The sequence below is a fragment of the Asticcacaulis sp. P2_B1 genome, from assembly GCF_056404915.1.
The window spans coordinates 112650-337724 of sequence record NZ_JBFUDD010000003.1 but is presented as its reverse complement, the minus strand read 5'-3'; the positions used below and the strand labels follow the sequence as shown (position 1 = coordinate 337724).

Here is a 225075-nt window from a genome sequence, read left to right as displayed (position 1 = left end):
CGGGGCACGGCTCGCCGTACTTTTCCATCAGGTCCTTTTCCAGCGAACCGGCATTGACGCCGATGCGCATGGAGCAGCCATAGTCCTTGGCGGCCTGAATGACCTCCTTGACGCGGGCGTCGGAGCCGATATTGCCGGGATTGATACGCAGGCAGGCGGCGCCGGCCTGGGCCGCTTCGATGCCGCGCTTATAGTGGAAATGGATGTCGGCGACGATCGGCACATTGCTGTGCTTGACGATGGTCTTCAGCGCCTGGGTCGATTCGACGTCGGGGCACGAGACGCGGACGATATCGGCGCCGGCCTCTTCCAGGGCGCGGATCTGCCCCAGGGTGGCCTCGGCGTCCGAGGTCAGGGTATTGGTCATGGACTGGACGCTGATCGGGGCGTCGCCGCCGACCTTGACCTTACCCACGCTGATCTGGCGGCTCTTGCGCCGTTCGATCATGCGCCACGGTCTGACATGGGTATGGTCGGCGCCTTCAGAAGCGTTGGTAGGGTGATGGGAATCCATATACAATCTCTCAATTCCACATACGGCGACGTGGCGAATAATTTCGCTTCATATATCAGAACCGGCGCGCGGCGTCACAAGGGACGTTTCACATAATATTACGCCAAGTTCGATTAAGGCTGGCCGGGATCGGCCGGCATGGGCGGGGATTCGATCACCGCGCTGCTGCTGGACGATGACGCCGGAGCGGCTACCACAGGCGCCGGTTCGGTCTTTTTGATCGCGGGCAGATAAGGAATAGGCTCGGTCGCTTTCGGCGCCGCGGTCGGCGCTTCGATCTTCGGCGGCACCTTGACCGTAGCGCCGACGACCTGACCGGCCTGGGCCTGGCGTTGGTCGAGCACGGCCGACATGGCGGCTGCCTTGGCATTGACCTTGCCGATCGGCGACAGCAGAGCATCCAGGCCGCCGGCATATTCGCCATTATAGAAAACGTCGAAAGCCTTGAAATCCGACACGTCGAGAAGGACGGCGTCCTGGCCCGACTGGGGCAGGCGATAGGCTTCGCCGACGCCGAGCTGATGGGCGAAAAAGACCGTATTGTCGGTCGTATGGACGATCAGGTTGACGCTTTTAGTCGCCTGGATGGTGACCGAGGAATTTTCCGGCTGAGCGCCATAGATGGCGCCCTGCGGATTGAAGGCCTTGCGCATCTGCAACACGTCGGTCACCGGCACGGGCGCCGTCGAGGCGGAATTGGTCTGGGCGGCAATCGAGGCGAAACCCTCCTCCAGGCCAGGCGTGACATAGGGCGCGGGAATGTCCTGGTCGCGCGGCGCCGGCGCGGGTTGGGTCAGGACCAGAACGCCATCGCGAATGAGCGGGATGCCGATGGTCCATTTCTGATTGGCGATCTGGTCCTGGGCCGCCTTGCTGCGCAAGATGACCGGTTTGTACTGGACGACGTTCCAGATGATGATGGCGGCGACCAGGCACAGGGCCGAGGTGATATAGAGGCGATAGTTCGGCTTGACGTCTTCCAGCGAGGCGCCCGACGGCGCATGCAGACGCACCTGCGGCTCGGTGAGGTCGCGCTTGTACATGTCGGCCAGGGTTTCTTCGTCGAGCCCCAGAGCCTTGGCATAGGCCTTGACATAACCGATGGCGAAGGCGCGCGGCGGCAAAACGTCATAGGCTGCCTGTTCCAGGGCCTCGAGATAGTTGCGGCGAACACGGGTCAGATCGGACACTTCTTCCAGCGACAGGCCCTTGGCTTCGCGGGTCTTGCGCAGGATTTCGGCGAGGTCGAAGCGATCGGGCAGATGAACCGGCGCGGGTTGTTTAGGCATGGTGCTGCCGAGGCCGCGATAAACGCCCTGATAGGGCTCGTCTTCGATCGGGTGAACGGTATCGTTCATACTTCTGTCCTGTACGCTAACGATCCGGACACAACCACAGCCACCATGATTAATCAAGAACGGCCGGTGGAATGCCCTGCCCGGCAACGACAATTTTTGGTGTTTGCGGTTGAGCCCAAGTCGGTTTATGACCGGGGCCTCAAAGTGTTCCACATGGATGTCCCGACATGCCCGCAGCCTTCGACGATTTGTATATCGGCCAAAGCGTTTCCATCGGCGCCGGGGTCATTTCCGAAGACGAGCTGCACGCCTTCTGCAAGACCTACGCGCCGACCTGGAATGCCGAAGACGGCGCCCCCGACGCCCTGATCTTCGCCCTGTGGTCCAAGCTGGAAACCGAAGCTTCGTCGCATTGGCCGCAAACCAAGCGTCTGGCGGTCGACGCCCTGCGCTGGTCGCGCAACCCGCCGGCCGGCGAGCTGCTGCGCGGACGGATGACGGTCATGGGCAAGGACGCCGTCGGCGATACCAAGGGCGTGGTGATCGCCCAGCACGACCTTTTGGATGAAGCCGGCCGGCTGGTGTTTTCGTGTTTGACACGTTGCGTGTTTCAGCGCCTGCCCAAGCCGCCGGTCGCTTAGGTTTTAGCAAGCCTAAAAAAAAGCCCCGGACTCGCGTCCGGGGCCTTTTTCAATTTGACCTTCGCCAGCCTTAGTTGGCGACGGGTTGCGCGGCGTTGCGCTCGATCGTCATGGCGATGAGCTTGTCCCAGGCCAACAGCGAGTTCAGGTGCGCATAGATGTGGGTCAGGGCGCCATTGTCGCGCAGCTCGACCAGCTTCTCGGCGCTGAGCGCGTTGAGCGCCTTGTCGTCGACGGCGAAATATTCGGCGATCTTTTGCGGTTCACCGACGCTGCCGTCGGCGTTTTGCGGACGATAGAGGGTTTCGCGCGGCGCCAGCAGGTTCAGTTCACGCAGCAGGCCGACGAAGGATTCGGTGCGGCGGCGCTCGTTTTCGAAATCCGAGCAGAACTGCATGGCGTTCTCGACATAAGGCGTGGCCTTGCCGTCTTCGAAGAACGGCACGTCCGGGTTTGAGGTGCGAACCATCGGCGCGGACGTATCGACGCACAGGATCATGCGCTCGGCCGTTTCGTCATTGGCGAACACGAAGGGATAGCGGCGGGCGAAAGCCGGCAGATAGGAGTCCGACTTGAAGTCACCCGACGCCGACACGAAGACATTCTGGCCCGACGACAGGCCCATGGCCGCCACCGGCATGTAGGTTTCACCGATGAACACGATCGGATAGCTGAGCGAGGCAGCCGGAAACTCGGCGACCGTCAGCGGCACGACATTGGTTTCGGCGACGAACGCGTGGGGCGCCGGCACGGCGCTGATACCCATGGCGCCATGGGTGTCGGGGTTCAGAGGCTCGGGGTTTTTGTAGAAGAGAACGTTTCCTGAGAGCGTCGCATCGTTGTTTTGTTCTTGGGCCATGGTCGCTTAATACTGGGTTGGAGAAAATTGAGCCTCGCTTCTAGCGCACGCGCCTTCGACTGGCAAGCCAAGCTAACGGAATTGGAGAAGCGCGTGCGTTTTTAGTGCGCGCCAAGGGCGCGGGAAGAGCCTCGCATCGCTCGGGCGCGCGGTCGCGCTTGCCGACGCCCCGCAGGGGCGTCGGAGGCCGTTCTTCTACGGTAAGAGGAAGTTAGGGTTTTCTTCTTACTTAAAAATCGTGGCTGAGGCCGACGAAGAAGCCGCGGCGGGGGCCCCATTGCGGGGCGCCGACACCGATGCCGCCGCCGTCGCGGATCTCATAGGCGCGATCGAACAGGTTGATGATGTCGAAGCGCGCATCCAGGCCGCCGGCCGCCGTGAAGTGATGGCTGATACTGGCATTTATCTGGGCATAGGCCGGCAGGCGCGCGCCATTGGGTACGGCGCCGTCGGTGCGCAGGCCGCTGCCGTAAATGCCGTCGAGCGACAGACGGGTCGAGCCCCAGTTATAGCTGCCGCCCATCGAGATCGAAGTCGTCTGGTCGTGATCGACATAGATGAAGTGGTCGGCGACATAGGCCTGGTCTTCTGGCGCGAAATTGAACTGCGACGACGCCAGCAAACGCCCCTGAGCCTTCGAGACCGCCATATTGGCATAGGCGGTAAAAGGCCCCTTCTGATAGTTGGCGGTGAATTCGATACCGGTATTGCGGCCGTATTTGTAATTGAACGGCGTCAGGATGATGGGCGCGCCGAACTGGCCCTCGTCGAGCAGGTAGCGGGCGACGCGATGATAGGCGTCGACGCCGACCGTCAGGTTCGCGGTCAGCTGCTGCTGGACGCCCAGATCGTAATAGTTGTCGCGTTCGGCGAACGGCACGTCGTTCTGGCCCGACAGGTCGAAAGATGTCCCGGCAAACAGGGCCTGGGTCTGGCTGGCGATCAGTTCGTAAGGCGGCGGCGTGAAATAGCGGGCATAGCCGCCATGGACCGTCATCCCCTTAAGCGGCGTCCACACGAAATTCAGGCGCGGGCTGAGMTGATCTTCCTCGCGATAGGATTTGAGCTTGTCGTAACGCAGGCCGTAATTGACCGTCAGCTGGCTGAACACCGTCCATTCGTTCTGGACATAGAGGCTGAGCGTGCTGGAATTCTTGCGGCTATTGTCGACGATGGCGACCGGAGTATCCGATGTGGGGTTCCCCTCATCATCCAGGTAGAAAACATGGCTGAGCGTCTTGGAGACGCTGTGATCGCCCGACAGAATGACGCCGGCGCGCAGAGTGTTGGCGGGATTGAGCGTCCAGGCGCCTTCCGCCTGCAGACCCAGCGACGTGTCCTGTTTGTCGGCGGCCTGGGCAACACCGTTGAAGGCCAGCTCGGCGTCCCAGTCCGGCTTATAGGTCAGTTGCGACGTCCTGGCGAACAGCGACACCTGACCGGTAAAATTCTGCGTCGTCTTCAGATACGACACGATGGCGTAATCTGTCGTCTCCTTCTGGTTGGCATTCAGATGGTCACTGGTGAAGCTGTCGATGCCATTGACGGTATAGCCCGTGCCGTCGTCGACCGAATTCAGGCCCGGCGTATTGGGCAGCTGGAAACTCTGGTCGGAGACTCCGGCGATAAAGGACAGGCGGCTGTCGTCGTCGATAATGTGGTCGTAATAGCCGAAGCCCAAAAAGGCCGTCGTGCGGTCGTGCAAGGGTGTGTCGGTATTGTAGGGGCTTTCGATGCCGAGTTGCGACTGCTCGTAGCTGAGCGAGCCGAAGAAGGTGTCGTTGCCGCGCGAACCGCCATAGGTGATGCTGGGCTCGTAGTCGCCGTGACTGCCGCCATAGATCGACACCGTGCCGCTGTTCTTCAGGCCCGACTCGGTCAGCATATTGATGACACCCGCGGTACGCAGGCCGTATTGCGCCGGCAGGGCGCCAGTCACCAATGCGATGCTCTTGGCGTAGCGCGGGCTTAAGACCTGGCCGAAATTGCTCAGGCCTTCGGGCAGGATGATGCCGTTCAGGCGATACTGGATATTGTTGTGATCACCGCGAACATGGAGTTGGCCATAGGAATCCTGCGTCACGCCCGGCGCCTGCAGGATAACCTTGTTGAGAGCGACATTATCGCCGCCCGGCATGGCGGCGATCTGGGCTTTCGGCATGGTATAGCTGGAGGCGCCGACCTCGGCCTGGATGGTCTGACGGGCCGCGTCGAGGCGGCGCGCCTTGATGACGACCTCGGTGACGTCGCCGGGCGCGGCTACTGCCTGGGCGTGCGCTGTTCCCGACAGCAGGGCGGCGCCGGAAAGACCGGTCATAAGGACGAGACGGAAGGGTTTGGAAACGATCATGTCGACCTCATGGCATGGGGAGCAAATTGCTGCAGTGCAAATATGTTATGAAATAACATAATGAGTGTCAAGCTGGAAAAGTGATATAGTGTATCGAAATTGTGGCAAATGTGGCGGATTTACGTTTTTATCTCGGTGATGTGACCGCGGCGGGATTGCGAAATCGTCCAAGGCATCTTAACTTAGGTCCATGAGCCATGTTTGCGAACACACCCACGACCACGCCCACGACCTGAAACCCGACGCCAAGGCCGACCGCCTGGCCGAAGCCCAGGCCCTGTGCATCGAAGCCGGCGAGCGCATGACGTCGTCGCGCCTGCGCACCTATGAGCTGATCCTCGAGGCCAGCGCGCCGGTAAAGGCCTATGATGTCATCGACCGCTTCCACCCCGATGGCGCGGCGAAGCCACCGACCGTCTATCGCGCCCTCAGCTTCCTGGAACAGATGGGCCTGATCCATCGCATCGAAAGCCTGAACGCCTTCGTCGCCTGCGACACGCGCGATCACCAGCACACCGCCGGTTTCCTGCTGTGCGAATGCTGCGGGCAAAGCGTCGAAATCGCCATCCCCAATGTCCACGACATTGAGGTCAGTGCGGCGCAAAGCGGGTTCAAGGTCAGCCACATCACCCTGGAAGCCCGCGGCCTGTGCGCCGCCTGCCAGGAAGAAGCCTAGAGCTATCGACGGCCTGAGCTTATGCTCTGCATAGGTGCCAAGGCGCAGGTTTCTTTACGAAATCGATTGTATGCAGCTTGCCAAGTGTCACGCAATGGCTCTAAAAGTCGTCGCGTCTCCCCATCCGACTCGAAGGCAATATGTCCGCCGCGACCCTTCAACAGCTCGACAAGACATCGCTGCACACCATCCTCAACCTGCATAGTTTCTACAAAAGCGGGCGAGCGGGCGGGCGGCTGGCGAATTTCGCCTATATCGACCTGACGGACATCAAGCTGGAAGGCGTCGACCTCAGCGACGCCAATCTGACCGGCGCCCGGCTGTATGGCGCCTCGCTGCGTGACAGCATCTTCACCCGCGCCAATCTGTTCGGCGCCGACCTGCGCAATGCCGACCTGCGTTTCGCCAATCTCGATCGCGCCGACCTGCGCGGTGCGTCCCTGCGTGGGGCCAATCTGACGGCGGCCAGCCTTGTCGGATGCGACCTGCGCGAAGGCCAGATCGCCTTCAAGGACGAGAAGCAGGCCCTGCGCCTGATGAAGCACGAACGCCGCGCCGGTGAGCTCGACTACGCCATCCTGAGCGGCGCCGACCTGTCGGGTGCCCGCCTCACCGGCACCATGGCGATTCAAACCGATTTCCACGACGCCAATCTGTCCGGCGCCATCATGTCCGGCGCCAGGCTGCGCAATGCCAATCTCGACGGCGCCATATTGAGCGGCGCCGATATGTCGAGCGCCGACGTCACCGGCGCCACCATGCGTGGCGCCGTCATGGTCGATACGATGACATCCGGCTGCAATCTCAAGGCGGCGGATACGACGGGCATGCTGGGCGATCCGATCAGCGTCTATATCGACGATCAACCCCTCGAAGACCTGCTGGCCATTCACGAACGCTGGGTGATCAGCGAAGGCAAGGACGGCACCCGCCAGACCCTGCCCGGCGTCGATTTCCGCCTGGTCGCGCGCATGCGCCGGCGAATTCTGACGACGGTCGATGCCGAGGGCGCCTGCTTTTTCGGCATCGATATGAGCGGCACGCAGTTGCAAGGCGCCAACCTGGTCAATGCCGACATGCGCCGCTGCGACCTCAGCGGCGCCGACCTGCGCGGGGCGCGGCTGATCGGCGCGCAGTTGGGCCACGCTAATCTGACCGGCGCCAAGCTGGGGCCGCTCGACCTGGGCGGCGGCCGGCTGCTGCGCAGCGACCTCACCAATGCCCAGATGGCGCACGCCAATCTGACCAATGCCGATCTGACGCGGGCGCGCATGCTGTCCGCCGTCACCGACAATGTCCGGGACAAGGGTTGTAACTACACCCTGACGGAGCGCTAATACCATCAGTCATAAAGAATGACCTGCGATATTAGCTTTTTTCAGCTCAATCGCCGCATGGCTCCTCGCAACGGCTCGGGCGGGCGGTCGCCCTTTCCAAGCGCGATGAGTCATCATCATCGCGGCTTGGTATTAGAGATGGATTTTTAACGCCAACTGAATCTGGGTTTGGCTCTGATGCGCCGCCAGGTCGTGAGTGACGCGTGCCGGGTGGTTGCTGTGAACCTGTAGCGCTTCGAAGGCCAGGTCGAGATGGGCGTTCAGCGGCCGGATATAGGCCACGGTAGCGCTGTAGCCCTTGTCGGTATTGTCATCGATAGCGCGCTTCGAATGATCCTTGACGGCGAAATAGTCGACACGCCCAGTGAAGCGGTCACCATTGTCGCACTTGTGCGACAAGAGCAGGTAAGCCGAGTCGAAATCGGAATCGACCGACCAGGTGCCGTCGCTCAGCTCCCAACCCATCTGGGTATGGCCGCGCATATATTGCGCCAGGACTTCGAAACCGGGTGCGGGATTATATTGAACGCCGAGATTATAAAAACGCGTCGCCCAGCCCCATTGCGCGTTGCGCTCGACTTCCGGGTCGCCGCGATTGTCGTAGAATTCGAGATTGAAGGCCGCCGGTACCGGCGGACGCCAGTCGAGGCGGACATAGTAACCGAGGCGGTGATCGAGCTCGACCATGGGCTTGCTCAACTCGGCCTGGTCGTCGTCGAACAGCCGGTACCAACCCTGATTATCGCCGTCGGAGAGCGGCAGGCCGGTATTGTCGGCCGAGGAGATGTCATGCAGGGCCCAGCCGCGCCATGACAGGATTGTGCCTGCCGTATCATCGCGTGAAAACACGCCGGCGGTCAGGCCAACGGTGTGGGCGCCGAAAGACTTTTGTACATTGCCCTCAAGGCCGCGCACCAGGACTTCTTCACCGATCCAGCTATTGATCGCCGACGGCGTGATGGTGCGCGACGGCGTCCAGCCGACACCGTCATGTTCCATCGAGACCGGCGGGAACATCTGACCGGCACGCAGCGAGCAGCGCAGGTCCGATGTCGGTACCGGCTTCCATTTGACATAGGCTTCTTCGACACCGAACGGAGTCTCGGCATCGGGCACGTCCTGGACCAGGACGTAAGCGGTGACGGTATCCAGCAGGCGCGGCTTCCATAACAGGGCCGCCTGGGCGACGTTAAGGTTACCGCTGTCGTATCTGAGTTTACCGAACCCGCCCTTCAACCATCCCCTTTCGCCGTCGCTACCGACGGCGCGGACATCGATCCAAGCATTGTAGTTTTCCGGTTGGAACAGCTGGGTTTCGGCATGAGAGACCTTGGCGCCGGTCGTTCCTGTCACCAGGACCGCGGCGGCCAGCAAAGTGCGAACGAGCGGCTTGCAAAGGAATAGCGCCATTAACGGACGGCTTTCTTGTTGGTAAGCACTTTTTGGGCGTGAAAATGCGGCATCTTAGCCTTGGCTTCCGCTACGCCCGTGAACTCGGTGAGGAACGGAATCAGGTTGTCGAAGGGCATCGGCCGGGCAATGCCGTAGCCCTGGGCCATGTCGCAGCCCATGGCCTGCAGCAGGGTGAAGGAAGCGGCGGTTTCGACGCCTTCGGCGGTCACCTTCATGCCGAGGCCGTGGGCTAGATCGATGGCCGAACGCACCAGCAGGGCATCGCGCTTGCCCGACTCGATCTCCATGATAAAGGAGCGGTCGATCTTGAGCTCGTGGGCCGGGATTTGTTTGAGGTAGGCGAGCGACGACAGGCCGGTGCCGAAATCGTCGATCGAGATTTCGAGATTGTGGTCGACGAAGGTGTTGATGGCGGCCAGGCCGATCTTCGGGTCTTCGATGACCGCGGTTTCGGTGATTTCGAGGCAGATCTTGCCGGCGGCCGTGTCGCACATGGCGAGTGTGCGGGCGTTGAACGCCTCGTCGCTGAGCAGGCGGCCGGAATAGTTGATACTGATGTCGAGCTCGAAGCCGGCGGCCTTCAGGCGCGCCTGATCGGTCAGGCAGTGTTGCAGCACCTGCAGCGTCAGGTCGCGAATGGCGCCGGTTTCCTCGGCGATACCGACGAAGCGCTGGGGCGAGACAAAGCCGCGCTCGGGATGGTTCCAGCGCACCAGGGCCTCGGCCGAGGTGATGCGGCCTTCGCGGTAGCTGTATTTCGGCTGGTAGTAGACGGTCAGGGCGTTGGTGGCGAGCGCGGCATAGAGCTGATCGGTCAGCAGCAGGGTGTCGGCCAGTTCGGAATAGATGCGCGGGTCGAACAGCGCAATGCGTGACTTGGCGGCGCGCGCCTGGTCGAGCGCGATCAGGGCGCGTTCGATCATTTCGTCCGGTGTGGGACGGCCGGCCGCGATATGGTAGACGCCCTGGCTGACCGCGACGTCGAGGGACTGGTCGTCGGTGACGCGGATGCGTTTGTCGAGGCGCGACGCGATGGCGCGGGCCAGAGGCAGGGCCTGATCGGCGTCGCACGGCGACATGACAAGGCCCAGGGTGTCGGCCGACAGACGGGCGATGAAAGCCTTGTCGAAGATGCGGGCCAGGATCTCCTGAAGGCGCGACACCAGGGTATGGGCATAGGCGACGCCCCAGACGGCACGGATATGGGTGTAGCGGTCGATACCGATACAGACGACGACGGTACCGATATCCGTGCCTCTTTCGCGCAGCATGGCAATATGGTCTTCGAAGGCCGAGCGGTTAGGCAGGTCGGTGGGGATATCGGTCTTGGCCAGGCGCGTAATATCGCGTTCACGATCCTCGATCGACACGGCCATGGCATTGAAGGCGAAGGCCAGGTCGGCCATTTCGTCCTGGGTCGTGATCTTGACCTGGCCCGGCCTGCCGTCACGCAAGGCGAAGGCGGCATCCTTGAGCGCCATGATGGGACGGGTCAGGTTGCGCGCCAGGTAGAGACTGGCCAGGACGACCATGCAGAAACCGGCCAGGCCGATGCCGAACAGCACGGTCAGCAGCGGCTGATAAGCCTTCAACGCCATGCCCAACGGATAGCTGAGCAGGAGGACACTTTTTTGCTCGCTGTCGAGATTGGGCAGGGGCGTGGCGACGGCGATGACCGTACCGTGGTTGCTGCCAATCATGCTGGCGGCATGGGTGATCAGGCTTTGGTCGATAAAGAAGCTTAAGGAACTCGGCTTGTAATCGCGCGTCTGGTCCTGCGGACCCTGCCACAGGCCGCCACGGTTCTGGCTCAGTATGCTGGCGCGGACGGGAATGGACGACAGGCCTTGCAGATTCTGCATTTCCGATTCGTCAAGGCGCGTGGCGAAGACGATCCAGCCGAGGCGATCCGGCGCCATGACCGGCGCCGCGACGACCTGATAGGGATGGCTGTCGACGGCGATGATGCCGGTTTGCGGTCCGCCCTCATCGCGCTCGCGCAGGGCGCTGGCCAGGCTTTGGCCGAGCGACCCCTGCTCACCGGCCATGGGTTGGCCGTCGGGGCCGATGACGACGCCGGTCTGGGCATTGACGCGGCTCTGGAGATTATCGAAGGCGGATTCGACCGTGGCGGTATCGTGGGTCGCCAGGGCGGACACGAAGCCGAAATCGCGCGACAGCAAGGCGGCGTTGGTCTGCTGCGACTCCGACTTGTCGGTCCAGATGCGCTTGTAGACGCTGGCGGAGGCCTGAAGTTCCTTTTGCACCGAAGTCCGGGCATAGGAGATGATCGCCATATAGCAGGCAAGGGCAATCACGATCAGGGCCACTGAAAACAGGCCGCCGAACATGACCGTCAACTTCGTGCTTAAGCGCTTGAAAATCATGGTTGTTCCTGGATACGCTTACTCTAATACGCGCCGTTGACGGGTGCGGCCTGATGGACCTTGACGGTGAAGGCCTGGGCGGGATTGGTTTTGGCGACCGTGTAGGCGCGCGCGGCTTCGTGCGTGCCGCCATCCATCATCGGCTGCCAGACCTTGAGATTGCCGGCGCCTTCGGGAACGCCTCTCAACACGGCCTTACCGGTGGCATCGGTGGTGGCGTACCACGGCGTGGCGACGACGCGGACATAGGCGCTCATCGAATCATGAATATTGCAGCCGAGCGCCACCGTGCCTTCGTGGGTGAAGGTCATGCTGTGCGTCTTGCCCTTGCCGTAGAGCGGAAACTGAAACGGTTGGACGGGCGAGAACGAATAGACGTGGTGATTGACGCGGTCTTCATTGGGAAAGTTGACCGTCGCGCCGACCGGCACCGCCAGCACATAGGGCGCGAACTGGACATTGCGCTGGGCCATGGTGAAAGGCCGGGACTTGTCGGCAGCCGACACGACCGCGCCGCCGTTCGGTGTAAAGGTCACCACGGCAAAACTGACCGGTTTGCCCGAAGCGTCGCTGACCGTCACGCCGATATCCGCCGCCTGGGCGCCAAACGACAGGCCACAGCCCACCATCAGGCCGATCAGAAGACATGTCGTACTGACAAAAACGTGTTTCATACCCTGCGAATATCACAACAGATATAAAACTCAGTTAAACAGGTGGAGAACCTGCTTTATTGTGCCGAATAAGCCTTGGCATCCTTAACACCGGGTTTACATACCGTATTGTCTTGACCGATACCTGTCGGTGTCACCGTGATTCTTATATTTGAAAGAAGAAGTGCCATGAGCATCTTGCGGTTGAATGAATTCAAGGCCCTTCCGGGCAAGTTCGAGCAACTGACGGCCTTGTTCGAAGGTGTCGTCGCCGGCATACGCAACCATCCAGGCTGCCAACGCTGCGAGTTGCTGATCAAGGTGGCGGATGGCGCCAGCGACGATGAAAAACTGATCGTCCTCGAAGTCTGGGACAGTATCGAAGCGCACAAGGCCGCCCTGGCCGGGATGACGCCCGAAGATTTCGCGCCGGCCATGGCCTTGCTGAGCGGCCGCCCGGCCGGCCAGTATTATGCTGCGGTCGAGGGCTAGATTCTGGACTAGATTAGGGGCCTTCGCCTGTTCTATAGGAGATGGATAACGACCTTCACGAGATCAGCATGGCCAATTTCGCAAGCGACAACACCGCCCCCGTCCACCCGAAGGTCTTGGCGGCGATGGCCGCGGTCAATGAAGGCAACGCCCCGGCCTATGGCAACGACAAGGTGACCGAGCGTCTGCAGGCGACGTTTGCCGCGACATTCGAAGCACCTGAGGTCAGGGTTTTCCCGGTATTTAACGGTTCGGCCTGCAACGGGTTGGCCCTGGCGCGCATGATCCGGCCGTACGAGTCGATTCTTTGCCATCGCCAGGCCCATATCAATAACGACGAATGCGGCCTGCCGGAGTTCTTCAGCGGCGGCAAGATCGTCGGCATCGAGGGCGCGGGCGCCAAGATTTCGGTGGCCGGCATCGGGTCGCTGGTCGAAACCTCGCTGGGCCACGCGCCACATACATCGCGGCCGAAGGTGATCAGCCTGACCCAGTCGACCGAATTGGGGACGGTATATGGCCTCGATGAGTTGCGCGAACTGACCGCTTTTGCCCGGGCGCATGGCATGTATGTCCACATGGACGGGGCGCGCATCGCCAATGCCGTGGCGTCGCTGGGTTGCTCACCGGCCGAGGTAGTGAAGGGCGTCGACATCCTGTCGTTCGGCGGCACCAAAAACGGCGCCATGCTGGCGGAGGCGGCTGTCATCTTCAACCCGGCCCTGGCGGAGGACTTCGCCTATGTCCACAAGCGCGGCGGCCAATTGCCGTCGAAGGCGCGCTTCGTCTCGGCGCAATTGCAGGCCTTGCTCGAAGACGGCCTGTGGCTGGAACTGGGCCGCTGGTCGAACCGTCAGGCTCAGGCGATCGCGGCCGGTCTGCGCGACGTGGCCGGTGTCGAGATCATCTATCCGGTCGAGGCCAATGAGCTGTTCGTCAATATGCCGGAAGCCTTGCGCGAAAGCCTGTTCGCCAGGGGGCATGTCTTCTATGCCTGGCCGAACGAGGGACCGCGGGCCTGTCGGCTGGTCACCAGTTTCGCCACGACCGACGCCGATGTCGCCGGCTTCCTGGCCGACGCGCGAGGCTGACATGTCGAAGACGACACCCGGCACCTTGATGTTGTCCAAGCTGGGTATCGCTTTTGGGCTGCATCCTTACGATTACGATCCGGACGCCCCGCGCGTCGGCTTGCAGGCGGCGGACGCCCTGGGCATCGACCCCAGTCAGACCTTCAAGACCCTGATGGCCGAGGTCGACGGCAAGGCGGTGTGCGTTGTCGTGCCCTCGGACTGCGAGGTCAGCATGAAGAAGCTGGCGGCCTGTTTCGGCGGCAAGTCGGGCACTATGATGAAGGTCCCTGATGCCGAGCGCTCGACAGGCTACAAGGTCGGCGGCATTTCACCGTTCGGCCAGCGCAAACCGGTGCCGACGGCCTTCGATGAAACAGTCGAACTGTACGACGAGGTCTATATCAATGCCGGCCAGCGCGGCTTGTTGCTGAGCATCGCACCTTTAGAGGCTGTTCGCGCCACCGACGGCAAGATCGCGGATTTGACGGCGTGAAGTAAAGAAGTTGATCCACAGATTACGCAGATTACGCAGATTTTTCAGAGCTTTATCGGCCACTTGATGTGTTGTTTTGAAATCCAAAGATCGCTTCGCGATCGATCGGGCAGGTCGACTGACTCCGTGCTTCGCGACCAGGCTCTGAAAAAAATCTGCGTAATCTGCGGACACCCTTCTTTTGAAATATCCACCGCGTAATTGTGAGCTTTTTACCGCCTTTGCCACTTACGACTAAGATGATAATGGTGACGAACGCTGTGAACGCGCAGGTCATAAGCCCAGCCTCCAACGCAGCCATCGGCAGTTTCTTTAGAAATGACATATCCAAAATATGCCAATGGACGGATTGGGCAAATGCCAGACTTCGCGCTACTAAGAACAGTAATCCAAGTGATGCGAGAGAGCCAATGAGTCCCCATCTCTCCTTGGCCCGCCTGGCCTTCCCACCCACTTCCTGAATCACGATCAGCTCCCGCCAAACCAATTATAGCCGCGGTCTTCCCAGTAGCCGCCGGGATAGACATTGGTGACGAAGATTTCCATGATGTGCTTGGGGTTCTTGTAACCCAGCTTGGTCGGCATGCGCAGTTTCATCGGGAAACCGTACCACGACGGCAGGGTCTGGTTACGGAAGCTGAGCGTCAAAATGGTCTGGCTGTGCAGAGCCGTCGGCATGTCGATCGAGGTATAATAGCCGTCGGCGCACTTGAAGCCGACATATTTGCACGTCGTATCGGCGCCGATGCGATGGAGGAAATCGCTGAACACCACCCCGCCCCATTCGCCGATGGCGCTCCAGCCCTCGACGCAGATATGGCGCGTCACCTGCGAAATCTGCGGCAAGGCGCGCAACTGATCGAGCGTCCACGGCGTCTTGTTGGCGATTTGCCCCGACAACAGCAATGTATAGCCGGCGGCATCGACGGCCGGCACGTCCTTCAAACTGTAAAAAGCATTGAACGGAAACGGATTGGTGATCTCCGACCGGGCATAGGTCGGCGCCAGGTTGTTCGCGTTGAACAAAGCCCCCTGCGCGCCGTCATTAAAGCGCGAAATGGCCTTGAGAATATTGTCGATCGAGCCGTAATTGTGGATGGCGATGCCCGTGCCCAACGACAGCCCGCCAAGCGTGAGCAGGTTACCGAACAGCCGGCGCTTACCGGGATCGATGATGCGCTCGGCTTCTTTCAGGATCGCATCCTTGTCAGACTTGATATCGTCAGGGAGTTTGCGGTCGGTCATGGCTCAGCGTCCCCACAACATGGCTTTGATCGTCTTGGGTACGGCCAGCGCCATGACCACGTGGACGAAAATGAAGGCGACCATCAGCACCATGGCGCCGAAATGGATATAACGCGCCGGCTCGTAGCCGCCCAGCAGGACCCGCAGCCAGCCGAACTGGACCGACTTCCACAGCACCAGGCCTGAGGCAATCAGCACGACGATGTCGATCATGGCGAAGAGATAGGCCAATTTCTGGATCGAATTATATTTGCGCACATTGGCGTGGCTCAGATGGCCCTTAAGGAAGTCACCGAGGTCCTGCCACAGGCCGCGCGGGGTGACCGGCAGGAACTGGCGCCACAAGCGCTTGGTCGCGATATTGATGATGAGATAGAGCGTCGCCGTGGTGAACAGAATCCAGATGGCGGCGAAATGCCATTGAATGCCGCCGCCCAGCCAATGGCCGAGCGTCACCTGTTTCGGAAAGCGGAAGTGCAGGAAGCCGGTGGCATTATAGATCTGCCAACCGCTGCCGATCAGGATGACGATCGCGAATGCATTGGCCCAGTGGATCAGGCGCAGCCATAAGGGATGGATGCTGTCGCGATCGGCGGCGGTCACCACCACCTTGCCATCGTCTATGGCCTCTTGCATCGCCCGTCTCCCGCCTGATTGATCAATCCTATCATGAATACGCACGAAACCAAGTTCGGGTTACGTCGGCGCCGAAATAGGCTTGAATTTTCGTTGGGCAACGCTAAATCTAACGTTAACGTAAAGGTGAGGCATGGCCCGGCACAAGCTGTTCAAGATGATCAACTGGTATCCGCCGATGATCGGCGCCGGTATCCGCGTGATCGAAACCAGCCCGGACTTCACCTCGATTACCGTGCAGATGCGCCTGACCTGGTGGAACAAGAATGTCGTCGGCACCCAGTTCGGCGGTTCGCTCTACATGATGTGCGACCCGTTCTTTATGGCCATTTTGATGACCAAGCTGGGCAAGGATTACATCGTCTGGGACAAGGCGGCGTCGATCCAGTTCTTGAAACCCGGCCGCTCGAATGTGACGGCGCACTTCCACATTCCGCAGGCAGAGATCGATCGCGTGCGCGAACATGCCGACACCAAGGGCAAGATCGAGCCGGAATACAATGTCGATGTCATCGACGAAGCCGGTGTCGTGGTCGCGCGCGTGCACAAGACGCTGTATGTGCGAAGGAAGCCGGCTAAGGTTTAGGCGACTCCACGTACCCTCTTCAGCTTACCGGTAGCCCTTCTCGCTAATCAACCAATTCTTAAGCGCGATGAGGTTCGGATCGATGACGTGAGGCGGCGTTTTCGTAAGATATAGTACGGTAGTCTCATTGCACTGGCTTAAAAACGTCCATATCTCCGACTGCACCCAGTCAGGCACGAACCCCCATAAAGTGCGAAAATCATGCGACTCTAATATTAGAATCGATTGGCCGATCACTTCAGGTTTTGTGTAAAGACCCGAGAAATACCAATCTGCTAATTTAAGCAATCTATCGCTAGCATCACTCATTGCACAATTCCCCAATTTGCAATGCTATCTAATAAGCGTAAGTTCCATTTCCACGCATACCCCACTATCCGGAACAAGCCGTATCTTGGCGGCATCGCGTAGCGAGTGAACGGTTGCTACTCTTTTACCGCTTCATCCGTCTTTCCGGCTTCTTCCGCGCGCTTCTTCTGCGCCGCGACCATCTTGGCGGTGGCGGCCTGGATTTGCGCCTTGCGTTGTTCGGCCAGTTCGTTCGGCGTCAAAAGGCGGTGCTTGGCTTTGTTCATCATCGTGGCTTTCATGTTTATCGCCACGTCCTAGCACGCCTTTGACGCCGCTGTCGCCTACTTACGGCAGTTTGAAACCGCGCTGAGTGGCCTCGCGGGCGCCGACCCGGTCGAGCCAGGCCAGGATATTCGGCCGGACCTCGAGCATGGGCTCGATATGATCCTTAACGCGCGTGCGGTATTGCGAAATCCACGGCCAGATCGCCATGTCGGCAATGGTGAAATGCTCACCGGCGACATATGGCGTTTCCCCAAGGCGTTTTTCGAGGACATTGAACAGCCGCCGCACTTCGTTGGCGTAGCGTTCAAGGCCCTGGGTATTGTCGGCGGCATTGAGCGCGAACCAACCCAATTGCCCCATCATCGGACCCAGACCACCCATCTGCCACATCAGCCATTGGATCGTCGTCCAGCGTTCGGCGCCGTCCCTGGCCAGGAACTGACCGTACTTGTCGGCAAGGTAGATCATGATGGCGCCGGACTCGAAGATCGACAGCGGGCCGCCCTCGGCCTCATCGTCGACAATGGCGGGTATCTTGTTATTGGGCGAAATCTTGAGGAAGTCGGGCGCGAATTGCTCGTCCTTGCCGATATTGACGGGATGAATCTTGTAGGGAATACCCAGCTCTTCCAGCAGGATGGTGAGCTTGCGGCCGTTGGGGGTGCCCCAGGTGTAGAGTTGGATCATCGCGGTTCCTCAGGTTTGGCGTCCCGAAGAGATGGGCGTGTCATCCGCCGATGCAAGAGCTCAGAAGCTCGGCGTGAACACCATCAACCAGAAAATCACCACGACGGCCGGAAAGGCCAGGCTGCCGAGGATCAGCCACCACCGGTTATAGGCCCAATATTGCGCCGGCAACTCGTTTTCGGCAGCCGCGGCCAGGGCCCGCATCTTCAACTGGATCCACACCACCGGCAACCAGCAGGCCCCAACAAACAGATAAAGCAGGATCGCCATGACCAGCCACGGCGTCGTCATCGGAAAGCCGGCAATCTTCGCCAGGATATAGCCGGTTACCGGCTGGATAATGACGGCCGGGGTGGTGAACAGCCAGTCGGCGATGACGACGGTGCGCGTGGCGAAGCGGATGGTTTTCAGGTCGCGCGTGCGGTTGGCCATCAACATGAAAAAGGCCGTCCCGGCACCGGTCCCGAACAGCACGGTCGATGACAGGATATGTAACCATTTGACGCAGAGATAGAGCATTGCCGGCGGCCTCGGGCATGTTAGGTTGATCAGGTTAGAGCACGCGCGGGCCATGGGCAACAGACCGATCTTCCAGGATATTTTCGGCGATGAGGCCTGGGCGCGGTTGCCACCGGCGCTGCAGCAGCACTACGCCAACCGGCCCTATTCAAACGATCGCGTGACGGTGAAGGGCGTGCTCAATATCCGCATGTCGCAGCGCATGCGTTTTCTGTCCCCGGTGTTGAAGATGATGGGCATGCTGACGCCATGGGCGGGCGATAACATCCCCTGCACGGTCCACTTCCTCAGTCATCCCAAAACCAACAGCTTTACCTTCGAGCGCTGGTTCTATTATCCCGGCCGCAAGCCATGGTGTTTCCGTTCCGAACTGGTGCCGCGCGGCGGCCACGAAGTGACCGAATATTTCGCCTGCGGCCTCGGCTGGCGCTGCACTTTTTATTATGACGGCGATAAGGTCATTTTGCGCGACCGCGGCTTTGCCTGGCGTCTGTTCGGCCTGCACATACCCTTGCCCGGCTTTCTCGACATCTTCACCGGCACCGGCGGAGCGTATGAAACGGCCACGGACGCCGGTTTCTACATGCGCATGGAGGTCAATAACGCCCTGTTCGATGACGGCCCGGAATATGGCTATGAGGGTGAATTCGTGGTGACGGACATGGCGTTACAAGATGCGTGAGGTACTTATTCTCGGCGGTTACGGCAATTTCGGCAAGCGTATCGCGCGGGCCTTAAGCCGGCATGGCGTCAAGGTGATCATTGCCGGCCGCGATTTGTCCAAGGCGCAGGCCCTGGCGAAGGACATTCCCCATGCGCGCGGCTTGAGGGTCGATATCGCCGGCAATCTGGCCGACGTCCTGGCGCGCGAAAAGCCAGCCGTCGTCGTTCATACCTGCGGCCCATTTCAGGGCGCCGATTACAGCGTGGCGCGCGCCTGTGCCGCCGCCGGTGTCCACTATGTCGACCTGGCCGACGGCCGCGATTTCGTCCGCGATTTCAGCAAACTGGATGCCGAGGCCAAGGCGGCCGGTGTCGTGCTGGTCAGCGGCGCTTCGACCGTGCCGGGATTGTCGTCGGCGGTGATCGAGCATGTCCGCCCGCAGTTTCAGCGTCTCGATGCCGTCGATTTCGGAATCTCGCCGGGCCAGAAAGCCGAGCGCGGTTTGGCGACGACGCGCGCCATCATGACCTATGTCGGCCGGCCGTTGCGTCCCTTTGCCGGACACGATCGGGCCTATGGCTGGCAGGACTTACACAGCCAGATCTATCCGGTCATGGGGCGGCGATGGCTGGCCAATTGCGACATTTCCGATCTCGATCTGTTGCCGCCGGTTTACGGTTTGCGCGATGTTCGCTTCGGCGCTGGCCTGGAGCTCGGCTTCATGCATTTCGGGCTATGGGCGATGTCCTTTTTGGTGCGCTGGGGTGTGCCACTGAACCTAGTGGCTCTGGCCAAACCGTTATTGACAGTCAGCGATTGGTTTAACGCCATCGGCAGCGATGTCGGCGGCATGCATGTCAAGCTGTCGGGAATCGGTCCGGATGGCGCGCCCTTGACCAAAACCTGGTTTATCGTGGCGGAAAAGGGCGACGGGCCGCAGATCCCGTGTGTGCCGGCGATTCTGCTGGCAAAGCGCCTGGCCGAGGGCGACGCGTCCCTGACGCCAGGCGCACGGGCCTGTGTCGGACTGGTGAGCCTTGAAGCCTATGTCGCCGAGTTGCAGCGGTTTGCCATCCGGACGTTTGATTGACGGTTCAGGCGCGGCGCTCCGCGGCACCTTGCGACTTTGGTCCATTGCGGCAATGATGCCGGCTTAACCACGCAACCTTGCCGGATATTCCTATGGTCAGCCAGTCACCCGCTCTGCTCAGACGCCTGCTGCGGGCCAAGGATCGCATGGACGCGTCCTTCGACACGGAGTGGATCGTTGCCGATCTGGCCCAGGTCAGCGGCGTATCCCAGGCGCATTTTTCCCGCGCTTTCAAGCAGGCCTTCGGCCTCCCACCGCATCGCTACCTGCTGACCCGCCGGATCGAACGCGCCGCCGCCTGGCTGCGCGATACCGACATGCCGGTCATCGAAATCGCCCTGGCAACTGGGTGGAACAGTTTGGGCACGTTCGGCCGCATCTTCCACGATATTACCGGCAGCAGCCCGAGCGAGGTGCGCCGGCTGGCACGCGGCGAGCCGCACGACCTGGCGGAGGTTCCGCATTGCTTCGTCGCCGCCGCGCACCGGCCCAATCTTAAAACCGCAGTTTTGGAGAAGCGGCGGCGGGACAGCGCGGATATAGATGACGGCGTTGAAACGGAGACCTCACATGACTAACGGAATCGGCGTCGTCGGCATCTATGTGCACGACCAGGACGCAGCACTCGACTTCTATACCGGCAAGCTTGGCTTTAAGGTGCATACCGACGCCAAGGGCGGCAATTATCGCTGGCTCACCGTCACCCATCCCGATCAGCCGGCGTTCGAGCTTGGCCTGTTCCTGCCTCAGGAGCCGGTGCTCGACGCCGATACCGCCCGGGCGATGCAGGCCCTGGTCGCCAAGGGCGCCATGCCGCCCCTGGTGCTGGTGGTCGACGATTGCCGGGCAGAATATGAGCGTCTGAAGGCCAGGGGCGTCGAATTCACCCAGGAACCGGTCGCGCGCTTCGGCAGTGTCGACGCCAATTTCCGCGACCCGTCCGGCAATGGCTGGAAGATGATCGAGGCCCGCAAATGAGCTACGCGCAATTCATGCAAGCGCCGGTAAAGCCGTCGCCATTCACCCTGTGGACGCGCCGGCTGCATCGCTGGATCGGCATCGTCTTCCTTATCACCGTCGCCGCCAATTTCGCCACCATGGCCTTTGGCAAGCCACCAATGTGGGTCGTTTACGCGCCCCTGCCACCTCTGTTCGCCATGATGATCACGGGCCTTGTCATGCTGGTCAAACACTACCGCGACAAGAAGAACGGCACTGTCTAACGGGGTCGAGGGACCCAAGGCCCCTCGCTTTCGTTACCGTGGGGTCGAAGCGGGCCGGTGAGTCGAAAACCGTTAGCTGGCGAGACACGGAGCGGAGCGTACTCAAGTACGTGAGCACCGTATCGCAGCCAGATGGCGGTTTGCAGACCTCCGGAGCGCTTCGACTAGCCGCCCAGGTAGTCGCCCTTGCCCAGCGGCACCCCCGAATGGCGAAGGATGGCGTAGGCCGTTGTCACATGGAAGAACAGGTTCGGAATAACGAAGCCGGTCAGATAGGCCAGGCCGGTGAATTCCATAGTGCGGTTCGGGAACTTCAGCACGATCTCGCGCGTTTCAGCGCCGTCGAAACCAGCGGCGGGCACTGACTTAATGAAGTCGATCGTCTTTTGCAGGCGTTCATGCAGTTCGGCGAAGGTGGCTTCGTCATCGGCATAGGACGGATTTTCGACACCGCCCAAACGCGCCGCGCCGCCCTTGGCCGTATCGCTGACCAACTGGATCTGCTTCGAGAAGGGCAGCATGTCGAGCGCCAGGCGCGCGTTCAAAACCGTCGCTTCCTTCACCGACTTTTCTTCCGCCCAGGTTTCAGCCTTGGACAGGATGGCTTTCAGATTGGTCAAGGCTCGCACCAGGATCGGCACGGACGCATGATACATGTCGATGGTGGCGGGACGGGTTAGGGTTTCGGCTTCCTGAGACATTTTTTGACCTCTTTAGATAACGTGGGTGGGCAGAACTCAGCATATGGGGTCAGGTCTTCGGAGTTTTAGCCCTCTGTTGCTGAATATATTGCAATTCGGCCTCGGCCGTCGGGTTGTTGGGTGCGTAGATCAGGGATTCCTTATACGCCGCCTCGCCTTCATTTAGACGGCCCAGTTCAACCAGGGAATAACCCCGCTTGCGCAACAACAGGGCATGATCGAAATCGTTCAAGTCCAGATGGGCAGCCAGGAAGGTATCGATCATATTCAGAGCCTCGAGATTCTCCCCCTGATAGGCCAGGCACAAGGACAATTCCGATACCAGGGTCGCGTCATCCGGATCGTTGAGCAAACCCCTTCGGTAAGCCTTTTCGGCCGCGGCGTAATCTTTGTGCTCGACACCGATCCAGCCGACGATGAAGGCCAGACTGTGATAGGGCAAGGCTTCGCGTTGCTCGACCTTGTCCTTGGCCAATTCCGGAATTTGCGCGACCTGGGCCGACAGGATCAGCATGTCTTCCATGTCATCGCTATAGATAATGACGGTGTCGCCGCAATGTTCGGGCTGGGAGGCCTTATCCGGCGCATGATCGAGCGCCGCCTGCAATTGCGGCAGTAGTTTATCGATCGCCGCCATGTCGTGCGTCTTCATGACGCCGAACGCCTTGGTCGCCAGGTCACGATCGGCCTGCTCCTGAACGGCATCGTGGGTTTGGCAGTCGATAATGGTCGTGTCAGCGTGCGCGGCAAAGGCGCCAAGCGCACAAGCGACGGTCAATGTGGCGATGACGGATTTCAGCATAATGGTCCCCCCTGTGATGACAGCGATCAAACCATAGATCACGCCGTGTAGCAATCGCCGCCCAATCGCCGTCGCGGGTCGCAAAAAAGCCGTGATGCGGGCGAAAAAGTCGCCATCGCCTCTTGAAAACTAAAACAGTAACTACTATTGTTACGTTTCCAATTCGCGATTCACCTCAGCAGAGATCCTCCCCCATGAAAATGTTCGCTGTCAAAACCCTGTTCGCCGCCTCGGCTTTCGCCTTCATGGCCTCGGCTTCGGCCTTCGCCGCCGATAGCTATAAGCTCGACGCCACCCATACTTCGGTGACCTTTCAGTACACCCACTTCGGCTTCTCGCACCCGACCGGCAAGTTCATGAACGCCGACGGCGCCGTGACGCTCGACAAGACCACGCCAGCCAACAGCCATGTCGAAGTCAGCTTCGCCATTGCCGGCATCAATACAGGCGTGCCGGCGCTCGACACCCACCTGAAGAGCCCCGACTTCTTCGACGCCGACAAGTTCCCGACCGCCACCTTCAACAGCACCAAAGTCGAGCAGACCAGCCCGACGACCGCCAAGGTCACCGGCGACCTGACGATTCATGGCGTCACCAAGCCGGTGACTTTGAACGTTACGCTCAACAAGGAGGATATACATCCGATGATGAAGAAGGACGATGCCGGCTTCACGGCCACGGGTTCGATCCTGCGTAGCGATTTCGGCATGGGCAATTACGTGCCGATGGTCAGCGACCAGATCGACCTGTATATTGAAGCGGAAGCGATCGCCCAATAACCCATAAAGGTTCGAACCATGTGGAAATCCGCTGCTATCGTCCTGGCCCTCGGTTTTACGGCGGCGCCGGCTTTCGCAGCGGATACCTACAAGTTCGAGCCCGACCACACCTCGGCCATCTTCACCTATGAGCATTTCGGCCTGTCGCACCCCAGCGGCAAGATCATGGGCGCCAAGGGCACCCTGGTGCTCGATGACGATGTGACCAAGGACACGGTCGACGTTTCGCTCGACATGAACACCCTGACGACCGCCCTGCCCGACTTCGATACTATGCTGAAAGGCAAGGACTATTTCGATGTCGCGCTGTTCCCGACGGCGACCTTCAAGAGCACGTCGGTCGTCTTGACGACGCCCCCGGCGACCGACAATGCGACCGCCGCGGACTCCCCCAAAACCGCGGACGTAACCGGCGATATGACCATCCACGGCATTACCAAGAGCGTCGTGCTGCATGTCACCTTCAACAAAAAGGCCTTCAATCCGGCCCTGTTCAAGACCGGCTACGGTTTCACCGCGACGGCGCATCTGCAACGCAGCGACTTTGATCTCAAGAAATACGAGCCCTTCGTCGGCGACGATATCGACCTCGTTATCGAGGCCGAAGCGTTTTAAGTAATCAAGCAATATCCCCCAGCACCCCCGCGCGAGGGGCGTGCGGTCTCCCTCACCGAGCCTCTGCGGCTGCCCAAGCGGGTAGGTTCAGGTATTCTTGATCCTCCCCGCTTGCCGGGGAGGGGGACCGCGCCCAGAGGGCTGGTGGTGGGGTATCTTGTTTTTCCTGCAAACGGGCGACATCAGATGACACGAACCACCAAAACCCCGACCCTCTACATCCCCCACGGCGGCGGTCCCTGCTTTTTCATGGAGTGGACTCCCGCCGATATGTGGGACGAGATGGGCGCCTATCTCAAGCGCTTGCCCGAAGATATCGGCGCCAAACCCAAGGCCCTGCTGATCGTCTCCGCCCATTGGGAAGAGGCCGAGTTCACCGTCCAGACCAAACCGGCGCCCGGCCTGCTGTTCGACTATTACGGCTTCCCGCCCTCGACCTACGAACTGAGCTGGCCGGCGCGTGGCTCGGCCGACCTGGCGCAACGCGTCCAAGAACTGGCCGCCGCCGCCGGCATTACGGTCGCCGGCGACGCCAACCGTGACTTCGACCATGGCGTCTTTATTCCCATGCTGATGGCCTGGCCCGACGCCAACATTCCCACCATCCAATTGTCGCTAAGGGCCGGCCTCGATCCGGAAGCGCACCTGGCCCTGGGGCGTGCCCTGGCGCCTTTGCGCGACGAAGGCGTTCTGATCATCGGTAGCGGCATGAGCTATCACAATCTCCGCTGGCTGATGCAGCGCGACACCGAAGGCAGTGTCCGCCATGTTTCGCACGATTTCGACGCCTGGCTGCAGGAAACTCTGAAAGTCGACCGCAATGACCTCAGGAATTGGGAGTCGGCGCCCAATGCCCGCGCCTGCCATCCACGCGAGGAGCATCTGATCCCGTTAATGGTGGCGGCCGGAGCAGCCGGCGACGATCCTGTGCGCGTGACCTATCACGAAGACAGTCTGGGCCCGACGGGCGTCGCGATTAGCGGCTTCCAATTTGGCTGAAAATCGCCGTTTATTGGCGACAATCCGTCTGGCGATTTTATGAGAGTCGGCGTTATTGAGCGGCATTCTAGCGCTCAAACGCCGCGGGGCTCCTCGCAAAGGCTCGGGCGCATGGTCATGCTTGCCAAATCTCGTCGAGATTTGGAGGCAACATGGAGGCGCGCATGTACGAACTGCATATCGGCAACAAGAACTATTCGTCCTGGTCCTTGCGGCCATGGGTGCTGCTGACGGCCCTCGACATCCCGTTCACCGAGCACCAGCACTATTTCCAGCCCGACAATAGCGGCTTCAAGGACTTCTCGCCGTCCGCCCTGGTCCCGGCCCTGATCGACGGCAAGACAAGCGTGTGGGATTCGCTGGCCATCGCCGAATATGTCGCCGAAGACCACCCCAAGGTCTGGCCGTCCAACCGCGAAGCCCGCGCCTGGGCGCGCTCCGCCTCAGCGGAAATGCATTCCGGCTTTTCGACCCTGCGCAACATGTGTTCGATGAATGTCGGCGTCCGCGTCAAGATGTTCGATACCCCGCCGGCCCTGATCCGCGAGCTGGCCCGCATCGATGAGCTGTGGCGCTACGGCCTGGCCAATTTCGGCGGGCCTTTCCTCGCCGGCAGCAGCTTTACCGCCGTCGACGCCTTCTACGCCCCGGTCGTGTTCCGCATCCAGACCTATGGCGTCGCCTTCGACCTGAGCTCCGAAGCGCGCGCCTATGTCGACCGCATCCTCGCCCTCCCCGCCATGCAGGCGTGGTATGCCGGCGGCATTGCCGAAACCGTGCGTGATCTGCCGCATGAGCATGAAGCGGCGTCTGTCGGCGAAGTGATTGCCGACTATCGCGCGAAATAACCTTGCGCGAAATTGTCGTACAATTTAAGCTCCCTCAAAACATAAGTTGAGGGAGCTTTTTCATGTCACGTCTTGCTGTCAGTCTTATCGCCTTGTCGGCCGCTTTGGCCGCCGGCGCCGCGTCCGCCGAGGGCGTCACCGTCACCTCGCCCAATGGCCGTGTCAGTATCGCGGTCGACAATGGCGACAAGACCCTGACCTACACGGTCAGCCTGGACGGCAAGGCGATCCTCACCCCGTCGCCGTTGAATCTCAATCTCGACATCGCCAGCATCGGCGGCGGCGCCAAAATCCTGTCGCACAAGGAAGTCAGCAACGACACGACCTGGCAGATCGTCGTCGGCAAGGCGGCCACCGCCAGCGACCACTATAACCAGAGCGAAATCGACTTCCAGACGACCCACGCCAAGGCCTTCAAATACACCGTCATCGTCCGCGCCTACGATAATGGCGTCGCCCTGCGCTATGTCGTGCCCGAACAGGCCGGCGTCACCGACTTCAAGGTGATGAACGAAGGCACGGCGTTTAATTTCGCCGGCGATTACGATTGCTGGGGCGCCAATATCGGCCGCTTCGACTCCAGTTTCGAAGCCGAATACGACAGCACCAAGGCGTCGAAAATCCGCAATTTCCAAAACTACATGGATCCGTTGGTGTGCAAGACCGGCGCCGGCCAGACGACCTTCGCCATCGCCGAATCCGACGTCAAGGACTATCCCGGTTTCTACCTTTCGGGCCGCGGCGACGGCGGTCTGGGCGTTCAGGTCACCTTGCCGCCGCGCTTCGACAATGACCGCAATTTCCGCTTCCGCAAGTCGGTCTCCGCCATCGAGCACCTGACGGGCCAGGGCTTCCAAACCCCGTGGCGCGTCGTGATGATCGGCGATACACCCGGCGACCTGACCGCCTCGACCCTGATCCCGACCCTGGCGGCGCCATCGAAGATCGCCGACACCTCGTGGATCAAACCCGCCAAGACGTCATGGGATTGGTGGAACGACTGGGCGCTGGACATCCCCAATGCCGGCATCAATACCGCCAGCTACAAGGCCTTTGTCGACTCTTCGGCCAGCATGAAGCTCGACGACATCCTGATCGACGAAGGCTGGTCGGTCGGCAGCGATGTCGAACCCAATCCCGACGCCGATATCACCAAGGCTATCCCCGCGCTCGACATGCCGGACCTGCTGGCCTACGCCAAGTCGAAACATGTCGGCGTCTGGGTGTGGGTGCAATGGCAGCAGCTCGACAACCAGATGGATGCTGCGCTCGCCACCTACGAACAATGGGGCATCAAGGGCATCAAGGTCGACTTCATGAACCGCAACGACCAGGAGATGGTCGATTGGTATCACAAGCTGCTCGAAAAGGCCGCCGCCCGCCATATCATGGTCGATCTGCACGGCGCCTACCCGCCCAACGGCCTGAACCGCACCTGGCCGAACTACATTACCCAGGAAGGCGTTCTGGGGGCCGAGAACAACAAGTGGAGCGCGCGCATCACCGCCACCCACAATGTCACCCTGCCCTTCACCCGCATGATCTTAGGGCCGATGGACTATACGCCGGGCGGTTTCCGTTCGTTGACCCCGGCGGAGTTCGCCACGCAGCAGCGCTATCACGCCCCCTTCGTCATGACCACGCGCGGCCAGGCCATCGCCATGTATGTCGTCTATGACAGCCCATTCCAGATGGTGTCCGACAGCCCGTCAGCCTATAAGAACGCCGATGGGACCTGGGCCGACGGCGCCGACTTCATTCAGGGCGTGCCGACCAGTTGGGACGAGACTCGTGTGCTGCAAGGCGATATCGGGCAATTTATCGTCACCGCCCGCCGCAAGGGCGCCGACTGGTATATCGGCGCCATGAGCAATGAGCAGGGCCGGACCGTGACGATCCCGCTGAGCTTCCTTGGCACCGGGTCTTATGCCGCCCACGTCTATCAGGACGGCGCCGACGTCAATCACCTGGCCATCTCCGATGCCAAGGTCGATGCCGGCCAGAGCCTGACACTGACACTTGCCCCCTCCGGCGGCGGTGTGGCGGTCATCAAGGCGGACGTCGCGAAGAGCAAGAAGCGGAAATAATAGGCTTTCCGAACAAGCGATTGATAATGCTTCACTTCTCCTGCCCCGCTTGCGGGGAAGGTGGCGAGCTTGTCTCGCCGGAAGGGGGATGGGTCGTCTTCAGCAAGTTCCCCCTTCCGTCGTTTGCTCCGCAAACGCCACCTTCCCCGCGAGCGGGGCAGGAGAATGAAGATAATTCCCTGACCTTGACGCTGGCACCTTCCGACGGTGGTGTATTGGTGATCAAGGCCGATGCTTCGAAGGGCAAAAAGCGGAAATAGCTGTATCATCGTCCCCGGATGGGTCTCTGCGGACGGCGCCCCTAGGTTGGCGTGTCTCTGCCGGTACGAGGCGGGGGTTGTACAGCCCATTCCCCGCTGCATTCGTCGGATGGCACCTTGTAGGGATGCGGAAGACCCAACTCACTTTTATAAAGTGCGCCGGACCAATTGAGCGTGGGTTGGGATTCACGGAAGCGGTCTAGCAGCATACCTATCGTCTGCATGGCGTTATAGAGCGCGCCCAAGCGATCCATGCCGACGGCTCTATGCACCGCATCTCTATTCATCCCCTTGATGCGGAACCAACACAGCATAAGGCCATCGTAGCGACCGGGATTCCATATCTGGACGACCAGCTTTTTCCCATCGCCATATCCGTATGTCCGTTTGAAGAGCGGTTTTCCGAGCTTGCTGGCTTTCATATCGTCTCCTCCAAATGCGAACCTTAACCCATCCTGGCCAAGCTTGGTCAAGCCATGGTCGCGACACCACCTTTTCCATGTCCAAAATTTAATTTGCCAAGCATCGTGCCTTGCCATATACCTTGCATCACAAAGTATATGGTCATGAAAGCCACTTCGCATGTTGAACAAGACGCCRCCACCCGACAAGACCCCGGAAAGCCGCCGCACCCAGATGTACAAGGGCGTGCTGGAACTGGCCCTGATGAGCCTGTTGCAGGACGGAGCGCAGTACGGCCTGCGCATCCTCGACCAATTGCGCGACGACGCCGGTTTGGACCTGGCGGAAGGCACGCTCTATCCCCTGCTGCACCGCCTGGAAAAGGCCGGCTTGATCAAGGCCGAATGGCGCCATGAAGACGGCGCCAGCCATCCGCGCAAATATTACGGCCTGACCGATGCCGGCACCGGCGAACTGACCGACCAGCGCAAGGTGTGGCTGGACATGACAACGCGGCTCAACGCCTTCCTGATCCGGAGGGGCGGATGAGCGACGCCATCGAGACCTGGATGCGCGCCTTGGCCCGCGGCCTGCACACCCTGCCCCACGCGGCGCAGGACGACATCATGGCCGAGGTCCGCGCCCATGTCGCCGATCGCCTGAGCCAGGGCCTGACACCCGACCAGGCGCTCAGCGGTTTCGGCGACGCCAAGGCGTTTGCCCGCAAATTCGGCGCCGACGTCCGCCTCGACGACGCCATGGCGCAACGCTATGCGGCCGAAGCCCTGGTGGAACTGCTGACCGTAGCAGCGCGCGCCTTTACCGCCGGCTTCGGCCTGGTCGCCGGCACGCTCAGCCTGTTGCTGGTCGTGCGCATCGCCGGCCTGTTCCTGGAACAGTTGGGCCTTCTCGCCGTCATCCAGGCTCCGCTCGATCCCGCCACCCTGCTGTCCGGCCTCGGCCTGTGGATGTGGCCGGCCGGCATCGTCATCGCCACCATCTTGGGCTTCGCCGCCCGTTCGAGTTTCAAACTGGCCGTGGCCAGCCTGCGCATGGAGCGCTTCGCATGACATCTTCTTCCGGGAAACCCGACATGACCCCCTTGCCCACAGACATTACCCAATGGCTGACCGCGCTCAACACAGCGCTGGCCACCCTGCCCGACGCCGACCGCAACGACATCGTCAATGAGGCCGGCGGCCATCTCCAGGACCGCATCACAGCGGGCCTGACACCCGCTCAGGCCCTGCACGGCTTCGGTCCGGCCAAGGCCTATGCACAAAATTTCGTCGATCAATATGCGCTCGATACGGCGCTCAATTCCAGAAAGGTACTTGTTATGGTCAAGACACTTGTCGGCTTCACCGGCCGCAGTCTCATCGCCTTCTTCGGCCTGATGGGCGCCCTCGTCTTCGGCAGCCTCGCCCTCGGTTCCGCCGTCTCCATCGTGCTGAAAACCATCCGCCCCGACATGGTTGGCCTGTGGGTCAATGCTGAAGAGCAGGAATTTGTCCTGGGCACGGTCTCCAACCACATGACGTCGCATGAAGTCGCCGGTAACTGGGTCTATCTCATCTTCCTCGCCCTGATCATCGTCGGCGGTTTCCTCGGCCGTGCCTGCCTGTTGGCGGCGATCAAGAGCATCAAGGGCAAGACGGTCGCCCTCCATGCGATTGCTGCCTGATTGACAGACTGCCCTTTATTCGCTATTTGCCGAAATACCAAATTATTACTCAGAGGTGGGCTATGAAAAAAGCATTGATGATGGCGGCGGCAATGATGGCTTTTGGTGCGGGACAGGGCCGCGCCGAAGAGGCAGCCGGCGACTGGGGCGGCTTGCTGGCCGGTCAGTTGCACGTCATTATCCACGTTAAGAAGGCCGACGACGGCAGCTATAGCGCCAGCCTGGAAAGCCCGGACCAGGGCACCTTCGTCCTGCCGGCCGATACGGTGACGGCGACGTCCGACCATCTCGCCTTTACCATCGCCAAGATCAACGGCAGCTATGACGGCACCTGGGACGCGACGAAAAACGCCTGGGTCGGCACCTGGACCCAAGGCCAGGCCATGCCGCTGGTTCTGTCTCGCCTGACCGCTGATCAAGCCAAGGCGGCGCCACAACCCCGGCCACAGGAAGAGGCCATTGCCGCCGGTCCCCTGCCCTATACCTTGTCGGAGGTGACCTTCGACAATGCCGCCGCCAAGGTGACATTGGCCGGCACGTTCAGTGTCCCGCAAGGTGCCGGCCTCTTTCCGGCCGTCGTGCTGATCTCCGGCTCCGGACCCAATACCCGCGACGAAAATGTCTTCAATCACAAGGTCTTTCTCGTCATCGCCGATGCGTTGAACCGCGCCGGCATCGCCGTTCTGCGTTATGACAAGCGCGGCGTCGGCGCCTCGACCGGCGATTACAAGAGTGCCACTACGGCCGATTTCACCAGTGATGCCCAAGCCGCGGTCGCCTGGCTGAAAACGCAGAAACAGGTCGACCTCAACCATATCGGCGTCGCCGGTCACTCCGAAGGCGGCCTGATCGCCCCGGCCGTGGCGGTCGCCGATCCATCGGTCAAATTCGTCGTCATGATGGCCGGCCCCGGCCTGCGCGGCGACCAGATCCTGATGATGCAGCAAGACCTGATCGCCAAAGCCATGGGCGCCACGGATGCCCAGATCGCGCCCGGTGCCGCCATCAACCGCAAGCTCTACGACGCGGTGTTGGCCGCCAACGACATCGCCGATGCCAAGCTGCGCGTCAAGGCGGCCCTGGATGAAGAGGTCGCCGCCGGTCGCCTGCCCGCCGACAAGGTCCAGGCGGCGATCGACGAGGCCACGGGGCCGTGGATGTTCGCCTTCCTGCGCTACGATCCGGTGCCGACCTTGCGTCAAGTCAAGGTGCCAGTCCTGGCCATCGATGGCTCTCTCGACCTGCAGGTCCCGGCGAAAGAGGACCTGGCGGCCATCGCCGCGGCGCTGGCCGGCAATCCGGATGTAACGACGACCGAACTGCCGGGCCTCAATCACCTGATGCAGACCGCCACCACCGGCGCGCCCTCGGAATATGGCACGATCGCGGAAACCGTGGCGCCGCTGGCCTTAAAGACCATAACCGACTGGGTTGTCGCCCATTGTCGTTAGGCGCCGGCCGCCATGGTAACGAGAAGCTCGTCCAGTTGTTCGAACTGCTCGGGCAAGCCGTCCGCCGCCCCGCCGGCAGCATCAAACGCTTCCTTCGACGGATAGACCTCGCTCAAGGTCAGCAGGGTCGCGTCGCCCCTTGCCTCGAAAGTCACCGTCGTGATGGCGCCGTCTTCGCTTTCCTCATTGGTCCAGACGATCCGCGAATTAGGGACCACGTCGATATATTTACCGAAGAAGGCAAAGGACTGCGAGGCATCCTGACCGAACTCGAGGCGGTAGCCGCCCCCCGTGCGAACATCCAGCTCGCAGGACAGCAAAGGTACGCCCAACGACTTCGGCGCCCACCACCGCCTGAACAGCTCCGGCTTTGTCCACGCCTGGAACACAATGTGCGGCGGGGCGTTGAAAGTCCGCGTAGCGACGACCTCGCGATCGGACTTCAGTTCAATCACCGTCCGGTTTTTCGTGGCTGCGGCAGCGCTATCATGTGTTTCACTCATCGATTTTCTCCTTGCTTTTCAATTCTTCAACAATGTCGTCCAACGCATCGAAACGTGCGTCCCAGACCTGGCGGTAACGCGCGATCCACGCCGCCTCTTCCTCCAGCCGGCGCCGCCCCAACCTGCATGTGCGCACGCGCCCGACCTTCTGCGTCGTCACGAACCCAGCCTTCTCGAGGACACCGACATGCTTCTTCATGCCCGTGAGGGTCATGTGGAACCTGTCGGCAAGGTCCGTGATCGAAGCGTCCGAACGGCCGAGCTGCTCCAGAACACCGCGTCGGGTGGCGTCAGAGAGCGCGGCGAAAGAGGCATCGAGGCGAGGTGTGATATACTGAACCATTTGGTTCAGTATATAGCCCAGAGATCGCCGTCGCGCAATGAAGAATATTCGTAAGGGTCTAAGTCTTCTTGAGCTCGGCTTCCAGCCATTCCATATCGTCGTCGGACAGGCCGAAATGGTGGCCGGCTTCATGGATCAGGATATGGCTGACCAGGTCGTCCAGCGTCACACCGCCGTCCGCCCACTCATCGAGGATCGCGCGGCGGAACAGGTGGATCATGGCCGGCAGGTCGCCGGTCACGGCTTCGAGCTCGGCCGGGCGGCCGCTATAAAGCCCCGTCAGTTCGTACGGATCTTCGATGCCGAGATCGTCGAGCATGTCGTCAGCGGCAAAATCCTCGACGATCAGCACGACGTCCTTGAGATAGGTCGAAAACGGCGCCGGCAGTTTCGCCAATGCGGCGCGGGCGATCAGCTCGATCTCATCAAGCGAGGGCGCAAGGCCGAAGGTGCGGCTCATTCGGCGGCGGTATCGACCGGATTTTCCGGAAAGACCTTGACCGGCTTTTCACCGTCCCACACGACCCAGTATTGGCCAAGCCGGCGCTTGCGGTCGATGGCTTTGTCGGCGGCCTCATTCAAGACACCAAGAATGTCCAAGCCGTGCGGAGACAAATTACTTTCTGTGCTCGCCATAGAGTCCTGCATAGGTCAAGAGTTGCTCATAGCTGTTGGCATTACCAATGTGAATATAGCGCTTAGTACGTTCAAACAACAGAACACGTTCAGCTCCAAGATTCATGGCACAAAGGCAGTAGTCCACGACTCGGCTATAATCGGCGAAAAGGTTGCGCAAACTGCGAGGAAATCGGCGTTCAATATCGGCCTCCGGAATATTGTGACCACCGTGCGCGACGCGTTCCGCAACACGGGCTTTTGATACGGCTACATCCGGAAGCGCCAGATAAATAAGTTCGACGGTCCAACCCTCTGACTGCAAGCGCTCTACAAGCTTAAGATAATTGCGACCGGAAAGCGTTGTCTCGAAAGCGAAATCCTCTTTCGCGGCGATGCGCGCTTCAATGGCAGACAGGAACAAGCGCCCGGCCATCAAGGCCTTGGTCTCTGGCGCAAACGGCGCCAGGCCAGCGGCCATCATGTCGGCATTCAGGAAATTCGAAACGCCAACCTTCGGAAGATATTCCAACGCGAAGGTCGTCTTACCCGCGCCGTTAGGGCCTGCAATGATCAAACATCGGGGCATTTAATCGCCTGTGTTGGTCGCTTGTATGCCTTCCTACCATACACCGGCGCGAAAATCGTGAGATTTGAGTCGAGGAGCAGGAGGCTAGCGACGGCTGTATGCTTATACAGCCTAGCGACGTCGACGCACTCATCGGCCAAAGACCGCGATTTTCACTCCTGGTCTTCGGAAAGGCCCATTATATGGAAACCCGCATCGACGTGGACGACTTCGCCCGTGGTCGAGAAACCCAGGTCCGACAGCAACCACAACGCCGAGCCGGCGACGCCTTCCATGCTGGTGGCTTCCTTCATGGCGCTGAACTGGCCGCTCTTGGCGTGCAGGCCGCGGCCGCCGCTGATGCCGGCCAGGCTCAACGTGCGCATGGCGCCGGCCGATATGGCGTTGACGCGGATACCCTTGGGGCCGAGGTCGCGGGCGATGTAGCGCGTCGCCGCTTCCAACGCGGCCTTGGCGACGCCCATGGTGTTGTAGTTCGGAATGACGCGCTCGGAGCCGAGATAGGTCAGGGTGACCAGCGAACCACCGTTCGGCATCAGCTCCGCGGCACGGCGCGAAGCATCGACGAACGAAAACGCCGAGATATTCATCGCCAGCAGGAATCCTTCGCGCGTCGTGTTCTCGACAAACGAGCCCTGCAGTTCGTTCTTGTTGGCAAACGCCACCGAGTGCACCAGAAAGTCGATCTCGCCATAGATCGCCTTCAGTTCGGCAAACGCCTTGTCCATCGATTCGTCGGACGACACGTCGCATTCGATCAGGTTCTTGACGCCAATCGATTCCGCCAGGGGCTGGACGCGGCGCAGCAGGCCTTCGCCCATATAGGAAAACGCTATTTCGGCGCCCTGGGCAGCCAGTTGCGAGGCGATGCCCCAGGCGATGGACTTGTCATTGGCGACGCCCATGACCAGGCCCTTCTTGCCCTTCATCAGGTCGCCCTTGGGGAAGTTCCATTCGTCGGCCATGCGGTCATCCTTTTAGTCTAGAGATCGGTTTGCGAGAGAATCAAGGTGCCGTTGGTGCCGCCAAAGCCGAACGAGTTCGACATCACGGTGCCGAGCGGCCCGTCGTGGCGTTTGCGCAGGATCGGCATGCCTTCGAAGGCCGGATCGAGATTGTCGATATTGGCGCTCTCGGCGGCGAAATTGTTCTGCATCATCAACAGGCAATAGATGGCTTCCTGGGCGCCGGCGGCACCGAGAGAGTGCCCCGTCAACGACTTGGTCGACGAGATCAGCGGCATGTTCGCGTCGAAAACATTGCGCACCGCCATCATTTCCTTCTCGTCGCCAACCGGCGTCGACGTGCCGTGCGGGTTGAGATAGTCGATCTTGCGGCCACCGGCTTCGGCCATGGCCAGTTTCATGCAGCGCTCGGCGCCCTCGCCCGACGGTGCCACCATGTCGTAACCGTCGCTGTTGGCGGCATAACCGACGATCTCGGCGACGATATTGGCGCCGCGCGCCTTGGCGCGTTCATACTCTTCCAGCACGACCATGCCGGCGCCGCCGGCGATGACGAAGCCGTCACGGTCGCGGTCATAGGCGCGCGAGGCCACGGCCGGGCGGTCGTTAAAGCCCGACGACATCGCGCCCATGGCGTCGAACAGGTTCGACAGGGTCCAGTCGAGCTCTTCGGTGCCGCCGGCGAACATGACGTCCTGCTTGCCCATCATGATCTGCTCTGCGGCGTTGCCGATGCAATGGACGCTGGTGGCGCAGGCCGAGCTGATGGAATAGTTGATGCCGCGGATCTCGAACCAGGTAGCCAGGGTCGCCGACGGGCCGGAACACATCGCCTTGGGGACGGCGAAGGGCCCGACACGCTTGGGCGAATTTTTCTCACGCGTGACATCGGCGGCTTCGACGATGGCGCGGGTCGAAGGCCCGCCGGCGCCGAAAATAATGCCGGTGCGTTCGTTGGAAACCTCGGCCTTGTCCAGGCCGGACGAGGCGATCGCCTGCTCCATAGCGAGGTGGCCATAGGCGGTGCCGGGCGCCAGGAAGCGGGCGGCGCGGCGGTCGATCAATTGGGTCCAGTCGCCGACCTTGGGCGCGGCATGCACTTGGCACTTGAAGCCCAGGCGCGCATAGTCTTCAGCAGCGATGACGCCTGATGTCGCATCGCGAAGGGATTGGGTGACGTCCGCCACGCCCGTTCCGATCGAAGACACGATGCCCAGACCTGTTATCACGACTCTACGCATGCAATCGTCCCACTCTCAATCCGCCCCAAATGAATCAAAAAACGCCGAACTCTTAACCCAGGTCCTTGGCGTCGAACAGACCGACACGCAGGCCGGATGCCGAATAGATAGGTTTGCCGTCGGCTTCAACAACCCCGTCGGCGATCCCCATAATCAACTTGCCCGACATGACGCGCTTCATGTCGATCTTGTAGGTCACCTTCTGCACGTTCGGCGTCACCTGGCCGGTGAACTTGACGTCGCCGACGCCGAGCGCACGGCCGCGGCCCGGATTGCCCAGCCAGCCGAGATAGAAACCGACCAGTTGCCACATGGCATCCAGCCCGAGGCAGCCCGGCATGACCGGATCGCCGATGAAGTGACAGGCGAAGAACCAGAGCTCGGGATTGATGTCGAGCTCGGCTTCTATATAGCCCTTCTTGAAGGCGCCGCCGTGATTGTTGATCTCGATGATCCGGTCCATCATCAGCATCGGCGGCGCGGGCAGTTGCGCATTACCGGGGCCGTACATCTCGCCGCGGCCGCAGGCCAGCAGGTCTTCGTAGCTAAAGGACGATGGGCGTTCGGTCATTCGTGTTGCGGCTCCGCTGCATCCTCAGGCCCGCCGGCGTGATCACGATGCGTGTAACATTAAAAAAAGATGCGTTACACGAGCGCGCGTCATGTCTCAATGTTTTTTTGGCTCAAGCGCCGCCGGGCTCCTCGCATAGGCTCGGGCGCGCAGTCGCTGGTCTTTTAGTGCTCAAGCGCCGCAAGGCTCGCGCAAACGTGCGCGGCGCGCGGTCGCGCTTGCCGAAGGATAAGGGCCTTCGGAGAATCTTGCCTCCCTGAAACGCTTCTTCGGCGTTTTGGGGAGGGGGACCGACGCGCCCTTGCGCGTTGGTGGTGGGGTTTCTTGCTTTCTTACACCAGCGCCCGCTTAATTGCTCGCAAATGGATTCGGCCGCGTGCAAACCGCCGCCGTCTGCGTGCCCCACAGGCTCTTTTCCGGCGCCCAGCCGCTGACGCCGTCGATACTGACCTTGCACCAGTCCTTCTTGCACTTGACCAGTTGCGCCAGCGAACGCGGCCGCACAATGGCCTTTACCGGCGAGCTTTCATCGGCGCCGCTATGCAGGCTAAGCTTCATCTGGAACGGGCTCATCACCGTGCGCGGCGCCTGCAGCATGGTCTTGCTGACCCAGGCGACCCCGCCGTCAGGATCGCACACCAACCGCCAGTCGCGCGTTTCGGAAATGATCTGCACCGGCAAGGTGGCCACACGATAGGTCCAGACCTTGGCATTGTCCTTGCTCGGGCCGTTGCGGGCATAGACCTCGTTACGGCGCAGCATGGCCCACCGCGGCACCGGCGCCTTGGACGGCGTATCGAACGCGCCCTCCTCCGCCTGAACCGGCACGGCCAGCAACACGATGCCCGCTAAAGCCAGCCATGACGACGCCTTAAGCCAGGTTGGGGCTTGAAAAGGCCTTGGCAAAGCGGTTATGTCGTCGCGGGTTTGAGAGCGGGCTGGACGAAGAACTGGCATGGCGATTTCAGACACGACGCATTGAGCAAAAATGAACCTGGGCGGAACCCTACGAATCCGGCCCAAAGCGTTCAGATTTGGTTAACAAGACTATAACTTGCCGCATAAGTGATGACAAATATCACGGGGCAACCGGCCGGTCGGACCAAGGGAAAGGGTCGGGGCGCGCCGGGTCAACAAAAAAGGCAAAGATGAGCGCTTCGAAACTCAAGGTCGTCCTCACCATCAAGCTGCCCGACGCCGTCGAAACGCGGATGCGCGAGTTGTTCGACACCTCGCTGTGGCTGCACATGTCGCCCATGCCGCGCGAACGCATCCTCGAACTGGCCAGGGATTGCGACGTCCTGGTGTCGTCCATCAATGACAAGATCGACGCCGAATTCTTCGACAATGTCGGCGATCGCCTGAAGATGGTCGCCAATTTCGGCGTCGGCTACGACCATATCGATATCCAGAAAGCCGCCGATCGCAGCATCATCGTCACCAATACGCCGGGCGTCCTGACCGAAGACACGGCCGAAATGACCATGGGCCTGATCCTGGCCGTGTCGCGGCGCTTCGTCGAAGGGTCGGAAATCGTCCAGCGCGGCGAATTTTCCGCCTGGTCGCCGACCTTCCTGCTCGGCCGGCGCATTTTCGGCAAGCGCCTGGGCATTATCGGCATGGGCCGCATCGGCCAGGCCCTGGCCCGCCGTGCCAAGGCCTTCGGCATGAGCGTCCACTATCATAACCGCAAACCAGTCTCGGCGCGCATCTCCGACGAGCTGGGCGCCACCTATTGGGACGATCTCGACCAGATGCTGTCGCGCATGGACGTTATCTCGATCAACGCGCCGGGCGGCTCCAGCACCATGCACCTGCTCAACGCCGAACGCCTGAGCAAGCTGCAACCCCATGCCATCCTGGTCAATACCGCCCGCGGCCAGATCGTCGACGAACAGGCGCTCGCCGCCATGCTGCGCGAAAAGCGCATCGCCGGCGTCGGTCTCGACGTCTATGAACGCGAGCCGGCCATCAATCCGGAACTGATCGGCCTGCCCAACGCCGTCCTCCTGCCGCACATGGCCTCCTCGACCATCGAGGCGCGTCAGGACATGGGCGATCGCGTCATTCTCAACGTCAAGACCTTCCAGGACGGCCATCGCCCGCCCGACCGCGTTATCCCGGCCATGCTTTAATCCTCATCAAAAAGTTTTTTCGGTTTTGCCGAAAAATACGTTTTTGATGGCCCAAAGTGGTCAAATCATCGCTCGGGGCGGCCCTTCACTCGATTTGGCATTTTGCGAAGAATATTTTTCACAGGAATTCGCGATTAGGCTCTTGCAAAGCTTTCCGGCTTCCGTCTATAAGGCCCGCCTACCCGGCAGGCCTGCCCTGCCAACGGATAGAGACGCGGGCGTAGCTCAGCGGTAGAGCGCGACCTTGCCAAGGTCGATGTCGAGAGTTCGATCCTCTTCGCCCGCTCCAATCCCTCCTTTGGGGTTGGATATTCAGTGTCCTATCCGACTTCGGTGGAACTCAATCTTAGTTTGGACTGTTAAGCCGCGCCTTGGGGCCCGTCCTCCCATGGCCCAGCTTGCCGTTGCGCGGATTGCCGGATTATTCCAGTTCGCAACCTGTGGCCGACGAGTCTCAGAAGACTTCGGCGACTTTCATGCTCATGCGTGTCTGCCAGCGTGTCATTTGGGTCATCAGGAAGATTTCCAGCATCAGCTCCGCCATGATCACGACCTGCAAGCCAAGTCCCAGCGAAAAGCGTTCGCCCTGCGGATCGAGGGGTATGGATAGCGGCCATACCCCAAAGTACAGAATAAGCCGCGCCCACCACCACCATCCCACGATCGGGGCCTTGTGATCCTCCTCGGTCGGGTCCTCGCTGGCCAGATATATCTCACGCACCACCGGCCACGGCATGAAGAGGAAGGCGCCGGGGATGAAAAACCACAGCGTCGCCATAAGCGGCCGGCTTTTGAGATCGGGGTGCACCCGCGCTTGCAGGGCGCGATTGGCAAGGCCGCACCACAGGGGCCAGATCACCAAATTAATCAGGGCAAGAGTGACGAAGATACCCCACCCCCATCTTGTTTGGTAAGCATCCGACAAAGGGAACATGCCCGGCAAAATTCCGGTCTCTGCCATTACCACGACCAGCATATAGACCAGCATCAGACCCGCCGTGACCCGCACCGCCCAGGATATCATGCGCGGCAGGCGTGCCGCCCCATCCAATGGCTCCATAATCTCCCCCCTGAGAATGACGACCGTCCTGCAGGACGCCAATGGACGATAGCCCGGCATCCGGATTTTGGGAAGACGCACAAAACAACGTTTTTTGGCATCGCCAAAAGCGCCTTTGCCGGTTACCATGGCCTCGACGGCGGACTTAACCGTTCGCGCCGAACCCACTTGGTCGGAGGGGTCGATGAAGCGTTTTATCTGTCTGGCGTTTCTGCTGCTTACGGCCTGCGCCGGCAAGCCGCCGGTGACCGTAACACCGCCCGCCCCGGCCCCGCCCCCGGCTCCCGCGCCGGCCCAACCTTCGCGCATCGGCATTCTGGACGATAGTACCGGTTATGTCGGCGGCTGTTTCGCCGGTTTCTTCCGCCCGCAGACCAAGTTCAAACCGGATGGCTCGACAGCCTGGGTCATGATCGATCCCTATGACAGCACCGGCGAGATCCAGTTCGACGGACGCCACCTCATCCTCAAGCGCGTTTCAAGTTCCGGAAACGAAGAACAGGGCGGCGTGCACGACCGTTACACCAGTCAGGAAGCCGATTTGAAGGCCGAGCTGGACTACACCATGACAGGTACGGACGAAGAGGGCACGCACGTGCTGGAAGGCACCTTGACCATTTCGACGGCGGACTGGCACGAGGCCCTGTCCCTGGAAGGTCAATCCAGCTGCTTTTGACGGCAGGCCGACCGGCCACACCGATCATAGCCGAGCGGCGCCACCGCCGGCAACGACCATCAGGTGGTGGGCGCCATGGGCACGACAATGCTGGAATTGAAATCCAGCGTCTGGTCCGACAACAAGGGCAGCCAGAGCAAATAGTCATAGGTCCAGCTGACGCGTTTGATACTCTCTGACGTTGAAACGGTTTCGGTGCTGACCGTCACCGTCAGGTTCTCGACGGGCACGTCGACCAGCAGGGCCAGGGCGCTTGTTTTTAAGGTCGCTGCCGAAGTCGTCGGCGTAATAATAAGCTGGCGCGACGCCCGTTGCACGGCGCTGCGGACCGCGGCGCCGCAATACGACGCGTAGCCGAAATTGACGACGCCTATGACCAGGGCCAGGAACACCGGCGCAATAATGGCGAATTCGAGCGCCGTCGTGCCCCTGCGATCGCCGGCCAGCCGGCGGAAGACACGGTTGCTCATCGGGTGCGGACTTCCTGGTGGGTACTGACCGTGGTCTTGATGTACCATCCGTCGACATAGTCGCTGGCCGCGATGGTGACATAGGCCTTCGGCGCCGTCGCATCGGTGCACAGGGTCGAGCAATCGGACACCGCCGACCCGCAATAACACAGCTTGGTGGCCGAAAAGGCGGACTCCTCCGAGCGCGACGGCCAGGACGACAGGCCGACGGACTTCGCGGTGGCCAGGTCGGCGCCTCCGCTCATAATATACTGGGCGCTGCTGCTGACGCCGGCATGCATCGAGCTCTGTTTCAGCACCAGGGACGCGCCGTCGCTGATGCCGGCCAGGACGACAAGTATCAAAGGCGCCAGAAAGGCGAATTCGACCGCTGCTGCCCCACCGCCGTGGCGGAACCAGGCGAACAGGTGACCCCGGCGTTTATCGTTACGCGCGACAATAACAGAATTGGCAATACCAGGATTCATGTCGTTACTCCGCCAACTTTACTGCGCCACCGATCGGCAAGGCACTCATGCCGTAGGCGGTGCAATCCACCGCCAGGTTCGAATTGCCGCTCCACGCGACGGTACGGGCGATAACCTGGGTACACCCGTTGGCGCCCTGGAAATTGCCGATATAGGATACTGTCTGTTTGGGAAAATATATCGCTCCGGTCATGACGGAACCCGCCGTGCCGTTCAGGGTCACCGCCGTCGACGCCGAATTCGACCGGCTGCCGAAGAAGAGGATGCCGCTATAGGTCCCGGAGGTCGGGGCGGACAGGTTCAGGACGGCGTTACCGTTAAAGCTGATCGTGGCATTGTTTTTCAGGATGAAGGTAACCCCCGATCCCGTCAGGCTGGCATTGCCATTGGCTTTCAAGGAACCGCCGTCGATAACATAGACGCCGGGCTTGAAGCTGACCGAATTATTGACGGTCAAGCCGCCGCAATAACGCCCGGGCTGCATCATATTGCCATTGGTATTCTGGCAGGCGCCTGTCGCGGCCGGCTCAACGACATTTCTCAGCGGATCGGCGACCGGCGACAGCTGCGTCATGGCCGTGGAACAGGCAGTCTGGGTGACGGCAGCATTGATCGAAACGTCACCGGCCGTCATCAGACACGGCACGGTGACCGTGGTGGCGCCCTGGCTATAGATGGCCGAGTTGGATATGGAGTTGGACATAACGTTGCAGCCGACCATTTTTACCGTCGAACTGCCGGAAAAATAGACCGCCTGATTGGCGCCCGGGTCAAGGGCCAGGACACAGGCATTGGCGGCCGTCGTAAACGTAACGACAGCCCGCGCCTTCACCACAACCGGGCTGTTGTCGAAGATCGATGAAAAATAGCGCGCTTCGGTCCGGGTCAGCAGAACCTCGGTGGAATTTACGTTTTGATTGGGTCCGGAGATGGGTGGCGTATGGACAACCAGAGTATCCGTCGTGCCGACGAAGCCGTTGGAAACGGCGGCGGCCTGGGCGGAGGTCAATATGACAGCTTCGGCGTTACCGGCCCGATTCTCGAGAGCGCCGGCGAAAGCCGATGCGTCGGCCATCTGCTGCAATCGCACCTGATCGTAATACCAGCCACCGATCTCAACGCCAAAAGCTGACCCACCCACCACCATCGGCAGGGTGAATGCAAACAGTATCGTCACATTGCCGGACCTTGCCCGGCCAAATGATCGAAAGCGCGCCCGAACACCTTCAAACATGTGTGCTTACCCGAGAACAGAAAGTCTCAATGTGCGCGGCGGACATGTAAAAAACGTGAAGGATCGTACCTAACGCCGCGTTGACCTCGTTTGTAGCGGGCGGGTTATTCCGCGGCCGCATTGTGGGCTACCAAAGCTGGCGTCATGAAATCCGGATTCTGCTTACCGCCCGGTGCGAGAAGAGTGGCGACATCATCGGCGCCAATAGCCTTGCTGAACAGAAAGCCTTGGATTTCCGCGCATTTTTCGCCGCGCAAATGCGCCAGTTGCTCCGTCGTCTCCACGCCCTCAGCCACGCATTCGAGCTTCAACTGACGCGCCAGGTCCAGGATACTGTGGACGATGGCAGCCGTGCTGTGGTCGTTGACGATATCGCGAACGAACGAACGGTCGATCTTGATCCGGTCGAGTGGAAAGCGTTTCAGATAGGACAGAGACGACCAGCCGGTGCCGAAGTCGTCCAGCGACAGCTTGACGCCGATGGCCTTCAGTTCCCCCATCACGCGCAGGGTCGTGTCGGTATCGTCCAGCGTCAGGCTTTCCGTCAGCTCCAGTTCCAGCCATTCCGGCGCCAGGCCCGACTCATCGAGCGCTTCACGCACGGCCCGGACGATATCGCCGCGATAAAATTGCTGGGCCGACAGATTGACCCCCATGCGCACCTTGGGCAACCCTTGGGCCTGCCAGGCGGCGTTCTGGGCGCAGGCCGTGCGCAAGACCCAACGGCCGACTTCGACCATGCGGCCATGTTCTTCGAGCAGCGGAATGAAAAGGCCCGGCTGGATCAGGCCATCGACCGGATGGTGCCAGCGCAGCAAGGCCTCCAAACCGGTGATGCGCGAATTGTCGAGCGAAAACTGGGGCTGGTAATGAAGCACGAACTCGCCGCGTTCGCAGGCGCCGTGCAGGTCGCTGGACAGGCTGTGCCAGCGTTCGGCCGCCATGCTGAGATCGCGTGAAAACAGGCGGTAATTGCCGCGGCCTTTTTTCTTGGCCTGGTACATGGCCGTATCGGCCGCCTGGAGCAGCGCCGGCGCATTGTCGCCGTCGGCGGGATACAGGCTGATACCGATGCTGGAACCGACACGAAGATTGTGACCTTCGACCGTAAAGACGGGCTCCAGGGCCTCCTGTATCCGCTTCGCCAGCGCCTCGGCGTCGGCCGGCCCGGTCAGCCCGCACGCGGCGACCACGAATTCGTCGCCGCCCAGGCGCGCCGGAGTATCGACCTCACGCAGCACGCTGCGCAGACGCTTGGCCACCTGTTCCAGCAGGCCGTCACCGATAAAATGGCCCAGACTGTCATTGATGTGCTTGAAATGATCGAGATCGAGCAGCAACAGCCCCACCTGGCTATGGTCGCGACGCGCCTGCGCGATGGCCTGACCCAGGCGGTCCATCAGCAGGGTGCGGTTCGGCAAGCCGGTCAGCGCGTCGTGCAGGGCCAGATAGCGCACACGCGCCTCGGCTTCGCGGCGGACGCCGATGTCGCGGAAGGTGCATTGCGCCAGCAAGCGATCGCCGGCCCGATAGGTCGTTCCGATAACCTCGACGGTCATGGTTGTGCCATCCGCCTTCTGCCACGACCAGTCTTCCCAGGTCATCTGGCCATTCTCGCGCAAGGCGTCCACGATGGCCCTGCCGCCTGCCGCCTTGAGGGCGGGTATGTCTTCGATATAGCGGCCGCGCGCATCGTCGGCCCTGCAGCCGAGTATGCTGGCGCAGCGAGCGTTCAGGTCGTAAATTGTGTTCGTACCGCAATCGAGCACCAATATGCCGTCGCCGGCAGCTTCGAAGAGGCGGCGATGCCGCAACTCGGACTCACGTAACGATTGTTCGGCGACGTGACGCGCGGCAATTTCGGCTTCGAGGCTGGCTTTTTGATCGAGCAGGTCCACCTGGGCGCGGCGCAGCGCCAGGTGGGTCCTGACGCGCGCCAGCAGCTCTTCGATCTGGAATGGCTTGCTGACATAGTCGATGCCGCCGGCCGCGAATGCCGCAACCTTGCTGTTGACGTCAGTGAGCGCCGTCATGAAAATGACCGGGATATCGCGACTGTCCGCGGAGGCCTTCAGCCGGCGGCAGGTTTCGAACCCGTCCAGGTCGGGCATCATGACGTCCAGCAGGACGATGTCCGGCCGCGCGAAGCGTACGCGTTCCAGGGCCTCGAGACCGCCAAGAGCCACCAGCACCTCAAAGCCATGGACTTCGAGATGATCGACCAGGACCTCCAGATTGACCGGGTTGTCATCCACCACCAAAATGCGCGCCGGCGCGGCTATCTTGCTCATCACGGTCATGCGGCGTTTCTTTCCTGAGCATACTGCTCGATCAGCCGTAACACGGCCGGGGACTGGTAAGCGGCCGCCAGAGCGTCGAGGCGCTCGGCAAAGCCTTGATATTGTGGACCGGCGGCGATGATCGCCGGAATTTCCTTGCGGATGGCGCGCAGATTGCCGGCCCGGGCCAGAGCGAGAAGCCGTTCCATCTGCTCGCCCTGCGGCGCCGCGTCTGGCTGAGCTTGGGTGTCGGGCAGGGAGATCACCAGACCTGTGTCCGGGTTAGCCTCGGAGGCCGCCGGAAGCGCCTCGGCCGCAGCCAGTTCGAACGGTGCCTCGACCATAAAACGACTGCCTTCGCCGACCGTGCTCTCCACGCGGATATCGCCGTCCATCAAGGTGACGATCTGATGCGTGATGCTGAGACCCAGGCCGGTGCCGCCGCTGCGATCGATAGCATTGCCCGCCTGCTCGAACGGGCGGAAAATGCGCTCGATCTGATCGCGGCCGATGCCGACACCGCTGTCGATGATATCGAAACGCAGGCGTACGATTCCATCCGTCGCGGAAACGGTGGACACCTCCAGGCGAACCTCGCCCGCGGCCGTGAATTTGACGGCATTGACCAAAAGATTGATCAGGACCTGGCGGACGCGCTTCTGATCGCCCATGATATTATGCGGCACGTCGCTGGCGACCTCGACGGCAAAACTCAAGCCCTTTTCGTCCGCGCGCAGGCGGATCATTTGCGCGACCGTCAGGACACAGGCGCGTACGTCGAAAGGCGCCGGCATTAACTCCATGCGGCCCGCCTCAACCTTGGCGATGTCCAGAATGTCGGTGATCATGGTGAGCAAGTGTTCGCCGCTGTGCTGGATCGTCTTCACGGCCGACACGTCGCGCTCGCTGAGATCGGCCGTTTTCAACAGCTGGGCATAGCCGAGAATGGCGTTCAGCGGCGTCCTGAGCTCATGGCTCATATTGGCGAGGAATTGCGACTTGGCGGCGCTGGCCTGCTCGGCGGCGGCGCGCGCTTCGGACAGGATCCGCGCCTCCTCGGCCTGTTGCCGCTGGCGGGCCTCGTAGCCGCTGCGGATGGACAGGAAGCGATAGACCAGAAAGGCGCCGGTCAGGACCAGCCAGACACCGAGAATGATAAGGTACCATTGCGCGGTCGTCAGAAAGACGCCCTTGAACACGAGGCTCCGGACCGACACGTTGAACGTGCCGTTCGGCGTCGCGCTCCCCGACGAAAACGCCAGCGATACAACGTGATTGAGCGGAGACCTGGTTTGATCGGGCGCAATATTGTGGCTGGTCAGCCACCATTGTTCCGCCACAAACTGGTCTTCTGTCAGGTGAATTTCGTTGTCGCCCTGAACGACGGTGAATTCGGCGACAAAAGGCATGGTGTCGCCTTTCTTCACCTTGTCCCCAAGGGAGGCCGGCGGCGTATTCTGCAGCATAAGCCGCAGATGGTCGCCGACACCCTGATAGTTCAGATGCAGGACAATATTCTGGTATTTCGAAAAATCGATACCGGTACGGGTATCGGTCGCATCCAGTTGCAAGCCATATCCGCAATAGGTATATTGCGCGCCGGGCCGCAGCGTGCACGACCATTCCAGCGGCTTGGCGGAGTCGTAGGTGACCGACGATTTGCCGCCGTCGTCCTTATCGCCGTAGACAAAAGGGTAATATTGTCCCGACCGGGTGGCGATATCCAGCTGTTTGCTGGTAACGGCCTCCTGGCCCAGAACCGCGGCAAAGGTCAGGGCGATCAGCATGAAGATCGCGGCTTCGACTTTCAGATTAGCGAAGTGAAACCATTTGCCCGAAGCTTCGGGCCGCGCGCCCGTCGGCCGGACGCCGGCCGGCTGTTCCAGCGTGTCGTGCGGCAAAACTGCCAGCGGGCTGCGGGACAATGACACGGCTGTAACGGAGTCTTTTGAAGGCTGGTGCAAATACGTACTCGGAACTCTAAAGCCATTATCTCCCGGGCCGCCGCTGGGAGGTGAAGAACCAGGATACGTGAAAATGCTTAGTGAGAGGTTTCTTGCCGTGAAAAATCGTTACCGGCCTACCGGCACGGGTAATTCCGCGAAACCTGACATAATATTTGTCTTCCCGTTTTCGCGATCCCGCGTTATATTGCATCGCACAATATATTGAGACCGTAGATGACCGATACCGCCACCTTGTCGCCCAAGACCCGCCCCCTGCTGCTGACCCCGATGGAATTCGCCCGCCTCGCCGAACTGGCCTGGCGCACCGACCCGCGCAAGGCCCTGGCCAAGCAGATGTCGGAAGCCACCGGCGTGTCGGAAAGCGCCTGCGACCGCTGGCTGAAGGACGAAGGCTATCCGGCGCCGGCCGACCGCATCGCCGAAGCGCTGAAACTGGCCAATGAGCGCATGTATGAAAACGCCGACCTGCTGGTCAAGGTCGCACTGACCCTGTCGCAAAACCCGAACTGAGCGGTTTCGCACGGCGCCAGTACCTCTTCCTTAACATGGCGCCCAATTCCTCTGCCCTTCATGGCGCCCAATACTTCCGCCCTTCCGGGCAATTGAGCGCCCGCGCCACGTTTGGCGCGTAGCCAAGGCCACGCCAAAAGCCCAAGATGTGGCCGGCCGGCGACTGAGGCTAAGGAAAAACCTTTTTTTCCCCACTTTGCCTTAAACAATTGTGATGTAAGATAAATCCGTTGCGGCCCGAAACTTGCTCGGGTTTGTGGCAACAGGCGGATTCTGTCACAAAATGTACCATGTGACAGGTGCGCCCGGCAGAAGGTCAAAAGCCCCAAGTCCAGACGGCGCCCGGTCATCGATGGCGCCTATTGACGGCAAGGCGTTACAAAAGTGGGTTTTTGGGTATGTTGTTGCAAAATGAGCATGATTTGGTCCTGCTCCTCGGTGCCGCCGCGGCCCTGCTTCTGACCCTGACCATTATCGCCGGCGTCATCGCCTCCTTGAAGACTTTCCAGGTCCGCCAGTTCGAAGACTTGCTGTTCAAGGCCGAGCGCAAGATCGACACCCTTGAGCGCCGCATGTTCAGCGTCTTGAACGCCGTGCCCGTCGCCCTGGTCGAGACCGACACCACCGGCAAGTTCACCTTCGCCAACAAGGCGGCGCATCAATTGCTGGGCCGCAAGGATTCCGAGCTGATCGGCCTGCGCTTCCATTCCGCCACCTGGGGGATCGCCTATCCCGACGGCCGCTCCATTCCGCCCGACATGATGCCGATTGCCCGCACCCTGCGCGGTCAGACCGTCAAGGGTTTCCAGCACATGCTGACCAATCACGGCAGCCACGAAAAGGTGCTGGTGTCCGTCACCTCCATGCCGATCACCAACAATACCGGCGAGGTCACCGGTACGACCAGCGCCATGGTCGAGATCGAAACCTCCTCCGGCGAAGGCGTCGACGACATCAGCGGCCTGTGGCGCGGCCACTGGTTCGCCGCCGCGACCGTGCCGTTCTGGGGGCTCGACGCCCGCGGCAATATCCTCGACATCAACGCCGCCGCGCTCGACGCCTTCGATCTCAAGCGCGAGCAGGCCATCCACCAGAACTGGTCGCAGATGTTCGTCGCCGACGCCGATTTCCAGAAGGCGCTAGACTATCTTGGCGACGCCCAGGACGACAGCGAGCCGCATAACCAGAAATCCGTCCGCCTGACGCTCAGGAACAGCGACGGCGATGCCCGCGCCGCCATCGTCACCGCCTGGGTCGTGCGCACCCACGAAGGCGGCGATATCGGCCTGACCGTCATGGCCATGGCGGCCGAAGGCGCCGAAGCCGTCCGCCCGGTCGAGGCCGTGGCGCCGGCGCCGCTCAGCGACGACGAAGCCCAGGAACTGCTCGATTTGCGCCAGGCCGAGCTGGCCCGCGCCGCCTTGGGCGTCGGCACCTGGCAATACGACCCCGAAGCCGACACCATTGTCGAGGACGAAGGCATGATGGCCCTGATCGGCCGCGAACAGCCCGGCGGCCCGACCCTGATTTCCGACGCCGACCAGGCCGTGGCCGATGCCGAATTCGCCAAGCTGCTGGGCGGCGACAGCGACGCCCTGTCGCTCGATATCAAGGTGGTGCACGGCGACGGCAGCGAGCACTGGATTACCCTCAAGGGCCAGGCGGAAATAGTCGACGGCCAGCGCGACATCTTCGGCGTCGCCATCGACTGCACCGAATGGAAAACGGCGCAGCAGGTCGTCTACGCCGCCGCCGATACGGCTGTCAGCGAAGCCGATCTCGAAGCGGCGCGCGCAGCCGCCCGCGAAGAAGCCCTGGCCGAAGCGAAGGCCGAACACGAAGCCGCGCTTGCCGCTGCCAAAGACGAACACGCAACCGCCCTGACAGCCGCTCAAGACGCCGCCAAAGCCGCGACTGCCGACGTCTATGCCTGGCAAACGCCGCAAGCCCCGGCCGCCCCAGAACCGGCCCCGGAACCGGTTATCGTCCATCAACCGGACCCCGAAGTCGTCGCCGAAAACGAAGCCTTGAAAGCCCGCCTGGACACCCTGACGGCCGACCTCCAGGACACCGAGACCCGCCGCAACGAATTGCAGCTGCAACTCGACGAAATCATCTTCGCCAAGCCGGTGGCCGACTCGCGCGACGACCGTATCGAGGCCTTGCAAGGCGATCTCGACCAAGCCGAAATGGCGCGCAAGGACCTGCAGGCCAGGCTCGACGAAGCGCTCAACACCCCGCCGCCCGAACCCGACTACAGCGACTATGAAGCGCGCATCGCCGCCATGGAGGAAGATCTGCGCCGCGCCCGGATCGAGACCAGCGACGCCATGGGCGCCATGAAGATCTATCTCGACACCCTGCACGCCGCCGAACGCGACCGCGCCGCCTTGCAGGCGCGCGTCCAGGCCCTGCAGGCCGTCGAGGACGAGAAGGCCAAGCTGCAGGCGCAACTGGCCGAGGTCCTGGCCGCGCCCGTGCCCGAACCCGACACCAGCGCCTGGGAGACCAAGCTGGCCGACACGCGCTTCGAATTGGCCAAGTGGCAGGCGGCCTATCACGACACCCAGGCCAAACTCGACGCCATGCCGCAGGTCGATCACGAGGCCCTGGAACGCCGCATGGCCGACATGCAGGCCGCCCTCACCCAGGCCCAGGAGCAGCAAGCCCAGATGCAGAAACGCCTGGACCTGGTCAATGACAACCTCTCCCACGCCCAACGCTTCGAGACGATCGGCCGTTTGACCAGCGACGTCGCCTCGGACTTCGCCCAGATGCTCAATGTCATCAACGGCGCCCTCGAAATGCTGTCGCGCCAGAACGAGAGCCCGGAAAGCGTCAGGCGCCTGTCCGAAGCCGCCCTGGCCGCCGGCCGCCGCGGCGAACGCCTCACCCGGCAATTGCAGGCTTTTCAGTCGGAAGATTACTGAAAACCCTGGCCTCGGCCAATTTTAAACGTAAGATACCCCACCACCGTTTTGCTTCGCCGGGAGGATCAAACATTTTTGAACCTCCCCGCTTGCCGGGGAGGGGGACCGCGCCCGCAGGGCGTGGTGGTGGGGTTTCTTACTTTAGTAAAGTTCACACATGGCACGCTTCGGTTTCAAGGCAGAGGATTTGCGGCTGTGGTCGCTGGTGACCGCGACCGTGCGCCCGCACAGACCTGTGCGCGCAGCGCCCAAACCACCCGAAATCGAGACCGTCAAGGTCGCCGGCCTGCCCGACATGGTGGCGGAAAAGCCCAAACCCGCCCCCCTCACCCCATTCCGCCTAGGTCAATCCCTCAAACCGGCCACCGGTTTCAAGATCACCCGCGCGCCGGGCTATGAACCCGATCCGATCGAGCCGAAACGCAAACGCCGCATCAGCCGCGAACGCGACCCGATCGAGGCCCGCCTCGACCTCCACGGCATGACGACATTCGCCGCCGAGGCCCGCCTGAAAGCCTTCGTGCAACAAGCCTATGCCAATGATTACCGCGCCATCCTGGTGATTACCGGCAAGGGCCTGGCGGAAAACGGCATCCTCAAACGCCACGCGCCGGAATGGCTGGCCGACCCGGCCCTGTCGCATATCGTGGCCGGCATTTCCCAGGCCCATGCCCGCCACGGCGGCACCGGCGCCCTCTATGTCGCTTTGAAACGACGGGGCTGACGGCCCCGCCGTCTACTCAATCAACCCGTGCTTGATACCCAGCTCCCGCAAGCTCACCAGCGGCCGCGGCCCATAATGCGCAATCACTTCCGCCGCCGCCACAGACCCCAACCGCCCGCACGTCTCGACATGCAGCCCCTGAGACAGGCCATACAACACCCCCGCGGCATATTGATCGCCGGCGCCGGTCGTATCCACCACACCCTCGGTCGGATAGATCGGGATGATATGCGTATCGTCGAGCTTGGCGCACACCGAGCCCTCCTTGCCGCGCGTGATAAAGGCCAGGTCGACCTTCTGGCGCATATAACGCAGCGCCTTGTAGAAATCGTCGGTCTGGAACAGCGCCAGCAGCTCGGCCTCATTGGCGAAGACCAGATCGATATGGCGGTCGATAAACGCCAGCAGATCGTCGCGCCAACGGTCAACGACGAAGCTGTCGGACAGGGTAATGGCGGTCTTGCGGCCGGAGGCGCGGGCGATCTGCGACGCCTTGGCAAACGACTCCCTGCCGGACGGCGTGTCGAACAGATAGCCTTCCAGATAGACGATCTGCGACGCCTTGATGATCTCGGGATCGACGTCTTCGGGCGCGACCAAGGCCGCGGCCCCCAGAAACGTCGCCATGGTGCGCTGGCCGTCCTTGGTGACATTGATCAGGCAACGGCCGGTATGGGTCGGGTCGTCATGCAGCACCGGCGTGTTAAACGTCACGCCCATCTTCTTCAGGTCCTTGCTGAAGAACTCGCCCAGCGCATCGTGCGCCACCTTGCCGATATAGGCGCATTTGGCGCCGTATGACGCAGCCCCCGAAATGGTGTTGCCGGCCGATCCGCCCGAAGCCATTTCGCTGTCGGCCATGGCCTCGCTGAGCGATACCGCGCGGTGCTGGTCGATCAGGGTCATCGAGCCCTTGTGCAGGTCGTGCGACACAAGAAAGGCTTCGTCGGCCGGTGCCAGAACGTCGACAATGGCGTGGCCGACGGCGGTGATATCATAGGTGAGCATGTCTGAACGATTCCGTTTGCGGAAGGCTATCCTAATGGTCAATAAAGATTCGATGAGCAAGCGTTTATTGATCCTGACACCCAACCCCGACCATCCGTCGCACCACGGTCGCTGGCCCTATGTGCTGGACGCCTATCGCGAAGCTTTGGCCGGCGTCGACGTCGAAATTTTCGACCAACCGTGGTCGGAACCGGTGACCGAAGCCTATGACCTGATCTGCCCGCTGGTGGCCTGGGGCTATCACAATGCGCCCGACGACTTCAAAGCCACCGTGATGCGCATCGGAGCGGACGGCTACCGCATGTTCAATCCGCCGGAAATCGTCGCCTGGAATGTCGATAAGCGCTACTTGCGCGACCTCGCCGAAGCCGGCGTGCGCATCATCCCGACCMTGTTCGTCGACAATGTAACCAACGAAGACGTCGCCCGCGCCCGCCTCGATTTCGGCCAGAAAGCCTTGGTCATCAAGCCGGTGATTTCCGCCGGCGCCAAGAACACCCTGGTGTGGGAAGGCGATACCCTGACCGACATCGGTACCGGCCAAGCCGACGTGGAAGGCAAGCTCCCGTCCCTGCCCGACGGCCCGGCCATGATCCAGCCCTATATGCCGGCCATCCGCGACGAAGGCGAATGGTCCCTGCTCTATTTCGCCGGCGAACTGTCGCACAGCGTCCTGAAAACCCCCAAGGCCGGCGACTTCCGTTCCCAACCCGATTACGACGCCAACCTGCGCGTGATGGCGCCACCCGCCGAAGCCCTGGCCCTCGCCGAAGCCGCGGTCAATTTCATCGGCCGCGACCGCCTGCTCTATGCCCGCGTCGACATGGTCCGCCACAGCGACGGCGGCTTCTGCCTGATGGAACTGGAACTGATCGAGCCCGACCTATATCTGACCTACGACCTCGAAGCCTCCATGCGCTTCAAGGACGCGGTCGAGTCGGCGCTACATATCGGCTGCCGCTGCCACTGAATTAAAATGCCGGCGCGAACGAAGGCGTGGTGGCCGCGATGGCATGCGTATGCAAAGGCGCGCCACGCATGAATTCGCCGATGACTTCGGTGACTTCGGGTGACACCATGAAGAGGTTATGCCCGGCGTTTTCGACAGTAACCGTTTCGGCATTGACCAGGCCGGCAACAGCGGCCGCCTGCTCACGCGGATAGGTCCGGCCGTCCAGCGTACCGGTCAGAACCAGCGTCGGGACGGCACTTTGCGGCGCCGTGCGAAACCCATCGCCGAGATCCAGGCCAAGTGCGCCCGCGACCTGTGGCATAGGGTAATTGACCACATCCCCCAGCAAGGCCGTCTTTGCCTCGGTCTCAACCCGGGACAGCCGCTTCGCGTCGATGCCCGAAGCTATATCCATCGCCAGCGGCATCAGCGTAAATTCTTCCGGTGCACCCGGGGTCACGAACTGCCCTAAAATGGCAGCAACAGGCTCTGTTATGCCGGCGTCAACGGCCAGATACAGCATCAGCAGCCTTGACGCGTTCTGAGGGTCGGCAATCATGCCGCTGGCCAGCATTTGCATCGTCTCGCTGGTGAGGCGCATCGGCCTTGGCCCGGCCGGTGTAGATACGCTGATCAGGATGGCCTCGGCATCCAGCTTGGCATGGACGCGACGGATCAGGGCCTTGATGTCGGGATAGACGGCCTTGGCCGCGGACTCCTTATCGATGGCGGCTTGCAGCCGGTCAAAATAGGCGTCCGTTTCCGAAGGCAGCTTCACGGTTTGATCAAGCCCCTCAACACTAGACAGGACGACCTTGTCCAGCCGCGGGCCCATTTCCTTGATCGCGGCCAGTGCCAAATGCGTTCCATAGGAAATACCCCAAAGCGAGATTTTCGGGGCGCCGAGATGGGCACGAAGCGCATCCAGATCTTGGGCGTTTTCGACCGTGGTGTAACCGGCGGTATCATAGCCGGCCTTGCGCCAAAACGTGCCGCAGAATTCGACGGCCTGGCGCAACAATGTGTCGCGCTCGGTCTGCGACACGCGTCGATCCATGGGAATAACCGTTTCGGATACGCACTTTGGCGCTTCCGCCGATAAGCCCGCGCCGCGCTGGTCCAGCGCAATAACGTCGCCGAATTCACGCATGGCCATAAACAGCGGGAACCGCTCATGTTTTGCCGTTTCGATACCCGAACCACCTGGGCCACCGGACAGGTAGACGATCGGTGCGCCCGGATGCGCGCCGGTCGCCGGGAACCGGACATAATGGATTTTCAATTGCCGCCCGTTCGGGTGCGCGCGGTTTTCCGGCACCATGAAGGTTCCGCGCACGGCGTCGACCTTCGCGCCCGCGGCGCTTTCAAAGATGAAGGCCTGCTCATCGGGCGCGGCCTCGGCCGGCACGGCGAAGGCAGCCGCCACAATGAGTGGCGCGAGGTATTTTGTGAACATCATGGACAGGCCCTTTCACGGCAAAGCCTGGCGACGCTACGCAGAGCCCCTGCGCATTTCATCATGATTTCGGCCAAAGGCGCTGGATTTCCGGTCAGCGGCGCAGACCGGTGGCGAAAAATCGGCTAACGGTAGGTCATGAAATTTGTTCTCCTCGCTCTTGCCCTTTGCCTCATATCCCTGCCGGCCTGCGCCGCCGCCGCGACGCCCCTTAAGGACGTCGTCACCTGTCCAGGCGGGGACCTGCCACCCGCCACCTTCGATCGTCCGGGGTGCGCAGCGACTACACTGCACGCCCTCGATCCCCAGGGCCGCGACCTGTGGTTACATGCCCGGGTGGATGTGACGGCGTCATCCCTGAACGAGGGCCCGCTCGGCCTCTATGTGTCGGCCAAGGCGGCAAGCGTGGCCTACGTGAATGGTGTGCGGATCGGACAAAACGGTACGCCGGGGGCAAACAAGTCGACCGAGACCGTGGGGCGCATGGATGCGGTCTTCTTTATCCCGCCCGGGCTTTTGCACGCCGGCGAAAACGACATCGTCCTGCGGCTGTCGTCATTTCACAATGTCCTGCGACTCGCCGGTCCGGTCCATGTCATCGCCATCGCCCCTTATGGCCAGCCTCTGGATTTTATCCTGCGCGCCTATTGGCCATCCCTGGTGACCTTCGGCGTCTTGCTGGCCGGAGCCTTTGTGTTCGCCAGTTCCGCCCTGTCCAAGGTCAACCGCCGCGAACCGCTCCTGCTGGCGGTCATGTCCCTGGTCGCAGCACTTCAGTTGTTCGCCGAAGTGTATCGCGGCCTGACGCCCTATCCTTACCCGGTTCAGGACTGGCGCCTGATGACCATCGCGGCCTGTGCCACCCTGTTCGCCGTAACGCTCTCGGCCCTGGTGATCTTCCGTTTCGCCCCCGCCCGCCAGATGACGACATTCGCTGGCGTGGTGGCCTTAAGTCTGGTCCCGCTCGTCGTCGTGCCGGGCTATGACGGCAAGGCCGCGTTTGTCCTTCTGGTCGCCGCGGTCGCCAGCGCCCTGGTCGCCGGCTATGCCGCGCTCAAGGGCAATCGTGCCGCCTTGATGGTCAGTCTGGCGCTTGGCCTCGTCGCCGCGTCGATCCTTATCTTCCAGGGCGCATTTCTCGACGCTCTGTTTTACTACGAAGCCGCGACCGCGATCCTGATCGTGTTCACAATTCGCGTCCTCCTGTTTGAGAAAGAACGGCGCGAGCACGAGAGCACCCAAATGCGGGCTCACGATCTCGAACTGGCCCTGGCCCGCGCCACCCAGTCGAAAACGCCCGCGGTCATTCGGGTCAATAGCGCCGGTGCGGTGACCATCGTGAACACGACGGACATAGCCGTGTGTAAAGGCGCGGACGACTATGTCGAACTCCACCTCACCGACGGCCGTTCGATTTTGCACAATGGCGCCTTGCTGGAGCTTGAAAAGCTGCTCCCGGCAAACTTCCTGCGGGTGCATCGCTCATTTCTCGTCAACACCGGCTATATCGAAAAGCTGACACGCGAAGCGACCGGCGTCGGTGTCCTGGCGCTGTCAAATGGCGCCAGGGTCCCGGTCAGCCGGCGCATCATGCCAAAGGTCAGAAGCGCCTTAGCCGGAACGGATTAGGCGATAACGGGCCCCAAGCCTGAGGGGTAGCTTTATTAGCGGCGCAAATTCACGGTCTATTTGCATTTACCGCCAGTGGGATCTGTCGGGAGCGGGGCGCGGACTGATGAGTTCAACCTGGCTGTCACCGTCATTTATAAAGACCGCCTCCCCTTTCCTATTCCGATAAATCCGACGACAGTGTTCATAGGGCCGATTTTCCCTTGTTACACAGACATGGTTGCTGGCGACCGTGAAATGACCTCGCTCAGGTCCATATCCAAGATACACATAGCTTCCATCATGATAGAAAACCTCTGCCATATCGCAGCACTCGGGTCCGATTTCGACATCTGACAAAAGCGCGCGTACGTCCGTCTCATTCATCGCCGTCAAATCGACGACGGTCGGTACGTTTGTTGTGGCAAGCATCGGTGATGCGGCCAGCGTCAACGTGGCCAAGACTGCAGTTGCACGTGCTCGCATGTGACTGTCCCGCGTTAGTTGCGCCTAATAGGCACTCATACAGGGTCTGGGTAGGCCGTCAACCGCCCGTATCGCCACGTCGCACCCATTGCGGAGGGTGTTTTAGAGGGTCTTGTCCCTTTGCCCCGGCGGCGAAGTGCGGGGGGCGTAGTCCCTCGAATGCGGAGACTCGCTCACGGGCTATTCGAGAAGGTCGTGACTTGGAGAAATGGCCGGAGGTGCAGACGGAAGCCGTGGGACGGAGCGTCGGCATGGTCATAGCGGCCACCGAACACCTTTGCCGCTGCGAACTCGATATAACGGCTTTCCTTGCCCTGCACGACGCGCGCACCGGGGCAGTTCAGCAGGTCAAGCCGAACAACCGGTTCCGATACGCCTGCGCAACTGAGCGCAAGCGTCACGTCGCCAACCAGCGGCCAGATCGTAAGGCCGAGCGTTAATGGCCCGCGTTCGACGATATAGTCATACGAAATGCCGTATTCCTCCTCGACCGGCACGACCTCAAGCGCCTCAAGAAAGTCGAGCGGGTCCCACGAAAAATTAGGCATGTCTCTCCACCGCTTTGCAAATCCAACTCTGGCAATAGCCGCGATCGGGCCCTGTGTCACGACGGCGGCAGGTTTTCGTCGCAGTGCCGGCCTTCACGGTCATACTTTATGACCGTTGGTATCTAAGTATATTCCACGGGTGCCATTTCGGACTATGGCTCGGCCGCAAAGGCCGACGAGCGAATGAACTATCTCCCTGAGAGATATCTTGTCCTCTCATGCAATTGAATGTCATAACGAGGCAATCAGGCCGCGAAGTCGTCAAGTCAGAGCTTAATCCAACACGTCACCTTTCAGGGGTAAAAGTGAGAATGGCGACAATACCGCAAGGTCACCTGGGTGCACTTTTTGCCTTCAATGGCCGCACGAAGAGGTTGCCGTTTGCACTAACGGCATTGGCCATTCTTGTTTTGTAGCAGTTCCCGGATCCCGTGTTGACGACCTTGCTCCTCTATGGGGTCTCGGTGCACGCAGCGACCTTTACGGCCGTTCTGGTGCTTCTCGCCTGTCTGGCGTGGCCGCTTTCATGCGCCGCCGCCAGGCGTTTGCACGATGTCGGATTCAGCGGATGGCCCGCAGTAATCTATCTCGCCCATACCGCCTTGGTGCTGTTCTCACGCCTTTCCAACTGGCTCCCACTACCCCGCGCTGGCGCATGGGTTTATGATTCCCTATCCTGGCTGCTTCTCCTGACCACCTTGGTCTTGGCTGTACTCCCTGGCACCAAGGGCGAAAACAAGTATGGCGGCGATCCGCGTCAAGGCTCTAAAAAAGCGGTGGACGCTTTCTGACTGACGCATGTCCTATCGAATTAAGCCGATATGGCGTCGGATTATATGCTCGCGTCGATATGGTCCGCCACGCCGACGGCGGCTTCTGCCTGATGGAACTGGAACTGATCGAGCCCGACCTCTACCTGACCTATGACCTCGAAGCCTCCACGCGCTTCAAGGATGCCGTCGAAGCGGCGCTGCATATCGGCTGCGGCTGTCATTGATATATACCTCGAGGGCAAGACGGCGTTTCCTGGCCATATTAACAACGGTTGTAACTGGACAGGCGTTGCACGGCCTATAACCTCGCGGCCTTATCTGACCGTGGGGACATCATGAAAAAATTGCTTCTTCCGTTGTTTGCCGGGACCGCGTCTGCCTGGCTCATCTTGCCACACCCGGTTTTGGCCCAAAACTACTATGCGCAGCAGAATATCCAACGCGAGCACGACCAGTACATTCAGCAGCAAACCGAGCGCAACACCCGCTATTACAAGAATGACGGCGACTCCGATACCAGCTTTACCTTCCAATATGACCCTCCCGAGCCAGATCCCGAAACCGCGGACCACATCCGTGAGGAATGGGAACGTCAGCAATATGCACGTGCCCATCCGCTCGAAACCGGTTTAGCGGCCTATCTCGCCACGCAATCCTCCGATCCGGAACTCCCACGTCAGCAGACGCACGAAGAATACGCCGCCCAGGTCAAGTCTGTCGCCGACTCGGGCGATCCCGCGGCAAAGGAATCCTACGCCAACTGCCTCTACAAGGGCTACGGCGTCCCAATGAACAAGGCGGAGGCTTATCGCTACTACCGTGAGGCTTCCGCCCTGCGTCCTACCGCCGAAATGCAAGCGGCCGGCATGCTGATCAACGGGGACGGCGTTGCCAAGAATTTCGCCGAGGGCATGGCGCTTATGAAGCATGCCGCTGCGGCCGGGAACGCCGATGCCGCCGACTACGTGATGAGCGTGGAAGGCACCTATACGGATGAAACGGTGGAAGCGAGCGCCGCCAAGGGCGATTTTGACCCGATGATGCGTTTGGGCGTCGATTATCACAACGGCGAAAACGGCCGGGCGGAAGACAATGATAAGGCTTTTTCCTACCTCAAACGTGCTGCGGACGGCGGAAACCTGCAAGCCATGGTGTTCCTCGGGAATATGTACGAAAAGGGCGATGGAACCCCTGTCGATCACGCCCAAGCGATCACCTGGTACCTGAAGGCGGATGCGGCGGGCGAAGAAACCGCGCCTTTCGCCATCTGCGAATACTACCGTGAGAATGGCGGGGCGACGCCTGAAGAGATTCTCGGCTGGGCACAAAAAGCCGTGGCGGTCGAGCCCGTAGCAAGTAACTATCTTGAACTGGGCGCGGTGCAACTGGATCAAAAGGACGAAGTGTCGGCGCGGCAAAATTTCGCCAAGGCCGCGGAATTGGGAAGCGTGACAGGGCTGGCCCTGACCGGCATATATGAATGGCGGGGCGTAGCCGGCCCCCTGGACGCCGTGAACGGCTACAAGCATCTCATGGAGACGGCCGATAAGGGCAATGCCCGGGCCTTTAATGAACTGGGCCAAGGCTATCGTGATGGCGAAAATGGATTGCCGGTCGATCTGAACGTCGCCAACGCCTATTTCCTTAAGGCGGCCGAGGGGGGTTACAGGACCGGTCAATACAACCTGGCTCTGGCATACTGGTCGGGCAACGGAGTCGAGCAAAGCTATAAGCACGCCGGTTACTGGGCGGTCAAGGCGGCGGCGCAGGACCATCCCGACGCGCAATACATGATGGCGCTGCTTACCCAGGCCGGCATTGGCGGCGTCAAGGATCCGGCGCGCGCCGTCGAATGGATGGAAGCCGCCGCCGCCAATGGCAGTAACGACGCTATTGCCAAGATGGCTGAAGGATTTGACGGCCAATAGCACGTGCGTTCTGCCACTAGTGTGGTAAGGGATGCGCCGCAGCGCGTCATAGACTTCCTGGGCCGTCAGCGTTTATCGGCGTAAATGGCGGCTAAACCCTGCAAAAAAGCGACCGCCTCGATGGGGTCGAAGGGTTGTTTATCACCACCTTTTTGCAAGAATCAGCCGAGGTCCCCGGTTACGACGAGCGTTTCCGTTGCCAAATGTAAATTTAAATTTTACATATGGATTGAAAATCTAATTCCGCTAACGCAACCACGCTTGCTGAAGTGGTTCCGCTTCCGCGCCGGAACGCGTTTTTCCAATAGAAACAACAGGCAGGTATACAGTATGACATTCGATAAGCTCCATCCATCCCGGCGCGGCCTTTTGGGCGGGCTGGCCCTGACCGGCGCTATCGCCACAAGCCTGAGCACGCAGGGCTCGGCGAGCGCCGCTGAGAGCGGCCGTTTCATACTGGCGCCAACCCCGCCCATGGGCTGGAACAGCTGGAACAGCTTCGCTACCACCATTACCGAGGATCAGGCGCTGCAAACCGCGCGCATCATGGCCGAGAAGCTGTTACCGCACGGCTATAACGTCTTCACCATCGACATCCAGTGGTACGAGCCGAACGCCAGCAGCTATACTTACAGCGCCAAACCCCAGCCGGTCATGGACGGGTATGGCCGGCTGTGTCCTGCGCCCAATCGCTTCCCTTCCAGCGCCGATGGCAAGGGTTTCAAGGCGATTGCCGATCAGGTCCATGCACTTGGCCTCAAGTTCGGTATCCACCTGATGCGCGGTATTCCACGTCTGGCGGTCGAGAACAATCTGCCGGTTTTTGGCACGTCCCTTCACGCCCGCGACATCGCCGATACAGCCAGCATCTGTCCGTGGAATCCCGACATGTACGGCGTCGACATGCGCAAGCCCGGCGCGCAAGCCTATTATGACAGCGTGTTTGCCCTGTATGCGAGCTGGGGTGTCGATTTCGTCAAGATGGACGATATGAGCCGGCCTTATGACGCTCACGCGCCGGAAATCGAGGCGGCCCATGCGGCTATCCTCAACGGAGGGCGACCGATAATCCTGAGCCTGTCGCCCGGTGAAACCCCCGTGCCGCGTGGCGACCACGTTAAACGCTTTGCGCAGATGTGGCGCATCAGTGACGATTTTTGGGATGAATGGGCGCTTCTCGAGGCGCAGTTCACCCGGCTGGAAAACTGGAACTCAGGCCGGGCGCCGGGGGCCTGGCCCGATGCCGACATGCTGCCTCTGGGGCGCCTGGCTCTGGGGCAACGTGACACCAAATTCACGCCCGATGAGCAAAAAACCCTGATGACCCTTTGGTCGATCGCCCGCTCGCCGCTGATCATGGGTGGCGACCTGCGCTATCTCGATGACGCCACCCTTGCACTTCTGACCAATGACGAAGTGCTGGCCGTCAATCAGGCGAGCCATGATAACCAGCCGCATTTCTTCGCCGACGGCACACGGATCTGGACGGCGAAGGCCGCCAATAACGACGTTTATCTGGCCTTGTTCAACACGACCGATGCCGAAAAAGAGGTCGGTTTCGATCCCGCTGTGATCGGGCTTCAAGGTGCGCTTTCCGTGCGTGACCTGTGGGCGGGCAAGGCGCTGTCGCCGGTGGATGGACGGGTGAGCGTCAGCCTGCCCGCGCATGGCGCCGCGCTTTATCGTTTGAGCGCTGCTTGAGACTAGACATCGCCAGATTGCCATCAAAAAAGGCCCCGGCGTGACGTGGTGGCTTTCGAACTGTTGCCAAATTTGAACGCCTGCCTCGGGAGCTGACATTGACCTTATGCCGTTTTCTGGCTGCCGGATTGGCCATGATGTTCGCGTGTGGAGCGGCCTTTGCGGACGACCGGGAAAAGTTCCAGGTGGCCGTCACGGTCGACGACCTGACCGGGCAAGGCGCCTTGCCGCAAGGGGTGACGCGTCAGCAGGTGGCCGACGCGTTCCTGTCGGCCTTCAAGGCGCACGGCGTCAAGGAAGCGTGGGGCTTCGTCATCGGCAAAAGCCTGACCTGGGATCCATCGTCCGCCGGCGTCCTGGAAGCGTGGCGGGCGGCCGGGCACCCCGTGGGCAGTCACAGCTTTACGCATATGAATGCGGCGCAAAACACGGTCGAAGCCTTCGAGGCCGATATCGACAGCAATGAGCCCGTCCTGAGGTCGCTGATGGGCCAGGCGGACTGGCACTGGCTACGCTTTCCCAACCTCAGCGCCGACACGGACACCACGCACGCCGAGATCATGCGGTATGTGACGTCCAAGGGATACAAAATTGCCGATGTGACCATGAACTTCAATGACTGGGCCTATCCCGACGCCTATGCCCGTTGCCTCGCCAAGGGCGATACCGCGGCGATCGCGACGCTGCGCGAAACCTATGTGAGCGATGTGACCGCCGCGATCAAACGCGCCCGTATCTTGTCGAAGACGATCTACGGCCGCGAAATTCCGCAAGTGCTGCTGGTTCATATCAATGCTTTCACGGGCGAAATGATGCCGCAGATTCTCGGCGCCCTCGACGCCGAAGGCGCGGAATATGTCAGTCTGAAAGAGGCCGAAAGCGATCCGGCCTACGACTTCAGTGGTCCTGGATCGGCGCAAGGGATCATGCTTGAACGTGTGGCGCAGGAGCGAGGTATCGACATTCACGACGGTTCGATCGCATCGCTGCACGAGATTGGACCGATCATGACCACGTGCCAATAAGGGGTTCTCGGCATACCCGTGCAAAAACGTGCCGCTGGCGACGACGGACCGGTGTTTGACAATTAAACAACCGATTACGCTACTGTCCTGAATCTGAAATTCGCATAAGCGTTTTAGTTGAGATGAATTGTCCCGTTCGGAATTTATCTCATAAGACCGCCGATGTCCGGCGGGCGGAATATCGGTCGCAATTGATATGGAAGGGAAGAAATCAATCTTCCCCCTGTTCTCATACTGGACTTACCGCGCTCTTGCTCTCGCGGACGTGGGTAGACAGATTGAAGCTTTCGGGATCACACTGGACGATAACTTTGACCAGGTGGCAAAACAATAAGGCTGTAAGACGTTCCCGGAGGTCGTCTGCCGGTGTCAGCTCACGTTCTCCGCTCGAATTGCGCGGCCTTCAGCCTTAGCCAGGTTGCGGCAATGCGTTCGGGATCGCCGGAACGGGACGCGGAAAGATATGCGTCCAGCGCGGCGACTTCAGCGGCCGGGCCGCTCGGCATCTTCAAAGGTGTAGGCATAATGGATTCCATGTTGATACGCACACGGCTCGAACTGAACGCCTGATGTACAAGACATGCGGCATGTTTAGCAGGTTTAGCTTAACAACTTTCGCGAGATGCACTTGCCAGATTACCTCCTTATGGTCGAAGCCTGCCAATTTAACCTTCGTTATCCCTGTCCCGGATCAATGCCTCGTCGGCAATCAACGTTCCATGTGCGTTCGCAAATAATTCCGTTGCCGCCAATTTTGCGACCATCGGGCCGATGGGGCAAGTCGAAGACAGGTTGATTTTTTACAAACACTCCATTTACAACCTCCGGCGCTAATTTTTGAGGAGGCTTTCTAGATGAGCAAGAGTGCTTCTAAACAGCGTTCCAATCCGATTGATGTCTATGTTGGCGCCCGCGTTCGTTTGCGCAGGAAGTTCATTGGCATGAGCCAGGTTAAGCTTGGCGAGCGGCTTGGCCTTACTTTCCAACAGGTTCAAAAATACGAGCTCGGCGTTAATCGCATCAGCGCATCCAAGCTCTATCAAACCGCGCGCGCCCTGAACGTCCGGGTCGGCTACTTCTTCGAGGGCTTTGACGACCTCGATCAGACAGGCATTCAATCGTTCAAGGGCAACCAATTTTCGCATGATTTTCTCACCACGCGTGAGGGCATCGAATTTGCCGAGGCATTTCCGCGTATCCAAAAGCCCAAGCTAAGGCGCCAGGTCGTGGAGCTGGTCCGCACATTGGCAAATGACGCCGATTAGCACTGTCCGTTTTACGTGGCGACAATCCACATCGCGTTATTATTTAGTCCAGTGATACCGTTTCCCTGCGCGTCGGCTCACGCCGCCCCCCCGCTTGAGTCGGCATAACGCGGCGGGCGTCCTGCATACCAGGGCGCCCGTTCCTATTCGTCGCGAGACTGGAAAAGGCGGGTTGTATCTATGTGCAAGTGCATCAGGCGCTCTTTAACTTCGGAGACGGCGGCCGCATGATCGCCATGGCGGAAGGAAAAGAAAATGGGGTAGGTTGAGGCGGTTGATTGAATCTCCACACAGACCTGACACTCCGTGCCAACGTCCAAAACCTCAAACTTCATCGCCTGTAGCTCACCACCCATGGCGAAAGATAAGCAGCTAAAAATAAATTATCGCTGCTATTCCCTCGTGACGTCCGCAGAGCGCTAAAACTCAAAACCGCACTGCTCTTCCCAAAGAGCAATTTGGGCGTTTACCCTTTGCAGGTCGCTTCGGGCGTTCTCAATTTTCACACTATCGATTTGGTTTCGGGTGCTTTTTCGGGCCAGGGCTTCAATGGTGCGCTTGGCGTCGTCGCGAACTCTTAGGGCTGCCAATATTGCAGATGCTAAAACTTCGAGGTCAACCCCCGGCAGGCTGCCAACTTGAGGCGAGGCGCGCAGCCGCTCTTTAAGTACATCTAGGGAAGTGGGACTTTCGGACATACAAACCAATCGCTGGACGTCTGAAAAGCTTAGCCAAACAGTCGCAAGTTTTCGGTATGGAGGCTTTCCAGGATAAACAATTGTGTGTGAACGCCTGTTTCACCATTCCCCCAATTCGCCATTTCGGATTCCCGGTGGACCAATAACCTTGTGTCGTTAGCCATGAAGGCCAGGACATAACAGGCAAACCCAGGGATGCGGCTTGAGTGGCCCTGAGCCGTCGGCAGGCGCCTCTTATCCGGTCCGTTGGCTGTCCTCCTCGGCGGTTGTCTGGCTGCCGGCCATTGCCTGATACTTACAATCCGGGGGGTAATTCCCGATCAGAAAAAGAGCTGGCGTTGGCTACAGTCGCTGCAAGCAAGCGGGTGCCCAAAGCACCTTGCGCTCGCTATCTGACGAAAAGGAAAACGCTATGAAAATCGCAATTTTGGGCTTGGCCTCCGCCGTGTTGCTGAGCGGTTGTGCAACTGACGGCATGGGCGACATCAGCAAAGGGGCGATTATCGGGGGCGTCGGCGGTGCGGCCGTAAGCGCTGCGACCGGGCATGACGTCGTCAAGGGCGCCGTGATCGGCGCTGCCGCGGGCGCCGTCATCGGATACGTCGTCAAGGAGGGCAAGAAGCGTGAGCTTTACAGCGATGGCCATGGCCATACCTACTGGGTGGACGATAACGGCCAGCAACACTACACGGACTAGCGGCACCTAAAGCGCAATCAAACAAAAAGTGCTGCCCCCTTTCAGGGTGCGGCACTTTTTTTCTGAGGACGTCTTGCGGTAGTATCATACTAAATAATTGGACAGAATTGGATGAACTCTGAGCGATAATCCGGCCGATGTCCTGGCCCAGCGCCCCCCAAGGCGCCAAACGACGCGACCCAAAACGCCCGTTTTTCGTCCGCCAAACACCTCTCAGCCCCTTCCAAAACCGCTCCAACGCGCAAAAACCAGCCCCAAAAGTGCTCCCTGCATACGGGCGCGGCTGCCATTAACCATCACCACAACCCAAATATGTAAAAAGCGCTTGAAAAGCGATGTCCTTGCGGCTTTAGTCGCCTCAGGGGCCAGAAGGCCAAAAAAAAGAAGCTTGCCGCATGCCGGACGTCGCCCGAGTTCTATTTGTCGAAGACAGCGCTGCGGAAATCCGCCTGGTGACAAGCCTGCTCGATCGCGCCCATGTCCAGTTCGACGGCCACTGGGTATCTTCCGGCGAGGACGCTTTGCATTTCCTGCATCAGGATCCCGGCTTCGAAGCGGCGCCGCGGCCGGACATCATCTTCCTCGACCTCAACATGCCGCGCCTCGATGGCAACAGTGTTTTGCAGCACGTCCAGGGCGATGCCGGCTTGAAGGATATCCCGGTCGTCATCCTGAGCGGATCGGACCATTCTGACGACGTCGTCAAGGCGCGCGATCGCGGCGCCGTCCACTATCTCGTCAAGCCGCTCAACTATGAGAAACTGTGCGAGGCCGTGGCCCGCTGCCGCTCGCTACGATTGCAAGCCCAGGGCGACGACCTGCTGTTGTGCCTGGCCTGAAAACTGCCGTCCCTAGGCGGAACGACCCTCGTAACTAACGCCCAATCATTGCGGCATTATAATACCGCATACAAATGACCATATTGAGATTCGGAGCGTCGGTTTTTCGCGAATCCGACCACAACCACTCCGAATCTCGCTAATTCCACGGCTGCAAGCATTTGTGCAGATATTGCCCGTAATCGCTGCGGCCCAGGGCATTGGCCAGCGCCTCCAATTGCTCGGCGGTGATGAAACCGCGCCGCCAGGCGATTTCTTCCGGGCAGGAGATCTTGAAACCCTGCCGTTTTTCCAGGACGCGCACGAATTCTGCCGCGTCGAGCAGGCTGTCGGGCGTGCCGGTATCGAGCCAGGCATAACCGCGGCCGATCGGCTGGACACTGAGTTCGCCGCGCTCGAGATAGACGCGATTGACGTCGGTAATTTCATACTCGCCACGCGCCGACGGCGCCAGGTTGGCGGCGATATCGACGACCTGGGCATCGTAGAAATAGAGGCCGGTGACCGCCCAGTTGGACTTGGCGCGGATCGGCTTTTCCTCGATCGACAAGGCGCGCATCTGGCTGTCGAACTCGACCACGCCGTACCGCTCGGGATCCGAGACCTGATAGGCGAAGACGGTGGCGCCGTTCTCCAGGCGCGCTGCCTCGGTCAAAAAGGCCGGCAGGGAGGGACCGTAATAGATGTTGTCGCCGAGGATCAGGCACGAGGGCTGGCCCGCCACGAAATCGGCACCGATCTGATAGGCCTGGGCCAGGCCGCCCGGCTCGGGCTGGACGGCATAGGACAGTTGGATGCCCCATTTTTCACCGTCGCCCAGCAATTTCTGGAAGGCCGGCAGGTCGTAGGGCGTCGAGATGATCAGGATATCGCGGACACCGGCGACCATCAGGGTCGACAGCGGGTAATAGATCATCGGCTTATCATAGATCGGCATCATCTGTTTCGACATGCCGATGGTCATCGGAAACAGGCGCGAACCCGATCCGCCGGCTAAAATAATACCCTTCATCGAACTATCCCCCTCATGCTTACAAAACTCACTTACAGTACCCCCAGGCGTTCGCCGCTATAGACCTCGCCACGCAACGGCCGCCACCACGCTTCATTGTCGAGGTACCACTGGACCGTCCTGGCGATGCCGCTGTCGAAATCATCGCGGGCGCGCCAACCGAGCTCGGTTTCGAGACGGGTGGCGTCGATGGCGTAACGGTGATCGTGGCCCGGCCGGTCGCGGACAAAGGTGATCAGGCGGTCGTGCGGGGCGCCGGCAGGGCGAAGTTCGTCCATCAGGCCGCAGATACGGCGCACGACGTCGATATTGCTGCGTTCGTTGCGGCCGCCGACATTGTAGGTCTCCCCCAATTGCCCGCGGCTGCAGATCAGGTGCAAGGCGCGCGCGTGGTCTTCGACATAGAGCCAGTCGCGGACATTAGAGCCGTCGCCATAGACCGGCAAAGCCTTGCCTTCCATGGCGTTGAGGATATTGAGCGGGATCAGTTTTTCGGGGAAATGATAGGGCCCGTAATTGTTCGAACAGTTCGACACCACGACCGGCATGCCGTAGGTCCGGTGCCAGGCCTTGGCCAAATGGTCGGCCGAGGCTTTCGACGCGCTATAGGGCGACGACGGATCGTAGGGCGTGGTCTCGGTGAACAGGCCGTCGGGCCCAAGCGAGCCATAGACCTCGTCGGTCGAGACATGCAGGAAACGGAAGGCCGACTTGGCGTCCCCCGTCAGGCCGTTCCAGTAATGCCGCGCGGCTTCGAGCATGACGAAGGTGCCGACGATATTAGTCTGGATAAAGTCCGCCGCGCCCGTGATCGATCGGTCGACATGGCTTTCGGCAGCCAGATGCATGATATGGTCGGGGCGGAAGCTTTCGATCGCCTGGACCACGGCGGCGCGGTCGCAGATATCGGCCTGGACGAAGTGGTAATTATTGGCGCCTTCGATGGGCGCCAGGGAATCCAGATTGCCGGCATAGGTTAGCTTGTCGAGGTTGAGCACGTCGGCGCCCACCTCACCCACCAGATAGCGCACGACCGCCGAGCCGATAAAGCCGGCGCCCCCTGTTACCAGAACCTTCATTGCCCCTCCCCTTCTTGCAAATTATGTAGCGTCAGCAAGTCGATACACGCCGGTTGATAAGAGCTCAACCTGCCTGAAGCGACCAGGGCTTCGATCTCGTCCAAAGCCTTGCCGGGTTGGTTGAAAGCGAGCCCGCTCAGCTTCCATAACGGATATTGCCACCATTGCGCGGCCAGCAGGCGCTCAATCAGGGCTTCTGGGAAACGGTAGCGTATGATCCGCGCCGGTGATCCGCCGACAATGGCATAGGGCGGCACATCGTGCGTCACGACGGCGCCGGCGCCGATAATGGCCCCGTCGCCTATGCGCACGCCGTCGCGAATAATCGCGCTGCGGCCAACCCAAACATCGTTGCCGATGGTTGTCCGCTCCGAGTTTTTAAACGTCAGGACCTCGCGTTTCAGCGTATCGTCCCCTTCCAGGGCCTTGCCGAAACTATGCCATCCCCACGGATCTTCGCGATATTGAAATGGTCCGCTGCCCAGCCAATCGGTCGGGTGGCGGGTGGCGCCTACGGTAACATCCTCAGCGAACGAACAGTAGCGGCCGATGTCCAGATTCACGAACGACCCGCCCTGGGTATAGGTGAAGGCGCCGACGCACAAACGCACACCCGGCGCTATATTGCCGGCAAACACAAAGGGTGGCTCAAGACGACTGGTCGCGCTGTCCAACTTTTTGACGCCGCCGATAGCGGCGCCCGCGGCGCGCAATTTCGCATGGTCGAGATCGATAATCACGTGGCGCCTGTGTGCCGACCGGCTGCAAGTTCGGGCGTCTTGGCGGACGCGGCCAGCGCATTATCGATGGCGTCGATCGCCGCCCTGGCCTTGCCTTTCAGGTGAGGATACAGCTCCTGCATCAAGGTCGACTTGCGGAACTCGTCATAGGCCGCGACCCAGTTGCGGATGCCCCAGTCGGGCTTACGCTTGCCATCGGCGTCCGCCACGGAAATCGGCTCGCGGTTAGGACTGACGTGGATGCCCGGAACGGGCCGCCACATCTTGTCATGCTGGGGCAATCCTTTGCGGTCACAAATCATGCCGAGCACGTTTTCGTCGTTTTCACGCAGCAGGTTGATATCGCTCAGGTCAGGCAGAGGGTACATGGCCTCCCATTTGGCGAAGTGCAGACCCGTCATTCGACCCGTGCCTGTACGGCGACTATTGGCATAGGGCAGACCCATGCTGGCCATAAACTCAAGGTGCTGGGCTGGAAAGGTGCGATCGAGATAGATGATGTCGATATCGCCGATATAGATATTATCGGCATGGGTCAGCGGTTCGTTGAGGAAACGCACGGTGTGGGGCAGGACCTTCTTGCCGTCCCTTTGCCACGGCACATCACGTAACACGAACCGGTCGCCAAATTGCTCGTGCAGAACTCGAATCGCGTCGGGATTCGCCCTGGCGAAGGCGTCGGCCGACACCAGACCGACCTCGGCCCTGGCCTTTGGCACCGACCACAGGGCCGAGGCTATATAGAGCGGTGCGAAATCTTCGTAGCCGGCGTCAGCACAGGTGAAAAACAGAACGGGGGTCATAGTCGTTACTTTCGTGTCGGGTCGCGACTTAGGTTTGGCTTTCGCCTTGCGCGCGGTCGATACCGCAACCGGTCCAGCTTCGAGTTTGCGATCGGCCGCGGCCAACCGAGTCTGAGCGTTCTTGTCGTCAGGATCCAGAGCCAGGGCTGCCTTGGCGGCGTCGCGGGCATCGGCAAAACGACCCAATTGCAGCCAGACCTCAGATAAATGGGCATGGTAGGCGGCGACACCTGGCGCCATCTCAATGGCTTTCAGGGCGGGCGCCAGGGCCTCGGTCGGCTGGCGCTTGCGGATGTAGACCGCGCTGAGCCGGCGCAATATGCCGGGCCCGAGAAGACCGGAACGCTCCGGGACCAGGTCTACCGCCTTTTTCAAGGTGGCTTCGGCCTCGTCCAGGGTGCCGGCATGGACCATGATCAGGGCCGCGTCGTTCAGGGTGGAAGCGTCCTGAGGGAAATAGTCGACCATTTTGTAGGCGTTTAAAAGCGCCTTCGGCAGGTTCTTTTGCGCCAGGTAGATCTTGCCGGCGAGCACGAGTGCCGCCTTGTCGTCAGGCGCGGTCTCCAGCAGAGCCTCGATCATATCCTGAGCAAGGTCGAGCTTTTGCGCCGCTAAAGCTTCCTTCGCGACCAGCATATGGAACTCGAGGATCTCACCGGGCTTGAACTGTTCCAGGCGACGGTCGAAGAGCGTTTTGGCCGCCTCCGGATTGCGTTTGGCGTAGGCCTTGCACACGGTCATGATGCGAACAGCGGCGGAGCGGCGCACGCGGCGCGCCGTCGTCGCCAATCCGTGACTGTCCCCGGCCAGGCACATTTCGAACAGATCGACCATGGGCTGGGTGCCGCGAAACAGCATGATGGGAAAATGCGTGGTGAAGGGCAAGGGGACTTCGACAACGGCGGGCGCGGCCTGGCGAATCAAGCGGACATTTTCGCGGTCGTCACCATAGATCGGATCGTAAAAGACGTAGGCTGTCCCCTGGACATCGTCCTCACGGATCGCCATCCCGGCGTGGAGCTCCGACTGAAACCAGACTGCGAAGCGCTTATCGAAATAGCTCACGTCCGCCGGGTCAATCGAATATTGCGGAGCAAAGGACAGGACATGTGTCGCGCCTAACCGCGCGCTATGCTTCAACGCGGCATAACCGCCCATCGAGGTCCCAATGACGATGATCTTCTTGTAGGCGCGTAAAATATCGCCGATCGCTTGAACGGCGCTTTCGACCTCGGCCTGCGGATACCAGCTGGACGTCCGCGGCATGAAACCGATGACGCTGATATCTGCCTTTTCCGCCACCGCCTTCAACCAATAGAACTCGCCATTGGCAACCTCGTTCTTGGTGCCGAAGGAGACCACCAGATAATCGCTGCGGCCGTGGCGCCAGAGGACTTCGATGTTATCGGAGCTGTGCACCACGCCCTCACCGGGCAGGGATGCGTCACGGTCGTCGTGCAAAAGTGTATCTAACGATGGTTGCACGGACTGGCTCGCGGTTTCAAACAACAGGGTCATACGACCTGACCAATCGCATTCAATTCCGAAAGGGCGGCTTTTTCAACCGTATAGTCAAAACCTTTCGTGATCGCCTTGACCCGCATGCGGATTCTATCCTCGTGGGTCATGGCGAAAACCGAGTGTACCGCGCGCAGAATCGATTCGTCGTGGCGCGTGTCGACTATAAAACAGTTTTGCCCATCGACGCCGTATTCATAGACACCGCCGTGGGCCGGCACGATCGCCATGGCGCCACACGACATCGCTTCGATGGCGGTGCGGCCAAAGGCCTGAAAATCCGACAAGTCCAGGAACAGGTCGGTCGTGCGCAGCAATTCACCCACCTCGCGGCGCGACAACACGCCGCGCATCTCGATTCGGGAATCGACGGCAAGGCCGCCCTCGACCAGTTCGTCGGGACTGCAGCCGAACACGATCAGTTCGGCACGCCATCCAAAAGTTACCGCCAGGCTGTTCAAAATGCGCAAGGTTCGATGCGGCGCCCGGCGCGGCGTGGCCGGCCTGAGCATGCTGACGACGCGCAGCTTACGGGTCGGGTCGGAATCCGCCAGCACGTCGGCAATCCTCGGATAGTAAACCGAATGATCGATGCTCGGCTCGACCTTTACGACGCTGACGTCGTGATTGAGCTGGACGACTTCTTGTAGCCAGCGGGTCTTGGCAAAATGAACCATGCCCGGAATGAGGCCATAGGAAGCATAGGCTATCCGCCAGTCATCGCTGTCGCCTTCGTAGAAGAACGGTTCGTAGTCCTGGATGTAGTAGGCCGTATGCAGATCCGAAAAATCCTTCATGACGGCGGCAAGAGTGTGGACCGACTTATTGGTCGTGGCGATGACGACGCGTGGATCCAGTTGCCGTATCAAATCGCCGAGGCTCGCCGTGCCATTGAACCCGTAGATGTGCTGACTGATTGTCGGCAAGTCGGCATAGCGGGCGGCGAGGTTGTCGGCATTGCCGGCGTTGACGGCGATGACGGCCGGTTGACCGAGCGCCCACATGGCCTCGGCTTCCTGCATCACGCTGTGCGCGCCGCCGCTTCCCCCCTTGACGGGCAGGAGAAACATGACGGGACCGGTCAAGCGCGCCACACAGTCGGCCGGATGACAACATCGTCATTGACCGCTTCCGGCGGCACATCGTTGCCAAAAGCTTCCATTTCGATTTGCATGGCGGCGATCAGGCGGTCGCGCAAGGCACTGAGCGCGGGCGATTCACGCATCTGCGTTTCCAGAGCCGTGAAATTGATTTCCGGGTGGCGTTTACGCAGGAGGACATTGGACTTTTTCGATAATTCGCGACGCCGCTCAGCGCCGAAACTTCGCGATTTCTTGTGATAAACATAGGCGTTGTCGGCCACGCGCAGCGAATAACCCAGTTTGGCGACCCGCAAGCACAGATCGTTCTCCTCACCGTAACCCATAGGGAATGCATCGTCGGCGAAATAACCCACCTCTTCGAGGACAGCACGCCGGAACATGGTGCAAAAACCATTGAGAAGCGGGAAGACGGGGTAATCGGATTCGGACATCTCCTCAATCAAGGTGGCCATATCGTCGACCGTCATACCGCTCAACAGAGGGTTAACCGCCCATTCCTTGCCGCTCTTGGTCAGGGGCACCGACTGCCATGATGCAGCGTTGGACAACGGCCCTGCCGCGGCTGTATCTGGGGACGCGCTCAAGGCCATATAGAGCTTGTCGAGCCAACCTTTCGAGACCACGACGTCGCTGTTGAGGAGCACGACATAGTCCGCGCTCGTTCGTTGCAGGGCCTGATTGATATTGCGCGTATAGCCGAGGTTTTCGGAATTGGTGTGGCAACGGACACGCGGATCACTTTCCGCCATTTCACGCAGCCGCCCGGCTGTGTACGGCTCGGAGCCGTCGTCGGACAGGACGATTTCGAAAGGTGAGTTCGTGTGGCGCAGGATCGAACGCACGCACTCTTCGACATCCATGGCGGCATTATAGACCGGAATCACGATCTGCACGAACGGCGTGTGGGTGGGGCGTTGCGGAACGCCCCGTGCGCGCGCGGTTCCTGAAAAAAGCGACACGGGCTGGTCCAGCTGCCACAAAGGCGACAGCCGCAGCATCTTCACCTGACTGCGGATATTGCTGTCTTCGAACGCGCCTTCGATAACCACGGGCGGGGTTACGGTCCGGCGTACCGCGGTCAGCTCCGGTTCGAAGATGACCACATCGCCGGCACCATCGAATTCGAAGGCGACGGCCAGGCGATCGTCGGGCCCGAGTTGGGCCAGCATGTCGGCGGTGATCGTCACCGGCAAATGCGTCAGCCGTACCGTTTGCTGGACGGCAATATTCTTGCGTACGCTGGCCAACCGTTCAACGGAGATCTGACCATTGACGGATTTGAGGCGCGCGACAAAGATTTCACGGATAGCCAGCGCGCCCAGCGAGGCATCGAGCGGCGTGCGCAGACCGCAACTGAAATGATAGATGCCCGCCCGGGGGCGATCGCCTTCCAGAGGGTTCAACAGGCGCGCATAGGTTCCCACCGGCGGTTCGGCGAGATGAACCCTCATACCGTAGGTGCGACTAACGCCGCCTATATTCGATACTTCGGTCAGACTGACAGCCATGGCCGGCGGTTTGCCGGTACGGAAATCGACAAGCCAGTCCGCCGCCGTTTCCTGAAAGCGGCTGGTAACGGCTTGATGAATGTCGTGCTGCCAACGGCGGAATTGCGGATTCCGCATCAGATTGGCGGCTGAGAGCGGCTCAACCTCAAACTCGGCGACGGGCTCCTTCTCGGGCAGGAAGGCGGCGGCGATCTGGTTATAGTCTTCCGGATAGATCGACAGGTCGCGCTGGATGGCATTGATCAACTGCTCATAGGCAGGCGGAACTGGCCGTCGCTGCGCCAGGGCACTCTTGACCGACGCCAGCAGGAGCGGCCGGACCGTCGCATAGCCGAAGTCGCGCATATAGGCCGTGCGCGCCACCTGTCCCTGCGCCTTACACAGGTCATCGTCGCCCAGGATACGCAACAGCGCGCTTTTCAGACCTTCTTTTTCGACGTCGATGACCGCGCCTTCGGCCAGCAAGTCTGCCAGAGGCGGCACCGGACGAACCAGAATGGGCCTGGCCATGGCCATGCCGTCGGTCAGCTTGGCGGGAAATTGATGATCGGTGATGAGCGATTCGTCCTGCCAGACGCAAATGACGTCGGCAATATTGACCAGCTCGGCAGCGCGCGAAAAGGGCTGGTCGCCGAACAGCGCCATGCGAACCTTGCTGAATTGCGCCAGATCCTCGCGTATTTCGGGCTGGCGAATCCGGCCCATGATACAGAAGACGATATTCGGGTCTTCGAGTTCGTTCAGCGCCGCGCCGATTTCGTTCAGCCCCTTGTGCGGCCGCGGCGTGCCGAAGAACAGCACGATCTTGTCCGAGGGGCGGAAACCGAGCTCGGTCCGCGTCGCTTCACGATCATAGAGTGCGGGATCGAAGACGCGTTCATCGCGCGCGTGGGCCACGATCTGACCGCCGAAACGCTTCTGCAGCGGGGTGTTGGACACCGTGACCGCATCGGCCAGATCCAGCATGCTGTCGGCATAGCGGGTCCACAGCTCGACATAGGGCTGCCCCCAGTCATTGTCGCGCAGGGCGACAAGCAGGTCGTCGAGGCCGAGGCCCTTTTCGGTGTCGAAGAAGGCCAGTTCGAGATCGTCGACGTCGACGACGACGACCGACTTATGGAAGAGCTTGTACAGCAGCGCCATGAACAGGCTCGGGAAACGCGCTTTACAGGCGATGACAACGTCGTAGGGGTGTTCCTTGACGAAGCTGATGCTGCGCAGGACGAATTGGGCGAAATTGTCAGCCTGGAAAAAGTGCAGCGGAAAGGCTAGCGAATCGGCGACCGGCTCCCAGACGGACTTGCCCCACGCCGAAAACAACGGCCCGACCAGTTCGACATTATAGTCATCCTCGAGCATGTCGGCCAACAGGAAGGCGCGGCCCAGGGGATTGTGGCTCACACTCCAACTGATGACGCCCAACGACAGGCGGCCGATTACAGGCGGGGACGCGACGCGCGGCATGAGGGTTTGATACTGCCCGCCGGACGATGTTTTCAACCGGGCGGGCGCGGCGACCGGCGCCACTGCCGCGGGCGCGGCTTCGGCGAAGGCGAAGTTCGTCAGGTAGAGCTTTTTGACGCCCGGCTCGATCGATATGGCGATGTAATATTTCTCGCCTTCGACATAGTCGTCGACAATCCGTTGCCGGCGAAAGGTTTTCCAGCGCGCGCACGCCTTGTCCTGAAAGCGCAGGCGGAAAAGCGAATCGTATTTCTTGGTCTTGCTGGTGCGCACCAGGCCGACCCATTGAATAGGGCTTTCATGTTCGGGACACATGACGTCGACGCTGATGTCGAACATTTTGCCGAACGGTAGGGTGGCTGGATCGACTTCCTGCAGAAGGCGGACCCATTCCTTTTTATAATTTTCGGTACAGATGCGAAGGACGCGTTGGAAACGGCCATCCTTTACCATTTCCACTTCGGAAAATTCGGTTTGCAATTCATCCCGGTCAGTCGGGACGTGCAATATCCAATTATCTGAAGACGTGCCGAATTTCGGGTAAGGGCGCTTACGAAATCTGTCGAGAAAGTTGGGGTTATTAATCAAACTCGCCATCGATGGTTTCGAATGCCACTATAAGACGGACAATAGATTTATCCGCACGCCATATGTTAAGTATATCGGCAAAAATAAGGCTATGCGCGTCGCCATGTCAAAGTATAAATTTCCAATAAATTTTATAATGCCGTTACGCCATTTATGAATATTTTACTACGGTATAATTATACCATATAGTTGCTTTAAGATCGTTTAAGAGGAAGTTGGTTCGGATTGACTCCTTAAATCAGCGGCAGGGTCTCAACACCGACCTTCGGGCACAGGTCGCGGACAATGCAGATATCGCATTTTGGCTTGCGCGCGACGCAGACATAGCGGCCGTGCAAAATCAGCCAGTGATGCGCCCGCGTCAGCCACTTTTTCGGAATGGTGGCCATCAATTGCGCCTCGACCTTGTCAGGGGTATTAGCCGCGGCATCGACTAGGCCAAGGCGGTGCGACACACGGTAGACGTGGGTGTCGACGGCGATGGCCGGCTCAATATTCAACTCGTTGAGCACGACACTGGCGGTCTTGTTGCCGACGCCGGGCAGGCTGAGCAAGGCTTCGCGGTTGAGCGGAACCTCGCCGCCATAGCGCTCGATCAGGATCCGGGACATCTCCATGACGTTCTTGGCCTTGTTGCGGTACAGGCCGATGGAGTTGATCATCTGCATCAGGCGGGGTTCGCCGAGCGCCAGCATGTCGTGTGGATTGGAAGCGAGCTTGAATAGTGGGCCGGTCGCCTTGTTGACCGAGACGTCGGTGGCCTGAGCCGACAAGGCGACGGCGACAACCAGGGTGAAGGGATTGGTGAAGTTCAGTTCGGTGCGCGGGTCGGGCTTGTCTTCCTCGAAGCGGTCGAACAGGGCTTTTATAAGCTTGCTGCTAGGCTTCGGCATGAGCTTCTTCGGCGATAACCTGTTCCCACTTCAGCCATTTCTCGGTGATGGCGGCGTTGAGGTCGATGCCTTCGGCGCGCGCCATCAGCAACAGCATGCACAGGACATCGGCCATCTCCATGGCGACCTCCTGCTTGGCCGGCTTGGCGTCGCGGCGCGAGCGGTGCGTCATGGCGAGATAACTTTGAGTCAGTTCACCCATCTCTTCCTGGATCTTGAGCAGGTGCCAGTCGCCGCCGCGGTCGACGTCATAGACGCGGCCGTAACGGTCGGAAATGGCCTTCAGACGGTCGATGAAGTCTTCGAGATTGGGGATGGGTTGGGACATGTCGCGCGCACACGTGTTCTGGTGATGTTCCAGTCAGTGTTAAGGGCGATTCTCGTGGGCGGCAAGGCGCTTCACTGGGCGTCGGCCATATCGGCGGCGAATTTGCCGAAATCCCGGGCCGATGTCTTCGCCGCGTCCAAGGCGTCGGGCACATAGGCCGTGGTTTGCAGGAAGCCGTGGATCAGGGAGGTACGGGTTTCCAGAATGCCGCCCGGCAAGTTATGGCTCGCGAACAAGGCCTTGCTGAAAGCGGCCTGGGAGTCCGTCAAGGGGTCGAATCCCGCAGTCACGATATAGGCAAAAGGCAGGTCACGCAGATCGGCCTGCATAGGCGAGGTGTCTTCCGAGGTCGTGGCCACGCCGGCGGGATAGACCTGGTCGGCGAGATATTTCAGATTGTCGGCGTCGAGACCATAGCCGGTGCCGAAAGCCTTTATGGAGGGATAGTCGTTCACGCGATCGACTCCCGGATAGTAGAGCAGCATGGCGGCCGGCATGGGTTTGTGGCCTTCGCGGGCGCGCAGGGCGACGGCTATGGCGAGCGTGCCGCCGGCGCTGTCACCGCCCACCGAGACCGTGCTGCCGCCCAGGGTCTTGGCCTGGTCGACGGCCCACAGATAGGCGTCTTCGGCATCGTTCCAGGCCGCGGGATAGGGGCTTTCGGGCGCCAGGCGGTAGCCGACAGAGACGACGATCATATGGGCTTCATTGGCGATCAGCCGGACCGTGCGGTCCCAGCCGTCGATACTGCCGAACATGAAGCCGCCACCGTGGTAATAGACTAGGACCGGCAGGGGTTTGTCGCTGGCCGGGCGGTAGGTGCGGATGGGGATTTGCACGCCGTCGCGGCCCGCGATCATGCTGTCCTCGGTCGCCACTTCGGGCGTCGCCAGGGTATGCAGATCCCAATAACGATCCAGCGCCGCGCGGGTGGCGGCGCGGCCTTCGGGGGTCTTGTAGCTGTTGCGCAGATAGGCCTGGACGGGCGGCGCCGAGGCCGGGCGAGTCACGTTTTCCAGAACATATTGCAGGCGGGCATCGAGGAGGTCGTCACCGGAGGATTCCCGCGGCCCCTTGAGGTGGGCGATGAACCAGTCTTCGGTTTGGTTGAGAGCATCGAGCTGGGATTGCTCGGCCGGGGTCGGGGTGATCGGCTCCGCCTGGACCGAGGTGGCCAGCGCCAAAGCGGCCACGGCGGCGATAAAATAATGTCGGATCATGTCCCTGCCCCTTTTTGTTAAGGCGGAGGCTAACCCACGCTGGGCGATAATTCAACGCTTGTTGGAGTTGCGTCAGCGTGGACGGGTGTTTATGGTTCGGCGATGACAGCTATTCTCTTTGTTTGCCTTGGCAATATCTGCCGCTCGCCCCTGGCCGAGGGCGTCTTCCGCCACCAGGCGCACAAGGCCGGGCTTGACCACCTGTTCGAGATCGACTCGGCCGGTTGCGGCGGTTGGCATGCCGGCGACCCGCCCGACAAACGGTCGATCGCCATTGCCGCAAAGCATGGCGTCGTCATTCATGAGCAGCAGGCGCGCCAGATAAGGCCAGAGGATTTCGACCGCTTCGACCTGATCCTCGGCCTCGACCGCGACAATGTCGCCCACCTGACGGCCATGCAGCCCAAGGGCGCCAAGGCCCGGTTCGCGCTCTATCTCGAAGAAGCGCTGGATGTGCGCAAGGACGTGCCCGATCCCTATTACGGTCCGCCGCGCGATTTCGAAGAGGTTTTCAAGCTGTGCGAAAAAGCCTCGGCCGCCCTGTTGAACAGGCTGGTAAGCGGCTAATTTTCAGGGCATTGTGGCGCACAACTTGCAACCCCACCTCATAAACTCAAGTGAGACCTATGGCTGAATCCGACGATCAAATGGACTTTTTCAAACGCGCCGACGATGTGATCGCCGTGGCCAATGAACAGTTGAAGACTTCGCGCTCCGACCGCGTGGCGGCCTCGACGGCCTTCGCCGCCGCGCGTTTCGCCGTCTGGGCGGTGTGCACGACGACGACCGAACAGTCCCAGGTGGCGCAGCGGCGCGACCAGTTTCTTGAAAACTTCGTCACCGGCTATCGTCAGATGCTGATCGACAATTTCAACGATCACGAAAAGAACTTCGACACCTATCACCCGGCCCTGACCACGCCGGCACCGCTTTAACACCCGATACGAGTAAGCCCATGTCCACTCCCGATCCCAAATTCGACCGGCGCGTCGAAGCCAATATCCAATTGTACAACGCCCAAATGGCTGGCGAGCCCCAGGCCAATATGGTCGCGGCCTCGGCGGCTTTTGCCGCGGCGCGCTTCGGCGTGTGGGTAACCGCCAATATGACCATGACCCAGCCTGAGTTCGTGGCCATGCGCAAGGATACCGTGGCGGCGATGACCGAAGGCTTCCGCCAGATGCTGGAGCAGCATTATGACGAGGTGGCGCAGAACTACGACACCTATCTTCCCCCCAAGCCCGGCGTCGCGACGCGGTAAGGACAGACCATGAACGATATCACCGGGGGCGACCCCAACTTTTTCGTGCGTTCCAACGCCCATATCGACCTGTCCAATGCCCAGGTTCGCGATGACGGGGGCCGTATCAATGGCGTGGCGGATTCGATGATCTACGCCGCGGCGCGCTTCGCGGCGTACTTCGTACGCAGGAGTTGCAAGACGCGCGAGGAAATGACAACCCAGATGGCCGCTCATAGCTGGCGGCTTACCGAGTTGTTCCGGGAATGCCTTGAGGTCAATATGCGCGAAAATCTCGAGCGTTTCGACGAGAAATAGTTACAGGATATAGCGGCTGAGATCGGCGTCGCCGGCAATGTCGCCGAGGCGTTTCTTGACGTAGTCGGCGTCGATTTCGACCGTCTGGCCCGACATGTCGGACGCTGCATAGCTTAAGTCCTCCATCACCTTTTCGATGACGGTGTGCAGCCGGCGGGCGCCGATGTTTTCGACCTTCGCATTGACGGTGGCCGCGGCCTCGGCCATGGCGGCGATGGCGCCATCGTCGAAGGTCACCGTGACGCCTTCGGTCGCCATCAGGGCCTGATTCTGCTGGATCAGATTGGCTTCGGGCTCGCTCAGGATGCGCCGGAAATCGTCCTGGGTCAGGGCCTTGAGCTCGACGCGGATCGGCAGGCGGCCTTGGAGTTCCGGCAGCAGGTCCGACGGCTTAGAGACATGGAAGGCGCCCGAGGCGATGAACAGGATATGGTCGGTTTTGACCGGTCCGTACTTGGTCGAGACGGTGGTGCCTTCGATCAGCGGCAAGAGGTCGCGCTGGACGCCTTCGCGCGACACGTCGGCGCCGCTGCGGTCGGAACGGCTGGCGACCTTGTCGATTTCGTCGAGGAAGACGATGCCTTCGTCTTCCGCCAGTTTCAGGGCTTCCATGGCGACGGAATCCTGGTCCAGAAGCTTGTCGGACTCTTCGGTAATCAGCAGCGGAATGGCTGCCTTGACCGTGGTTTTGACGGTTTTCTTGCGGCCGCCCATGGCTTTCGACAACATGTCGGACAGGTTGAAGGCGCCGTTCTGCGGCTGGCCCGGGATCTCGATCATGCCGATCGACGAGCCGGTTTCGCTGACCGAAATCTCGATTTCCTTGTCGTCCAGTTCGTTGGCGCGGACCTTTTTGCGGAAGCTGTCGCGCGTCGCCTGACCGGCGGTGTCGCCGACGAGAGCGTCGAGGACGCGCTCCTCGGCCTGTTGTTCGGCCTTGGCACGGACGCCGGCGCGGTTCTTGTCGCGCACCATCAACATGGCGGCCTCGACCAGGTCGCGGACGATTTGATCGACGTCGCGGCCGACATAGCCGACCTCGGTGAACTTGGTCGCTTCGACCTTGATAAAGGGGGCGTTGGCCAGGCGCGCCAAGCGGCGGGCGATCTCGGTCTTGCCGACGCCGGTGGGCCCGATCATCAGGATGTTTTTCGGCGTGATTTCGTCACGGATCGCAGGATCGGTGTGCTTGCGGCGCCAACGATTGCGCAGGGCGACGGCGACGGCCTTCTTGGCGTCGTGGTGGCCGATAATGTGGCGGTCGAGTTCGGAGACGATTTCGCGGGGAGAAAAGGTAGTCATGTTTCAGGCATTCAAGGTTGGAGTGCGGGACATCAGCGTGACTTGACCCCAGCGCGGGCTGTCATGCTGCTGATAGATGGTAAAGCCGGCTTTCGCGAAGGCCGAGATAGCGCGGGCATTTTTGGAATCGGGATCGATCAAAAGTTTCGGCGCGCCCTTGGCCAGCAGGTCGTCGCTGAATTGGCGCAGGATTTGGGGCCCAAGGCCTTCGCCGGTCAGGGTGACATCGCCGATAAACATGTCGAGGCCGAGCACACCCTTGGGCTGGCCGGCAAAATAGAAGGCGTTGTCGGCGGAGTCCGGCCATTCCGAATACGGGTCGTAATATTGAATATAACCGATCGGGCGTTTGTTGAGCTCGATGATAAAGGCGGCGCCGTCATCGGATCCGATAAAGCTCAGGGCCTCCTCGACCTCGTCTTCCGCCGTCGAGCCGTCCTGGTGCCACCACAGTCTGACGTGCGGCGAATTCATCCAGATCATCAGGAGACCGGCGTCCTGGTCGCTCAAGGGCCGGAAGGTGATCATGATGGCCGCCCCTCAAGCTTCAGGATCTGCTTGCGCACATCCTGTGAGCAAATCTCGGTTTTTTCGAAAATATGACCATCCGGCCAAATTAAGCCAACATCAACGGCAGCATGCTTGAGCGTATCGACGTCCTCGGCACGGGCATAGGCCCAAAGCTTCCATTTAGGTATCGCATAGGACCACCACAGCCAGGCCAGCGGAATATTGAAAAGGCTCAAGACCAGCAATATTGTTGTAAGAAAACTTGGTATGCCGGCCGTCTTTAAGACCTCAGCCGTCATATACAAAGTCAGCAGCCAGGGGGCAACAATGATAACCAGGATCGGCAGGTTGACGGTACAGGCTCCCCGCCAAAGTGCCTGTTTGACGCTGACATGACGGGCCGCATTGTTCATTAAAGCGTTTCGAGCGTCAGATGGTCATTGGTATAGACGCAGATGCTCGAAGCGATCTTCATGGCCTTGCGGGCAATGACTTCGGCGTCTGGTTCATATTCGAGCATGGCGCGGGCGGCCGACAGGGCGTAGACGCCGCCAGAACCGATGGCGGCGACGCCGTCCTCGGGCTCGAGCACGTCGCCGACCCCGGTCAGGGTCAAGATATGGTTCTTGTCCGCCACCAACAGCATGGCCTCGAGACGGCGCAGATAACGGTCGGTGCGCCAGTCCTTGGCGAGATCGACACAGGCGCGGGCCAATTGGTCCGGGAACAGTTCCAACTTGGCTTCGAGGCGTTCGAGCAGGGTGAAGGCGTCGGCGGTGGCGCCGGCGAAGCCGGTAATGACCTTGCCGCCGGCAAGGGTCCGCACCTTCTTGGCGCCGCCCTTGACGATGGTGGCGCCCATGGACACCTGGCCGTCGCCGGCGATGACTGTCTTGTTGTTGTGGCGCACGGCGACGATGGTGRTGCCGTGCCAGTTGGGGAAGGGAGAATTGTGATCGCTCATGGCAGTGTAATTGGCGCTTTTCGGCTTGCGGTTCAAGAGCGACGGGCGCATTTGCATCATTATGCTGACAGACGACGAAATCGACCGCTATGCCCGCCACCTTGTGCTGAAGGAGATCGGCGGGGCGGGTCAGATGAAGCTGAAGGTGGCCCGGGTGGCTTTAGTCGGGATGGGCGGGATCGGTTCGCCGGCCGCGCTCTATCTGGCCGCGGCGGGGATCGGCACATTGGGGCTGATCGACGACGATGCGGTGTCGTTGAGCAATCTGCAAAGGCAGGTCCTGTATGGCGCCGCGGATATCGGCGACGCCAAGGCCGAGGTGGCGGCAAGCCATTTAGCCGGCCTCAATCCGCATTGCGAATGCCGGGTGCACCGGCTGCGCCTCGATGACGGCAACGCAGCCGATGTGCTGGGGGGTTATGATATCGTGCTGGACGGCTGCGATAATTTTCCGACGCGGCTGCTGGTCAACCGGGTCTGTCATGAATTGAAAATTCCGTTGGTTTCGGCGGCGCTGGGCCGTTTCAGTGGCCAGTTGGCGACGTTCGACGGCTCGCCCTGTTACCAGTGCCTGGTGCCCGAGATCCCGCCGGATGCCGAGACCTGCGAACGGGTCGGCGTCGTTGGGGCGCTGGCCGGGATCATGGGCTCCATGGCGGCGCTCGAAGTCATCAAGCTGATCACCGGGGCTGGTGAAAACCTGCGTGGCCGATTGCTGATATTCGACGGTCTGACCATGGGTTCGCGCATCGTCAAGCTGGCATCCGATCCCGCCTGTCCGGTTTGCGACCATTGACGCAAGTGCCTGCGTGACTTGATTTCGGTCAAGGACGGCCGCCACCGGAGCTGACACAGTGTGTCATCGCAACGGGAATTATTCGATCATGAAAATCGCTGCCACCGTCCTGCTTATGGGCTCGATAGCCGTAGCCATGCCGGCCATGGCGCAGACCCGGGCTGAAAACCTGACGCTCGGCACGGCGATCTACAATCGTGACTGCGCGCTCTGCCATGACAACAGCGAGCATATGCTGAACGACAATGGCCCGGCCCTGTTCGGGGTCGTCGGCCGCCGGGTCGCTTCGGTCGACGGTTATGACTATTCGCCGGCGCTTCAGGCCGCCAATGCGAAACACGACCGCTGGACCTATAGCCGGCTCGACAAGTTCCTGACCAATCCGACTTTGATGTATCCCGGCACCAGCATGCCGATGAATTTCGACGACCCGCGCATGCGGAAGGCCATCCTGACCTATCTCAAGACCCTGAAGTCGCATGATTGAACGGCGGCACGGCGGCTATTCCGAAATAGCGGAAATTGTGCCATAAGAGGGTAATCATAAAAAACAGAGGCCAAAAATCAGGGATGACAACGCGCGGGCTCAACTGCTCTTGTGGACCCTTGTCATGCCGTCTGTTGCTAGCCCTGCCCGCCTCCCCGTCGACAAGGACGGCGCCGACGCCCTCTATCTGACGGTCAAGCACACGGTGGCCGAGGATATCTATGCCTTCGCGATCGGCGTTTCCTTTATCGCCCTGGGCATCGTCTTCCTGAAATCGGTCGGCCTGGCCACCGGCGGCGTCGCGGGTATCGCCCTGCTCGTCTCCTATGTCCTGGCCTTGCCGGTCGGCGTGCTGTTCATGCTGATCAATGTGCCCTTCTTCCTGTTTGCCTGGCCGGCCATGGGCAAGCGCTTCATGGTCAAGACGGTGCTGGTCAATATCGCCATCATGGCGGCGACCACCTATGCGCCGCTGGCCTTCAAGCTGAGCGGCGTCCATCCCCTGTTCGCCGCCATTTTCGGCGGCACCGTTATCGGCATGGGTTTGCTGGCCCTGGCGCGGCATGGCGCCGGCGCCGGCGGCACGGGTGTGCTGGCGCTCTATCTGCAAAAGACGCGCGGCATCAATGCCGGCAAGACTCAGCTGACCTGCGACGCCCTGATCATGGCGGTTTCGCTGGTGGTGCTCGACTGGCACCAGGTGCTGTACTCGCTGATTTCAGCGGCAGCCATGAGCGCGGTTTTGGTATGGTTCCACAAGCCGGAGCGTTATCTGGGGCGGTAGCGGGCGAGATTCGGAGTGGCTGTGTCCGGATTGGCGGAAAACCGACGCTCCGAATCTCAATATGGCTATTTTTGTATGGTATTATATTGCCGTATGGACTGGGCGAAATTACGATGTGTAAAATTTATTGTCATGTTTCGTATTTTATCCATTGACATGGCAGGGCAAGCTTGGTAGGTTTTCCTCAGCATCCAGTGTTGCGAATGAAATCAACCCCACGGTCTTTGGCCGATGGGGCTTTTTTATGCCTGAGGAGGGCCTTCCATGACCACAGAGACAAAGACCGAGCGGCGCCCGCGCAGCACCTATTCGGAAAAGCTGGCCGAGCGGGTTTGCCAGTTGATTGCGATCAGCACGATCGGATTGAAGCGCATGGTGGCCGCCGATATGACGCTGCCGAGCGAAAGCACCATCTATCTGTGGGTCCAGCTCTATCCCGACTTCCACGACAAGTATCATGCGGCGCGGGAAGCCCAGGCCGAGGCGCGATGGGCGGCGTGTCAGGTGATCGCCGAAGACTACCAAAAGGATGTCAAGGTCCTGGTCGATGCGAGCGATCCGCAGTTGGCGGCGAAGACCAAGGCGCTGAATGAAGCCGCCAAATTGGTGATCGATGTGCAGTGCCGGATGATTGCCTGGCTGTCGCCGAAGAAAGCGAGCGAAATTGTCAGCAAGCCGCCCAAGCGCAAGAGCAAGCCCTTTATGTACAAGACCCTCGACGACCTGATCTGCTAAGGCGCAGCGGCGGCCGGGCTCGTTTTATAGCGACGGGGGCGGTCGGATTCGAACGGGCGACCAAGTCGTCATGCGTCGAGACTGACGGCGGAGCTATACGCCAAAATCAGTATGGACGCCGAACATGTGCTTCTGTAGTGCCGTATCGGAAACGTCGGGGAATAGTGCTCCTGTCCCCCTGTTTCCCGCAAGCCTTTTATGTACACCCTTGGCGCCGGAAGTCAGGCAGGTTGTGATCGATAAATTCCGACTTTATAGATCACTATTTTCTATATTTTGATCTATAAGTGTAATAAATATCCATCATGACGTGGAACTGGCAACAGGAAGACTGGCCGAATTTTGTCTGGGATGCCCGCAAGCTGACCAGGGCGGAAGCGCTGTTCAGCGAGGGCGCCGGGGTCGTTATCGGCGCGTCCAAGCATTTGGCGGCGGACGAGCAGCAGGCACTCAGCATCGACATGATGAGCCACGAGGCGGTCGATACCTCGGCCATCGAGGGCGAACGGCTTGACCGCGACAGCGTGCAATCTTCCATCCGGCGCCATTTCGGCATGGCAAGCCACCGCCGCAGCAACCCGGCCGAGGCCGGTATCGCCGACATGATGGTCGACCTTTACCAGCATGTATCCGATCCGGTTAGCGAGGCGGTCCTGTGGAACTGGCATCGCATGGTGATGAACGGGCGTACGGACATCAAGGACATCGGTGGCTATCGACGCCATGACGACCCGATGCAGATCGTGTCCGGTGCCGTTTATGCGCCCAAGGTCCATTTCGAGGCGCCGCCGTCAACGGCGGTTCCCGGCGACATGGCGCGCTTTATCCTGTGGTTAGAACAGAGCGGCCCGAAGGGTGACGCGCCCCTGCCCGCTCTGACGCGGGCCGGCATCGCCCATCTGTGGTTCGAGAGCATCCACCCGTTCGAGGACGGCGACGGCAGGATCGGCCGCGCCATTATCGAGAAGGTTCTGGCCCAGGGGCTGTCGACGCCGGTGATCACCGGTATATCCGGCACCCTGCTGAAATACCGTAAAGCCTATTATCTGGCGCTCGAACGCGGGAGCCTTGATCTCGATGTCACGGATTGGCTGCTGTGGTTCGCCGCCAAGGCGATCGAGGCGCAGAAACGCACCCTGGCTCAGGTGGAGTTTATCCTGCACACGTCGCGCCTGCTCGACCGGCTGCGTGGTCAGATCAATTCCCGGCAGGAGAAGGCGCTATTGCGGGTGCTGGCGGCCGGACCGGATGGTTTCGTCGGCGGATTGAGCGCTGCCAACTATATGCGTATTACGGAGGCGCCTTCGGCGACCGCCACGCGTGATTTGGCCGGCCTTGTCGAAATGGCGGCTTTGATGCGAACGGGTGAGCGCAAGGCGACGCGGTATCACCTGAATATGCCGGTAGAGGCGATTCCTGAGGTTACGGTTCGCGATATTCAATAAGGCAAGACGCGGATGGCGGTCGTTGCGCCCTTCCCCGTTTGGTTTGCGTCATTCCGCAGCGTACGGAGGCTGGGAGTTGGGGGGCTTCCGAAACGTTGTAGTACGCTTCTCACCTCCCGAAATGTGTGGATCCCAAAGCGTAAACGGGGTGGTGAGCAAATCTTGCAGGTCTATTCCCACGCTGGCGCAGCCTTAGGATTGCCGGGTACGCAGGGCACGGCGGTGAACATCCAGCGCATCCACAGGTGTGGCTCCACAAGCCCGAGCGTTATCTGGGCTGGCAAACCATGACTGGTTGACCGGACATCATGTCTGGTATAGCGTACATCAAAACCACGATTATGGGGACGATGGGTGCTGAAAATTGCTGGCTTTTTGCTGATTTCATTGGCTTTCGGCGCCGTTTTGGCGTGGGCGGGCATGATCAGTCACTTTCCGCTTGGCGGGTTGGGCGCCGCGGCGCTGGTGGCCTGGGCGATCCTGGCACGCCGGCGCTGGGAGGGGCTGAAGGCCGCCGACGGCAGCGATCCCGGCGCGCCGGAACGGATGGTGTGGCAAAGACTGGCCGGCACCGCGATGATTTCGGCGCATCTGGCCACTGTCTTGCTCAATCCGCACATCGACCTGCATGTCGGTCAGGGCAACTACCTGGCCCTCGATAACTGGACCCTGATCGTCGGTGTCATGGTCAGCGCCTTTGTCTTTCGCGCCGACCGCCATGAACGCGACGAGCGCGACGACCGGATCGATGCGCGCGGGACGCGCTGGGGTTACGGCATCCTGATCGCCCTGCTGGTCGTCCTGTTGCTCTATATGGGCTTTGCGCCGCGGCCGTGGCAGTCGGCCCTGACGCACTGGATCCTGGCCAATGCGCTGATCGCGCTGATCCTGGTGTCGTTCGTGGCACGGCAATGCGTGCAGTTGAGCGGCTATGCTCAAGACCGGTCATGGGACAGGTCATGAGTGACTCCCTGATCGGCAATCATTTGCGGCGGCTGCGCTTCGATCACGGCGAGATGACGCAGGATGCCCTGGCGCGCGCCGTCGGTGTGACGCGTCAGACGATCGTAGCGCTGGAGACCGGGCGTTATGCGCCGTCGCTGGAGCTGGCGATGCGTCTGGCGGGCGTATTCGGCAAGGGCGTCGACGATGTATTTTTCTGGAAGGACGGATTATGAAGACAATCCTTGGCTGGGCAGGTCTTGTCCTTGTGCTGATCGGGATCGGCGGGTTGGCGTTCAAGCTGTTCGAGCCGGTCTTCGTCTATAATGCCGGGTGGCGGCCGATGCCTGCGATCGCGCCCGTGGCGACGGCTGAGACCGGCAATGACGCGTGGGCGGCGCAGGGTCAGCGCGCGCTCGAAGCCCTGAAGGCGGCGCGCCGCGATATCCAGGCGCCGGCGATATCCGCGGCCATTTCCGTCGACGGTCAATTGGTGTGGCGCGGCGTCACAGGCTTTAGCGATATCGAAGCCGGCCGGGTGGCGGATTTCGATACGCGTTTCCGTCTCGGCAGCACATCAAAGGCGGTGACGTCCGTGGCGGCCGGCACCTTGATCGATCACGGCAAGCTGGATGTCGATCAGCCGATCCAGACCTATGTGCCGCGTTATCCGCAACAGGCATGGCCGATGACTTTGAAACAGGTGATGAGCCATCGCGCCGGCATCCGCGATTACGAGCTGTGCCTGTGTTTTCCGATATGGGAGCATCTCAATACGCGGCCGTTCGCCAGTGTCGATGGGGAGGTCGAGCGCGTGGCCCATTCGCCGCTGCTGTTCCAGCCGGGCACGGATTTTCGCTATACCAGTATGGGCTATAATCTTGTCGGCGCCGCGATCGAACAGGCTTCCGGCGAGCCGTTTGGCGCCTATGTCACGCGGGCGGTGTTCACGCCTTTGGGCATGACGCATTCGGGGTTGGATACGGCCGGTGCCGCCGGTTTTTACGAAACCCGCGACGGTGACTATGCCCGGGCTTTCCCGGTCGACAACAGCATCCGCTGGCCGTCGGGCGGGTTCCTGTCGACGCCGTCGGACATGGTGAAGCTGGGCAATGTCATGTTGGACGACCGGCTGTTGTCGGCGAAGACACGGAGTTTGTTGGTGACCGTGCCGGCGGATGGCGGAATGTCGAACGGCGCCAAGGTCTATGCGTTAGGGTGGCGGCACAGCACGTGGACGCTCTATGACGGCCAACTGAAACTGGACAGTTATCATCATGGCGGCACGGCGGTCGGCAGCACGTCGGTTTTCGTGGTATTGCCGGAGCGGCATATCGTGTTGTCGTTGATGATGAATAAGGGCGGCGAGAACGTCGATGGTTTGTACGGCGCGGCCGATAAGATTTTACAGGCGTTTATACCGGCGCCGGTTCAGCCTTAGAACGGCTAGCCGGAAGGAAGTACCGCTCACCCGTGTCTGGGGCTGTCCCGCACAGATACAGGTAGGCCGGCAAGCAAGACACCCCACCACCGCATCTAGCCGCGAAGACGCGGCGTCGTGCGGTCCCCCTCCCCGACAAGCGGGGAGGATCAAGGAAATCAATAACTTATTGTTCTTTTCAGACTGCCAGATGGTGTCGGAAGTTAAATAGAAAATTGTGCGAATCCTGTAGCCTTGAAAGGGGCCTGGGGAAATGGCGTGTCTCTGCCTAAGTCAAGATCGTTCATAGGTCATGGCGGTGATTATCCAGCGCGTCCACAGTCGCGGCAGCAGGAACATGAACGGGATCATGCGTGCACCTTGCCGAACAGCGCGCGCAGTTCGTCCTTGGCCTGTTCCAGCACATGTTTTTGCTTGTCCGGGAGGTTATGACCGGCGCGGTTGATATAGAAGGTCAGCATCGACATGGCCGAGCGATAGGGGCTGGACTTGCGGCGATGGCTGTCTTCGGCCGATTGTTTCACGGAACGGGCGATGGCTTTCGGATCTTGGGATTCGAAGACGTGCGCCTTGAGATCCAGCGCGTTGGAATGTTCGGTGACGTCCTGGGACCATTTATTGGCGGGCATGACGGGACTCCTGTGTTGCCGCCATGGTGAACCCGCGATCATCAGAAAAACATGGGTCGTGGAGGGGCGAGACATCAGGTTTGCGAAAATAATTGCCTGCAGGCGAACCGTTTTGTCCGTTTGCCGCCTCTTGTCCGGTATGCGCCGCGGTCATCGCCGCGCAACAAGGAGGTTGTGATGTTGTACAGCAAGAATGTTCCCGCGTTTGAGCGCCTGATCCGCATAGTGATGGGGGTGGCCGTGGCCGTGGCCGGCCTCTACCTGTTCAAGGGCGGCCTGCTCGGCTATGGTTTGGCCGGTGGCGGCGCCATGATTGCGTTGACAGGCTTTGTCGGCTTTTGTCCGATGTGCGCCCTGGCCGGCCGCAAGCTCGCCAAACGCCTGCCGAAGGATTGACGATGGCGGTATCCGTTAGCATGATCATAATGGATGCCGCGGTTGCCGGCGACCGCGACGCCATCATGGCCGTTATGGCCGCCGCGCAGGGCGATATCCGCCGCTACGCCAGGAGCCGGTGCCGCTCAATGTCGGATGCCGAAGACGCCGTCCAGGAAACGCTTTGGGTCGTCTACCGGCGGATCGGCGCCTTGCGGCGGCTCGAGGCGTTTTCCGGCTGGCTGTTCCAGATCGTCCAGCGCGCCTGCCTGAAACTAGCGCGCCAGGGCATGCCGTTCGTCGACATAGCGGCGCTGGAAGACGATCTGCGTTTTGCGCATCGTCCCGAGGCGGAGTTGCGCCTCGACGTCGCCGGGGCGATACAATCCCTGCCGGCGCATTATCGCGATGTGGTGCTGCTGCGCGACGTCGGCGAACTGACAATCGACGAGATCTCGGGGCGGCTATTGCTGTCGCGGGAAAGCGTCAAGGCCCGGCTGCATCGCGCGCGGCTTCTCATGCGGGAGTATCTTAGCGGCTGATTAGACATTCGCCCGGGATTCCTGTATAGACCCGGCCAATCCCGACATATGCCTTTTTTGAAAGCCGCTTAACTTGGCCCATACGCTCGACCTGTCCGCAAAACCTACCACCCTGGTGAACATCACCGGCCTGACGCGCGACGGCCTGATCCAGGCGCTGAAGGACTCCGGCGTTGTCGAGGAGCGCAAGGCGAAGATGCGCGCGACGCAGATCTGGCGCTGGGTTCATCATTACGGCTTCACCGATTTCGACCGCATGACCGATATCGCCAAGGACCAGCGCGGTCCCTTGGCGGAAAAATTCACCCTGGCCCGGCCGGAAGTCGTCGAGCGCCAGGTCAGCGCCGACGGCACGCGCAAATGGCTGATCCGCATGGCGCCGGGCATCGAGGTCGAAACCGTCTATATTCCCGATGTCGGCCGGTCGGGCGCGTTATGCGTCTCCAGCCAGGTCGGCTGCACGCTCAACTGCACCTTCTGCCATACCGGCACGCAAAAACTGGTGCGTAACCTGACCGCGGCCGAGATCGTCGCCCAGGTCCAGGTGGCGCGCGACGACCTGAACGAATGGCCGTCGCCCAAGGAAGACCGCAAACTCAGCAATATCGTCTTCATGGGCATGGGCGAGCCGCTGTACAATCTCGACCATGTCGCCGACGCTATCGACATCATTTCCGACGGCGAAGGCATCGCCATTTCGCGCCGCCGCATCACGGTGTCGACCTCGGGTGTGGTGCCGGAACTCGAAGCTCTGGGTAACCGCACCCAGGCCATGCTGGCGATTTCGCTGCACGCCACAAATGACGAACTGCGCGACGAGATCGTGCCGCTCAACAAGAAGTACAATATCGCCGCCCTGATGGAGGGCATCCGCAACTATCCGGGCATCTCCAATGCCCGCCGCGTCACCTTCGAATATGTCATGTTGAAGGGCGTCAATGACAGTTCGGCCGAAGCCAAGGCCTTGTGTCAGCTTCTCAAAGGCATTCCGGCCAAGATCAATCTCATCCCGTTCAATCCGTGGCCGGGCACCGATTATCAGTGCTCCGACTGGAAGACGATCGAGTCCTTCGCCGCTGTGCTGAATCGCGCCGGCTATGCTTCGCCGATCCGCACGCCGCGCGGCCGCGATATCCTGGCCGCCTGTGGGCAGTTGAAGTCGGAAAGCGAAAAGAAGCGCGCCAGTGTCGTCAGGCGCGAGCAAAAAGCGGCACAGGACGATGGGTCAAATCAGGATAACGGTGATACAATCAGCCTGCCGTTTGCGGCGCTGGCTGCCGGCATGATCGACTGAAGCCAAGCCCCGCCTTAAGCCGGCCGGTGTCATCTAAATTTTATCCACAGCGCAGGATCGCGGACTTGATCTTGCACGGACAATCCTCCATGACTACCACGCTTGTTGCAAAAGCGACGGGCGCGTACCGCCAGAAAGTGCCAGGGGACCCAGCGCATGACACCTGATTTCTTTTCCAATTTCCTGTCTCCTGAAGTTTTGCGGCCGGAAATCCAGGCTTTCGGCACCGGTTTCGTCATCACCCTGGCCCATGCCGGCGTCACCCTGTTGATGCTGTTTATCGGCTCCTTCGTCTATTCGATCCTGACGCCTTACAAGGAGATCGCCCAGATCCGCGACGGTAATTCCGCGGCCGCCGTCGCCTATGGCGGGGTGATTATCGGCCTGGCTATTCCGCTGGCCGCCTCCATGGCCGCGTCGACGTCGTTGCGTGAAATCCTGCTGTGGGGCGGCGCCACCATCGTCCTGCAATTGTTCGTCTTCCGCCTGGTCGACTTCCTCCTGGCCGGGTTGCCGGCGCGCATCAATGAGGGCGAAGTTTCCGCCGCCGTGCTGCTGGTCTCCGCCAAGCTGGCCGCCGCCCTGATCCTCGCCGCCGCCGTCGCGGGCTAAGCGATATGAAACTTGACTGGCTTCTTTATGCGGCCTGTATCACCACCCTGGTCGTGGTGACCGGCAAGTGGCACGAACAATCCGACGCGCCGCCGGCGCCGCCCCCGCCGGGCATCGGCGAGATGTCGCTGTTCGCCAATTTCACGCCGTTTTCCGCCGGCTCGATCATCAACCTGCCGGTCGACGACCAGAAGATCATGCGCGGCACCGCCTTTTCGGTATCGCAATCGGGCGAATGGATCGTGGCGCGCGACAGCATCGCCGGCTGCACCCACCCCTTCCTCAATATCGGTGGCAATCTCGGCGTGCCGTTGAAGCTGCGCGATGCGCCGAAGGCCGACGCCCAAAATGCTAATGCTTACGTCATCGCGGTGACCGATGGCGCTGGCCGTCCCTTGCCCTTGGCCGATCCGCAAACCGTCGTGCCGGGCGTACGCGGCTTCATGCCGGGCTTTCCGTCGGGCCAGGTCGGTGAAGCGACGGCGCGCCTTATCGGCAAGACCGTCGTCGAAGGCTCCAAGCGTTTTCAGCGCAACGAACCGGTCCTCGCCTGGGCTCAGGCTGGGCGCACGGTCGGCATCAAGGGCGACCTCAACCAGCTGATCGGAGCCCCGGTAATCGACGACAATTCGCGGGTCATGGGCGTGGTGCTGCGTGAAAAGCCGCGGCGCGGGCGGATCTATACCTCGATCCCCGAAACGGTCGTCGCCCTGGCCAATGTGCCGGACCGCAAGGCCGACTTCGAGTCGGAAGCGACTATCACCAAGCGCAATTACGGCATAGTGTCGGATACGCTGCGGCGGGAATATCGCGTCGCCCAGGTCGGCTGTATCAAGTCCTAATCCTGTCAGATTCCGGTGACGGGTGTGCTAGGTGCACCGCTATGACAGCCAATCCTCTCGACCCCGTGCATCTGAAACATCTGGCGGAGACCGATCCGCGGTTGCGGCCGCTGACCGAGCATTTCAGCCATGTCCTCTATCGCAAGCGTCCGGGCGGGTTTCCGGCTCTGTTGGGGTTGATCGTCGAGCAGCAGCTGTCGGTCAAGGCGGCGGAGACCATCCTCGGAAGGGTTCGCGACGGATTAGGTGACGTCAGTCCAAAGGCCTTTTTGGCCCACGATCCGGAGCTGTTGCGCGGTTATGGTCTGTCGCGGCCGAAGATCGCCTATGCCCGGGCTCTGGCCGAGGCCTTTCATGCGGGGGATTTCGACACGGAACGGCTGGCCGATATGGATATAGAAGCGGCGGCCGAGGCGTTGGTGGCGTTGAAAGGGATCGGGCGGTGGACGGCGGAGGTCTATCTGATGTTCAGCGACGGGCGATTGGATCTGTTTCCGGTCGGCGATATCGCGTTACGTGAGGCGGTGGGTTGGCTGGACGGATTGGAGGCGCGGCCCGGGGAGGCCTACTGTGCCGACCGCGCCAAGGTGTGGTCACCGTATCGTTCGGTGGCGGCGCACCTGCTGTGGGCATGGTATTCAGCCGTCAAACGCGGTGAGATGGGGCGGGATTTAGGGTAGCAGAATGGCGTCCGGATTCAGGCCCTGGAGAATCTGATTGACCATGACGCCGTGCGCCGGCATGGACTTGTCATCGCCCTCGTTGAACATCACAACCAGGGCCAGTTTGAGTTCCGGCTCCAGGATGCAGTAGCTGTGGAAGCCCTCGATATTGCCGGTCTGCCAAATCACCCGCTTGTCGGGCGCCGTCAACATCTGCCAGTTCAGGCCGGCGGCGTAGTTGCCGGATTCGGCATAGTGCTGATGCGACAATTTCACTGCCGGATCGCTTTCGGCTAACTGCCAGGCGGCATATTTGAGCATGTCGGTGACATCGGATTTCAAGCCGCCGGCGGCCGCCAGGACCTCGGAATTGCCGGGCATTTCGCGCCCCGTCCCGTCATAGCCTTTGGCCATGGTTGCGGGTGTGGGTTTGAAGGTGGTGGCCGTCATGCCGAGCGGCTGCAAAATCTTGCGTTCGACCAGCGCCTCATAGGAGCGGCCGTAGATGCGTTCCAGGATATAGCCGGCCAGCATGGCGGCGGCGTTGGAATATTGCACGATTTCGCCCGGCTTGCCGGCCAGCTTGACCTTGTGCAGGTCGGCGTAGAAATCGGCGCGGCTATAGGTCTTTTCGAAGGTGTCGATGCGGGTGAGCCACGGCGTGTCGCCCGGCACGGGCTGGGTTTCCGGCCGGTCGGGAATAAAGAAGGGCAGGCCTGAACGGTGATCGACCAGGTCGGCGATATGGATGGGCCGGCCGTCAAATTCGAGATTGGGATAGTCGCCCTCGAGATAATGGCGGATATCGTCGTCGAGCTTGAGCTTGCCCTCCATCGCCGCCTGGGCCAGCAAGGTGCCGGTAAAGGTCTTGGTGATCGAGGCGATGGGATAGAGGGTCTTGTCGGTCGGTGTTTTGGTTTGGCCCAGCTCGGTTGTGCCGTAGTGAAAGGTGAAGGTTTGGCCGTCTTCGATGACGCCGATCGATATGCCGGCGGCCTGGGGATTGGCCTTGCGAAAGGCCTGGGCGGCGGTGTCGACCGTGGTCTTGATGGCGGCGGCATCGGCGGCGGCGCGCGCTTCGGGCACGGTGATGAAGAGGAAACAGAAGGCCCAGGCCAGAACATGCAGCGGTTTCATGACGGCGTCCCACATTTATATACGAAGATCTTCGTATGTGGTAGGACGGCTTTGCGACCAAATTATGTCGCGACCGAAAGCGCGTCGCCGATAGCGACCTCGCCGTCTTCGAGCACGCGCGCCGTGATGCCGCCATGGCCGCGCACGGCATTATAACCGCCGGGGCCGAAGGTCGCTTCCATTTGCGAGCACGGGTGGCATTCGCCGGTCATTTCCAGAAGGGCGGAACCCACGCGAAAGCGCTTGTCCTTCAGAGCCAGCAGGTTGATGCCGGAAACCAGGATATTACGGCGTAGCTGTTCCGGCGTAACCGGTTGAGCGAGATAGGCGGAGATGGCGTGCAGGTCTTCATGTTGGATGAGGGTAACCTGACGCTCGCCGCTACGGCCCGAGTAACGGTCGCCGGCGACGCCGCGTTGGGTGTCGAGCGCGACACGACCGAGCGATACCATGGCGGCACCGCGCGATGGCCGGACGCCGATCCATTGGACCGTGCCCGGCCGCATGGGCGCGTTGAGCAGTTTCGATAGGGGCGAATTGGGGTTCAACACGCCGCTGTCTTAAGCCGCCATCAGTCTTTTTTCAACGCCGGTTTCGGATCGTGCGACTTTTGCTTCAGCTGCAGGTCGGGCTTCAGGTCGTGCTCGTTGGCGTCCTTGGGCACGGTGAAGTGATGCTGATCCTTCGGATTGAAGTAGTCCTTGTCCTCGCCCGCCTGGTTCAGTTCGTTGGGTGAAAACACCTTCTTGCCGACAAAGGTGCCCGTGCCGGTCTTGTCGGTCAGCGGATCGTCCTTGCGGTCGGAATTGGCTTCCGGCGATTGCGGATCGTCGGAAGCGTCGGCCTCGACCGGCGCTTGGGCCGGGGTGGTGTTGGTCGTCGGAACGCTGGCAAAGTCGCGGCGCTCGTCGAGGCTGGTGCCGGTGAAATTCGGGTTTTCCATGATACGTCCTCCTGTAAACAAACGACCAGTGTAAGCCCTGTCGCGTAAGGACCGGGTGGCGTTGTGACAGGAGGACGATAAAGGCAGCGTAAGGGTCAGCCGAGGCCCTTGGCGCCCTCGATCAGGTTGGCGACGACCGAAGGATCCGCGAGCGTCGAAATATCGCCCAGGGACTCCGGCTGACCCTCGGCGATCTTGCGCAGGATGCGGCGCATGATCTTGCCTGAACGCGTCTTGGGCAGGCCGGGTGCCCATTGGATGACGTCCGGTGTCGCCAAGGGGCCGATTTCCTGGCGGACCCAGTTGCGCAGCTCGACCTTTAGCGCGTCGGTCGGCGTGACGCCGGCCTTCAAGGTGACATAGCACCAGATGCCCTGGCCCTTGATATCGTGCGGATAACCGACGACGGCGGCCTCGGTGACGCCGCTGTGGCCGACCAGGGCGCTTTCGATTTCGGCCGTGCCGAGACGGTGACCGGAGACATTGAGCACGTCGTCGACGCGGCCGGTAATCCAGTAATAGCCGTCTTCGTCGCGGCGGCAGCCGTCGCCGGTGAAATACTTGCCGGGATAGGTCGAGAAATAGGTGTCGAGGAAGCGTTGGTGGTCGCCGTAGACGCTGCGCATCTGACCCGGCCAGCTGTCGGTGATGCAGAGATTGCCTTCGGTGGCGCCTTCGAGCACCACGCCCTCGGCATCGACCAGACACGGCTGGACACCGGGCAACGGCTTGGTGGCGGAACCCGGCTTGGTCGGGGTGGCGCCCGGCACCGGCGAGATGAGAACACCGCCGGTTTCGGTCTGCCACCAGGTATCGACGATCGGGCAGCGTTCGTCGCCGACGACGCGGTGGTACCACAGCCAGGCTTCGGGATTGATCGGCTCACCGACCGAGCCCAGCAGGCGGAGAGAGCTGCGCGAGGCGGCCTTGACCGGCTCTTCGCCGAAGCGCATCAGGGCGCGGATCGCCGTCGGCGCCGTGTAGAAGATGTTGACCTTGTGCTTGTCGATGACGTTCCAGAAACGGCTGTTGTCGGGATAGTTGGGCACGCCCTCGAACATGACCGAGGTGGCGCCGTTGGCCAAGGGGCCGTAGACGACATAGGAGTGGCCGGTGACCCAACCGATATCGGCCGTGCACCAGTAGACGTCGCCGTCCTGATAATCGAAGACGGTCTTGTGGGTATAGGCCGCCCAGGCGAGATAGCCGCCGGTCGTATGCAGCACGCCCTTGGGCTTGCCGGTCGAACCGGAGGTATAGAGGATGAATAAAGGGTCTTCGGCGTTCATTTCCTCGGGCACGCAGACGTCGGACTGGCCTGCCAAAGCTTCGGCGATGCTGACGTCGCGGCCATTGTGCTTGAGATAATGCGCCTTGGTGTGTTCGACGACCAGGACATGCTTGACGTCCGGGCATTGCAGCAGGGCCAGGTCGACATTGGCCTTGAGCGGGATAGTCTTGCCGCCGCGCAGGCCTTCATTGGCGGTGATGACGATGTCCGACTGGCAATCCTGAATACGGCTGGCGATGCTGTCGGGCGAGAAACCGCCGAAAATGATATTATGGACGGCGCCGATGCGAGAGCAAGCCAGCATGAAATAGGCGGCTTCCGGGATCATCGGCAGGTAGATGGTGACGCGGTCGCCCTTCTTGACGCCGTAGGATTTCAGCAGGTTGGCGCGTTTATTGACCTCGACGGCCAATTGCTTGTAGGTCACGCCGTAGGAGACGCCCGGGTCGTCGCCTTCGAAAATCAGCGCCGTCTGGTCGCCGCGCGTCGCCAGGTGGCGGTCAATACAGTTGACCGAGACATTGAGCGTGCCGTCGTGGAACCAGCGAATGCGGAAGTCTTCACGTTGGTAGGAGACGTCCTTGACCTGGCTATAGGGCTGGATCCAGTGCAGGGCGTCGCCCAGCGTCCGCCAGTGGGCATCTGGATCGCGGGCGAACAGCGCGTGCTGGTTGGCCAGGCCGTCGGCGGTCAGGGTCTTGGGGCGGAGAAAGTCGGCGGGGACGCGGAAAAACGTATCGGACATGTGGCGGTTCCTCGGATTCCTTGGGAGGGAATTTCGTTGGGCGGACCTTAGGGAATGCGTCAAGGCGAGTCTATAAGACCAATGCGAAAAAACCTTGAGATAACTGTGTGCGACGCGGTTTATGGCCCGGACGCGATGCAGATTGCGACATGTTTGGGCTCAAGCGCCGCCGGGCTCCTCGCATAGGCTCGGGCGCACGCTTGTGCTTGCCGAACAGCAAAGCTGTTCGGAGATGAACTCCAAGACTTGCCTTGCATTCGCTCTGCCCGTAAGCAAGGTAGGAAAACCGTTTCATCGGAGTTCCCCATGCTTCTGGCCATGTCCACCTGGCGCGAGATCGATGAGCGCCTGAAATCATCACGCACCGTCATCATTCCGATCGGCTCGAACGAACAGCACGGGCCGATGGGGCTCCTGGGCACCGACTGGCTGTGCCCGGAAATCATCGCCCACGTCGCCGAACAGAGCGGCGACCTGCTGATTGCGCCGACCTTCAATATCGGTATGGCGCAACATCATCTCGGGTTTTCCGGAACCATCAGTTTGCGGCCCTCAACCTTTATGGCGGCCATCGAGGACTGGGTGCATTCCCTGGCGCGGCACGGCTTCGATCGCATCTATTTCCTCAACGGCCACGGCGGCAATATAGCGACCATTGAAGCGACCTTTTCGCAAATCTATGCCGCCTATTCTTATGAAGGCCGCCCCTGCCCGTTCATTCTGAAACTGAAGAATTGGTGGGACCTGCCCGGCATCGCCCGGCTGTGCGCCAAGCTCTATCCCGAAGGCCATGGCACGCATGCCACACCGTCGGAGATCGCCGTGACCTTCGCCGCCTATCCCGACCGCGTTAAATCGGCGGCAATGGAGCCGCGCATCGCCCCCAACGGTCCGATCCGCGACGCGCTGGATTACCGGTCACGCTTTCCCGACGGCCGTATCGGCTCGGACTCGTCGCTGGCCAATATCGAGGACGGTCAAAAAATCATCGACGCCGCGGTCGCCGGCCTGATCGAGGACATCGCCAAGTTTGACGCGGAGTAGTCCGGGGTCCGTGTCATAAGCGGTCAGCCGGCGAAACCTGCCATTAGGTAATCTACGGTAATATCAGGTTCATTATCAGCCTTGAGGTTATGAACGTGATCGAAAACCTGCGCCTGGCCATTCGCAATGACCTCGAATCTACAGAGGAGGCACGCCGCTTCGGCTCAGGGTGGATCAGCGGGGTTCTCGGCCTGGCGCTTGCCGGTTCGGCCCTGCTTCTGCTGCTCAGCCAGCAATATCCCGCCTGGTTTGCCGTAGCCGATCTGAAGTCCGTTCATGCCAATCCATGGTACATGGCAGCCGTCCAGGGCATGACCCTGGCTGGCTTCCTGCTCGCCTGCCTCAACCTTGTCCTGCGGCGCAACCGGATCATCGGATTTTCCGCCATGGCCCTGGTATTGGTGACCCTGTCCCTCGGCACACTCGGCAGCCTCAAAACCGTCGGCATCGGGCCCAATCTCGGCCTCGACTGGTTCGTGCTTAACTTGCTGCTGAAGGGCGCCCTGTTCATCCCGCTTGAAAAGTTGTTCAGCGGCGACCGCAAGCAACCGCTGTTCCGCACCGAGTGGCGCGAGGACCTGTTCTATTTCCTGATTTCCAGCCTGCTGATCCAGAGCATGGCCTTTATCTCGCTGGCCCCGTCACTGGCGGTGATGGCGCATACCACCGGCTGGGCCGGCTTCCGCGCCCTGGTGGCCAGCCAGCCGTTCGTGGTGCAGGTAATCGAGTTGATGATCGTGTCGGACTTCATGCAATATGCCTTCCACCGTGCCTTCCACAGTGTGCCGTTCCTGTGGCGCTTCCACGCCGTCCACCATTCGGCCCAGGCGATGGACTGGATGGCCGGTTCGCGCATGCATCTGGTCGAGATCCTGGCCCTGCGCGGCTTCACCATCATCCCGATGTATGCGCTCGGCTTCGGCCAGGGGCCGCTCTACAGCTATATCTTCTTCGTCTATCTCGTCTCGGCCTTTGTCCATGCCAACCTGCGTTTCAACGACAAATGGCTGGCGCCGTTCGTGGTGACGCCGCGCTTTCACCACTGGCACCACGGCATCGAAAAGGAAGCCATCGACGTCAATTTCGCCGTACACTTTCCGTGGATCGACAAGCTGTTCGGCAGCTATTATCTGCCGGCGGACAAATGGCCGGAAGGCTATGGCATCGATGGCCATCCAATCCCGAAAGGCTACTGGAGGCAGTTCGTGTATCCATTTCGCAGGAAATAGGATCAACGCAAACGCCTCAGCCTGGTCGGGGTCGCGGGACGTGGAAGTGTTTCAGACCTTTTTCTACCTACTTCACGAACCGCGCCAGTAGCCGGATATAGGCCGTCTGGTAGCTGACGGAGGGCTCGGTCACTTCCCAGGAATCGATCGGCCAACTCTGGTTGAAATCGGCGTAGGCCTTTTGCGATGGCTGGCCGACTGGTGGTGACGGAGGCGCTGAGCCGCAGGCCGGGTTGAGGCCGGGGCAGCCATCCGCCCAATTATAGTCCGGGTTGGCGCCGCCGACGAGATAGCCCGGCGGCGGACCGTATTTCGATTTCGAGACGCTGTTCCACGGCGTCCCCGGCGCGTACCAGGTGTGGTAGAGGTTATCGACCGAGTTGGTGGCGCCGAACGCTTTCATGTTGCTGAGATAGACCTTCCCCAGCGGGTTGACGCCGTGCAGGTAATGCACAAAGCCGGCCGCCGCATTCATATCGTCGGTGGCGCTGTGGGTGCCCAAACCGTAGAGGGCTTCATCGGCGAAGATGCTGCCGGCATTGCCCTTGATGCCGCTGCTGCCCCAGCCATAGGCCGAAATATGGGCCAGGTAAGGATCGCTGGCGGCCTGGGCCCAGCCCATGGTGTCGTAGCCGGCGGCGAAGGCGCGTTTGATATCGGCGGCGACCTGGGGCGTGGCGTTGGCCGTGGCGGCATAGTCGAGCAAGGGCGCCGTCTGGGGATAGTCGAAATCGACCGTGATGCCTTGGGTGAAGATATGGTTTTCGCGATAATGGGCGTCGATATAATCGCGATAAACGCTGTCGCCGGTCAGGTCGTAGAGATAGATGGCGGCGCTTAAGGCCCCCATGGCGCGGCCATAGTCGTCAACTTCCTGCTGGCCGGCAGCGAGACCGTCGGAATGGTCGCGGGCGTCGTTGTTGTAAAACAGGACGTGCGGATGGGCCTGGGCCCAGGTCCAGGCGCGGACGGCGCGGACTTTCAGATCGGCGGCGTAATCGGCGAATTGCGGCAACCGGCCGTAGATCTTCGCGGCATAGGCAAAGGCGCCGGCGCCGCCATAGGTCGCCGCCGTCGAGGCAGGGCCGTAATAGCTCGGTGCCTTGGCGGCCGATGGCGGCGAGGCGTGGGCGACACCGAGGACCGACAGCAGCGAGCCGTCGTCGTTCTGCATGCGGACCAGCCAGTCGGCTTCCCACTTCACCTCATCAAGCAGGTCGGGTATACCGTTCCCGGATTCCGGAATGTTGAAATCGTCCGTAAACGCGGCCGGATTTTCGCTATAGGCATGCAGGAGACCGACGACATAGTCCGCGCTCCAGCGGGTATAGCGGTTGAAGTCGCCGGCGTCGTACCAGCCGCCATGCAGGTCGCGGGCGGTCGACTTGTCGCCCTTGGCGCTGTAAAGGCGCGCCTCGGAATCCTGACCGTGGCCAAGGTGCGACGCCTTGTCGGTCCAGGCGGCGCCGGCATATTGCGCGTCCTTGGGAAAGCCGGCGCGCTGGTAATAAAGCATGCGCACGGCCTGGACCAGAACGGGCTTGTAGACATTTCCGGCTATTTCGAAGGGTACCGAATCGTAACCCGCCTGCTTGTCGCGGATCAGATAGGTGCCGGGAGCGGTGAGGCTGGTGAAATCGAACGCCCAGGCATGGTCGCCGGAGCTCGGATCGACGGCGCCATTGTTCCACGCGACCGACTTGCCTTCGAAGACGACCGCCTGGGTTTTGCTGTCGATGACCTGATAGACGGCGCCCGGGGTGAAATCCCAGCCGTTATCGAAGCCGATCTCGGGGTCGCGGATGATTGCGATTTTTTGCGCATCGGGCAGGTAGCCGAACTGATCGACCACGACAAAAGGCGTCGGCGGCGCATCGTCCTGGGCGAATGCTGGTAGACCGACGGCAGCAAGCGCCAGGCCGAGTAGGAGTGCGCGTTTCATCAAATCCCCATCTTTATTGCTCAAGCGCCGGGCTTGGCGCCCCCCTCGCTCCTCGCATGGGCTCGGGCGGGCTTTTGCCCTTGTCAACGGCCAAGGCCGTTGGAGTGACCGCGAACATGGCCCATTTACACAGCTTCGCCAAGTCGGATAAGGTCGACCCATAAACAGCCGCGCAAAGCGGCACTTTGGGAGATACCGTCATGACTTTCATTCGCGCCTTGATGTTGAGTTCCGCCCTCGCCTTGGCCCTGCCCGTGGCCGCGCACGCCCAGGATAAGCCGTGGCTCGATCCGAAGCTCGATGCCGACGCCCGCGCCGATATGGCCGTCAAGGTGATGACCCAGGCCGAGAAGATGCAGATGGTCTTCGGCTATTTCGCCACCAAGGCGCCGTGGATGAATTTCGACCTGCCCAAGGGCGCCCTGCCCGACTCTGCCGGTTTCGTGCCGGGGATCGAGCGGCTGGGCATTCCGCCGCAATGGCAAACCGATGCCGGGGTCGGTGTCGCGACGCAAAGATCACCCACACCGCGCGAACGCACCTCCCTGCCCTCGGGCATGGCCACCGCGGCGACGTGGAACCCGGAGCTGGCCTTCCAGGGCGGCGCCATGATCGGCCATGAGGCGCGACTGTCCGGCTTTAATGTGCAACTGGCCGGCGGGGTCAATCTGGCGCGCGATCCGAGGAACGGGCGCAATTTCGAATATGCCGGCGAAGACCCGTTGCTGGCCGGGATCATTGCCGGCAACGAGATCAAGGGTATCCAGTCGAACCACATCATCTCGACCGTCAAGCACTATGCCTTCAACGACCAGTCTACCAGCCAGGACCACCTTGATTCCAAAATCGACGACGCGGCGGCGCGGACCTCAGACCTGCTGGCCTTCCAGATCGCCATCGAGACCGGCGATCCGGGCAGCGTCATGTGCTCCTATAATATAATCCATGGCGATTACGGCTGCGAGAACGACTGGTTGCTCAACCAGGTGCTGAAGACCGACTGGGGCTATAAGGGCTATGTCATGACCGATTGGGGCGCCACCCATTCGACGGTCAAGGCGGCCAATGCCGGGCTGGACCAGCAATCGGGCTTCCCGTTCGGCAAGGAACCGTGGTTCGGCGCGCCGTTGCAGGCAGCGATCACAGCCGGACAGGTGCCCCAGGCGCGACTCGATGACATGGTTCACCGTATTCTCTACGGCATGTTCGCCAATGGCGTGGTCGACGATCCCGTGGCCGGCGACCAGGCCGCCAAGCTCGACATGGTGGCGGATGGCAAGATCAGCCAGGCAGACGCCGAAGAGGCCATGGTCCTGCTGAAGAATGACGGCCTGTTGCCACTGGCCAAAACCGCCAAGACCATCGCGATTATCGGCGGCCATGCCGATGTCGGCGTGCTGTCCGGCGGCGGGTCGTCCCAGGTCTATCCGGTCGGCGGCATGGCGGTGCCGAATGAAGGTCCCGACAATTTCCCCGGGCCGATGGTCTATGATCCGTCGTCACCGATGAAGGGTATCCAGGCGCGGTCATCGGCCAGCCTCACCTATGCTTCGGGCAAGGACGTCAAGGCGGCAGCGGCCCTGGCGGCCAAGAGCGATGTGGTCATCGTCTTCGCTACCCAATGGTCGGCCGAGGGCATGGACCAGAAGGATTTGAGCCTGCCGAATAATCAGGACGCCTTGATCAGCGCCGTGGCGGCGGCCAATGCGAAAACCGTTGTGGTTCTGGAGACCGGCGATCCGGTGACGATGCCGTGGCTCGACAAGGTCGGCGCCGTGGTCGAAGCCTGGTTCCCCGGCACCAATGGCGGCGAGGCGATTGCGCGCGTCCTGACGGGAGAGGTTACGCCTTCGGGCCACCTGCCGATCACCTTCCCAGCGTCGCTGGATCAATTGCCGCGGCCGGTCCTGGACGGCGGCAAGGACGACAAGAAAATCTACACCGCCGATTACGATATCGAAGGGGCGGCGGTCGGCTATAAATGGTTCGACAAGAAGGGCTTAAAGCCGCTGTTCCCGTTCGGTTACGGCCTGTCCTACACCACCTTCGAGATGACCGAGGTCCATCCGGTTGATGTGACGCGGGACGGCCTGATCGTCGGGTTTACCGTCAAGAATACCGGTACGGTCGCCGGCAAGTCGGTGGCGCAGATCTATGTCGCCGGTGATGGCTGGGAAGCGCCAAAGCGGCTGGGCGGGTTTGCCAAGCTCGACTTGGCGCCCGGTGAGAGCAAGAGCGGCCAGGTGACGGTCGATCCGCGTTTGCTGGCGACCTATGACTCAAGCTCCAAGACCTGGACCGTCGCGGCCGGCAAATATACGGTGATGCTGGGGGATAGCTCCGACCACATCGCGCAAAAGGTCGAGGTTACGCTCGACAAGATGGTGTTCGATGTGCGCGGCAAGGCGATGTTTTAGCCCAATGTCTTCTGTCACGTCCGTTTCTCCAAAATTTCCGAGCCTTTCCGAGGTGGAGAAAATTGCATTTCCAGGAACTGTTTATGCAGTTACTGGTGAACGAGATTGGATCTATTACGGCCAGGCCACGCTTAATAAACGAATTGGCTTTTTGCGCAGGCGTGATCGTGAGGTCGCTACTCTTGCCGAAATCTTGGGTTCACCTATCATGTCGGTGGTAAACGTAGCGACCGTAGAACGGGCATTGCGTAGCGGACATTGGATGACGTTAGGGAGTGCCGACATGCATCCCGACCTACGTGTTCCGAAGCCCGTTGTTCAATGGCCAGTCGGCACCCTGATCGTGACAGTTCACGATCATCTCAGTTCATACGACACTCGTGTGGAAGACCCGGCCATTCAGCATTTTGAAATAGCTGCCTCATGGGACGCGGAATATCACATCCCTCCCAGGTTAACCGCTGATTTTGGCGAGGAACCTGCTGAATGGCACGTGGGAGGCACTATCTTGCGCGAACGGCGTGTCAAAGAAGAACGAGCACGCCGTTTCCCCGACATGCCATGGCATCAACTGCCGTTAGATTGGGTGCCGGTTTAAGCCCGCTCCGACTTCAGCGGCCGTGACAGCAGGGCGTCGATGGCGGCATTGACGTCCATCTTTCCCGCCAGGACGGCGGCGACGGCGTTGCACAAAGGCAGTTCGACCTCGTACTTGCGGCCGAGATCGACCACGGCCGGCGCCGACTCGACACCTTCGGCGACGCTGACCTTGCCGTCCAAGGCCTGGGCCAGGGTTTGGCCGCCGCCCAAAGCCAGGCCGACGCTCATATTGCGCGATTGCGGCGATGAGCAGGTCAGGACCAGGTCGCCCATGCCGCACAGGCCCGACATCGTCTCGAACTGCGCGCCCATGGCCATGGCCAGGCGCGACATCTCGGCAAAACCGCGGGTGATCAGGGCAGCGTGGGCATTGCGGCCCAGGCCCTTGCCTTCGGCGATACCGCAGGCGATAGCGATGACGTTCTTGATGGCGCCGCCGGCCTCGGCGCCGATCAGGTCGGTGCTCTGGTAAGGCCTGAAGGTCGGGCCGGCGATGGTGGCGGCGATGCGCGCCCCGATGGTCTGGTTCTCACAGGCGATGGTGACGGCCGACGGCAAGCCAAGCGCCACTTCGCGGGCGAAATTCGGTCCGGCCAGGACACCCGGCACGGCTTCGTGCAGGACGGCTTCCAGCACTTCGGTCATCAGGCAGTCGGAGCCGCGTTCGACGCCTTTCGAACACAGGACGATCGGCAGACCGGCACGGGCAAAGGGTTTGAAAGCCGTCAGGGTGGCGCGCATATGTTGGGCCGGCGGCACGGCCAGGATCAAGTCGCAGCCGGCCAGATCGGCGAGGTCGCCGGTGGCGGTGATGGCGTCGGACAGGGCGACACCCGGGAGATAGAGGCGGTTCTCACGGTCGCCATTGACGGAGGCGACGACCTCGGCTTCGCGGGCATGCAGCAGGACGCGGTTGCCGCCTAAAGTAGACACTTGAGCCAGGGCGGTGCCCCAGGCGCCGGCGCCGATAACGCCGACGGATGTAAAGGTCTTTACCTTCAAGATCGCGCTCCCTTGCGGCCGCTATGTTTGTGGACCGGCGCGGATGCCGCCCGGACCTCGTCCAGCGGCCAGCGCGGCCGCGGCTGAATCGCCATGCCGGACAAAACCAGCCCGGCGCGGGCATCCTCACCCAAGCGGGCGTAATGTTCAAGGCCTGCCAGGGCGATCATGGCGGCATTGTCGGTGCAAAACTTCATCGGCGGGGCGACAAAGCGGAAACCGTTTTTGCCCGCCAGCTCGGTGAAAGCCGTGCGCAGGAACTGATTGGCGGCGACACCGCCGGCGACGACAAAGGCCGGTTCAGTCACATTGTTTTGTTCGCGGAACAGCTTCATGGCGCGTTCCGAGCGCTCGACCAGTTGCCGGGCGATGGCGGTCTGGACGCTGGCGCACAGGTCGGCGCGATCCTGTTCGGTCTTGACTTCGTCGTGGGCGATGCGGGCGGCGGCGGTCTTCAGGCCCGAAAAGGAGAAGTCGCAATCCTTGCGGCCGGGCATGGCGCGCGGCAGGGGAAAGCGCGTCGGATCGCCGTCCAGGGCGCAGCGTTCCAGAGCAGGGCCGCCGGGATAGCCGAGGCCGAGGACCTTGGCGATCTTGTCGAAGGCTTCGCCGGCGGCGTCGTCGATGGTCGTGCCGAGGCGTTCATAGTCGCCGACGCCCTTGACCGACAGAAGCTGGCAATGGCCGCCGGAGACCAGCAGTAGCAAGAAGGGAAACTCCACCTGCTCGGTCAAACGCGCTGACAGGGCGTGGCCCTCCAGGTGGTTGATGCTGATCAAGGGCAGGCCGCGGGCCAGGGCGAAACCCTTCGCAAACGACAATCCGACCATCACGCCGCCGATCAGGCCGGGGCCGGAGGTGGCGGCGACGGCATCGAGGGCGACGTCGCCGGCTTCATGCAGGGCGCGCCGCGCCAGGTCGTCGATGGTTTCGACATGGCTGCGGGCGGCGATTTCGGGGACGACACCGCCGAAGGCCGCGTGCTGCGTCACCTGGCTGTGGATCAGGCTCGACAGGACATGGGTGCCGGCCGCATCGCGACGCACCACGGCAACGGCGGTTTCGTCGCAACTCGATTCAATACCCAGGACGGTTATAGCCATTGTCATGCGGAACCCTTCATCCTGTCATATGGCCGCACGTCAAGTCTTTTGCATTGAACCACGGCGATAAAGTGATAGGAACACCGCATGGTGAAACTCAAAATCGGCACCCGCGGATCGAAACTGGCCCTGACGCAATGCGGCTGGGTCCAGCGGCAAATCGTAGCGGCCATGGGCGACGATCCGGCGCGGGCCGAAGAGATCGCCCCTCTCGTGATCATCTCGACCCAGGGCGATCGCATCCAGGACCGGCGCTTGATCGAGGCCGGCGGCAAGGCTCTGTTTACCAAGGAAATCGAGGATGCCCTGCTGCGCGGCGACATCGATATCGCGGTGCATTCCTTGAAGGACATGCCGGCGGCGGAGATCCCCGGCCTCAGCTTGTGCGCTATTCCGGTGCGCGAAGATCCGCGCGACGCCTTTGTCAGCTTGAAATATGAATCGATCGACGATCTGCCGCAGGGCTCCAAATTGGGCACGGCCAGCCTGCGCCGTCAGGCACAGGTGTTGAGCCGCCGGCCCGATCTCGACATCGTCATGGTGCGCGGCAATGTCGATACGCGCCTGCGCAAGCTGGAGGCCGGTGAATGCGACGGGCTGTTGCTGGCGGCGGCGGGTTTGAACAGGCTGGGCCTGGGCGATCAAATACGCTCGTTTGTCGATCCCGAGGTTTATGCGAGCGCCCCAGGTCAGGGGGCGCTGGCCGTCCAGTCGCGCACCGGTGATCTCGGCGCCGCCTGGATGAAGGTCCTGCACCACGAAGAGACGTTTTTGTGCGTCCAGGCCGAACGCGGTGCGCTCGAAGCCCTGGAAGCCTCGTGCCGCACGGCCGTCGGCGCCTTTGCCAGAATCGACAACGGCGCGATGCGCTTTTTCGTCGAGGCGCTGAGCAGCGACGGCAAGACGCGGTGGCAAAGGCGCGGCACGCTCGACGCCCCGACCGCTGTGACGGCGCGTGCCATGGGTCTGAGGTTGGGGGAAGAGATCAAGGCTGAAGCCGGCCCGGACCTGATTCAGGCAGGGATGTAAACGCATGGCATCCGGTTTCGTCGTTTGGGTCACAAGGACGGCCGAAGGCGCCAAAGGCACGGCACGAGCGGTAACGGAACTCGGCCATGAGGCCATTGTCGCCCCGGTCCTCAGCGCCAGGCCGCTGTCTCCGATCATCGACTCCCACAGCTTCGACTCGGTCATCGTGACCTCGCGCAACGGCGTCAATGCCTTTGCCAATGTGTGCAGCCGCCGCGCCCTCACCGTCTATTGCGTCGGCGACGCCACGGCCGAGGCGGCGCGGGCGAAGAAATTCCAGCATGTCATTTCGGCCCAGGGCGATTCCGAGGCGTTGCACGCCCTGATCCGCGACAGCGTCGACAAGGGGACACGCCTGCTCTACGCCTCGGCACGCGAGCCGGCGACCAACCTGACCCAGGCACTGCGCGCCGACGGTTTCAATGTCCGGACGGCCGCCGTCTACGACACCCAGGACGTCATTGCCAAACTGACACCGGCCGATATGGCGCGAATTACCCATGTTCTGATCCATTCGCCCAAGGCCGGCCGCGCCATCGCCAGGACATTGATCGCCCATCACGGCAAATTTGCTTGCGACAAATTAAGCATTATCTGTATTTCTGAAGCGGCATGGCAGGGTCTGGAAACTGCTCTGGCGGGGGTGGCCGGCGGAAATAATCTCGCTGAACGGCTGCATCCGCGCATTTCGCCGTTTCCCGACGAAGCGTCCATGCTAAAGCTGATAGACTGAACGCACGGATGAGACACCATGACCGATCCGCTAAACTCCGCTGACGATGGCGGACTGAACATCTCGGATACGCAGGATTGGGCGGACCCGAAAACGACCAACGTCGCCCGGATGATGGCGCTCATCGTCTTTCCCTGCATCTTTCTCGCCCTGTGCGGAGTCGCGGTCGTCTTGTTGTTGCAGGGCAAGCTCAAGATGTCCGCCGCAGCGCCCAAACCGCAAGCGGTAGCCAGTTCCACCTTGCCCGCTGTCGTTAGTGAAAAAGACGCCGAAATCGCCAGCCTGCGCAATCAGTTGCTGACCCTGCAAAGCCAGGCGGCACCCGTCGCCGGCACGTCGACCACACCGGCGCCCACCTATAATCCTGATCCCGTCGCGATCGCCCAATTGTCGTCGCGCCTCGATCGCATCGAAGCCAATCAACGCGCCCTGGCCCACGCCGCGGCCGCCGCCAATGCCGCCGCGGCGCTTCAGGTCGCCGCCCGCACGTCAGGCCCTTTCCTGTCGCAATTGGCCCTGGTGGAGCCGTCGCTGAACGATCCCAACCTGGTGGCGCCGCTGCGCCCCTATGCCGAACACGGTGTCGCCAGCGAAGTCGCCCTGACCGTCGATTTCCCGGCCGTCGCCGCCCGCGCCAATATCGCCGCCAAAACAGATGGTCACAACGGCCTGCTGGCCATGTTGCAACACGCCACCGGCATTTCGATCCGCCGCACCGACAGCACCGACGGCCAGGACGTCGAAACCCTGCTGCACCGCGCCGAGATCCAGCTTAATAATGGCGACCTGCACGGCGCCGTCGCCAATCTCAACGCCCTGCCGCCTTCGGCCCAGACCGCCATTAAACCGTGGCTGGATCAGGCGCGGGCGCGTCTCGTGGTCGACGACACCACCCAACGCGTCACCGAAGTGGCGCTCAGCCACCTCAGCCAAAGCGGTGACAGCGACGTCCCGGCCCAAGGACCGACCCAGGGAGGCGTGCTGTGATCCGGACACTTCTTATCCTGCTCATCGTCACCGTGCTGCTGGCCTTCGGCATCGGCATGGTCGGCGATCCCGGCCAGGCCAGTTTGCAGTGGCTGAACTATCGCATCGACATGTCGGCCACCGCCGCGGTGATCATGATCGGCGCGCTGACCTTTTGCGCCGTCACCTTCTGGAACCTGGCCCTGTGGCTGGCGCGCTCGCCGCAACGTTCCGAACGCGCCCAGGCCGCGGCCCGGCGTCGTCAGGCCGACGATGTGCTGACACGCGGCTTCATGGCGGTTGCCTCAGGCGACGGCAGCGAAGCCCGCCGCAATGCGGTGAAAGCCATCGATCTTTCGGACAATATCGTGCTGGTCCGCATCCTCAACGCCCTGGCCGCCGAGGAATCGGAAGACGCCGTGGCGACCAAGGCCGCCTATAGCGCCATGCTGAGCGTGCCCGAACTGAAGCTGGCCGGATTGAAGGGCTTGGTGCAACTGGCCCAGGGTCAGGGCGACAAGGCCGAGGCCGTCAAACTGGCCGCCGAGGCCTATAGCCAGCCGCGCCCTTCGATGTGGGCCTTCAAGACCCTGTTCGAAGCCCGCCTGGAAGCCGGCGAATGGAGCGAAGCGCTCGATCTGATCGACGGCGCTTTGACGCGCAAGCTGATCTCGCCGATCTTCTCCGAACGCGCCAAGGCGTCCCTGATGGCGGCTTCGGCGGCACGGCAGGAAAGCGCCGATACGGCCGCCCAGCGCGACCAGGCGCTCGACTACGCCCTGCGCGCTTCGAAACTCCAGCCGCAATTCACCCCCGCCGCGGTCATCGCCGCCCGCCTGCTGTGCAAGGCGAAGAAGCTGGGCCGCGCTGAGGACGTGCTGGAAGCCGCCTGGGCCGCCAGCCCGCACCCGGCCTTGTGGATCACCTATCGCGACCTGGTCAGCGACGAGACGCCGAAGGAACGGGCGCGCCGGCTGCAAGGCCTGATCGACCGCAATCCGAAGCACCGCGAAAGCCGGCTGCTGCAGGTCGAGCGCGCCCTGCTCAACAATGCCAAGGCCGAAGTCCTCGCCGCCATGGCCGCGATGCAGGACGACCTCGGCGACGACAAGGTCACCAAGCGCGTTTGCGGCGTCATGGCCCGCGCCGCCCAGGCGACCGGCGATATCGACGCCGCGCGGACCTGGATCGCCCGCGCCGCCCTGGTCAAGGGCGAGCCGGAATGGTCGGACATCGATGCCGAGGGCAAGGCCTTCAATTACGGCGCCTCGGACTGGAGCGACCTGATCCTGACCTTCGCGCAAAACGCCACCCTCGTGCATCCGCGCTACGAACGCGGCGACAAGGGCCTGGCGGAAATCCCCGACATGCCGAATCGCTATGTGCCGTCCATGCCGTTCATCAAGGCGACGGTGAAGCGCAACAATCCGATGCCGCAGCCGGACGACGTCGGGCAATACGACATGGGCCAATACGATGCCGCCATCACCGGCCAGGACCTCGACGAGGACGAGCCGGTCAAGCCCGTGCGCCCTCGCCGCGCGGTACCCAAGCAGACGAAATAATGGTGTTTGCGAATTGAGGCTTGGCAATTCGTGGCGACATGTGTAATGAACCACGCCTGTTCGCGGGGTTATGCCCTGTAACGTTCCGGGCCGCTTTAGCTCAGCCGGTAGAGCACCGCATTCGTAATGCGGGGGTCAGGTGTTCGAGTCACCTAAGCGGCACCATCACCTTGTTCGCCGGCGTGCGCTAAAGGTTGAAAAACCCAACAAAATCTGCTACTTTAGACGCTAGGAAGCCGCTAGCGTCCGCCCCCGTTCGCCCGCAATCGGACGATTCTGGGGGCCACGGTGGGGGCCACTTGAATTCAGCAAAAAGGCGTGGCCCCCAATGCCGATCGTGATAACCCAAATCCGTAATGCTAAGCCTGGGCCTAAGCCCTATAAAATGACCGACGAAAAGGGTTTGTTCCTTTTAGTTCAGCCATCAGGCGGCATGCTTTGGCGCATGAAATACCGTATTGACGGTCACGACGATGAAGGGCGCCCCAAACGCATAGAAAAGAAGCTTGGGCTGGGCACATATCCTGAAGTCAGCCTGAAGCAAGCGCGGGAGCGCCGTGACGAGGCGCGACGTATGCTGGCGAATGGCATCGATCCAGCCGAACAGAAGCAGCGCGACAAACACACCGCCAAAGTGGCCGCGGCCAATACCTTCAGCGTGGTGGCGAAAGCCTACATCGCCAAGAACCAGCGCGACGGTTTGGCTGAGGCTACAGTGCAAAAACGCGAGTGGTTCACGCGCCTTGTCGAGAAATCTCTCGGCCATCGACCCATTGCCGAAATCCAGCCTTACGAAGTTCTGGACGCCGTTCGCCCGTTCGAAGCGTCTAAGAACGATGAAAAGGCGCACAGAACCTTACAATTCATTGGGCAGGTCTTTCGCTTTGCGGTGGCCAACCAACTTGCCCCTTCCGATCCTACACGTGACTTGCGCGGCGCCTTGGCGAAGCGCAGTGCTAAGCACCATGCGGCCATTCTTGATCCCGGCAAGGCGGGCGAAATGCTTCGCGCCATCGACGGCTATGAGGGCCATCCGTCAACACGTATTGCTTTGCAGTTATCGGCACTGCTGTTTGTTCGGCCAGGTGAACTTCGTCGCGCAGAATGGTCGGAAATCGATTTGGCTTCAAATGTGTGGCGCATTCCGGCGGCGAAAATGAAAGCACGACAAGAACATACCGTCCCCTTGTGCCGACAGGCCATAGCTCTGTTCAACGAAGCGAAAGTGCTATCCGGTGGCGGCCGTTATGTTTTCCCCTCGATCCGGTCCCCTTTGGACCCCATGTCGGAAAACACGGTCAACGCGGCCCTGCGACGACTGGGCTTCACCGGTGACGAAATGACAGCCCATGGCTTTCGCGCCATGGCCAGCACCCTCCTCAATGAATCAAACAAATGGTCGCCTGACGCCATAGAGCGCTCCCTGGCGCACAAGGACAAGGATACCATTCGCGCTGCTTATCATCGCGGCGCGCATTGGGCCGAACGCGTGGAAATGGCTCAGTGGTGGTCCGACTACCTCGACCAATTGCGACACGGCGCTGAAATCCTGCCATTCAGCCGCAGCGCTCAGCCGTGAGCGTCAAATGTCGTCCTAGCGGGCTCGCCCTTCTGGCAAGTGCAGGAATTCCAAAAGGTCCTCACGCAAAATCAGCCGCCGCGCTCCGACCTTGATCGACTTGAGCTCTCCGTTGGCAATTCGCTCGTAGAGGAACGTTCGGCCAAGGCCGGTTGCTTTTACGGCCTCATCCATGCGGTAGGCAATTTTGTTTGTTTCCTGTTGCATCCTGAGCGCCTTTTTCCGTCGCGGGATTCGAAAAAGAAAACGCCATAGTGCCCTGAGGCGAGCCGTTTCATTATAGCGCCTATATACGCTGTCGCCCGCATCTGACACGCAATGCCGCTGCCTGGCTCGATCATCCAGCTAATTGCGCGTTTCAAATAGGAGAACGATATTCACAAATTTTAAATCTGGTGATCGATTTTCACAGTTGGTGAGTGCTATGCGCTCCACGCCAGCAAGCAGAATACCCTATCTTAAAGGGCGCGGCGATCAGCCTTCACATTAAGAAGCATTGAATTTGCCTCTTAATGTTAGTGGACCGTTTATCACCTTGATGATACAAAACCTCCAACTCGCTCGATCTTAGTTATAGGTTTTGTATCATGGGCCACCTTAGCCCTACGCAGCAGGAACGCCTGCACGCTATCGTTAAGGATCATCCCCTCGTGCGCGCTCACGAGCTAAGGGAGCAAGGAATCACGGCTGCGACCATCTCCCGAGCAGAAGCCGCCGGTCTCATTAGCCGAGTATCCCGCGGACTGTACCAAAGTCTCGACAACGAATTCGACAGGGACCAATCCCTGGCCGAAGTGGCAAAGCAAGTCCCCAACGGTGTCATCTGTATGGTTTCAGCCCTGGCTTTCCACGATCTGACCGACCAGATGCCGCGAAAAGTTTGGATTGCTATTGCGCGCGACGCATGGGCGCCCACACTAAGCTACCCTCAGGTCAGGCCGGTGCGCTTTAGCTCATCATACCTTCGCCAAGGCATCGAGTATCACGATATCTCGGGCGTTCGGGTACCGATTTATTCCGTCGCCAAGACACTTGCCGATGTATTTCGCAATCCTCGCCTGGTCGACCGTTCTGTGGCGCTTGAAGCTCTCAAGGCCACCCTCGCCAAAAGGAAGGCTACTCCGTCTGAAATTTACGAGGCTGCGAAAACGGGCGGCGCCCTCACAACCATCAAACCCTACCTTGAAGCACTGACGTCAAATGGCTAAGCCCGTTACCAATCTGCCCGCCTCTGTGAGACAGCGTCTTCTCAACCATGTGCGCGAGCAGAAGCAGCCTTTCGACGTCATCTTGGTCCGCTATGGCCTGGAGCGACTGCTATACCGGCTTTCGATTTCGCAATATCGTAACCGCTTCATTCTCAAGGGCGGCGTTTTGGTTACGCTCTGGATCGATGATGCTCAACGCGTCACCAAAGATATCGATTTCCTCGGGCAGGGTGACGATAACGCCGAGCAGTTGAAAGCCGTATTTGCCGACATCCTATCAATTGATGCGCAAGATGGCCTGATCTTCGATACTGAAAACCTGACGGCCGAGCCAATCAGGGAAGAAGTGGAATACGGTGGCACGCGGCTGAAAACGACCGCTACCTTGGCGGGGGCGAGAATACCGATCACCATCGATATCGGATTTGGCGACGCCGTCGCTCCAAAAGCGGACGACATGACATATCCAAGCCTGCTGAATATGGAAGATGCCAAAATCCGAGCCTATCCGCCGGCAACCGTGATCGCCGAGAAATTCCAGGCGATGGTCGCCCTCGGCGTTATCAATGGACGGCTGAAGGACTATTTCGACCTCTGGGCAATACCGCGCAGCTTGCCGATATCCGATGACGCCCTCGATACAGCAATCGAGGCCACCTTTGCCCGGCGGAATACCGAAATCCCCACCGATGCGCCGCCGGGGCTTTCTGAGGCGTTCAGCCGTTCGCCAGACAAGGTCCGACAATGGGAGGCCTATTCAAGGTCGATCGACTTCCAAGACATCTCCCTTGAAGAAGTGACCCAGTCGATATGGACACTGGTCGGCCCCACATGCCAACGCATCACTAACAGGGGGCATTGAAACCTGAAGATCTCATCTCGGAAAATATCGGCAGACTAGCGACGGGCTAACTTTAGCTCGGATAATAGATTATCGGTTGATGCGCTTTCCAGAGCTTATAGGCCATGAGGTGGTGATAAATTCCGGCCACGGTATTGGCGCGTGCTTTAGAAAACCCTCCCTTCACAAGCAACGAAATCATTAAGTCCTCCGGTATCTCCCGGCGGCTGACGCGGACAAATTCATAGAAGCGTTGCCAATCACGAACATGCGGTGACGTCTTGTTGCAAGTTCCCAGAAAGCGCTCAAAAGCTGCGTGAGCTTGCGGCGCCAGTGAAAATTGCCCCCGCTTGGGCTTCTCTATTCTGAGCCGACATCGTGCCTTTTCCGACCGGTTGTACGCCCGTAATAAAGGATTGATCAGCCTTTTCGCCAATTCGGCATAAGCCGCGTGCGGCGGGGGCTCTGGTGTCCAAGTTTCCGCCCGCATCTCAACTTGCACCCGCTCCTCTTGATCAGGTTCGACAAGCAATTGCGCTCCTGGTGCAGTGTGTTCGGATGGTCCAAGGTATCGAAGATTCAGGACGTGCCAACCTTGTCGCGAGAGCGCATCCAGATGGAGTTCCACTTCAAAAATACCTGCTGATTCCGCAATTTTCGAAATTTTTTCCAGGAACGTTTTTCCCGGCTCTGGAATTGCGAAATCGATATCCGGCAACATTTCGTAGCCTCAAAATGCGTTGGTCGAGGCCAGGTGTCGGCGGTGCCTCATTCTCAAATTTCAGGTAGCTGCTGATTCAACTACTGTGTCTCGGTAATTCGCTCGAACTCAAGTAAGATATCGGGTTGTTTGGCCGCCATATCCCAAATGGATGCCCTGTGGTCTTATATTGTGTGGCCACAAGCAAGAAGGCGAGTGAGTCAAAGACTTCCACCAACACGAGCGCTATGATAGAGCTTGTCGACAAAAATAATGGATAACTAAGAATTATGCGCAATCTGGGCGTCGTCGGAACGACCCATACAATAGGGCCCGATCCCAATGAAATGGTGTGGAGGGTGGCCAAAGACCAAGCCCGGCGCTTCGAACAGGTAGTCGCAACAGGCATTCGCAACCGGATTGCATCAAACGACATATCTGTCCGGGTAGCTAAGACGCCTTTAACCGGAGATCAGGGCCGGGACATAGAAATTGAGTTCTCCCGTACTATCGAAATAGCGGGGTGTAGGTTTTCCGTACCCGAAGGTAAGCCTTCCGGCCGGATTTATGTCGAGTGCAAAGCATCTGAGGACGACCGCCTGAACGACGGTTTCCTTTCGGATGCGAGCCAACATGAAACTGGTGAATTCGACTTCCACGTCTTGGCAACTAACGCGACCATTACTCCGTCTCTGCACTACCGGGCTTCCGTCAATTGGTCGCGTTGCGGAGCAAAATTCTACCTCCTGGATCGCTGGCGCTTATGGAATTGGCTTTTTGAAAGCGGTGTAGTAACTCCTATAGGAACGGTTCACCCGCACGCACCTTCTGCCGGGACACCAAACCGCTTCCAGGAGCACGCAACTGGACTCGTGCTTCACCTGTTAAGTCATCGCGAGCGCAATAGCCAAGAGCACCTCGTCCGAACCTATCTGGTCGTCCGAAATTATTCACCCGTTTCACAGTCGTTTTCAATTTCGACGGCGTCAGAATTAAGCTGGGACAGCGATGTCGAGTTACAAGCTGTCCTAGAGCCTTACGAAGATCGGGCCTATCGATTCCGTTCGAGGCAGCAAATCTTTGGCTATGATGCCGAATTGACATTGAAATTGACGTCCACCGGCCGGTCAACTTCCATATCGCTTAAAGCTCCTCACTGCGATTTGGTGCTGGAACCTATTTTTCACGGAGAAAACCATAGGGCCGCGAGCAAAATTATTGGAGATTTGGTAGCCGACCCCCAGCCATTGAAATTCGTTAGTGTTGAAGGTGAAGCTGGCGTTGGGAAAACGCGGACGATCCGTGAAGCACTGGACGGATACGGTAACGCATCTGCACATGAAGTTGTTTGGTTGCCCTGCCGGTCGGATACCGGAACATTCGACTTCACGATTTTGGAGACGCAACTTCGGGAACGCACGCGTGTTGCAACTGAGATCGATCTAAGCGTCCCTTCTTTTTCAACGCGAGTGATCGAGTCGATCGGGCATCTTTCACTCCCAGTTGTACTGGTTTTGGAAGATTTGCATCACTGTTCGGCTGATGGGATTCGCGAGCTAAAGCAGCTGATTTTAGATCCACCGTCGATGTCGGCTTCGTGCACTGTGATCTTTACCGGGCGTAATGACTTTACTTTTCCTAACCCGGATTACTTTTCATTTCTGGAACTGGTTCACTTAAATTTGGACAAAATTGCCCAGATAAAGCTTGAGCCGCTGTCGCAGCAAGATTCTCACGACCTCATCAACTCCATCGTAGCTAATTTGCCAATTGCGGCAATGGAGAGGATCGATCGCCTGGGGCAACGCAATCCATTCGTAATTATAGAAATCTTACAGTACCTTTTGGATGTGGGTCTCTCACGTCTTCTGTCCCGAAGGACAACGGGCATCGTGGATCCGGAACGGTTCGTTGGGGCAACAGATCTCCCAGACCGGGTTGAGCATCTATATAGTCTTCGATTTCAATCACTTTCTGCGGCGCCCCACGGGCATCGCGCATTTGACCTCCTTTGTCTGGCCTCCCTTTTTGGATATCGCCTTTCCGTTGAATTGTTAGAAGATTTCTTTGACGATGAACCTGTGGCCCCCGTACTTGCCTTACTGAGACAACGTCGGTTTCTGACATTTCATCCTGAGGAAGGCAGCTTCACCTTCACTCACGAAAACCTTCTTCATGCCGCACGGAATCAACTAGCCTCGCAAGGTGGTTCACGAGAGTTGGCACAGCGACTCTCCGATAATCGAATGAGTTCTCGGCTTCCCGAGTTCCAGCGAGGCCTTTTATTGGCCCTCGCTGGAAGAGATGCTGAGGCCTTCGAAGTGTTCAGTCCAATTTGGAACTGCCTGCGAAACGTTACCAATTTTAGCTCCGAAGAAATTAGCCGGGAATATTTTCAATATCTGCCATTTCTCTTCGATGTGGCTGAGCGCCTTCAGGAAAGCCCAGACGATTTAGCCCGTGTTGCGACAACCCGAGGGTATATGGGCGTTCACAATTTCCCGCTCTACATCGGCGTGCAAGCCTGTGACGACGCAATAGAATGGATTTCCAGAATCGCCGAGACTCCGGAATATCTTTTGAAAAAAAGGCGGCCGCTCCGCCAATTGCGCGCGCATGCACTCCAAAATATGGGGCGGACGGGCGAGGCATTTCGGGTGATGCTCGAACTGAAGGCGGAACTAGAAGTCGGACTAATCAATGACCCTCCGCTCGAATATGATCTATATGATCGCCTTCAAGAACATTATCGCAGGGCCAATCATCGAGCTTTGATGCTGGATTACGGTCAATTGGCCGCTCGCGCTGTCCAACTTTCTGTCGATGACAAACTATTAAGTTCGCATCTCATCACGCAATCCCTGGCGAGTATCCACGATGGGCGAAAAGCCGCACTGAACATGGCGCAAGCGGCCCTGTCGGCATCGGAAAAGGTTGGCGTAAAGAGGTTTAATGTCTTCAACCAATTGACCGTATTGGTCGCAGAGGCACTCTACATCGGGAAGGATCGCGACAAATACACGCAACTCTATCACCAGGCTCTCACGCTTCTCAGAGTTGCCGTGAATGAAAACTTCTCCGACTCGATTATTCGATTGGATTTGTTCCTCGCGACGCTGGCACTACAAGTCTATGAAGATCCTGGCGAAGCGCGGAAAACGGCATCCATTTTCATAGATTCCGGAAGAGAGGCTTCAGTGCGTTACGGAATCGGCTTCTATGGATGGGCGTTCGAAAACCTACGTGCAGTCTTAATGCTAAACGACGATCGCGCGGCCGACGAAGATATTAGCCTGGCGTTCCAAGCCTGTCTCGACCACCTTCAACGTCGAGGCCTTCTGTTTGTTGGGTGCGCAGACGGGACCTACCCGAACGTTCATGCCATATCGAATATCGTCAGGTACTGGGCATCGTTTTCCGAGAAGGAAGCATGTCGGCTGATTTCGAGCCACATTACGTCTTATTCAATGGCGCACACTGGCAATAATGACGCGGCACTAAAATTGGCATTGGAAGCGAAATCAGGTCGGGCCATCCTCTGGCCGGCACGTTCCCTGGAAATGTTGCGCTACCCGGCTAAAAATGGATTTTTCACTCCGATATTTTGACAGAAGTTACCTCGGAACGCGGCGGGTCTTGTCGGCAACGTAAACATCCTCCAAAACAAGACAGTCCAGATTTGAAGCCAAATAAGTGGAAACCGCATCGTGCGCTGTTTCGACGATTGGATCGCCCGCCAAGTTAAAGCTGGTGTTCAACAGTACGGGATGACCTGTCTTGGTACCGAACGCGACGAGCAAGGCGTGCATGAATGGATCGATATCTTTTTCAATAGCTTGAACACGGGACGTTCCATCAACGTGGACAATAGCCGGGAACTTGTCCTTGTAGGCCTGTTTTAGCCGGGTGGCGAAGAGCATGAATGGAGATTCTTGCTCAAGTTCGAAATATTTGAACTGAGCTTCAGAGGTCGTGACTGGGGCGAACGGGCGAAACAATTCCCGTCCTTTAATTCTATTGAGTTGGTCACGCATGCCAGGCTTGCGAGGGTCAGCAAGAATGGACCGGTGGCAAAGCGCTCGCGGCCCGATCTCGGAGCGTCCCCGAACAATAGCGACAATCCGGCCCGCCGCCAAGTCATCGACAATACGCTCTATCAGCCAAGGCTCGTCATATTTTTTTGCGTACAGCTGGAACTGAGCTACCGCCTTTTCGACATCTTCCGGAGGATTGGTTGGACCAAAGAAAACGTCGCGGATACCGCCAACTTCTGGTGAACCACAAAGCTCTCGGTAGGCATGAAAAGCCGCGCCAACAGCCTGTCCATCGTCACCGGCGGCGGGAAAGACATGAAGCCGTTTGAACGGCGTCTTCCTTAGAATCTCGTGATTCATTTTGCAATTTAGGAAGACCCCTCCGGCCACACATAGAGTTTCATTTGGCTGCTGCTCATAGACTGCTCGGAGAAATGCAATAATGAAATCTTCAAGTGCAGTTTGAGTTGTCGCCGCTATGTCGGCTCTCCGTTCGACAAGAAAGCGGTGCCAGGGCATCTTACTTCGATGAAATTCCTCGTCGACGGCCACGAGGAGGTCGGCCATCGTCAAGGAGAAGTTGAGCCTATCGTCGATTTCAGGCTGTACGGAGAACATCGGTTTTCCATAGGCGGCCAGTCCCATTGTTTTGCCTGATTGGTCGTGTCCAAAGCCAATAAGATAGGTCAATTGCTCATACTTTCGACCCAGTGAAATCTGCTTGGCCTTATCCAAGTCGTGCATATAAGCGAGATTGAAAATATTCCGACGGTCTGTCCGAGTTAGCCCGAAATCCTGAAGGCGTTGCGAATGCTGGACTATCTCGGCACCTCTTGCCAAAAAGACACTTTCGGCCTCAAGACGCGAACCCACAATATCGCCGGCGCCATCAGCCACGACTATCGAGGCGCACTCGGCACCGGACGTATGATATGCGGACAGGGCATGGCACCAATGATGCGATGCTCCAAGAACAATTAAGTCGGGATGAGCCAGACCGTCGCGCAGCTCTGCCGCTAATTGATCGACAATACCGCCAATAACTACATTGGTGTAGCTGATGGCCACGCCGGCCAAATCATTTGCAGTCAAATCACATGCAGCCAAAACGGCTCGGATTGAGCGGAATGGCAGTTCCGGCGAAGGGGAATGTTTACGACGATCCAGTCGTTCTTCAGCTACACACGCTGCGATTTTTCCATCAACAACGATAGCGGCGCCTCGATCGTGACCTATGTGAACGCCAAGACAGGCACGACGAGAACGCATAATTCTTAGTTATCCGACGCAAAATCTCCCAAATGTGTCGGCGCCCATGACGACCTGTTTAAGTCGCTCGTCAGTGACGTGAGTGTATATCTCGGTGGTCGAGATTGACTGGTGGCCTAGGAGTCGTTGGACAAAACGAATATCCACGCCGGCCTCAATCAGGCTGGTCGCGGCCGAATGGCGGAGCATATGCGGAGTTATCCGACGTGGAATGCCGGCCTCTTCTGCTAAGCCCCGTAGACGCAGTCTGAGCCAAGCCGTAGTGGCTGCACCGCCACGTGAATTTCGCAATAGGTTTTCCCCAGATGACTTCCCGTGAGGGAAATACTTTTTCAGATACTGCTGAAGTTCCGTGAGTACGTCGTCATGGCTTAGAAATACCTGCCTTTCGCGACTTCCCTTTCCACGAACACGGATCGTCCGACGTTCGACGTCAATATCTTCCAAGCGCAACGACGCCAGTTCCCCGATCCGCATCCCTGTTGTGAAAAGAAGCAAGATGCCCAGCGCCACCGTGTCAGACCCTTGCTTCCGTGCTTGAAACAGCGTTCGAAGCTCTGCCGCGGTAAGGCATCGTGGCAATTTCCTGGGGAGTTGAATTCGAATTTCCGCCGTGCGAAATGGCGATGATGTCAGGTCGCCCCGTCGCTCTGCCCACGAAAATAGTGCCCGCAAGCAGGCGAGTCGGCGCTTTACGGTCGCGGCTGCGTTGCCCCTCGTTTCGGTTAGCCAGCGTGCAAAAGCCATTAATCCATCAGGCGTGTGAGGCGGCGCCTCACTGTTCATCGCGGAGTAGGTTTCCACTTCGGCCAAATCTTGCTTGTATGCCTTAAGAGTATTTTTCGCCAGGTTGCGACCGGTTTGGCAATGCTGAAGAAACGAGGTGACGGCGACAGTTATATCCATGTGATGCTCCTTGTGATCGGCGCATCCCGAAGCGATTCTGAAACGAGAAAAAGACTTGCTTGCCGGTATGCACAGCCAATCCTGTCATCGAATAGGGCAAACTCAAGACCAGACACTGTCCGCCCATTTGAAAGCACGGAAACTTAGACTATTGGCAGCACCCATGGACAGTTCAAGGTTGCATTCTGCGCCAATTTAACTATGTCTTGTCGTAGCGGAGGGGTGAAATGACTGACATAAAATGGCCAGATGCGAACCCGGCTCAGACCCACCCTGACAGCTTTGCCTATGAGGTCATGGAAACGAACAAGCGCCAGGTGCGCGAACTGCTGTTGGACGGCTTTCTGGCCGAACGCGATCTGATCGATCGCCGGGCCATCGAAGAGGCTCTGCGGGACGACGGGCCCGTGAAGCCGCTTGAGCATATCCGGCTTGCCATTCTGGCGGAGGCGGAAGTCTGGGCACGGCATTGGAGCGGTGCGCGAAGCCGGGCCGAGACAGATCTGTTGAGACTTCACCGGGCGGATGGGAACTGAGCCCCGTCTGCGGTTCCGCAAACGGGGCTCCTTTGAGCGCGTGCCTACTCACCCGGAGATGCGCTCAAAGCCTGTTGTGCCTGATGTTGCAGGCGGGTCCAGCGCGCATATTGCTGCGCCTTGGACGGGTCGGGATCTTCACGTCCGCGAAGCCAGAAATCGAACCAGTCGAGCGATCGCATATAAACCGCCCGACGGTGCACCGGCTGCCATTTGAAATGGTACTCGTCCGGAAAAACGTAGAGCTCCACGGGCTTGTCATGTTCGCGCAACGCGGCGTAGGTTTCGATGGCGCCGAGGTACTCCCCATCGCCGATCTGCATCAACAGGGGTGTCGACATAGACGCCGCATTGTCACGCAGCGACATGTCCTTCCAAAAGGCAGCGTGGTCTCCGGTCAGGGGCGGATAGCCCATGCTGCGATACCAGGGCGTTCCACCTGGGCCGTCGAGGACGTTGATGACGGACGACTCATCGCAGCAGGTGCTCACGGCCGCCGCCTTGAATAGGTGGTTGTTGAGCAGGGCGAACTGAGCGCTGGAGGCGCCCTCACTCAAACCTGTGATCCCGATCCGGTCGCCATCGACCGCGCCGGTGGCCATGGCAGCCTGAACGCCGGCTTCGAGCGAAGACAGGATGCTACGGCGGTCTGCCCAATCGACGCGATCGAGACGATTAACGTCGGCCGGCGATGCGGCGCCGCGTGCCCAACTGATGCTGACCGGCCCCTGTACGCTGAGGACCGCATAGCCTTGAGCGGCATAGACCTGGATCGGGTACTCGTCACCCGTCCCCCCGCGCAGAAAGCCGCGGGATTCGTATTGCACGACGATCAGCGGATGTTTGTCACCGGGTTGGTGGTCAGGCGGCAGGACAAGATCGCCGAAGGTCGCGATACCACAGGCATTGGTCCAGCGCAGGCGTTCGACCTGGCCCAGGCGCAGGTTCCGCCACTCAGGATTCGGGTCGAAGATCGAGCGAACCGCGCCCGATGCCAGATCAATGGCGATGATCCGGCGCGGCTGTTTCGCGGCTTCATCGGCGCAAACGAGTTCGTGCTCAGCGACGACGCAACCGATCAAGGCGTCTTCGGTATCGAATAACCGGGTCGGGCGCGTGTCATGCAGGTCGAGGCGATAAACCGCCAGATGGCTGAGGTCGGCGCCCTCGCGATTGAGATAGACCAGGGCCTTCCCATCGGTCGTCCACCACAGGTCCCGCACCCGGTCGCACAATGTGCCGGCACAGATGGCCCTGTCTCCGGCCGGCAGGCGGACGTGCAGCGTGGTCGCGGCGTTGACCTTGTCCGGCACTTTCAACTCGGTCCATGCCCACGTCCTAGCAGCGCTTTTAGCGCGTAACCCGGCCATCGGCGGCAGGCCCGGGTCCTTCGGGGCCAGACGCGCGACGTCATCGGGCGTCGCCGGGCGCACAGCGCCTGTCGAAACGTCGATGGTCTGATAGACCTTGGGCGCGTCCCGCGGAAACGGCGCTGACGATGCGAACGGGACATATCGCTCGTCATAGAGGTATCCGCCCTGCCCCTCCGCCTTCATGGCATCGCGCGCGGCCACCAAACCGGGGCGACTGGCGACCACGATCGCGCGGCCATCGGCGGTCCAGACATAGGCATCGGGCCCGACGGCCAGATGGGTGACCGGCGTCGCCTCACTGCCGGCTGCCGAAGCGCGCCAGACTTGGGCGACGCCGTTGTCCTGTCGCAGGTAGGCAATCCATCTGGAGTCCGGCGACCATTGGGGGGTGACCACGGCGACAAAGCCGCTCGGGTAATCGGCCAGGCCATGCAGGGTCTGGACGACACGGGTCAGTTCTCCTCCCCGGTCAACCAATGCATACTGGTGGGTGGCCAAATCCACGACCACCATGCCCATGCAGTAGCGGTTCGTCGCGAGGTCGGCGCGACGAAGTTGAAAGGCGACCTTGCGACCATCCGGCGACGTCGACAGGATGCGCAGCGTCGGGTCTGCCGATACGACGGGGCCGATGTCGCGAAGCCCGATGAGGTCCTCCGCGTCGACCGTCCGCGGCGCAGTACCGGGGTCATCGCCCGCAGGATCGAGCCGTGCGCAATCCTGGGCGTGCGCCATCGTGGCGGCCAAGGTCAGGGCCGCCGCCAGACCTGCGGCCCTGTAAGGCTTTCGGAATCGGGACGGCACGGCTTACCAATCCTTGGTCACGGAGAGGGTCACAAAACGGCCGATGACGGAGGCGTTGGTGCTGTCGTAGTGGACGCCGGCGTAGCTCAGGGCCGGACTGACGGCGTAGGGCGGCTTTTTGTCGAAGAGGTTCGAGATGGCCAGGCCAAGCCTGAGGCCGGACGGCGCCGCCTTGAGACCCCCGAAGGCATAGCTGAGGTTCAGGTCCGCCGTGGTCCAAGAGCCGATCGGTACTGCCGGCGAAACGCCCGCATCGGTTTCCGCGGCGACGTAGTTGCCGACCAACGTCGCCGAAAGGCCTCCGCGCCGCCAGATCACTCCGCCGCGTGCCTTGAATTTCGGGACGTTGCCGATGGTGCCGGACAATTGCTGAAACGGCAGGCTGATGATGGTCTGCTGTTTCAGCCGAATCCAGGTGGCATTGCCGAAGGCGTCGAACGTGCCGAGCGATGAGGCGAAGCTCTGGCGATAGGACAGGTCCATGCCCCTGACAGTCTGGGCCGTCGCATTAGTGTAGCGATCCAGCAGGATGCCGACGACCTTCGCGGGATCGTAGGTGCTGCCAGAATAGTTGGTAAAGAGGTCCGCGTCCGCAAAGGCCGCGTCGACCTGCGCCTGCGTCGGGTTGAAGATGGCGAAGGGCGCGTAGATCGGATTGCTCAATCCCTGGGTCGTCTGGTTGATCGGCTGAACCACGCGGTCCCGATAGTCGATGTCGAAATAGGTCGCCGACAGTTTGAGGAAGGGATTGGCTGCCGGCGTGTAATCGACTCCCAGGGTCCACGAGGTCGACCGTTCGGGTTTCAGGTCAACATTGCCGCCCTGGGCGATGAGCACGGTCGCGCCGGAAACCGGACCGGTGTAGCCGGAGGTCGTGGCCGCGTAGGCATAAAGCAGCGACATGGAATGTAGCTGAAAGAAGGACGGCGCCTTGAACGACTTGCCCCAAGTCGCGCGCAGAGCCAGATCGTTCAGCGGAACATAGCGTATGCCGATCCGGGGATTGGTGCTCTTGCCGAGATCGCTGTAATCCTCGACGCGGGCCGACAGACTTACATCCAGGGCGTGAAGACCAGCGCGTTCCATCGATGGCGCGACGACAGGAACGGACAGTTCACCGTAGAGGTAGGCCACGTGGCGACCACCGAGAAAATAGCTGCTTTCCCCGGGCGAGGCGCTGCGGAAATCTTCGCGGCGGTAGCCGCCGCCAACGGCCGCCTTCACGTCTCCGCCCGGCAAGTGCACAACGGGACCATCGGCTGTGACTTCGCCGTATTTGACGGCATTGCGAAAGTAGCCGTGGGCCGTATAGGCGAAGGCGGGAATAGCGAGGTCCTGGCTGTTGTGGCTCCCCGAGGCGACGGCCGTCGCGTGAAGCCGCCAATGGTCGGTCAGCCGATAGTCGGCCGACACCGATCCGGAATAGGCCGGCGTATCCATACTGGCCGTATAGACATAGCTTGGGTACTGCTGGACCGACAGGTTGCTGCGGTCGCTGACCAGGGCGTCGAAGGCGATCGAGAGGCGGTCGGTCAGATCGCGGCCGCCGGCGAGGAAGGCCGACTTCCGCGTCTGAGGCTGCAACAGGGTGGTCTGTGGCTTTACGCCTGCGGTTGCCGAACGCTGCGACGCGAAGATGCCGTCGCTCTTCTGATATTCGATATTGCCCAGAATGTAGCCATTGGCACCGGCGGCACCGACCAGGGCGTTCACCGTGCGACTGGCGCCTCCGCCTTGCGTGGCGGCGCCATAGCTGGCGGACACTTGAGCGCCATTATAGGTCTTGCGCAGGATGACATTAGCAACGCCGGCGACGGCCTCTGAGCCGTACAGCGCTGAGGTGCCGTCGGCGACGATTTCGACACGCTGGACGGCGGCCAGCGGAATGCCGGAGATATCCGCCCCCTGGAAATAGCCGTCTGAAGACAGCCGGTGACCGTTCAACAGGGTCAGGGTCGCATCGGCGCCGAGCCCCCGCAGATTGACCGTCGTCTCGTTGGAGTAGTTCTGATTGTTGATGTTGACGCGCGAGGCGCCAATGATCCCTGGGTTCTGGCCGCCGCCGAAGTTTTCCGGCAGGCTGTGGATGACGTCTCCCAGTTGGGTGTACCCTGAAGCGTCGATATCGGAGCGCGTCACGGTATGCACAGGCGCGGTCGGGTTGCCGCCGCGAATATGGGTCCCGGTGACAATCACTTCCGTGGCCGCTTCGGCTGGATCGGTGGCGCCCGGCCTCTCCTTCACCCGTATGGAAATGGTGTCGTCGGTCTGGCTGGCGACTTCGAGGCCGGTCGCCGCAAGCAATGAGTTCAACGCTTCCTGGCGCGTAAAGGTTCCCTTGAGGCCCGGCACATTCACCTTCGCGGCGAGATCGTAAGGAAAGAGAAGCTGTACGCCCGACTGCCTGGAAAAGTCATTGAGCGCCTTGGCCCCGTCTTCCGCCGGAATGTCGAATGTGTAGGTCCTGGCCTGCGCCCATGACGTGGAGGGCGAAGCCAGTGTCAGCCCGCAGACCGCCGCTGCGATCGCTGTGGCTGAAACGAGAGAAGCGCGCATGCCGTATTTCATCAGAAGTCCCCTTGCTTGACAGTTTTGTGTCAAACGTGAGGGGACGTCTGCGGTTATTCACCACACCTGCGGCCCAAAAAATCTTTGCAATTCACCCGGTTTCTCCTGGCGGGCCGCTACGCATTGCCTGCGCCACGCTTATGCGAATACGGTCTATTGCATCAGGCCCCGACAGAAGCTCAGGTGGGCCGCCAACAAAATCATCACCCCGATCTACCGGAAATACCTTCAACTCACCCATCCCCGCATCCAATGCTTCCACGACGAATTCCCGAACCTCTTCCGGTGGATTGCTCATGGATGCTCGGGCGACAAAGCCCGCGATCAAATCGCAAATCTGCAAGGAAGCGCATTCATGGCTTCGCGCACTTGTCGTCGATGTCACCGGTATCGGCAACTTCAGCACCTTATCGCCTACTTGAATTGTGGTAGGTGCGATCGCCGGGTTGGTCATCTGAGACCAAATCCCCGACCGGGCAAAAAAGTGAATGCTCTCGTCGTGGATAACATCAAACGGCCCGGCGTGCTGATCTTGCCAGTGCTTCATACACTCGATGACAGCAGTGACGTGAATTTCATTGGTATCCCCAAAGGCCTCGATATCGTGGAAGGTCTCGAAATGCTTCGCCCCCTCGGCCATCAAGTCAAGAAAATGCTCGACACCCTCGGGCGCCCGCTCTGCTTCTGTCTGCAGAGCCCCCGTGAGCGCCGCCAAGCCTTCTTTCGACGGAGCCCGCGCGAACGCATTATACCGTTCCATCAGCGCGTTGGCCTTGTCTCTTTCCAGGATTCCTTCAAAGGCAAAAGACGCCATGTTGGCGAAACGACGAGCGTAATCGTCGGCGTAGAAGTCGTAGCCTTGTGCATGCAGAAAAGGCTCAACTAAGTTATCTACCATCTTGGAAACGATCGTGAAGCGCTTCCCGATCTGCGCGGCGCAAAACCGATCTGGCATTTCGCCGACGACCCGAGCAAAGTCCAGGAACGCCGCTCGCCCCCGAGGGCGCCGAAAGATTTGCCGAGATTTCAGCTCGGGCGCGGCGTAGCGTGGAAAGCAGCGGGCGATGATCTCACCTGCAGCATCCTCGGGCAGATCAGTACTTCCTATAGTAAAATACGGCTGGTCATGATCGAACAGGTGCGTGCCGGTTTGGCCGCTTTCATCAAAATATATTGTGGTCATAAGGTTTGCCTTCCAAGAAGGCCTATAAATAGGCGTTTACGCAAGGATTTGAAGCCTGCATCCGACCCGTCAGGTCACGGCCAAGCTTGAGCGGTATCCGCCAATAGAAAAAAGCTGGTGTTCACCGGCTGATCGCGACGGAGCCATTCGACAACTGGACGATGTGAATCCCAAAACTGGTTTGCAATGACGCCAGAAAATCCTTGGGATCGTGTGTCGTAAACCGTCCGCCCAAACGTATTCCGGCCAGTTCTGGGTCCGCGATCGTTATCTTATCATCCAGGTAGCGATTGTATTCCGCAACCGCGACCCCAAGGGTCTGACCGTCAAAGATCAGTTCGCCGCTCCGCCAGCCGGACGTGAACTGCATATCACTGTCACTGAGGCGTCGGACATGCGTCATGTCGGCGGCGCTCAATGCTGCCTGTCCTGTGTTGACGACGATCGGTCCACGCGACGAGTTCAGAGTGGACTGCGGTTTAATCGTACACATCCCTTTGTTGACGGTCACGTCCACCGCCGTGCTGCGCAACCTGGCATTCAGGTCGCCAGCCTGCAATTCCATGACTTGGCCGGCGGCATAGAGCAGATAAGGGCGATGGTCGGCAGGTACCGATAGGCCGATCTCGACACGCTCCAGCCAGATTCGGCGGCTGGAACCGCCGAACTTCCAGGACACCTTTGTGTCCGTATTCAGATCGAGTTGTCCGCCATCCGGCAGCCGAACGGTCTTCCGGCCTCCAACGGGTGTCGATGCGTAGGCACGGGCGTGGCTTGCACCCCAAATACCCACGCCGCCAGTTACGGCGACGAGGGCAGCCGCCCAAGGCAGCAAGCGGCGCCGGTCCACCTTTCGCGTCAGTCGCAAATCCGGATCATCACTATGGCCGATCCCACGCAAATCATTCATGGCGTCGGCGGTTGCCGCTATTCGCGCAAACGCCGCAGAGTGGGCCGGGTCGGAATCCCGCCAGGCTTCGAACGCGTTTACGTCGGCAGATCCGGAGTCCAGGCGCGCATGCCATAGAGCCGCTTCACGGTTGATGGCCTCGCGGGAGGAACTGTTGATCGCGTTCATGCTACTGCCCTCCTCCGGTCGAAACCATCTCCATCGTGGAGGTAAAATACGGGATATTGCACGCAGGGTCTATTCAGCAGCGGCAGAATTCGGCGTGCTCGAACTGGCGTCCTGCATACGTTGCGGTTCGTGTTCTGCCAGTTTGTCGGCAATGGCCGCCATGCCGCGGGCGAGGTGTTTTTCGACCATCGATACGCTGATGTCCATTTCGCGAGCGATGTCCTTCGGGAGCATTTCCGCCAGGCGGCGCAACTTCACGACTCTGCGGCATTGCGGTGGTAAGGCGTCGATGGCGTCAAGGACCAGTTGCCGGCGCTGTTTGGCCGAAAGCACTTCATAAGCATCGGGGCTGAGATCCATGTGACCGACCTCTTCCATGTTGGCCAACAGCTCGATCGGTACGATTCGGGCACGCTGAAGCAGCCGGCCGGCCAAGCTTCGAACGGCCTTCATGGCATAGGCCCTCGGGTTTTCTATCGCGCGCCATTTTTCGTTACGCAGCACGTCCGCATACGCGTCTTGAACCACATCCCGGGCCGTTTCCGTATTGCCGGTCATGCGCCGCGCTACCGCCAAGAGCGCGCCTTCGTGGGGAAACAGATTTGCGGAGAACCAGCGATCGACGTCCCGAAGCCACGATTTTGATGGTGGGCCGGCGTCGGGGTCTTTTCTCCCGAAACCCAAGTAGAAATAACGTTCAGCGACATCCAAAGCATCGGCCGCGCGCAGGAGCAGTTCGAAGCCAATGCGGCATTCGCCCGCCTCCATTGCCAATAGCTGATTCACGGAAACTTCAAGATGACCAGCCAGCCACTCTTCCGACATCTGCATAAATTCACGCCGCGCACGGAGACGCCCACCAACGTATTGGTCGACCGCGTTCAACGGAATAGTATTTTCACCCCCATCACGACCGACATATAGAGTCACGATATACACTCGATTGTATAGAGCCTGCCGATGAGATAGCGCCCATTGTGGCGATGGATGTGCAGGCGCTAGTTGGTAAGAATTTGAACCGAATCCGCATGGAGAAAGGCTTGTCGCAAGAAGCGCTTGCCCTTCGGTGTGAACTGGTAAGTCAAGGCTACATTAGCAAACTCGAAGACGGAAAAAGAAATCCGACATCCGTTATCCTCTACATTCTTGCGGCCGCACTCGAAGTCGAAGTTGGTGCCTTCTTTTCGAAAAGCGGAATTGCCTCAAGTCTGCTTGACGGCCCGATCCTAATCAGAAGCAAGCGGTCGAAGAAAACCTCAATCGAAGTCTTTTAACCAATAAATATACACTCGATTGTATGGCGCGGCAACGACAAATCACGAACCTGCAACCCTATGGATGTGCAGGCATTAATAGGATGGAACGTCCAGCGGCTTCGTAAGCAACTGAATCTGTCTCAAGAGGAATTGGCGCTCAGAGTCGAAATGGTAGCGCAGACCTATATTAGTAATTTAGAGGCAGGCCGATGCAATCCCACAGCAGTTACTTTATACCTATTGGCTAAAGCATTGAGAGTAGAGATCGCGGATCTTTTCGACGAGCGCGAGGTTCCCAAAAAAGTTGTCGAGGGACCTGTCGTCATTAAAAGCAAGAGGTCTGGGAAACGGACGATCTGACGTAGATTCACCTGCACAAACCTAGGTTTTTTGAACCGTCCACAGACGCCTGTAGGCCGCCGAATCCGCCATCAGCTGTGCATGCGTCCCCTGACGGACCAGCTTTCCGGCTTTAACGAGCAGGACATGATCGGCGATTTCGGCCAAGCCCAGACGGTGCGTCACTACAATCAAGGTCGTCCGACCGGCCATTCGCCTGCGCAACGTCTCGACTACATCGACCTCACTGGCCGGATCAAGAGCGGATGTACTTTCGTCGAGAATAAGCGCCGGCACCTGGATTCCGGCAATGCGGGCGAGTTCCAGTTTTTGCAGCTGACCGCCGGATAGCCGCTCGCCGCTCTCGCCGGCCAAGCGCGACAGATCGATCATCTCCCCCGTGTCATGAAATCGCCAGTCCGCCAGCAGGGATATCAAGCCGGCTTCGGTCTGGGCTGTCGGCGGATATAAGGCATTTTCGCGCAGGGGCCGGTTGAAGAGGGTTATCATCTGGGGGACATAAAGCACCAATTCATGCCTGCGGCCGGGCGGCACGCTCATCATGTCCTGGCCATTGACGGTAAGCTCTCCCGAGGACGGTTGCAGGATGCCGGCCATGAGCTGGGCCAGGGTCGATTTTCCGGAGCCGTTCGGCCCGACGATGACGACGAAAGCTCCGCGCGGGATAATGGCGCTTACATCGTCAAGCCCGCCGGTGTTGCCGGCATAGCGAAATCCGACGTGGTCCAGACGGATGTCTGCCGCGCCCTGGCCGCTCTGGAAAATGCCATCTTCTGTCGCATCTTCATCCGTCGAATCCAGCACGTCCCTGACTGTTCCGATTGCGCCGGCCGCCTGACTCAAAATGAAGCCAAAGCTGCTCAGGGGCGTGATGAGGCGAAAGGCGTAGGCTTGGAGCAGAACGAAGCCGCTGACGCTCAATTCGCCGATCAACGCGTCGTGACTCGCAAAGCCGAACACGACGACGAGGCCGATGCCGATCAGACCATATTGCGCGACGGACATGGCGATCAGCGAGCGGATCATACGCTGGTTGGCGCGTGTCTTTTCCTCGAACCGAGTGGCAATCATCCGTATCTCGGCGTCAAGCGCGCCATTGAAAACAACCCTTCGGGCATTCCTCAGAACATCTCCGACATCGCGGGAGACCGCCGCGGCCGCGGTGTTGGCGACGGCTGCGTTAGTTTGATGGCGAACAGCGCCTACCCAGGTGACCACAACGTAGACCGCCAGGATCAAGGCCAGAAGGACGGCGTACGCGAAGGGAACGATCGCGGCGACGATGACAAGACTGCCGACGACCTGCAAAGCCAGCGGCACGGCACGCCAGATAAGGCCATCGACCACAATCACCAGAGCGTATGGCAGGCGTTCCAGCAGGCCGAGCATTTGGCCGCTATCACCGTCGCGCCCACGGGCGGAGACCGGCAAACGGCTATGTATGGCGCGCGCGGCGAGGCTTTGCACGAGCCGATCGATGGCCCGCGTCGAGTAAGTCATCCGCCACGTCGAAAGGACGGCGCTCGCCGCCCACGATCCGACAAACACGGTTACAGCCAGAACCAGGTGCGGAAGCGCGGTGACATGCGCTGTCAGTCCATCGACCACGGTCTTCAGGGCGAATGGGCCGGTTATACCGAGAGCGATGACGACCAGTTCGATCAGGGCACCGCGCACAATGTCCAGTCTTGAGCCCGTGGCGCCGTTCCAGAGCGCCTTTGTCACTGCGGTCAAGACGCGCCGTACGGAAGGCTCAGACGAGGAGGGATCGGTAGCCGCCATCGACCATTCTCCGTGCATAGGCGAGCAGACGTTGGACACGCAGCCGCAGGAAGTCGGACCGGCCGTTCCATTCCTCCCGGACCAGGCGTTCACCGAACAGGACCGCAGCAATCTCGCGCTGGCTGGCGCCCGCCGTCATGCCGTCGAAAGCTTGCAGAGCATTTGCCCATTTCGCGGCCGCGGTTTCCTGGGGAAACAGCGATTTCGGAAATCGTCCCAAACGGCACAGAGCGCTGAACCGCATCAGGGTCCGCAGCTTGGCATCGATATGGGCGAGGCCTTCGACCTGGTAGCGCAGCCGCACCGGCCCTGCCGCCAAGGTCCCTCCCCTGACATCGAGCTGGATTTCACCGACGCCATCCGTCAGGAGGACAAGTTCGCGGCCATGGCCATCCGTGATAAGTACAGCCCGATCGCCGAACCGAGCGATATCGAAGGCATCGGGGTGCGTCGAGGGTACTGGTTCGGCTTCCGCGACAACGACGGACGGATCGACGTCCGTGTGCCAGAACAGCCTGGAATCTCGATCACCATCGCTCATGCGGCCGAGATGGACAAATACCCCTTCGGAAAAAGGTCGTTCAGATCGTCGCTGATGAACCGGTAAAGCGCCGGCCCGAAGAATTGCCATGATGTCGTCTCCGCGACGCGCCGGGCGGCGCCTTGATAGTTGAGATTGCGCTTGAGCCACAGCCAGGCCCAACGCCTTCGATCGATCGAAATGAGCGCGCGGTAGCGGGCGGTTTCGGTCCACCCGCCAGCCGCGGTGTCGCTGTGACCTGTTTCCTGGCCCATTCGACTACTCCTCGCAGGCGTTCTGCCCGCTCTACGCTCGCCGGCCGACGCCCGCGAGGCTGTTCCTGGACTTCCGCCGGCGCGCCTGGCGCCGACAGCTCAATTGATTTTCGGCTTCGGTCGATACGTGGGCTTGGCTGTCGGGTCAGTGGCGGCCTGATCCTGAAGCTCGAGATAGGCCTTCAGACACCTGGCGAAAGCCTCATCGAGCGCTTCCGCGCAGTCGAGCATTCCAAGACTTCGCATATGCTTGCGCAGCCAATCCACGGCATCGATGCATTGCTCGACCTCCACGGTCGATGGGCGAGCAGCACCCGTTAGCGGACTGGAGCCTCGTCGCTTAGGCGGCATGGCGTTTATTGACCGGCAGATCGAGGTGCAGGGCAGTTGGAATACCGGTTGTCCGGACCACGCGATCCCGTTGGTCTGCGTTCACAGTGATCGATGCAGCTTGGATCTTGGAATGCGAACCGACGCCTTTGACGGGACCGAGTCTGTCGAGAACGATCCCGGAGCGCTCGAACACCGAGCGAAGAATAAATGTCGGCATGAGACCGACGATGCGCTCTATTCCCAAGGTCAAGCCGAATTCGAGATAGCCGAGACAGATGTGCTGGCAAATATTGGCCCGAACGTCAGGCGAAAGGCGATTGTCGATACAGAAACGTGTTCCCTCCCACACGTTCGGTGCGTCGAAGACGGTTGGGTCGTCGACCCAATCCGCAAAATGATCTTTGAGCATGCAGCCGTAATCGACCGGTGTCAGGCGGCTGCAGCCCAGGACTGTCTTGCCATCATCCGAGTAGACAAGATATACGGCAGCCAAAGTGTCATATTGATCGAACTCCATGCGGTCGATTTCCCGGACCGCGTAATGCTGGCGCTCGATGAATTCGCGGTGACGCAATTGGAACTGGCCGAAAAACAGGCCGGCATTACTGGAAATATTCCGGTACGAAATAGCCTTCAGCATTGGTAACTCCTCCTCGAACAGAGGAGTTCAGAACACCACGTGGACGGACCGCTCAACACTACCCAAACAGGTAGTCATTTCGCTAGATTTCGATGATTCCGTCGCGGACCGCGGCGCCAACCGCTTGCGCGCGGGTTGTCGCCCCGAGTTTATTGAAGATGCTGCGCCAGTGATAATGGACGGTCGTCGGCTGTATGCCGAGAACCGCCGCGATCTCGACATCCGTGCGGCCGTGCGCGGCACGGATCAGAATTTCCGCCTCGCGTTCCGATAGCCCGGCCATGCTCGGCAGCCGCAATCGCACACCGCAGATGCGCTTGTAGGCCTGATAAAAATGATTGCAGATCGCCACGGCTATATCGATATCGACCGGGTCCGTCAGCTTTCGGTAAGACGTCGCCAGGGCGATGCCAGCCTTTTGAACCGACGGTCCACGAAAAGGGATACCGAGACCATTGTACAGTCCGGCCGCCTCTCCTTCGCGCAGAAAGGCCCGTTGCTGCGCGGTCAGTCGTTCCTGACGATTGAGGTCGCGCCACCAAAACGGAGGCGACACCCCGGAAGCCCGTCTCAGCACCGGATCGATACGAATATAGTCCCGATCGATATAGTGGCCCTGCCAATCGAGCGGGTACGTACTGATCAGGCCGAAGCCCCAGTGGACTTCGGCAAGTTCGGGATCATACGCGACGGAGAAATTGACGCGATCGAACCCCAGACCGGCAACTGCCTCGATCAGCAGTTCATACAACCTTGCCTTCGTACGGACGGGGCGGGTCGACGCGATGAATTCATCAATGACAAAACGCCTGAGAGCGGACATGCCAAGGGCTCCCGCAGAATGTGACATGCGCTCGACTGGCGAGGCGTCACGATGGAACGGTGTACAGGCGTCGTCGCGTCAATGCGCACTGGACGTGGCCAGCATACGTTTTCTGATTTGGTCGCTTTCCCAGGCGGCGGCGCCCAGGCACAGGGCGACAAATATGCCGCCCAGGAAGTCTGATGTGACAACGTAGGCCCAGGCCATCTTATGCCCGGCAGGCGCAAGGACATCGGCAAAATGCGACACAAGGTCCGCAGCCGCGCAGGCTGTAATCAAAACCGACCAGAGGCGCCGTGAAAAAAAGGAGATGGTGAAAAGCGCCGCGACGACCACGAAATCGAGCACAAAAATGGGGAGACCTGGGGTGTAGGTGGTCTTGACGAGCGGCGTCACAAACCATCCCACCAGAACCACCAGAACGGCCAATCGTTCGGATCGGCCACCGCGTACTGCTGCCCATGCGCCAAGAATGAGGACAAGGGCCGTACCGCCGTAACCGAGAAGAAAATAACCGAGGGTCAATCAGGTCTCCATTTGCGGTCAAACGGCGTCCGCGTCTTCCGGCACAACGCCATCGGTGCCGATGGGCGGCTTGGGTTGCAGGGTTCCGATCAACAAAGTCCGGCATCCCAACTGCGTCTTGACTTCGTCAAGGTGGCTGTGGGCGCTTACGAAGTGGCTGCGAGCGGTATTGAGCGCGGTAGCGCCGTTGAGGATAGCATCCAAAGCCTTTTGCCCGAACGTACCCGAGATGTTGCCTGTGATCCGCAGCCTCGTCAGCGTGGCCAGGAGTTCACCGGTTTCCGACAATGCCTTGTCCACGGCATCCTCCGTCGCAAAAAGGCGGTCAGCTCCAGCCGTGACCATATCCGAGCGTTTCATGTAGTACTCCTGTCAGAGCCGGATTCCCCGGCGAGGTCCGGCGACCGCTTCCGAACTATCGGTGCGCACCGCCGATCTGTTGAAGGACTTCGAAAATTCCCAGAACGGTTACGGCCGCCAAGCCGAACGCCATGATGACACCCAAGGTAAGCAGAACGGTTAGTCCCACCCAGCGAGTCGGACTAAGCCGGGCAAGCCAGCCGTGTAGCCTGGCAAGGCGGTCAGGTCGCTCGGGCCCTCCGGCGGCCGCGGAAATGTCCGCATTTGCAACCGTCGAACCGTCCGGTACCTGTTCTTCGTCCGAGAGAGGTTTCGAATATCCAGGCTCCGACGGTGCTTCATCGCTACGGTGTCGCGCTACCCGCTGAAATCGATCCCCCTGATTTTGAGGGGCTCCTTGGCTGCTTTCAAATTCGAGGAAAAGCAGTGCCGCGTCCCGGACCGACGCCAGGCCGAGCTTTTGGCGCGCCTCGTTCGCGTAGCCACGCACGGTATGTTCGCTTATCTTCAAGTCGCGAGCGATTTCCTTCGCCCGGCGGCGTTGTCCAAGCCCCTGCAAAACTTCTTTTTCCCGCGGCGACAACGCCGCGCATCTCTCCAATGAAGTTCTTCCGTGTTGGTCAGTATGCAATGCAAAGCCCGTCACTAATGCGCGGAGGCTTGACCGCGAATACATCAAACCTGGTGCCCGGGGGTTAGCTTCCAATTTATAAATTACGTCGCGACATGACGTTGTGCCCTTGGGAGGCACCAATACGTACGTTCTGTGATGTTATGGGACTGGTCGAATAATGCAACCACCATACGCTGGAAAAAGCTCCATCACATTCAATGAGTTCTTATTAGAAATCGACTATATAGGAATCGTAATCGCCGCCCGAGGTTGGTCGTTCAACCCGTCGGTGCGACGGGCCGGCACGAATCTCGAGACGTTTCAGCTTCTTCGCTACGCGCGGTCGATTCGCGATTCCGACTATGCTCTTTCGGCTACCTCTCGGATTTCGCAGCGTCTCGACGGCGCACAATGTCACCGATCGTCGCGGGCATTAAGTTGGCTGATATAACCTGAAAACATGCATTGTTGCCCCGCACCGCAGGGCAGCCAAAGCAATGCTTCATTTATCCGGGCGCACAATGCCCTCGCCGCCGTTTACGCGCAGAGGCCTCAATGCCTTATTTTACGAGCCTAACTGTTCTTCCGGACAATACTCTCCAGCGAGTCGGGAGACTTTTCCGCAAAAAACATCTCAGGCGTCTGCGCGTCGAGGTCGGTGGCTGCGATCAGGGCGGCGAGGCCCTTAGAGAGGTTGTCAAGGTCTTCGGGCGGAAGGGATTTGACTGCGGCCATCAACCGCTCGTGCGCCGTAGGCGGACTTAGCTCGACCAGCGCAACGCCCTGTCCGGTCAAACGCACATCGACCCTGCGCCCGTCCTCAAGCGAGCGATCGCGCGTCACAAGGCCCTTGGTCTCGAGCCGCGAGACGATTTCGGACACGGTGCTTTGATGGGTGAAGGTCAGGGCCGCCAACGCATTGACCGAAACGGCGCGCTTGTCGTGAATCTGTTTCATGACGAGCATTTGCGCCGCCGTCAGGCCCGTCAGTTCTTCGCTGTGGGACGCCGAGGATCGCAAGGCCTGCACGATTCGGCGCAGGGCATTCATGACGGTGTGGGCGGGAAGATTGGTTTTCGACATGCAGTGTATTGGAGCCGATCATGTGGCCTAAGGCAATGCCAATCCGTTCCGTCCGGTTCGCAGGCAACACCTAGTGCGCCGCACAAATTTATTGACGACGTGTCTGGACATTCATGGCGCTAAAATATATTGGAGCCAATATATTTTAGCCCAATCGAATCCGCTGTTGCCGCGACGCGTGCAGTCTTCGATGACGCCCGAGCGTCCAAGTGAAAGCTGAGCCATGAGTTCCGACGATCTGAAACAGGCCTCGACGACCCCGGGCCTGCCCTTGTCGCTCGGCATCGGCCCCCTGCTTGAAAAGGCCGACGTCGAAAAACATCCGCGGGCGCTCAACCGCCGCAGCTTGTTGATCAGCGCATTGTGTATCGCGCTGGCCATTGCAATCACGCCCATCGCACGCGGCCTGATGGGGCTCATTGGCCTGATTACCAACCTGGCGTTCTACGGTCGCATATCGAGTGATCTCGCCTCTCCTGCCGGCAATCACCTCGGCTACCTCGTCATTTTCGTCCCGGTCATCGGCTCCCTGATCGTCGGCCTGATGGCGCGTTTCGGCGCCAAGGCCATTCGGGGCCACGGCATCCCGGAAGCCATGGAACAGATCCTGACCAATGACAGTCGCATTCCCGTCCGCATGACGTTCCTGAAGCCGCTGTCTGCCGCCATCGCGATCGGTACCGGCGGCCCTTTCGGTGCGGAAGGACCGATCATCGCAACCGGCGGTGCTCTGGGATCTCTGATCGGACAATTGATTCACGTCTCTCCGCATGAACGCAAGACGCTCCTGGCCGCCGGAGCCGCCGCGGGCATGACGGCGATCTTCGGCTCGCCATTTTCGGCTATTCTGCTCGCGATCGAATTGTTGGTGTTCGAGTTCCGTCCTCGCTCGTTTATTCCCATCACCTTCGCGGCTCTGGCGGCTATTGCCTTGCGGCCGGTCTTCTTCGGAAACGCGCTGCTTTTTCACCTCCCGCCCCTGGCAGCAGCGACGCCCGGCGATCTCATCGCTTTCGGTCTCGAAGGACTGGTCCTAGGTCTGTTCGCAGTCGTTATCGCCAAATCGACCTACGTCATCGAGGACGTGTTCGAGCGCCTGCCGATTCACTGGATGTGGTGGCCCGCAATCGGCGGCGCCGTGGTCGGCATCGTCGGCATCTTTTCGCCGCACACCATGGGCGTGGGCTACGACAACATCGACCACATCCTGAGTGGAAAATTCGTCGGCACGGCCCTGCTGGTGTTCTGCCTGTTGAAATTCGCGTCATGGTCGATCGCCCTGGGCAGCGGGACTTCAGGCGGGACCTTGGCCCCTATTTTCACGATCGGCGGAGGCATTGGGGTGATGACAGCACAAATGTTCAACGCGATCGTCCCCGGAACGGCAATGGACCTGCGCATGGCAGCCCTCGTCGGCATGGCGGCGTGCTTTGCCGGGGCGTCGCGCGCCCTGTTTGCGTCGATCCTGTTCGCGCTGGAAATCACCGGGCAGTTCAATACGCTTCTGCCCCTGCTAGCCGGGTGTTCAACAGCCTTCCTGGTCTCGGCCTTCCTGAAGAAGACGACGATCATGACCGAAAAGCTCGTCCGGCGCGGACACCACGTGCCCTCTGAATACACGGCCCACGTGCCCAAGACGTGAACCCGCCTATCTCGCTAATATAGCTAGCTCCTCACGAATTCTGACGTAGCCACTGCCCCTTGCCTCCGCCTCGGCCCCGCGCCAGCAGGCCCTTAGCCCTGCGACAATTTGGCTTTCCGTATTGATTGACCGCGCAAGCGATAATGATTATCAACTGCAACACAATTGAGAAATATTCTCAGTTGCATTGAGTCGCCGAAGGAGTTCCGCGTTGTCCGGTCGCAGTGTTTTTCTGAGTGCCCTCGTCGCCGCGGCGGTGGTGGCGGTGCCGTCGAGCCACGCCTCGGGCGCCGACGAGCTCTTCGTCATCACGCTGAAAAACCATACCTTCTCGCCGCAAGTCCTGGTCGTGCCCACGGACAGGAAGATCCGGCTGACGATCCGCAATCAGGACCCGACTCCGGCGGAGTTCGAAAGCAACGCGCTCAACCGCGAAAAGATCGTCGGCACCAATGCCGAGATTACCGTCTTCGTCGGCCCGCTGAAGGCCGGCACCTACGGCTATTACGACGATTTCCACAAGGCGACGACAGCCGGCAAGATCGAGGCGAAGTAGATAAAGTGACCCGCATATCAAGACTATTCGCCGCGCTCAGCGTCCTCGCCGGCGGTCTTTCCCTGGCATCAACCGCTCTTGCCGGCGACAAGGTCTATTCCCCCAATATCGTCAAGGGCGAGCTGGAAATCGAATATGCCGGATCGCACACCTTTTCCGCCAATCCGGACAAGAATAACGCGCAGTCGCACGAAATCGAGTTCGAATATACGCCGACTGACCACCTGAAGCTGGAACTGGAAGGCTCTTACGTGCGCGAGCCCGGCGATAAGCTGATATTAGACGCGCGCGAATTCGGCGGCATCTACCAGGTCTTCCAGACCGGCGAAAAATGGGCCGACGTCGCGCTCAAGGTGATGTACGTCAAGGCCGCCCTGGACGGCGACAAGGACGCCATCGAGGCCAAGCTGCTGATCGAAAAGCAGACGGGCCGCTTCCTGCACCGCGCCAATATCGGTTTCAAGCAGCCGCTCGGGGCCCATGCCGGCCAGGCGGACCGGGTTTTCCTGTGGAATACGCGCTATCTTTATAACGAGCATTTCAATCCCGGCATCGAAATCCAGAGCGATTTCGGAACCGCCTCCGAGGGCAAAAACTTCAATACCCAGGAACATTACGCCGGTCCCGGCGCCTACGGCACGATCGTGCCTGGCCTGAAGTACGAAGCTGTCTATTTCTGGGGACTCAGCAAGCCGACGGCCAGCCACGGCATCCGCGTCCTGCTCGAATATGAAAAGTATTTTTAAGGTCCAGTTGTCCGATGCTCGCAACTCTCATCATCGTCCTGCGTGAACTGATCGAGGCCGGCCTGGTCATCGGCATCGTCCTTGCGGCGACGCGCGGCGTGCCCGGACGCGGCCTGTGGATCGGTGGCGGCGTCGCCGGCGGGCTCCTTGGCGCCTGCGTGATCGCCCTGTTCACCGGGGCCATCTCGCAAGCTTTCGAAGGCATGGGACAGGAGCTGTTCAACGTCGCCGTTCTCCTGATCGCCGTCGGCATGCTGACCTGGCACACGGTGTGGATGGCAAGTCACGGCCGCGAGATGGCGGCTGAACTGAAGACAGCCGGGTCGGCTGTCGTCTCCGGCGAGAAAACGCTGATGGCGCTGGCGATCGTGGTCAGTATCGCCGTCCTGCGCGAAGGCTCCGAGATCGTCCTTTTCCTCTATGGAATCGCCATCTCCGGCCASGAACAACCCGCCAACATGGCGATGGGCGCAGGGCTGGGTGTCCTGTTGGGTGCGGGTCTGTCGGCGCTGATGTATGTCGGCCTGGTGCGCATCCCGATGAAGCATTTCTTCGCGGTGACCGGCGGCATGATTGCCTTGTTGACCGCCGGTCTTCTGGCCCAGGCCGTAAGCTTTCTTGAGCAGGCCGGCATCGTCAATGCGTTTTCCGGCGTGCTTTGGGATTCTTCGGCAATCGTCGCTCAGGACAGCGTGCCCGGCAAAATCCTGCACACCCTGGTAGGCTATATGGATCATCCGACCGACGCCGAACTGCTCGCCTACCTTCTGTCGCTTGCGGTAACCTTCGGCCTGATCCGGCTAACCGCACTGGGTGCGGACAAGCAATTCACGCCTCGTCGGTCGTAAGGCGTACTCCCTCAGAGCTTTGGCGCATGCGTGCGAGGTCAGGCGACCTTGGAATACCGGTGATCGCCCACCATATTCGACGAATGCGGATCGAAGACGCTGGCGACCGACCTGACAAGCATCCGCAATGGCGAGTGAAATACGACCTTTCGGTCCGCTACCGTAACCAGGCCGGCGGCAATGAACTCCCCGAGTTGCTCAAGCTCGCTGTCCAGATAGCTGAACGGCAGCTCGTGGTCGATGAGGATGTTTCCGATGTCGATCTCGAAATAGCACATCAACTCCGCGATGATCGCCTTGCGCAGCTTGTCTTCACCTTCGAAGCGCCACCCCCGGCTCGTCGCCAATTGCGCCTTGTTGATCGTATTCTGGTATGTCGTGCTTTGAGGAATGTTCTGGAAAATGCCTTGATCCAGTTCACTGATCGACGAAGCGCCGAACGCAATCAGACGGTCATTCGGCTGGTCGGTATAGCCCATGAAATTGCGCCTCAAGGTGTGATTGTCCAGCGCATTGGAAAGACCGTCGCCGGGCTGGGCGAAATGATCGATGCCGATGGCTCTGTAGCCCCGGTCCTGAAGGGTCCGACTGAGCAACAGGAAGAAATCGGCCTTGTCTTCGGTCGTCGGCAGCGTTTCTTCGTCAATCAGGGTCTGATGCTTCTTCATCCAGGGCACATGCGCATACGAAAAAGCACTGATGCGAGTGGGTTCAAGGCAACGAACCTCGGTCAGGGTGACCGCCAGACTTTCCAGCGTCTGCAGCGGCAATCCATAGATCAGGTCTATTCCGATCGATTGCAGGCCGTGTGACCTGAGCAGTTCGACACTCGCCTGAATGAGTTCGATCGGCTGAATGCGATTTATCGCGCGCTGAACCTCGGGATTGGTATCCTGAACCCCAAGGCTGACGCGATTGAACCCCATCGCCGAATAGGACTGAACTTTGGCAGGCGTGATGCGCCGCGGGTCGAGTTCGATCGATATTTCGGCCGACATATCGATCGAAAAAGTCGATTTCAGCGCATCGAACACCGCAGCCATGTCTTCGGGAGAAAGAATTCCCGGGGAACCGCCGCCAAAATGGATCGAGTGCACCGTCGGTCGAAAGGCCATTAGCCCTCCCACCATGTGAATTTCCCGGGCCAGGCTCTCAACGTAGGTGGAAACCGGCGAGTAGCGCTTCGTAATGTGGGTGTTGCAGCCGCAGAAATAACACATCTGTTCGCAAAACGGCACGTGCAGGTAAAGACCTACACTTTGGTCCGGTTGCAGCGATTGCAGCGCGGTTTCGTAGGCAACCGACGGCATGGCGCCGAAATGGTGAGCGGATGGATAGCTCGTATAGCGCGGCGCTTCCTTACCGAGGAAGCGCTGCACATCCTGCTCTTGCCATGATCTTTGCATTGGCTCCCTTCCTGTGTGCGCGCCAAGTTGCCGGCTCAAGCAGAGCACGTCCAGGCGTCCGGAAAAATCAAGAATATCAATCGACCGACCCAAAACCTTTATGCCGGACAGTCTGACGCGTGACATTGGATCCAGATCATTTCAGGAAAAGTTCCGGAACCGGATGTCCACTCCCGCCCCGGCCAGGTTCGTCAAGTCCAGCCTTCGGGACGGCGCCTTGAGATTGCCGAGCGTCCGGCCCATCCTGAAGTTCTGCAGAACAAAGGTGCCGCGAAATCCCACGTCTTCGAGAAGGCGGATCATCGTCTCGATGTCACGACGATCAAGCAGGTCGGCGTGCACCGTGGTGCGCAATTCCTTGCCGATCGCCGCCGCCGCAACCAAATGGAGCGAACGAAGAAAATCCGGCCAGGCGGACATCCCTGTAATGGCCTCGAATTTTACCGCTGGCGCCTTGAAATCAAGCGCGATAAAATCAACCAGACCGGCATCCAATAGTCCTGCGAGCATTTCCGGACGCGTTCCGTTGGTGTCGATCTTGACCTTGAATCCCAGGTTTTTCAAATATCCGGCGAGTTGCGGCAGCGCCGGCGACAGCGTGCATTCGCCTCCCGACAGGACGACCCCTTCGAGACGGTCCCGGCGCGAGGCCAGGAACCGTTCGATCTTTTCGTGGGGTAGCTTCGCCAGCGTTCCCTTCACCAGTTCGGGGTTATGACAATAGCCGCAGGCCATATTGCAGCCCGAGAACCACAGGATGCAGGCCGTGTGCTCCGGGTAGTCCTGGAAGGTGAAGGGCGTCACGCTGGTGATCGGCAACTTGCGCCACATAGTCTATTCGGCCGCCTCACACCGGAACAACGGCAGGTTCGTAGCCCCTTCCTTGAAGTGCAGGCGCTCCTTATGCTCGCCCTTTTTGCCGAGGTTGAAGCTGGCGACCGGGCGATGGTAGCCCATCACCCTGGTCCAGACGAGCGTCTCCTTGCGACAGGTCGGGCAGTGGCTCTGTTCTCCCGCCAGATAGCCATGGGTCTCACAGACCGAAAACACCGGCGTGATGGTGATATAAGGCAGGCGGTAATTCTCGATCACCTTGCGCACCAGCCGCTTGCACGCTTCTCCCGAGGAAATCCTTTCGCTCATATAGAGGTGAAGAACCGTCCCGCCGGTATATTTGCATTGCAAGGCGTCCTGCAGATCGAGCGCCTCATATGGGTCTTCCGTGAAGCCAACCGGCAACTGGCTGGAATTGGTGTAGTAGATATTTTCATCAAAGCCAGCCTGCAGGATCCCCGGATAGTGCTTCGCGTCTTCCTTGGCGAAACGGTAGGTCGTGCCCTCCGCCGGCGTTGCTTCGAGATTATAGAGGTGGCCAGTATCCTCCTGGTAGACCTTCAGTCGCGCCCGCATGACGTCCAGAATATCCTGACAGAAGGTTATGCCGCGCGGGTCTGTGACATCGTAGGCATCAAGCGTGAAATTGCGCACCATTTCGGTCATGCCATTGACGCCGATCGTGCTGAAATGGTTGCGAAAGTGAGGCAGGTAGCGGCGCGTATACGGATAAAGGCCGCGATCGTACATTTCCTGTACGAAGACGCGCTTCTTCTCCAGCGAGGAGCGCGCCAGATCCATAAGCACTTCGATTTCGGCCAGAAGCCCCGGCATATTGCCTTTGAACCGATGGCCGAGGCGCGCCATGTTCAAGGTCACCACCCCTATGGAGCCGGTCATTTCGGCCGACCCGAACAGCCCGTTGCCGCGTTTCTGCAGTTCGCGCAGATCCAGTTGCAGACGGCAGCACATGCTGCGCACTGCATGCGGTGCGTAGGCGTCCGGATTGGGCTCGCGTTCGCCCGCAGCATTCAACCGGTACTGGCTCCCGATGAAGTTCTGAAAGTAGGAGCTGCCGATTTTGGCGGTGTTCTCGAACAGCGCTGTCGCCACGGGACTATCCCAATCGAAATCCTCCATGACGTTGACTGTGGGAATCGGGAAGGTGAAAGGTTGCCCCTGTGCGTCGCCCTCGGTCATGACTTCGTAATAGGCGATGACGATCTGCTCCATTTCGGGTTGGAAATGGATATAGCTCATGTCTTCAAGCGCGGCCGCGCCGCGCCGGTTGGCCTCGGCCAAAAGGGTCTCGTCTTTAATCCCCTTGAAGAGGTGCAAACTGCCGGCCGTCGGGAAGTTGTCACGCAAGTCCGGGGGGACGGTGATGTCGAGCGTGATGTTGGTGAAGGGGCTTTGCCCCCAGCGCGCGGGGACGTTGAGGTTATAGACGAAGCTGCGGATGGCCTTCTTGATATCCGCGAACGACAGTTGGTCCTTGAAGACATAAGGCGCCAGATAGGTGTCAAAGGAACTGAAGGCCTGAGCTCCGGCCCATTCGGATTGCAGGATACCGAGGAAGTTGGCCATCTGGCCGAGCGCCTCGCGAAAATGGCGTGGCGCACGGCTGGCGACTTTGCCGGGCACGCCATTGAAGCCTTCGTCGAGCAAGGCGCGCAGGCTCCAGCCCGCACAATAGCCTGTGAGGCAATCGAGGTCGTGGATGTGCAGATCGGCCCGACGGTGCGCCATGGCTTCTTCAGGGCTATAGACATGGTCCAGCCAGTAGTTGGCGATGATCTTGCCCGCCGCATTATTGATGAGGCCGGCATTGCTGTAGGATGTATTGGCATTGGCGTTGACCCGCCAATCCTGTCGCAGGATGTATTCCTCAACGGTTTGCTTGCAGTCGACCAGAGCTTCTGGGAAGCTCCTGTCCGAACGCGTGGGAAGCAGGAAATCGAGTGCGCGCAGTCCGCCGTCACTATCAGCCATGGTAAGCTCCAAAATCAAAATATAGGTCTTCTGTTCGACTTAGATACTATATGTTGATTTCCAGAAGCACCTTTGACGCCTATCAAACGCCCAATTGAAATTCTTGGATGGATTTTGAAAAGCGCGCAGGCAGAGAGGGCAACTCGCCGCGGTTGCCCTCTCTGCCTGCGATAGCTGCAAGCGCGGACCCGTGCCCAATAGGGATCAATGCGTGAGGAAAAGCGGAATTTCGGCCTGACGATACAGATCGATTGACGTGCCGCCGATCAGCCTCTCGACGATGGCATTCTGCCCATAGGCACCAGCCGCAAGCAGTCCGGCGCCGACCTCCTGGGCCTTGGACAACAGAAGCTCGCCTACCGCATTGGCGCCCTGCTCGATGAAATGGACCTTTGGCACAAAACCATGGCGCCTCAACCAATACATGACGGCCGGATCGTCGCGCACATCGATCTTCTTGTTGTGTTCCACCACGGAAATAATGTGAAGTCGGCAGTTCACCTGCAGGAACGGCAGCAAATTATGGAGCGCGCGGGTGGCTTGCACGCTGCGGTCCCAGGCCACCGCGACATCCCCGTCGAAAAGATCACCCGCATCAAGGCCATCCTCTTGTGACGGTGTCAAAAGGACGGGTCTTCCAGAGCGTAAGAGCGTGCTCATAAAGGCGTCCGGGGTCGCGTCCTTCCTGACCGGGGTTCTTGAGCAAATGACGAGGTCATTTGTGCGTGCGACACGCGGCACGACTTTTTCGGCAAATCCCGTCAAAGCTTCGTAGCCGACGCCCGTTTGGTAAAACTCTCTGGAATTCAATCGTCCCCGCCATAGGTCTTTCCCCAGCTTCTCTGCCCGCACCCGAACCATCCAGCCAACCTGATCGGCTATATGGCCGTGCGTATTGATCAGGCTTGCTTCCTGCGCAGGGTTCAATTCGAGATACGGATCGATCGGTTCGGTAACGTGCAGAACATGCACAAAAGCCTTGTGCTGAACGGACAAGGCCAAGGCGAGATCGAGTGTTCTCAACTGTTTCTCGGCGCCATCAAACAGGCATAAAATTGACCTCAATCCGGTCATCTGCGCCTCCCATCTCCGCTGGGCTGATAGGCCCGCCAAAATTAAATCCACCGCCACGAACTAACGAGGCGGGGATCATTGAATTTTCAAGCTGCTTCCTTGCGGGTGAATTGAACGATCTCAAGCGCGTGCTCCGGGTAGGGGGCGATGGCTCCAGTCGCGGGTTGCACACCCTTCAGTTCGTTCGAGAAGCCGTGGTTGACGTCACGATGATGCGCCTCGTCAGCGCGGACCAGGAGAACGACGTCGCGCAACGTCGAACCCGCAGGCATCTTCCAATAACGCATAGCGATTGCCGGCGCCGGGACGTTGGCACTGCGGCCTTCGTCGATCTCGGCCAGGTAGTGGGTATAACTAATTACCGCTTCTTCCTCGAAATAACCGACCACCCGATGGGCGGTCTTCGCCGAGATGAGATAGAGGAGGAAGAAGGCAACGTAGAAGATCCATTGCACGCCGATAATGACCAACCGTTCGAACAGGGTCGGCTTGGCGATCTCAACAAAGGTCATCAAATGCATACGCTCGTTTTCTGCCTCCTCCATCAGGGTACGGATCCAGCCGTTATCATCCGTCATCCGTCGCAGGCACTTCAGGTGATTTATGGTCGCCCCCACCATACCCGGAACAGCGGCGACCGTTTCGAGAACGACAGCCCGATGGCCATAGCGCTTTGCAAAAAAGGTGTCGGCGCAGAAGCGCAGAAGCTTGGTAAAGCCGAAGGCAAAGTGGTCGGAAAAGCCGACAGGCTTATGGTGGACGTCGAGGTCGACAAAAGGGGCGTTCGTCATAACAATCTCCAGGAGAACTTGACGTTGGTGATAACCCCAGAGCCGCAGCTGCGCATTGACATTGCCGGAACGGCTCGGCGAATAACGTCAATCGCCCGGTTGCATTCCTCGATAGTTGAATTGATATCTATCAATTCAACTATCGTCGCTCTGGTTTTCAAGCACCCCTGACGGAGCAGCGAGCGAGCCGCAATTTTTGGCTTGTAACGTGCGTCAGCCGGAGCGTGACGGCGCAATTCTTGATATTCGTCAATTGAAAGGTCACTTGTGCATCCTGCGGGCGAAGCCGGATCAAGAGCCCCATCGATCCTAGGCTGGCTCGTATGCCGTTATACCGAGATCGGGCGATGTGGAATGCCGATGCCAGATTTCTCACTTGCCAGATCTTTCATTTGAATGATCAGCCTTACTGAAAACCGGCCCCGGCAATACCAACCCAAAAATGTCAATTGCTCGACCGAAGTGCATTGACCAAGGACTTGACCGCCTTGAATGCCTTTTCGTTTGAAAGGCCTTATACTACGGCATCCACTGGAGTAGCTGGAATGTCACTTGCACACCTTCTCGTCCGCGATCTGGTCGGGAATTTGATCGGCGCCAGCGACGTCTTTCGCCGGTACGAAGTCGACTTTTACCGCATTGGCGGGCTTGAGCTATGGGAAGCCGCCGCGAGGCAAAAGATCAGCCTTGACCGGATTGCCGAGGACCTTTCGACGCTTGCGCCCAATCCTTCTCCTCCGCCGACCTCCATGTTCGGCCTCATGACCTATATAGACACGCGCTACCGGATGGTTCATCGCACGCAGTTGCTTGCCGCCATAGGACTCGCGAAAGCCGTTGAAGCAAGGCGGGCGGCGCAATCCTTTTGTCCGGCAGGCCTTTCAAAGGCCCTGACCTTGCTGTTCGACACCCTCGAAGATCACCAGGACAACGAGGAAAGCAATCTCTTCCCGGCGATGATCAATAGCCCGCAGCATTTGTTGCGATATCCCGTGTGCCGGGCGATGCTTGAACACGACGAAATCAGCGATCAACTCGATACGCTTGCCCGGTCCACGGAGGGCTATGTGGCGCCGAAGGGCTCCCCGCGCAGCCTCAGGGTTTTGTACCAACTCTGCAGTGCCCTGGATGGCGATATCCGGCTGCACATGCATCTGGAAAACAATCTGCTTTTCCCTCCTTTTGCCGGCGGTAAGGACATCGCGTCCTGACCTCCTACCCGGATCCGCGGCAGTATTCGGCTACCGGCTCTCGCCCCGTTTCCCCAATTTGTTGTGATCGACGGCCGCTATGATTGAAGTGCTATTTTTTGGACGCATGGCCGATGTTATTCGCGAACGCAGCCTCAAGCTTGACCTGACTGGAACGCGTAAGACATTGTTCGCGCTCAGGGATGACCTGTTCAGGGAGGCCTCCGAAGCCGGCCGGGTAAGCCTCAATGCCATCCAGATGAGCGTGAATCAGGCCGCAACGCGGATTGACCAGCCGCTATCAGACGGCGATGAAGTCGCATTTTTCTCGGTGTTTTCAGGCGGATGATCATTTCCGATTTTCAAACCAACCTGTCGGATCAACCGCTGGATATCGTGCGTCTTCAAGCCGGCTTTCTTAACGCGTTTGGTCATTGCGGCGCGATGACAACTTTCGTTGGAATCGTTCGGCAGCAACGAGACGATCAGATCGTTCAGTTTCTCGAACTCGACTGGTATCCTGGATTGAGTGAACGATCCCTTGAAAGTGTCGCCCGTGACACAGTGCAACGATTCAGCGTCGCGGGCCTGACGGTCGTACATCGATGCGGGAAGGTCATGGCCGGTGAGCCGATTGTGTTCGTGGGTGCGGCCGGATCGCACCGGCGCGAAACGTTCGATGCCGTTGATTACACCATGGACAGGCTTAAGTCGGATATCGCCCTTTGGAAGCGCGAGGTCGGTCCTGATCTCGATCATTGGGTCGAGCCAACTCATGATGACTCAAACGACCTTCGCCGCTGGGGCTGACTATGACCGACAGTTCCCTGACTCATCTCGACAAAGCCGGGCGGGCCCGGATGGTCGATGTATCGGACAAGGCGCCGACGGCCCGGACTGCAACAGCTTCCGGGCAATTGGCTTGTTCGCTTGCGACCCTTCAACTGGTGCGCGATGGCAAAGCCCCCAAGGGCGCGGTCATATCCACTGCTGAACTCGCCGGCATCATGGCCGCAAAGCAGACTTCAAACCTCATACCGCTTTGCCATCCCCTCGCCCTGACCAAGGTAAGCGTACGTATTGAGCCGAATGCAAGCCTCCCCGGTTTCGACATAAGCTGCGAGGTCAGGACGACTGGACCAACCGGAGTTGAAATGGAAGCTCTAACCGGTGTGAGCATCGCTGGTCTGACCCTCTTTGATATGTTGAAGGCGGTTGACAAGACGATGAGCATTCGGAGTATCTGCGTAGACTCAAAGACGGGTGGAAAATCCGGAGCAACCTATGGAGCCGATAGCATCTGACCATGAGACGGCGTCATCAATGCTTGTAATTCTTGCAGGCGGTCTCGGACGCCGCATGGGCGGAAACAAGCCCTTGTATCCACTCCAGGGAAGCAGCCTGATCAAAAAAGTCATCGATCGTCTGCCGCATAAGAATGTCGATATCCGGATAAACGCAGGTGCCCTTGGAGGTGGGTTGGCTGGGCCGTTGTCTCAGTTCGGCCTGGATATTCTGTTTGACGAAGATATCTATGCCGGCCTTGGTCCCATGAGTGGGGTATGCACCGCCCTTCACGTCGCCGCGAACCTCGGCAAAAAGGAAGTTATTACCGCGCCCTGCGATATGCCTGCTTTGCCGGTCGACTTTATTTCGCGCTTGAGAGAAGCCTGCGTGCAGGACTGCGATGTCGTTCATTTCAAGGGTCAACGTGACTATCCCCTTTGCGCCTTGTGGAGCACCCGCCAACTCCCGCACCTGCTGCAGGCGCTGGAGGCCTCCAAGGTTCGCGGTGGATTGGGTGTGATGAAATACCTCGATAGCGTAAAAGTTCGCCACGTCCCCGTCACTGACGATCGGGAGTTCCTGAACGTCAATACGCCCGAAGATTTAGCGTCGGTCCAATCGAATGAAGGGCACAAGGTCGCCCGGTAGCGTCGCCGGCGCGCGGGCCGGCCGAACGACAAGAGCGTCTGATAGCGCAAACACCTGAATTAGCGCTGAGTCCTGATCGGCAAAGGCCTTCAACACCGGGCGGCCCTCGTCGTCCGGTACGATCTTGGCCCGCAAATAGGTTTGCCGCTCGCCGTTGCTCGTAAGCGCGTCAGCGCACGGCAGGCTCAGCGTCTCATCGCAACCAACTCTGCCCAGCGACCTTTCAATGAATGGCTTCAGGAACAGTTGGGCGCACACGAAGGCGGAAGCCGGATTGCCAGGCAAACTAAGGACTCTCGTGCCGGCCTTCAGTACGCCGAAGGAGGTTGGACGGCCTGGACGAAGATCTACCTTGTCAAAAGAGGACTCATACCCCAGCGACCGCATGGCCGGCTTTACCAGGTCATAGTCTCCGACCGAGGCGCCCCCGACCGTCACGATGAGGTCTGCTTCGATCTTGCGAAGCGCCTTCGCAATGCCCTTAAGGCTGTCTTCCTCGACTCCGACGAATGTGGGCTTGCCACCCCATGCCTTTACCAGACTCAAAAGTCCAAATGACGTCGACTCGAATATCTGGTCGTCGCGCACGGCTCCTCCCGGCGGGACGAGTTCGTTGCCCGTGCAAAGGATGGCTATCCTTGGTCGGGCTGCTACGCAGATGCGGGAAGCTCCGGTGGCAGCAACGAGTGAAAGTCGCCAGGCGTCTAGTCGCTCACCGGCCCTTGCAACCGTATCTCCAGTTTTAAAGTCCTGACCCGCGGGCCGAATATGAGTCTTCTTTTCCCTCGTCCCCTCGGCGGAAACGGCAATCCTGTCTCCCGCGCGGGTAACATTTTCCTGAATGATCACCGTGGTGGCTTGCTGCGGCACAGGCGCACCGGTGAATATCCGAACGGCCTCACCTGGATTGAGTCCCCCCAAATAGGCCTTACCGGCCTGGCTTTCGCCAACGACGGTAAAGTTGATTGTGCCTGGGGAAGCGGGATCGAGTGAGTGTATGATCGCATAACCGTCCATTGCCGACGACACGAATGGAGGCTGATCCCGGCAGGCGACAATGTCCTGCAGCAATGTGCGCCCGTCGCAATGGCCAAGCGCTCGCTTCTGCGATCGGGGCATCGGGGCGGCCGCTTCTAACAGGGAAGTGGCTTCATCAACCGTGACTACTCGCATATCAATCTATCCACAAAGCTAAAAAATTGATCGGCTTACGTAAAAGCAAATTTCGTCGCGGCAATTAACAGTACGATCGCCAAAACCCGTTGTAACAACAGGGGTGCGAGCCATCGAATACCGATTTGAGTGCCCAAGGCTGCGCCAAGCAATGCCGGGATGACGAGATAGGGCACGAGAGTCGGCAAGTGGCCCAAGGTCCGGTAACTGCCTGCGAGACCAGCGAGTGAATTCACCAATATGAATGGCGCTGTAAGTCCGGCCGATTGACGGGCGCCTGCCCAGCCGGAAAAAATCAAGATCGGACTGAGAAAAATGCCTCCGCCCGTCCCCGTCAACCCCGACAGAACCCCAATTGCTCCACCGGTCACCGCTGCCGGCACAAGTGGAGGAACGGGAGCGGCCTCGCCGAGTTGGGCTACTTTCGGCTCGCGAGGTTTGATGGCAAGCCTCAACGCGGCGACGATGAGAACGAACGCGAGGAGTGACCTGTACCAGTGGCCGGGCAACTGCACCATTCCGCCTACGAAGGCCAAAGGTACTGACGTAAGAATAAAGGGCAGCAGTGCACGGAAATTGACCATCTCCGCGCGATAAAGCCGATAGGTTGCGAACCCGGCGACAAGAATGTTCAACACCAGTGCTGTCGCCTTCATTGATGCAGGGGCAACGCCGAATAGCGCCATTGCGGCGATATATCCTGATGCACCGGCATGGCCGACTGACGAATATATCACCGCCGCGCCAAAAATGAGCGCGATGAGCATCCACATGTCGGGAGCAGCAAGAGGCATAGTTATTTCCTGAGAAGGACACAGACGCAGGTTCGCCGATCTGCGCGGCATTTCAAAACCCGGCCAGGGATGGCGGTAGCTAGCCTACGCACGTTTGACCGATCGAACCGGTCTCGGCAGCTTGGTCACGCGCGCAACAGCAATGCCAGGGTCGCGCAGCAAACCGTCTCGTGCCGACCACAGGGCGCCTTCAATCTTCAGGCTGCCGACAGCCAGACGCGCTTCGACAAGAGGATGTTCGGAGAGGTTTCGCACCTGCATCCGCACATTCAATTCACACAGAGACTGAATTTGCGCGTCCTCGCTGACAATCTCGTCAAGATGGCGCCGGTTCTGCTTGAACAGGCTGCGGATGGGATTGGTCCAGCAGCCGACGACATCTCGAGCCTCATCGCGCAGAATGCCCCGCAGACAGTTACATCCGTAATGGCCGCAGACAACAATGCGATCAATGCGAATGCTCTGCAGAGCGTAGGCGATGGTCGCCGAGAGGTTCGCATCCTGCGAGGACACCTGGTTGCCGAGATTGCGGTGCACCAGGCATCCTTCGTCCTGGAAGGGAGCGACTTCCAGAGACGGGAGTGCATTGTCGCTGCATCCTATCCACAATATCTGCGGATCGGACGTTTTGGCTCTGGTCTTGAATACGTCAGGATCAGCCTCTGTCTGTTCCGCGACCCAAGCCAGATTTCGCCTGAAGATTTGGCTAGTCATTTTTCCCACCGCCGAGGAGCCGGCCGCGKCGTGCGGCCAATCGCGCGCTGAGGGCCTGAAGGTCGCATGACTGCAGCCGCATACGCGCGATCGGGAGAACGACCGCGTTCTCAAGCGCAATATGCTTGCGCTCGTGCGCGGCGAAATCCGCCATAAGGACGCGCAGTCCCGGAATCAGGGACGGCGCCTTCCGTTCCGCCTGAGCCTTCAGCAGCCCCGAAAGAAGCCCGGAGACGCGGTCGACGTCGCTAGTATGCTCTCCGCTCAACACGCCGAGAACATGCTCAAGATCATCCTCCGGCGCCGCGCGGCGGCGAAGGAGGGGAAAAAGATCTTCTTCCTCGTCGAGAACATGCAAGGGCATGTCATGCTGCAGAAAGCCGATAACTTCAGCCATGCCTTCATCGTTATAAGCCGCAGACGTCGCCAGCGCGTCTATCAACTTGCACAGTTGGCGATGGCGGTAATGCTCCGCGAAGAGCCAGTTCAGAGGCTCGTGGATTAAAGCATCCGGCAGCTTCTCAATTTCCATTTCCTGAACGTCCATACTGCGCCTCCAGAAGATCAATAGCTATAGTCGAGAGCGAGCCAGATCTTCGTACGGCTCTTCATCGCCGGCAGTGCGCCGGAAAAATCCGCCATCTGGACGCTCGCCGAGACCTTCTTGGTCAAGGGAACCGAAACGCCCAAGTCCCACTCGGACCCATAGTGAAATTTGCCGCGCGTGGAGCGGAAATCATGCCAGGCGACAGTCGCTTTAAGTGACTGAACAGGCCCCTTCAGCGTCACCGTCCAGTTGCCGGCCGCGAAGGTATCGCTCAGCCCCTGCACCGGCGTCGCCAGGAAGACATCCGCCCAGCCCTGGAAAGGATGAAGCGTCGCGAGCGGCGTCTGGAAGGCAAAGGTGCCGTCGCTGCCGAGTTGCTCGCGATTGAGGCTGACTGCCAGCGTGCTCGTCTTCACTCCGAGACTGAAGCTGGTGTAATCAAGAGCAAAGTGACCGGGGTTGCGACCATGGTCCGTTTGCCGCGCCCATTCCGCGCCATAGGTGACGGCGGCGCCTTTGCCCGCCGGATGCTCGCCGGTCAGCCGACCGCCGAGCGTGGCGCTCGACTGGGTGGGCGCGTTATCGAAATCCAACAGATAGTCGTAAACGCTCAACGTCCCGATTGCCGTCTTTCCACTGCCATTGACGACTTGCACGGATCCGTCCCAATGGCCTTGTATACTTTTTTCGCCGAAGACCCGATTCACGCGGTTGGCAATGGCATAGGTCAGGGTGACACCCGGAATGGCCGTTGTCGCAATCTTCAAACCGTCAAAGGTCTGCTCGGTCTGGCGAAAGGCGGAATCGCCGATAAAGCGCGCATTGTCGAGAACGAGAATTTGCCGGCCAAGCACGACCTGTGTTTTGGGTGCTCCGGTCCAGATGACCTGCAGGCGATTGATGCGGCTACCTTCCGGATCGGCGATCACCGGGAATGAGGCTTTGCCATTGACGGTACTATTGTAATCGGACTGGAATGCGGTAACGGCCTCGCCCTCAATGAGAAACGAGAAGTCGCCGGCTTTCGGTGACTGCCAACCCAGTTGGGTTCGTAAAGTCAGGGCGTTGGCATTGCTCGAGAAACCGTCCTGGTCCACCGTTTCCGATCGAAGCCGGTTGGTGAATATGACCGTTCCTTGGTCGGCCGCAGCGTCAGCCGCAAGAGGAGCAAGAGCGAGAGCGAGAGCGCTGACGAAGCTCAGTAACGCGAACCTGGTAATGCACAACATGGCTTAGGTCTTTTTGATAAGGGTAAATGTCTTTTTCGCAGGCGGCGCCAAACGCGACTTGAGAATGCAGGCCACGCTGGCCAGCATGGGATCGTCCGACCCTTGCGCCGCGGAAACCAGTTGGGTGAAGGACTCGTCATCGGCATGGTCGAGGAAATGGCGAACTTCGCTGCGGATGAGATCGACCACGGTCTTGCCTTGGGCATCAGATGCCGCACTGACGCGAGACAACAGGTCCGGATCGACTGCGGCCAACCAGGGCTCGATCCGCTCGGCCATCCGCTCGTCATCGACAAGGCCTCCGAGAGACAGACTGGGTTTTTCGATATCGCCGGCCTCGCCCAACCGAAGCGCAACCCCCTTAGCCTTCGAGGCATCGAGCAAGCCTTCGACATATTTCGCTGACGCAGCCACCCAGGCCCGGCTTTCAAGATGCATCAATATCTTGGACTTCACGGCGTCAAACGGCAGGCGCTGACGCACGACACGGCGATCCAGGCGCAGAATGTGCCAACCAAACTGTGAAGCAACGGGTTCAGGGTAAATCGCCCCGACAGGTGTCGATAGGAGGGCTTCCTCGACTTCCGCCACCAGGTCGCCACATTGAAGTTGGCCGAGCGAACCGCCAATCTGACCCGATGGACAAACCGACAAAGATTTGGCGAGCCCCGCAAATCCACTTTGGTCCGCAAGCAATTGCTTCACGAGGTCGAAAGCCAGGTCGCGCGATGACTCCAACACTAGGATGTGCGACGCTTCGTAAAGCTCCGGTGTGAAGAAGTTGTCCGGCCGGGCTTCATAGAAACGAAGGCATTCCGCTTCGGACGGCACCTGAGGCGTCAGGTCATGCGAAAAAACTTGCCGGATCAATGCCTCTTCTGCGGTTTCCAGACGGCCAGCTTCATCGGGCTCGGGCTCCGGCGTAAGCAACAGTTCCGTCGCCCGGTTGAGCAGCAGCGCCTTGATGGCCAGGGCCCGCGCCGCGTTCTTGTGGGCCTCCGCCGACGTCGCCGCCGGATGGTTTGGCATTTCGTCACGGATCAGTTGTTCCGGGATTTCGACGCCTTCGATAACAAGGGATGTCATGAGCTTATTTCCTGCGGATTTCGGAGATGTCGCGGCGCGTGCGGACCAACTGCCAGCCCCGGCGATTGAGGTACCAGATCGGCGCCGACAGCATGTGGACCAGGCGCGTGAAGGGGAACACGAGAAGGATCGTCATGCCCAGGATCAGGTGTGCTTTGAAAATCGGGCTGACGTCGGCGACGTAGGATGCGACGCCGGCCTTGAAGGTGAATATGCCCTGGGCCCAGGTCATGAACTTGATCATTTCCGAACCGTCGAGGTGCTGCGCCGACAGCGGAATGGTCGCCAGGCCGAGGCAAAGTTGAAGGGTCAGCAAAGCCAGGATGGCGATATCGGCGAAACTCGACGTCTTGCGGATGCGGGCATCGAACAGGCGGCGATGGAGCAGGATAAGCGCCCCGGCCAGGCCGAACGCGCCGGCAATGCCGCCAGCTATCATAGCCAGTAACTGCTTGGCCATATGCGCCACGCCGAAAAAGTTGAAGACGGCGATCGGCGTCAGCAGGCCGACAAGATGCCCGCCGAAGATGACGAGAATGCCGAGGTGAAAGAGCACCGAGCCCAGGACAAGTTGCTTGCGGCGAAGGAGCTGAGATGACCCCGAGCGCCAGGTATATTGCTCGCGGTCGAAACGCAGGATCGAACCCAGGGCCAGGACCGAAAGCGCGATGTACGGATAGACACCGAACAGGAAGCTGTTGAGGATTTCCATGACTACAGCCCCCCCGCGATAGCCGGCCGTTTGACGGCAGGCGTCGAGCGCATGGCCTCGACCAGGGCTTCAGCCTTCGGGCAGCCGGCCTCACCCGGGCCGAAGGTGACGGCGGTCTCTTCCCAGGTCTTGTCGAGCGCCTCCAGGTCGTCCGGGTCTTCTTCCGGTTCCGCAAGCAAAGCGGCCAGGACGTGGGCTTCGGCCCGGACGCCGGCGAGCACGACCAGGGCGTCGAAGACGGCCTTGTACCTGCTGTCACGTTTCTTCAGACGCTCGCCCATGGCTTCGAGGACATGCACGGCTTCGGCCAGGAATGACGCGGCCTCGGCTTGCGCCATGGTCGACAGGAATTCGAGGAACACCGGCAGGAAGTCCGGCAATTCGTTGGCGGACAGCTCGAGATCACGGCTGCGGTAAAGCTCAAGCAAGGCCACCATCGCCTGACCGCGCTCGCGGCTTTCACCATGGACGTGCTCATAGAGGTTGAGCGACAGCGACCGTGTGCGGTCGAAGATGGCAATGTAGGCTTCCTGCAAGTCGTATAGGTCGCCTGCGACGAGATCGTCGATCAGTTCAGATAGATCCGAAACCACACTGGGGTTCAGCATGCCTTCGAGCTTCAGGACGTCCCGTATGGCTTCGGCGTCTGCCTTTATGTCCTGGGTCGGATAGGCCAGCAGCCGGGCCAGGCCTTGGTAGGTATAAGCCATGATTACAGATCCTTTGCTCTGGCAGCCATCGGAACGGCTTTGGGCTTCCTGATTTTGCCGAATAGTCCGACCTCGGTCTGACCGCCCGAGCAGCCGTTGCCGAAGGTGAAGCCGCACGAGCCGCGCAGGTCGTAGGCATCTTCCGCGACTTCACGGTGGGCCGTCGGAATGACGAAGCGATCCTCGTAATTGGCGATGGCCATGATCTTGTACATATCCTCGACCTGGGCGACGCTTAAGCCGACCTTTTCGGTGATGGCGGCGTCGATGCGACCGTCGATAGTCTTGGCGCGCATGAACATCCGCATCGCCATCATGCGTTGAAGCGCAGTGATGACAGGCGCTTCAACGCCGGCCGTCAGCAGGTTCGCCAGGTATTTGGCGGGGATGCGCAACGATTTGACGTCGGGCATTTCGCCATCCATTTCGAGGGCGCCGGCCGAGGCGGCCGCCTGAATGGGCGACAAGGGCGGGACGTACCAGACCATCGGCAATGTCCGGTATTCCGGATGCAGCGGAAAGGCGATCTTCCAGTCCATGGCCATCTTGTAGACGGGGCTGAAACGCGCCGCCTCAAGCCAGGCTTCGGGAATGCCGTCGAGCCGCGCTTGCGCGATGACCTTGGGATCATGTGGATCAAGGAAGACGTCGAGCTGGGCCCGGTATAGGTCCTTTTCATCGGCCGAAGCTGCCGCTTCGATACGATCGGCGTCATAGAGCAGAACGCCGAGATAGCGGATGCGGCCGACGCAGGTTTCCGAGCAAACGGTCGGCAGGCCGACTTCGATGCGAGGGAAGCAGAAGGTGCACTTTTCCGATTTTCCGGAATTCCAGTTGTAATAGATCTTCTTGTACGGGCAGGCCGAAACGCACATGCGCCAACCGCGGCACTTGTCCTGATCGATCAGGACGATGCCATCTTCCTCGCGCTTGTAGATGGCGCCGGATGGACAAGCGGCGACGCAGGTCGGGTTGAGGCAGTGCTCGCACAGGCGTGGCAGATACATCATGAAGGTGTTCTCGAAGGCGCCGTACATCTCCTTCTCGATGCCTTCGAAATTGACATCCTTGGAGCGTTTGGCGAATTCGCCACCCAGGATTTCCTCCCAGTTCGGCCCCCATTCGATCTTTTCCATGCGCTGGCCGGTGATCTTCGACCGCGGCCGCGCCGTCGGGAACGCCTTCATTTCCGGCGCCGTCTGCAGATGGCCATAATCGAAATCGAAGGGCTCGTAATAGTCGTCGATTTCCGGCAGGTCCGGGTTGGCAAATATCTTCGACAGGATGCGCCATTTGGCGCCCATGCGGGGCTCGATCTTGCCGTTGGCCTTGCGTGTCCAGCCACCGTGCCACTTCTTCTGGTTTTCCCACTCCTTGGGATAGCCGATGCCTGGCTTGGTCTCGACATTGTTGAACCAGGCGTATTCGACGCCTTCGCGGTTGGTCCAGACGTTCTTGCAGGTCACCGAACAGGTGTGACAGCCGATGCACTTGTCGAGATTGAGCACCATGCCGATTTGCGCACGAATCTTCATTGTGCCTGCTCCTTCTTGTTAAGTTTCTTTTCGAGCCAGTCGACTTTTTTCATTTTGCGGACGACAACGCATTCGTCGCGATTAGAGCCGACCGTTCCGTAATAGTTGAAGCCGTAGGACAGTTGGGCGTATCCGCCGATCATGTGGATCGGGTTCAGCACAATGCGTGTGCACGAATTGTGGATGCCGCCACGCTGGCCCGTGATCTCGGAACCCGGCGTGTTGATGATCTTTTCCTGGGCGTGATACATGAAGAGCGTGCCTTCACGCATCCGCTGCGAGACGACGGCGCGCGCCGTCAGGGCGCCATTGGAATTGAAGACCTCGACCCAGTCGTTGTCGACGATGCCGACCTTGGCCGCGTCGGTTTCCGATATCCACACAACCGGTCCGCCACGATTGAGCGTCAGCATCAGGAGGTTGTCGGAATAGGTTGAGTGGATGCCCCATTTCTGGTGCGGCGTGATGAAGCTGAGGACGATTTCGGCTTCGCCGTTGCTCTTCTCGCCCTTGACCCAGGTCGTCTTCATATCCACGGGCGGCTTGTAGACGCACAGGCTTTCGCCGAAGGCCCGCATCCACAGGTGATCCTGATACAGCTGCTGACGCCCGGTCAGGGTCCGCCACGGGATCAGTTCGTGGACATTGGTGTAGCCGGCATTGTAGCAGACGTGCTCGCTCTCAATGCCGGACCAGATGGGCGACGAGATGATCTTGCGCGGCTGAGCGACGATATCGCGGAAGCGGATCTTCTCGTCTTCCTTGGGCAGCGCCAGGTGGGCATGGTTGCGACCGGTCTGTTTCTCCAGCGCGTGCCAGGATTTGACGGCCACCTCCCCGTTGGTCTCGGGCGCCAGCATCATGATGGCTTCGCAGGCGTCGATGTCCGTCTCGATCTTCGCCAGGCCGTGACTGATCCCCTCTTCCGTCACTTCGCCGTTGAGGTCCTTCAGCAATTGAACTTCGTGTCCGGTCTCCCAGAAGATGCCCTTGCCGCCATTGCCGGTCTTGGCCAGCAGCGGACCGAGCGAGGTAAAGCGCTTATAGAGATTGGGATAGTCGCGCTCGACCACGGTAATTTGCGACATGGTCTTGCCGGGGATCGGCTCGCATTCGCCCTTGTACCAATCCTGCACGTCGAAGGGCTGGGCCATTTCGCTGGCAGTATCGTGCTGGATCGGGGTCAGGATGACGTCCTGCTCGACGCCCAGCACTTCCGGCGCGATGTCCGAGAAGGTCTTGGCCAGGCCTTTAAAGATCGCCCAATCGGAGCGCGCTTCCCAGGCCGGATCGACGGCCGCGGTCAGCGGGTGGATGAAGGGGTGCATGTCCGAGGTATTGAGGTCGTGCTTTTCGTACCAGGTCGCCGTCGGCAGGACGACGTCGGAATAGACGGCCGTGGTCGACATGCGGAAGTCGTGGGTTACCAGCAGATCGAGCTTTCCTTCCGGCGCCTCCTTGTGCCAAACGACATCCATGGGCTTTTGCTCGCCGGTGACGCCCAGATCCTTGCCCTGGACACCATGGCTGGCGCCCAGCAGGTGCTTGAGGAAATATTCGTGCCCCTTGCCCGACGAGCCTAGCAGGTTGGAGCGCCAGACGAACATGTTGCGCGGCCAGTTGACCGGCTTATCGGGGTCCATGCACGACAGTTTGAGCGACCGGTCCTTCAGGGAATTGACGACATAGGTCTTGGCGTCGATGCCGGCCGCCTTCGCCGCTTTGGCGATGTCCAGCGAATTGGTTTCCAGCGCCGGCGCCGACGGCAACCAACCCATGCGCTCGGCGCGGACATTGTAGTCGATCAGGGACGCATTCCAGTCGCCTTCCGGCGCGGTCGGTGACAGCAGCTCACTGGTCGACACGGTCTCGTAGCGCCACTGATCGGTGTGGGCATAGAAGTACGAAGTGCCGTTTTGCTGGCGCGGCGGCTTGGCCCAGTCGGTGCCGAAAGCGAGCGGCGCCCAGCCCGTTTGCGGACGCAGTTTTTCCTGGCCGACATAGTGGGCCCAGCCGCCACCCGACTGACCGACGCAACCGCACATGACCAGCATGTTGATGACGGCGCGATAGTTCATGTCCATGTGGAACCAGTGGTTCATCGCGGCGCCAATGATGACCATGGACTTGCCATTGGTCTTTTCGGCATTGATCGCGAAGCCCCTGGCGACGGCGATGATCTTGTCACGCGAAACCGTGGTGATACTTTCGGCCCAGGCCGGCGAATAGGGTTGTGGGTCGTCGAAATCCTTCGGCATGAAGTCGCCGCCGAAGCCCTGATCGACGCCATAATTGGCAAGGAACAGGTCATAGACGCTGGCGACAATGGCATCGCCTTCCTTCAGCGCCATGCGCTTGACGGGGATATTGCGGACCAGGACGTCCGGATGGTCGGTCGACGCGTAGCCCACGGTGGCTGCATTGGCAAAGTACGGGAAGCCGACCCCTGAGACGTCGTCATGGACGCCCTTCAAGCCCAGTCGCAGCGAAGTTGGTTCACCTGCCCCTGATTTTTCTTCCAGGTTCCACTTGCCGTCCTCGCCCCAGCGGAAGCCGATCGAGCCTTGCGGCACCACGACTTGACCCGTGGTTTCATCTATCGCGACGGTCTTCCAGTCGGGGTTATTGGCCTCATGCATGTCGCCGATAAAATCGGACGCCCGCAGCAGGCGCTCAGGAATGAGATAGCCGTCCTTCTTGACCAGGCGCACCAGCATMGGCATGTCGGAATATTTGCGCAGGTAGTCGCGGAAATAGGGCACTTCGCGATCCTGATGGAATTCCTTCAGGATGACATGGCCGAACGCCATGCCCAAAGCCGCGTCTGTGCCCTGCTTGACCGCCAGCCAGATGTCGCCGAACTTCGAGGCTTCCGAATAGTCCGGGCAGATGACCGCCGACTTGACGCCCTTGTAACGCGCCTCGGTATAGAAGTGAGCGTCGGGCGTGCGGGTTTGCGGGACGTTGGAGCCCCACAGCAGCAGAAAGCCTGAATTGTACCAATCGGCCGACTCCGGCACGTCGGTCTGCTCGCCCCAGGTTTGCGGCGACGACGGCGGCAGGTCGCAGTACCAGTCGTAGAACGAACCGCAGACACCGCCCAGGAGCTGGAGATAGCGCGCGCCGGCCGCATAGGACACCATCGACATCGCCGGGATGGGCGAGAAACCGAAGACCCGGTCCGGGCCGTAAGTCTTGACCGTATAGGCGTTGGCGGCCGCGATGATCTCGTTGGACTCCTCCCATGTCGCGCGGACGAAGCCGCCGGCGCCACGCATCTTGGTATAGGAGTCGCGCTTCTTCGGGTCGGACTGGATCGACGCCCACGCCGCCACCGGCGATAATTTCAGACGGGCCTCGCGCCACATTTTCAACAAGCGCGACCGGATCAAGGGATACTTCACGCGATTGGCGGAATAGAGGTACCAACTGTAGCTGGCACCGCGGGCACAGCCGCGGGGCTCGTGATTGGGCAGGTCGGGACGCGTGCGCGGATAATCGGTCTGCTGGGTTTCCCAGGTGACGATGCCGCCCTTGACGTAGATCTTCCACGAACACGACCCGGTGCAATTCACACCGTGGGTCGAGCGCACGATCTTGTCGTGGCGCCAGCGATCGCGATAGGCATCCTCCCAGGTACGATCATCGTCGTTGAGGACCCCGTGGCCCTTTGAAAACAGCTCGGTCTTGCGCTTGAAAAAAGCCAGACGGTCAAGAGTATGGGACATGATTATTCCGCCGCTTTGAGAATGGGGGTGGACTTGGCGCCGCGCAGGATAGAGCCGGGGCGGGCATAGAAGACCCAGTTCAGGAGGGCGCAGGTGACATAGAAGGCCAGGAAGCACAGGAGTGCCGTATTGGCATTGCCTGTGGACTTCAGCGATTGCCCCAGCGCCATTGGGATGAAGACGCCGCCATAGGCTGCAAATGCCGAGGTGAAGCCGATGATGGCAGCGCCCTCCATTTCAGAGGCGCGCAGACGATTTTCGGCACTGGCCGTCGGCATGAGCCTGGGCATATCAGCACGCACGATTGCGGGGATCATTTGGAAGGTCGAGGCGTTGCCGACACCCGTCCAGAAGAACAGCCACAGGAAGCTGGCGAAAAAGATCTGAAAGTCGGCGGCGCCGCCAAAGGCACCCGTACCGCGCAAAACACCGACGACACCGAAGATAAGCGCACCAAACGTTATCTGAGTCACGTTTTCGCCCCCCCATTTGTCCGAGATCCAGCCTGTCAGGGCGCGCGAAAGAGCGCCGACCAGCGGACCGAGAAAGGCAATTTTCAGCACCAGAACATCCGGAAATAATGTCTTGGACAGCAGCGGAAAGGCAGCGGAGAAGCCAATGAAAGACCCGAAAGTGCCGAGATATAGCCAACACATGATCCAGTTGTGCTTGCGCTTGAAAACAACCGACTGAGTCTTGAACGAGGCCTTAGCTGTTGAAATGTCGTTCATGCCGAACCACGCCGCAGCGGCGGCGGCAATTATGAACGGCACCCAAATGAAGCCGGCATTCTGAAGATATAGGTGACCTTCGATTCCTTTGTCATGTGTAACCTGGCCGACGCCGAACACCGGTGCGAACAGGCCGCTGGCAATGACAACGGGCACGACAAACTGCATGACGCTGACACCGAGGTTCCCGAACCCGGCATTGATGGCAAGCGCGTTACCTTTTTCCTTCTTGGGAAAGAAGAAGGCAACGTTGCTCATCGACGACGCAAAGTTGCCACCGCCGAAGCCGCAGAGAAGCGCCAGGACAACAAAGACCGTGTAGGGGGTGTGTGGGTTCTGCACCGCCAGGCCGATGCCAACCGCCGGGACCGCCAGGGAAAGCGTCGTTAGAACGGTCCACAACCGCCCGCCGAAGATCGGCACGACGAAGCTGTAGAAGATGCGCAAGGTGGCGCCTGACAAGGCCGGCAGTGCGGTAAACCAGAACAACTGATCCGTGGTGAATTTGAAACCGATCAGCTTCAGCTTGGCGACAACCATCGACCAAACCATCCAGATGGCGAAGGCGAGCAAAAGATTGGGGACCGAAATCCACAGGTTGCGCGTTGCAATGCCGCGGCCCCTGCCAGCCCAATAGTCCGGATCTTCGGGCTTCCAATCGGTGAGTACGTGATTTGCCATGTTTAAGTCTCCTTAAGACTTGGTCGCTTTATGAGTGGGGTGTGGGGGCCTGGCCCATACCGACCAGCTCAGGCAATTCGGGAAGGGAAGACATTCCGGGGAAGCGAGCCTGCTCCATGCGTCGGATGGCAAAGTGCATCCACAGGAGGGCCGAGCCGACGAGGACGAACAGCAGCATGAAGCAACTGGTCCACACTCCGGTGATGTCGTTGAGGAAGCCAAAGGCGATCGGTAGCAGAAAGCCGCCAAGCCCTCCCACCATGCCGACGACCCCGCCCACGGCGCCGATGCGGTCGGGGTAATAGACTGGGATATGCTTGTAGACCGCCGCCTTGCCCAGGCTCATGAAGAAGCCAAGGACAAAGATGATGACGGTAAAAGGGACGAGACCGGTTTCGATGCGGAACGTGATCGGCCCCTTCACGCCATCGACGATGTAACTGGCGGAGGGATAGGCCAGGAGGAATGTACAGATGATGGCCACGCCGAAGGTCATGTACATGACCCTGCGCGCGCCGATCTTGTCGGACATCCATCCGCCCACTGCGCGGAATAAGGAGGCCGGGATAGAATAGGCCGCTGCGAATAGGCCGGCTGTTCGTATGTCGAGATGATAGACGCCGACCAGATAGTGCGGTAGCCACAGGGCCAGGGAAACGAACCCGCCGAAAACGAAGAAATAGTAGAGTGCGAAACGCCAGACCTGGAGGTTCTTGAGCGGCGCAAGCTGGGTCAGCATCGGCACCGATTTCACGCCCGCCAGACGCCTGGAGACCAGATCTGGATCGTCCTTTGTCGTGAAGAAGAAGATCAGCGCCATGACAAACAGCCCGACGGCCCAGATCTGCGCAACGCCGGTCCAGCCAAATGCGATCATGACGATCGGGGCAACGATCTTGGTGAAGGCAGAGCCGATATTGCCGGCGCCGAAAATGCCCAGGACTGTTCCCTGCTTTTCCTTTGGATAAAAACGCGAAACATAGGCCACACCGACAGCAAAAGACCCGCCTGCGATACCGACGCCCAACGCTGCGAGAAGAAACTGCGGATAGGTGTGCGCGTAGGAAAGCAGAAATGTCGCGACGGCCGCCGCTATCATGACGATCAGGTTGACAATTCGGCCGCCGAACTGATCCGTCCAAACGCCCAGGAAGAGCCTGACGAGAGACCCCGTCAGAATTGGCGTACCCGCCAGAAGCCCAAACTCGGCATCGGTCAAATGAAGGTCATTTTTGATCTGAATGCCGATAATGGCGAAAATCGTCCAGACGGCGAAACAGGCCGTGAAGGAGATCGTACTGACCCAGAGTGCAGCGAAGGCTCCGGGTGCTGGGGTATTGGATTTCAACGACATATCGTACCTGTGCAACTGCAAGACGGCGCTTGGCGCTGCATACAGAATTAGTTCAGGTCGGCAGCCTTACGATTGACGTTTGTCAATTTACAGACCCATTGTCGTCAGTCACACATGAATAGATTTCAAATTGGACTGGTATATGACGCCAAAAATAGCCATATTTGCTTAAATTACCGCGACCAATTGATATTTATCAATGCCAAATTCTCTATATTAATATCAAAACGGTCGCTACGTATTTGTACGTAAGTGTATTCACGCGATTGACATATATCAATCAAAACTGCACCTTGTGCAAGACAAAGCGTTTTCCGTTGAGCGTTTGGCGGCCTTCTAAAGGAAGCCGCGACCCCAGCGATTACTATCAGAATGAAAACGTCTACATTGTACCGCATAAAGGAAGACGTCATATGAGAATCTCCGACCTGGAACGCATCCGCAATCTGCAATTGTTCTCCGGTATGAGCAATGAACGGTTCAGCGACGTTACCAGTGGTTCTTTCCTGCAAATTTTTCCTGCGGGAACAACGCTCATGTACGAAGGCGATCCTGTCGATTTCCTCTATATTCTGATGGAGGGCGCGGTCGAACTGCAGGGGACCTGGAATGACAAGGAAAGCACTCTTGCCGTTCTCCGGCCCGTCTCGACTTTCATCCTCGCCGCCGTCGTGCTTGACGCCAACGCTCTGATGTCCGCCCGCACACTCGAAAAATCTCAAATCCTCATGATTTCGGCGGAAGCCTTCCGCCGCGCCATGAACGAGGACGCAGCCTTCGCGGTTGCCGTTGCCCACGAACTGTCCGGTTGTTACCGGGGTCTGGTTCGTTCCATCAAGAATCAGAAACTCCGTGGAGGCGCGGAACGCCTTGCGAATTACCTGATCACCCAGCAGGTGCGGCAAGGCGGTGGCGACTCCTTCACCCTGCCCTATGAAAAACGCACCTTGGCCTCTTTGATGGGCATGACGGCGGAAAACCTGTCGCGAGCCTTCGCCACCCTGGCAGACTATGGTGTTGAGGTCCAAGGCCCCGAAATCCGCATCACCAAGGCCGTCACGCTGAAGCGCCTGGCCAAGCCGAGCCCCTTGATCGACAATCATATGCCCCAGGATCATCACGTGAATGGCAAGGCAGCTAAGGAAATGTGGCCCATCGACGATCGCTCGGTTGTCTCGCTACGTGCCTAAAGGAATTGGCCGCACTGAGCTACCCGCCCAACTCGGCGAGGTGGCGCAGATCACCCGGCATATTCTCGTGCAGGCGATGGCCGGCTGCCTTGCCTGACAGGGCTTCTGAAATCCGCTGTATCAACGCGCCTCGGTCGGTGGAATGCTGCAGCAAATCACGCAAATCGCAGCCTCCTTCACCGAAAAGGCATAGTCTCAGCTTCCCGCGTGCCGTTACGCGCAGCCGGTTGCAACCATCACAAAAGCCGGCGGCATAAGGCGCGATCAAGCCAATGCGGCCAGCATAGTCGGGATGGCCATATTCCGCTGCCGGCCCGCCGTCTTTCAGCTTGGTTTGCAACTGCCATCCGTTCGCGTCCAGCCAATCCGTGACCACGCTACCCTTGACATAATTCGCGGCGAAATAGTCTGCGTTATCGCCCGTGCGCATCAACTCGATAAAGCGGACAGCAATAGGCCTGTCGCGAACAAACTCCGCCCAAGTGTCGAACCCGGCCTCCGCTGTGCTTTTTAACAGCACCGCATTGAGTTTGACTGCGGCAAAATCGAGACCAAGTGCGGCGTCTATTCCCGCCATGATAACCGGCAACTTGTCGTGGCCCGTGATCTCGTGAAATGTATTCCGGTCCAGGGAATCCACGCTGACATTGAGATGGCTCAATCCCGCATTTCGCCAATGGCCGACGCGACGGTCGAGGTTYCAGCCATTTGTGGTCATGGCGATCTTTTCAATTCCGTTGACCGCTGCAAGATTGGCAATGACATCGACCAGGTCGGTGCGAACGCTGGGCTCGCCACCGGTTATGCGAATCTTCGAAACGCCGACATCGGCAAAGGCCGACACCAGGTTGAATATTTCGGCCGGCGTCAGGAAACTCAGCGGCCCCGTCTTCTTCCAGCCGTCAGGCAGACAATAGGTACAGCGGAAGTTACACACTTCCGTTACGGACAATCGAACGTAGGAAAAGCGGCGGCCGAATCCGTCAGAAAGGCCGCGTGCCTCGAAAGCCATTGGAAGTCCTTCAGCAGTGAATTGGCCAACAGAGACACATCAATTGCCGCAGCGCCGATCAATGGCAAGTTTAACGCCTGTTACGCCCAGTTCTATTGACAGGTCCGCTTCAACGGCTTGACAATCGTCAATTGAACCCTCTCGATTTAATCACGCAATCGGGCAGTAACCAGCTTAGGTCCATAGACAATCATGAACCCTCCAAAGGCTCCCATCCAAAGCAGTGCCGAGACGATCAACCCCATCATATATAGGGGCGGGTCGAGAGCGGCGACGACCCGGACGAAAGCGGCAAGGTTGACAAAGATATAGATCACCAGCGTGCCAAGATCGGCTTTCAATGCCCGGCCTGTGTGGCCGAGGCTCGACCGCGTCATAACAGCCAGGGACATAACACCGATGGCGCCGGCTGTCAGGGCATGGAGGCCGGCTTGCATGGGAATGGCGCCGCCGGGATTGAACGACTGACCTAGCGTGGCCATGCCCAGCAGAACCAGTCCGGCGACAAGCCAGGCGTATCCGGCATGAAGGATCCAGACCAGAGGTTCGCTAAGTGTCGCCATGCCCTTCCACCGACTCAACCGCCAACCGTTCAGCCCACCGGCGACGAGGAGAGCGCAGCCGGAGCCGATAAAGCCCGGAGCAACTGCCCAGCTCAGCAGCGCGGCGCCTGTCGCAATAAGTATAGCCAAATCAAGCCTGTTGAAGACAGGAGGCATAATGGCCATGCCGGCCTTCTTCAGCCAATTGGTGGTAAAGCTCGGAATAATGCGCCCGCCGATCAATGTGATCATCGTCAGCACCACCCCCAGAGCCAGCCTGATCGTCATCTGAGTTTCCCCGAGATGGAATGCGATATTGGCGAGGGCCAGGAGCGTTACCATGATCGCGATGGGCAAATTGCGCCAATTTTTGCCGACAAGAATTTCCCGCCAGATCACCCCGGCAAATATCGCCAGGAAGGCACAATCCAAAAGCCCGGAGAACAGACCGTCCCAGTCCGGCATGAGCATGGCCAGGCGGCCTATCCCCCACAGGCCGAACAACAGGGCGAGTGGAGCTCCGGTTACCGGCAAACGCCCCGTCCAGTTCGGAACTGCGGTCAGCAGAAAGCCGGCGATAATGCCACCCAAATATCCGAACAGCATCTCATGGGCGTGCCATGCCACATTGATGTGCCCGCCACCCTGTCCGACACCGGAATAGATCCAGATCCAAAGCGGCACCATGATGGCCGACCATCCCGCCGCAGCCAGATAGAAGGGCCGAAAACCGGCGCTGAGGACAGACAGCCCCTTAAAGCCTCTCATTTGTTCTGCACTCGTCGCCATGATGAAATTCCTACTGTGAGAATTATTGCTAATGCTTTTCAATCGCAAAAGATACGTGACAGAACGTCACGCTGGCCGGAAGCTCCGACAACCCGGCTCCCCTTGCAAATAGCCCGATACAAGCGGCCCGGGCGGTGACAAGGCCTGCAAGCCGCGATTCAAATCCGCGACGTCGACGGCTCTTCTCACAAAGGATTCGAACAGACGGGCAACGGCGATCATATCCATTGTATGTGGACTTAGACGAAGGGTCGTCACCCCTGCCCCGGTTAATTGATCGATCGGCAGCCCAGGGACCTGGACACCGGCCGACAAGGTCTGAATACCGTTGATAGCCAGAAAATCCTGACCGTCAATCGTGCGCAGAGACCTGCCGTCGGGATCTTTATCGCAGACGAATTGACAGGCATCCTTGTGAAGGTTGTGGGCTCGCGCGTGATAGCAACGGCCCGACAAAGCCAGTGGCAGGCGGCCAAAGGCGTAGATCTCGATCGGAAGGTTCCTAATGGATCTGTGGATTGCGCCGATGGCCTCAAGCGACAATTCGATGTTGGCGCAAAGGCGCGCGCATCCCATTGCTATCAGCTGCTTTGCCGCCAGCTCATTGTAAACGTTAAGAAACGGACCGGCGACAAACGGCCGATTCCCGCGTCTTAGCAGGACCGACATGTCGTTAATTTCGATTTCGTCATCCAAGCCGGCAAGCGCGGCCGACATGGACTGCTCCCGTTCTGTCGCCGGCAGCGCCAGGCCCGACCAGATCACAGTCTTGCCGGCGTCGATCAGGCGCTCTGCCGCCCGCGCAAGGACAGGTCCGAGAAAAGGTATCCTCTTGGAACATACGATCTCGCCCAGATAGACGCGATTGATCGGGCTTTCGTCCGCTATTCGCGCGTAAAAATTCTCCGTGCGTTCCGGCGACCAATTAAAGAGCAGCGGCCCGAGGCTCAAGTCAGCTATCGCCATGATTTCTTGTATGCTCCCGACGTTTCTTTACGCCCTTCGGCAAGGTCCGTAAGCATATTCGCGTAAGGCGTCGTAGGCTTCCCCTCTTCAAGAGCGTCGATCGCCAGCCTGAATGCACGGGCTACCCGTGATACGTAGGCCTTGCCTCGCTGACGCCCCTCGACCTTCACTGCCGTAACCCCGGCCCTCCTCAGGCCGGCGAGCATGTCCATTGCGTTGAGACTGACCGGATCCTCGAAAAGGTAGGACGGCTCCTCATCCAAAACGAAACGGCCCTTGCAAAGCGTTGGATAGCCGGCGGGTTCATTTCGAATGTGGCGATCAATTGCAAAGTCTCCGAGCCTGGACGTAGTGGCGCCTCCGGACTCGACAAAACTGACGGATTCCGGAGGCGAGCAAACGCCGGTCAGGTTCGGCGATCCATGGGTGGCGTACGACGACAGGGCGCATCGCCCCTCCGCCATGACGCAAAGGCCACCGTAAACGAAGGCCTCGATCTCGACGTCGACAGCCCTTGTCAATCTGGTGATTTCCTCCACGCTAAGAACTCGCGGAAGCACGACACGCTTTACGCCATAGGTCTGCGCGTAAAATTCAACCGCCTGGGCCGTGCCGGCGGCGGCCTGCACGGAGAGGTGCAGCCGCAAATCCGGCCAGGTCGCGTGCGCATAGGCGAGGACACCGAGGTCGGCCGCAATGATTGCATCGACTTGTGATCGCGCGGCACAATCCACCGCCCTCTGCCACGCGTCCGTGCCGCCGGCCTTCGCGAAGGTATTGATGGCAAGAAGCAGTTTGGCTCCTTTTTCATGGGTCCACCTTACGGCGCCGGGCAACTCCGCAGCCTCAAGGTTCAGACCTGGAAAGTTTCGTGCATTGGTCTCATCCTGAAGGCCGCAATAGACGCTATCGGCCCCGCCCTCGATAGCGGCGCGCAGCATCGGCACCGAGCCGGCCGGACAAACCAGCTCCAGTTTGGCACCTTTACGCGAAGTCATGGCGCGTCCGGGTGTTCAGGCTCGCGAACACCCGATCAAAGGAGGTTTTCAATTGCGGTGGCAATCCCAGAATATCGCTAACACGCAGATCGGCGGCCTCCAGTGCATTGTGCAGAGCTAAAGCCGCGTCAGTCGCCCCCTCCATTCTGATATCGCCGCCAAAGAAGCTGGAATCCGCATCGATCGTGCCGTCGAAAAGTCCAATCAACGTCATGAACTTTCCGCTGATCCTGACGGAAAAAGGTCCTTGGTCATTCGTGGATACCACTTGCACGCTTCCGTTTGGCGTCAAAGGTACAAGCTTGAAAGCGAAAGGCAGGTCGGTCGGCGAAATCAGAAACGCGCACCGCTGAAAACGCCCAAGCCTGCGAAAAACCTCCGGACGCTGCGTCGCCAGGCGTCTGACAGATGCGGTCAATACAGCGTTGATAGGGGCCGTCACCAATTGCAAAAGCCAAAGCGGCGGTGCCGGCGGTACCAGCTGAGAGGAATCGAGAAATTTTGGGCGCATAGCGATTGACCGAAGACCTTTTCGCGAGAGGACCAGCCATCTTGGCATCGACGCTCGTTCGTTGCGCCCGGCGGAAATGATTTGATGAATGGCCTCGAACTTCGCAGATTTCCTGCGGCGGCAGCAAGCTCCAAGCGCGTGTCGCACCTGGCAAGTTTATCAATCCGTCGACCCAAAAGCCTTAGGCGGCCAATTGACGGCCTTTAATGCCGAATGGGGCCGCGCCCGCTATTGAAGTCGGGTCAAGGAGTACTTCAAGATGAATATGCAAGATGCGTTAGTAAAGGACATCGCCATCGCGGTCCCCGGTGCCACGGCGGTTTTTCGGCGTTACAAAATTGACTTCTGTTGCAAGGGCGGCGTCCCACTCAGCGAAGCCGCCGCAACACGCGGCGTCGAACTCAAGAACGTGGTCGATGATCTGGCGGCCCTCAAAGGCGAAGACGTAGAAGCGCCCAAGGCGACCGAAGCCCTTATTCCCTATATCATCGAACGATATCACGATGTTCATCGCGCCGAATTCCCCGAAGCCATCCGCATGGCCCGCCGTGTCGAGGCGGTTCATCGCGAAAGCCCCAACTGCCCGCACGGCCTCGGCGATCTTCTGGCCATCATGGCTCACGAACTGGACGAGCATCAGGCCATCGAAGAGCAGATGTTGTTCCCCGCCATGCTGACAGGCCAGTATGACCTCACCCATCCCGTCGCTCGCATGATGAGTGATCACGAAGACCTCGGCGTCCAGTTGGAAACCCTGGCGAAGCTGACGACGGATTTCGTTCCGCCGGATGGTGCCTGCACAACCTGGCGCGCGCTCTACGCCGCCTGCCAAAAGCTCGACACTGATCTGCGCGTTCACATGCACCTCGAGAACAATATCCTGTTCCCGCGCTTCGTGAATGCATCACTTGCCACGGCTTAGGACCTGACAATGCCAGGGATCAATCCGGACCTACCTTTCTTTCCGCTCAACATTGCGGTTCTGACGATATCCGACACCCGCGATATGACCACAGACACCTCCGGCGCTCTGCTGGCGGAGCGCCTTGTCGGGGCCGGTCACAAGCTGGTTGAGCGCAAGATCGTCATCGACGATGTCGGCGCCATTCGCGATCAGATCGGTAAGTGGATCGCTGACGAAGACGTCGATGTCGTGTTGACGACCGGTGGAACGGGCTTCGCGCCTCGCGACGTCACTCCTGAGGCTGTACGGCCATTGTTCCGTCGGGAAATGGAAGGCTTCAGCGTGGTGTTCCACAATGCCAGCCTCGCCACGGTGGGCGTTGCGACGCTTCAGTCTCGCGCCATCGCCGGCCAGGCAGGAGACAAGTTCATCTTCTGTCTGCCTGGGTCGACGGGCGCCTGTAAGGACGGCTGGGACCTTGTTCTCGCCCTGGAGCTCGACAGCCGCTTTAGACCCTGTTCCCTCGTAGGACAGATACCCCGTTACCGCGGCATTTGTCCGTAACCTTCCTTTTGCACAGGCGGACTCCTTCGTATCAACCTCACCTGAAGTCGAACGAGTTCCTGACCCGTGCAGATCGAGGCGGCGTTCACCGAACGCCGCCTCGCCGTTTCTTCCTCGCCTGCTGGCTAACACCATGACTTCATCCATGTCCCGCAACGAAAAATATGTTGTCGCCGTCGTTGGCGCAGGCGTCGCTGGCCTGGTTACGGCGCTGAGTCTGCGAATTGCGGGGCATATGGTCACCCTTTTCGATCGCTCGCCCTATCCTCCGGAAAACACCAGCGCGATCGCCGGGGGCATGCTCGCGCCGCTCAGCGAAAGCGATATTCTTCCGTCGTCCTATGTCCTGGCCGGCCTCCGGGGTATAGAACTATGGAAAGACCTTCTTGGAGAGGGACATGCAGCCTGCCTGCATGAATCCGGCAGCCTCGTCCTCGCTGGTCAAAATTCAATTGCCGAATTCGAAGCCTTCGCCGCACCGCTGATCCAGGGACCGAATGCATGGCTGAAACTTGACGCGGAAGCCATTGCACGGCTTGAACCAGATCTGGCGGGTCACCACACCCGAGGCGTCTTCCTGCCACACGAAGCTTACCTCACGCCGGACAAGGCCATGCAGGCAATCTATAGCCGGTTTATCGCCCTGGGTGGACGGTTCCGCCTGGCTGAAACCGATCCTGGAACTCTGATCGAAGAGTTCGATCGCGTGATCGATTGCAGAGGTTATGTGCGCGGCCTGGACGCGGATCTTCATGGTGTCCAGGGCGAGATCGTCACCGTTCATCAGCCAGAAGTCTGTCTCTCAAGACCGGTGCGTGTTGTCGGAGGTCCTTCCCCATTTTACATCGTGCCGCGGCCGGGACAGGAATTTGCTATAGGTGCCACTGCGATTGTCGGCGCCGACGAAAGCGACTGGCGTGTGCGCGTCACCTCGGCGTTGACTTTGTTGTCTTTTGCGATCGAGGTCCTGCCCGGCCTCAATAAGGCGCGTATCGTCGCGATGAATAGCGGGTTTCGGGCCGCCTATCCCAGTCTTTTGCCGGAAATACGAATGCGCAACGCCGGCCGAACGATCCAAATCAATGGGCTCTACAGGCATGGATTTCTACTGTCGCCGGTTATGGCGGCTTGCGTCACCGCAATGCTTCGTGACGAACCTCATGAGTTCATGCCACTATTTACCGGCAAGCTGAATGTGCCGATTATTCATCTCGAACGGGACGAACCGGTCGGCGCCCGGAGTTAGACGTGGCTTTGTACCCCTGCATTCTGATCGTGCATATCTGCGCTATTACGCTAAGTGGGGGCCTATTCTTTTCGCGCGGCGTCGCCAGTCTATTGGGCGCCAAATGGCCGACTTTGCGACCGGTTCGACTATTATCCTATGGCATAGACACAGTTTTGCTGGCGGCAGCCCTGACCCTGGTGTTCATTTTGCCGAAAGATATTTTCAGCAACCAGTGGCTCTCGGTGAAACTGGTTCTGGTCGTCGCCTATATCACGCTTGGCGTCATAGCCATGCGCTCGTCGGCGGCAAAGCCGATCCGATGGTGCAGCTTCATTCTTGCCGAACTCGTGTTTGCTAATATTCTCGGGATTGCCCTAACTCATAATCCATGGGGTTGGCTGAGCTTAGCCTGAGTTCCTTGCCTAGGTCCAGATACAGGGACTTTCTTTCGCCGACATTATAACATCGCGAAAATGATGTGGCGTGTGCGAAATATCTGCAAGCAAATGCAACTACGTACAATTTTTTAGCGCGCACAATTTACGCAAGAATTTAAATATATAATTGATGTTGTTGAGCTTTCAAAACGGATCGTTCATCGGTTTTGCCGAAATTGAGCGATTATCAGCTCGCCTTTTGGATGTCCGCTTGTCGGCAATCGCTTACCTGGGCTGTGCTCGCAATAGACCAAAATCAGCCCAAGCCTTGTTCTGTGGGATAGAAATCGAGCGGCGCCGGTTGGGCCGTTGCAGCGGCGGATACTAGCAATTGCGAAATTTTCCTAGCTTTATCAATGGACTACCGTCACGCACAATGTTCTTCTATGTGGAAGAAGCGCGAGTTCGCGAACGCCAGGCCGAAGCAGTAAATTCAGGTCAACGTAAGCGACATGCACCTTGCGCTCGATGGGAACAGGCTAGCAAACCCCACGGAGGTTGCGAGCATCTCCGGCGCGCTACCACGGTCGCTGACATGCCAACCGAGATGTTCAAAGAACGGTTTGGCCGTCCTGGTCAGGAGCCACAATTCTTCGATCCCTTTTTGGCGAGCGCCGGCGGCCACGATGCTCACGAGTTCAGCGCCATATCCCCTTCCCTTCGGGGCGGGCAAAACACCAAGCGACCGCAGCAAGGCTGCGGAGCCTTCGAGTTCAATGCCTACGAAACCAGAGGGTTCGTCAACTTTACCAAGACGACAGAACATCTGATTGGGCTTGCCAAGATCCAAAATGGGAAGTTTCTCGCCACGCAAAGCGACGATTAGGCTTGGAGCGGCCGGATCAACTTCAAAAGCATGGTTGAAGGCCACCATGTTGGGCAGTCTGCTTGCCCTGTATGGGGTTGTGGTGAGGTACGGAAATCCCTGTTTTGTCGGGGTTAAAATGCCGCATTGTAGCTAGACGCCCGTCTTGAGATACTTGTCTCGCGGGCTCCATTTGGGCCAGGAATAGTCGAAAGACTAGAAAAGGCAAACTCCCATGTCGGAGCATTATGACGTTGTGGTCATTGGCGGAGGACAAGCGGGCCTTGCCACCGGCTACTATCTTCGCCGCACCGGCTTGAGTTTTATCATTCTGGACGCAGAGCCCGTTTCAGGCGGAGCCTGGCGTCACACGTGGGACTCACTGAGGCTGTTTTCTCCAGCAGGATATAGCTCGCTGCCTGGTTGGCTTATGCCTCCTAGCAACAGCACCGGATTTCCGACACGTGATGAAGTGCTGGACTACCTGGCCCAGTATGAGGCGCGGTACAGCCTGCCAATCCAGCGACCAGAGCGCGTGACCGCTGTTCGCGTTGCGGATCAACGGTTTGCAATTGAAACTGATCGCAATCATTACAAGGCCCGCGCGGTCGTCAGCGCCACTGGAACCTGGTCAAATCCGATTGTTCCTGATTATGAGGGCCGCGAGCTATTTGGCGGGTTGAAAGTCCATTCAGGCAATTATCGCAATTCCGATCCGTTCATTGGCAAAAGCGTCCTCGTCGTAGGAGGCGGTAATTCGGGCGCCCAGATCCTGGCGGAAGTCTCAAAAGTGGCAGACACCAGATGGGTCACTATAAACGAGCCATTGTTCCTGCCCGACGATGTCGATGGAAGAGTTCTTTTTGAGCGCGCCTCAGCAAGGATTTTGGGCAAGGACGTCACTGCGCCTGCAGGTGGCCTCGGCGATATCGTGATGGTACCGCCCGTTCGCGAAGCCCGAGAAAGGGGTGTGCTGACAACCGTCCGACCTTTCTCGCGCTTTACTCCTGACGGTGTCGTGTGGGTGGACGGTACAGAAACAAAAGTCGATGCAGTGATATGGTGCACGGGATTTGGCGCGAACCTAAGCCATCTCTCTCCGCTCAGCATCATTGGCGCCGACGGCCATGTGGAATTGATAGATCAGCAGGCGGTCAAGATGCCTGGTCTTTGGCTTATAGGTTATGGAAACTGGGCCGGCGCGGCAGCAGCAACTCTGATCGGCGCCGGCAGGATTGCCAGGCATATGGTGCCTGAAATCGCCAAGGCGCTCGCCGTATCGAACTCGTGACTTGCAAGAGCCGGACATTTTTGCCTTGAAACACATCTATATATCATGTAATCGCGATGTATGGAAAAGAAGCAATCACTCGAAGCCTTTGCCGCCCTAAGCCAGGAAACCCGGCTTGACGTCTTTCGTCTGCTTATCAAGGTTGGACCTGAAGGCATGACGGCCGGGGATATCGGCGAGCACCTCGGCGTTCGCCAGAACACCATGTCGGCTAACCTGTCCGTCCTGAGCCATGCCGGACTCATTCGCAGTGTCCGCGAAGGCCGGAGCATCCGCTATTTTTCGGACATCGACGGCGTCAAGGGCCTGCTCGAATTCCTGATGGAAGACTGTTGCGGCGGCAAACCGGAACTCTGTCAGCCCGTGATCGAGAAAATCGCCTGCCTGTGCTGATTTAAACCGCTGATCAGACCGAAGTGTCTGACGGCAGATGGAGGGTATTATGCGTTCAGAAGTCACAAAACGTGGCCTGCTGGCCTTTGGCGGAAGCCTGCTCGTCGCCGGCGCTGCCTCATCTGTCCGGGCGTTGCCGCCGCCTATAACCGTCACAGGCGCTGGATCGACCTTTGCATATCCAATCCTGTCAAAATGGACCGCCGACTATATGGCGGCCGATTTCCGTGCCAATGGCGGTACGAAGATCGACTATCAGGGTGTCGGGTCCGGTGCCGGCATCGAGCTGATCAAGGCGCGCAAGGTGGATTTCGGGGCCTCGGATATGCCCCTGTCGTCCGCCGAGTTGAAGCCGTATGGTCTTGGTCAGTTCCCGATCGTCATTGGGGGCGTCGTCCCCGTCTTCAATATCCCGGGAATCCCACTCGGCAAGCTGAAGTTCACAGGGCCAATCCTGGCCAATATCTACCTCGGCAAGATCACCAAATGGAATGATCCGGCGCTCGTCGCCATCAATCCCGGCCTCGTATTGCCGGATTCAGCCATCGTTGTCACGCATCGCTCGGACGGGTCGGGCACGACCTTCAACTGGGTCAATTTCCTCTCCAAATATAGCGCGGAGTGGAAGACGAAGGTTGGCGAGGGAACAAGTGTCAACTGGCCCGTTGGCATGGGCGGCAAGGGCAATGACGGCGTAGGTCAACTCGTGCAGCAAACCCCATATTCAATTGGCTATGTCGAATACGCCTACTGTGCGCAAAAGAAGCTCACCTGGGGCCTGGTGCAGAACCGGTCTGGCAATTTCATCGCACCCAGCATCCAGACCTTCCAAGCCGCGGCCGAGGGCGCTAACTGGCAGCCCAAACAGGATTTCTACCTGGTTCTCACCGATGCGCCGGGGAAAACGGCTTATCCGATTACGGCGACCACTTTCATCCTCATGCCAAAAAAGCTCCCTAATTTTGGCCGAAATCGTGCGCTCCTCGATGTGTTCGCCTGGGCATTGGAAGAGGGCCAGCAATCTGCTCTCAGCCTCAACTACGTCCCTCTGCCGGACAAACTGAAGGTTCAGGTCGAGATCTATTGGACGACGGATATTCAGCACTGATGGAACCTGAATCCCGTATTTTCAACGTCCTTTTTGTCTGCACCGGTAACTCGGCACGATCAATTCTGGCGGAAGCTATCCTCAACCAATTGGGTCAGGGGCGTTTCAAGGCGTGGTCGGCCGGTTCAAATCCGCGCGGCGAGGTCAATCCTTACGCTTTGAGCACGCTTGAATCCCTGGGTTTCCCGACCGAGTCGTTCAGATCAAAAAGCTGGGATGAGTTCGCCCGGCCAGATGCGCCGAAGTTCGACTTCATCATTACGGTCTGTGACAACGCAGCGGGCGAAGTCTGCCCGGTCTGGCCCGGGCAACCGGTCACCGCACATTGGGGGCTGCCCGACCCGGCCGCGGCAACCGGCACCGACGCGGAAATCAGACTGGCGTTTGCCGACGCGTTTCGTGTCCTACGCAATCGCATATCCGTATTCATGATGTTGCCCATTCAGAGCCTCGACAGGTTGTCGTTACAGGCAAAGCTTTCCGATATCGGTAAGGACAAGATTTGATGTTTTCCACGTCTCGTAAGCTGTTTGCCGAATTTCTCGGCACGGCGCTGCTATTGGCCATCGTTATCGGTTCCGGCATCATGGGCGAGAGCCTGGCGGGCGGAAACACCGCCATCGCACTCCTTGGCAACACACTTGCCACCGGCGCCGGCCTTGTCGTGCTGATCACCATCTTCGGTCCGATTTCCGGCGCGCACTTCAATCCGGTCGTGACGCTCGCTTTTGCTGCCCGTCGCGACATCGGTGTGTTTCTTGCCCTGGCCTACATCGTCGCCCAGGTCGCCGGTGCGGTGGCCGGCGTCTACGCGGCACACGAGATGTTCGGACAGGCCATTATGCAAGTCTCGACGAAACTCCGCGACGGACCATCACTGGCCTTTTCCGAGGGCGTTGCGACATTTGGCCTGATCGCCACGATCTTCGGCTGCATAAAATTCAAGCCAGATTTCACGCCGGTCGCCGTCGGCCTCTATATCACCTCGGCCTACTGGTTCACGGCATCGACATCGTTCGCCAACCCGGCCGTTACGTTTGCCCGCAGCCTGTCCAATACATTTGCCGGCATTGCGCCCAATTCCGTGCCGTTGTTCATCGCCGCCCAATGCGCTGGCGCCGTCGTGGGCGTCATTGTCTTTACCTGGCTTCTGTCCGAACAAAAAAACGCCAAACCAATCAATCCGAGTGCCGAATTATGACCATTACCATTTACCACAACCCTGACTGCGGCACGTCCCGCAACGTTTTGGCTGTCATCGAAGCGGCAGGCTACACGCCGACCGTTGTCGAGTACCTGAAGGCCGGATGGAAGCTCGACCAGTTGTTGAAGCTGTTTGCTGACGCCGGTCTAACACCCAGGACCGCACTGCGCGAGTCCAAGTCGCCTGCCAGGGAACTGGGACTGTTAGAGCCGGGCGTCAGTGACGAAAATATTCTGTCGGCCATGCTGGAAGAGCCCGTACTAGTCAACCGCCCGATCGTCGTTACGGCGAAGGGGACCAAGCTGTGCCGCCCGTCCGAGGTCGTGCTCGATCTGCTCGACACCTATCCGCCGGGGCCGTTCTATAAGGAAGACGGTCAATTGATGATCGACGCGGAAGGCAAGCGCGTTGTCTGATCCCTTGAGCGATATGCCCCAAATGGACGAGGCCTGCTTTCAGCCCGTCGACCAGGATCAACTGCTGCGCCCCGAGCGCGCCGGCCACGCGCCGCGTATCCTGCTGCTTTACGGCTCCGTGCGCCAACGCTCCTTCAGCCGGTTAGCGACCCAGGAAGCGGCACGTATCCTGGAGGCGTTCGGCGCCGAAACACGTATCTATAATCCGTCGGGGTTGCCGCTGCCGGACGATGCCGAACCAACGCACCCCAAGGTGCAGGAACTGCGCGATCTGGTGCAATGGTCCGAAGGTATGGTCTGGTGTTCGCCCGAACGTCATGGTGCCATGACTGGCATCATGAAGGCTCAGATCGACTGGATACCCCTGTCGATAGGGTCGGTTCGTCCGACGCAAGGCAAGACCCTGGCCGTCATGCAGGTGTCCGGTGGCTCGCAATCTTTCAATGCTGTCAACCAGTTGCGCGTACTCGGCCGCTGGATGCGTCTTATCACTATCCCGAACCAGTCCTCAGTGGCTAAGGCATTTACCGAGTTCGACGACAACGACCGCATGAAGCCGTCGCCTTACTACGACCGCATCGTCGATGTGATGGAAGAACTGGTCAAGTTCACCCTGCTGACCCGCGATTGCGCGGATTACCTTGTGGATCGTTATTCCGAACGCAAGGAGAGCGCCGAAGCTCTCTCCAAGCGCGTCAACCTGCGCTCGATCTGAGGAAAGCGAGGCCAAGCATGTCCCTGAGCGAGAGCCACATTGCCAGTCGAACGCTTAATGGCTCGGACCCGTGCCGCTTCTTCGATCAGGGCGCGCTTGATGAGGCCTTGTCGCGCAATGCCCTTCTGAAGGCTCTTTCTGCGTCACTCCTCAGCAGTCACCCTCATTTGTTTTCGCAGGTGCCCGTCTACGTATCGTCGGAGGACGTGGCTGCCATCCGTCAACTCGTGGCCACGGTTGAGCGGGTCGTGCGCCTTGAGGCCTACCGTGAGGTGGCGCTGGCCGGCGCACCGGAAATCGCGCGCTCTATCCCCAAGGCCAAAGGTGTGTTCTTCGGTTATGATTTCCATATTACCGACCAGGGTCCGAAGCTCATCGAGATCAATACCAATGCGGGCGGAGCCTTCCTGAACTGGGCTCTGGCCGACGCACAAAGAGCATGCTGCGAACAGGTAACGCCGTTCATGGCGGAGCTAAGCGCTCACGAGGAACTGCCGAACCTGTGGGCTGATATGATGACCAAGGAATCCGGGCGCGCCGTAAAGCACTTGGCGATCGTTGATGTCGACCCTGAAACCCAGTACCTCTACCCCGAATTTCTTCTGGCCCAGGCGCTCTTTGCCGATGCTGGGTTCGAAGTCAGTGTGTGCGATCCGGCCGCTCTCGTCTGGGATGGCTCGCAGTTAAGCTATCAAAGCCGGCGAGTAGACCTTGTCTATAATCGCCTGACGGATTTCTATCTTGAGAGCGAACCCCTGTTCGCCCTGCGTTCGGCCTATCTCTCCGGGCAGGTGACGGTAACACCGCATCCACGCGCCCACGCTCTTTATGCCGACAAGCACAATCTGGTGACGCTGACTGACGCGGACAGCCTGTCCGCGCTGGATGTAACGCCTCAGGATCAGGCCATACTGCTGAAGCACATTCCCAAAACCCTGCCTGTGACCAGGGAGAATGCAGCGGCCATGTGGAGCAACCGTGGCGGCCTTTTCTTCAAGCCGGCCTGCGGTTTTGGAAGTCGCGCTGCCTATCGCGGGGACAAGATCACCAGGAAGGTCTGGGATCGCGTCGTCGACGGCGACTATGTCGCTCAGGCGATTGCCTTGCCGGCGACACGCGCTTTGCACCGTCAAGGGTCCATAGCCCGGTTGAAATATGACCTTCGCGCCTACGTCTACGATGGCCAAGTGCAATCTTTGTGTGCCCGTCTGTATGAAGGGCAAACCACTAATTTTCGTACTGAAGCAGGCGGCTTTGCCACTGTTTTCATAGCCCCGGACGCGACGCTCAATTGCGATCGCACGGGTCAATTAATAAGGAGCGACACGTGAACGTACTTTTTCTCTGCACAGGTAACTCCTGCCGCTCCATCCTGGGCGAAGGCACATTCAATCACCTCGCACCTGCCGGATGGCAGGCCATCAGCGCAGGCAGTCAACCGGCTGGCTACGTCCACCCGCGTTCCCTTGCCCTGTTGGCCCGCGAAGGCATCTCGATCGAAGGTTTCCACTCGAAATCCTGGGACGATCTGCCCGTCGTTCCAGATGTCGTGGTCACCGTTTGCGCTAGCGCGGCTGGCGAGGTCTGCCCGGCCTATATCGGCGACGTTTTACGCACCCATTGGGGCGTCGAAGATCCTGCTCACGTGACAGGGACGGACGAGGAGATCGATGCGGCTTTCATGACGGCTTACAGAACTCTGCGCATCCGCATCGAAGCCTTTCTGGCCTTGCCACTTGAAACCCTCAGGCATGACCGAGCGGCCTTTAAAGCTGAGCTCGACCGCATTGGTGCGCTCCAACCCGACACCGATCTCCATAACGCATAGGCTCGAACAGGCCTTCTTAGAACGACATCTTACGACCAAATAAAATGACGCCGGCGCCAACCAGGCAAATGACGAGTCCGCCAACGTCCCACCGGTCCGGCGTCTGATGTTCAACCGCCCAAAGCCAAACAATCGACGACGCGATATAGATCGCGCCATAGGCGGCGTAGGTTCGCCCGGCCACGGAAGAGTCAACAAGGGTGAGCAAATACGCAAAGAGGATTAGGCTCAAGATACCAGGCAGCGTCCAAAGTGGCGATTTGTGCAACTTCAGCCAGGCCAGAATGAAAAGCATCCCGCGATCTCGGCAATGGCCGCAAGACAATAGACGAGAAGGGTTTTAATCATGGGAATATCCGTCGCCTCGTAATTTTAGGCGCTCGTCTTACAACCGCATTTCCCCTCAGCCTGACAAGCCGTTTGTGCACACGCTGACTTATTTCTGCGGCTCCAGGTCAGAAGTAATCTGAACGCCACATATGCGGCCACGAACGCAAGTGCAGCCGGTGCTATGGCACAAAGCATGGTGTCCAGGCTCAGTGGGCCGTGAAATAGCTGAAACCCGAATACCGATACGCCCGCCAAGGTCGGGATCAATAGCGGAACGGTGCAGCAAGCGGCACAAGCCAGTATGATGCCGACGATAGTTTTCTTGATCATGTTTATCTCCATTTCAGTAAGCCGGATGGACTTGTGATGCCGTTTGTGCGACCTAAAGTAACTTTAGATTCAAGCCCTATTTATCGGAGCGGCTATGATAACGATCGGAGAACTGGCCAAGCGTGCCCAGTGCACAGTGCCGACCATTCGCTACTATGAATCCATTGGGCTTTTGCCCATGGCCCAAAGACGCGAGGGCGGGCACCGTGCCTATGGCCGTCCAGACCTGGCGAGATTGACCCTGATCCGTCGCTGCCGGGATTTCGATATGCCGCTCGATAAGATCAAGGACCTCCTGGCACTTGAGGCCAGTGGCAAACCCTGTCAGGAGACCTTTGATTTCTTTGCCGCACAACGTGAAGCCATCAAGGCGCGGATAAAGGCCTTGGAAGACCTGGATTTCACCCTGTCGCTTTACGTCAGTAATTGCCAGTCTGGCTGTATGCAGAACGATACGCCGTGCAATATCTATCAGGATATGTCGGCCAGCTAGCGCAGTTTTGCCCTCATAAACCCCAACCGGAATTGACGATGCTAGATGCAGATGCAGTTGCCAAAGACAAATCCCTGCGTCGGGCCGTAATCATAGTCGCCCTGGCAAATCTGGCCTATTTCGGGGTCGAGTTTGCTGTTGCGCGTCACATTGGATCGGTATCCCTGTTTGCCGACAGCATAGATTTTTTTGAAGATGCCTCGGTCAATATCCTGATAGCGGTCGCCCTGGGCTGGTCGCAAAAGCTGCGGGCACGCGTCGGCATGGCGATGGCGCTCATCCTGCTAGCGCCAGCCTTGGCCTTTGTGTGGACTGTCTGGCAGAAATTTCACAGTTTTGCCGCACCGGAACCCTGGCTACTGTCCGGCACAGGGCTTGGAGCTCTGGTCGTAAACCTGTCCTGCGCGTTCCTTCTGGCCCGGTTTCAACATCATAAGGGCAGTCTGACACGCGCCGCATTTTTGTCCGCACGCAACGACGCGGCTGCCAATGTTGCCATCATGCTGGCCGCAGCTCTGACTATGGTATGGAGGACCGCATGGCCAGATCTGATCGTCGGTATCGGCATCGCGATCATGAATGCCGATGCCGCGCGCGAAATCTGGCAGGCGGCTAAGGCAGAGCGCGAAGACGCGAAGCCTTGATCCTGTCCAAGGATCAGGAGAGTACTATTGGGAGCGGCTTAAAAGGCCGTGCGCGTCCAGGATCTGCGTGCCTTATGCCGGCGTGACGTTTTCCGGCGAAGGGGCGCGGCTCAAGAACCGATCGAACCATCGGGTAGATCATACACCTGAATGTCCTAATGCCCCTATGGACCGCGTCGGCGTAGGTTAGACAATACTCTTCCGAGTATTTAAAGGATATTTGGGACTCGAACACTCACAATACATTTATTTTGGGGGCCAAATTGGGGGCCACGCAAAAACGATGCATGAAATTTGCATTTAAATTCAATCCGATATGGCTTAAATTCGAGTCACCTAAGCGCACCATTTATCATTGAAAAATTATAGATAAAAATTGCCGTTTAGGCATCCGGTCCGCGCGGGCGTTTACTCACATACCCAATAGATACTTTACGAAGATAATCGCCTGCACACCCAGCGCCGCACCGTTGCCATGTTCGCGGACATTGCGCCCACCGTCTAAGGGCGTGGGCACCGACGCCAGGACGATAACCTGTTTCTTGACCCCAAGGCGCAAAACCAGCCCTTTGATGGACCTTTATACTCTTGTGCCCCACGCCGTTGGCAAGGGCGCCAAGCCGTAGCTTAGTGTTTCATCACGAACATGTGCGCCCACCCGCGAAGAGAGATCGGCGAGGAAGGCCGGCGACGCCAGATGTTTTGAGTCATTTTTAACCAATTACATTGTTACGTGAAGATGCCGCAAAGCAACCCCAATGACAATCCTGCGTAGAGGCGCGGGGCTATTCCTGGAAGATCAGTATGAATCTGCGTAACTTGAAAATAGGCAATAAACTCCTGTTGCTGATCGGCCTTATGAGCCTGGTAACGGCCATCGTCGCCGCCGTGGGAATAACGCGCATCTCGGCCATGAATAGCGGCCTGCAGGATGTCGGGCAGGTGGACGACATGTCCCTGCTGGGCGCACGGATGAACCAGAACCTCATCATGATGAACCGGTCGGAATACCGCGTCGCGGCGGACCCTTCGAGCGACACGATCACCAGCGCGAAAGAGGTGGCCACAAAAAACCGGCAGCAATTCGACGAACGTTTCGCCAAGGTTATGACTGCGGCGGCGACGGACAGCGAAAAACAGGAACTGGAGACGATCCGGCAGGCCTATCAAGCGTATGGCGATGGCCTCGACACGACCTATCGGGCCGCCGGAGAGGTTGCCGGACAGGTGGTGCTGAGCGACGCCCAGAAACAGATCAATGACCTGGTAAAAGCCAACCGCGTCCGGGCCGATGCCCTGCAGGCGGCGATCAAGGCCTATGTCGACGATATGGACGCCCGGTCGCAAAAGACCAACGAAAGCGCGACCGCGGCCGGCAAGGCGGCGATCGTCGTCATGCTGATGGTCGCACTGGGCGGTATTGTCATGGGTTTCGTGGCAGGCATGATCTTCTCCAGGAAGCAGCTGGTGCAGCCGATCGCGCAACTGACGACGGCGATGGAGGCGGTGGCGCGCGGCGACGACAATGTCCACGTTCCGGGCGCCGAGCGCGGCGACGAGATCGGCGCCATGTCGCGGGCCTTTGGCGACAATGCCGTGAGGGTGGCAAGGCTTGCCGAACAGCAGCGCGAGCAGGAGGCCCTGGCCATTTCGGAACGAAAGGCGGCGACGCTCAAGCTGGCCGACGATTTCGAAAAATCGGTCGGCGGCATCGTTACATTGGTTTCGGCGGCGGCCACCGAATTGCAAGCCTCGGCAACGCAACTGACCGCGACGGCGGAAGAAACCTCTGCGCAATCCGTCGCCGTATCGGCGGCCGCGAATGAGGCGGGCACAAACGTCACCTCGGTTGCGGGCGCCGCCGAAGAACTGGGCGCGTCGGTTTCCGAAATCGGCCGCCAAGTCGAAACCTCGGCCCACATATCCGCGGCGGCTGTCGCCGAAGCCCGGTCGGCGGCGCAGGTCGTGGCGGAACTGGACACGGTGGCCGCCAGCATCGGCAGCGTGGTCGACATGATCTCCACCCTGGCCAGCCAGACCAATTTGTTGGCGCTCAATGCTACGATTGAATCGGCGCGGGCCGGTGAAGCCGGCAAGGGCTTCGCCGTCGTGGCCTCCGAAGTCAAGCAACTGGCCGGACAGACGGCCAAGGCGACCACGGAGATTTCCGCCAAGATCGTGCAGATCCAGTCCGCGACCGCAAGGGCGGTGTCGGCGATTCAGAATATTACAGGCACGATCCAGCAGATCAACGGGGCCAGTTCAGCCATCGCATCCGCGGTGGAGCAACAAGGCGCTGCAACCCAGGAAATCGTCCACTCGGTCACCCAGGCGTCGATTGGAACGAATGAGGTGACCGCGAACATTACCGGAGTTGCGCAGGCGGCCGAACAGACCGGCGCCGCGGCCTCCGAGGTTCTGAGTTCCTCCAGCGAACTGGCCGAACAGGCGGCGCGTCTTCACCACGAAATGGACAGGTTCCTCGCCACCGTCCGTGCGGCCTGAGTGTGTCGGGCGGCACGCCCCCCCGGGCAGGTGGTTGGGTATTCTGGGTTGGGTATTTTGGCTAAGGCCCACGACCAGGTGGGTGTCTCGACAATCTGCACAGCCAAAATAGAAAGGGGGCCGTCAATCTAGTCTAGAGTGGAATGACTGTGGACGGAATCGCCAGCAGGAAGAAAGTACCCCTCACCCGGCAGGCTGAAGCCTGCCACCCTCTCCCCTTGAAAGGAGAGAAGGGATAGAAGGAGCGTTTCCATTTAATTACATCACGCTCTAGTCGCTCTGCTGCCGTTCGGATTTCTCCGCCAGGGGCACCGCGAACCATCTGAAATCGCATAGTTTTCCGCCGGGCGAAAAAACGGCGTGAAATCTGCGGCGAGACTAAGCTCCGCCCATCAGGCGTTCCAGCCGGGCCGCTGCATCGGAAATGGCGAAGGCAGCCTTGCGTTCCATTTCGTGGGCGCCGGCATTCATGCGCGAATTGATCGAGCTCAGGTCATCCAGCTGCGCGCGCAATTCCTGCATCTCGTCGATCATCAATAGCGCCGCCATCAGGAACAACCGCACCTCGCCAATGGCGCCGACGTCGGACACGACCATCTCGACATGCTCATCAAACATGCGCGCCAGCTCCTGAACGCGGTTTTCCTGGCCATCGGCGCAGCCAACCGTATAGGGCTTGTTATTGACGCGGACCGTGACCTCGCCCATTACGCCGCCTCATCCCGCAAAAGGATTCGGATATTGGCCGCCGCCATGCCGAGCGCCTCGAAAGCCTGATGCGCCGCCTGGCTGAGCTGCTGCTCGCGGGCGCGGACCTCTTCCAATTCGTTGAGCAGGTGCTGATATTCGTCCATGGCGCCTTCGGGCGTGCCATCCGAAGCGCCTTGCGGCGCCGGAACCGTGTCGCCGCTCTGCAAGGCGCGTACCCTTGATTCCAATGCCTCCAAGGCGCGATCGAGGCGATCCACGGCCAGGCTCAGACTTCCCCCCATTTGGGCACCCATCTGGGCCGCATGTTGCGTATTGTCCATCACTGGTCTCCTCCGACTCAGTTTCTGCCATCATGATTCAGATCAAAGACGGCAAAATTCGAGCACGTGTCATAAAATTGTACACTTGCGCGGGACTCTCAGGTAAAGCGACCTGCAAATCACACGATATTAACACTTTAATAGAGATTCACCCATGTCCACAAGTCTTCTCGCAGGCCTGCCCGGCGTAAAACCTTCGGGAGTCCTGATGGCGGATGCGATTCGCGTCCTGTCGATGGAAGCGGTGCACCGCGCCAAGTCCGGCCACCAGGGCATGCCCATGGGCATGGCCGATGTCGCCACCGTGTTGTGGACCAAATACCTCAAATACGACGCGGCCAAGCCCGACTGGGCTGATCGTGACCGCTTCGTCCTGTCGGCCGGACACGGCTCGATGCTGCTCTATTCGCTGCTCCACCTGACCGGTTTCAAGTCGGTCAGCATGGACGACATCAAGGACTTCCGCCAGTGGGGCGCCTCGACCCCCGGTCACCCCGAATACGGTCACACCGCCGGCGTCGAATGCACGACCGGTCCGCTGGGCCAGGGCCTGGCCACCGCGGTCGGCATGGCCATGGCCGAACGTCACCTCAATGCGACCTTCGGCAACGACCTGGTCGACCACCGCACCTGGGTGATCGCTGGCGACGGTTGTTTGATGGAAGGCGTTTCGCACGAAGCCATTTCGCTGGCCGGCCGCTTCAAGCTCAACAAGCTCATTGTCCTGTTCGACGACAACAATGTCACCATCGACGGCTATGCCACCCTGGCCGAAACCGGCGACCAGATGGCCCGCTTCAAGGCCGCCGGCTGGGCGGTCAAGGCCGTCGACGGCCACGACCATGCCAAGATTAACGCTGCGCTGCGTTGGGCGACGCGTCAGGACAAGCCGGTGATGATCGCCTGCAAGACCCACGTGGCTCGCCGCGCCGGCAAGATGGAAGGCGACAAGCACGGCCACGGCTACAACCTGATGGACGACGAAATCAAGGCGGCGCGCGAGCACATGGATTGGCTGCACGAGCCGTTCACCGTGCCGTCCAACCTCAAAAAGGCGTGGGAATCGGCCGGCAAGCGCGGCCGCCGCGCCCGAAAAACCTGGGAAAGCAAGGCCAAGAGCGAGCAGGGCAAGAAGCTGGTCGAGCAGTTGAGCGGGAAGATCCCGGCCGGCGCTTTTGAAGCGCTCGATGCCCATATTGGCGCCGCCATCTCGGCGACACCGTCGGACGCCACGCGTTCGGCTTCGGGTGCGGCGCTTGCCAAGCTGGTCCCGAGCTTCGACGCCCTGGTCGGCGGTTCGGCCGATCTCACGGGCTCGGTCAATACCCTGGTCAAGGGCATGGCGCCGTTCGACACCGACAACTATGGCGGCCGCTACATCCATTACGGCGTCCGCGAGTTCGGCATGGCCGCGGCGATGAACGGCATGGCGCTGCATGGCGGGGTCATTCCCTATGCCGGCACCTTCTTCGTTTTCTCCGACTACAGCCGCCCGGCCATTCGCCTGGGCGCGCTGATGGGCGCCAAGGTCATCCACGTCATGACGCACGACTCGATCGGCGTCGGTGAAGACGGCCCGACCCACCAGCCGGTCGAGCACCTGGCCGCCTTCCGCGCCATGCCGGGCCTGCACGTCTTCCGCCCGGCCGATACGGTCGAAACCGCCGAATGCTGGAAGGCCGCCTTGACCGCCAAGGGTCCGTCCATGCTGGTCCTGACGCGCCAGAAAATCCCGGCTGTCCGCACCCAGGCCGGCGATCTGGCGCTGAAGGGCGCCTATGAGCTGATGCCGTCGGCGGGCCCCGCCAAGGTGACGCTCTTCGCGTCCGGCTCGGAAGTGTCGCTGGCCATGTCGGCGCAACGCACGCTGGAAGCCGAGGGCATCGCCACGCGCGTCGTCTCGACGCCGTCATGGGACCTGTTCGACGCCCAGCCAGCGTCTTACAAGACATCGGTCATCGGCAATGCGCCGGTCAAGATCGCCGTCGAAGCCGCCGTCTCGTTGGGCTGGGAACGCTTTATCGGCACGGACGGCCATTTCGTCGGCATGACCGGGTTCGGTGCCTCGGCCCCGGCCGACCGCCTGTTCAAGGAGTTCGGCATCACGGCCGACGCGATCGTGGCGAAAGCCAAGGCGGCACTCTCTTGACGTCAGCATGTGAACATAAATTCCCGGAGCGTGCGACCGCACGCCGCCGCGTGTGCGGCGAGCCCCGCGGCGCTTGAGCGGAAAAATGTAACAAAAAAGCCGTGACAGCGGCGGGCTGTCACGGCTTTCTCCTGATCAGAACCGGCTCCGGGGAGATACCTGTTCTGTCCAAGACCTCAATTTAACGGCCGGTGTCGGAACTTCCGTCGCCGGCTTTCCAATTTTTATGCTCGCCCGGTTTCGGCATTTCCGTGCTGTCGATAAAGCCGTCGTGATTGGCGTCGAGACGGTCGAAACGCGACTTGGCGTGCGCTGTCATTTCATTGAAGGACAGCTTGCCGTCATGGTCGGTATCGAGATGCGCCATGCGTTCAGGACCGAAATGATGGTGGCGGTGATGGCCCATGCGACCCGACCAGGCGGACTTTATTTCGTCGGGACTGATCTTGCCGTCATGGTCGGCATCGATCGTATCAAAATGCGCAGCCATGCGCTGCGACGCTTCGGACTTGTCGATAAAGCCGTCGCGATTGGTGTCGCGGGCGGCGAAGCGATCGCCCGGTTGCCCGCTTTGACCCGTAGCGGGCGCGTTTTGGGCGAAAGCGGCGGCCCCCAGCAGGGCGGCACCGAGAAGTGCAGCGCCGGCGGCCATAAGGCCTGGGCGGTTCAAGAAACGTGACATATGGGATTCCTGTGATGCGAGATCTGACAATTCCCGTACAAGTGCCATTATCCCTGTAACGTCAGGCCGCTGTTTTTCCGTCGCGGCTTTCCTATGCGCAAAAAAAAGGCCGGAGGTTTCCCCCCGGCCCAAGGCTGGAATACGCAGCTGGCAATCCACGACCAGCTTACCTTGCGCATTCCGGAGGCCATGGCGGTGGCGGCATGTCATGCATACCCGGTCCGTGCATGCCGGGTCCGCCCATGCCGGGGCCACCCATGCCCGGCTTCGGCAGTTCGTCCGCCGACAGCGAACCATCGTGATTGGCGTCAAGGTGATTGAACATGCCCTGCATCGGCGCCGTAAATTCGGCGAAGGAAACCTTGCCGTTCTTGTCGGAATCGAGTTGCGCCATGTCCATCATGTGGTGCATGCGCACGGGACCGTCATGGTCGCCATCCCCGTACATAAAGACGTCGCGGCGTTCGATATGAGCGCCGTCGGGTGGTGGCGGCAAGCCAGCCGTGTCACCGCCATCACGCTTGCGAACGACATAGCGATAATTGGTCGTGACGCCGTTCACGGTGGCTTCGACGTCGCACACCTGGTCGCCCGGTTGGGCGGCGGGGGGAGTAGTTGGCGCCGGTGGCGCGGGAGGCGCGGGCTCGGCGTGTGACTGGACGGCGGCAAATGCCACCACGGCCAGGGCGATGCCTGTCAGGTAGTGAGTTCTCATGGTCTGTCCCTTGTTTTTTTGTCTCTGGCTTAACGTTTTTTTTTAAGCACGCGTGCGACATCCATTGAATGTCGTCGCCCATATAAAGTGGCACAGCGATATTGCGTCCGGATGTCAGGAAAAAGCCGATTACGGCGGCAATAAGATTTCATGTTACAAGGGCGACATCACATTGCCGTACCCGCACGGCATGTTCCATCGGTCATCCTCCCCCATTCCGAGTAGTCCGTCATGAACCAAGCCGCAGCCACCGCCACCGCGCCCTCCCCCCGCATCCTGATCGTCGACGACGATAACGACCTGCGCGGCCTGATCGGCGACTTTCTCGGCCAGAACGGTTTCGAGGTCCATTTGGCGGCCCAGGGGCGCGATATGGACAAGGTGCTGGCGCGCGGCGACATCAGCCTGGTCGTCCTCGACTATATGATGCCGGGTGAAGACGGCCTGTCGATCTGCAAGCGCCTCAAGGAACAGGGCGGACCGCCGGTCATCATGTTGTCCGCCCGCGGCGAGGAAATCGACCGCATCGTCGGGCTTGAACTGGGCGCCGACGACTATATGGCCAAGCCGTTTCATCCGCGTGAGTTGCTGGCGCGCGTCCGCGCCGTCCTGCGCCGGCGCGAAGGCCGCAACGAGGTCGAAACCCGCGCCGCCGTCAGCCAGTTCTTCGGCTGGCAGCTCGACAATATCAAGCGCAACCTGACCCGCCCCGACGGTGTCCAGGTCGCCTTGTCCAATGCCGAGTTCGACCTGCTGCGGGTCTTCCTCGATCGGCCGGGCCGCGCCCTCAGCCGCGACCAGATCCTCGACTATCTGCACGGCCCCAATACCGACAGCTTCGACCGCGCCATCGACGTCCAGATCTCGCGCCTGCGCCGGAAGCTGAGCGACGATCATAACGAGGACATCATCCGCACCATCCGCGGCATCGGCTACATGTTCAAGCCGCTCAAGCCCTAAGCCAAAAGCTAAAACCCCTAAAATATGACGACCAAGCCGGACATAGCCAAGCCACGTCTCGTCTCCTTGCCGATCTTTTGGCAGGTTCTGGGCTTGAGCTTGATTGTCCTGCTGTTGGCCATCGCCATCAATACCACCTTCGTGCTCAACGCGCCCTCGCCGCCGCCCGCCGGCTATCGCATCGAGGAGGCGGCAAAGGCGATGAAGTCCGGGGAAGTCCACCTGGGCAGCGGCCGGACGCTCAAGGCGCACACGACCACCACGGCGCCGGCGTTCGCCACGCTCAAGTCGCAGAACATCCCCCTGTTCGAGCGCCGCATCGCCAACCGTCTGGCGCGCGAACTGGGCGTCCCGGATGACACGGTCTGGGTCAGCCTGGTCCGCCGCGGGCCACCGCGCGATATGGGGCGCAACAGCTATCTTTACGTACAGTCGATGGACGTCCGCCGCCGTGAAGCCATGGGCGACGGTCCGCCGCCCTTGCCGCCGGAAGCGGGTGGGCCGAACGTTTTTTTTCAATCCGGTATTTCTCCCGACCCTGGCGCAGGGGGACCGCAAACGGTGTTTCAGGGTGGCCCTGGTCAGGCTGGTCCTGGTCCGGGCGGTCCGGGTCAGACTGAATCCGGCCAGAAGACTAACGATCAGAAGCCTGTTGGCCCAAATGCGGGAGGCCTGATGTCGACCGGTCAGTATTCAACCGGTCAACATCTGCCGGGCGTACCGCCCGAGTTCGAACGCGACAGTGCCGATGTCATCTATCCGGCGTTTGCCGCGGCCTGGAAGCTGAAGGACGGCCATTACCGGGTCATCGATCCGCCGAAGACCCTGATCGATCCATGGCAGGTTCGTCTGCTGCTCGGCTTCGGCTTGACCGCCGTGCTCATCCTGCCGCTCGCCTGGTTCCTGGCGCGCGGCTTAAGCCGGCCGATCGTCGCCTTTTCCGACGCGGCGTCCCGTCTGAGCTTCGAGGACAATGCGCCGCCGATCCTCAGCGTCGGACCGCGCGAGGTGCGCCAGGCCGCCGACGTGCTCAACGCCATGCAAGAGCGGATCAAGAAGCAGGTCGAGAGTCGTACTGCCTTGATGGGCGCCATCGCGCACGACCTGAAGACGCCGCTGGCCCGCATGCGGCTGCGTATCGAGGACCTGCCCGGGCCGCTGCGTGACAAGCTGAACGGCGATATCGCCCATATGGACGGGCTTATCCGCAGCGCCATGAGCTTTACCAGCGCCCACAAGATGGCCGATACCTTGCGGCCGCTCGACATGACGTCGCTGGTCGAGACCCTGGCCGACGACCTGGCCGCCGTCTGCCCAATGGAACCGCCACTGATCGAGCACAATGTCATGGTCAAGGGCGATTCCGTGGCGCTGAAGCGCATCATCACCAACCTGGTCGAAAACGCCGGCCGTTACGCCACCGGTTGCCGCATCGAATTGGCCGTCCGTGGCAAGACGGTCGAGATCATCATCAGCGACAATGGACCAGGCTTGCCGGCCAGCATGCTGGAGACAGTGTTCGAGCCTTTCTACCGTATGGAGTCGTCGCGCAATCGCGATACCGGCGGCACGGGATTGGGGTTGAGTGTGGCGCGTTCGCTGGCCGAAGCGCAGGGTGGGACCCTCACCCTGGCAAATCGTTATGAGGGCGCCCAGGTCACCGGTCTCGAGGCGAAGCTCACCCTGCCGCGTTTGACGATGAAGTAAGGCGCTTCACAGCGATAATTGTGCGTCCGCTTGACTCCTGGTGCGAAAATAGCAAGGTGGCGAGTCAACAAGGACAAATATTGTGAAAATTTGGGGGGCGCTAAGCGCCGTTTTGGTCATCGTCGCTTCGCCGTCAGCAGCCCAGACCGTTGCTCAGGATGAAGCGACAATTACCAACTTGGTTGGCAATTTCACCCTGATAGCGGCGTGCCAATCCATAGGGTTCCAGGCTAACAAGGATTCTGCTCTCGAAGCGGCGGAAGCACCTCTTCAGCGCTTGCACGCGAAGGGCGTCAAGGATTTCACGATCGATTTGATCGTCAGCAAGGCCGGAGCTGCTCACCAGCATATTGCCATGCTCGATGCCATGTCCGCCTACCAGTCAGGCAGTCCCGATCCTGCTGCAAGCGTCCAGAAAATCATGTCCGGGTACGATGAATTGCAACAACAGTGTGACGCCCTCTCCGATGCCCCCGAAACACGGGCGATCCTGACCCGGACAGGTTATCAGGCTACCCGTGAGCCCAAATCCTATCTCGCCTGGCTGCAATATCAAGCCGATGCCGGGGATGTTGAAAAATTCGGCATGATCTCCGATATTTACACGATTGGCGCATTGCCTGATCCGGACCATCTAAAGAGTTTTGATGCCGCGTCCAAAGGCGCCTCCATGGGTGACCCCGCCTCGGCCGACAATCTCGCTGCTGATTACTTCTTGGCTGTCGGCACTCCGGCAGACCACGTTCAGGCGGTAAAATGGGGGGTGATTGCCAAAGCCTTGGGTATATCCGATTCCTGGAACCATATGGAACCAATGCTGAAGCCTGACGAACGAACGCAAGGCGAGGCCATGGCTCAGGACTGGCTGACGGCACACGGTCACTGACGGCGGCCGAAATCGTCACCTCTGTCACTTGTTTTTTGCCGCTGAAAGAAAACGACATCAGGCTTGACCATGGAATTCGGCTGTGACCGCTACCATATAGAGGATAGCGCGATTTAAGGCTTGACTTCAAAGCCTTAAGGTTAAAAAACCCACGCGAAAACGTCTCTTGGTCGCGCATCTGTCCAAAAAGTGCAGGACTGATTTCCCAACACTTTTTGGATGCGCTTTTGGCTTTACAACATAAGGATTTCTCCATGGCTTTACGTGTCGCCATCAACGGTTTTGGCCGCATCGGCCGCCTGGTTCTGCGTTCGATCGTCGAACATAACCGCACCGACATCGAAGTGGTCGCGATCAACGACCTGGGCCCCGTGGAAACCAATGCCCATCTGCTGCGTTACGACTCGATCCACGGCCGGTTCCCGGCCAAGGTCGAGGTCCAGGGCGACAGCATCGTCATCACCGCCAATGGCCGCACCTATGCGCCGATCAAGGTGACCGCGATCAAGAACCCGGCCGAGCTGCCGCACAAGGACCTGAACGTCGATATCGCGTTCGAGTGCACCGGCATCTTCACCGCCCGCGACAAGGCCGCCGCCCACCTCGAGGCTGGCGCCAAGCGCGTCATCGTCTCGGCTCCGGCCGATGGCGCTGACAAGACGATCGTTTATGGCGTCAACCACGACACCCTGACCGCCGCCGACATGGTCATCTCGAACGCATCGTGCACCACCAACTGCCTGGCACCGGTCGCCAAGGTGCTGAACGACCTGTGCGGCATCGAGTCGGGCTATATGACGACGATCCACTCCTATACCAACGACCAGCCGTCGCTCGACCAGATGCACAAGGACCTGTATCGCGCCCGCGCCGCTGCCCTCAGCATCATTCCGACCTCGACCGGCGCCGCCAAGGCTATCGGCCTGGTCATTCCGGAACTGAAGGGCAAGTTCGACGGTTCTTCGGTGCGCGTGCCGACGCCGAACGTCTCCTGTGTCGACCTGGTCTTCAACGCCTCGCGCGACGTCACCAAGGACGAGATCAGCGCCGCCATTATCGCTGCCGCCGACGGCGCCATGAAGGGCGTCCTCGCCTATACCGACGAGCCGCTGGTGTCGCACGACTTCAACCATGAGCCGGCCTCCTCGACCTTCGCCCTGCCGCAGACCCAGGTCATCGGCGGCCGCCTGGTCCGGATTCTCGCCTGGTACGACAATGAATGGGGCTTCTCGTCGCGTATGGCCGACACCGCCGTCGCTTTCGGCAAGTTCCTGTAAGATAACGAACCCCGCTTTCGTGAGAAGGCGGGGTTTTTGATTCAAGTAAGATACCCCACCGCCACGAGCCAAGAGGCTCGCGGTCCCCCTCCCCAAAACGCCGAAGAGGCGTTCAGGGAGGCAAGATTATGCGCTGAACGGAGATTCCATGCCCTTCAAGACCCTCGACGACGTTTCCGATCTGACCGGCAAGACCGCCCTGGTGCGCGTCGATTTCAATGTGCCCGTCGAGGATGGCCGCATTACCGATGATACGCGTCTGCGGGTCGCCCTGCCGACGATCGCAAAACTGGTGTCAAAGGGCGCGCGCGTCGCCCTGCTCGCCCACTTCGATCGCCCCAAGGGCAAGGTCGTGCCGGCGATGTCGTTGAAATTCGTCGCCCCGGCCCTCGCCGCCCTGCTGGGCAAGCCGGTTGCCTTCGCCGATGACGCGGTCGGCGGCGCCACCAAAGCCGCCATCAAGGCCCTCCCCGCCGGCGGCGTCATCCTGTTGGAAAATGTCCGTTTTCACGCCGGCGAAGAGACCAATGATCCGGAATTCGCCGCCGAACTGGCGCGCCTGGCCGACATCTATGTCAATGACGCCTTCTCGGCTGCCCACCGCGCCCACGCCTCGACCGAAGCCGTTGCCCGGCTGATCCCGGCCTATGCCGGTGAATCGATGCGCCGCGAGCTCGACGCACTCGACGCCGCGCTCGGCAATCCGCAGCGCCCGACCCTCGGCATTGTCGGCGGTTCGAAGGTTTCGACCAAGCTCGACCTGTTGAAGAATCTGGTCGGCAAGCTCGACGCCCTCGCCATCGGTGGCGGCATGGCCAATACCTTCCTGTTCGCGCAAGGCCATGATGTCGGCGGTTCGCTGTGCGAAAAGGATTTGAAGGCGACGGCGCTGGAGATCCTGGCCGAAGCCAAGGACAAGGGCTGTCAGATCCTTTTGCCGGTCGATATCGTCGTCGCCCAGGAATTCAAGGCCCATGCGGCGAACCGCACCCAGGATCTCGACGCGGCCTTGACGGCGGACGACAAGATTTTCGACGCCGGTACGAAGACGGTCGCGGCGCTCAACGCCGTCATGGCCAATTCGAAAACCCTGATCTGGAACGGGCCTTTGGGTGTGTTCGAATTGCCACCCTTCGACGCCGCAACGGTCGAGGTCGCGAAATTTGCTGCTTCACAGGTAAAATCGGGTAAGTTGGTTGCGGTTGCCGGCGGCGGCGATACCGTTGCCGCTCTGAACCATGCCGGCGTCGCCGACGACATGACCTTCGTATCCACGGCAGGCGGCGCCTTCCTGGAATGGATGGAAGGCAAGGCGTTGCCGGGTGTTGCTGCTCTCATGGGGTAAGGAAACATATTTAGACTTTACGTCGCAACGGTTCAAAACAGGTCAAAGACCAAGCCGCAACGACGTCGCTAACGGCCCCGCCACAGGGCCACATCACAGCTATCGGAACCGGTTGTTGCCTCCACAACCGCTTCCACGGAAAAAGGGAAAGAACATGGCTCGTATAAGCTTACGGCAATTGCTGGATCACGCCGCCGAATACAATTACGGCGTTCCGGGTTTCAACATCAACAATATGGAACAGGGTATCGCCATCATGGAGGCGGCGCGCAAGACCGCTTCGCCGGTGATCCTGCAGGCGTCGCGCGGCGCCCGCGCCTATGCCAACGACCTGATGCTGAAGCGCATGATCAACGCGCTTGCCGAGATCTATCCGGAAATTCCGCTGTGCATGCACCAGGACCACGGCAATAGCCTGGGCACCTGCGCTTCGGCCATCCAGCACGGTTTCACCAGCGTGATGATGGACGGCTCGCTGATGGCGGATGCCAAGACCCCGGCCGATTATGAGTACAATGTCGAGGTCACGCGCAAGGTGGTCGATATGGCCCATGCCTGCGGCGTTTCGGTCGAAGGCGAGCTGGGCGTGCTGGGTTCGCTGGAAAGCGGCATGGGCGAGGCCGAAGACGGCCACGGTGCCGAGGGCGTCCTGTCACACGATCAACTATTGACAGATCCCGATCAGGCTGTCGATTTCGTCGCCAAAACCAATGTCGACGCCCTGGCGATCGCTATGGGCACCAGCCACGGCGCCTATAAATTCTCACGTAAACCGGATGGCGAAGTGCTCGCCATGGGGGTTATCGAGGAGATCCATAAACGCCTGCCCAATACGCACCTGGTCATGCACGGATCGTCGTCGGTGCCGCAGGAATTGCAAGATGAGATCAACGCCTATGGTGGCGCTATCCCGCAAACCTGGGGCGTGCCGGTCGAAGAACTGCAGCGCGCTATCAAGATGGGCGTACGTAAAATCAACATTGATACAGACCTGCGCCTGGCTATTACCGGCGGTATCCGCAAGGCCTTTGCCGAGAACCCAGCCGGCTTCGATCCGCGCAGCTATTTCAAGCCGGCCTATGCCGCCATGCAGAAGGTTTGCGAGGATCGCTTCGAGCAATTCGGCACGGCCGGTAACGCTCCGCGCATCACGCCGGTTTCGCTGCAAAACATGACGCAGTTCTACCTGTAGGTAAAAGTGCTAATATGATGTGATCCTCCCCGCTTGCCGGGGAGGGGGACCATGTAGCGAAGCGAAATGGTGGTGGGGTGGACCGACGATGAAACAACCCAAGGCGCACATTAAGCTGGCTCGCAGATTGCGCAAGTCGATGAGTGAAGCCGAGCGGTTGTTGTGGAGCCGATTGAAGATCAGGTCCGGCAACCCTGTCATCAAACGCTCTTTTGGCGAATTTAAACCCTACGTTCTTGATTACTTTTGTTTCGAAGCTCGGTTGGCAATCGAGGTCGATGGCGCTCATCATGGCTTTGGTGATCGGCCCCTCCGCGATGAACGCCGCGACGCGTTTTTCGAAAACCTGGGTATAATGACGTACCGTGTGCCGGCGGCGGAAATCTACCGCGACGCCGACTCGGTCGCCGACGGCATCCGCATGTTGGTGTTGGAACGTAGCAAGATGCCCCACCACCACGCCCGAAGTCGGGCGCGGTCCCCCTCCCCGGCAAGCGGGGAGGAACAAGAATAAGCAGACCATCGCAGAGTTGATAATATTCGCCTGTCACGTTGCATTCCCGCCCCTTGACTCTCCGTCACACGTGTGCGACGTATGTCACATAGCGGCGACAAGGGGTTCCCCATGCTTAAACCGAGCGACTTCGAACTGAAACTGTTGCGTCATATCTGGCGCGACAAACGTCTAAGCGCGCGGGAAATCCATGATGTCAGCCAGGCCGAAACCGGCTGGTCGTTCTCGGCCACGCGCAAGACCCTGGAGCGGATGGTCGAGAAGGACTTGATCGCCATCGAGATGGTCCATGGGCTCAAGACCTTCGTCGCCCGCCAGTCCAAGCTGGAGACCCTGGCGGCACTCGTCTCCGACTTCGCCCGCAATGTGCTGGACAGCACCGAGCCCATGCCGGCGGCGACCTTCGCCCACAGCCGGGTAATTTCCCAGGACGAGGTCGCCGAACTCGAAGCCCTGCTGGAAAAGCTGGCCGATAAGGATGCCCAGTCATGAGCGCTGTGATCGTCCTCGTCGCGCTGCCCCTGCTGTGGAGCCTGCTCGTCCATCTCGCCCGCCTGGCCGCCTTGCAAGGTCGCCCGACTCTCTCCGATGGCGCTGAAAAGCTGATCCTCGCCTTGTTGTTGTTGCCGATTGTCGTCGGCGCTGTTGTGCTGTTGATGGCGCCGTTCATCGTTCCTCTGGTCAAGACACCTCTGCTTGCGGCCACATTTGCTGCAGCCGTCGGGCCCGTTACCGCGCCGACCGGTCATCAAGCAACGCAGGCACCCAACCTGCTGCCTTTTGTCGTCCCCGCGCTTCTTGCCGCGTACGCCTTGATCACCAGCGTCCTGCTGCTGCGCACAGCCGTCGTCTGGGCCAAACTGGCGCGCATCGCCGCTAAAGCAACGCCGCACGACGGCATTTTCCGCACCGCGGCCGCTGTCCCGGCCTTCGCCTGGGGCAATCATCGCGTCATCCTGCCCGCCACCCTGACAACGACGCTTAGTGCCGATGATACGGCCCTGATCGTCGCCCACGAACGCGCCCATCTCCGTCGCGGCGATCCTCTGTGGTTCCTGGCGCTCAGCCTCATCGAGGCCGTGCTGTGGTTCAATCCAATGATCCGGCAGCAAGGCCGCGCCTGCCGGCTGGCGGCCGAACTGGCCTGCGACGCACATGTCCTGACCGCCACCCCACACCGGCGCCATGCCTATGCCCGCGCCCTGATCGCGGCTCTGAAGCACACGGTTGGCACAGCGCCGTCCTGTGTCGCCGCCGCTTCGTCTCCCGACCGCAAAACCTATGCCCTGAGGCTTGATCACATCATGACCCAAACACCGCGTCCACCCAAGGCCGCCGCCTGGATTATCGCCATCGTCGCCCTGGCCGTGCCTGTCACAGGCGCGCAACTGGCCTTCGCCCAGACCCAACCGCCAGCCAGCGCGCCCGCAAACGAGCCCACGCTCGCCCCGGCCGTCCAGCCGATCATCGTCCGCCCGGTCGATGCGCCGATTTCAAGCGCTTTCGGCTTCCGCCCAAATCCTCAGCCCGGCGAACGTAAGAACCATATCGGCATCGACTTCGCTGCTCCGCTCGGCACGCCGGTCAAGGCACATGCCTCAGGTAAGATCAGCTTCGCCGGGCACCGCGACGGCTATGGCGAAACGGTTGAAATCGACAATGGCGGCGACACCACGACGCGTTACGCTCACCTTGGCAGCATCAACGTCAAGACCGGCGATACAGTGTCCGCCGGCCAGGTAATAGCGGATATCGGCCAGCCGTTGTCCGGCGCCCCCCACCTGCACTTCGAGCTGTGGCACAACCACAAAGTTGTCGATCCGACGCCGCTCTTCCCCGCCGGGAAGTTGAGCGGAACCACTGGCAGCAATTGACTTCCTGCCGGCTTTGCGATTTAGCAGGGGCCAGTTTCCCGCGTATCCGAAGGCCCTGCCGTGCTTGTTCAGTTCAAACGCCGTTTTTCCATGGCTCACCGCCTGCGCTTCGATCGCAATTCGAAGTGCGCGGTACCGCACGGCCATAACGAATTCGTCGCGGTCAGTTTGCAGGCCCGCCCCGAGGCCAAGGGCATAGACTGGGGCGCCGCCAACTATGCCGCCAGTTTCAGCGCCCTGAAAAGCCAATGGCACGCCTTTGTCGACGACAGCCTCGACCACGCCTTCCAACTGGGCACGGGCGATCCGATGATCGGTTATTTCCAGCAGCACGAGCCCGACCTGGTGCCGCGCCTGCTGGTCATCGACGGCGACCCGACGACCGAGGCCGTGGCGACCGCGCTCTATATGAAACTCAACGCCATCCTCGAAAAGCACGTGCCGGATTTTGTCTGCACCCGTCTTGAGCTGGAGGAAACGCCGACCAACAGCGTGCTTCTCTCGCTCGATGACGTCCTGGGCTGCCCCGTGCGCCTGGGCGAATGGTGCCACCGCGCCGATCTCAGTATCAACGACCTGTTGCCGGCGGATGCCTGGCCGGAGCTTGCCTGATGCCCCTGTCGCAACGCCGCGTCTTCGTGAAGGGTCTCAAGGTCATGGCGGCCATCGGCATCTATGATCACGAACACGGCCGCACCCAGCCCCTGGTTATCGACGCCATCTTCGATCTCGGCCTGCACGATATCCACGGCCTGAAAGACACGCTCAATTACGAGCTGGTCGGTCAGATCGCCCGCGATTTCATCGATCGCGGCCATATCCGCCTGGTGGAAACCCTGGCCGAAGACATGGCGCGCACCCTGGTCGCCCTGCCGCACGTCGAACGGGTCGAAGTGTCGATCAGCAAGCCGGAAGCCCTCAGCGATGCCGACCAGGCCGGTGTCTGCGTGGTCTTCGTCAAATGAGCTTCGGTTACAAGGACCATCTCGCCCTGATGGCGCATTACAATGGCGTGATGAACGAACGCCTGATCGCCGTGGTGACACCGCTGGACGACGATGCCTTGCGCGAGGACCGCGGCGCCTTTTTCGGTTCGGTGCTGGGAACGATGAACCATCTGATGGTCGCCGACCTGATGTGGCTGAACCGCCTGCGGCCCTGTCCGTTCGGCCAGATCCTCAGTCCGCTCGACGATCTGCCGAAACCGACCGGCTTGCGCGACATGCCATATCCGACGCTGGCGGCCTATGTGCCTGTGCGCCGGCAGCTCGACGCCCTGATGGTCGAGTTCATCGCGCATCTGCGCGAGGACGAACTGGCCGCGCCGTTGACCTATCGCAACAGCGCCGGCGAGCCCTTTACCAAGACACTGGGCCTGGTCCTGAGCCATGTCTTCAACCATCAGACACACCATCGCGGCCAGATCACCACGCTGCTGAGCCAGATGGGGCTGGATATCGGCGTCACCGACCTGGCGCCCCTGGCACCAAACCTGGTAGGATAAGTGCAGCGCAGCAAATAACTCTTTGCAGTGGGGGAGCAGTGCGATAGGTTCATCTATCTCCCGCCGGACCCGCAAAATGCCCAAACCCCCTGCTCCCCAAGGTTCCACGCTGTCGGACCTCGCGACGTTTCTCAAGGACGACCGTGTCGTGCCGGTGCTGAACTATGGCCTGCTGTTCTTTATGGTGATGACCTTCGGCCTGACCGGCGTGCTGGCCCTGATCGTCGCCAATTTCGCCGAGGACAAGGCGCCCGACTGGATCAAAGGCCACTATCATTTCCAAGTCCGCACCTTCTGGATCGCCATCGTGCCGATCCTGGGGACGCTGATCTTTTATCTCTTCGTTCAGAGGAATAATCTCGGCGGGATCCTGCCGACGATCGCCGTCAGCCTGATGGTCGTTTGCCTGGCCTATACGGTCGGCCGCGCGGTGATGGGCTTCAACCACCTGTTCCATAAGCGGCCCTATCCTAATCCGAACGCGCTTCTGGTTTAAAAGCTACTCGCCGGCATCGGCCGGTGCATCCGATTCTGCCGACGACGCCTGGCCTTTCGGCCGCAGGCCGGCCATGTCGAACAGGTTGACGCGTACGCCCTCATTGATGACATCACCCGGGCTCTGATCCTTGGCGCAAACGCCCAGACGCTTCGACGCCACGGTATAGTTGGTGACGCGATTCATCTGCGGCAGGGTCGGGTTGGTCGTCTGGGACCGCAGCTTCATGGTGTAATCGGCGGTATAGTCGCCGCTAATCGAGCCGGAATATTCGGTGACCGCCCCGGTGCCCATATCGCATTCGGCCAGCAAGCCCCAACTGCCGTCATTATTGCGGCTGAAGGTCTTCTTTGAACATTTGTCGCCGGACAGATCGGTGCCGAGAATGCCGAGATGTTGATCGGTCATGGCGTCGATGCAGATTTGCAGGATTTGCGGCGTATCCTCGCTGCCCTCTTCGGTGACCGTGGTCTCCCACAGTCCGGGCGTACGCGGCGGCAGGGGCGTTACCGGCTTGGCGGCCACGACGGGAGCCGGCGTGGGCGCGGGCGCCTTTTCCGGCTTCTTGTGGCAGCCAAAGACGAACGCGGCACAGCCGATTAACGCCAGACAACTGAGCGACCTTTTTCCGGTCTGCAACATGGGGATTCCTTAGGTTAGCCGGGAATCCTATTGGAAAAACCGAGTCACTACCAGTGTTATAATGTACGGGTAAAGATAATTTTACTCGGCGGCGTCCAGGCGCGCGGGTGGCGCCTGCCGGGTATTAACCATGCCGCTTTGGGTCAGTTTTTTTTTGAGATGACCTGAAGGGTCTGCAGGGTACGCGGCAGTTCGTCGGCCAAGCGGCGGCAGATTTCGCGGGCGCCGATGGAATAGACCTCACCGCCATCGGCGATTTCAAGCGCCATCTTGGCGGTGGCGTCGATCAGCAATTCGAACTCGGAGATCTGCTCGCGGGCCAGGGCGCGGGCTTCGTCCTGGAGACGGCGGACACGCTGGGTGCGGCTCTCGCGGACAGGCGACGGCATCGAGTCTTCGAAGGTCGCCTTGTGAGCGACGTGAGTCGGCAGGCTCATCACCTTGTCGCCGTCGATGACCTGACCGAGCGCCACTTCTTTCGAAACCGGCGGCACTACATTCAATCTTGTCCTACGCATCCAATTACACCCCAGGCTTGCAAAACGCTCTGCCATTCGCACTTAGTTCTGTCTCAGTGTCTCCGTTTAGGGTTAATAACCTGTTTAAACGGGGGCGCCAGCGAAGATGTGCGGGATATGCAGATGGATTCGAGGGTCGCCCGTTTCGAGATAAAAATCCAGAGGAAATGTGGCGGCAATACGTCAATTTCACATGGGTGTGTGGATTAGGAAACGCTTAAGGGTTAACGCCTGGCGTTTTGCGCCTGTTTGGGCGAACGCTCGCCATGTCCTGTCGCGCGAGGCGCGCATCATGCCGGCTTACCGTTCCAGCTTGGCCGCCAGAATCACCGAKGTTGTCGTCCGTTCGACGCCTTCCAGAAGTCCGATGCGGTCGATCAGGTCATTCAGCGAAATACTATCGGCCGCTTCAACCAAGGCGATGATATCATAGGCCCCACTGATGGCGTAGATGGCGGAGATTTCCGAGATTTCGGCGAGGCCGCTTTCCGCCTCTTTCGACATGCGCGGCAAGGTCTTGATCATGACATGAGCGCGCAATCGCGTCTTGGACCAGGCTTCCCCCAGACGCACCGTATAGCCGGCGATAATGCCCTCGGCTTCCAGCCGTTCCAGCCGGGCATAGACCTGGGCCCGCGGGATATCGAGGAGGGTCGCCAGTTGCGATACCGGCAGGCGGGCATCTTCACGCAGGGCGGCCATCAGGCGCGTATCGACGGCATCGAGATCGGGCTGCGGCCCCTTGCGTATGCTCACTTCAGCTTTTCTTCCGGATAGATGGCGGTCACAGGCGTCGTCTGCTCCGACGACACCTCGCCACGATACATGCCGATGTCGTTAATGGCAAAGGCCGGTTTGCCATCCTTGTCCATGGCGATCAGACCGCCGTCGCCGCCGATACTGCCGATCGACATGATGGTGTCGTAGGCGGCGGTGGCGATGTCTTCATGGTTCCAGCGCACGCGGTCGCAGACCTGGCGGGCGGCGGAATCGCGGATGAAATATTCGCCGGTGCCGGTCGCCGACACGGCGCAATCGCCGTCGCGGGCATAGGTGCCGGCGCCGATCAGCGGCGAATCACCGATACGCCCCCATTCCTTGCCGGTCAGACCGCCGGTCGAGGTGGCGGCGGCCAGGTGACCGTCGCTGTCGAGCGCCACGGCACCGACCGTTCCGTACATATGCGTCGGGTTAATCATGGCTGTATGGTCTTTTTGCCAATCCTTGAGCATCTGCTCGCGCTCCGGGGTGTGGAAATAGGATGGATCGACCTGCTCCAAGCCTTGCGCTTTCGCGAACGCATTAGCGCCCTCGCCGGCCATCAGGACGTGGCGCGAATGGTCCATGACAGCGCGCGCCGCCTTGATCGGGTTCTTGGTCGTGGTGAGCGCCGCGACGGCGCCGGCCTTGAGCGTACCGCCGTCCATGATGGCGGCGTCGAGGTAGGTATTGCCGTCGGCGGCGATGGCCGCGCCCTTGCCGGCATTGAACAAAGGATTGTCTTCCAGCGGGATCAGGGCCGCTTCGACAGCATCGGTGGCCGAGCCGCCCTTATCGAGCACGGCCTGGCCAGCCGCCAGGGCTTCGGTCAGGCCAGCGCGGTAGGCAGCTTACTTTTCCGGTGTCAGGTCGCCACGGTCGATGACACCGGCGCCGCCGTGGATGGCCAGGGACCAGTGTTTTTGCTGGGTCAGCACGCCGTTGACGACGTCATAGGTGCGGTTGAAGGCCGGCTGGCCGACTTCGAGCGTCTGGATGTTGAAAGTGCTCCCCGTGCCGATGCCGGTGACCTTGACATCGGCCATGTTGAGCGGTTTGCCCGGCGCCAGGTCGTGGACCTCGCCGCCCTGGACCAGCCAGGCGTGGCCGTCGGAGATACTATAAAGATGCGCCCGGCCGTCGCTTTCGACCGTCATGGCCGCGGCTTCGTCGATACCCAAACCGGCCAGAGGCGCGGCATGACGTTGGCCGTCGGCGTCGCGCAAGGCCTCCGCCTTGACGACAAATGCGAACAGCCGGCCCAGGCGCTCGCGGGTGTCGAAATGGCTGTCGGTGACGATGTTGGCCATGATCGGCGTGTGGATGAAATTGCCCTCGATGGTGACAGCCGGGCCCATCGGATCGGCCATGGCCTCGGGCGCCGTGATGCTGCCGCCGTCCATGGCGCCGTAGAGCCACGAACCCTGGACGGCCAGGCCCGCCGAGGTACCGCCGATCGGCTTGCCGGCGGCAACCGCGGCGTCGATGGCGTCGTTGAGCGGGGTACCGCGCCACATGCGGACATAGTTGGCCTGATCGCCGCCGGCGAGGAAAATGCCGTCGGCTTTCTTGACGGCCTCGACCAGTTGCGGGTCGGAAGCCGCCTTGCGGTCGGTGAACAGGAAGGTGCGCACCGACAGCGCGCCTTTGACATTGTTGTAGAATTCGTCTTGTGACTCGGTCGTACCCGAGGCGCGCAGCACCACGATATGGCCGTGGCCGGCGTGGGCGGTGAACCAGCGGAAGGCGTCGTAATTCCAATCGCCGCCACCGCTCAGCAGCAGACCGCCCTTGACCGGGTCGGGGGTCGGCGCTGCCTCGTCGCCGATGACGAAGGTCTTATAGCCGGGACCGGATTTCCACGTCTTGGCGTCCACTCCACCGGCGCAGGCTATCGCAAAGACCATGCTCAGACCCAAGACGAAGTGACGCATGACGGATTTCCTTTTTGTAACTTGTCCAGCGGGCAATAGCCGGCCTAGATGGCAGAGAGCAAATGCAGCAATTTTGCGTCACTTTGAGCGCAAATTACCGCTAAGGCAACAATTTGATTGCCAGGCGTGACATTTTGTTGTCACATTTAATCAAGTTACGACACATTTGGTACATTTTGAAACGAAACGATCAAGCCTTTACCCTAACAGGAGATTGACCATGCCCAGCCGAATCAGCCGTCTTTTCAAACTTTCGCTGCTGGCGGGTTGCAGCCTGTACGGCATAGGCACCGTCGCCCACGCCCAGGACACGACAACCGCCGCCAGTGAAGAGCCGCAGGTCGTGACGATCCTGGGCTCGCGCATTCCCCGCACGCAAAAGGAAGGGCCGGCGCCGGTCACGACCATCACCTCCGACCAGATCCGCGCCGGCGGCTATGCCAGCGTTCCCGACGTGCTCAAAACCGTGACGCAGAACGGCGGCGAAACGCAATCGCAGCAATCCGGCAATGCCGCCGATTTCTCGCCCGGCGCCCAGCAGGTCGACCTGCGCGGTCTCGGTCCCAACCATACCCTGGTGATGGTCAACGGCCGCCGTATCGCCGACTATCCGATGCCGTTCAACGGCTCCAGCAACTTCACCGACATTTCCAACATCCCGCTGGGGATGATCGATCGCATTGAAATCCTGTCCGGCTCCGCCTCAGCCATTTACGGCTCGGACGCCTTGGCCGGCGTCGTCAATTTCAAGCTCAAGGAACATGCCGACGGCACGACCTTCGATTACCGCTACGGCTGGAACGAACAGGGCGGCGGCGCTTCGCACCGCTTCAGCGCCTCGACCGGCTTCGAGGCCGGCAAGTTCCATGGCGTGGTCGGTGGCGAACTCCTGTTCCAGGATCCCATCTACGGTTACCAGCGCGACCGCCAGGATTCGACGCTCGATGCGCCGGACCCTGCCTACCAGACAGCGGTAACCAACTGGCAGCGCCTCGACGGCGATCTCTATTATGCCAATGACGCCACGGAAGCCCAATGCGCCCTGTCGAGCTCGACCAACGGCGGCACCACCCATTACACCACCGACGACTATTACGGCGACGGCGAAGACATCCTTGGCGCCTATTGCGGCAGCGAGAGCGCCGTCGGTTACCGCACCGTGCAATCGCGTCATAACGCCGCCAACCTCCTGGGCTCCTTTACCTACGACGTCAGCGACACCATGCATCTGTTCACCGACGTGCAGTTCGGCGTCAGCAAGATCGAGTTGCTGAAGCGCCCGACCTCGTGGAGCTATGAGGATGAGACCGGCGACGACACCGGCAGCTTCTACAATTCGCGCGACGGCTTTACCGACAACTGGTACCGCATCTTCACACCGGAAGAAATGGGCGGTCTGGGCGCCGCGACACGTCATGTCGATTCAACGACCCTGACCCTGACACCGGGCGTACGCGGCACTTTCGGCAACGACAATAAGTGGAACTACGAAGCCGCGCTGAATGTCAGCGTCTACGATTCGAAGGTGCGCTTCCCGCTGATCAATTTCCGCAAGGCCAATGCCCTGTTCCTGGGCGAGCAGGACGGCTTCGACGACGATTCCGGCCTGCCGGTCTTCGACGCCGATGCAACGCGATTCTATACGCCGCTGACGACCGCGGAATATGCCTCCATCGCCGAGGACAGTATCTACAAGCCGAAAAGCGCGGTCACCAACCTGTCGGCCCAGGTCGACACCACCGACCTGTTCGACATGCCGGCAGGCCCCGTGGGCTTCTCCGCCCTGGTCGAACTGGGCCGTCAGGATTACGACCTCGGCACCGATCCGAAGGCGGTCAATCCCTACTATTTCAGCTGGATCGACTCGCCGGGCAAGGGGCATCGCACCCATTGGGCGACGGGCGTCGAGTTCAGTGTGCCGCTGCTGTCGACCGTCCAGGCCAGCCTGGCCACGCGCTATGACAGCTACAACTATGCCGGCCACGATGTCGGCCAGGGCACCTATAATCTCGGCCTGGAATACCGCCCTATCAAGACCCTGCTGCTGCGCGCCGCCTATGGCACCGGCTTCCGGGCGCCTGACCTCAACTATGTCTATAAGGGCATCGGTTTCGTCGAAGGCAGCGCACCCGACTATTACCAGTGCCTGAGTGACGATCCGGAAGCCGATCCGAGCGATTGCGACGACAGCCGCTTCCAGGTGCAGACCAGTGGCAGCCGCACGCTCAAGCCGGAAACCAGCAAGTCATTGAACGCCGGCTTTGTCTGGTCGCCGAACCGTATGTTCGATATCTCGGCGGACTATTTCAAGATCGATATGTCGGGCGAGGTCGAGGATCTCGAAGTCGATCCGATCCTGCGCGACGAAGCCGAATGCCGCCTCGGCAGCCAGGACATCTCTTCGCCGACCTGTGTCGACGCGATTGCCCGCGTCGTGCGCAACAGCAGCGGCAATGTCCGTACGGTTATCATCAATCCGATCAATGTCGCCAAGGAAAGCACCGACGGCTACGACGTATCGACGCATCTGCATTTCGATACTCCTATCGGCCGCCTCGGCCTGTCGGGCAACTATACCTATGTCAACAAGCACACCTATACGCGCTATGTCGGCGACTCGGCGCTCGATAAGCTGGCCTTCGATTCCGACTACTATATCCCGCGTGAAAAGGCGTCGATCAGCGCCAATCTGGCGACCGGCAAGTGGACCTTCAACATCGACGGCAACTATGTCAGCCGCCTGCCGAACTATGACGAAGACGCGTGGGTCAAATCGTACACGACCTATAACGGTTCGGTGCAATACCAGGTCAATGACAAGGTCGTCGTTTCGCTGGCCATAGACAACCTGTTCGATACCAAGCCGCCCTATGACAATACCTGGGTCAGCTATCCGTATTACAACACAAGCTGGTATGACGGTAACGGCCGTAGCGGTTTCCTGCAGATTACCTACAAGTTCCAGTAAGACGAAGGGCCGGGGGAAACTCCGGCCTTTTTTTGTTGCATACGAGCGCGGGTTTTGCGGTAGCGTGGAAGACCACAATTGAACTCCCCCTCATGGAGGGGGAGCTGGATTTTTTGGCGGAACGACAAAAAGACAGAGGGGGTAAAACGACGATGCCGCGCCCACGATCTTTCGAACTGGCCAAAACCTTGCGGCAAAACATGTCGCTGCCCGAGATGATGATCTGGGGGCGGATCAAGACACGCGAACCGGGACAGCCGGTATTCCGGCGGCAATATCCGATCGGACCCTATGTGCTCGATTTTTATTGCGCCAAGGCAAAGCTGGCGATCGAGATCGATGGCCTGGCGCATACCATCGATGATCAAGGCCTGCGCGATGAGCTACGGGACGCATGGTTAAAGACGCAAGGGCTGGATGTGTTGCGGATTGTGGCGGCGGACGTATTGACCGATCCGGACGCGGCGGCGGACGGGATTGTGTTGTATGCATTGGAACGACTGAGAGTGTTGGGACGGTAGATTTACCCCCTCTTGAAAAGTCGCAGAGCGCCTTTTCAAGCTCCCCCTCCAAGAGGGGGAGTTCTATTATAAATGACGACGAAGCTGTTATTTTGGCTGAGCTTGGCGATGGCGGCGAAGGCATCTGGTTTGAAGCCCGGCAGGGTTTTGACGTGGTCGATGAAAGCTTCGGCATTGTCGGCGTGCGAAGGGATCGTCAGTTCGCCGCCGTTATGGGTGACGTGGTAAAACAGTTCGTCCTGCCACGGTCCCTGGTCGGTCTTGATAACGGCGATGCGCGTTAATGCCGACCAGTCGACTGTCGCCGTCGTCTTGCGTGACAGCTCCTCGATACTGAAACCGGGTCCAAGCAGACGGGTCTCCGATGTCTACGTGACGCCGTCGCTGCCGTCTGGATACTTTTCCTCCAAAAGGAAAAAGGGTCGCGTGGCCTGGAATACAGATTTCCGCGAGACCTCTTCGACGGTCAAGCCCACAGGCGTTACCGAGAGCTTGACTTGCGACGGCAGCGGCTTGCGCGACTTGGGTTTGCGGAACCAACTACGGGCCAGAGGAAAGAACAAGACAACCGCGAAAGTGGCCATGCCGACATAAACCAGCCACATCATTGAAAACCGTCTTTCTGATAAACAATCTTGCCACCGACCATGGTCAGTTGCACCTGCGTGCCGGCGATCTGGTCGGGCGGGATCTGCATGATATTGCGATCGAGCACGATCAGGTCGGCGAACTTGCCGACTTCGAGCGAGCCCGTGACATCATCCTGATGCAGGCTGTAGGCGGCATTGCGTGTGATGGCGCGCACGGCCTGGGCGATCGTCAGGCCGGGGTCGATACCCAGGCGGCCGGGATATTTGACGGCGTCGTCGCCGATCGCGCTGCGTGTCACCGCTATTTGCAGGGCCTTCCATTCGTCAAGCGCGTCGACCGGCCAGTCGCTGCCGAAAACGATGCGCGTGCCGTAGAGCTGTAGCAGGCCGGCGGGTTCGGCCAGGGCAAAGCGCACTGGCCCGAGATAACGCGCTGCCTCGGCATTGAGATCGACCGCCGGCTTTTCCCATTGGAAGGACAGGACGGGCAAGGCGTTAAGGGCAGCAAAACGCGGATAGTCCGACGGGTCGACGATTTCATCATGGGCGACGGCCGGGCGGATATCGTCGCCGGGATGGACTGTCCGCATCGCTTCGATGGCATTCAGCGCCTCGCGCACCGAACCGTCACCGTCGGCATGCATGTGCGGATCGAGGCCGGCGGCCGCCAGCTTGATCAGGGTGGTGTCGAGCTGACTTTGCGTGAAATAGGGCGGCGGACCGAGATTTTTGCCGGGTCGCCAGTCGGGTTTGTCGGCGGTACCGACATTCTCGAAATAGGGTTGCAGCATGACCCCGGTAAAGGACGGCGCCGAATAGACGCCGTCGAGGAACAGTTTGGCCGTATCGACGCGCAAGGTCGGCGCCACGCCGACAGGCCCCTGGTCGAACTGTTTCTGTTGGCTCAACACCTCCGCGATGGCCTTGTCGGGATCGTAGTCGGGGCCGGAATCGATCAGCACGGCAAAATGGCCGCGCGCCGTCAACTGACCGGCCTTTTGCACCTTCGTGTAGGCCGTCATGGTGTCGATATCGGTATAGGCGTCGAGGAAGCTGGTGATGCCCTCCTCGCGCATGGCCTTGAGCGCGATCTGGGTGGCCTGGAGATTGACCTTCGGCGTCGGCGACGGCACGAGGGTGTCGACCAGGCTTTGCGCTGCGTCTTCGAGCAGGCCGGTCGGATTACCGTCCTTGTCGCGAACGATGACACCGTCTTTCGGGTCGGGTGTATCGCGGGTGATTTTGGCCAGGGCGAGACCCCGGGCATTGGTCAGGTTGGAATGGCCGAACGACGAATGGACCATGATCGGCCGCGTCGTCTTGACGCCGTCAAGGGCTTCATGGGTCAGGACGACACCGGCGGGCTGCATGTTCTGCTCGAACCAGTTGATGACGACCAGCCAATCGTTCGGCCCAGCGGTCTTGTCGTCATCGGCGCACTTTTGAATGCGCGCCTGAAATTGCGCGATCGTCAGGGCTTCGTAATTGAGATTACAATTCAGCATGCGCAGTCCGCCCGACTGTGGGTGCATATGGCCGTCGATGAGGCCGGGCATCACCATACGGCCGGCGAGATCGATGGTTTTCGTCTTGTGGCCAGTCATGGCCCTGGCGCCGGAATTATCGCCGACATAGACGATCTTGCCGTCGCTGACGGCGATGGCCCGGGCCGTACTGTCCTTGGCGTCGACCGTGTAGACATAGCCGTTGAGGAAGACCGTATCGGCCGGTTTCGGCCTTGCCGCCGCGGATGTCGCGATCAGTGCGAAAGCAAGGACAATCAGGTATTTACGCATCGAGCTCCCCGCCGAAAGACTGGTTCTTTGCGCGGGACTTTGCTACGCTTTTGTCATGAATGAAAAGAGCGAATTTGCCTTTCCGCATGTCGAGATCGTCGCGGGCGTCACGCCTGAGACCTTCGGGGCGATTTTCGAGCGCCAGACTCCGCTTGTGTTGAAGGGACTGGTATCGCATTGGCCGGCGGTCAAGGCGGGTTTGCAGGGCGCGGCGGTTCTGCGCGACTATCTCAAGCGGCTGGATGCCGGCAGGCCGACGACGGTGTCGGAAGCGCCGGCATCATCGGGCGGGACGTTCTTCTATGGTGACGATCTCAGCGAATATAATTTCAACAAGCGCGACCGAAGCTTAAGCGATGCGCTGGATCAGATCATCGCCAATAGCGCCCGTAACGATGCGCCGGTCGTGGCGATCCAGATGATCCCGACCCAGACCCATCTGCCGGGCTTTACCGCCGACAACCCCTCGCCTCTGTTGCCGCCGCAAGTCGGGCCAAGGCTGTGGGCCGGGGGACGGACGGTCAGCCAGACACACAATGACGGCGACCATAATATCGCCTGCGTCGTCGCCGGCCATCGCCGCTTCGTACTGTTCCCGCCGGAGCAGGTCGGCAACCTCTATATCGGACCGTTCGACCGGGCGCCGCCCCTGTCCCTGGCGCGGATCGACGCGCCCGATTTCGAACGGTTTCCAAGGTTTCGCGAGGCCCTGGCCAGTGCGCTGGTGGCGGAGCTGGCGCCGGGTGATGCTGTCTTCGTGCCGAAACATTGGTGGCACCACGTCACCTCGCTCGACGATTTCAATGTGCTCATCAATTACTGGTGGGGCAAGTCGCCGGCCGGGCTGGAGGATCCGTATATGACCTTCCAGGCGGCGTTACTGGCGATCAAGGACTTGCCGGCGGGCCAGCTCGACTACTGGCGGGCGATGTTCGAAACCTACGTCTTTGGTGACGGCGGGGCGGAACATATTCCGCCGGCTTTGCGCGGCCCCTTGGGGGCGATGGGGCCGCAGATGCGATCGCGCTTCAAGGACGAACTAAAGGCGGCTGTTTTGAAGGGATAGGCGCGATTCGGAGTAGTTGTGTCCGAAATCGAGGAAAATCGGCACTCCGAATGGCATACGGCCGATAGAATAAGGTTTCATAAGACCGAATACACCGACCATAGGCCTTTCGCCTGTCCGCCCTGTTTGGGAGATAGACGCACGGTCCACGGCCGCCAGTACGGTATTTTAATACCATTTTCCAAATGACCGACTTCTATTCGGAGCGCTGGTTTTCCTCGATTTAGGCCATAACTACTCCGAATCTCGCCGGCAGAGGCTATCGACGAGCCTTTAAACCACGCGTTTGCGCAAAAAAAAGGGGCGGCTCGGGACCGCCCCAGTGCGCACACACCAGTGTGTCGGGACGCTATTTCTTGCCTTTTCCTTGCGCAACGAAGCGGATGGCTTCGCCGCCGCCGGGCGCCAATTTCAAGGTCAGGGTATCGGTCGAGGTAACGGTCTGTTTTTCGATCGCAATGTCGAAACGGGCGTCGCCGCGATAGTCGGCGTGGTCGCCGTCGCGATAGATTTCGGCGACATAGGTGCGGCCGGGGTCGAGGAAGCTGAGCGGGGCGGTCAATGTCCGTGCATTCTCATCGGTAATCGAGCCGAGGTACCAGTTATCGGAATTGCGGTCCTTGCGGGCGAAGGTGGCGTAATCGCCGATCTCGCCGTTCAGCACCTGGGTGTCGGCCCAATCGGTCGGGACGTCCTTGATGAATTTGAACGGGCCGGGATATTTGGCGTAGTTTTCCGGCAGGTCGGCGGCCATCTGGATCGGCGAATAGAGCACGACATATTGCGCCAATTCGTGGGCCTGGGTCGCCTGGATCGGCTGGTTATGGCCTTCCAGTGACAGGACACCCGGTGTGAAGTCCATGGGCCCCGACAGCATGCGGGTAAAGACCAGGTTGGTTTCGTGCTCCGGCGGATTGGGCGGGTTGCCCCAGGCGTTATATTCCTGGCCACGGGCGCCTTCGCGCGACACCCAGTTGGGATAGGTGCGGCGCAGGCCGGTGTCCTTAGCCGGCTCGTGGCTGTCGATGGCGACATGGTATTTGGCGGCGGCCTGGAGGCTTTTCAGGTAATGCTCGACGCCCTGCTGGCTATCGGTATTGCCGTAGACAATGGTGCCGTCCGGAGCGGCGAATTGCGCGGCCCCGCCTTCGGCGACATAGCCGGTCTTGATCGAGTCGATGCCGAGACTGGCGTCCAGCTTATAGGCGTCATCCATCTGGGTTTCATAGTGAGCGATATTGCCGCCGGTTTCGTGGTGGCCGATCAGGTGAACGCCCTTCGATGCGGCATAGGCGGCCAGGCCCTTCAGGTCGAAATCAGCGGTCGGTTGGGTGAACGAGAAGTCCTTGCCGTCGCCGTACCAGACGCCGTCCCAGCCGACATTCCAGCCTTCGACGAGGACGCCGCGGAAACCGTTCTTGGCGGCGAAATCGATGTATTTCCTGGTATTTTCGGTCGTCGCGCCGTGGCGCAGGCCTTGCGCCCAGGTCGTCTTGTCGAGATGCATCTCCCACCAGATGCCGACATATTTATAGGGCTTGACCCAGGAGACGTCGCCCAGCTTGTTGGGCTCGTTCAGGTTCAGTTCGATGTTCGACATATAGAGGCCGGGCGCGGAATCGGCGATGATCATGGTACGCCACGGCGTGGTGAACGGCGCCTCACGATCGACGTTGGGGCCAAGTGATGACGGCGCCAATTGCGCGCGCAGGCGCTGGCCGTCGATGCGGCGGATCCACATGGCGGCATAGTCGACCAGGGCGGCCTCGTGGAAGGCGATATAGGTGCCGTTGTCGGTCTTGACGGACAGCGGCGTCATGGCCTGACCGACCTCGGCCAGAGGCGTCTTTTCGTACTGATATTCGAGATTGTAGAGCTCGCCAGCCGGCGCCCACCAGGCGGTAGCCGGGGTCGCGACGTCGAATTCGGTCAGCTCCTCGCTGATCTTGACGCCTTTCAGCTGAGCCTGGTCGGGGAATTCGTAGCGGAAGCCGACACCGTCATCGAAAATGCGGAAGACCACGGTCATCTTGCGATTGGCATAGGCTGATTGCACGACATTGACGCGGACTTCGTTATAGTGGTCACGGATGTAGCGGCGCTCGCCCCACGGCTGCTCCCAGGTATCGTCGTGGGTGTAGGACGTCGTCGACTCGAGGGCGAACTTGCCATCCAGTTTCGGCGCGTTGGTCAGGACGAAGCCGAGGCGCGATGGCGCAATGACCTCGGCGCCGTTCTTCTTGACCTCATAGGCCAGGCGGCCTTCGCCATCGATCGAGACGTCGACATGCAGAACCTTGTCGGGGGAATCGCCACTGGCGACGACATCGGCGAAAGCCGGGGCGGACACCAGGCAGAGGGCTGCGAAGATGAAGCTGGAATATGGACGAAACGCCATGGCGGAGGTGCTCCCTGGGCTCTGATTTTATTTTTTATGCCAAGTTTTTCTAACGCAACCGCTTGAACTGTAAAGCCCTGCGGACGAAATGCATACGTATTCAATGATAATCATCATATAAAGTGGCCGCGGCGCCACGACGCACGCGATGACTCGCGGTCGGCGCTACCGGACAGTCATGGGTGCAGGGGCTGTGCCCCTGCTGCCCCTGCCTATTGGATGTTACGATTAAGGCCGCCGCAGGATTCGCGGATAACCAGTTGGGTCGGCATGCGCGTGACATGGACCGGCTCGTTTTCGATCAGACAGCTCAGGCCGTCGATCAACGCCTTGGCGGCGGCTTCGGTATCCTGACGGACCGTGCTCAGCGACGGCGACAGGGAGTTGCATACCCACAGGTCATCGAAGCCCATGACCGAGACGTCTTCGGGCACGCGCAGGCCGCGTTTGTGCAGCTCCTGCATGGCGCCCATGGCCAGCATGTCGGTGGCGCAGAAGACGGCGTCGAACGATACGCCTTCATCGAGCATATGGTCGACCGCGGCGACGCCTTCCTGGCGATCGAGGAAGACGTCCTCGTGCAGCTTGTCATCGACCGCGAGGCCGGCTTCGCGCAAGGCGCGGCAATAGCCGTCATAGCGTTCCTTGAATTCCGGGTGTTCCGGCGCCGACTTGCCGAGATAGGCAATGCGTTGCCGGCCGAGGCCGATCAGGTGCTTGACGGCGGAATAGGCGCCGCCTTCGTTATCGGAACCGATGCACAGCTTGGCGCAGTCCGGACGATCGACGCCCCACACCACCCACGGGTCACCGACCTCGTTGAGGTATTCGAACTTGTGGGTATAGGCCTCATAGTCCTTGCAGCCGAGGAAGATAATCCCGTCGGCGCGGCGCGAAAAGCCGTAATCCGTGCCCCAGTCGTCGCTGGGCTGTTGCAGCGACATCAGGACGTCATAGCCCTTCTGACCGGCATATTTGAGGATGGAGCCGATCATCGGCAGGAAGAAGGGGTTGATCGGATTGATGCCGTCGAGGTCTTCGGAAATCAGCACGGCCAGGGTGTGAATTTTCTTTGACCGCATCTTGCGGGCGTTGACGTCGACCTTGTAACGCAGGGTTTCGGCGGCTTCCAGGACACGGCGCCGGGCGTCGTCGCTGACCAGGGGCGATTGCGACATGGCGCGGGACACGGTTGTCTGCGAAACACCCGCCATGGCGGCGATATCGAACGAGGTTGGACGCGGTTTACTCATAAAACTCCCTGACGCCTTTTTTTATCGTTGTGAGCCGGAGAGTATCGCGAGATACCGTTTCTGCCAAGGGTCGATAATTGAGACCTTCTCAGGTGCAGAAAATTTCGAGATAGGCGTCGTGGCCGTGGCTGGCCTCGACCTGGGTCTTGATGTGGCCGAGGACGCGTTTGATATGCGCCATCAGGTCGGCATCGGACACCGTATCCGCCAAGGGCTCATAGGCTTGCGGTATCAGGCCGTGGCCGAGGAAGACGGCCTCCCAGCTATCGGACGTAAACGTCTCCTGGTCGTCAAGCGGCACCACGGCCTGAGCGGCGAAGCTATCGAGCTTGCGTTGCAGGGAATCCGGCGGGACCACGGCGCGGGCGCGATCCCAGAAGCCGCCCCGGGCGTGATTGAGCACCAGATGGGCCAGTTGGAAATCGCGCATGCCGGCGAAAGTCTCCTGCATGAGACGGTTATATTCGAGGCTTTCCGGACCGTTCGCGGTGCGCGGAAACAGGGCCAGCAAATGGACAAGCCCTGTCTGCACCGCCTGCAAAGCCAGGCTATCGAGCGGATCGAAGGTACAGGCGGCTTCACCGATGGCGACGCAATTGCCGGCCCAGGCCTGGGCGCTGCGGCCGGGTTCCAACGGACTGACCACAGCGTCACCCAGGATCAGGCCGGACACGACCGCCGCGCCGCGCAGGGCATCGTCGTCGCTCTGGCCGCGACTGTCATAGACATGGGTGACGCGGGTGGCGTCCTGGGCGGCATAGAGGCCGAGCCAGCCCTGGGCATTGGCGCGGATTTGCCCGTAAGGCGGCAGGCTTTTCAGCCGCGGGCCGGCAGCCGACAGCACGCGATCGGCGCCGAACGACGATCGCCACGACTCGAACGGTATCTTGAGCGCCTGGCGCAACAACAGGGCGTCTGAACCGCTGGCGTCGATAAACAGGTCGCCGGCAATGCGTTGCCCCTGCCCTGTTGAGACCGCCGCGATATGACCATCGCCCCCGACATCGGCAGCGACGGCGGTTGCCGAGTGAACCACGATACCGGCGCGCAGGGCCGCACTTTTAAGATACTGCACATAGGCGCGGGCCGGCAGATGATAGCCGTAATCGGTGCGGGCGAAGGCCTGGGTGTCCTTGTCGGGCACGATAAACCGCCCCTGCTTGGCGGCAGCGGCGGTCAGGGAAAAGTCTTCGATGGCGACCGCCAATCCGGCCTGGCGGGCGCGGATATAGTAGGCCATGAACGGTACGTCATTGAGCCCGACGCCGTGACTGCCATAGGCGTGGAAAAAGGGCGCCGCCGAGACATTGACGAAGCTTTGGCCCAGCGTAAAGGCGCCGGCCGTAGCGCGCAGCAGGGCGTGTTCGTCGAAACCGAGCAGACGGTGAAAGGCCTCCAGCGCCGGCAGGGTCGGATAGATGTCCTGGTCGCGGACCAGGCTTGGCAGTTCGACGACCTCGACCTTGAGCCCGGTGTGTCCCAGAGCGTGGTGCAGGACATTGGCGCTCAGCCAGGCGGCGGCGTCGCGGCCGACAATGACGACCTTGTCGATCACGTGGCGGCTCCGGCATGATGATGGAGGGCGCTGGCATGGCTCGGCATGGTCTCGACGGCCGTGGCGATGCGGCGCTTCAACTCGGCCATTTTCGTTTCGATCAGGTCGAGCGGCAGATCGTCGGCCATGCGGTCATAATTGTCGGGCCGGATATCCTGGCCGACATAGACGGCTAGCCATGACGGTGGCGCGAACAGGCCATGGCGATAGGTCTGGATATAACCGCGAGCACGAAACAGCGCGATCTTCCGGCTCAGGCTGTCGGGGATCGGCATGTCGCGCATGTTACGCCAAAAGTCCGAATCGTCACGGCTGTTGGCGTGATAATGCAGGATGAGAAAGTCGCGGATGCGGTCGTATTCGGCGTCGACGAAGCGGTTGAACTCATCGCGCTGGCGCCGGACGTCGCCGCCGAAGCGGAGAAATTTCAGCAGGTTCTGGATGGCGATTTGCACGAGATAGATGCTGGTCGATTCCAGCGGTTCGAGGAAGCCCGAGGCCAGGCCCATGGCGACACAGTTCTTTGTCCACGCGGCCGTACGGCGGCCGGCCCGGAATGTAAGCAAACGTGGCTCGGCCAGGGGCTTGCCCTCGAGATGTGCCAAAAGGGTGTCGCGGGCGCGCTCTTCGCCGATGTGCCGGCTGGAAAAAACATAGCCATTGCCGGTGCGGTGCTGTAGAGGGATGCGCCATTGCCAGCCGGCTTCGCGGGCGGTGGCGCAAGTGTAGGGCGCCGGCGGGCCGACATTTTCCGTAGGCAAGGCCCAGGCGCGATCGCAGGGCAGCCATGCCGACCAGTCTTCCCACGGCCCTTTGAGCGTCTTGTCGATCAGCAGGCCGGCAAAACCCGAGCAGTCGATAAACAGGTCGCCTTCGACAACCTCACCCGATACCATGCGCAGGCCGTGGATATTGCCGCTATCGGGATCGAGCAGGACGTCGGTAACGCGGCCTTCGCTGCGGACGACACCGCGCGAAGTGGCGAAACCGCGCATATATTGGGCGTACAGCGCCGCGTCGAAATGATAGGCATAGGCGTAGGTCGCCTTGATCGAACCCGCATCCAGGGTGGGAAAGTCGAACTTGCCGGCGCGCGCCGCGGCGATGGCCATCGAATAGTCCTCGAGCGACCCGACCTCAATCCCGGCCTGCTGGGCTCGCAGCCAGTAATGATGGAAGTCGACGCCCGCCCAGTTCTGACCGAAGGCACCGAAGGGATGGATGTAGCTGTTGCCGGCCTTACCCCAGTCGCGAAACTCGATGCCGAGCTTGAAGGTCGCGTTTGTGGCGCGCATGAAATCGGCTTCGACGATGCCCAGTTTGTCGTTGAAAGTCTTGATGTGCGGCAAGGTCGCCTCACCGACCCCGACCGTGCCGATCTCATCGGATTCGACGAGGCGGACGGTGATACGCCCGGTCGCGACCAGGGACGACAGGGCTACCGCGCACATCCACCCGGCCGTGCCGCCGCCCAGGATAACGATCTGTCGTGGTGATGCCATCATACCCCTCTATCTCATAAAAACAGGGCGCGCTGCGATTTCCCGCAGCGCGCCCATGCTTTGTCTTACCGCACTCTAGTATTTGAAGCGAACACCGAACTGTACGCGGCGGTCGTTCTTGATCCAGCTCGAGTCGCGATAGACAGCCTTGGCGCCGGGGGTCGCCGAGGAGTCGCCGAAGATCTGCTGTTGCAGTTGGGCGGTCGTGCCGAGCAGGTTGCTGCCTTCCAGCGAGATTTCGATCTTGTCGCTGATCTTGTAGCGCAGCGACCCGTCGAGATAGCCGGCGGCCTTTTCGTACACCGGCAGGCCGATGATGACGTCGAGATTGTTGACGAGGAACTTCGAGCGCCAGTTATAGGCCAGACGGGCCGCGAACGGACCTTTTTCGTACAGGCCGACGATGTTGTAGCTGTCCTCCGAAATGCCGGCCAGCTTGTGCGAGTCGATAACGGCGGTGCTGAAATTGTTGCCGCCGCCGCCGGCACCCGTACCACCGTCATAGACCGGGAAATTGGTCAGGTTGGTGTTGTTGATGCCGCTTTGGACCACGTGGGTGTAGTTGGCCTGAACGCCCAGACCCGACAGAATGCCCGGCAGGAAGTCGAAGAACTGCTGATAGGCCACTTCATAGCCGCGCAGGGTTCCGCCGCCGTCATTATTGGCCGGGCCGGCGATGACGACCGGCACGGTGACGCCGTTATTGGTCGTTTCACGCACGGTCTTGCCGAGGCCGATGCCGCCGTTCAGGTGCTTGGTGAACAGGACGAAGGTGAACGAGCCCGTCTCCGCGAAGTAGTTTTCGTAGGACAGGTCGAACTGGTCCGCGCTGTATGGCGCCAGGTTGGCGTTACCCGAATTTCCGGCGAACTGGAAATTGTAACCGACGACATTGGCGGCCGTATGCGCGGCTGTCGGCGAGTTATAGATGATGAACGGCGACGAAGCCGAACCGTCGATCGCCGGCGCACCGATGTTGACGAAGTTCCGCATGATGCCGATATCGGGCCGCGCGATGGCGCGCGAACCGGACACACGGATGAACTGCTTGTCGGTCAGGCCGAAGCGGGCGCTGAAGCTGGGCAGCCAGTTACTATGCTTGCCGCCATAGGCCGTGGTCGACGAGCCGCCGTTGGAGAAGGCGAGCAGGTCCGGCGTCAGGTAGCAGGCGACATTGATAATGGCGCCCGGACGCAGCGGACCGCTGCACGGGCTGGCATTGACCAGGCTGGTGTACCAGTCGGATCGCGGGTAGACGACACCGCCGGTGCTGACATCCTCGGTTTCGACATAGCGAACACCGACATTGCCCTGGACGGTGATGCCGCCGAAGATCGTCTTGTCGGCGCCGCCGAACTTCAGCATGACATAGGCCGCGTTGGTCTTTTCCGTCAGGTCGAGCATTTCGCCCGAATTGTAGCACGAGCCCGACACCAGGCCGGAGCGCGAACACAAGGGGTTCCAGCCCTGGCCAAAGGCGGCATTGTTGAGCGCGGCTATGCTGAGCTCGTCGGCCAGACCTTGCTGGCTGCCTTCGCGGGCCGAGTTCGGGAAGACCAGGCCGGTATTCTGCAGAACGTGACCGTTGAAGAAGTCCGCGCCGAACCTGCCGGTTTCGACCAGGCCCGGCTTGTAGCCGTTGAAGTGGGTATCGTTACCGGCCGGTGTCCCGAAGGCGGCGCCCGGCGTGGCGCAACCATTGCCGGATTTATAATCACCCGGGCCATTGTCGGTATTGAAGAAGGCCGCGTCGCAACCCCAGTTGGCGTAGAGGCTGGACCAGTTGAAGGTCGAGTAGGACACCTTCTGGTCGCGCTCCGAATAACGGACGCCGGCTTTCAGGGAGTCGAGCCAGCCGTCGCTCTTGAAGCGATATTCGAGATCGGCCCGCACCGCCAGTTCGTTGGCCGAACTGTGGTCGAGGTGATCCTGCACGAAGGCATAATACCAGTTGTGCGGATTGGCGAGGCCGCCCTGGGCGTAGTTGTTGTTGACGTCCTTCGAGAAGCCGATGGTCGGGATACCGTCGCTGTCGGTCGAATAGGCGATATCCGACTGGGTCTTCGGGCTCAACAGGATGTCGTAGCTCTTCTGACCGGCCTTGATGTACTGGACGTCGAAATTGGTCTTCAGGTTGTCGGTCACGTCCCATTTCAGGTTGAAGGACACGTCTTGCGTTTGTTCGGCGCGGTCGAAGATACGGCCAGAGGTGAACAGGTTTTCACCCATCTGCTTGGGCCCGCAATCACCGCTCCAGTCGTAGCAGCCATTGACGAACGGGACGCCGGGCGCCACCGAGGCGTGATAGATGTTGGCGTCGGGATTGCTCGGATCGTTGCCGGCGCCCCAGTAGTCGATATGCTGAGCGATATTGCCGTGGGTCAGCATGCCGTCGGAACCGAAGGTCAGGCCGCCGGAACCGGCGACGGCTTCGGAGCTGTTGCCGCTGCTGATCGGGTTGAAGGCCGGCGCCGCCCACAGGTCGTGGAAGACCGGCTCGACCGTGCGTTCCGTCCACACATTGTGATAGTAGCTGTCGTTATATTGCAGGGTGGCGAGCAGGGTGTGCTCGTGGTTCTGCCATTGCGCCGCCAGCGCGCTGCCGTGGCGATGACGGTCGTAGCTGTTCGACGAATAGGTGACGTTCGACGGCAGGTATTGCCAGTCGGTGCCGCCGAACGGCGTCGAGGTACAGGGAATGCTGCCGTCCGAATTGACGATGACATTGCCGCTGCCGTCGGCATAGCCGCCCGAGCAATAGGTGGCAATGCGGCCCATGATGACGCCGTTGGTGGCGGTGACGACATGCGAATTGGCGTAATCGACCATCAGGCCGAATTCACCGGCGTCGGTATCCCAGCGGTCGCTGAACAGGGCGGAATAGTCGTAGGTCGACTTTTTCGAAATATCGCCGTAATTGGCCTGGGCCGAAACGGCCAGTTGACGGCCCTTGCTGTCGAACGGCAGGCGTGTACGCAGATTGACCGAACCGGCGATGCCGCCTTCGATCATGTCGGCCGTCTGGTTCTTGTAGGCATCGATGCCGGCCATCAGTTCCGGGGCAATGTCGCTGAAGTTAAGGCCGCGGGCACCGTCGGCCGAGAACGAATCACGGCCGTTGAATTCGGTGCGGACCTGGGTCAGGCCACGCACCAG

The 225075-nt window shown here is 60.0% G+C and carries 225 protein-coding genes, 2 tRNA genes and 2 pseudogenes (2 of these 229 running past the window's edge); 115 read left to right on the top strand and 114 right to left on the bottom strand.

What is annotated here, in order from left to right:
* Together ispG and AC1DX3_RS10835 are read right to left on the bottom strand one after the other, a co-directional pair.
* Positions 1-514 carry the beginning of a flavodoxin-dependent (E)-4-hydroxy-3-methylbut-2-enyl-diphosphate synthase gene (gene ispG, locus AC1DX3_RS10840; protein WP_476989296.1) on the bottom strand. It extends 623 nt beyond the left edge of the window, so the window shows 514 of its 1137 coding nt (coding positions 1-514); its start codon is at positions 512-514; the stop codon falls past the left edge of the window.
* Between the two features lie 113 nt (positions 515-627).
* Positions 628-1872 (bottom strand): helix-turn-helix domain-containing protein, encoded by a 1245-nt coding sequence (locus tag AC1DX3_RS10835; protein ID WP_476989295.1) that lies wholly within the window; start codon positions 1870-1872, stop codon positions 628-630.
* Positions 1873-2039: 167 nt separating this feature from the next.
* On the opposite strand from AC1DX3_RS10835, the gene AC1DX3_RS10830 reads away from it, so the two are divergent.
* Positions 2040-2453 (top strand): acyl dehydratase, encoded by a 414-nt coding sequence (locus AC1DX3_RS10830; protein WP_476989294.1) that lies wholly within the window; start codon positions 2040-2042, stop codon positions 2451-2453.
* A 70-nt stretch (positions 2454-2523) separates the two neighbouring features.
* On the opposite strand, the gene AC1DX3_RS10825 is transcribed toward AC1DX3_RS10830, so the two are convergent.
* Together AC1DX3_RS10825 and AC1DX3_RS10820 are read right to left on the bottom strand one after the other, a co-directional pair.
* A complete protein-coding gene (locus tag AC1DX3_RS10825) occupies positions 2524-3312 on the bottom strand; it encodes a SapC family protein (RefSeq protein ID WP_476989293.1) in 789 nt (262 codons plus the stop codon).
* A gap of 229 nt (positions 3313-3541) precedes the next feature.
* Entirely contained in the window at positions 3542-5662 is a 2121-nt protein-coding gene (locus AC1DX3_RS10820) for a TonB-dependent receptor (protein ID WP_476989292.1), read from the bottom strand.
* 190 nt (positions 5663-5852) lie between these two features.
* On the opposite strand from AC1DX3_RS10820, the gene AC1DX3_RS10815 reads away from it, so the two are divergent.
* Positions 5853-6338 carry a Fur family transcriptional regulator gene (locus AC1DX3_RS10815; protein WP_476989291.1) on the top strand — a complete coding sequence of 162 codons (486 nt, stop codon included), beginning with the start codon at positions 5853-5855 and terminating at the stop codon, positions 6336-6338.
* A 140-nt stretch (positions 6339-6478) separates the two neighbouring features.
* On the top strand, positions 6479-7675 hold the full coding sequence (locus AC1DX3_RS10810) for a pentapeptide repeat-containing protein (protein ID WP_476989290.1): 1197 nt from the start codon (positions 6479-6481) through the stop codon (positions 7673-7675).
* Between the two features lie 132 nt (positions 7676-7807).
* Here the strand turns inward: AC1DX3_RS10810 and AC1DX3_RS10805 are convergent, their stop codons facing one another.
* The 3 genes from AC1DX3_RS10805 to AC1DX3_RS10795 are packed head-to-tail and all read right to left on the bottom strand — an operon-like array spanning position 7808 to position 12149.
* On the bottom strand, positions 7808-9085 hold the full coding sequence (locus tag AC1DX3_RS10805) for a hypothetical protein (protein ID WP_476989289.1): 1278 nt from the start codon (positions 9083-9085) through the stop codon (positions 7808-7810).
* Positions 9085-11475, bottom strand: a complete 2391-nt coding sequence (locus AC1DX3_RS10800; protein ID WP_476989288.1) for a putative bifunctional diguanylate cyclase/phosphodiesterase — start codon at positions 11473-11475, stop codon at positions 9085-9087. Before AC1DX3_RS10800 ends, AC1DX3_RS10805 begins: the two co-directional genes overlap by 1 nt.
* Positions 11476-11498: 23 nt before the next feature.
* Complete coding sequence (locus tag AC1DX3_RS10795) at positions 11499-12149, bottom strand: cupredoxin domain-containing protein (RefSeq protein ID WP_476989287.1); 651 nt, start codon at positions 12147-12149, stop codon at positions 11499-11501.
* Between the two features lie 168 nt (positions 12150-12317).
* Here AC1DX3_RS10795 and AC1DX3_RS10790 point away from each other — a divergent pair, with 168 nt between their 5' ends.
* The 3 genes from AC1DX3_RS10790 (at position 12318) to ybaK (ending at position 14186) form a co-directional block, all read left to right on the top strand.
* Complete coding sequence (locus tag AC1DX3_RS10790; protein ID WP_476989286.1) at positions 12318-12620, top strand: putative quinol monooxygenase; 303 nt, start codon at positions 12318-12320, stop codon at positions 12618-12620.
* A 68-nt stretch (positions 12621-12688) separates the two neighbouring features.
* Complete coding sequence (locus tag AC1DX3_RS10785) at positions 12689-13711, top strand: threonine aldolase family protein (RefSeq protein WP_476989285.1); 1023 nt, start codon at positions 12689-12691, stop codon at positions 13709-13711.
* Position 13712: 1 nt separating this feature from the next.
* A complete protein-coding gene (ybaK, locus tag AC1DX3_RS10780) occupies positions 13713-14186 on the top strand; it encodes a Cys-tRNA(Pro) deacylase (protein ID WP_476989284.1) in 474 nt (157 codons plus the stop codon).
* Between the two features lie 52 nt (positions 14187-14238).
* Here the strand turns inward: ybaK and AC1DX3_RS10775 are convergent, their stop codons facing one another.
* From AC1DX3_RS10775 to AC1DX3_RS10765, 3 genes are read right to left on the bottom strand one after another with little or no spacing between them, the layout of a single operon-like run.
* Complete coding sequence (locus tag AC1DX3_RS10775) at positions 14239-14652, bottom strand: hypothetical protein (protein WP_476989283.1); 414 nt, start codon at positions 14650-14652, stop codon at positions 14239-14241.
* Positions 14653-14654: 2 nt separating this feature from the next.
* Positions 14655-15431: a molybdopterin-dependent oxidoreductase gene (locus AC1DX3_RS10770; RefSeq protein ID WP_476989282.1), complete on the bottom strand. Its 777-nt coding sequence runs from the start codon at positions 15429-15431 to the stop codon at positions 14655-14657.
* A gap of 3 nt (positions 15432-15434) precedes the next feature.
* Positions 15435-16067 carry a cytochrome b/b6 domain-containing protein gene (locus tag AC1DX3_RS10765; RefSeq protein WP_476989281.1) on the bottom strand — a complete coding sequence of 211 codons (633 nt, stop codon included), beginning with the start codon at positions 16065-16067 and terminating at the stop codon, positions 15435-15437.
* Between the two features lie 133 nt (positions 16068-16200).
* Between AC1DX3_RS10765 and AC1DX3_RS10760 the strand changes: the two genes are divergently transcribed.
* Entirely contained in the window at positions 16201-16653 is a 453-nt protein-coding gene (locus tag AC1DX3_RS10760) for a DUF4442 domain-containing protein (protein ID WP_476989280.1), read from the top strand.
* A gap of 425 nt (positions 16654-17078) precedes the next feature.
* On the opposite strand, the gene AC1DX3_RS10755 is transcribed toward AC1DX3_RS10760, so the two are convergent.
* Genes AC1DX3_RS10755 through AC1DX3_RS10745 form a run of 3 tightly spaced genes read right to left on the bottom strand, consistent with a single transcriptional unit; the run spans position 17079 to position 18435 of the window.
* Positions 17079-17243: a hypothetical protein gene (locus tag AC1DX3_RS10755; protein WP_476989279.1), complete on the bottom strand. Its 165-nt coding sequence runs from the start codon at positions 17241-17243 to the stop codon at positions 17079-17081.
* A 46-nt stretch (positions 17244-17289) separates the two neighbouring features.
* A complete protein-coding gene (locus AC1DX3_RS10750) occupies positions 17290-17916 on the bottom strand; it encodes a glutathione S-transferase family protein (RefSeq protein ID WP_476989278.1) in 627 nt (208 codons plus the stop codon).
* Positions 17917-17976: 60 nt separating this feature from the next.
* Positions 17977-18435: a DUF2269 family protein gene (locus AC1DX3_RS10745; protein WP_476989277.1), complete on the bottom strand. Its 459-nt coding sequence runs from the start codon at positions 18433-18435 to the stop codon at positions 17977-17979.
* A 52-nt stretch (positions 18436-18487) separates the two neighbouring features.
* On the opposite strand from AC1DX3_RS10745, the gene AC1DX3_RS10740 reads away from it, so the two are divergent.
* From AC1DX3_RS10740 to AC1DX3_RS10720, 5 genes are all read left to right on the top strand, one after another.
* Positions 18488-19117, top strand: coding sequence for a DUF4166 domain-containing protein (locus AC1DX3_RS10740; RefSeq protein ID WP_476989276.1), 630 nt, complete (start codon positions 18488-18490; stop codon positions 19115-19117).
* Positions 19110-20189 carry a saccharopine dehydrogenase family protein gene (locus AC1DX3_RS10735; protein ID WP_476989275.1) on the top strand — a complete coding sequence of 360 codons (1080 nt, stop codon included), beginning with the start codon at positions 19110-19112 and terminating at the stop codon, positions 20187-20189. Before AC1DX3_RS10740 ends, AC1DX3_RS10735 begins: the two co-directional genes overlap by 8 nt.
* A 92-nt stretch (positions 20190-20281) precedes the next feature.
* A complete protein-coding gene (locus AC1DX3_RS10730) occupies positions 20282-20767 on the top strand; it encodes a helix-turn-helix transcriptional regulator (protein ID WP_476989274.1) in 486 nt (161 codons plus the stop codon).
* Positions 20760-21167, top strand: coding sequence for a VOC family protein (locus AC1DX3_RS10725; protein ID WP_476989273.1), 408 nt, complete (start codon positions 20760-20762; stop codon positions 21165-21167). The genes AC1DX3_RS10730 and AC1DX3_RS10725 overlap by 8 nt, the downstream gene beginning before the upstream one ends.
* Entirely contained in the window at positions 21164-21412 is a 249-nt protein-coding gene (locus tag AC1DX3_RS10720; protein ID WP_476989272.1) for a hypothetical protein, read from the top strand. The genes AC1DX3_RS10725 and AC1DX3_RS10720 overlap by 4 nt, the downstream gene beginning before the upstream one ends.
* A gap of 164 nt (positions 21413-21576) precedes the next feature.
* Here the strand turns inward: AC1DX3_RS10720 and AC1DX3_RS10715 are convergent, their stop codons facing one another.
* Both AC1DX3_RS10715 and AC1DX3_RS10710 read right to left on the bottom strand, forming a co-directional pair.
* Positions 21577-22113 carry a DUF1993 domain-containing protein gene (locus tag AC1DX3_RS10715; RefSeq protein ID WP_476989271.1) on the bottom strand — a complete coding sequence of 179 codons (537 nt, stop codon included), beginning with the start codon at positions 22111-22113 and terminating at the stop codon, positions 21577-21579.
* Between the two features lie 49 nt (positions 22114-22162).
* Positions 22163-22915 carry a tetratricopeptide repeat protein gene (locus AC1DX3_RS10710; protein ID WP_476989270.1) on the bottom strand — a complete coding sequence of 251 codons (753 nt, stop codon included), beginning with the start codon at positions 22913-22915 and terminating at the stop codon, positions 22163-22165.
* A gap of 194 nt (positions 22916-23109) precedes the next feature.
* Here AC1DX3_RS10710 and AC1DX3_RS10705 point away from each other — a divergent pair, with 194 nt between their 5' ends.
* The 5 genes from AC1DX3_RS10705 to AC1DX3_RS10685 all read left to right on the top strand — a co-directional run bounded on the left by AC1DX3_RS10705 (position 23110) and on the right by AC1DX3_RS10685 (position 28243).
* Positions 23110-23694 carry a YceI family protein gene (locus AC1DX3_RS10705; protein ID WP_476989269.1) on the top strand — a complete coding sequence of 195 codons (585 nt, stop codon included), beginning with the start codon at positions 23110-23112 and terminating at the stop codon, positions 23692-23694.
* 18 nt (positions 23695-23712) lie between these two features.
* Entirely contained in the window at positions 23713-24309 is a 597-nt protein-coding gene (locus tag AC1DX3_RS10700) for a YceI family protein (RefSeq protein WP_476989268.1), read from the top strand.
* Between the two features lie 186 nt (positions 24310-24495).
* Complete coding sequence (locus AC1DX3_RS10695) at positions 24496-25308, top strand: DODA-type extradiol aromatic ring-opening family dioxygenase (RefSeq protein ID WP_476989267.1); 813 nt, start codon at positions 24496-24498, stop codon at positions 25306-25308.
* Positions 25309-25472: 164 nt separating this feature from the next.
* The gene (locus tag AC1DX3_RS10690) at positions 25473-26156 is read left to right on the top strand and encodes a glutathione S-transferase family protein (protein WP_476989266.1); all 684 of its coding nucleotides are present in this window, start codon (positions 25473-25475) and stop codon (positions 26154-26156) included.
* 62 nt (positions 26157-26218) lie between these two features.
* A complete protein-coding gene (locus tag AC1DX3_RS10685) occupies positions 26219-28243 on the top strand; it encodes a glycoside hydrolase family 97 protein (RefSeq protein WP_476989265.1) in 2025 nt (674 codons plus the stop codon).
* A gap of 301 nt (positions 28244-28544) precedes the next feature.
* On the opposite strand, the gene AC1DX3_RS10680 is transcribed toward AC1DX3_RS10685, so the two are convergent.
* Positions 28545-28925 carry a DUF6968 family protein gene (locus AC1DX3_RS10680; RefSeq protein ID WP_476989264.1) on the bottom strand — a complete coding sequence of 127 codons (381 nt, stop codon included), beginning with the start codon at positions 28923-28925 and terminating at the stop codon, positions 28545-28547.
* A 160-nt stretch (positions 28926-29085) separates the two neighbouring features.
* Between AC1DX3_RS10680 and AC1DX3_RS10675 the strand changes: the two genes are divergently transcribed.
* The 4 genes from AC1DX3_RS10675 (at position 29086) to AC1DX3_RS10660 (ending at position 32040) form a co-directional block, all read left to right on the top strand.
* On the top strand, positions 29086-29454 hold the full coding sequence (locus AC1DX3_RS10675) for a PadR family transcriptional regulator (protein ID WP_476989263.1): 369 nt from the start codon (positions 29086-29088) through the stop codon (positions 29452-29454).
* The gene (locus AC1DX3_RS10670) at positions 29451-29975 is read left to right on the top strand and encodes an HAAS signaling domain-containing protein (RefSeq protein WP_476989262.1); all 525 of its coding nucleotides are present in this window, start codon (positions 29451-29453) and stop codon (positions 29973-29975) included. Before AC1DX3_RS10675 ends, AC1DX3_RS10670 begins: the two co-directional genes overlap by 4 nt.
* Positions 29976-29998: 23 nt before the next feature.
* Complete coding sequence (locus AC1DX3_RS10665; protein ID WP_476989261.1) at positions 29999-30589, top strand: HAAS signaling domain-containing protein; 591 nt, start codon at positions 29999-30001, stop codon at positions 30587-30589.
* 62 nt (positions 30590-30651) lie between these two features.
* Complete coding sequence (locus AC1DX3_RS10660) at positions 30652-32040, top strand: alpha/beta hydrolase family protein (RefSeq protein WP_476989260.1); 1389 nt, start codon at positions 30652-30654, stop codon at positions 32038-32040.
* Here the strand turns inward: AC1DX3_RS10660 and AC1DX3_RS10655 are convergent.
* The 9 genes from AC1DX3_RS10655 to AC1DX3_RS10615 form a co-directional block, all read right to left on the bottom strand.
* A complete protein-coding gene (locus tag AC1DX3_RS10655) occupies positions 32037-32543 on the bottom strand; it encodes an SRPBCC domain-containing protein (protein ID WP_476989259.1) in 507 nt (168 codons plus the stop codon). The genes AC1DX3_RS10660 and AC1DX3_RS10655 overlap by 4 nt on opposite strands.
* Entirely contained in the window at positions 32536-32886 is a 351-nt protein-coding gene (locus tag AC1DX3_RS10650) for an ArsR/SmtB family transcription factor (protein ID WP_476989258.1), read from the bottom strand. Before AC1DX3_RS10650 ends, AC1DX3_RS10655 begins: the two co-directional genes overlap by 8 nt.
* A 58-nt stretch (positions 32887-32944) precedes the next feature.
* Positions 32945-33346 carry a metallopeptidase family protein gene (locus tag AC1DX3_RS10645; RefSeq protein ID WP_476989257.1) on the bottom strand — a complete coding sequence of 134 codons (402 nt, stop codon included), beginning with the start codon at positions 33344-33346 and terminating at the stop codon, positions 32945-32947.
* Positions 33343-33468: a hypothetical protein gene (locus AC1DX3_RS10640; protein WP_476989256.1), complete on the bottom strand. Its 126-nt coding sequence runs from the start codon at positions 33466-33468 to the stop codon at positions 33343-33345. The genes AC1DX3_RS10645 and AC1DX3_RS10640 overlap by 4 nt, the downstream gene beginning before the upstream one ends.
* Before the next feature lie 34 nt (positions 33469-33502).
* Positions 33503-34078 (bottom strand): ATPase, encoded by a 576-nt coding sequence (locus tag AC1DX3_RS10635; RefSeq protein ID WP_476989255.1) that lies wholly within the window; start codon positions 34076-34078, stop codon positions 33503-33505.
* A 164-nt stretch (positions 34079-34242) separates the two neighbouring features.
* Positions 34243-35055, bottom strand: coding sequence for an enoyl-ACP reductase FabI (locus AC1DX3_RS10630; protein WP_476989254.1), 813 nt, complete (start codon positions 35053-35055; stop codon positions 34243-34245).
* 17 nt (positions 35056-35072) lie between these two features.
* Positions 35073-36296 carry a beta-ketoacyl-ACP synthase I gene (gene fabB, locus AC1DX3_RS10625; RefSeq protein ID WP_476989253.1) on the bottom strand — a complete coding sequence of 408 codons (1224 nt, stop codon included), beginning with the start codon at positions 36294-36296 and terminating at the stop codon, positions 35073-35075.
* 52 nt (positions 36297-36348) lie between these two features.
* A complete protein-coding gene (gene fabA, locus AC1DX3_RS10620) occupies positions 36349-36867 on the bottom strand; it encodes a 3-hydroxyacyl-[acyl-carrier-protein] dehydratase FabA (protein WP_476989252.1) in 519 nt (172 codons plus the stop codon).
* A 348-nt stretch (positions 36868-37215) separates the two neighbouring features.
* Complete coding sequence (locus AC1DX3_RS10615) at positions 37216-37824, bottom strand: SH3 domain-containing protein (protein WP_476989251.1); 609 nt, start codon at positions 37822-37824, stop codon at positions 37216-37218.
* A gap of 191 nt (positions 37825-38015) precedes the next feature.
* Between AC1DX3_RS10615 and AC1DX3_RS10610 the strand changes: the two genes are divergently transcribed.
* Together AC1DX3_RS10610 and AC1DX3_RS10605 are read left to right on the top strand one after the other, a co-directional pair.
* Positions 38016-39002: a 2-hydroxyacid dehydrogenase gene (locus AC1DX3_RS10610; protein WP_476989250.1), complete on the top strand. Its 987-nt coding sequence runs from the start codon at positions 38016-38018 to the stop codon at positions 39000-39002.
* Between the two features lie 214 nt (positions 39003-39216).
* A tRNA-Gly gene (locus tag AC1DX3_RS10605) sits at positions 39217-39291 on the top strand.
* 165 nt (positions 39292-39456) lie between these two features.
* Here the strand turns inward: AC1DX3_RS10605 and AC1DX3_RS10600 are convergent.
* Positions 39457-40191 (bottom strand): hypothetical protein, encoded by a 735-nt coding sequence (locus AC1DX3_RS10600; RefSeq protein WP_476989249.1) that lies wholly within the window; start codon positions 40189-40191, stop codon positions 39457-39459.
* A 55-nt stretch (positions 40192-40246) separates the two neighbouring features.
* Between AC1DX3_RS10600 and AC1DX3_RS10595 the strand changes: the two genes are divergently transcribed.
* The gene (locus AC1DX3_RS10595) at positions 40247-40738 is read left to right on the top strand and encodes a hypothetical protein (RefSeq protein ID WP_476989248.1); all 492 of its coding nucleotides are present in this window, start codon (positions 40247-40249) and stop codon (positions 40736-40738) included.
* Positions 40739-40797: 59 nt separating this feature from the next.
* Here the strand turns inward: AC1DX3_RS10595 and AC1DX3_RS10590 are convergent, their stop codons facing one another.
* The 5 genes from AC1DX3_RS10590 to AC1DX3_RS10570 form a co-directional block, all read right to left on the bottom strand.
* Positions 40798-41208 (bottom strand): TadE/TadG family type IV pilus assembly protein, encoded by a 411-nt coding sequence (locus tag AC1DX3_RS10590; protein ID WP_476989247.1) that lies wholly within the window; start codon positions 41206-41208, stop codon positions 40798-40800.
* Positions 41205-41675, bottom strand: coding sequence for a TadE/TadG family type IV pilus assembly protein (locus AC1DX3_RS10585; RefSeq protein ID WP_476989246.1), 471 nt, complete (start codon positions 41673-41675; stop codon positions 41205-41207). The genes AC1DX3_RS10590 and AC1DX3_RS10585 overlap by 4 nt, the downstream gene beginning before the upstream one ends.
* Before the next feature lie 4 nt (positions 41676-41679).
* Positions 41680-42852: a TadE/TadG family type IV pilus assembly protein gene (locus AC1DX3_RS10580; protein WP_476989245.1), complete on the bottom strand. Its 1173-nt coding sequence runs from the start codon at positions 42850-42852 to the stop codon at positions 41680-41682.
* A 161-nt stretch (positions 42853-43013) separates the two neighbouring features.
* Positions 43014-45209 carry a putative bifunctional diguanylate cyclase/phosphodiesterase gene (locus tag AC1DX3_RS10575; RefSeq protein ID WP_476989244.1) on the bottom strand — a complete coding sequence of 732 codons (2196 nt, stop codon included), beginning with the start codon at positions 45207-45209 and terminating at the stop codon, positions 43014-43016.
* Positions 45206-47119 (bottom strand): sensor histidine kinase, encoded by a 1914-nt coding sequence (locus AC1DX3_RS10570; protein ID WP_476989243.1) that lies wholly within the window; start codon positions 47117-47119, stop codon positions 45206-45208. Before AC1DX3_RS10570 ends, AC1DX3_RS10575 begins: the two co-directional genes overlap by 4 nt.
* A gap of 249 nt (positions 47120-47368) precedes the next feature.
* Here AC1DX3_RS10570 and AC1DX3_RS10565 point away from each other — a divergent pair, with 249 nt between their 5' ends.
* The 3 genes from AC1DX3_RS10565 to AC1DX3_RS10555 all read left to right on the top strand — a co-directional run bounded on the left by AC1DX3_RS10565 (position 47369) and on the right by AC1DX3_RS10555 (position 51319).
* Positions 47369-47665, top strand: a complete 297-nt coding sequence (locus AC1DX3_RS10565; RefSeq protein WP_476989242.1) for a hypothetical protein — start codon at positions 47369-47371, stop codon at positions 47663-47665.
* 398 nt (positions 47666-48063) lie between these two features.
* Entirely contained in the window at positions 48064-50595 is a 2532-nt protein-coding gene (locus AC1DX3_RS10560) for a PAS domain S-box protein (protein ID WP_476989241.1), read from the top strand.
* Positions 50596-50752: 157 nt separating this feature from the next.
* Positions 50753-51319 (top strand): Smr/MutS family protein, encoded by a 567-nt coding sequence (locus AC1DX3_RS10555; protein ID WP_476989240.1) that lies wholly within the window; start codon positions 50753-50755, stop codon positions 51317-51319.
* A gap of 12 nt (positions 51320-51331) precedes the next feature.
* Here AC1DX3_RS10555 and AC1DX3_RS10550 read toward each other — a convergent pair whose 3' ends face one another.
* On the bottom strand, positions 51332-52327 hold the full coding sequence (locus tag AC1DX3_RS10550) for an adenosine kinase (protein ID WP_476989239.1): 996 nt from the start codon (positions 52325-52327) through the stop codon (positions 51332-51334).
* Positions 52328-52379: 52 nt separating this feature from the next.
* On the opposite strand from AC1DX3_RS10550, the gene AC1DX3_RS10545 reads away from it, so the two are divergent.
* Positions 52380-53297: an ATP-grasp domain-containing protein gene (locus AC1DX3_RS10545; protein ID WP_476989238.1), complete on the top strand. Its 918-nt coding sequence runs from the start codon at positions 52380-52382 to the stop codon at positions 53295-53297.
* 1 nt (position 53298) lies between these two features.
* On the opposite strand, the gene AC1DX3_RS10540 is transcribed toward AC1DX3_RS10545, so the two are convergent.
* Entirely contained in the window at positions 53299-54738 is a 1440-nt protein-coding gene (locus AC1DX3_RS10540) for an alpha/beta fold hydrolase (RefSeq protein ID WP_476989237.1), read from the bottom strand.
* 135 nt (positions 54739-54873) lie between these two features.
* Between AC1DX3_RS10540 and AC1DX3_RS10535 the strand changes: the two genes are divergently transcribed.
* A complete protein-coding gene (locus AC1DX3_RS10535; protein WP_476989236.1) occupies positions 54874-56364 on the top strand; it encodes a LytTR family DNA-binding domain-containing protein in 1491 nt (496 codons plus the stop codon).
* Between the two features lie 638 nt (positions 56365-57002).
* On the opposite strand, the gene AC1DX3_RS10530 is transcribed toward AC1DX3_RS10535, so the two are convergent.
* The gene (locus tag AC1DX3_RS10530) at positions 57003-57377 is read right to left on the bottom strand and encodes a hypothetical protein (RefSeq protein WP_476989235.1); all 375 of its coding nucleotides are present in this window, start codon (positions 57375-57377) and stop codon (positions 57003-57005) included.
* Positions 57378-57811: 434 nt separating this feature from the next.
* Here AC1DX3_RS10530 and AC1DX3_RS10525 point away from each other — a divergent pair, with 434 nt between their 5' ends.
* The 6 genes from AC1DX3_RS10525 to AC1DX3_RS10500 all read left to right on the top strand — a co-directional run bounded on the left by AC1DX3_RS10525 (position 57812) and on the right by AC1DX3_RS10500 (position 64069).
* Positions 57812-58168 (top strand): DUF805 domain-containing protein, encoded by a 357-nt coding sequence (locus AC1DX3_RS10525; protein ID WP_476989234.1) that lies wholly within the window; start codon positions 57812-57814, stop codon positions 58166-58168.
* Between the two features lie 59 nt (positions 58169-58227).
* Positions 58228-58374, top strand: a complete 147-nt coding sequence (locus AC1DX3_RS10520; protein WP_476989233.1) for a hypothetical protein — start codon at positions 58228-58230, stop codon at positions 58372-58374.
* Positions 58375-58485: 111 nt separating this feature from the next.
* Positions 58486-60078, top strand: coding sequence for a tetratricopeptide repeat protein (locus AC1DX3_RS10515; RefSeq protein WP_476989232.1), 1593 nt, complete (start codon positions 58486-58488; stop codon positions 60076-60078).
* 330 nt (positions 60079-60408) lie between these two features.
* Positions 60409-61779 (top strand): glycoside hydrolase family 27 protein, encoded by a 1371-nt coding sequence (locus AC1DX3_RS10510; RefSeq protein ID WP_476989231.1) that lies wholly within the window; start codon positions 60409-60411, stop codon positions 61777-61779.
* A gap of 134 nt (positions 61780-61913) precedes the next feature.
* Positions 61914-62804 (top strand): polysaccharide deacetylase family protein, encoded by an 891-nt coding sequence (locus AC1DX3_RS10505; protein ID WP_476989230.1) that lies wholly within the window; start codon positions 61914-61916, stop codon positions 62802-62804.
* Between the two features lie 854 nt (positions 62805-63658).
* A complete protein-coding gene (locus AC1DX3_RS10500; protein ID WP_476989229.1) occupies positions 63659-64069 on the top strand; it encodes a helix-turn-helix domain-containing protein in 411 nt (136 codons plus the stop codon).
* 419 nt (positions 64070-64488) lie between these two features.
* On the opposite strand, the gene AC1DX3_RS10495 is transcribed toward AC1DX3_RS10500, so the two are convergent.
* Positions 64489-64767: a hypothetical protein gene (locus AC1DX3_RS10495; protein WP_476989228.1), complete on the bottom strand. Its 279-nt coding sequence runs from the start codon at positions 64765-64767 to the stop codon at positions 64489-64491.
* 412 nt (positions 64768-65179) lie between these two features.
* On the opposite strand from AC1DX3_RS10495, the gene AC1DX3_RS10490 reads away from it, so the two are divergent.
* Positions 65180-65464 (top strand): YMGG-like glycine zipper-containing protein, encoded by a 285-nt coding sequence (locus tag AC1DX3_RS10490; RefSeq protein ID WP_476989227.1) that lies wholly within the window; start codon positions 65180-65182, stop codon positions 65462-65464.
* Between the two features lie 395 nt (positions 65465-65859).
* Positions 65860-66303, top strand: a complete 444-nt coding sequence (locus AC1DX3_RS10485; protein WP_476989226.1) for a response regulator — start codon at positions 65860-65862, stop codon at positions 66301-66303.
* Between the two features lie 139 nt (positions 66304-66442).
* Here the strand turns inward: AC1DX3_RS10485 and rfbA are convergent, their stop codons facing one another.
* The 9 genes from rfbA to AC1DX3_RS10440 form a co-directional block, all read right to left on the bottom strand.
* Positions 66443-67315, bottom strand: a complete 873-nt coding sequence (rfbA, locus tag AC1DX3_RS10480) for a glucose-1-phosphate thymidylyltransferase RfbA (RefSeq protein WP_476989225.1) — start codon at positions 67313-67315, stop codon at positions 66443-66445.
* Between the two features lie 32 nt (positions 67316-67347).
* Complete coding sequence (gene rfbB / locus AC1DX3_RS10475) at positions 67348-68394, bottom strand: dTDP-glucose 4,6-dehydratase (RefSeq protein ID WP_476989224.1); 1047 nt, start codon at positions 68392-68394, stop codon at positions 67348-67350.
* Entirely contained in the window at positions 68391-69134 is a 744-nt protein-coding gene (locus tag AC1DX3_RS10470; protein WP_476989223.1) for a CatB-related O-acetyltransferase, read from the bottom strand. Before AC1DX3_RS10470 ends, rfbB begins: the two co-directional genes overlap by 4 nt.
* A complete protein-coding gene (locus AC1DX3_RS10465; protein ID WP_476989222.1) occupies positions 69131-71455 on the bottom strand; it encodes a tetratricopeptide repeat protein in 2325 nt (774 codons plus the stop codon). The genes AC1DX3_RS10470 and AC1DX3_RS10465 overlap by 4 nt, the downstream gene beginning before the upstream one ends.
* On the bottom strand, positions 71452-72549 hold the full coding sequence (locus tag AC1DX3_RS10460) for a glycosyltransferase family 4 protein (RefSeq protein ID WP_476989221.1): 1098 nt from the start codon (positions 72547-72549) through the stop codon (positions 71452-71454). Before AC1DX3_RS10460 ends, AC1DX3_RS10465 begins: the two co-directional genes overlap by 4 nt.
* A complete protein-coding gene (locus AC1DX3_RS10455; protein ID WP_476989220.1) occupies positions 72537-75983 on the bottom strand; it encodes a glycosyltransferase in 3447 nt (1148 codons plus the stop codon). The genes AC1DX3_RS10460 and AC1DX3_RS10455 overlap by 13 nt, the downstream gene beginning before the upstream one ends.
* Before the next feature lie 368 nt (positions 75984-76351).
* Positions 76352-77011, bottom strand: coding sequence for an endonuclease III (gene nth / locus AC1DX3_RS10450; RefSeq protein ID WP_476989219.1), 660 nt, complete (start codon positions 77009-77011; stop codon positions 76352-76354).
* Positions 76998-77339, bottom strand: a complete 342-nt coding sequence (locus AC1DX3_RS10445; RefSeq protein ID WP_476989218.1) for a pyrophosphohydrolase domain-containing protein — start codon at positions 77337-77339, stop codon at positions 76998-77000. The genes nth and AC1DX3_RS10445 overlap by 14 nt, the downstream gene beginning before the upstream one ends.
* A 71-nt stretch (positions 77340-77410) precedes the next feature.
* Positions 77411-78559, bottom strand: a complete 1149-nt coding sequence (locus AC1DX3_RS10440) for an alpha/beta hydrolase (RefSeq protein ID WP_476989217.1) — start codon at positions 78557-78559, stop codon at positions 77411-77413.
* A gap of 102 nt (positions 78560-78661) precedes the next feature.
* Here AC1DX3_RS10440 and AC1DX3_RS10435 point away from each other — a divergent pair, with 102 nt between their 5' ends.
* The 4 genes from AC1DX3_RS10435 to AC1DX3_RS10420 are packed head-to-tail and all read left to right on the top strand — an operon-like array spanning position 78662 to position 80117.
* Positions 78662-79126 (top strand): low molecular weight protein-tyrosine-phosphatase, encoded by a 465-nt coding sequence (locus AC1DX3_RS10435; RefSeq protein ID WP_476989216.1) that lies wholly within the window; start codon positions 78662-78664, stop codon positions 79124-79126.
* Between the two features lie 59 nt (positions 79127-79185).
* Positions 79186-79494 carry a DUF3144 domain-containing protein gene (locus AC1DX3_RS10430; RefSeq protein ID WP_476989215.1) on the top strand — a complete coding sequence of 103 codons (309 nt, stop codon included), beginning with the start codon at positions 79186-79188 and terminating at the stop codon, positions 79492-79494.
* A 20-nt stretch (positions 79495-79514) separates the two neighbouring features.
* Positions 79515-79820 (top strand): DUF3144 domain-containing protein, encoded by a 306-nt coding sequence (locus tag AC1DX3_RS10425; RefSeq protein ID WP_476989214.1) that lies wholly within the window; start codon positions 79515-79517, stop codon positions 79818-79820.
* Between the two features lie 9 nt (positions 79821-79829).
* Positions 79830-80117, top strand: coding sequence for a DUF3144 domain-containing protein (locus AC1DX3_RS10420; protein ID WP_476989213.1), 288 nt, complete (start codon positions 79830-79832; stop codon positions 80115-80117).
* On the opposite strand, the gene hslU is transcribed toward AC1DX3_RS10420, so the two are convergent.
* Genes hslU through hslV form a run of 4 tightly spaced genes read right to left on the bottom strand, consistent with a single transcriptional unit; the run spans position 80118 to position 82893 of the window.
* On the bottom strand, positions 80118-81419 hold the full coding sequence (hslU, locus tag AC1DX3_RS10415; protein WP_476989212.1) for an ATP-dependent protease ATPase subunit HslU: 1302 nt from the start codon (positions 81417-81419) through the stop codon (positions 80118-80120).
* A gap of 3 nt (positions 81420-81422) precedes the next feature.
* Positions 81423-81947: a GNAT family N-acetyltransferase gene (locus AC1DX3_RS10410; protein WP_476989211.1), complete on the bottom strand. Its 525-nt coding sequence runs from the start codon at positions 81945-81947 to the stop codon at positions 81423-81425.
* Positions 81944-82342, bottom strand: a complete 399-nt coding sequence (locus AC1DX3_RS10405; protein ID WP_476989210.1) for a hypothetical protein — start codon at positions 82340-82342, stop codon at positions 81944-81946. The genes AC1DX3_RS10410 and AC1DX3_RS10405 overlap by 4 nt, the downstream gene beginning before the upstream one ends.
* Positions 82342-82893, bottom strand: a complete 552-nt coding sequence (gene hslV / locus AC1DX3_RS10400) for an ATP-dependent protease subunit HslV (protein ID WP_476989503.1) — start codon at positions 82891-82893, stop codon at positions 82342-82344. Before hslV ends, AC1DX3_RS10405 begins: the two co-directional genes overlap by 1 nt.
* 61 nt (positions 82894-82954) lie before the next feature.
* Between hslV and AC1DX3_RS10395 the strand changes: the two genes are divergently transcribed.
* The 8 genes from AC1DX3_RS10395 to AC1DX3_RS10360 all read left to right on the top strand — a co-directional run bounded on the left by AC1DX3_RS10395 (position 82955) and on the right by AC1DX3_RS10360 (position 89523).
* Positions 82955-83689, top strand: coding sequence for a HesA/MoeB/ThiF family protein (locus AC1DX3_RS10395; RefSeq protein ID WP_476989209.1), 735 nt, complete (start codon positions 82955-82957; stop codon positions 83687-83689).
* Positions 83690-83777: 88 nt separating this feature from the next.
* Positions 83778-84176 carry a c-type cytochrome gene (locus AC1DX3_RS10390; protein WP_476989208.1) on the top strand — a complete coding sequence of 133 codons (399 nt, stop codon included), beginning with the start codon at positions 83778-83780 and terminating at the stop codon, positions 84174-84176.
* A gap of 124 nt (positions 84177-84300) precedes the next feature.
* Positions 84301-84960, top strand: coding sequence for a YitT family protein (locus AC1DX3_RS10385; protein WP_476989207.1), 660 nt, complete (start codon positions 84301-84303; stop codon positions 84958-84960).
* A gap of 264 nt (positions 84961-85224) precedes the next feature.
* Positions 85225-85695: a terminase small subunit-like protein gene (locus AC1DX3_RS10380; RefSeq protein ID WP_476989206.1), complete on the top strand. Its 471-nt coding sequence runs from the start codon at positions 85225-85227 to the stop codon at positions 85693-85695.
* Between the two features lie 305 nt (positions 85696-86000).
* Positions 86001-87140, top strand: a complete 1140-nt coding sequence (locus AC1DX3_RS10375; RefSeq protein ID WP_476989205.1) for a Fic family protein — start codon at positions 86001-86003, stop codon at positions 87138-87140.
* A gap of 354 nt (positions 87141-87494) precedes the next feature.
* Positions 87495-88103, top strand: a complete 609-nt coding sequence (locus AC1DX3_RS10370) for a hypothetical protein (protein WP_476989204.1) — start codon at positions 87495-87497, stop codon at positions 88101-88103.
* Positions 88100-88318, top strand: a complete 219-nt coding sequence (locus AC1DX3_RS10365; protein WP_476989203.1) for a helix-turn-helix transcriptional regulator — start codon at positions 88100-88102, stop codon at positions 88316-88318. Before AC1DX3_RS10370 ends, AC1DX3_RS10365 begins: the two co-directional genes overlap by 4 nt.
* Positions 88315-89523, top strand: a complete 1209-nt coding sequence (locus AC1DX3_RS10360; protein ID WP_476989202.1) for a serine hydrolase domain-containing protein — start codon at positions 88315-88317, stop codon at positions 89521-89523. The genes AC1DX3_RS10365 and AC1DX3_RS10360 overlap by 4 nt, the downstream gene beginning before the upstream one ends.
* A gap of 347 nt (positions 89524-89870) precedes the next feature.
* On the opposite strand, the gene AC1DX3_RS10355 is transcribed toward AC1DX3_RS10360, so the two are convergent.
* Positions 89871-90152 (bottom strand): DUF3175 domain-containing protein, encoded by a 282-nt coding sequence (locus AC1DX3_RS10355; protein ID WP_476989201.1) that lies wholly within the window; start codon positions 90150-90152, stop codon positions 89871-89873.
* 177 nt (positions 90153-90329) lie between these two features.
* Here AC1DX3_RS10355 and AC1DX3_RS10350 point away from each other — a divergent pair, with 177 nt between their 5' ends.
* The 6 genes from AC1DX3_RS10350 to AC1DX3_RS10325 all read left to right on the top strand — a co-directional run bounded on the left by AC1DX3_RS10350 (position 90330) and on the right by AC1DX3_RS10325 (position 94497).
* The gene (locus AC1DX3_RS10350) at positions 90330-90548 is read left to right on the top strand and encodes a YgaP family membrane protein (protein WP_476989200.1); all 219 of its coding nucleotides are present in this window, start codon (positions 90330-90332) and stop codon (positions 90546-90548) included.
* 2 nt (positions 90549-90550) lie between these two features.
* On the top strand, positions 90551-91069 hold the full coding sequence (locus AC1DX3_RS10345) for an RNA polymerase sigma factor (protein WP_476989199.1): 519 nt from the start codon (positions 90551-90553) through the stop codon (positions 91067-91069).
* Positions 91070-91142: 73 nt separating this feature from the next.
* The gene (gene rlmN / locus AC1DX3_RS10340; RefSeq protein ID WP_476989198.1) at positions 91143-92363 is read left to right on the top strand and encodes a dual-specificity RNA methyltransferase RlmN; all 1221 of its coding nucleotides are present in this window, start codon (positions 91143-91145) and stop codon (positions 92361-92363) included.
* Between the two features lie 156 nt (positions 92364-92519).
* Positions 92520-92975: a DUF350 domain-containing protein gene (locus tag AC1DX3_RS10335; protein WP_476989197.1), complete on the top strand. Its 456-nt coding sequence runs from the start codon at positions 92520-92522 to the stop codon at positions 92973-92975.
* Between the two features lie 5 nt (positions 92976-92980).
* A complete protein-coding gene (locus tag AC1DX3_RS10330; RefSeq protein ID WP_476989196.1) occupies positions 92981-93817 on the top strand; it encodes a peptidase in 837 nt (278 codons plus the stop codon).
* 41 nt (positions 93818-93858) lie between these two features.
* Positions 93859-94497 (top strand): DNA-3-methyladenine glycosylase family protein, encoded by a 639-nt coding sequence (locus tag AC1DX3_RS10325; RefSeq protein ID WP_476989195.1) that lies wholly within the window; start codon positions 93859-93861, stop codon positions 94495-94497.
* Here AC1DX3_RS10325 and AC1DX3_RS10320 read toward each other — a convergent pair.
* From AC1DX3_RS10320 to acs, 4 genes are all read right to left on the bottom strand, one after another.
* The gene (locus AC1DX3_RS10320) at positions 94489-95616 is read right to left on the bottom strand and encodes a serine hydrolase domain-containing protein (protein ID WP_476989194.1); all 1128 of its coding nucleotides are present in this window, start codon (positions 95614-95616) and stop codon (positions 94489-94491) included. The two genes, AC1DX3_RS10325 and AC1DX3_RS10320, sit on opposite strands and share 9 nt — an antisense overlap.
* Before the next feature lie 62 nt (positions 95617-95678).
* Positions 95679-96167: an MOSC domain-containing protein gene (locus AC1DX3_RS10315; RefSeq protein WP_476989193.1), complete on the bottom strand. Its 489-nt coding sequence runs from the start codon at positions 96165-96167 to the stop codon at positions 95679-95681.
* Positions 96168-96187: 20 nt separating this feature from the next.
* Complete coding sequence (locus AC1DX3_RS10310; RefSeq protein ID WP_476989192.1) at positions 96188-96559, bottom strand: hypothetical protein; 372 nt, start codon at positions 96557-96559, stop codon at positions 96188-96190.
* 95 nt (positions 96560-96654) lie between these two features.
* Positions 96655-98595: an acetate--CoA ligase gene (gene acs / locus AC1DX3_RS10305; protein WP_476989191.1), complete on the bottom strand. Its 1941-nt coding sequence runs from the start codon at positions 98593-98595 to the stop codon at positions 96655-96657.
* Positions 98596-98901: 306 nt separating this feature from the next.
* Between acs and AC1DX3_RS10300 the strand changes: the two genes are divergently transcribed.
* Both AC1DX3_RS10300 and AC1DX3_RS10295 read left to right on the top strand, forming a co-directional pair.
* Positions 98902-99639: a creatininase family protein gene (locus tag AC1DX3_RS10300; protein ID WP_476989190.1), complete on the top strand. Its 738-nt coding sequence runs from the start codon at positions 98902-98904 to the stop codon at positions 99637-99639.
* A 95-nt stretch (positions 99640-99734) separates the two neighbouring features.
* Positions 99735-100868 carry a sterol desaturase family protein gene (locus tag AC1DX3_RS10295; RefSeq protein ID WP_476989189.1) on the top strand — a complete coding sequence of 378 codons (1134 nt, stop codon included), beginning with the start codon at positions 99735-99737 and terminating at the stop codon, positions 100866-100868.
* 67 nt (positions 100869-100935) lie between these two features.
* Here AC1DX3_RS10295 and AC1DX3_RS10290 read toward each other — a convergent pair whose 3' ends face one another.
* Positions 100936-102810, bottom strand: coding sequence for a glycoside hydrolase family 9 protein (locus AC1DX3_RS10290; protein ID WP_476989188.1), 1875 nt, complete (start codon positions 102808-102810; stop codon positions 100936-100938).
* A gap of 200 nt (positions 102811-103010) precedes the next feature.
* Between AC1DX3_RS10290 and AC1DX3_RS10285 the strand changes: the two genes are divergently transcribed.
* A complete protein-coding gene (locus AC1DX3_RS10285) occupies positions 103011-105227 on the top strand; it encodes a beta-glucosidase (protein WP_476989187.1) in 2217 nt (738 codons plus the stop codon).
* A gap of 4 nt (positions 105228-105231) precedes the next feature.
* Positions 105232-105825, top strand: a complete 594-nt coding sequence (locus AC1DX3_RS10280; RefSeq protein WP_476989186.1) for a hypothetical protein — start codon at positions 105232-105234, stop codon at positions 105823-105825.
* Here AC1DX3_RS10280 and AC1DX3_RS10275 read toward each other — a convergent pair.
* Both AC1DX3_RS10275 and tsaD read right to left on the bottom strand, forming a co-directional pair.
* Complete coding sequence (locus tag AC1DX3_RS10275; protein WP_476989185.1) at positions 105822-106829, bottom strand: NAD(P)H-dependent glycerol-3-phosphate dehydrogenase; 1008 nt, start codon at positions 106827-106829, stop codon at positions 105822-105824. The two genes, AC1DX3_RS10280 and AC1DX3_RS10275, sit on opposite strands and share 4 nt — an antisense overlap.
* The gene (gene tsaD, locus AC1DX3_RS10270) at positions 106826-107938 is read right to left on the bottom strand and encodes a tRNA (adenosine(37)-N6)-threonylcarbamoyltransferase complex transferase subunit TsaD (protein WP_476989184.1); all 1113 of its coding nucleotides are present in this window, start codon (positions 107936-107938) and stop codon (positions 106826-106828) included. Before tsaD ends, AC1DX3_RS10275 begins: the two co-directional genes overlap by 4 nt.
* An 81-nt stretch (positions 107939-108019) precedes the next feature.
* On the opposite strand from tsaD, the gene hemC reads away from it, so the two are divergent.
* The 6 genes from hemC to AC1DX3_RS10240 all read left to right on the top strand — a co-directional run bounded on the left by hemC (position 108020) and on the right by AC1DX3_RS10240 (position 113804).
* Entirely contained in the window at positions 108020-108961 is a 942-nt protein-coding gene (hemC, locus tag AC1DX3_RS10265; RefSeq protein ID WP_476989183.1) for a hydroxymethylbilane synthase, read from the top strand.
* Positions 108962-108965: 4 nt separating this feature from the next.
* On the top strand, positions 108966-109694 hold the full coding sequence (locus tag AC1DX3_RS10260; RefSeq protein ID WP_476989182.1) for a uroporphyrinogen-III synthase: 729 nt from the start codon (positions 108966-108968) through the stop codon (positions 109692-109694).
* 18 nt (positions 109695-109712) lie between these two features.
* On the top strand, positions 109713-110681 hold the full coding sequence (locus tag AC1DX3_RS10255) for a COG4223 family protein (protein ID WP_476989181.1): 969 nt from the start codon (positions 109713-109715) through the stop codon (positions 110679-110681).
* A complete protein-coding gene (locus AC1DX3_RS10250; RefSeq protein ID WP_476989180.1) occupies positions 110678-112225 on the top strand; it encodes a heme biosynthesis HemY N-terminal domain-containing protein in 1548 nt (515 codons plus the stop codon). Before AC1DX3_RS10255 ends, AC1DX3_RS10250 begins: the two co-directional genes overlap by 4 nt.
* An 89-nt stretch (positions 112226-112314) precedes the next feature.
* Positions 112315-112390: transfer RNA gene (locus tag AC1DX3_RS10245), tRNA-Thr, on the top strand.
* 163 nt (positions 112391-112553) lie between these two features.
* Positions 112554-113804: a tyrosine-type recombinase/integrase gene (locus AC1DX3_RS10240; RefSeq protein ID WP_476989179.1), complete on the top strand. Its 1251-nt coding sequence runs from the start codon at positions 112554-112556 to the stop codon at positions 113802-113804.
* 15 nt (positions 113805-113819) lie between these two features.
* Here AC1DX3_RS10240 and AC1DX3_RS10235 read toward each other — a convergent pair whose 3' ends face one another.
* Positions 113820-114011, bottom strand: a complete 192-nt coding sequence (locus AC1DX3_RS10235; protein WP_476989178.1) for an excisionase family DNA-binding protein — start codon at positions 114009-114011, stop codon at positions 113820-113822.
* Between the two features lie 380 nt (positions 114012-114391).
* Between AC1DX3_RS10235 and AC1DX3_RS10230 the strand changes: the two genes are divergently transcribed.
* Together AC1DX3_RS10230 and AC1DX3_RS10225 are read left to right on the top strand one after the other, a co-directional pair.
* Complete coding sequence (locus tag AC1DX3_RS10230; RefSeq protein WP_476989177.1) at positions 114392-115012, top strand: type IV toxin-antitoxin system AbiEi family antitoxin domain-containing protein; 621 nt, start codon at positions 114392-114394, stop codon at positions 115010-115012.
* Complete coding sequence (locus tag AC1DX3_RS10225) at positions 115005-115874, top strand: nucleotidyl transferase AbiEii/AbiGii toxin family protein (RefSeq protein ID WP_476989176.1); 870 nt, start codon at positions 115005-115007, stop codon at positions 115872-115874. Before AC1DX3_RS10230 ends, AC1DX3_RS10225 begins: the two co-directional genes overlap by 8 nt.
* Before the next feature lie 52 nt (positions 115875-115926).
* Here the strand turns inward: AC1DX3_RS10225 and AC1DX3_RS10220 are convergent, their stop codons facing one another.
* Entirely contained in the window at positions 115927-116574 is a 648-nt protein-coding gene (locus AC1DX3_RS10220; protein WP_476989175.1) for a hypothetical protein, read from the bottom strand.
* A gap of 269 nt (positions 116575-116843) precedes the next feature.
* Between AC1DX3_RS10220 and AC1DX3_RS10215 the strand changes: the two genes are divergently transcribed.
* Positions 116844-120161: an AAA family ATPase gene (locus tag AC1DX3_RS10215; protein WP_476989174.1), complete on the top strand. Its 3318-nt coding sequence runs from the start codon at positions 116844-116846 to the stop codon at positions 120159-120161.
* Between the two features lie 6 nt (positions 120162-120167).
* Here AC1DX3_RS10215 and AC1DX3_RS10210 read toward each other — a convergent pair whose 3' ends face one another.
* Together AC1DX3_RS10210 and AC1DX3_RS10205 are read right to left on the bottom strand one after the other, a co-directional pair.
* A complete protein-coding gene (locus AC1DX3_RS10210; RefSeq protein WP_476989173.1) occupies positions 120168-121856 on the bottom strand; it encodes a carbamoyltransferase family protein in 1689 nt (562 codons plus the stop codon).
* Positions 121857-121865: 9 nt separating this feature from the next.
* Positions 121866-122762, bottom strand: coding sequence for a tyrosine-type recombinase/integrase (locus tag AC1DX3_RS10205; protein WP_476989172.1), 897 nt, complete (start codon positions 122760-122762; stop codon positions 121866-121868).
* Positions 122763-122989: 227 nt separating this feature from the next.
* Here AC1DX3_RS10205 and AC1DX3_RS10200 point away from each other — a divergent pair, with 227 nt between their 5' ends.
* Positions 122990-123298, top strand: a complete 309-nt coding sequence (locus tag AC1DX3_RS10200) for a hypothetical protein (protein WP_476989171.1) — start codon at positions 122990-122992, stop codon at positions 123296-123298.
* Positions 123299-123342: 44 nt separating this feature from the next.
* Here the strand turns inward: AC1DX3_RS10200 and AC1DX3_RS10195 are convergent, their stop codons facing one another.
* From AC1DX3_RS10195 to AC1DX3_RS10175, 5 genes are all read right to left on the bottom strand, one after another.
* Positions 123343-125475, bottom strand: a complete 2133-nt coding sequence (locus tag AC1DX3_RS10195) for an Atxe2 family lasso peptide isopeptidase (RefSeq protein ID WP_476989170.1) — start codon at positions 125473-125475, stop codon at positions 123343-123345.
* Positions 125476-125478: 3 nt separating this feature from the next.
* Positions 125479-128031: a TonB-dependent receptor domain-containing protein gene (locus AC1DX3_RS10190; RefSeq protein ID WP_476989169.1), complete on the bottom strand. Its 2553-nt coding sequence runs from the start codon at positions 128029-128031 to the stop codon at positions 125479-125481.
* A gap of 103 nt (positions 128032-128134) precedes the next feature.
* The gene (locus AC1DX3_RS10185; protein WP_476989168.1) at positions 128135-129226 is read right to left on the bottom strand and encodes a DUF3800 domain-containing protein; all 1092 of its coding nucleotides are present in this window, start codon (positions 129224-129226) and stop codon (positions 128135-128137) included.
* Between the two features lie 121 nt (positions 129227-129347).
* Positions 129348-130304 carry a FecR family protein gene (locus AC1DX3_RS10180; protein WP_476989167.1) on the bottom strand — a complete coding sequence of 319 codons (957 nt, stop codon included), beginning with the start codon at positions 130302-130304 and terminating at the stop codon, positions 129348-129350.
* Positions 130305-130373: 69 nt separating this feature from the next.
* Complete coding sequence (locus AC1DX3_RS10175; protein ID WP_476989166.1) at positions 130374-131135, bottom strand: RNA polymerase sigma factor; 762 nt, start codon at positions 131133-131135, stop codon at positions 130374-130376.
* Positions 131136-131287: 152 nt separating this feature from the next.
* On the opposite strand from AC1DX3_RS10175, the gene AC1DX3_RS10170 reads away from it, so the two are divergent.
* Together AC1DX3_RS10170 and AC1DX3_RS10165 are read left to right on the top strand one after the other, a co-directional pair.
* Positions 131288-131578 (top strand): helix-turn-helix domain-containing protein, encoded by a 291-nt coding sequence (locus AC1DX3_RS10170; protein ID WP_476989502.1) that lies wholly within the window; start codon positions 131288-131290, stop codon positions 131576-131578.
* A 60-nt stretch (positions 131579-131638) separates the two neighbouring features.
* Positions 131639-131920 carry a helix-turn-helix domain-containing protein gene (locus AC1DX3_RS10165; protein ID WP_476989165.1) on the top strand — a complete coding sequence of 94 codons (282 nt, stop codon included), beginning with the start codon at positions 131639-131641 and terminating at the stop codon, positions 131918-131920.
* 21 nt (positions 131921-131941) lie between these two features.
* Here AC1DX3_RS10165 and AC1DX3_RS10160 read toward each other — a convergent pair whose 3' ends face one another.
* The 9 genes and pseudogenes from AC1DX3_RS10160 to AC1DX3_RS10120 form a co-directional block, all read right to left on the bottom strand.
* Positions 131942-133702, bottom strand: a complete 1761-nt coding sequence (locus tag AC1DX3_RS10160; RefSeq protein ID WP_476989164.1) for an ABC transporter ATP-binding protein — start codon at positions 133700-133702, stop codon at positions 131942-131944.
* Positions 133674-134243 (bottom strand): DUF2285 domain-containing protein, encoded by a 570-nt coding sequence (locus AC1DX3_RS10155; protein ID WP_476989163.1) that lies wholly within the window; start codon positions 134241-134243, stop codon positions 133674-133676. The genes AC1DX3_RS10160 and AC1DX3_RS10155 overlap by 29 nt, the downstream gene beginning before the upstream one ends.
* Positions 134240-134497: a transcriptional regulator domain-containing protein gene (locus tag AC1DX3_RS10150; protein WP_476989162.1), complete on the bottom strand. Its 258-nt coding sequence runs from the start codon at positions 134495-134497 to the stop codon at positions 134240-134242. The genes AC1DX3_RS10155 and AC1DX3_RS10150 overlap by 4 nt, the downstream gene beginning before the upstream one ends.
* Before the next feature lie 340 nt (positions 134498-134837).
* Positions 134838-135470: an acyl-homoserine-lactone synthase gene (locus AC1DX3_RS10145; protein WP_476989161.1), complete on the bottom strand. Its 633-nt coding sequence runs from the start codon at positions 135468-135470 to the stop codon at positions 134838-134840.
* An 82-nt stretch (positions 135471-135552) separates the two neighbouring features.
* Positions 135553-136293 (bottom strand): helix-turn-helix transcriptional regulator, encoded by a 741-nt coding sequence (locus tag AC1DX3_RS10140; RefSeq protein ID WP_476989160.1) that lies wholly within the window; start codon positions 136291-136293, stop codon positions 135553-135555.
* 78 nt (positions 136294-136371) lie between these two features.
* On the bottom strand, positions 136372-136818 hold the full coding sequence (locus tag AC1DX3_RS10135; protein ID WP_476989159.1) for a hypothetical protein: 447 nt from the start codon (positions 136816-136818) through the stop codon (positions 136372-136374).
* An 18-nt stretch (positions 136819-136836) separates the two neighbouring features.
* Positions 136837-137178, bottom strand: a complete 342-nt coding sequence (locus AC1DX3_RS10130) for a hypothetical protein (protein WP_476989158.1) — start codon at positions 137176-137178, stop codon at positions 136837-136839.
* Between the two features lie 433 nt (positions 137179-137611).
* Positions 137612-137854: pseudogene (locus tag AC1DX3_RS10125) on the bottom strand (response regulator transcription factor); the annotation flags it as partial.
* 510 nt (positions 137855-138364) lie between these two features.
* Entirely contained in the window at positions 138365-138874 is a 510-nt protein-coding gene (locus AC1DX3_RS10120) for a MarR family winged helix-turn-helix transcriptional regulator (RefSeq protein ID WP_476989157.1), read from the bottom strand.
* A 223-nt stretch (positions 138875-139097) separates the two neighbouring features.
* Here AC1DX3_RS10120 and AC1DX3_RS10115 point away from each other — a divergent pair, with 223 nt between their 5' ends.
* From AC1DX3_RS10115 to AC1DX3_RS10100, 4 genes are all read left to right on the top strand, one after another.
* The gene (locus AC1DX3_RS10115) at positions 139098-140516 is read left to right on the top strand and encodes a chloride channel protein (RefSeq protein WP_476989156.1); all 1419 of its coding nucleotides are present in this window, start codon (positions 139098-139100) and stop codon (positions 140514-140516) included.
* Between the two features lie 211 nt (positions 140517-140727).
* Complete coding sequence (locus tag AC1DX3_RS10110) at positions 140728-141072, top strand: cupredoxin domain-containing protein (RefSeq protein WP_476989155.1); 345 nt, start codon at positions 140728-140730, stop codon at positions 141070-141072.
* A 5-nt stretch (positions 141073-141077) separates the two neighbouring features.
* Complete coding sequence (locus AC1DX3_RS10105) at positions 141078-141818, top strand: hypothetical protein (protein WP_476989154.1); 741 nt, start codon at positions 141078-141080, stop codon at positions 141816-141818.
* 14 nt (positions 141819-141832) lie between these two features.
* Positions 141833-142666, top strand: a complete 834-nt coding sequence (locus AC1DX3_RS10100) for an FTR1 family iron permease (protein WP_476989153.1) — start codon at positions 141833-141835, stop codon at positions 142664-142666.
* Between the two features lie 38 nt (positions 142667-142704).
* On the opposite strand, the gene hemN is transcribed toward AC1DX3_RS10100, so the two are convergent.
* The 5 genes from hemN to AC1DX3_RS10075 all read right to left on the bottom strand — a co-directional run bounded on the left by hemN (position 142705) and on the right by AC1DX3_RS10075 (position 148763).
* Entirely contained in the window at positions 142705-144198 is a 1494-nt protein-coding gene (gene hemN / locus AC1DX3_RS10095) for an oxygen-independent coproporphyrinogen III oxidase (RefSeq protein ID WP_476989152.1), read from the bottom strand.
* A gap of 15 nt (positions 144199-144213) precedes the next feature.
* On the bottom strand, positions 144214-144903 hold the full coding sequence (locus AC1DX3_RS10090) for an anaerobic ribonucleoside-triphosphate reductase activating protein (RefSeq protein WP_476989151.1): 690 nt from the start codon (positions 144901-144903) through the stop codon (positions 144214-144216).
* 3 nt (positions 144904-144906) lie between these two features.
* Complete coding sequence (locus AC1DX3_RS10085; RefSeq protein ID WP_476989150.1) at positions 144907-146898, bottom strand: ribonucleoside triphosphate reductase; 1992 nt, start codon at positions 146896-146898, stop codon at positions 144907-144909.
* 204 nt (positions 146899-147102) lie between these two features.
* Positions 147103-147972, bottom strand: a complete 870-nt coding sequence (locus AC1DX3_RS10080; protein WP_476989149.1) for a hypothetical protein — start codon at positions 147970-147972, stop codon at positions 147103-147105.
* Positions 147973-148058: 86 nt separating this feature from the next.
* Entirely contained in the window at positions 148059-148763 is a 705-nt protein-coding gene (locus AC1DX3_RS10075; protein ID WP_476989148.1) for an alternative oxidase, read from the bottom strand.
* A 545-nt stretch (positions 148764-149308) separates the two neighbouring features.
* Between AC1DX3_RS10075 and AC1DX3_RS10070 the strand changes: the two genes are divergently transcribed.
* From AC1DX3_RS10070 to mobA, 5 genes are all read left to right on the top strand, one after another.
* The gene (locus AC1DX3_RS10070; RefSeq protein ID WP_476989147.1) at positions 149309-149974 is read left to right on the top strand and encodes a hemerythrin domain-containing protein; all 666 of its coding nucleotides are present in this window, start codon (positions 149309-149311) and stop codon (positions 149972-149974) included.
* 79 nt (positions 149975-150053) lie between these two features.
* A complete protein-coding gene (locus AC1DX3_RS10065; protein ID WP_476989146.1) occupies positions 150054-150302 on the top strand; it encodes a MoaD/ThiS family protein in 249 nt (82 codons plus the stop codon).
* Positions 150299-150763 (top strand): molybdenum cofactor biosynthesis protein MoaE, encoded by a 465-nt coding sequence (locus tag AC1DX3_RS10060; protein WP_476989145.1) that lies wholly within the window; start codon positions 150299-150301, stop codon positions 150761-150763. Before AC1DX3_RS10065 ends, AC1DX3_RS10060 begins: the two co-directional genes overlap by 4 nt.
* Positions 150764-150765: 2 nt before the next feature.
* The gene (moaC, locus tag AC1DX3_RS10055; protein ID WP_476989144.1) at positions 150766-151257 is read left to right on the top strand and encodes a cyclic pyranopterin monophosphate synthase MoaC; all 492 of its coding nucleotides are present in this window, start codon (positions 150766-150768) and stop codon (positions 151255-151257) included.
* On the top strand, positions 151238-151888 hold the full coding sequence (gene mobA, locus AC1DX3_RS10050; RefSeq protein WP_476989143.1) for a molybdenum cofactor guanylyltransferase: 651 nt from the start codon (positions 151238-151240) through the stop codon (positions 151886-151888). Before moaC ends, mobA begins: the two co-directional genes overlap by 20 nt.
* Here the strand turns inward: mobA and AC1DX3_RS10045 are convergent.
* From AC1DX3_RS10045 to AC1DX3_RS09990, 12 genes are all read right to left on the bottom strand, one after another.
* On the bottom strand, positions 151844-153061 hold the full coding sequence (locus AC1DX3_RS10045; protein ID WP_476989142.1) for a molybdopterin molybdotransferase MoeA: 1218 nt from the start codon (positions 153059-153061) through the stop codon (positions 151844-151846). The two genes, mobA and AC1DX3_RS10045, sit on opposite strands and share 45 nt — an antisense overlap.
* Positions 153062-153096: 35 nt before the next feature.
* Positions 153097-153855, bottom strand: coding sequence for a sulfite exporter TauE/SafE family protein (locus tag AC1DX3_RS10040; protein ID WP_476989141.1), 759 nt, complete (start codon positions 153853-153855; stop codon positions 153097-153099).
* 84 nt (positions 153856-153939) lie between these two features.
* Positions 153940-154569, bottom strand: coding sequence for a carbonic anhydrase (locus AC1DX3_RS10035; protein ID WP_476989140.1), 630 nt, complete (start codon positions 154567-154569; stop codon positions 153940-153942).
* Complete coding sequence (locus AC1DX3_RS10030; RefSeq protein ID WP_476989139.1) at positions 154562-155116, bottom strand: hemerythrin domain-containing protein; 555 nt, start codon at positions 155114-155116, stop codon at positions 154562-154564. The genes AC1DX3_RS10035 and AC1DX3_RS10030 overlap by 8 nt, the downstream gene beginning before the upstream one ends.
* Before the next feature lie 17 nt (positions 155117-155133).
* Positions 155134-156345 carry a hypothetical protein gene (locus AC1DX3_RS10025; protein ID WP_476989138.1) on the bottom strand — a complete coding sequence of 404 codons (1212 nt, stop codon included), beginning with the start codon at positions 156343-156345 and terminating at the stop codon, positions 155134-155136.
* Positions 156346-156348: 3 nt separating this feature from the next.
* Entirely contained in the window at positions 156349-157431 is a 1083-nt protein-coding gene (locus tag AC1DX3_RS10020) for a peptidylprolyl isomerase (protein ID WP_476989137.1), read from the bottom strand.
* Positions 157432-157435: 4 nt separating this feature from the next.
* Positions 157436-158143, bottom strand: coding sequence for a respiratory nitrate reductase subunit gamma (narI, locus tag AC1DX3_RS10015; protein WP_476989136.1), 708 nt, complete (start codon positions 158141-158143; stop codon positions 157436-157438).
* Between the two features lie 2 nt (positions 158144-158145).
* Positions 158146-158853, bottom strand: a complete 708-nt coding sequence (gene narJ / locus AC1DX3_RS10010) for a nitrate reductase molybdenum cofactor assembly chaperone (RefSeq protein ID WP_476989135.1) — start codon at positions 158851-158853, stop codon at positions 158146-158148.
* A gap of 2 nt (positions 158854-158855) precedes the next feature.
* On the bottom strand, positions 158856-160388 hold the full coding sequence (narH, locus tag AC1DX3_RS10005; protein WP_476989134.1) for a nitrate reductase subunit beta: 1533 nt from the start codon (positions 160386-160388) through the stop codon (positions 158856-158858).
* The gene (locus AC1DX3_RS10000; RefSeq protein WP_476989133.1) at positions 160385-164116 is read right to left on the bottom strand and encodes a nitrate reductase subunit alpha; all 3732 of its coding nucleotides are present in this window, start codon (positions 164114-164116) and stop codon (positions 160385-160387) included. Before AC1DX3_RS10000 ends, narH begins: the two co-directional genes overlap by 4 nt.
* Before the next feature lie 2 nt (positions 164117-164118).
* Complete coding sequence (locus tag AC1DX3_RS09995; protein ID WP_476989132.1) at positions 164119-165528, bottom strand: MFS transporter; 1410 nt, start codon at positions 165526-165528, stop codon at positions 164119-164121.
* A 28-nt stretch (positions 165529-165556) separates the two neighbouring features.
* On the bottom strand, positions 165557-166882 hold the full coding sequence (locus AC1DX3_RS09990; RefSeq protein ID WP_476989131.1) for an MFS transporter: 1326 nt from the start codon (positions 166880-166882) through the stop codon (positions 165557-165559).
* A gap of 413 nt (positions 166883-167295) precedes the next feature.
* Between AC1DX3_RS09990 and ftrB the strand changes: the two genes are divergently transcribed.
* Complete coding sequence (ftrB, locus tag AC1DX3_RS09985) at positions 167296-168072, top strand: transcriptional activator FtrB (protein WP_476989130.1); 777 nt, start codon at positions 167296-167298, stop codon at positions 168070-168072.
* Positions 168073-168091: 19 nt separating this feature from the next.
* Here the strand turns inward: ftrB and moaA are convergent, their stop codons facing one another.
* The 5 genes from moaA to AC1DX3_RS09960 all read right to left on the bottom strand — a co-directional run bounded on the left by moaA (position 168092) and on the right by AC1DX3_RS09960 (position 172890).
* Positions 168092-169084, bottom strand: a complete 993-nt coding sequence (gene moaA, locus AC1DX3_RS09980) for a GTP 3',8-cyclase MoaA (RefSeq protein WP_476989129.1) — start codon at positions 169082-169084, stop codon at positions 168092-168094.
* A gap of 146 nt (positions 169085-169230) precedes the next feature.
* Positions 169231-170415, bottom strand: coding sequence for an NnrS family protein (locus AC1DX3_RS09975; RefSeq protein WP_476989128.1), 1185 nt, complete (start codon positions 170413-170415; stop codon positions 169231-169233).
* Positions 170416-170481: 66 nt separating this feature from the next.
* Positions 170482-171381, bottom strand: coding sequence for a ubiquinone anaerobic biosynthesis protein UbiV (gene ubiV, locus AC1DX3_RS09970; RefSeq protein WP_476989127.1), 900 nt, complete (start codon positions 171379-171381; stop codon positions 170482-170484).
* Positions 171372-172379, bottom strand: a complete 1008-nt coding sequence (gene ubiU, locus AC1DX3_RS09965; RefSeq protein ID WP_476989126.1) for a ubiquinone anaerobic biosynthesis protein UbiU — start codon at positions 172377-172379, stop codon at positions 171372-171374. The genes ubiV and ubiU overlap by 10 nt, the downstream gene beginning before the upstream one ends.
* Positions 172366-172890: an SCP2 sterol-binding domain-containing protein gene (locus AC1DX3_RS09960; protein ID WP_476989125.1), complete on the bottom strand. Its 525-nt coding sequence runs from the start codon at positions 172888-172890 to the stop codon at positions 172366-172368. Before AC1DX3_RS09960 ends, ubiU begins: the two co-directional genes overlap by 14 nt.
* Before the next feature lie 259 nt (positions 172891-173149).
* Here AC1DX3_RS09960 and AC1DX3_RS09955 point away from each other — a divergent pair, with 259 nt between their 5' ends.
* From AC1DX3_RS09955 to AC1DX3_RS09940, 4 genes are all read left to right on the top strand, one after another.
* Complete coding sequence (locus AC1DX3_RS09955; RefSeq protein ID WP_476989124.1) at positions 173150-173812, top strand: DUF542 domain-containing protein; 663 nt, start codon at positions 173150-173152, stop codon at positions 173810-173812.
* Positions 173813-173821: 9 nt separating this feature from the next.
* Complete coding sequence (moaB, locus tag AC1DX3_RS09950) at positions 173822-174358, top strand: molybdenum cofactor biosynthesis protein B (protein WP_476989123.1); 537 nt, start codon at positions 173822-173824, stop codon at positions 174356-174358.
* Between the two features lie 145 nt (positions 174359-174503).
* Positions 174504-175604, top strand: coding sequence for an FAD-dependent oxidoreductase (locus tag AC1DX3_RS09945; RefSeq protein WP_476989122.1), 1101 nt, complete (start codon positions 174504-174506; stop codon positions 175602-175604).
* Positions 175605-175606: 2 nt separating this feature from the next.
* On the top strand, positions 175607-175999 hold the full coding sequence (locus tag AC1DX3_RS09940; protein WP_476989121.1) for a SirB2 family protein: 393 nt from the start codon (positions 175607-175609) through the stop codon (positions 175997-175999).
* 457 nt (positions 176000-176456) lie between these two features.
* On the opposite strand, the gene AC1DX3_RS09935 is transcribed toward AC1DX3_RS09940, so the two are convergent.
* Positions 176457-176897, bottom strand: coding sequence for a GNAT family N-acetyltransferase (locus AC1DX3_RS09935; protein WP_476989120.1), 441 nt, complete (start codon positions 176895-176897; stop codon positions 176457-176459).
* A 166-nt stretch (positions 176898-177063) separates the two neighbouring features.
* On the opposite strand from AC1DX3_RS09935, the gene AC1DX3_RS09930 reads away from it, so the two are divergent.
* Genes AC1DX3_RS09930 through AC1DX3_RS09890 form a run of 9 tightly spaced genes read left to right on the top strand, consistent with a single transcriptional unit; the run spans position 177064 to position 183783 of the window.
* A complete protein-coding gene (locus tag AC1DX3_RS09930) occupies positions 177064-178119 on the top strand; it encodes an ArsO family NAD(P)H-dependent flavin-containing monooxygenase (protein ID WP_476989119.1) in 1056 nt (351 codons plus the stop codon).
* A gap of 60 nt (positions 178120-178179) precedes the next feature.
* On the top strand, positions 178180-178512 hold the full coding sequence (locus AC1DX3_RS09925; protein ID WP_476989118.1) for an ArsR/SmtB family transcription factor: 333 nt from the start codon (positions 178180-178182) through the stop codon (positions 178510-178512).
* 49 nt (positions 178513-178561) lie between these two features.
* Positions 178562-179620, top strand: coding sequence for a phosphate ABC transporter substrate-binding protein PstS (pstS, locus tag AC1DX3_RS09920; RefSeq protein WP_476989117.1), 1059 nt, complete (start codon positions 178562-178564; stop codon positions 179618-179620).
* Positions 179620-180126: an arsenate reductase ArsC gene (locus AC1DX3_RS09915; protein ID WP_476989116.1), complete on the top strand. Its 507-nt coding sequence runs from the start codon at positions 179620-179622 to the stop codon at positions 180124-180126. Before pstS ends, AC1DX3_RS09915 begins: the two co-directional genes overlap by 1 nt.
* Entirely contained in the window at positions 180126-180821 is a 696-nt protein-coding gene (locus AC1DX3_RS09910) for an aquaporin (RefSeq protein WP_476989115.1), read from the top strand. The genes AC1DX3_RS09915 and AC1DX3_RS09910 overlap by 1 nt, the downstream gene beginning before the upstream one ends.
* Positions 180818-181240 carry an arsenate reductase (glutaredoxin) gene (gene arsC, locus AC1DX3_RS09905; protein ID WP_476989114.1) on the top strand — a complete coding sequence of 141 codons (423 nt, stop codon included), beginning with the start codon at positions 180818-180820 and terminating at the stop codon, positions 181238-181240. Before AC1DX3_RS09910 ends, arsC begins: the two co-directional genes overlap by 4 nt.
* 22 nt (positions 181241-181262) lie before the next feature.
* Entirely contained in the window at positions 181263-181955 is a 693-nt protein-coding gene (arsH, locus tag AC1DX3_RS09900) for an arsenical resistance protein ArsH (RefSeq protein WP_476989501.1), read from the top strand.
* Positions 181956-181972: 17 nt separating this feature from the next.
* Positions 181973-183286: a hypothetical protein gene (locus AC1DX3_RS09895; protein WP_476989113.1), complete on the top strand. Its 1314-nt coding sequence runs from the start codon at positions 181973-181975 to the stop codon at positions 183284-183286.
* Positions 183283-183783 (top strand): arsenate reductase ArsC, encoded by a 501-nt coding sequence (locus tag AC1DX3_RS09890; protein WP_476989112.1) that lies wholly within the window; start codon positions 183283-183285, stop codon positions 183781-183783. Before AC1DX3_RS09895 ends, AC1DX3_RS09890 begins: the two co-directional genes overlap by 4 nt.
* 16 nt (positions 183784-183799) lie before the next feature.
* On the opposite strand, the gene AC1DX3_RS09885 is transcribed toward AC1DX3_RS09890, so the two are convergent.
* Entirely contained in the window at positions 183800-184078 is a 279-nt protein-coding gene (locus AC1DX3_RS09885) for a YnfA family protein (protein ID WP_476989111.1), read from the bottom strand.
* Positions 184079-184537: 459 nt separating this feature from the next.
* Between AC1DX3_RS09885 and AC1DX3_RS09880 the strand changes: the two genes are divergently transcribed.
* The 3 genes from AC1DX3_RS09880 to AC1DX3_RS09870 all read left to right on the top strand — a co-directional run bounded on the left by AC1DX3_RS09880 (position 184538) and on the right by AC1DX3_RS09870 (position 188085).
* Positions 184538-184936, top strand: coding sequence for a MerR family transcriptional regulator (locus tag AC1DX3_RS09880; RefSeq protein WP_476989110.1), 399 nt, complete (start codon positions 184538-184540; stop codon positions 184934-184936).
* A 38-nt stretch (positions 184937-184974) separates the two neighbouring features.
* On the top strand, positions 184975-185580 hold the full coding sequence (locus AC1DX3_RS09875) for a cation efflux transmembrane domain-containing protein (protein WP_476989109.1): 606 nt from the start codon (positions 184975-184977) through the stop codon (positions 185578-185580).
* An 804-nt stretch (positions 185581-186384) separates the two neighbouring features.
* Complete coding sequence (locus tag AC1DX3_RS09870) at positions 186385-188085, top strand: methyl-accepting chemotaxis protein (RefSeq protein ID WP_476989108.1); 1701 nt, start codon at positions 186385-186387, stop codon at positions 188083-188085.
* A 378-nt stretch (positions 188086-188463) separates the two neighbouring features.
* On the opposite strand, the gene AC1DX3_RS09865 is transcribed toward AC1DX3_RS09870, so the two are convergent.
* Together AC1DX3_RS09865 and AC1DX3_RS09860 are read right to left on the bottom strand one after the other, a co-directional pair.
* Positions 188464-188793, bottom strand: coding sequence for a cell division protein ZapA (locus tag AC1DX3_RS09865; RefSeq protein ID WP_476989107.1), 330 nt, complete (start codon positions 188791-188793; stop codon positions 188464-188466).
* Entirely contained in the window at positions 188793-189116 is a 324-nt protein-coding gene (locus AC1DX3_RS09860; protein WP_476989106.1) for a hypothetical protein, read from the bottom strand. The genes AC1DX3_RS09865 and AC1DX3_RS09860 overlap by 1 nt, the downstream gene beginning before the upstream one ends.
* Positions 189117-189270: 154 nt before the next feature.
* On the opposite strand from AC1DX3_RS09860, the gene tkt reads away from it, so the two are divergent.
* On the top strand, positions 189271-191265 hold the full coding sequence (tkt, locus tag AC1DX3_RS09855; protein ID WP_476989105.1) for a transketolase: 1995 nt from the start codon (positions 189271-189273) through the stop codon (positions 191263-191265).
* 181 nt (positions 191266-191446) lie between these two features.
* Here tkt and AC1DX3_RS09850 read toward each other — a convergent pair whose 3' ends face one another.
* Positions 191447-191947 carry an EF-hand domain-containing protein gene (locus AC1DX3_RS09850; RefSeq protein ID WP_476989104.1) on the bottom strand — a complete coding sequence of 167 codons (501 nt, stop codon included), beginning with the start codon at positions 191945-191947 and terminating at the stop codon, positions 191447-191449.
* Positions 191948-192113: 166 nt separating this feature from the next.
* The gene (locus AC1DX3_RS09845) at positions 192114-192662 is read right to left on the bottom strand and encodes a hypothetical protein (RefSeq protein ID WP_476989103.1); all 549 of its coding nucleotides are present in this window, start codon (positions 192660-192662) and stop codon (positions 192114-192116) included.
* Between the two features lie 231 nt (positions 192663-192893).
* On the opposite strand from AC1DX3_RS09845, the gene AC1DX3_RS09840 reads away from it, so the two are divergent.
* From AC1DX3_RS09840 to AC1DX3_RS09780, 13 genes are all read left to right on the top strand, one after another.
* Positions 192894-193622, top strand: coding sequence for a response regulator (locus AC1DX3_RS09840; protein WP_476989102.1), 729 nt, complete (start codon positions 192894-192896; stop codon positions 193620-193622).
* A gap of 24 nt (positions 193623-193646) precedes the next feature.
* Positions 193647-195329 (top strand): HAMP domain-containing sensor histidine kinase, encoded by a 1683-nt coding sequence (locus AC1DX3_RS09835; RefSeq protein WP_476989101.1) that lies wholly within the window; start codon positions 193647-193649, stop codon positions 195327-195329.
* 82 nt (positions 195330-195411) lie between these two features.
* Positions 195412-196215, top strand: coding sequence for an SEL1-like repeat protein (locus AC1DX3_RS09830; protein ID WP_476989100.1), 804 nt, complete (start codon positions 195412-195414; stop codon positions 196213-196215).
* A gap of 254 nt (positions 196216-196469) precedes the next feature.
* A complete protein-coding gene (gene gap, locus AC1DX3_RS09825; RefSeq protein ID WP_476989099.1) occupies positions 196470-197492 on the top strand; it encodes a type I glyceraldehyde-3-phosphate dehydrogenase in 1023 nt (340 codons plus the stop codon).
* A gap of 148 nt (positions 197493-197640) precedes the next feature.
* On the top strand, positions 197641-198837 hold the full coding sequence (locus tag AC1DX3_RS09820; RefSeq protein ID WP_476989098.1) for a phosphoglycerate kinase: 1197 nt from the start codon (positions 197641-197643) through the stop codon (positions 198835-198837).
* Positions 198838-198991: 154 nt separating this feature from the next.
* Complete coding sequence (gene fba, locus AC1DX3_RS09815) at positions 198992-200029, top strand: class II fructose-bisphosphate aldolase (protein ID WP_476989097.1); 1038 nt, start codon at positions 198992-198994, stop codon at positions 200027-200029.
* Between the two features lie 88 nt (positions 200030-200117).
* Positions 200118-200543 (top strand): endonuclease domain-containing protein, encoded by a 426-nt coding sequence (locus AC1DX3_RS09810; RefSeq protein WP_476989096.1) that lies wholly within the window; start codon positions 200118-200120, stop codon positions 200541-200543.
* Positions 200544-200654: 111 nt separating this feature from the next.
* Positions 200655-201035 carry a BlaI/MecI/CopY family transcriptional regulator gene (locus AC1DX3_RS09805; protein ID WP_476989095.1) on the top strand — a complete coding sequence of 127 codons (381 nt, stop codon included), beginning with the start codon at positions 200655-200657 and terminating at the stop codon, positions 201033-201035.
* Complete coding sequence (locus tag AC1DX3_RS09800) at positions 201032-202417, top strand: M23/M56 family metallopeptidase (protein WP_476989094.1); 1386 nt, start codon at positions 201032-201034, stop codon at positions 202415-202417. Before AC1DX3_RS09805 ends, AC1DX3_RS09800 begins: the two co-directional genes overlap by 4 nt.
* Before the next feature lie 60 nt (positions 202418-202477).
* The gene (locus tag AC1DX3_RS09795; protein WP_476989093.1) at positions 202478-203029 is read left to right on the top strand and encodes a 6-pyruvoyl trahydropterin synthase family protein; all 552 of its coding nucleotides are present in this window, start codon (positions 202478-202480) and stop codon (positions 203027-203029) included.
* The gene (gene folB, locus AC1DX3_RS09790) at positions 203029-203382 is read left to right on the top strand and encodes a dihydroneopterin aldolase (protein WP_476989092.1); all 354 of its coding nucleotides are present in this window, start codon (positions 203029-203031) and stop codon (positions 203380-203382) included. The genes AC1DX3_RS09795 and folB overlap by 1 nt, the downstream gene beginning before the upstream one ends.
* A complete protein-coding gene (locus tag AC1DX3_RS09785; RefSeq protein ID WP_476989091.1) occupies positions 203379-203921 on the top strand; it encodes a DinB family protein in 543 nt (180 codons plus the stop codon). Before folB ends, AC1DX3_RS09785 begins: the two co-directional genes overlap by 4 nt.
* Before the next feature lie 76 nt (positions 203922-203997).
* A complete protein-coding gene (locus AC1DX3_RS09780) occupies positions 203998-204417 on the top strand; it encodes a hypothetical protein (RefSeq protein ID WP_476989090.1) in 420 nt (139 codons plus the stop codon).
* Positions 204418-204420: 3 nt separating this feature from the next.
* On the opposite strand, the gene AC1DX3_RS09775 is transcribed toward AC1DX3_RS09780, so the two are convergent.
* From AC1DX3_RS09775 to AC1DX3_RS09755, 5 genes and pseudogenes are all read right to left on the bottom strand, one after another.
* The gene (locus tag AC1DX3_RS09775) at positions 204421-205059 is read right to left on the bottom strand and encodes a DUF3617 domain-containing protein (RefSeq protein ID WP_476989089.1); all 639 of its coding nucleotides are present in this window, start codon (positions 205057-205059) and stop codon (positions 204421-204423) included.
* Positions 205060-205202: 143 nt separating this feature from the next.
* Complete coding sequence (locus AC1DX3_RS09770) at positions 205203-205577, bottom strand: hypothetical protein (RefSeq protein ID WP_476989088.1); 375 nt, start codon at positions 205575-205577, stop codon at positions 205203-205205.
* 300 nt (positions 205578-205877) lie between these two features.
* A complete protein-coding gene (locus AC1DX3_RS09765; RefSeq protein ID WP_476989087.1) occupies positions 205878-206333 on the bottom strand; it encodes an Lrp/AsnC family transcriptional regulator in 456 nt (151 codons plus the stop codon).
* Positions 206330-207172 (bottom strand): annotated as a pseudogene (locus AC1DX3_RS09760) (isoaspartyl peptidase/L-asparaginase family protein); the annotation flags it as partial. The pseudogene AC1DX3_RS09760 and the gene AC1DX3_RS09765, both read right to left, overlap by 4 nt.
* A 15-nt stretch (positions 207173-207187) precedes the next feature.
* Positions 207188-208270 (bottom strand): cyanophycinase, encoded by a 1083-nt coding sequence (locus AC1DX3_RS09755; RefSeq protein WP_476989086.1) that lies wholly within the window; start codon positions 208268-208270, stop codon positions 207188-207190.
* 220 nt (positions 208271-208490) lie between these two features.
* Between AC1DX3_RS09755 and AC1DX3_RS09750 the strand changes: the two genes are divergently transcribed.
* From AC1DX3_RS09750 to AC1DX3_RS09740, 3 genes are all read left to right on the top strand, one after another.
* Entirely contained in the window at positions 208491-211238 is a 2748-nt protein-coding gene (locus AC1DX3_RS09750; protein ID WP_476989085.1) for a TonB-dependent receptor domain-containing protein, read from the top strand.
* 32 nt (positions 211239-211270) lie between these two features.
* Positions 211271-211759, top strand: a complete 489-nt coding sequence (locus AC1DX3_RS09745) for an endonuclease domain-containing protein (protein ID WP_476989084.1) — start codon at positions 211271-211273, stop codon at positions 211757-211759.
* 92 nt (positions 211760-211851) lie between these two features.
* Entirely contained in the window at positions 211852-212043 is a 192-nt protein-coding gene (locus AC1DX3_RS09740) for a hypothetical protein (RefSeq protein ID WP_476989083.1), read from the top strand.
* Positions 212044-212127: 84 nt separating this feature from the next.
* Here the strand turns inward: AC1DX3_RS09740 and AC1DX3_RS09735 are convergent, their stop codons facing one another.
* Entirely contained in the window at positions 212128-212367 is a 240-nt protein-coding gene (locus AC1DX3_RS09735; protein WP_476989082.1) for a hypothetical protein, read from the bottom strand.
* Entirely contained in the window at positions 212364-214145 is a 1782-nt protein-coding gene (locus tag AC1DX3_RS09730; RefSeq protein WP_476989081.1) for an amidohydrolase, read from the bottom strand. Before AC1DX3_RS09730 ends, AC1DX3_RS09735 begins: the two co-directional genes overlap by 4 nt.
* A 55-nt stretch (positions 214146-214200) precedes the next feature.
* On the opposite strand from AC1DX3_RS09730, the gene AC1DX3_RS09725 reads away from it, so the two are divergent.
* Positions 214201-215211: a cupin-like domain-containing protein gene (locus AC1DX3_RS09725; RefSeq protein WP_476989080.1), complete on the top strand. Its 1011-nt coding sequence runs from the start codon at positions 214201-214203 to the stop codon at positions 215209-215211.
* Between the two features lie 349 nt (positions 215212-215560).
* On the opposite strand, the gene AC1DX3_RS09720 is transcribed toward AC1DX3_RS09725, so the two are convergent.
* The 5 genes from AC1DX3_RS09720 to AC1DX3_RS09700 all read right to left on the bottom strand — a co-directional run.
* Positions 215561-217609 carry a glycoside hydrolase family 97 protein gene (locus AC1DX3_RS09720; RefSeq protein WP_476989079.1) on the bottom strand — a complete coding sequence of 683 codons (2049 nt, stop codon included), beginning with the start codon at positions 217607-217609 and terminating at the stop codon, positions 215561-215563.
* 212 nt (positions 217610-217821) lie between these two features.
* On the bottom strand, positions 217822-218862 hold the full coding sequence (locus AC1DX3_RS09715; RefSeq protein ID WP_476989078.1) for a LacI family DNA-binding transcriptional regulator: 1041 nt from the start codon (positions 218860-218862) through the stop codon (positions 217822-217824).
* 88 nt (positions 218863-218950) lie between these two features.
* Positions 218951-220417, bottom strand: a complete 1467-nt coding sequence (locus tag AC1DX3_RS09710) for a tryptophan 7-halogenase (RefSeq protein WP_476989077.1) — start codon at positions 220415-220417, stop codon at positions 218951-218953.
* Entirely contained in the window at positions 220414-221919 is a 1506-nt protein-coding gene (locus AC1DX3_RS09705) for a tryptophan halogenase family protein (protein ID WP_476989076.1), read from the bottom strand. The genes AC1DX3_RS09710 and AC1DX3_RS09705 overlap by 4 nt, the downstream gene beginning before the upstream one ends.
* A gap of 75 nt (positions 221920-221994) precedes the next feature.
* Positions 221995-225075, bottom strand: the 3' portion of a protein-coding gene (locus AC1DX3_RS09700; protein ID WP_476989075.1) for a TonB-dependent receptor. 366 nt of this gene lie beyond the right edge of the window; 3081 of the gene's 3447 nt are visible here — the last part of the coding sequence; the start codon falls outside the window, past its right edge; its stop codon occupies positions 221995-221997.

Excerpts from the sequence above, each read along its gene's own strand:
- ftrB (WP_476989130.1), top strand. The coding sequence starts at position 167,296 with ATGAGAATCTCCGACCTGGAACGCATCCGCAATCTGCAATTGTTCTCC.
- AC1DX3_RS10615 (WP_476989251.1), bottom strand. The coding sequence starts at position 37,824 with ATGCCAGTTCTTCGTCCAGCCCGCTCTCAAACCCGCGACGACATAACC.
- AC1DX3_RS10430 (WP_476989215.1), top strand. The coding sequence starts at position 79,186 with ATGGCTGAATCCGACGATCAAATGGACTTTTTCAAACGCGCCGACGAT.
- AC1DX3_RS09850 (WP_476989104.1), bottom strand. The coding sequence starts at position 191,947 with ATGTCACGTTTCTTGAACCGCCCAGGCCTTATGGCCGCCGGCGCTGCA.
- AC1DX3_RS10550 (WP_476989239.1), bottom strand. The coding sequence starts at position 52,327 with ATGCTCACCTATGATATCACCGCCGTCGGCCACGCCATTGTCGACGTT.
- AC1DX3_RS09875 (WP_476989109.1), top strand. The coding sequence starts at position 184,975 with ATGCTAGATGCAGATGCAGTTGCCAAAGACAAATCCCTGCGTCGGGCC.
- AC1DX3_RS10140 (WP_476989160.1), bottom strand. The coding sequence starts at position 136,293 with ATGTCCGCTCTCAGGCGTTTTGTCATTGATGAATTCATCGCGTCGACC.
- AC1DX3_RS09770 (WP_476989088.1), bottom strand. The coding sequence starts at position 205,577 with ATGCGTAGGACAAGATTGAATGTAGTGCCGCCGGTTTCGAAAGAAGTG.
- AC1DX3_RS10825 (WP_476989293.1), bottom strand. The coding sequence starts at position 3,312 with ATGGCCCAAGAACAAAACAACGATGCGACGCTCTCAGGAAACGTTCTC.
- ubiU (WP_476989126.1), bottom strand. The coding sequence starts at position 172,379 with ATGACTTCGCGTAAAGGTGCCAAACTGGAGCTGGTTTGTCCGGCCGGC.
- narH (WP_476989134.1), bottom strand. The coding sequence starts at position 160,388 with ATGAAGATTCGTGCGCAAATCGGCATGGTGCTCAATCTCGACAAGTGC.
- AC1DX3_RS10760 (WP_476989280.1), top strand. The coding sequence starts at position 16,201 with ATGGCCCGGCACAAGCTGTTCAAGATGATCAACTGGTATCCGCCGATG.
- AC1DX3_RS10510 (WP_476989231.1), top strand. The coding sequence starts at position 60,409 with ATGACATTCGATAAGCTCCATCCATCCCGGCGCGGCCTTTTGGGCGGG.
- AC1DX3_RS09725 (WP_476989080.1), top strand. The coding sequence starts at position 214,201 with ATGAATGAAAAGAGCGAATTTGCCTTTCCGCATGTCGAGATCGTCGCG.
- AC1DX3_RS09930 (WP_476989119.1), top strand. The coding sequence starts at position 177,064 with ATGTCGGAGCATTATGACGTTGTGGTCATTGGCGGAGGACAAGCGGGC.
- gap (WP_476989099.1), top strand. The coding sequence starts at position 196,470 with ATGGCTTTACGTGTCGCCATCAACGGTTTTGGCCGCATCGGCCGCCTG.
- AC1DX3_RS10445 (WP_476989218.1), bottom strand. The coding sequence starts at position 77,339 with ATGTCCCAACCCATCCCCAATCTCGAAGACTTCATCGACCGTCTGAAG.
- AC1DX3_RS10555 (WP_476989240.1), top strand. The coding sequence starts at position 50,753 with ATGGCACGCTTCGGTTTCAAGGCAGAGGATTTGCGGCTGTGGTCGCTG.
- AC1DX3_RS09835 (WP_476989101.1), top strand. The coding sequence starts at position 193,647 with ATGACGACCAAGCCGGACATAGCCAAGCCACGTCTCGTCTCCTTGCCG.
- AC1DX3_RS10045 (WP_476989142.1), bottom strand. The coding sequence starts at position 153,061 with ATGCGAGTAGTCACGGTTGATGAAGCCACTTCCCTGTTAGAAGCGGCC.
- AC1DX3_RS10175 (WP_476989166.1), bottom strand. The coding sequence starts at position 131,135 with ATGCAGATGTCGGAAGAGTGGCTGGCTGGTCATCTTGAAGTTTCCGTG.
- AC1DX3_RS10070 (WP_476989147.1), top strand. The coding sequence starts at position 149,309 with ATGTCACTTGCACACCTTCTCGTCCGCGATCTGGTCGGGAATTTGATC.
- AC1DX3_RS10705 (WP_476989269.1), top strand. The coding sequence starts at position 23,110 with ATGAAAATGTTCGCTGTCAAAACCCTGTTCGCCGCCTCGGCTTTCGCC.
- AC1DX3_RS09800 (WP_476989094.1), top strand. The coding sequence starts at position 201,032 with ATGAGCGCTGTGATCGTCCTCGTCGCGCTGCCCCTGCTGTGGAGCCTG.
- AC1DX3_RS10075 (WP_476989148.1), bottom strand. The coding sequence starts at position 148,763 with ATGACGAACGCCCCTTTTGTCGACCTCGACGTCCACCATAAGCCTGTC.
- AC1DX3_RS09805 (WP_476989095.1), top strand. The coding sequence starts at position 200,655 with ATGCTTAAACCGAGCGACTTCGAACTGAAACTGTTGCGTCATATCTGG.
- AC1DX3_RS10290 (WP_476989188.1), bottom strand. The coding sequence starts at position 102,810 with ATGAAACGCGCACTCCTACTCGGCCTGGCGCTTGCTGCCGTCGGTCTA.
- AC1DX3_RS10745 (WP_476989277.1), bottom strand. The coding sequence starts at position 18,435 with ATGCTCTATCTCTGCGTCAAATGGTTACATATCCTGTCATCGACCGTG.
- AC1DX3_RS10390 (WP_476989208.1), top strand. The coding sequence starts at position 83,778 with ATGAAAATCGCTGCCACCGTCCTGCTTATGGGCTCGATAGCCGTAGCC.
- AC1DX3_RS09925 (WP_476989118.1), top strand. The coding sequence starts at position 178,180 with ATGGAAAAGAAGCAATCACTCGAAGCCTTTGCCGCCCTAAGCCAGGAA.
- AC1DX3_RS10685 (WP_476989265.1), top strand. The coding sequence starts at position 26,219 with ATGTCACGTCTTGCTGTCAGTCTTATCGCCTTGTCGGCCGCTTTGGCC.
- AC1DX3_RS10585 (WP_476989246.1), bottom strand. The coding sequence starts at position 41,675 with ATGAATCCTGGTATTGCCAATTCTGTTATTGTCGCGCGTAACGATAAA.
- AC1DX3_RS10220 (WP_476989175.1), bottom strand. The coding sequence starts at position 116,574 with ATGTTGCCGGATATCGATTTCGCAATTCCAGAGCCGGGAAAAACGTTC.
- AC1DX3_RS09840 (WP_476989102.1), top strand. The coding sequence starts at position 192,894 with ATGAACCAAGCCGCAGCCACCGCCACCGCGCCCTCCCCCCGCATCCTG.
- AC1DX3_RS10235 (WP_476989178.1), bottom strand. The coding sequence starts at position 114,011 with ATGCAACAGGAAACAAACAAAATTGCCTACCGCATGGATGAGGCCGTA.
- AC1DX3_RS10060 (WP_476989145.1), top strand. The coding sequence starts at position 150,299 with ATGATCATTTCCGATTTTCAAACCAACCTGTCGGATCAACCGCTGGAT.
- AC1DX3_RS09715 (WP_476989078.1), bottom strand. The coding sequence starts at position 218,862 with ATGAGTAAACCGCGTCCAACCTCGTTCGATATCGCCGCCATGGCGGGT.
- AC1DX3_RS10185 (WP_476989168.1), bottom strand. The coding sequence starts at position 129,226 with ATGACCACAATATATTTTGATGAAAGCGGCCAAACCGGCACGCACCTG.
- AC1DX3_RS10255 (WP_476989181.1), top strand. The coding sequence starts at position 109,713 with ATGACCGATCCGCTAAACTCCGCTGACGATGGCGGACTGAACATCTCG.
- AC1DX3_RS10790 (WP_476989286.1), top strand. The coding sequence starts at position 12,318 with ATGAGCATCTTGCGGTTGAATGAATTCAAGGCCCTTCCGGGCAAGTTC.
- AC1DX3_RS10365 (WP_476989203.1), top strand. The coding sequence starts at position 88,100 with ATGAGTGACTCCCTGATCGGCAATCATTTGCGGCGGCTGCGCTTCGAT.
- AC1DX3_RS10155 (WP_476989163.1), bottom strand. The coding sequence starts at position 134,243 with ATGAGCGATGGTGATCGAGATTCCAGGCTGTTCTGGCACACGGACGTC.
- AC1DX3_RS10595 (WP_476989248.1), top strand. The coding sequence starts at position 40,247 with ATGAAGCGTTTTATCTGTCTGGCGTTTCTGCTGCTTACGGCCTGCGCC.
- AC1DX3_RS09870 (WP_476989108.1), top strand. The coding sequence starts at position 186,385 with ATGAATCTGCGTAACTTGAAAATAGGCAATAAACTCCTGTTGCTGATC.
- AC1DX3_RS10210 (WP_476989173.1), bottom strand. The coding sequence starts at position 121,856 with ATGCGTTCTCGTCGTGCCTGTCTTGGCGTTCACATAGGTCACGATCGA.
- AC1DX3_RS10240 (WP_476989179.1), top strand. The coding sequence starts at position 112,554 with ATGCCGATCGTGATAACCCAAATCCGTAATGCTAAGCCTGGGCCTAAG.
- AC1DX3_RS10435 (WP_476989216.1), top strand. The coding sequence starts at position 78,662 with ATGACAGCTATTCTCTTTGTTTGCCTTGGCAATATCTGCCGCTCGCCC.
- AC1DX3_RS09880 (WP_476989110.1), top strand. The coding sequence starts at position 184,538 with ATGATAACGATCGGAGAACTGGCCAAGCGTGCCCAGTGCACAGTGCCG.
- AC1DX3_RS09915 (WP_476989116.1), top strand. The coding sequence starts at position 179,620 with ATGGAACCTGAATCCCGTATTTTCAACGTCCTTTTTGTCTGCACCGGT.
- fba (WP_476989097.1), top strand. The coding sequence starts at position 198,992 with ATGGCTCGTATAAGCTTACGGCAATTGCTGGATCACGCCGCCGAATAC.
- AC1DX3_RS10385 (WP_476989207.1), top strand. The coding sequence starts at position 84,301 with ATGCCGTCTGTTGCTAGCCCTGCCCGCCTCCCCGTCGACAAGGACGGC.
- AC1DX3_RS10810 (WP_476989290.1), top strand. The coding sequence starts at position 6,479 with ATGTCCGCCGCGACCCTTCAACAGCTCGACAAGACATCGCTGCACACC.
- AC1DX3_RS10215 (WP_476989174.1), top strand. The coding sequence starts at position 116,844 with ATGCGCAATCTGGGCGTCGTCGGAACGACCCATACAATAGGGCCCGAT.
- AC1DX3_RS10835 (WP_476989295.1), bottom strand. The coding sequence starts at position 1,872 with ATGAACGATACCGTTCACCCGATCGAAGACGAGCCCTATCAGGGCGTT.
- AC1DX3_RS10505 (WP_476989230.1), top strand. The coding sequence starts at position 61,914 with ATGATGTTCGCGTGTGGAGCGGCCTTTGCGGACGACCGGGAAAAGTTC.
- AC1DX3_RS09910 (WP_476989115.1), top strand. The coding sequence starts at position 180,126 with ATGTTTTCCACGTCTCGTAAGCTGTTTGCCGAATTTCTCGGCACGGCG.
- AC1DX3_RS09945 (WP_476989122.1), top strand. The coding sequence starts at position 174,504 with ATGTCCCGCAACGAAAAATATGTTGTCGCCGTCGTTGGCGCAGGCGTC.
- AC1DX3_RS10205 (WP_476989172.1), bottom strand. The coding sequence starts at position 122,762 with ATGGATATAACTGTCGCCGTCACCTCGTTTCTTCAGCATTGCCAAACC.
- AC1DX3_RS10405 (WP_476989210.1), bottom strand. The coding sequence starts at position 82,342 with ATGAACAATGCGGCCCGTCATGTCAGCGTCAAACAGGCACTTTGGCGG.
- AC1DX3_RS09860 (WP_476989106.1), bottom strand. The coding sequence starts at position 189,116 with ATGGACAATACGCAACATGCGGCCCAGATGGGTGCCCAAATGGGGGGA.
- AC1DX3_RS10330 (WP_476989196.1), top strand. The coding sequence starts at position 92,981 with ATGAAACTTGACTGGCTTCTTTATGCGGCCTGTATCACCACCCTGGTC.
- ubiV (WP_476989127.1), bottom strand. The coding sequence starts at position 171,381 with ATGGCGATAGCTGACTTGAGCCTCGGGCCGCTGCTCTTTAATTGGTCG.
- AC1DX3_RS10395 (WP_476989209.1), top strand. The coding sequence starts at position 82,955 with ATGCTGACAGACGACGAAATCGACCGCTATGCCCGCCACCTTGTGCTG.
- AC1DX3_RS10650 (WP_476989258.1), bottom strand. The coding sequence starts at position 32,886 with ATGGTTCAGTATATCACACCTCGCCTCGATGCCTCTTTCGCCGCGCTC.
- AC1DX3_RS10020 (WP_476989137.1), bottom strand. The coding sequence starts at position 157,431 with ATGACATCCCTTGTTATCGAAGGCGTCGAAATCCCGGAACAACTGATC.
- AC1DX3_RS10285 (WP_476989187.1), top strand. The coding sequence starts at position 103,011 with ATGACTTTCATTCGCGCCTTGATGTTGAGTTCCGCCCTCGCCTTGGCC.
- AC1DX3_RS10590 (WP_476989247.1), bottom strand. The coding sequence starts at position 41,208 with ATGAGCAACCGTGTCTTCCGCCGGCTGGCCGGCGATCGCAGGGGCACG.
- AC1DX3_RS10660 (WP_476989260.1), top strand. The coding sequence starts at position 30,652 with ATGAAAAAAGCATTGATGATGGCGGCGGCAATGATGGCTTTTGGTGCG.
- AC1DX3_RS09935 (WP_476989120.1), bottom strand. The coding sequence starts at position 176,897 with ATGGTGGCCTTCAACCATGCTTTTGAAGTTGATCCGGCCGCTCCAAGC.
- AC1DX3_RS10560 (WP_476989241.1), top strand. The coding sequence starts at position 48,064 with ATGTTGTTGCAAAATGAGCATGATTTGGTCCTGCTCCTCGGTGCCGCC.
- AC1DX3_RS10345 (WP_476989199.1), top strand. The coding sequence starts at position 90,551 with ATGGCGGTATCCGTTAGCATGATCATAATGGATGCCGCGGTTGCCGGC.
- AC1DX3_RS10630 (WP_476989254.1), bottom strand. The coding sequence starts at position 35,055 with ATGGCCGACGAATGGAACTTCCCCAAGGGCGACCTGATGAAGGGCAAG.
- AC1DX3_RS10720 (WP_476989272.1), top strand. The coding sequence starts at position 21,164 with ATGAGCTACGCGCAATTCATGCAAGCGCCGGTAAAGCCGTCGCCATTC.
- AC1DX3_RS10455 (WP_476989220.1), bottom strand. The coding sequence starts at position 75,983 with ATGGTAAAGGATGGCCGTTTCCAACGCGTCCTTCGCATCTGTACCGAA.
- AC1DX3_RS10230 (WP_476989177.1), top strand. The coding sequence starts at position 114,392 with ATGGGCCACCTTAGCCCTACGCAGCAGGAACGCCTGCACGCTATCGTT.
- AC1DX3_RS10355 (WP_476989201.1), bottom strand. The coding sequence starts at position 90,152 with ATGCCCGCCAATAAATGGTCCCAGGACGTCACCGAACATTCCAACGCG.
- rfbB (WP_476989224.1), bottom strand. The coding sequence starts at position 68,394 with ATGAAGGTTCTGGTAACAGGGGGCGCCGGCTTTATCGGCTCGGCGGTC.
- AC1DX3_RS10130 (WP_476989158.1), bottom strand. The coding sequence starts at position 137,178 with ATGAAACGCTCGGATATGGTCACGGCTGGAGCTGACCGCCTTTTTGCG.
- mobA (WP_476989143.1), top strand. The coding sequence starts at position 151,238 with ATGGAGCCGATAGCATCTGACCATGAGACGGCGTCATCAATGCTTGTA.
- fabA (WP_476989252.1), bottom strand. The coding sequence starts at position 36,867 with ATGACCGAACGCCCATCGTCCTTTAGCTACGAAGACCTGCTGGCCTGC.
- AC1DX3_RS10500 (WP_476989229.1), top strand. The coding sequence starts at position 63,659 with ATGAGCAAGAGTGCTTCTAAACAGCGTTCCAATCCGATTGATGTCTAT.
- ybaK (WP_476989284.1), top strand. The coding sequence starts at position 13,713 with ATGTCGAAGACGACACCCGGCACCTTGATGTTGTCCAAGCTGGGTATC.
- AC1DX3_RS10740 (WP_476989276.1), top strand. The coding sequence starts at position 18,488 with ATGGGCAACAGACCGATCTTCCAGGATATTTTCGGCGATGAGGCCTGG.
- AC1DX3_RS10225 (WP_476989176.1), top strand. The coding sequence starts at position 115,005 with ATGGCTAAGCCCGTTACCAATCTGCCCGCCTCTGTGAGACAGCGTCTT.
- fabB (WP_476989253.1), bottom strand. The coding sequence starts at position 36,296 with ATGCGTAGAGTCGTGATAACAGGTCTGGGCATCGTGTCTTCGATCGGA.
- nth (WP_476989219.1), bottom strand. The coding sequence starts at position 77,011 with ATGCCGAAGCCTAGCAGCAAGCTTATAAAAGCCCTGTTCGACCGCTTC.
- AC1DX3_RS10695 (WP_476989267.1), top strand. The coding sequence starts at position 24,496 with ATGACACGAACCACCAAAACCCCGACCCTCTACATCCCCCACGGCGGC.
- AC1DX3_RS10540 (WP_476989237.1), bottom strand. The coding sequence starts at position 54,738 with ATGATGTTCACAAAATACCTCGCGCCACTCATTGTGGCGGCTGCCTTC.
- AC1DX3_RS09955 (WP_476989124.1), top strand. The coding sequence starts at position 173,150 with ATGAATATGCAAGATGCGTTAGTAAAGGACATCGCCATCGCGGTCCCC.
- AC1DX3_RS10410 (WP_476989211.1), bottom strand. The coding sequence starts at position 81,947 with ATGATCACCTTCCGGCCCTTGAGCGACCAGGACGCCGGTCTCCTGATG.
- AC1DX3_RS10160 (WP_476989164.1), bottom strand. The coding sequence starts at position 133,702 with ATGGCGGCTACCGATCCCTCCTCGTCTGAGCCTTCCGTACGGCGCGTC.
- AC1DX3_RS10150 (WP_476989162.1), bottom strand. The coding sequence starts at position 134,497 with ATGGGCCAGGAAACAGGTCACAGCGACACCGCGGCTGGCGGGTGGACC.
- AC1DX3_RS10770 (WP_476989282.1), bottom strand. The coding sequence starts at position 15,431 with ATGACCGACCGCAAACTCCCTGACGATATCAAGTCTGACAAGGATGCG.
- moaC (WP_476989144.1), top strand. The coding sequence starts at position 150,766 with ATGACCGACAGTTCCCTGACTCATCTCGACAAAGCCGGGCGGGCCCGG.
- AC1DX3_RS10260 (WP_476989182.1), top strand. The coding sequence starts at position 108,966 with ATGGCATCCGGTTTCGTCGTTTGGGTCACAAGGACGGCCGAAGGCGCC.
- AC1DX3_RS10535 (WP_476989236.1), top strand. The coding sequence starts at position 54,874 with ATGAAATTTGTTCTCCTCGCTCTTGCCCTTTGCCTCATATCCCTGCCG.
- AC1DX3_RS10310 (WP_476989192.1), bottom strand. The coding sequence starts at position 96,559 with ATGGAAAACCCGAATTTCACCGGCACCAGCCTCGACGAGCGCCGCGAC.
- AC1DX3_RS10490 (WP_476989227.1), top strand. The coding sequence starts at position 65,180 with ATGAAAATCGCAATTTTGGGCTTGGCCTCCGCCGTGTTGCTGAGCGGT.
- AC1DX3_RS10180 (WP_476989167.1), bottom strand. The coding sequence starts at position 130,304 with ATGAACGCGATCAACAGTTCCTCCCGCGAGGCCATCAACCGTGAAGCG.
- hslU (WP_476989212.1), bottom strand. The coding sequence starts at position 81,419 with ATGACTACCTTTTCTCCCCGCGAAATCGTCTCCGAACTCGACCGCCAC.
- AC1DX3_RS10670 (WP_476989262.1), top strand. The coding sequence starts at position 29,451 with ATGAGCGACGCCATCGAGACCTGGATGCGCGCCTTGGCCCGCGGCCTG.
- narJ (WP_476989135.1), bottom strand. The coding sequence starts at position 158,853 with ATGGCTTATACCTACCAAGGCCTGGCCCGGCTGCTGGCCTATCCGACC.
- AC1DX3_RS10300 (WP_476989190.1), top strand. The coding sequence starts at position 98,902 with ATGCTTCTGGCCATGTCCACCTGGCGCGAGATCGATGAGCGCCTGAAA.
- AC1DX3_RS09995 (WP_476989132.1), bottom strand. The coding sequence starts at position 165,528 with ATGGCAAATCACGTACTCACCGATTGGAAGCCCGAAGATCCGGACTAT.
- pstS (WP_476989117.1), top strand. The coding sequence starts at position 178,562 with ATGCGTTCAGAAGTCACAAAACGTGGCCTGCTGGCCTTTGGCGGAAGC.
- AC1DX3_RS10735 (WP_476989275.1), top strand. The coding sequence starts at position 19,110 with ATGCGTGAGGTACTTATTCTCGGCGGTTACGGCAATTTCGGCAAGCGT.
- AC1DX3_RS09865 (WP_476989107.1), bottom strand. The coding sequence starts at position 188,793 with ATGGGCGAGGTCACGGTCCGCGTCAATAACAAGCCCTATACGGTTGGC.
- AC1DX3_RS09990 (WP_476989131.1), bottom strand. The coding sequence starts at position 166,882 with ATGTCGTTGAAATCCAATACCCCAGCACCCGGAGCCTTCGCTGCACTC.
- AC1DX3_RS10765 (WP_476989281.1), bottom strand. The coding sequence starts at position 16,067 with ATGCAAGAGGCCATAGACGATGGCAAGGTGGTGGTGACCGCCGCCGAT.
- narI (WP_476989136.1), bottom strand. The coding sequence starts at position 158,143 with ATGGAAATCCTCAACAGCTTCCTGTTCGGTGTCTATCCGTACATCGCG.
- AC1DX3_RS10755 (WP_476989279.1), bottom strand. The coding sequence starts at position 17,243 with ATGAAAGCCACGATGATGAACAAAGCCAAGCACCGCCTTTTGACGCCG.
- AC1DX3_RS10425 (WP_476989214.1), top strand. The coding sequence starts at position 79,515 with ATGTCCACTCCCGATCCCAAATTCGACCGGCGCGTCGAAGCCAATATC.
- AC1DX3_RS10665 (WP_476989261.1), top strand. The coding sequence starts at position 29,999 with ATGACCCCCTTGCCCACAGACATTACCCAATGGCTGACCGCGCTCAAC.
- AC1DX3_RS09775 (WP_476989089.1), bottom strand. The coding sequence starts at position 205,059 with ATGTTGCAGACCGGAAAAAGGTCGCTCAGTTGTCTGGCGTTAATCGGC.
- AC1DX3_RS10575 (WP_476989244.1), bottom strand. The coding sequence starts at position 45,209 with ATGACCGTGATGAGCAAGATAGCCGCGCCGGCGCGCATTTTGGTGGTG.
- AC1DX3_RS09845 (WP_476989103.1), bottom strand. The coding sequence starts at position 192,662 with ATGAGAACTCACTACCTGACAGGCATCGCCCTGGCCGTGGTGGCATTT.
- AC1DX3_RS10565 (WP_476989242.1), top strand. The coding sequence starts at position 47,369 with ATGACCGATACCGCCACCTTGTCGCCCAAGACCCGCCCCCTGCTGCTG.
- folB (WP_476989092.1), top strand. The coding sequence starts at position 203,029 with ATGCCCCTGTCGCAACGCCGCGTCTTCGTGAAGGGTCTCAAGGTCATG.
- arsH (WP_476989501.1), top strand. The coding sequence starts at position 181,263 with ATGGACGAGGCCTGCTTTCAGCCCGTCGACCAGGATCAACTGCTGCGC.
- AC1DX3_RS10335 (WP_476989197.1), top strand. The coding sequence starts at position 92,520 with ATGACACCTGATTTCTTTTCCAATTTCCTGTCTCCTGAAGTTTTGCGG.
- AC1DX3_RS09820 (WP_476989098.1), top strand. The coding sequence starts at position 197,641 with ATGCCCTTCAAGACCCTCGACGACGTTTCCGATCTGACCGGCAAGACC.
- AC1DX3_RS10320 (WP_476989194.1), bottom strand. The coding sequence starts at position 95,616 with ATGAAACCGCTGCATGTTCTGGCCTGGGCCTTCTGTTTCCTCTTCATC.
- AC1DX3_RS09975 (WP_476989128.1), bottom strand. The coding sequence starts at position 170,415 with ATGGCGACGAGTGCAGAACAAATGAGAGGCTTTAAGGGGCTGTCTGTC.
- hemC (WP_476989183.1), top strand. The coding sequence starts at position 108,020 with ATGGTGAAACTCAAAATCGGCACCCGCGGATCGAAACTGGCCCTGACG.
- AC1DX3_RS10515 (WP_476989232.1), top strand. The coding sequence starts at position 58,486 with ATGAAAAAATTGCTTCTTCCGTTGTTTGCCGGGACCGCGTCTGCCTGG.
- rfbA (WP_476989225.1), bottom strand. The coding sequence starts at position 67,315 with ATGAAGGGTATTATTTTAGCCGGCGGATCGGGTTCGCGCCTGTTTCCG.
- AC1DX3_RS10375 (WP_476989205.1), top strand. The coding sequence starts at position 86,001 with ATGACGTGGAACTGGCAACAGGAAGACTGGCCGAATTTTGTCTGGGAT.
- AC1DX3_RS10600 (WP_476989249.1), bottom strand. The coding sequence starts at position 40,191 with ATGGTAACCGGCAAAGGCGCTTTTGGCGATGCCAAAAAACGTTGTTTT.
- AC1DX3_RS09755 (WP_476989086.1), bottom strand. The coding sequence starts at position 208,270 with ATGCGTCACTTCGTCTTGGGTCTGAGCATGGTCTTTGCGATAGCCTGC.
- AC1DX3_RS10065 (WP_476989146.1), top strand. The coding sequence starts at position 150,054 with ATGATTGAAGTGCTATTTTTTGGACGCATGGCCGATGTTATTCGCGAA.
- AC1DX3_RS10085 (WP_476989150.1), bottom strand. The coding sequence starts at position 146,898 with ATGGCTGATAGTGACGGCGGACTGCGCGCACTCGATTTCCTGCTTCCC.
- acs (WP_476989191.1), bottom strand. The coding sequence starts at position 98,595 with ATGTCCGATACGTTTTTCCGCGTCCCCGCCGACTTTCTCCGCCCCAAG.
- AC1DX3_RS10805 (WP_476989289.1), bottom strand. The coding sequence starts at position 9,085 with ATGGCGCTATTCCTTTGCAAGCCGCTCGTTCGCACTTTGCTGGCCGCC.
- AC1DX3_RS10025 (WP_476989138.1), bottom strand. The coding sequence starts at position 156,345 with ATGTTGTGCATTACCAGGTTCGCGTTACTGAGCTTCGTCAGCGCTCTC.
- AC1DX3_RS09720 (WP_476989079.1), bottom strand. The coding sequence starts at position 217,609 with ATGGCGTTTCGTCCATATTCCAGCTTCATCTTCGCAGCCCTCTGCCTG.
- AC1DX3_RS10795 (WP_476989287.1), bottom strand. The coding sequence starts at position 12,149 with ATGAAACACGTTTTTGTCAGTACGACATGTCTTCTGATCGGCCTGATG.
- AC1DX3_RS09730 (WP_476989081.1), bottom strand. The coding sequence starts at position 214,145 with ATGCGTAAATACCTGATTGTCCTTGCTTTCGCACTGATCGCGACATCC.
- AC1DX3_RS09885 (WP_476989111.1), bottom strand. The coding sequence starts at position 184,078 with ATGCTTTTCATTCTGGCCTGGCTGAAGTTGCACAAATCGCCACTTTGG.
- AC1DX3_RS10725 (WP_476989273.1), top strand. The coding sequence starts at position 20,760 with ATGACTAACGGAATCGGCGTCGTCGGCATCTATGTGCACGACCAGGAC.
- AC1DX3_RS10815 (WP_476989291.1), top strand. The coding sequence starts at position 5,853 with ATGAGCCATGTTTGCGAACACACCCACGACCACGCCCACGACCTGAAA.
- AC1DX3_RS10035 (WP_476989140.1), bottom strand. The coding sequence starts at position 154,569 with ATGACTAGCCAAATCTTCAGGCGAAATCTGGCTTGGGTCGCGGAACAG.
- AC1DX3_RS10520 (WP_476989233.1), top strand. The coding sequence starts at position 58,228 with ATGGTCCGCCACGCCGACGGCGGCTTCTGCCTGATGGAACTGGAACTG.
- AC1DX3_RS09705 (WP_476989076.1), bottom strand. The coding sequence starts at position 221,919 with ATGGCATCACCACGACAGATCGTTATCCTGGGCGGCGGCACGGCCGGG.
- AC1DX3_RS10700 (WP_476989268.1), top strand. The coding sequence starts at position 23,713 with ATGTGGAAATCCGCTGCTATCGTCCTGGCCCTCGGTTTTACGGCGGCG.
- AC1DX3_RS10830 (WP_476989294.1), top strand. The coding sequence starts at position 2,040 with ATGCCCGCAGCCTTCGACGATTTGTATATCGGCCAAAGCGTTTCCATC.
- AC1DX3_RS10325 (WP_476989195.1), top strand. The coding sequence starts at position 93,859 with ATGACAGCCAATCCTCTCGACCCCGTGCATCTGAAACATCTGGCGGAG.
- arsC (WP_476989114.1), top strand. The coding sequence starts at position 180,818 with ATGACCATTACCATTTACCACAACCCTGACTGCGGCACGTCCCGCAAC.
- AC1DX3_RS10785 (WP_476989285.1), top strand. The coding sequence starts at position 12,689 with ATGGCCAATTTCGCAAGCGACAACACCGCCCCCGTCCACCCGAAGGTC.
- AC1DX3_RS10170 (WP_476989502.1), top strand. The coding sequence starts at position 131,288 with ATGGATGTGCAGGCGCTAGTTGGTAAGAATTTGAACCGAATCCGCATG.
- AC1DX3_RS10710 (WP_476989270.1), bottom strand. The coding sequence starts at position 22,915 with ATGCTGAAATCCGTCATCGCCACATTGACCGTCGCTTGTGCGCTTGGC.
- hemN (WP_476989152.1), bottom strand. The coding sequence starts at position 144,198 with ATGTCACGCGTCAGACTGTCCGGCATAAAGGTTTTGGGTCGGTCGATT.
- AC1DX3_RS10750 (WP_476989278.1), bottom strand. The coding sequence starts at position 17,916 with ATGATCCAACTCTACACCTGGGGCACCCCCAACGGCCGCAAGCTCACC.
- AC1DX3_RS10280 (WP_476989186.1), top strand. The coding sequence starts at position 105,232 with ATGTCTTCTGTCACGTCCGTTTCTCCAAAATTTCCGAGCCTTTCCGAG.
- AC1DX3_RS10080 (WP_476989149.1), bottom strand. The coding sequence starts at position 147,972 with ATGACCGGATTGAGGTCAATTTTATGCCTGTTTGATGGCGCCGAGAAA.
- AC1DX3_RS09750 (WP_476989085.1), top strand. The coding sequence starts at position 208,491 with ATGCCCAGCCGAATCAGCCGTCTTTTCAAACTTTCGCTGCTGGCGGGT.
- AC1DX3_RS10465 (WP_476989222.1), bottom strand. The coding sequence starts at position 71,455 with ATGACCCTGTTGTTTGAAACCGCGAGCCAGTCCGTGCAACCATCGTTA.
- tsaD (WP_476989184.1), bottom strand. The coding sequence starts at position 107,938 with ATGACAATGGCTATAACCGTCCTGGGTATTGAATCGAGTTGCGACGAA.
- AC1DX3_RS10360 (WP_476989202.1), top strand. The coding sequence starts at position 88,315 with ATGAAGACAATCCTTGGCTGGGCAGGTCTTGTCCTTGTGCTGATCGGG.
- AC1DX3_RS10090 (WP_476989151.1), bottom strand. The coding sequence starts at position 144,903 with ATGTGGCGCAAGTTGCCGATCACCAGCGTGACGCCCTTCACCTTCCAG.
- AC1DX3_RS10440 (WP_476989217.1), bottom strand. The coding sequence starts at position 78,559 with ATGATCCGACATTATTTTATCGCCGCCGTGGCCGCTTTGGCGCTGGCC.
- AC1DX3_RS10645 (WP_476989257.1), bottom strand. The coding sequence starts at position 33,346 with ATGAGCCGCACCTTCGGCCTTGCGCCCTCGCTTGATGAGATCGAGCTG.
- AC1DX3_RS09895 (WP_476989113.1), top strand. The coding sequence starts at position 181,973 with ATGTCCCTGAGCGAGAGCCACATTGCCAGTCGAACGCTTAATGGCTCG.
- AC1DX3_RS09960 (WP_476989125.1), bottom strand. The coding sequence starts at position 172,890 with ATGCGCCCAAAATTTCTCGATTCCTCTCAGCTGGTACCGCCGGCACCG.
- AC1DX3_RS10165 (WP_476989165.1), top strand. The coding sequence starts at position 131,639 with ATGGATGTGCAGGCATTAATAGGATGGAACGTCCAGCGGCTTCGTAAG.
- AC1DX3_RS10680 (WP_476989264.1), bottom strand. The coding sequence starts at position 28,925 with ATGAAAGCCAGCAAGCTCGGAAAACCGCTCTTCAAACGGACATACGGA.
- AC1DX3_RS09780 (WP_476989090.1), top strand. The coding sequence starts at position 203,998 with ATGCCCAAACCCCCTGCTCCCCAAGGTTCCACGCTGTCGGACCTCGCG.
- AC1DX3_RS09810 (WP_476989096.1), top strand. The coding sequence starts at position 200,118 with ATGAAACAACCCAAGGCGCACATTAAGCTGGCTCGCAGATTGCGCAAG.
- AC1DX3_RS10115 (WP_476989156.1), top strand. The coding sequence starts at position 139,098 with ATGAGTTCCGACGATCTGAAACAGGCCTCGACGACCCCGGGCCTGCCC.
- AC1DX3_RS10145 (WP_476989161.1), bottom strand. The coding sequence starts at position 135,470 with ATGCTGAAGGCTATTTCGTACCGGAATATTTCCAGTAATGCCGGCCTG.
- AC1DX3_RS10380 (WP_476989206.1), top strand. The coding sequence starts at position 85,225 with ATGACCACAGAGACAAAGACCGAGCGGCGCCCGCGCAGCACCTATTCG.
- AC1DX3_RS10200 (WP_476989171.1), top strand. The coding sequence starts at position 122,990 with ATGACTGACATAAAATGGCCAGATGCGAACCCGGCTCAGACCCACCCT.
- AC1DX3_RS10655 (WP_476989259.1), bottom strand. The coding sequence starts at position 32,543 with ATGAGTGAAACACATGATAGCGCTGCCGCAGCCACGAAAAACCGGACG.
- AC1DX3_RS10690 (WP_476989266.1), top strand. The coding sequence starts at position 25,473 with ATGTACGAACTGCATATCGGCAACAAGAACTATTCGTCCTGGTCCTTG.
- AC1DX3_RS10350 (WP_476989200.1), top strand. The coding sequence starts at position 90,330 with ATGTTGTACAGCAAGAATGTTCCCGCGTTTGAGCGCCTGATCCGCATA.
- AC1DX3_RS10715 (WP_476989271.1), bottom strand. The coding sequence starts at position 22,113 with ATGTCTCAGGAAGCCGAAACCCTAACCCGTCCCGCCACCATCGACATG.
- AC1DX3_RS10610 (WP_476989250.1), top strand. The coding sequence starts at position 38,016 with ATGAGCGCTTCGAAACTCAAGGTCGTCCTCACCATCAAGCTGCCCGAC.
- moaB (WP_476989123.1), top strand. The coding sequence starts at position 173,822 with ATGCCAGGGATCAATCCGGACCTACCTTTCTTTCCGCTCAACATTGCG.
- AC1DX3_RS10530 (WP_476989235.1), bottom strand. The coding sequence starts at position 57,377 with ATGCCTAATTTTTCGTGGGACCCGCTCGACTTTCTTGAGGCGCTTGAG.
- AC1DX3_RS10485 (WP_476989226.1), top strand. The coding sequence starts at position 65,860 with ATGCCGGACGTCGCCCGAGTTCTATTTGTCGAAGACAGCGCTGCGGAA.
- AC1DX3_RS10420 (WP_476989213.1), top strand. The coding sequence starts at position 79,830 with ATGAACGATATCACCGGGGGCGACCCCAACTTTTTCGTGCGTTCCAAC.
- AC1DX3_RS09785 (WP_476989091.1), top strand. The coding sequence starts at position 203,379 with ATGAGCTTCGGTTACAAGGACCATCTCGCCCTGATGGCGCATTACAAT.
- AC1DX3_RS10730 (WP_476989274.1), top strand. The coding sequence starts at position 20,282 with ATGGTCAGCCAGTCACCCGCTCTGCTCAGACGCCTGCTGCGGGCCAAG.
- AC1DX3_RS10495 (WP_476989228.1), bottom strand. The coding sequence starts at position 64,767 with ATGTCCGAAAGTCCCACTTCCCTAGATGTACTTAAAGAGCGGCTGCGC.
- AC1DX3_RS10800 (WP_476989288.1), bottom strand. The coding sequence starts at position 11,475 with ATGATTTTCAAGCGCTTAAGCACGAAGTTGACGGTCATGTTCGGCGGC.
- AC1DX3_RS10190 (WP_476989169.1), bottom strand. The coding sequence starts at position 128,031 with ATGCGCGCTTCTCTCGTTTCAGCCACAGCGATCGCAGCGGCGGTCTGC.
- AC1DX3_RS10120 (WP_476989157.1), bottom strand. The coding sequence starts at position 138,874 with ATGTCGAAAACCAATCTTCCCGCCCACACCGTCATGAATGCCCTGCGC.
- AC1DX3_RS09735 (WP_476989082.1), bottom strand. The coding sequence starts at position 212,367 with ATGATGTGGCTGGTTTATGTCGGCATGGCCACTTTCGCGGTTGTCTTG.
- AC1DX3_RS10040 (WP_476989141.1), bottom strand. The coding sequence starts at position 153,855 with ATGCCTCTTGCTGCTCCCGACATGTGGATGCTCATCGCGCTCATTTTT.
- tkt (WP_476989105.1), top strand. The coding sequence starts at position 189,271 with ATGTCCACAAGTCTTCTCGCAGGCCTGCCCGGCGTAAAACCTTCGGGA.